Origin of the sequence: Streptomyces sp. NBC_00690, from assembly GCF_036226685.1 — a bacterium.
Lineage (GTDB): Bacteria > Actinomycetota > Actinomycetes > Streptomycetales > Streptomycetaceae > Streptomyces.
This window is the reverse complement of record NZ_CP109009.1, coordinates 115,344-346,029: the sequence shown is the minus strand read 5'-3', so window position 1 is coordinate 346,029 and position 230,686 is coordinate 115,344. Positions and strand designations below refer to the sequence as shown.

197 protein-coding genes, 16 pseudogenes and 1 riboswitch (1 of these 214 running past the window's edge) are annotated in these 230,686 nt (G+C 67.9%); of the genes and pseudogenes, 95 read left to right on the top strand and 118 right to left on the bottom strand.

Annotated elements, in window-relative coordinates:
* Both OID54_RS01565 and OID54_RS01560 read left to right on the top strand, forming a co-directional pair.
* On the top strand, positions 1–779 hold the 3' end of the coding sequence (locus OID54_RS01565) for an IclR family transcriptional regulator domain-containing protein (protein WP_329012726.1). It extends 886 nt beyond the left edge of the window; the window shows 779 of its 1,665 coding nt (coding positions 887–1,665); the start codon falls outside the window, past its left edge; the stop codon is at positions 777–779.
* Between the two features lie 239 nt (positions 780–1,018).
* Positions 1,019–1,981, top strand: coding sequence for a hypothetical protein (locus OID54_RS01560; RefSeq protein ID WP_329012723.1), 963 nt, complete (start codon positions 1,019–1,021; stop codon positions 1,979–1,981).
* A gap of 287 nt (positions 1,982–2,268) precedes the next feature.
* Here OID54_RS01560 and OID54_RS01555 read toward each other — a convergent pair whose 3' ends face one another.
* Positions 2,269–3,255, bottom strand: a complete 987-nt coding sequence (locus OID54_RS01555) for a polyprenyl synthetase family protein (protein WP_329012720.1) — start codon at positions 3,253–3,255, stop codon at positions 2,269–2,271.
* 499 nt (positions 3,256–3,754) lie between these two features.
* On the opposite strand from OID54_RS01555, the gene OID54_RS01550 reads away from it, so the two are divergent.
* Positions 3,755–4,204 carry an ATP-binding protein gene (locus tag OID54_RS01550; RefSeq protein WP_329012718.1) on the top strand — a complete coding sequence of 150 codons (450 nt, stop codon included), beginning with the start codon at positions 3,755–3,757 and terminating at the stop codon, positions 4,202–4,204.
* Between the two features lie 49 nt (positions 4,205–4,253).
* On the opposite strand, the gene OID54_RS01545 is transcribed toward OID54_RS01550, so the two are convergent.
* A complete protein-coding gene (locus tag OID54_RS01545; RefSeq protein WP_329012715.1) occupies positions 4,254–5,060 on the bottom strand; it encodes a helix-turn-helix transcriptional regulator in 807 nt (268 codons plus the stop codon).
* A 241-nt stretch (positions 5,061–5,301) separates the two neighbouring features.
* Here OID54_RS01545 and OID54_RS01540 point away from each other — a divergent pair, with 241 nt between their 5' ends.
* The 4 genes from OID54_RS01540 to OID54_RS01525 are packed head-to-tail and all read left to right on the top strand — an operon-like array spanning position 5,302 to position 9,286.
* On the top strand, positions 5,302–6,348 hold the full coding sequence (locus OID54_RS01540) for a FecCD family ABC transporter permease (RefSeq protein WP_329012712.1): 1,047 nt from the start codon (positions 5,302–5,304) through the stop codon (positions 6,346–6,348).
* A complete protein-coding gene (locus OID54_RS01535) occupies positions 6,348–7,427 on the top strand; it encodes a FecCD family ABC transporter permease (protein ID WP_329012709.1) in 1,080 nt (359 codons plus the stop codon). Before OID54_RS01540 ends, OID54_RS01535 begins: the two co-directional genes overlap by 1 nt.
* Entirely contained in the window at positions 7,424–8,227 is an 804-nt protein-coding gene (locus OID54_RS01530; protein ID WP_329012706.1) for an ABC transporter ATP-binding protein, read from the top strand. The genes OID54_RS01535 and OID54_RS01530 overlap by 4 nt, the downstream gene beginning before the upstream one ends.
* 3 nt (positions 8,228–8,230) lie before the next feature.
* Positions 8,231–9,286: an ABC transporter substrate-binding protein gene (locus tag OID54_RS01525; RefSeq protein ID WP_329012703.1), complete on the top strand. Its 1,056-nt coding sequence runs from the start codon at positions 8,231–8,233 to the stop codon at positions 9,284–9,286.
* Between the two features lie 65 nt (positions 9,287–9,351).
* Here the strand turns inward: OID54_RS01525 and OID54_RS01520 are convergent, their stop codons facing one another.
* Positions 9,352–11,049, bottom strand: coding sequence for an ABC transporter ATP-binding protein (locus tag OID54_RS01520; RefSeq protein ID WP_329012702.1), 1,698 nt, complete (start codon positions 11,047–11,049; stop codon positions 9,352–9,354).
* A 7-nt stretch (positions 11,050–11,056) separates the two neighbouring features.
* Complete coding sequence (locus OID54_RS01515) at positions 11,057–12,721, bottom strand: ABC transporter ATP-binding protein (protein ID WP_329012699.1); 1,665 nt, start codon at positions 12,719–12,721, stop codon at positions 11,057–11,059.
* 358 nt (positions 12,722–13,079) lie between these two features.
* Between OID54_RS01515 and OID54_RS01510 the strand changes: the two genes are divergently transcribed.
* Positions 13,080–14,912, top strand: coding sequence for a siderophore-interacting protein (locus OID54_RS01510; RefSeq protein WP_329012697.1), 1,833 nt, complete (start codon positions 13,080–13,082; stop codon positions 14,910–14,912).
* Positions 14,913–14,918: 6 nt separating this feature from the next.
* Here the strand turns inward: OID54_RS01510 and OID54_RS01505 are convergent, their stop codons facing one another.
* The 4 genes from OID54_RS01505 to OID54_RS01490 all read right to left on the bottom strand — a co-directional run bounded on the left by OID54_RS01505 (position 14,919) and on the right by OID54_RS01490 (position 17,779).
* Positions 14,919–15,905 (bottom strand): GlxA family transcriptional regulator, encoded by a 987-nt coding sequence (locus tag OID54_RS01505; protein WP_329012694.1) that lies wholly within the window; start codon positions 15,903–15,905, stop codon positions 14,919–14,921.
* 79 nt (positions 15,906–15,984) lie between these two features.
* Entirely contained in the window at positions 15,985–16,488 is a 504-nt protein-coding gene (locus OID54_RS01500) for a hypothetical protein (RefSeq protein WP_329012691.1), read from the bottom strand.
* A 378-nt stretch (positions 16,489–16,866) separates the two neighbouring features.
* Positions 16,867–17,100 carry a hypothetical protein gene (locus OID54_RS01495; protein WP_329012689.1) on the bottom strand — a complete coding sequence of 78 codons (234 nt, stop codon included), beginning with the start codon at positions 17,098–17,100 and terminating at the stop codon, positions 16,867–16,869.
* A gap of 7 nt (positions 17,101–17,107) precedes the next feature.
* Entirely contained in the window at positions 17,108–17,779 is a 672-nt protein-coding gene (locus OID54_RS01490; RefSeq protein WP_329012687.1) for a TNT domain-containing protein, read from the bottom strand.
* Between the two features lie 185 nt (positions 17,780–17,964).
* On the opposite strand from OID54_RS01490, the gene OID54_RS01485 reads away from it, so the two are divergent.
* The gene (locus tag OID54_RS01485; RefSeq protein WP_329012684.1) at positions 17,965–18,462 is read left to right on the top strand and encodes an AAA family ATPase; all 498 of its coding nucleotides are present in this window, start codon (positions 17,965–17,967) and stop codon (positions 18,460–18,462) included.
* 504 nt (positions 18,463–18,966) lie between these two features.
* On the opposite strand, the gene OID54_RS01480 is transcribed toward OID54_RS01485, so the two are convergent.
* The 3 genes from OID54_RS01480 to OID54_RS01470 all read right to left on the bottom strand — a co-directional run bounded on the left by OID54_RS01480 (position 18,967) and on the right by OID54_RS01470 (position 30,954).
* Complete coding sequence (locus OID54_RS01480) at positions 18,967–24,624, bottom strand: non-ribosomal peptide synthetase/MFS transporter (RefSeq protein ID WP_329012681.1); 5,658 nt, start codon at positions 24,622–24,624, stop codon at positions 18,967–18,969.
* Positions 24,624–27,701: a non-ribosomal peptide synthetase gene (locus OID54_RS01475; protein ID WP_329012678.1), complete on the bottom strand. Its 3,078-nt coding sequence runs from the start codon at positions 27,699–27,701 to the stop codon at positions 24,624–24,626. The genes OID54_RS01480 and OID54_RS01475 overlap by 1 nt, the downstream gene beginning before the upstream one ends.
* Positions 27,702–27,819: 118 nt before the next feature.
* Positions 27,820–30,954: an AMP-binding protein gene (locus tag OID54_RS01470; protein WP_443055507.1), complete on the bottom strand. Its 3,135-nt coding sequence runs from the start codon at positions 30,952–30,954 to the stop codon at positions 27,820–27,822.
* A 547-nt stretch (positions 30,955–31,501) separates the two neighbouring features.
* On the opposite strand from OID54_RS01470, the gene OID54_RS01465 reads away from it, so the two are divergent.
* From OID54_RS01465 to OID54_RS01450, 4 genes are all read left to right on the top strand, one after another.
* Positions 31,502–32,542 (top strand): polysaccharide deacetylase family protein, encoded by a 1,041-nt coding sequence (locus OID54_RS01465; RefSeq protein WP_329012672.1) that lies wholly within the window; start codon positions 31,502–31,504, stop codon positions 32,540–32,542.
* 339 nt (positions 32,543–32,881) lie between these two features.
* Positions 32,882–33,160: a hypothetical protein gene (locus OID54_RS01460; protein WP_329012669.1), complete on the top strand. Its 279-nt coding sequence runs from the start codon at positions 32,882–32,884 to the stop codon at positions 33,158–33,160.
* Positions 33,153–33,827 carry a sigma-70 family RNA polymerase sigma factor gene (locus OID54_RS01455; protein WP_329012666.1) on the top strand — a complete coding sequence of 225 codons (675 nt, stop codon included), beginning with the start codon at positions 33,153–33,155 and terminating at the stop codon, positions 33,825–33,827. Before OID54_RS01460 ends, OID54_RS01455 begins: the two co-directional genes overlap by 8 nt.
* A complete protein-coding gene (locus OID54_RS01450; RefSeq protein WP_329012663.1) occupies positions 33,824–35,695 on the top strand; it encodes a M48 family metallopeptidase in 1,872 nt (623 codons plus the stop codon). The genes OID54_RS01455 and OID54_RS01450 overlap by 4 nt, the downstream gene beginning before the upstream one ends.
* A gap of 147 nt (positions 35,696–35,842) precedes the next feature.
* On the opposite strand, the gene OID54_RS01445 is transcribed toward OID54_RS01450, so the two are convergent.
* From OID54_RS01445 to OID54_RS01435, 3 genes are all read right to left on the bottom strand, one after another.
* A complete protein-coding gene (locus OID54_RS01445; RefSeq protein WP_329012661.1) occupies positions 35,843–36,679 on the bottom strand; it encodes an SAM-dependent methyltransferase in 837 nt (278 codons plus the stop codon).
* Positions 36,676–37,059, bottom strand: a complete 384-nt coding sequence (locus tag OID54_RS01440) for a hypothetical protein (RefSeq protein ID WP_329012658.1) — start codon at positions 37,057–37,059, stop codon at positions 36,676–36,678. Before OID54_RS01440 ends, OID54_RS01445 begins: the two co-directional genes overlap by 4 nt.
* A gap of 132 nt (positions 37,060–37,191) precedes the next feature.
* Positions 37,192–38,565: an MFS transporter gene (locus tag OID54_RS01435; protein WP_329027210.1), complete on the bottom strand. Its 1,374-nt coding sequence runs from the start codon at positions 38,563–38,565 to the stop codon at positions 37,192–37,194.
* 236 nt (positions 38,566–38,801) lie between these two features.
* Here OID54_RS01435 and OID54_RS01430 point away from each other — a divergent pair, with 236 nt between their 5' ends.
* On the top strand, positions 38,802–39,278 hold the full coding sequence (locus OID54_RS01430; protein WP_329012655.1) for a winged helix-turn-helix transcriptional regulator: 477 nt from the start codon (positions 38,802–38,804) through the stop codon (positions 39,276–39,278).
* 141 nt (positions 39,279–39,419) lie between these two features.
* Here the strand turns inward: OID54_RS01430 and OID54_RS01425 are convergent, their stop codons facing one another.
* The 3 genes from OID54_RS01425 to OID54_RS01415 form a co-directional block, all read right to left on the bottom strand.
* The gene (locus tag OID54_RS01425; protein ID WP_329012653.1) at positions 39,420–39,917 is read right to left on the bottom strand and encodes a nucleoside deaminase; all 498 of its coding nucleotides are present in this window, start codon (positions 39,915–39,917) and stop codon (positions 39,420–39,422) included.
* Between the two features lie 110 nt (positions 39,918–40,027).
* On the bottom strand, positions 40,028–40,498 hold the full coding sequence (cynS, locus tag OID54_RS01420) for a cyanase (RefSeq protein WP_329012651.1): 471 nt from the start codon (positions 40,496–40,498) through the stop codon (positions 40,028–40,030).
* 104 nt (positions 40,499–40,602) lie between these two features.
* Positions 40,603–41,208 carry a carbonic anhydrase gene (locus OID54_RS01415; RefSeq protein ID WP_329012648.1) on the bottom strand — a complete coding sequence of 202 codons (606 nt, stop codon included), beginning with the start codon at positions 41,206–41,208 and terminating at the stop codon, positions 40,603–40,605.
* A 127-nt stretch (positions 41,209–41,335) separates the two neighbouring features.
* Here OID54_RS01415 and cynR point away from each other — a divergent pair, with 127 nt between their 5' ends.
* Positions 41,336–42,253 (top strand): transcriptional regulator CynR, encoded by a 918-nt coding sequence (cynR, locus tag OID54_RS01410; RefSeq protein ID WP_329027208.1) that lies wholly within the window; start codon positions 41,336–41,338, stop codon positions 42,251–42,253.
* Between the two features lie 40 nt (positions 42,254–42,293).
* On the opposite strand, the gene OID54_RS01405 is transcribed toward cynR, so the two are convergent.
* Together OID54_RS01405 and OID54_RS01400 are read right to left on the bottom strand one after the other, a co-directional pair.
* On the bottom strand, positions 42,294–42,566 hold the full coding sequence (locus OID54_RS01405) for a helix-turn-helix domain-containing protein (protein WP_329012645.1): 273 nt from the start codon (positions 42,564–42,566) through the stop codon (positions 42,294–42,296).
* On the bottom strand, positions 42,566–43,063 hold the full coding sequence (locus OID54_RS01400; RefSeq protein WP_329012643.1) for a DUF2975 domain-containing protein: 498 nt from the start codon (positions 43,061–43,063) through the stop codon (positions 42,566–42,568). The genes OID54_RS01405 and OID54_RS01400 overlap by 1 nt, the downstream gene beginning before the upstream one ends.
* A gap of 218 nt (positions 43,064–43,281) precedes the next feature.
* On the opposite strand from OID54_RS01400, the gene OID54_RS01395 reads away from it, so the two are divergent.
* Positions 43,282–43,842, top strand: a complete 561-nt coding sequence (locus tag OID54_RS01395; RefSeq protein ID WP_329012638.1) for a hypothetical protein — start codon at positions 43,282–43,284, stop codon at positions 43,840–43,842.
* 296 nt (positions 43,843–44,138) lie between these two features.
* Here the strand turns inward: OID54_RS01395 and OID54_RS01390 are convergent, their stop codons facing one another.
* Both OID54_RS01390 and OID54_RS01385 read right to left on the bottom strand, forming a co-directional pair.
* Positions 44,139–45,635, bottom strand: coding sequence for an FG-GAP-like repeat-containing protein (locus tag OID54_RS01390; RefSeq protein ID WP_329012636.1), 1,497 nt, complete (start codon positions 45,633–45,635; stop codon positions 44,139–44,141).
* A 191-nt stretch (positions 45,636–45,826) separates the two neighbouring features.
* Positions 45,827–46,204, bottom strand: a complete 378-nt coding sequence (locus tag OID54_RS01385; protein WP_329027206.1) for a MerR family transcriptional regulator — start codon at positions 46,202–46,204, stop codon at positions 45,827–45,829.
* A gap of 62 nt (positions 46,205–46,266) precedes the next feature.
* Between OID54_RS01385 and OID54_RS01380 the strand changes: the two genes are divergently transcribed.
* The 3 genes from OID54_RS01380 to OID54_RS01370 all read left to right on the top strand — a co-directional run bounded on the left by OID54_RS01380 (position 46,267) and on the right by OID54_RS01370 (position 52,275).
* Positions 46,267–47,475, top strand: coding sequence for an alkene reductase (locus OID54_RS01380; protein WP_329012633.1), 1,209 nt, complete (start codon positions 46,267–46,269; stop codon positions 47,473–47,475).
* Positions 47,476–47,819: 344 nt separating this feature from the next.
* Positions 47,820–48,299 (top strand): diadenosine tetraphosphate hydrolase, encoded by a 480-nt coding sequence (locus tag OID54_RS01375; protein ID WP_329012630.1) that lies wholly within the window; start codon positions 47,820–47,822, stop codon positions 48,297–48,299.
* Positions 48,300–48,519: 220 nt separating this feature from the next.
* Positions 48,520–52,275 carry a tetratricopeptide repeat protein gene (locus OID54_RS01370; RefSeq protein ID WP_329012627.1) on the top strand — a complete coding sequence of 1,252 codons (3,756 nt, stop codon included), beginning with the start codon at positions 48,520–48,522 and terminating at the stop codon, positions 52,273–52,275.
* Between the two features lie 10 nt (positions 52,276–52,285).
* Here OID54_RS01370 and OID54_RS01365 read toward each other — a convergent pair whose 3' ends face one another.
* The 4 genes from OID54_RS01365 to OID54_RS01350 all read right to left on the bottom strand — a co-directional run bounded on the left by OID54_RS01365 (position 52,286) and on the right by OID54_RS01350 (position 56,377).
* The gene (locus tag OID54_RS01365) at positions 52,286–53,041 is read right to left on the bottom strand and encodes a YqjF family protein (RefSeq protein WP_329027204.1); all 756 of its coding nucleotides are present in this window, start codon (positions 53,039–53,041) and stop codon (positions 52,286–52,288) included.
* A 163-nt stretch (positions 53,042–53,204) separates the two neighbouring features.
* Positions 53,205–54,212, bottom strand: coding sequence for an ABC transporter substrate-binding protein (locus tag OID54_RS01360; protein ID WP_329012624.1), 1,008 nt, complete (start codon positions 54,210–54,212; stop codon positions 53,205–53,207).
* Between the two features lie 621 nt (positions 54,213–54,833).
* Positions 54,834–55,874, bottom strand: a complete 1,041-nt coding sequence (locus tag OID54_RS01355) for an NAD(P)-dependent alcohol dehydrogenase (RefSeq protein WP_329012621.1) — start codon at positions 55,872–55,874, stop codon at positions 54,834–54,836.
* A 260-nt stretch (positions 55,875–56,134) separates the two neighbouring features.
* Positions 56,135–56,377, bottom strand: coding sequence for a hypothetical protein (locus tag OID54_RS01350; RefSeq protein WP_329012618.1), 243 nt, complete (start codon positions 56,375–56,377; stop codon positions 56,135–56,137).
* Positions 56,378–56,794: 417 nt separating this feature from the next.
* Between OID54_RS01350 and OID54_RS01345 the strand changes: the two genes are divergently transcribed.
* Positions 56,795–57,400: a maleylpyruvate isomerase family mycothiol-dependent enzyme gene (locus tag OID54_RS01345; RefSeq protein WP_329027203.1), complete on the top strand. Its 606-nt coding sequence runs from the start codon at positions 56,795–56,797 to the stop codon at positions 57,398–57,400.
* A gap of 176 nt (positions 57,401–57,576) precedes the next feature.
* On the opposite strand, the gene OID54_RS01340 is transcribed toward OID54_RS01345, so the two are convergent.
* Positions 57,577–57,963, bottom strand: a complete 387-nt coding sequence (locus OID54_RS01340) for a nuclear transport factor 2 family protein (RefSeq protein WP_329012615.1) — start codon at positions 57,961–57,963, stop codon at positions 57,577–57,579.
* A gap of 120 nt (positions 57,964–58,083) precedes the next feature.
* Here OID54_RS01340 and OID54_RS01335 point away from each other — a divergent pair.
* The 3 genes and pseudogenes from OID54_RS01335 to OID54_RS01325 all read left to right on the top strand — a co-directional run.
* Positions 58,084–58,293: pseudogene (locus OID54_RS01335) on the top strand (MarR family transcriptional regulator); the annotation flags it as partial.
* A 110-nt stretch (positions 58,294–58,403) separates the two neighbouring features.
* Entirely contained in the window at positions 58,404–58,967 is a 564-nt protein-coding gene (locus tag OID54_RS01330; protein ID WP_329012613.1) for a 3'-5' exonuclease, read from the top strand.
* Positions 58,968–59,236: 269 nt separating this feature from the next.
* A complete protein-coding gene (locus tag OID54_RS01325; protein ID WP_329012610.1) occupies positions 59,237–59,776 on the top strand; it encodes an HAD domain-containing protein in 540 nt (179 codons plus the stop codon).
* A gap of 429 nt (positions 59,777–60,205) precedes the next feature.
* Here the strand turns inward: OID54_RS01325 and OID54_RS01320 are convergent, their stop codons facing one another.
* The 4 genes from OID54_RS01320 to OID54_RS01305 form a co-directional block, all read right to left on the bottom strand.
* Complete coding sequence (locus OID54_RS01320) at positions 60,206–60,613, bottom strand: VOC family protein (RefSeq protein ID WP_329012606.1); 408 nt, start codon at positions 60,611–60,613, stop codon at positions 60,206–60,208.
* A gap of 413 nt (positions 60,614–61,026) precedes the next feature.
* Positions 61,027–61,482, bottom strand: coding sequence for a GNAT family N-acetyltransferase (locus OID54_RS01315; RefSeq protein ID WP_329012603.1), 456 nt, complete (start codon positions 61,480–61,482; stop codon positions 61,027–61,029).
* 126 nt (positions 61,483–61,608) lie between these two features.
* The gene (locus OID54_RS01310; RefSeq protein ID WP_329012602.1) at positions 61,609–62,391 is read right to left on the bottom strand and encodes a dienelactone hydrolase family protein; all 783 of its coding nucleotides are present in this window, start codon (positions 62,389–62,391) and stop codon (positions 61,609–61,611) included.
* Positions 62,392–62,977: 586 nt separating this feature from the next.
* Positions 62,978–63,808, bottom strand: coding sequence for an SDR family NAD(P)-dependent oxidoreductase (locus OID54_RS01305; protein WP_329012598.1), 831 nt, complete (start codon positions 63,806–63,808; stop codon positions 62,978–62,980).
* 74 nt (positions 63,809–63,882) lie between these two features.
* On the opposite strand from OID54_RS01305, the gene OID54_RS01300 reads away from it, so the two are divergent.
* Positions 63,883–64,290, top strand: coding sequence for a winged helix-turn-helix transcriptional regulator (locus OID54_RS01300; RefSeq protein WP_329012596.1), 408 nt, complete (start codon positions 63,883–63,885; stop codon positions 64,288–64,290).
* An 828-nt stretch (positions 64,291–65,118) separates the two neighbouring features.
* On the opposite strand, the gene OID54_RS01295 is transcribed toward OID54_RS01300, so the two are convergent.
* Complete coding sequence (locus OID54_RS01295; RefSeq protein WP_329012593.1) at positions 65,119–65,391, bottom strand: GNAT family N-acetyltransferase; 273 nt, start codon at positions 65,389–65,391, stop codon at positions 65,119–65,121.
* A gap of 241 nt (positions 65,392–65,632) precedes the next feature.
* On the opposite strand from OID54_RS01295, the gene OID54_RS01290 reads away from it, so the two are divergent.
* From OID54_RS01290 to OID54_RS01265, 6 genes are all read left to right on the top strand, one after another.
* The gene (locus OID54_RS01290; protein WP_329012591.1) at positions 65,633–66,019 is read left to right on the top strand and encodes a hypothetical protein; all 387 of its coding nucleotides are present in this window, start codon (positions 65,633–65,635) and stop codon (positions 66,017–66,019) included.
* A 324-nt stretch (positions 66,020–66,343) separates the two neighbouring features.
* On the top strand, positions 66,344–67,270 hold the full coding sequence (bla, locus tag OID54_RS01285) for a class A beta-lactamase (RefSeq protein WP_329012588.1): 927 nt from the start codon (positions 66,344–66,346) through the stop codon (positions 67,268–67,270).
* A 416-nt stretch (positions 67,271–67,686) separates the two neighbouring features.
* Positions 67,687–68,901 carry a M20 family metallopeptidase gene (locus tag OID54_RS01280; protein ID WP_329027202.1) on the top strand — a complete coding sequence of 405 codons (1,215 nt, stop codon included), beginning with the start codon at positions 67,687–67,689 and terminating at the stop codon, positions 68,899–68,901.
* 13 nt (positions 68,902–68,914) lie between these two features.
* Positions 68,915–69,841 (top strand): GNAT family N-acetyltransferase, encoded by a 927-nt coding sequence (locus OID54_RS01275; protein ID WP_329012585.1) that lies wholly within the window; start codon positions 68,915–68,917, stop codon positions 69,839–69,841.
* 56 nt (positions 69,842–69,897) lie between these two features.
* On the top strand, positions 69,898–71,010 hold the full coding sequence (gene menC / locus OID54_RS01270) for an o-succinylbenzoate synthase (protein ID WP_329012582.1): 1,113 nt from the start codon (positions 69,898–69,900) through the stop codon (positions 71,008–71,010).
* Positions 71,011–71,202: 192 nt separating this feature from the next.
* Positions 71,203–72,879, top strand: a complete 1,677-nt coding sequence (locus tag OID54_RS01265) for a PucR family transcriptional regulator (protein ID WP_329012577.1) — start codon at positions 71,203–71,205, stop codon at positions 72,877–72,879.
* Between the two features lie 40 nt (positions 72,880–72,919).
* Here OID54_RS01265 and OID54_RS01260 read toward each other — a convergent pair whose 3' ends face one another.
* From OID54_RS01260 to OID54_RS01205, 12 genes are all read right to left on the bottom strand, one after another.
* The gene (locus tag OID54_RS01260; protein WP_329012573.1) at positions 72,920–75,022 is read right to left on the bottom strand and encodes a prolyl oligopeptidase family serine peptidase; all 2,103 of its coding nucleotides are present in this window, start codon (positions 75,020–75,022) and stop codon (positions 72,920–72,922) included.
* Complete coding sequence (locus OID54_RS01255; RefSeq protein WP_329012570.1) at positions 75,019–76,395, bottom strand: erythromycin esterase family protein; 1,377 nt, start codon at positions 76,393–76,395, stop codon at positions 75,019–75,021. The genes OID54_RS01260 and OID54_RS01255 overlap by 4 nt, the downstream gene beginning before the upstream one ends.
* Positions 76,396–76,479: 84 nt before the next feature.
* Entirely contained in the window at positions 76,480–78,342 is a 1,863-nt protein-coding gene (locus tag OID54_RS01250) for an ABC transporter substrate-binding protein (protein ID WP_329012565.1), read from the bottom strand.
* A 195-nt stretch (positions 78,343–78,537) separates the two neighbouring features.
* Entirely contained in the window at positions 78,538–79,482 is a 945-nt protein-coding gene (locus OID54_RS01245) for an ABC transporter permease (RefSeq protein WP_329012562.1), read from the bottom strand.
* Entirely contained in the window at positions 79,479–80,429 is a 951-nt protein-coding gene (locus OID54_RS01240; protein WP_329012559.1) for an ABC transporter permease, read from the bottom strand. Before OID54_RS01240 ends, OID54_RS01245 begins: the two co-directional genes overlap by 4 nt.
* A 74-nt stretch (positions 80,430–80,503) precedes the next feature.
* Complete coding sequence (locus tag OID54_RS01235) at positions 80,504–82,609, bottom strand: ABC transporter ATP-binding protein (RefSeq protein WP_329012556.1); 2,106 nt, start codon at positions 82,607–82,609, stop codon at positions 80,504–80,506.
* 210 nt (positions 82,610–82,819) lie between these two features.
* Complete coding sequence (locus OID54_RS01230; protein WP_329012553.1) at positions 82,820–83,857, bottom strand: dipeptidase; 1,038 nt, start codon at positions 83,855–83,857, stop codon at positions 82,820–82,822.
* The gene (locus tag OID54_RS01225) at positions 83,854–85,284 is read right to left on the bottom strand and encodes a serine hydrolase (protein WP_329012550.1); all 1,431 of its coding nucleotides are present in this window, start codon (positions 85,282–85,284) and stop codon (positions 83,854–83,856) included. The genes OID54_RS01230 and OID54_RS01225 overlap by 4 nt, the downstream gene beginning before the upstream one ends.
* A gap of 212 nt (positions 85,285–85,496) precedes the next feature.
* Positions 85,497–86,429, bottom strand: a complete 933-nt coding sequence (locus OID54_RS01220; RefSeq protein ID WP_329012548.1) for a hypothetical protein — start codon at positions 86,427–86,429, stop codon at positions 85,497–85,499.
* Positions 86,426–86,884 (bottom strand): hypothetical protein, encoded by a 459-nt coding sequence (locus OID54_RS01215; RefSeq protein WP_329012546.1) that lies wholly within the window; start codon positions 86,882–86,884, stop codon positions 86,426–86,428. Before OID54_RS01215 ends, OID54_RS01220 begins: the two co-directional genes overlap by 4 nt.
* Positions 86,885–86,898: 14 nt before the next feature.
* A complete protein-coding gene (locus tag OID54_RS01210) occupies positions 86,899–91,239 on the bottom strand; it encodes a CHAT domain-containing protein (protein WP_329012544.1) in 4,341 nt (1,446 codons plus the stop codon).
* Between the two features lie 135 nt (positions 91,240–91,374).
* Positions 91,375–92,247 carry a hypothetical protein gene (locus OID54_RS01205; protein ID WP_329012541.1) on the bottom strand — a complete coding sequence of 291 codons (873 nt, stop codon included), beginning with the start codon at positions 92,245–92,247 and terminating at the stop codon, positions 91,375–91,377.
* A 484-nt stretch (positions 92,248–92,731) separates the two neighbouring features.
* Here OID54_RS01205 and OID54_RS01200 point away from each other — a divergent pair, with 484 nt between their 5' ends.
* The gene (locus OID54_RS01200) at positions 92,732–92,872 is read left to right on the top strand and encodes a hypothetical protein (RefSeq protein WP_329012538.1); all 141 of its coding nucleotides are present in this window, start codon (positions 92,732–92,734) and stop codon (positions 92,870–92,872) included.
* A gap of 202 nt (positions 92,873–93,074) precedes the next feature.
* Complete coding sequence (locus OID54_RS01195; RefSeq protein ID WP_329012535.1) at positions 93,075–93,614, top strand: AAA family ATPase; 540 nt, start codon at positions 93,075–93,077, stop codon at positions 93,612–93,614.
* 266 nt (positions 93,615–93,880) lie between these two features.
* Here OID54_RS01195 and OID54_RS01190 read toward each other — a convergent pair whose 3' ends face one another.
* The 3 genes from OID54_RS01190 to OID54_RS01180 all read right to left on the bottom strand — a co-directional run bounded on the left by OID54_RS01190 (position 93,881) and on the right by OID54_RS01180 (position 96,720).
* Positions 93,881–95,155, bottom strand: coding sequence for an MFS transporter (locus OID54_RS01190; protein WP_329012531.1), 1,275 nt, complete (start codon positions 95,153–95,155; stop codon positions 93,881–93,883).
* 81 nt (positions 95,156–95,236) lie between these two features.
* Positions 95,237–95,767, bottom strand: a complete 531-nt coding sequence (locus tag OID54_RS01185; protein WP_329012528.1) for a carboxymuconolactone decarboxylase family protein — start codon at positions 95,765–95,767, stop codon at positions 95,237–95,239.
* Between the two features lie 110 nt (positions 95,768–95,877).
* Positions 95,878–96,720, bottom strand: a complete 843-nt coding sequence (locus tag OID54_RS01180; RefSeq protein ID WP_329012525.1) for a hypothetical protein — start codon at positions 96,718–96,720, stop codon at positions 95,878–95,880.
* Positions 96,721–97,221: 501 nt separating this feature from the next.
* Here OID54_RS01180 and OID54_RS01175 point away from each other — a divergent pair.
* Positions 97,222–97,956: pseudogene (locus tag OID54_RS01175) on the top strand (phosphatase PAP2 family protein); the annotation flags it as partial.
* Here the strand turns inward: OID54_RS01175 and OID54_RS01170 are convergent.
* The 3 genes from OID54_RS01170 to OID54_RS01160 form a co-directional block, all read right to left on the bottom strand.
* On the bottom strand, positions 97,903–98,583 hold the full coding sequence (locus OID54_RS01170; protein ID WP_329012523.1) for a response regulator transcription factor: 681 nt from the start codon (positions 98,581–98,583) through the stop codon (positions 97,903–97,905). The pseudogene OID54_RS01175 and the gene OID54_RS01170 sit on opposite strands and share 54 nt — an antisense overlap.
* A gap of 7 nt (positions 98,584–98,590) precedes the next feature.
* Positions 98,591–100,039 (bottom strand): sensor histidine kinase, encoded by a 1,449-nt coding sequence (locus tag OID54_RS01165; RefSeq protein ID WP_443055506.1) that lies wholly within the window; start codon positions 100,037–100,039, stop codon positions 98,591–98,593.
* 213 nt (positions 100,040–100,252) lie between these two features.
* Positions 100,253–100,381, bottom strand: a complete 129-nt coding sequence (locus OID54_RS01160; RefSeq protein ID WP_329012519.1) for a hypothetical protein — start codon at positions 100,379–100,381, stop codon at positions 100,253–100,255.
* A 73-nt stretch (positions 100,382–100,454) separates the two neighbouring features.
* Between OID54_RS01160 and OID54_RS01155 the strand changes: the two genes are divergently transcribed.
* Entirely contained in the window at positions 100,455–100,874 is a 420-nt protein-coding gene (locus OID54_RS01155) for an ester cyclase (RefSeq protein ID WP_329012516.1), read from the top strand.
* Between the two features lie 50 nt (positions 100,875–100,924).
* Here OID54_RS01155 and OID54_RS01150 read toward each other — a convergent pair whose 3' ends face one another.
* The 5 genes from OID54_RS01150 to OID54_RS01130 form a co-directional block, all read right to left on the bottom strand.
* Positions 100,925–101,368, bottom strand: a complete 444-nt coding sequence (locus tag OID54_RS01150) for a hypothetical protein (RefSeq protein ID WP_329012513.1) — start codon at positions 101,366–101,368, stop codon at positions 100,925–100,927.
* A gap of 497 nt (positions 101,369–101,865) precedes the next feature.
* The gene (locus OID54_RS01145; RefSeq protein ID WP_329012510.1) at positions 101,866–104,976 is read right to left on the bottom strand and encodes a hypothetical protein; all 3,111 of its coding nucleotides are present in this window, start codon (positions 104,974–104,976) and stop codon (positions 101,866–101,868) included.
* A complete protein-coding gene (locus OID54_RS01140) occupies positions 104,973–110,261 on the bottom strand; it encodes a hypothetical protein (protein WP_329012508.1) in 5,289 nt (1,762 codons plus the stop codon). The genes OID54_RS01145 and OID54_RS01140 overlap by 4 nt, the downstream gene beginning before the upstream one ends.
* A gap of 179 nt (positions 110,262–110,440) precedes the next feature.
* Positions 110,441–111,580, bottom strand: coding sequence for a peptidoglycan-binding domain-containing protein (locus OID54_RS01135; RefSeq protein WP_329012504.1), 1,140 nt, complete (start codon positions 111,578–111,580; stop codon positions 110,441–110,443).
* Between the two features lie 279 nt (positions 111,581–111,859).
* Positions 111,860–112,924: a hypothetical protein gene (locus OID54_RS01130; RefSeq protein ID WP_329012501.1), complete on the bottom strand. Its 1,065-nt coding sequence runs from the start codon at positions 112,922–112,924 to the stop codon at positions 111,860–111,862.
* A gap of 590 nt (positions 112,925–113,514) precedes the next feature.
* Positions 113,515–113,739: riboswitch (cobalamin riboswitch) on the top strand.
* 188 nt (positions 113,740–113,927) lie between these two features.
* Between OID54_RS01130 and metE the strand changes: the two genes are divergently transcribed.
* Complete coding sequence (gene metE, locus OID54_RS01125) at positions 113,928–116,249, top strand: 5-methyltetrahydropteroyltriglutamate--homocysteine S-methyltransferase (RefSeq protein ID WP_329012498.1); 2,322 nt, start codon at positions 113,928–113,930, stop codon at positions 116,247–116,249.
* Positions 116,250–116,445: 196 nt separating this feature from the next.
* Here metE and OID54_RS01120 read toward each other — a convergent pair whose 3' ends face one another.
* Positions 116,446–116,934: a winged helix-turn-helix transcriptional regulator gene (locus OID54_RS01120; RefSeq protein WP_329012495.1), complete on the bottom strand. Its 489-nt coding sequence runs from the start codon at positions 116,932–116,934 to the stop codon at positions 116,446–116,448.
* Positions 116,935–117,028: 94 nt separating this feature from the next.
* Here OID54_RS01120 and OID54_RS01115 point away from each other — a divergent pair, with 94 nt between their 5' ends.
* Positions 117,029–118,321 (top strand): MFS transporter, encoded by a 1,293-nt coding sequence (locus OID54_RS01115; RefSeq protein ID WP_329012493.1) that lies wholly within the window; start codon positions 117,029–117,031, stop codon positions 118,319–118,321.
* A gap of 197 nt (positions 118,322–118,518) precedes the next feature.
* Here OID54_RS01115 and OID54_RS01110 read toward each other — a convergent pair whose 3' ends face one another.
* Positions 118,519–119,367: a class I SAM-dependent methyltransferase gene (locus OID54_RS01110; protein ID WP_329012491.1), complete on the bottom strand. Its 849-nt coding sequence runs from the start codon at positions 119,365–119,367 to the stop codon at positions 118,519–118,521.
* Positions 119,368–119,605: 238 nt separating this feature from the next.
* Between OID54_RS01110 and OID54_RS01105 the strand changes: the two genes are divergently transcribed.
* Positions 119,606–121,078 (top strand): hypothetical protein, encoded by a 1,473-nt coding sequence (locus OID54_RS01105; RefSeq protein ID WP_329012489.1) that lies wholly within the window; start codon positions 119,606–119,608, stop codon positions 121,076–121,078.
* Positions 121,079–121,183: 105 nt separating this feature from the next.
* Here OID54_RS01105 and OID54_RS01100 read toward each other — a convergent pair whose 3' ends face one another.
* Positions 121,184–122,899 (bottom strand): BCCT family transporter, encoded by a 1,716-nt coding sequence (locus OID54_RS01100; protein WP_443055505.1) that lies wholly within the window; start codon positions 122,897–122,899, stop codon positions 121,184–121,186.
* 196 nt (positions 122,900–123,095) lie between these two features.
* Positions 123,096–124,157 carry an alpha/beta hydrolase family protein gene (locus OID54_RS01095; protein ID WP_329012487.1) on the bottom strand — a complete coding sequence of 354 codons (1,062 nt, stop codon included), beginning with the start codon at positions 124,155–124,157 and terminating at the stop codon, positions 123,096–123,098.
* Positions 124,158–124,270: 113 nt separating this feature from the next.
* Between OID54_RS01095 and OID54_RS01090 the strand changes: the two genes are divergently transcribed.
* The gene (locus OID54_RS01090) at positions 124,271–124,885 is read left to right on the top strand and encodes a GNAT family N-acetyltransferase (protein ID WP_329012484.1); all 615 of its coding nucleotides are present in this window, start codon (positions 124,271–124,273) and stop codon (positions 124,883–124,885) included.
* Complete coding sequence (locus OID54_RS01085; RefSeq protein WP_443055504.1) at positions 124,882–125,784, top strand: PaaX family transcriptional regulator C-terminal domain-containing protein; 903 nt, start codon at positions 124,882–124,884, stop codon at positions 125,782–125,784. The genes OID54_RS01090 and OID54_RS01085 overlap by 4 nt, the downstream gene beginning before the upstream one ends.
* A 117-nt stretch (positions 125,785–125,901) precedes the next feature.
* Here OID54_RS01085 and OID54_RS01080 read toward each other — a convergent pair whose 3' ends face one another.
* The 4 genes from OID54_RS01080 to OID54_RS01065 form a co-directional block, all read right to left on the bottom strand.
* The gene (locus tag OID54_RS01080) at positions 125,902–126,042 is read right to left on the bottom strand and encodes a hypothetical protein (protein ID WP_329012482.1); all 141 of its coding nucleotides are present in this window, start codon (positions 126,040–126,042) and stop codon (positions 125,902–125,904) included.
* A gap of 4 nt (positions 126,043–126,046) precedes the next feature.
* Positions 126,047–126,901, bottom strand: coding sequence for an NmrA family NAD(P)-binding protein (locus tag OID54_RS01075; RefSeq protein ID WP_329012479.1), 855 nt, complete (start codon positions 126,899–126,901; stop codon positions 126,047–126,049).
* A 147-nt stretch (positions 126,902–127,048) separates the two neighbouring features.
* Entirely contained in the window at positions 127,049–127,516 is a 468-nt protein-coding gene (locus tag OID54_RS01070) for a hypothetical protein (protein WP_329012478.1), read from the bottom strand.
* 187 nt (positions 127,517–127,703) lie between these two features.
* Positions 127,704–128,222 (bottom strand): MarR family winged helix-turn-helix transcriptional regulator, encoded by a 519-nt coding sequence (locus tag OID54_RS01065; protein ID WP_329012476.1) that lies wholly within the window; start codon positions 128,220–128,222, stop codon positions 127,704–127,706.
* A gap of 673 nt (positions 128,223–128,895) precedes the next feature.
* Here OID54_RS01065 and OID54_RS01060 point away from each other — a divergent pair.
* The 5 genes and pseudogenes from OID54_RS01060 (at position 128,896) to OID54_RS01045 (ending at position 132,872) form a co-directional block, all read left to right on the top strand.
* Complete coding sequence (locus OID54_RS01060) at positions 128,896–130,206, top strand: D-glucuronyl C5-epimerase family protein (protein WP_329012472.1); 1,311 nt, start codon at positions 128,896–128,898, stop codon at positions 130,204–130,206.
* Positions 130,207–130,368: 162 nt separating this feature from the next.
* Positions 130,369–130,478 (top strand): annotated as a pseudogene (locus tag OID54_RS39090) (SigE family RNA polymerase sigma factor); the annotation flags it as partial.
* Between the two features lie 111 nt (positions 130,479–130,589).
* Complete coding sequence (locus tag OID54_RS01055; RefSeq protein WP_329012469.1) at positions 130,590–131,852, top strand: DUF6357 family protein; 1,263 nt, start codon at positions 130,590–130,592, stop codon at positions 131,850–131,852.
* A gap of 230 nt (positions 131,853–132,082) precedes the next feature.
* Positions 132,083–132,385, top strand: a pseudogene (locus OID54_RS01050) (hypothetical protein).
* 283 nt (positions 132,386–132,668) lie between these two features.
* Positions 132,669–132,872 carry a hypothetical protein gene (locus OID54_RS01045; protein ID WP_329012467.1) on the top strand — a complete coding sequence of 68 codons (204 nt, stop codon included), beginning with the start codon at positions 132,669–132,671 and terminating at the stop codon, positions 132,870–132,872.
* A 20-nt stretch (positions 132,873–132,892) separates the two neighbouring features.
* Here OID54_RS01045 and OID54_RS01040 read toward each other — a convergent pair whose 3' ends face one another.
* A complete protein-coding gene (locus tag OID54_RS01040; protein WP_329012464.1) occupies positions 132,893–133,207 on the bottom strand; it encodes a hypothetical protein in 315 nt (104 codons plus the stop codon).
* Between the two features lie 194 nt (positions 133,208–133,401).
* Here OID54_RS01040 and OID54_RS01035 point away from each other — a divergent pair, with 194 nt between their 5' ends.
* A complete protein-coding gene (locus tag OID54_RS01035) occupies positions 133,402–134,580 on the top strand; it encodes a serine hydrolase domain-containing protein (RefSeq protein WP_329012459.1) in 1,179 nt (392 codons plus the stop codon).
* A gap of 163 nt (positions 134,581–134,743) precedes the next feature.
* Positions 134,744–135,082 (top strand): hypothetical protein, encoded by a 339-nt coding sequence (locus tag OID54_RS01030; protein ID WP_329012456.1) that lies wholly within the window; start codon positions 134,744–134,746, stop codon positions 135,080–135,082.
* Between the two features lie 430 nt (positions 135,083–135,512).
* On the opposite strand, the gene OID54_RS01025 is transcribed toward OID54_RS01030, so the two are convergent.
* Together OID54_RS01025 and OID54_RS01020 are read right to left on the bottom strand one after the other, a co-directional pair.
* Entirely contained in the window at positions 135,513–136,049 is a 537-nt protein-coding gene (locus OID54_RS01025) for an RICIN domain-containing protein (protein WP_329012453.1), read from the bottom strand.
* A gap of 537 nt (positions 136,050–136,586) precedes the next feature.
* A complete protein-coding gene (locus tag OID54_RS01020) occupies positions 136,587–139,217 on the bottom strand; it encodes a hypothetical protein (RefSeq protein ID WP_329012450.1) in 2,631 nt (876 codons plus the stop codon).
* A 592-nt stretch (positions 139,218–139,809) separates the two neighbouring features.
* Here OID54_RS01020 and OID54_RS01015 point away from each other — a divergent pair.
* Complete coding sequence (locus OID54_RS01015) at positions 139,810–140,109, top strand: hypothetical protein (protein WP_329012447.1); 300 nt, start codon at positions 139,810–139,812, stop codon at positions 140,107–140,109.
* Between the two features lie 607 nt (positions 140,110–140,716).
* Here OID54_RS01015 and OID54_RS01010 read toward each other — a convergent pair.
* From OID54_RS01010 to OID54_RS01000, 3 genes are all read right to left on the bottom strand, one after another.
* The gene (locus OID54_RS01010; protein WP_443055744.1) at positions 140,717–142,216 is read right to left on the bottom strand and encodes a caspase, EACC1-associated type; all 1,500 of its coding nucleotides are present in this window, start codon (positions 142,214–142,216) and stop codon (positions 140,717–140,719) included.
* 19 nt (positions 142,217–142,235) lie between these two features.
* Positions 142,236–142,673, bottom strand: a complete 438-nt coding sequence (locus tag OID54_RS01005; RefSeq protein ID WP_329012444.1) for an effector-associated constant component EACC1 — start codon at positions 142,671–142,673, stop codon at positions 142,236–142,238.
* Between the two features lie 586 nt (positions 142,674–143,259).
* Positions 143,260–143,949, bottom strand: a complete 690-nt coding sequence (locus OID54_RS01000) for a nitroreductase (RefSeq protein ID WP_329012441.1) — start codon at positions 143,947–143,949, stop codon at positions 143,260–143,262.
* 101 nt (positions 143,950–144,050) lie between these two features.
* Here OID54_RS01000 and OID54_RS00995 point away from each other — a divergent pair, with 101 nt between their 5' ends.
* The 3 genes from OID54_RS00995 to OID54_RS00985 all read left to right on the top strand — a co-directional run bounded on the left by OID54_RS00995 (position 144,051) and on the right by OID54_RS00985 (position 146,064).
* Positions 144,051–144,686: a TetR/AcrR family transcriptional regulator gene (locus OID54_RS00995; RefSeq protein WP_329012438.1), complete on the top strand. Its 636-nt coding sequence runs from the start codon at positions 144,051–144,053 to the stop codon at positions 144,684–144,686.
* A gap of 541 nt (positions 144,687–145,227) precedes the next feature.
* Positions 145,228–145,833, top strand: a complete 606-nt coding sequence (locus OID54_RS00990; RefSeq protein WP_329012435.1) for a dihydrofolate reductase family protein — start codon at positions 145,228–145,230, stop codon at positions 145,831–145,833.
* A gap of 51 nt (positions 145,834–145,884) precedes the next feature.
* Positions 145,885–146,064, top strand: a complete 180-nt coding sequence (locus OID54_RS00985; protein ID WP_329012432.1) for a hypothetical protein — start codon at positions 145,885–145,887, stop codon at positions 146,062–146,064.
* A 53-nt stretch (positions 146,065–146,117) separates the two neighbouring features.
* On the opposite strand, the gene OID54_RS00980 is transcribed toward OID54_RS00985, so the two are convergent.
* Together OID54_RS00980 and OID54_RS00975 are read right to left on the bottom strand one after the other, a co-directional pair.
* Positions 146,118–147,032 (bottom strand): transposase family protein, encoded by a 915-nt coding sequence (locus OID54_RS00980; RefSeq protein ID WP_329027195.1) that lies wholly within the window; start codon positions 147,030–147,032, stop codon positions 146,118–146,120.
* Positions 147,033–147,326: 294 nt separating this feature from the next.
* Positions 147,327–148,316: an alpha/beta fold hydrolase gene (locus OID54_RS00975; protein WP_329012430.1), complete on the bottom strand. Its 990-nt coding sequence runs from the start codon at positions 148,314–148,316 to the stop codon at positions 147,327–147,329.
* A gap of 141 nt (positions 148,317–148,457) precedes the next feature.
* Between OID54_RS00975 and OID54_RS00970 the strand changes: the two genes are divergently transcribed.
* Complete coding sequence (locus OID54_RS00970) at positions 148,458–149,111, top strand: helix-turn-helix domain-containing protein (RefSeq protein ID WP_329012427.1); 654 nt, start codon at positions 148,458–148,460, stop codon at positions 149,109–149,111.
* 405 nt (positions 149,112–149,516) lie between these two features.
* Here OID54_RS00970 and OID54_RS00965 read toward each other — a convergent pair whose 3' ends face one another.
* The gene (locus OID54_RS00965) at positions 149,517–150,212 is read right to left on the bottom strand and encodes a cation diffusion facilitator family transporter (protein WP_329012424.1); all 696 of its coding nucleotides are present in this window, start codon (positions 150,210–150,212) and stop codon (positions 149,517–149,519) included.
* Positions 150,213–150,222: 10 nt separating this feature from the next.
* A complete protein-coding gene (locus OID54_RS00960) occupies positions 150,223–150,558 on the bottom strand; it encodes an ArsR/SmtB family transcription factor (RefSeq protein ID WP_329012421.1) in 336 nt (111 codons plus the stop codon).
* Between the two features lie 405 nt (positions 150,559–150,963).
* Here OID54_RS00960 and OID54_RS00955 point away from each other — a divergent pair, with 405 nt between their 5' ends.
* Both OID54_RS00955 and OID54_RS00950 read left to right on the top strand, forming a co-directional pair.
* Positions 150,964–151,983, top strand: coding sequence for an MDR family NADP-dependent oxidoreductase (locus OID54_RS00955; protein ID WP_329012418.1), 1,020 nt, complete (start codon positions 150,964–150,966; stop codon positions 151,981–151,983).
* Between the two features lie 20 nt (positions 151,984–152,003).
* The gene (locus tag OID54_RS00950) at positions 152,004–152,438 is read left to right on the top strand and encodes a MerR family transcriptional regulator (protein ID WP_329012416.1); all 435 of its coding nucleotides are present in this window, start codon (positions 152,004–152,006) and stop codon (positions 152,436–152,438) included.
* 650 nt (positions 152,439–153,088) lie between these two features.
* Here the strand turns inward: OID54_RS00950 and OID54_RS00945 are convergent.
* Complete coding sequence (locus tag OID54_RS00945; RefSeq protein WP_329027194.1) at positions 153,089–153,616, bottom strand: DapH/DapD/GlmU-related protein; 528 nt, start codon at positions 153,614–153,616, stop codon at positions 153,089–153,091.
* A 114-nt stretch (positions 153,617–153,730) separates the two neighbouring features.
* Here OID54_RS00945 and OID54_RS00940 point away from each other — a divergent pair, with 114 nt between their 5' ends.
* The 3 genes from OID54_RS00940 to OID54_RS00930 all read left to right on the top strand — a co-directional run bounded on the left by OID54_RS00940 (position 153,731) and on the right by OID54_RS00930 (position 156,351).
* On the top strand, positions 153,731–154,660 hold the full coding sequence (locus OID54_RS00940) for a LysR family transcriptional regulator (protein WP_329012412.1): 930 nt from the start codon (positions 153,731–153,733) through the stop codon (positions 154,658–154,660).
* Between the two features lie 763 nt (positions 154,661–155,423).
* On the top strand, positions 155,424–155,771 hold the full coding sequence (locus tag OID54_RS00935) for a hypothetical protein (protein ID WP_329012410.1): 348 nt from the start codon (positions 155,424–155,426) through the stop codon (positions 155,769–155,771).
* Positions 155,772–156,117: 346 nt separating this feature from the next.
* A complete protein-coding gene (locus OID54_RS00930) occupies positions 156,118–156,351 on the top strand; it encodes a hypothetical protein (RefSeq protein ID WP_329012407.1) in 234 nt (77 codons plus the stop codon).
* 224 nt (positions 156,352–156,575) lie between these two features.
* Here the strand turns inward: OID54_RS00930 and OID54_RS00925 are convergent.
* Positions 156,576–158,016 (bottom strand): annotated as a pseudogene (locus OID54_RS00925) (amidase).
* 90 nt (positions 158,017–158,106) lie between these two features.
* Between OID54_RS00925 and OID54_RS00920 the strand changes: the two are divergent.
* Together OID54_RS00920 and OID54_RS00915 are read left to right on the top strand one after the other, a co-directional pair.
* On the top strand, positions 158,107–158,742 hold the full coding sequence (locus OID54_RS00920) for a TetR/AcrR family transcriptional regulator (protein WP_329012405.1): 636 nt from the start codon (positions 158,107–158,109) through the stop codon (positions 158,740–158,742).
* A 93-nt stretch (positions 158,743–158,835) separates the two neighbouring features.
* Positions 158,836–159,003 (top strand): annotated as a pseudogene (locus OID54_RS00915) (Tn3 family transposase); the annotation flags it as partial.
* Here the strand turns inward: OID54_RS00915 and OID54_RS00910 are convergent.
* A complete protein-coding gene (locus OID54_RS00910; RefSeq protein WP_329012403.1) occupies positions 158,998–159,543 on the bottom strand; it encodes a hypothetical protein in 546 nt (181 codons plus the stop codon). The pseudogene OID54_RS00915 and the gene OID54_RS00910 sit on opposite strands and share 6 nt — an antisense overlap.
* Positions 159,536–160,177 carry a hypothetical protein gene (locus OID54_RS00905; protein WP_329012401.1) on the bottom strand — a complete coding sequence of 214 codons (642 nt, stop codon included), beginning with the start codon at positions 160,175–160,177 and terminating at the stop codon, positions 159,536–159,538. The genes OID54_RS00910 and OID54_RS00905 overlap by 8 nt, the downstream gene beginning before the upstream one ends.
* A gap of 182 nt (positions 160,178–160,359) precedes the next feature.
* Between OID54_RS00905 and OID54_RS00900 the strand changes: the two genes are divergently transcribed.
* Together OID54_RS00900 and OID54_RS00895 are read left to right on the top strand one after the other, a co-directional pair.
* The gene (locus OID54_RS00900) at positions 160,360–161,472 is read left to right on the top strand and encodes a sensor histidine kinase (RefSeq protein WP_329012399.1); all 1,113 of its coding nucleotides are present in this window, start codon (positions 160,360–160,362) and stop codon (positions 161,470–161,472) included.
* Positions 161,469–162,149, top strand: a complete 681-nt coding sequence (locus OID54_RS00895; RefSeq protein WP_329012396.1) for a response regulator transcription factor — start codon at positions 161,469–161,471, stop codon at positions 162,147–162,149. Before OID54_RS00900 ends, OID54_RS00895 begins: the two co-directional genes overlap by 4 nt.
* 14 nt (positions 162,150–162,163) lie before the next feature.
* On the opposite strand, the pseudogene OID54_RS39085 reads toward OID54_RS00895, so the two are convergent.
* A pseudogene (locus OID54_RS39085) lies at positions 162,164–162,434 on the bottom strand (Tn3 family transposase); the annotation flags it as partial.
* Positions 162,433–162,580: pseudogene (locus tag OID54_RS39080) on the bottom strand (Tn3 family transposase); the annotation flags it as partial. The pseudogenes OID54_RS39080 and OID54_RS39085, both read right to left, overlap by 2 nt.
* A gap of 312 nt (positions 162,581–162,892) precedes the next feature.
* Here OID54_RS39080 and OID54_RS00890 point away from each other — a divergent pair.
* Positions 162,893–163,798 (top strand): oxygenase MpaB family protein, encoded by a 906-nt coding sequence (locus OID54_RS00890; protein ID WP_329027192.1) that lies wholly within the window; start codon positions 162,893–162,895, stop codon positions 163,796–163,798.
* A gap of 7 nt (positions 163,799–163,805) precedes the next feature.
* Entirely contained in the window at positions 163,806–164,186 is a 381-nt protein-coding gene (locus OID54_RS00885) for a hypothetical protein (RefSeq protein WP_329012393.1), read from the top strand.
* Between the two features lie 342 nt (positions 164,187–164,528).
* Here OID54_RS00885 and OID54_RS00880 read toward each other — a convergent pair whose 3' ends face one another.
* Complete coding sequence (locus OID54_RS00880; RefSeq protein ID WP_329012391.1) at positions 164,529–164,945, bottom strand: PPOX class F420-dependent oxidoreductase; 417 nt, start codon at positions 164,943–164,945, stop codon at positions 164,529–164,531.
* 79 nt (positions 164,946–165,024) lie between these two features.
* Here OID54_RS00880 and OID54_RS00875 point away from each other — a divergent pair, with 79 nt between their 5' ends.
* Positions 165,025–165,498, top strand: a complete 474-nt coding sequence (locus OID54_RS00875; RefSeq protein ID WP_329012389.1) for a hypothetical protein — start codon at positions 165,025–165,027, stop codon at positions 165,496–165,498.
* 112 nt (positions 165,499–165,610) lie between these two features.
* Positions 165,611–166,177: a TetR family transcriptional regulator gene (locus tag OID54_RS00870; RefSeq protein WP_329012387.1), complete on the top strand. Its 567-nt coding sequence runs from the start codon at positions 165,611–165,613 to the stop codon at positions 166,175–166,177.
* Between the two features lie 374 nt (positions 166,178–166,551).
* Here the strand turns inward: OID54_RS00870 and OID54_RS00865 are convergent, their stop codons facing one another.
* From OID54_RS00865 to OID54_RS00845, 5 genes are all read right to left on the bottom strand, one after another.
* Entirely contained in the window at positions 166,552–166,950 is a 399-nt protein-coding gene (locus OID54_RS00865; protein WP_329012384.1) for a hypothetical protein, read from the bottom strand.
* Positions 166,951–167,004: 54 nt separating this feature from the next.
* Positions 167,005–167,238, bottom strand: a complete 234-nt coding sequence (locus OID54_RS00860; RefSeq protein WP_329012382.1) for a hypothetical protein — start codon at positions 167,236–167,238, stop codon at positions 167,005–167,007.
* Between the two features lie 82 nt (positions 167,239–167,320).
* Positions 167,321–167,524 (bottom strand): hypothetical protein, encoded by a 204-nt coding sequence (locus OID54_RS00855; protein WP_329012379.1) that lies wholly within the window; start codon positions 167,522–167,524, stop codon positions 167,321–167,323.
* Positions 167,521–167,901, bottom strand: a complete 381-nt coding sequence (locus OID54_RS00850) for a hypothetical protein (RefSeq protein WP_329012376.1) — start codon at positions 167,899–167,901, stop codon at positions 167,521–167,523. Before OID54_RS00850 ends, OID54_RS00855 begins: the two co-directional genes overlap by 4 nt.
* A gap of 92 nt (positions 167,902–167,993) precedes the next feature.
* Positions 167,994–168,368 (bottom strand): PadR family transcriptional regulator, encoded by a 375-nt coding sequence (locus OID54_RS00845; RefSeq protein WP_329012373.1) that lies wholly within the window; start codon positions 168,366–168,368, stop codon positions 167,994–167,996.
* A 1,424-nt stretch (positions 168,369–169,792) separates the two neighbouring features.
* On the opposite strand from OID54_RS00845, the gene OID54_RS00840 reads away from it, so the two are divergent.
* On the top strand, positions 169,793–170,095 hold the full coding sequence (locus OID54_RS00840; protein WP_329012370.1) for a hypothetical protein: 303 nt from the start codon (positions 169,793–169,795) through the stop codon (positions 170,093–170,095).
* A gap of 440 nt (positions 170,096–170,535) precedes the next feature.
* Positions 170,536–170,712 carry a hypothetical protein gene (locus OID54_RS00835; RefSeq protein WP_329012367.1) on the top strand — a complete coding sequence of 59 codons (177 nt, stop codon included), beginning with the start codon at positions 170,536–170,538 and terminating at the stop codon, positions 170,710–170,712.
* A 101-nt stretch (positions 170,713–170,813) separates the two neighbouring features.
* Here OID54_RS00835 and paaK read toward each other — a convergent pair whose 3' ends face one another.
* From paaK to OID54_RS00820, 3 genes are all read right to left on the bottom strand, one after another.
* Complete coding sequence (paaK, locus tag OID54_RS00830) at positions 170,814–172,163, bottom strand: phenylacetate--CoA ligase PaaK (protein WP_443055503.1); 1,350 nt, start codon at positions 172,161–172,163, stop codon at positions 170,814–170,816.
* A gap of 19 nt (positions 172,164–172,182) precedes the next feature.
* A complete protein-coding gene (paaI, locus tag OID54_RS00825; protein WP_329012362.1) occupies positions 172,183–172,602 on the bottom strand; it encodes a hydroxyphenylacetyl-CoA thioesterase PaaI in 420 nt (139 codons plus the stop codon).
* Between the two features lie 237 nt (positions 172,603–172,839).
* Entirely contained in the window at positions 172,840–173,784 is a 945-nt protein-coding gene (locus tag OID54_RS00820) for an aldo/keto reductase (RefSeq protein WP_329012359.1), read from the bottom strand.
* A gap of 255 nt (positions 173,785–174,039) precedes the next feature.
* Here OID54_RS00820 and OID54_RS00815 point away from each other — a divergent pair, with 255 nt between their 5' ends.
* The gene (locus tag OID54_RS00815; RefSeq protein WP_329012357.1) at positions 174,040–174,360 is read left to right on the top strand and encodes a hypothetical protein; all 321 of its coding nucleotides are present in this window, start codon (positions 174,040–174,042) and stop codon (positions 174,358–174,360) included.
* 96 nt (positions 174,361–174,456) lie between these two features.
* Here the strand turns inward: OID54_RS00815 and OID54_RS00810 are convergent, their stop codons facing one another.
* From OID54_RS00810 to OID54_RS00800, 3 genes are all read right to left on the bottom strand, one after another.
* Entirely contained in the window at positions 174,457–176,151 is a 1,695-nt protein-coding gene (locus OID54_RS00810; protein WP_329012353.1) for an alpha/beta fold hydrolase, read from the bottom strand.
* 296 nt (positions 176,152–176,447) lie between these two features.
* Positions 176,448–177,311: a DUF3592 domain-containing protein gene (locus OID54_RS00805; protein WP_329012350.1), complete on the bottom strand. Its 864-nt coding sequence runs from the start codon at positions 177,309–177,311 to the stop codon at positions 176,448–176,450.
* A gap of 24 nt (positions 177,312–177,335) precedes the next feature.
* The gene (locus OID54_RS00800; protein WP_329012347.1) at positions 177,336–178,442 is read right to left on the bottom strand and encodes a hypothetical protein; all 1,107 of its coding nucleotides are present in this window, start codon (positions 178,440–178,442) and stop codon (positions 177,336–177,338) included.
* Between the two features lie 1,178 nt (positions 178,443–179,620).
* Here OID54_RS00800 and OID54_RS00795 point away from each other — a divergent pair.
* The gene (locus tag OID54_RS00795; RefSeq protein ID WP_329012343.1) at positions 179,621–180,172 is read left to right on the top strand and encodes an EF-hand domain-containing protein; all 552 of its coding nucleotides are present in this window, start codon (positions 179,621–179,623) and stop codon (positions 180,170–180,172) included.
* 106 nt (positions 180,173–180,278) lie between these two features.
* Here the strand turns inward: OID54_RS00795 and OID54_RS00790 are convergent, their stop codons facing one another.
* The 3 genes from OID54_RS00790 to OID54_RS00780 are packed head-to-tail and all read right to left on the bottom strand — an operon-like array spanning position 180,279 to position 181,988.
* Positions 180,279–181,100, bottom strand: coding sequence for an MAB_1171c family putative transporter (locus OID54_RS00790; protein ID WP_329012340.1), 822 nt, complete (start codon positions 181,098–181,100; stop codon positions 180,279–180,281).
* Positions 181,093–181,566 carry a hypothetical protein gene (locus OID54_RS00785; RefSeq protein ID WP_329012337.1) on the bottom strand — a complete coding sequence of 158 codons (474 nt, stop codon included), beginning with the start codon at positions 181,564–181,566 and terminating at the stop codon, positions 181,093–181,095. Before OID54_RS00785 ends, OID54_RS00790 begins: the two co-directional genes overlap by 8 nt.
* A complete protein-coding gene (locus OID54_RS00780; RefSeq protein ID WP_329012335.1) occupies positions 181,563–181,988 on the bottom strand; it encodes a helix-turn-helix domain-containing protein in 426 nt (141 codons plus the stop codon). Before OID54_RS00780 ends, OID54_RS00785 begins: the two co-directional genes overlap by 4 nt.
* Positions 181,989–182,152: 164 nt before the next feature.
* On the opposite strand from OID54_RS00780, the gene OID54_RS00775 reads away from it, so the two are divergent.
* Positions 182,153–182,635 (top strand): hypothetical protein, encoded by a 483-nt coding sequence (locus tag OID54_RS00775; protein WP_329012332.1) that lies wholly within the window; start codon positions 182,153–182,155, stop codon positions 182,633–182,635.
* Positions 182,636–183,624: 989 nt separating this feature from the next.
* Here OID54_RS00775 and OID54_RS39075 read toward each other — a convergent pair.
* Positions 183,625–183,708: pseudogene (locus tag OID54_RS39075) on the bottom strand (Lsr2 family DNA-binding protein); the annotation flags it as partial.
* A gap of 366 nt (positions 183,709–184,074) precedes the next feature.
* Between OID54_RS39075 and OID54_RS00765 the strand changes: the two are divergent.
* On the top strand, positions 184,075–184,983 hold the full coding sequence (locus OID54_RS00765) for a DUF4240 domain-containing protein (RefSeq protein ID WP_329012328.1): 909 nt from the start codon (positions 184,075–184,077) through the stop codon (positions 184,981–184,983).
* A 234-nt stretch (positions 184,984–185,217) separates the two neighbouring features.
* Here the strand turns inward: OID54_RS00765 and OID54_RS00760 are convergent, their stop codons facing one another.
* Positions 185,218–185,490 carry a helix-turn-helix domain-containing protein gene (locus OID54_RS00760; protein ID WP_329027190.1) on the bottom strand — a complete coding sequence of 91 codons (273 nt, stop codon included), beginning with the start codon at positions 185,488–185,490 and terminating at the stop codon, positions 185,218–185,220.
* Positions 185,491–185,700: 210 nt separating this feature from the next.
* Positions 185,701–185,988, bottom strand: coding sequence for a hypothetical protein (locus OID54_RS00755; RefSeq protein WP_329012326.1), 288 nt, complete (start codon positions 185,986–185,988; stop codon positions 185,701–185,703).
* 6 nt (positions 185,989–185,994) lie between these two features.
* On the opposite strand from OID54_RS00755, the gene OID54_RS00750 reads away from it, so the two are divergent.
* Both OID54_RS00750 and OID54_RS00745 read left to right on the top strand, forming a co-directional pair.
* Positions 185,995–186,774 carry a MerR family transcriptional regulator gene (locus OID54_RS00750; protein WP_329012323.1) on the top strand — a complete coding sequence of 260 codons (780 nt, stop codon included), beginning with the start codon at positions 185,995–185,997 and terminating at the stop codon, positions 186,772–186,774.
* Between the two features lie 117 nt (positions 186,775–186,891).
* Positions 186,892–187,440 (top strand): DUF4262 domain-containing protein, encoded by a 549-nt coding sequence (locus OID54_RS00745; protein ID WP_329012319.1) that lies wholly within the window; start codon positions 186,892–186,894, stop codon positions 187,438–187,440.
* Between the two features lie 39 nt (positions 187,441–187,479).
* Here the strand turns inward: OID54_RS00745 and OID54_RS00740 are convergent, their stop codons facing one another.
* Both OID54_RS00740 and OID54_RS00735 read right to left on the bottom strand, forming a co-directional pair.
* A complete protein-coding gene (locus OID54_RS00740; RefSeq protein ID WP_329012316.1) occupies positions 187,480–188,334 on the bottom strand; it encodes a transposase in 855 nt (284 codons plus the stop codon).
* 200 nt (positions 188,335–188,534) lie between these two features.
* Complete coding sequence (locus OID54_RS00735) at positions 188,535–188,753, bottom strand: hypothetical protein (protein ID WP_329012314.1); 219 nt, start codon at positions 188,751–188,753, stop codon at positions 188,535–188,537.
* A gap of 208 nt (positions 188,754–188,961) precedes the next feature.
* Between OID54_RS00735 and OID54_RS00730 the strand changes: the two genes are divergently transcribed.
* Positions 188,962–189,216 (top strand): hypothetical protein, encoded by a 255-nt coding sequence (locus OID54_RS00730; protein WP_329012312.1) that lies wholly within the window; start codon positions 188,962–188,964, stop codon positions 189,214–189,216.
* 312 nt (positions 189,217–189,528) lie between these two features.
* Here the strand turns inward: OID54_RS00730 and OID54_RS00725 are convergent, their stop codons facing one another.
* On the bottom strand, positions 189,529–190,431 hold the full coding sequence (locus OID54_RS00725; RefSeq protein WP_329012307.1) for a phosphatidylinositol-specific phospholipase C: 903 nt from the start codon (positions 190,429–190,431) through the stop codon (positions 189,529–189,531).
* 119 nt (positions 190,432–190,550) lie between these two features.
* Positions 190,551–191,327 (bottom strand): S1 family peptidase, encoded by a 777-nt coding sequence (locus OID54_RS00720; protein WP_329012304.1) that lies wholly within the window; start codon positions 191,325–191,327, stop codon positions 190,551–190,553.
* A 468-nt stretch (positions 191,328–191,795) separates the two neighbouring features.
* Between OID54_RS00720 and OID54_RS00715 the strand changes: the two genes are divergently transcribed.
* On the top strand, positions 191,796–192,638 hold the full coding sequence (locus OID54_RS00715; protein ID WP_329012301.1) for a hypothetical protein: 843 nt from the start codon (positions 191,796–191,798) through the stop codon (positions 192,636–192,638).
* A gap of 212 nt (positions 192,639–192,850) precedes the next feature.
* Here the strand turns inward: OID54_RS00715 and OID54_RS00710 are convergent.
* Positions 192,851–193,531: pseudogene (locus tag OID54_RS00710) on the bottom strand (nucleotidyl transferase AbiEii/AbiGii toxin family protein).
* Between the two features lie 416 nt (positions 193,532–193,947).
* Here OID54_RS00710 and OID54_RS00705 point away from each other — a divergent pair.
* Entirely contained in the window at positions 193,948–194,412 is a 465-nt protein-coding gene (locus OID54_RS00705; RefSeq protein ID WP_329012298.1) for an SMI1/KNR4 family protein, read from the top strand.
* An 87-nt stretch (positions 194,413–194,499) separates the two neighbouring features.
* Here OID54_RS00705 and OID54_RS00700 read toward each other — a convergent pair whose 3' ends face one another.
* Positions 194,500–195,831: a hypothetical protein gene (locus tag OID54_RS00700; protein WP_329012295.1), complete on the bottom strand. Its 1,332-nt coding sequence runs from the start codon at positions 195,829–195,831 to the stop codon at positions 194,500–194,502.
* A 161-nt stretch (positions 195,832–195,992) separates the two neighbouring features.
* A pseudogene (locus OID54_RS00695) lies at positions 195,993–197,017 on the bottom strand (transposase); the annotation flags it as partial.
* A gap of 609 nt (positions 197,018–197,626) precedes the next feature.
* On the opposite strand from OID54_RS00695, the gene OID54_RS00690 reads away from it, so the two are divergent.
* Positions 197,627–198,559, top strand: coding sequence for a hypothetical protein (locus tag OID54_RS00690; protein ID WP_329012293.1), 933 nt, complete (start codon positions 197,627–197,629; stop codon positions 198,557–198,559).
* Positions 198,560–198,686: 127 nt separating this feature from the next.
* On the opposite strand, the gene OID54_RS00685 is transcribed toward OID54_RS00690, so the two are convergent.
* Complete coding sequence (locus OID54_RS00685) at positions 198,687–199,739, bottom strand: endonuclease/exonuclease/phosphatase family protein (RefSeq protein WP_329012291.1); 1,053 nt, start codon at positions 199,737–199,739, stop codon at positions 198,687–198,689.
* Positions 199,740–200,085: 346 nt separating this feature from the next.
* Between OID54_RS00685 and OID54_RS00680 the strand changes: the two are divergent.
* A pseudogene (locus OID54_RS00680) lies at positions 200,086–200,248 on the top strand (IS5/IS1182 family transposase); the annotation flags it as partial.
* Positions 200,249–200,628: 380 nt separating this feature from the next.
* Here the strand turns inward: OID54_RS00680 and OID54_RS00675 are convergent.
* Positions 200,629–200,844, bottom strand: coding sequence for a hypothetical protein (locus OID54_RS00675; protein WP_329012288.1), 216 nt, complete (start codon positions 200,842–200,844; stop codon positions 200,629–200,631).
* A gap of 138 nt (positions 200,845–200,982) precedes the next feature.
* Here OID54_RS00675 and OID54_RS00670 point away from each other — a divergent pair, with 138 nt between their 5' ends.
* The gene (locus OID54_RS00670; RefSeq protein WP_329012286.1) at positions 200,983–201,147 is read left to right on the top strand and encodes a hypothetical protein; all 165 of its coding nucleotides are present in this window, start codon (positions 200,983–200,985) and stop codon (positions 201,145–201,147) included.
* Positions 201,148–201,213: 66 nt separating this feature from the next.
* Here OID54_RS00670 and OID54_RS00665 read toward each other — a convergent pair whose 3' ends face one another.
* Positions 201,214–201,573: a hypothetical protein gene (locus OID54_RS00665; RefSeq protein WP_329012283.1), complete on the bottom strand. Its 360-nt coding sequence runs from the start codon at positions 201,571–201,573 to the stop codon at positions 201,214–201,216.
* A gap of 146 nt (positions 201,574–201,719) precedes the next feature.
* Between OID54_RS00665 and OID54_RS00660 the strand changes: the two genes are divergently transcribed.
* Positions 201,720–202,223 carry a p23/wos2 family protein gene (locus OID54_RS00660; RefSeq protein ID WP_329012280.1) on the top strand — a complete coding sequence of 168 codons (504 nt, stop codon included), beginning with the start codon at positions 201,720–201,722 and terminating at the stop codon, positions 202,221–202,223.
* Positions 202,224–202,369: 146 nt separating this feature from the next.
* On the opposite strand, the gene OID54_RS00655 is transcribed toward OID54_RS00660, so the two are convergent.
* A complete protein-coding gene (locus tag OID54_RS00655; RefSeq protein ID WP_329012277.1) occupies positions 202,370–202,585 on the bottom strand; it encodes a hypothetical protein in 216 nt (71 codons plus the stop codon).
* Between the two features lie 699 nt (positions 202,586–203,284).
* On the bottom strand, positions 203,285–204,364 hold the full coding sequence (locus OID54_RS00650) for a hypothetical protein (RefSeq protein ID WP_329012274.1): 1,080 nt from the start codon (positions 204,362–204,364) through the stop codon (positions 203,285–203,287).
* Positions 204,365–204,966: 602 nt separating this feature from the next.
* On the opposite strand from OID54_RS00650, the gene OID54_RS00645 reads away from it, so the two are divergent.
* A complete protein-coding gene (locus OID54_RS00645) occupies positions 204,967–205,431 on the top strand; it encodes an RICIN domain-containing protein (protein ID WP_329012271.1) in 465 nt (154 codons plus the stop codon).
* Positions 205,432–205,973: 542 nt separating this feature from the next.
* On the opposite strand, the gene OID54_RS00640 is transcribed toward OID54_RS00645, so the two are convergent.
* Complete coding sequence (locus OID54_RS00640) at positions 205,974–206,252, bottom strand: hypothetical protein (RefSeq protein ID WP_329012268.1); 279 nt, start codon at positions 206,250–206,252, stop codon at positions 205,974–205,976.
* A gap of 1,185 nt (positions 206,253–207,437) precedes the next feature.
* Here OID54_RS00640 and OID54_RS00635 point away from each other — a divergent pair.
* Together OID54_RS00635 and OID54_RS00630 are read left to right on the top strand one after the other, a co-directional pair.
* Positions 207,438–207,914: an RICIN domain-containing protein gene (locus OID54_RS00635; RefSeq protein ID WP_329027188.1), complete on the top strand. Its 477-nt coding sequence runs from the start codon at positions 207,438–207,440 to the stop codon at positions 207,912–207,914.
* Between the two features lie 1,308 nt (positions 207,915–209,222).
* A complete protein-coding gene (locus OID54_RS00630) occupies positions 209,223–209,942 on the top strand; it encodes a class I SAM-dependent methyltransferase (protein WP_329012265.1) in 720 nt (239 codons plus the stop codon).
* Between the two features lie 754 nt (positions 209,943–210,696).
* Here OID54_RS00630 and OID54_RS00625 read toward each other — a convergent pair.
* Positions 210,697–211,404, bottom strand: a complete 708-nt coding sequence (locus OID54_RS00625; protein ID WP_329012262.1) for a 2OG-Fe(II) oxygenase — start codon at positions 211,402–211,404, stop codon at positions 210,697–210,699.
* A gap of 1,333 nt (positions 211,405–212,737) precedes the next feature.
* On the opposite strand from OID54_RS00625, the gene OID54_RS00620 reads away from it, so the two are divergent.
* Complete coding sequence (locus tag OID54_RS00620) at positions 212,738–213,136, top strand: hypothetical protein (protein WP_329012259.1); 399 nt, start codon at positions 212,738–212,740, stop codon at positions 213,134–213,136.
* 156 nt (positions 213,137–213,292) lie between these two features.
* Here OID54_RS00620 and OID54_RS00615 read toward each other — a convergent pair whose 3' ends face one another.
* The 3 genes from OID54_RS00615 to OID54_RS00605 are packed head-to-tail and all read right to left on the bottom strand — an operon-like array spanning position 213,293 to position 214,856.
* Entirely contained in the window at positions 213,293–213,754 is a 462-nt protein-coding gene (locus tag OID54_RS00615) for a hypothetical protein (protein WP_329012256.1), read from the bottom strand.
* Positions 213,754–214,344 (bottom strand): transposase, encoded by a 591-nt coding sequence (locus OID54_RS00610; RefSeq protein ID WP_329012253.1) that lies wholly within the window; start codon positions 214,342–214,344, stop codon positions 213,754–213,756. The genes OID54_RS00615 and OID54_RS00610 overlap by 1 nt, the downstream gene beginning before the upstream one ends.
* Complete coding sequence (locus tag OID54_RS00605; protein WP_329012250.1) at positions 214,341–214,856, bottom strand: winged helix-turn-helix domain-containing protein; 516 nt, start codon at positions 214,854–214,856, stop codon at positions 214,341–214,343. Before OID54_RS00605 ends, OID54_RS00610 begins: the two co-directional genes overlap by 4 nt.
* Before the next feature lie 662 nt (positions 214,857–215,518).
* Here OID54_RS00605 and OID54_RS00600 point away from each other — a divergent pair.
* From OID54_RS00600 to OID54_RS00580, 5 genes and pseudogenes are all read left to right on the top strand, one after another.
* Positions 215,519–215,674 (top strand): hypothetical protein, encoded by a 156-nt coding sequence (locus OID54_RS00600; RefSeq protein ID WP_329012248.1) that lies wholly within the window; start codon positions 215,519–215,521, stop codon positions 215,672–215,674.
* Positions 215,671–215,907 (top strand): hypothetical protein, encoded by a 237-nt coding sequence (locus tag OID54_RS00595; RefSeq protein ID WP_329012245.1) that lies wholly within the window; start codon positions 215,671–215,673, stop codon positions 215,905–215,907. Before OID54_RS00600 ends, OID54_RS00595 begins: the two co-directional genes overlap by 4 nt.
* Before the next feature lie 257 nt (positions 215,908–216,164).
* Positions 216,165–216,479: pseudogene (locus OID54_RS00590) on the top strand (transposase); the annotation flags it as partial.
* Positions 216,480–217,071: 592 nt separating this feature from the next.
* Complete coding sequence (gene ltrA, locus OID54_RS00585; RefSeq protein ID WP_329012243.1) at positions 217,072–218,598, top strand: group II intron reverse transcriptase/maturase; 1,527 nt, start codon at positions 217,072–217,074, stop codon at positions 218,596–218,598.
* Between the two features lie 109 nt (positions 218,599–218,707).
* Positions 218,708–219,610, top strand: a pseudogene (locus OID54_RS00580) (IS701 family transposase); the annotation flags it as partial.
* 281 nt (positions 219,611–219,891) lie between these two features.
* Here the strand turns inward: OID54_RS00580 and OID54_RS00575 are convergent.
* Together OID54_RS00575 and OID54_RS00570 are read right to left on the bottom strand one after the other, a co-directional pair.
* A complete protein-coding gene (locus tag OID54_RS00575) occupies positions 219,892–220,797 on the bottom strand; it encodes a MerR family transcriptional regulator (protein ID WP_329012240.1) in 906 nt (301 codons plus the stop codon).
* Between the two features lie 129 nt (positions 220,798–220,926).
* Positions 220,927–221,826 carry an aminoglycoside phosphotransferase family protein gene (locus OID54_RS00570; protein WP_329012237.1) on the bottom strand — a complete coding sequence of 300 codons (900 nt, stop codon included), beginning with the start codon at positions 221,824–221,826 and terminating at the stop codon, positions 220,927–220,929.
* 522 nt (positions 221,827–222,348) lie between these two features.
* Between OID54_RS00570 and OID54_RS00565 the strand changes: the two are divergent.
* The 4 genes and pseudogenes from OID54_RS00565 to OID54_RS00550 all read left to right on the top strand — a co-directional run.
* Positions 222,349–223,343, top strand: a pseudogene (locus OID54_RS00565) (aminoacyl--tRNA ligase-related protein); the annotation flags it as partial.
* Positions 223,344–223,785: 442 nt separating this feature from the next.
* On the top strand, positions 223,786–224,910 hold the full coding sequence (locus OID54_RS00560; protein WP_329012235.1) for a tyrosine-type recombinase/integrase: 1,125 nt from the start codon (positions 223,786–223,788) through the stop codon (positions 224,908–224,910).
* Positions 224,907–225,242, top strand: a complete 336-nt coding sequence (locus OID54_RS00555; protein ID WP_329012232.1) for a helix-turn-helix domain-containing protein — start codon at positions 224,907–224,909, stop codon at positions 225,240–225,242. The genes OID54_RS00560 and OID54_RS00555 overlap by 4 nt, the downstream gene beginning before the upstream one ends.
* Positions 225,239–226,780, top strand: a complete 1,542-nt coding sequence (locus tag OID54_RS00550; protein ID WP_329012230.1) for a hypothetical protein — start codon at positions 225,239–225,241, stop codon at positions 226,778–226,780. The genes OID54_RS00555 and OID54_RS00550 overlap by 4 nt, the downstream gene beginning before the upstream one ends.
* Positions 226,781–226,810: 30 nt before the next feature.
* Here the strand turns inward: OID54_RS00550 and OID54_RS00545 are convergent, their stop codons facing one another.
* Positions 226,811–227,440: a class I SAM-dependent methyltransferase gene (locus tag OID54_RS00545; protein WP_329012226.1), complete on the bottom strand. Its 630-nt coding sequence runs from the start codon at positions 227,438–227,440 to the stop codon at positions 226,811–226,813.
* 276 nt (positions 227,441–227,716) lie between these two features.
* Entirely contained in the window at positions 227,717–228,661 is a 945-nt protein-coding gene (locus tag OID54_RS00540) for a LysR family transcriptional regulator (RefSeq protein ID WP_329012223.1), read from the bottom strand.
* A gap of 98 nt (positions 228,662–228,759) precedes the next feature.
* Between OID54_RS00540 and OID54_RS00535 the strand changes: the two genes are divergently transcribed.
* Complete coding sequence (locus OID54_RS00535; RefSeq protein WP_329012220.1) at positions 228,760–229,125, top strand: YybH family protein; 366 nt, start codon at positions 228,760–228,762, stop codon at positions 229,123–229,125.
* Between the two features lie 211 nt (positions 229,126–229,336).
* Here OID54_RS00535 and OID54_RS00530 read toward each other — a convergent pair whose 3' ends face one another.
* Positions 229,337–229,498, bottom strand: coding sequence for a hypothetical protein (locus OID54_RS00530; protein ID WP_329012217.1), 162 nt, complete (start codon positions 229,496–229,498; stop codon positions 229,337–229,339).
* Positions 229,499–229,866: 368 nt separating this feature from the next.
* On the opposite strand from OID54_RS00530, the gene OID54_RS00525 reads away from it, so the two are divergent.
* The gene (locus OID54_RS00525; RefSeq protein ID WP_329012215.1) at positions 229,867–230,397 is read left to right on the top strand and encodes a hypothetical protein; all 531 of its coding nucleotides are present in this window, start codon (positions 229,867–229,869) and stop codon (positions 230,395–230,397) included.
* A gap of 44 nt (positions 230,398–230,441) precedes the next feature.
* A pseudogene (locus OID54_RS00520) lies at positions 230,442–230,670 on the top strand (peptidase E); the annotation flags it as partial.
* Between the last annotated feature and the right edge of the window lie 16 nt (positions 230,671–230,686).

Genomic DNA, 230,686 nt, shown 5'->3' with positions numbered 1-230,686 from the left:
CGGAGTTCATCGAGTCCCTGGCCCGGGGACTGACCGTCATCACCGCCTTCGCTGCCGGCCGAGCCGAGCTCACCCTCTCCGAAGTCGCCACCGCCACGGGCCTTGCGCGTGCCACCGCGAGGCGTGCCCTCATCACTCTGGTGCACCTCGGGTACGCCGAGGCCCAGGGGCGGGCCTTCACCCTCACCCCCCGGGTGCTCGGACTGGGCTACGCCCCGCTGTCCCGCACCACGCTCGCCGAGATCGCCACACCCCATCTGGCCGCCCTCGTGGGCCGGGTGCACGACTCGGCGTCCCTGGCCGTGCTCGACGGCGAAGCGATCGAGTACACGGCCCGCGTCGCCACCGGTCGGGTCATGAGTGTCGACATCCGCATCGGTACCAGGCTGCCGGCCTACGCCACCTCCATGGGCCGCGTGCTGCTAGCAGGGCTCCCCGCGTCGGAACGCGCGGTCCGGCTGACCGCCGCAGGGGTGCGCCCGCTGACACCGCGGACCGTCACCGAACCGTCGGACCTCGTGGCGATCGTCGAACAGGCCGAACAGGACGGTCACGCGCTCGTCGACGAGGAACTGGAAGAGGGCCTCCGCTCGCTCTCCGTCCCCGTGCGGGACATCGGCGGACACGTTGTCGCAGCGGTGAACGTCGCGATGCACAGCAGCCGGCGCACGGTGGCGGAGTGCCTGGCGGACGTCCTTCCGGAACTGCGGACCGCGGCGTCCCGCATCGAGACGGACCTGCACATCGCCGGGCGGTTCACGCGGATCCCGGCGGCCTGAGCCCTCCGGTCCACGCCCCCGGTCGGGGTGCCCACCATCGGATGGTTCCTCAGCGGACCGGCGGATTGAGGTGGTTGCGGTTCGGCGGGGACGGTGGGCAGGTGGGCCGGGTGGCGCAGGGCCGCGGCCCTGCCGGGTGACCGCGCCGCCCGGCGCGTGGCCCCGGGCGGGTTCGCCTCGGGATCATCGGGCGGGAGTTCTGGTTGCCGAGGGACGGCGGAGTTGTGGTGGAGGTTTCGGTGCCGTTGGCCTTGGTGCGCAATGCGTGGGCGGTCAACCGTCCGCTCACCGGGGCAGGCGTCGTGCTGGGGGTGATCAGCCTGGCCGCCCTGGTGGGGCTGGTCGTCGACCCGAGGGAGATCACGGGGCAGGGCGCCTGGGCCAAGCCCGCCCGGTTCGCGTTCTCCTTCGCGCTCTACGCCGTCACCCTGATGTGGTTGCTGACATTCGTCCGAGGCCGCCAACGCCTCGTCCACCTCATCTCCTGGGTCACCGCGGTCGCTGTGGTCCTTGAAGTGCTCTGGGTCGTGCGGGCGGCAGCGCTCGGCACGACCAGCCACTTCAACTTCAGCGACCGCTTCACCAGCACCCTGGCGGTGACCATGTTGGTGATCATCTCCATCACCGCCCTGCTGGGCCTGGCCACCATCGTCCTGCTGCTGCTCCAGCGGGTCGAGCCACCCGTCCTGGCCTGGGCGCTGAGCCTTGGCCTCGCCCTCGCTCTGGTGGGCATGGCTGTTGCCGTCCCGATGGTCATCTCTCCCACGGGAGCACAGGAGGCAGCCGCAGACCGGGGCCTGGGGATGCCGATCATCGGCGGCCACACCGTCGGCCGCCCCGACGGCGGCCCGAGCATGCCCATCACCAACTTCAGCACTGCGGCCGGAGACCTGCGCGTTCCTCACTTCGTCGGTGTCCACGCCCTCCAGGTCCTCTGTCTGCTCGGTCTGTTTCTGACCCTCGGTCCTCGAAGCCTCGGGCCGCGCCACCGAGTGGTGTTGGTGTGGATCGTCGCATCCGCCCTGCTGGTGCTCACGGGCATCTTGACCTGGCAGGCCCGCCGCGCCCAGCCCGTCACCTCTCCGGACACCGCGACCGTGGCCGCGCTGGTCGCCCTTGCCGGGGCGGTGGCCGTAGCCACCGCCGCCGTCTTTCTGCACGCCCGCACCACACCCCCGCCCCTGTCCGAGAGTCCGGGGTGATCGGGTGGTGAGGCATCAGCTCGCCCCCTTCTCGGGGCTCCGAGCGCACAGAGCAACTCTTGTGGACCTCTCATCCCACCGATGGCCTGAGCACCGACTGGCTTGAGCCCCCACCCTTCGACTTCAGTGCCGCAACCGGGGGTTGGAAGATCGTCCCTAGCCGGACCGTTGGACGAGGTGCACCGGTTCAATGACCCCGTCTCGACCTCGAACCGGGCACCCGCACTCTTCCCGTGACGGTTCGTTCCGTACGGGGGCGACGTTTTCGGCCCTGAGCGGCCTTCCGGCTACCGGCCGGTCCTTGGCTGAAGGAGCATCTGGGCCGAAAGGTCCACCAGTTGCCGCAACACGGGTACGTAATGTGGATCGCCGCCCATGTCGTTGACGATGCGATATGCCTCATCGCGGTACCCGTTGATGTCCTGTCGATATCGACGCAGTACCGCGGGTGCGAGAAGGAGATCCGTGAGTTCGCTCCTTGCTCGAACGGACTCCTGGGCGACCGTATGCAGTGCCAGGATCTCCGCCCGTGACTCGGGCGTGGCACCTTCCATGGCACATGCCAGGAGATAGGTGACCGTGCCGTTCAGCAGATCCTCGTTGCGACCGGACAGAATGTCGTCCTGGTCGTTGAACATCTGCCAGAGAATCCCGAAGACATAGCCGAACTCGCGCCATCGCTCTATTTCGTTGCGCTCGGCGCCGGAGAGGATGGCCGCCATTGCGGTGATCATGCCGAAAGGGGCACCGGATTTGCCGCGGTAGGCCGTGATGACGGACTTTCGTGTCGCACCACCCACATCTCCACGCATATCGTCCAGTTGCCCTTCGACGGCGACGATCCAGCCGTTGGTGATCTCGGCCGTCAGCGCCCCGCGTACGGAATCCGGCACCTCCTGCGATTGGATGACCTGCACCGGGAGCATATGGCCCGTGATCAGAGAAGCGAGGAGTGCTTCGTTCTCGCCGAGGTCCTCGACCTTGGTGCCGCCGTTACCGTCGGCCAGGTCGTCGAGATAGCACGCGGACGTCCACCACAGCACATGAACGGCTGACAGCGGAATGGCCGGTCTTGGAGTGCCGGTCTCAATGGCATGAACCAGCAGCGGCAGTACGGAAAGCGGGTGTCTCAACTTCTGGTGGTGGAGCAGTTTGGTGATGGCGCTCTTGACGGCACTCGATGATGGTCCGAGTCGGTCGAGTGCGGAGTCGATCTCCGCTTCGATGCTCGGAGAGACTTGCCGATGCAACTCCAGGTAGGACAGGGAACTCACTGAGCGGCCTCCATCGTGCGGATGAATTGAGATTGCCGTACGTCATGGGTCGGAGAGTGCCCATTGTGGTGAGCGCTCTCCTACCGAGTGGTGCAATCCGAGGTGTGGCACGGAAGGGGAAGTGACCGGTGCGGGTGCGGTCCACGAAGACTGCTGCCCGGGTGACGTTACCGATTCGATCATTCGGTGTGGAACCCAGCTAGAGCGACTTTTGGACCTGGCTGATTCTCGTCTTCACGTTGGCGACGGTTTGTGCTCGACCCCGGCTGGCGCGATGCTCGGCCAACACGGAGGCGGCACCTGGCGTACGTCGTCGCGGCCGAAACTTTGTTGCCAGGGCACGCGAATACTCGGCGGGAACCCGATCTCTGCGCAGCGAGTCGTGGCGACGCTCGACAGTGACGCACAGTCATATCGGGGCCTGAGCATCAACGGCCACCATTTTCCGGCGCTCCCTGCCGAACTGGTGAAACCGCGCAGGGCGCGCCACATTGGACCCATGACATTCTGCGCCACCCAGGAATCACCCGTCACCGTACGTGTGTTCAGGCAGGGCTTCGGCAGTACTCCCCGCGGTGCCTGGTTCGCCCGACACCTCGCGCTCCACCAGTTCTGTTGCTGGGGCATTCCGCACCGCAGCGAACTGTCCGACGACGCACTCGTACTCGTGGGGGAACTGGCGGCCAACGCCGTCACCCACGGATGGGTGCCCGGGAGGGACTTCGAATTGACCCTCACCCACGTTCCCGGCGAGGTGCTGGTGATCGAAGTGTCGGACGCCCGGGCGGACAGGCACCCGCCCGGGCCCGGTGAGCTCGGTAGGCCGTCGGCCGGCTACTCCCGTGGGCGGGGGCTGCTGATCGTGAACGCGCTCGCCGATCGATGGGACGTGCTGGATCGTGCACCCCTGGGCAAGACGGTACGGGCCGAGCTGGACCTGCCCCGCTGACGCCGCGGGCCCGGCTCGGCGGACATCCAGGTCTGCACGCGACGGACCCTCAAGCCGCCGACGCGGGGGACGTTCGACGTACATAGGCGCCGGGCGTCTGGTCGAAGTACTTGCGGAAGGCGAGGATGTAGCCGTTCGTGCTGACGAATCCGACCCGCGCCGCCACCGTGCTCACCAGATGCCCCTGGGCGAGCAGGTCGAGCGAGTGGTTGAGCCGCAGGCGGGTGCGCCACTCGGAGAACGCCAGCCCGGTCTCGGCCCGAAAGGCACGGCGCAGGCTGGTCGAGTTCGTGTAGAGGCTCTCCGCCCACTCGGTGGCCGTGCGGGGATCGCTGGGCATCCGGATGAGTGCCCTGGCCACCGTGCTGGCCGCGTGACTGGTGGGCTGGGGCAGGGGAAGGCAGTCCGGATGACCGTTCGACAGGGCGGCGAAGACAGCTGAGTCATCGTGGTGCGACTCCGAGCAGCGCATCCGCCCCAACAGCATCCGGCGCTGGGTGTCCGTGACGTTGACGACCGTCGTCTCCGCGTACGGCAGGTGGTGGCGCTCGGTGGTGAACGTCTCGACGACGAACAGGGAGTCGAGGTCGAAGCGGGCGCTGTGCGGGATTCCGGCCGGTATCCACAGGGCCACGGACGGGGACAACTCGTAGTCCCGCCCCAGCGCCGTGATGACGATCCGGCCGAGCGGTACATACAGGAACTGGTGGAAGTCGTGTACGTGGGTGGGGTGCCCGCCGGCGGCGATGAAGTCGTCATCCACGGAATCCACGGAGGGCAGAGCAGCCGCCGGCGCTCCGTCCAGTGCCCCGGATCCCACCGAAAGGACGTCCGACACCGGGAGGTCGGTCGCCATGGACGGGGTCACCATGGAGGGCAAAACGGTCGAAGGTGCTGGATGAGTGGAAAACGTCCGGGACTCTTCCGTGGTCCCGGCCTCGGACAACAGGGCGCTCTTGGCCACGACAACCTCCAGGCGGCGGGGTCAATCTGACCCCTGAGTGTGAACGATCTGACTCCGGCCTTGGACTGCCCGGAATCGCAGTAAGGGTAACCTTACCTGTCGCTTGTCCAGGTAAGGAGCCCAGAGCAGACCCATGACTGACACGTCCCCGCTGGCGACGTCACCACCGCCACCGGCGAGGACCAAGTCCTCGCGCGGTACGACGGTGGCGGTGCTGAGCCTCATCACCCTGGTCGCCGTGCTGATCGGCAGCATCGGCCTCGGTGCCCGTTCCATCGCGCCCGCCGAAGTCATCAGCATCCTGCTGGACCCGGACGGCACCGGCTTCAACTCCCATGTGCTGTGGACGGAGCGCATACCGCGCAGCTTCCTCGGCCTCGCCGTGGGAGCAGCTCTCGGCGGCTCCGGGCTCATCATGCAGGCCCTGACCATGAATCCGCTCTCCGACCCCGGCATCCTCGGTATCGAGCAGGGGGCGGCCATGTTCGTCGTCCTCGGCATCGTCCTCTTCGGCCTCTCCGGCGTGACCGCCTACTTCTGGCTGGCACTGATCGGCGCCGGCTTCACCGCCGCGCTCGTCTATCTGATCGGCATCCGAACCAACGCCGGCAGTTCCACCGTCGGACTCGTCCTCGCGGGAGTCGCCGTCGCGGCCGTGATGTCCTCGCTCATCACCCTGCTCGTGGCGCGCGATGAGGCCGTCTACGCCCACTTGCGTTTCTGGTCCGTGGGTCAACTCACCGGCAGAGGCTCGATCATGGGCGAGATCGCCCCCTTCGCCATCGTCGGACTGCTCCTCGCCCTACCGCTCGGGCGCACCCTCAACATTCTCAGTCTCGGTGATGAGACCGCCCGGGGGCTCGGCATTCGCGTCGAACGGTCCCGGCTCGCCGCAGCCGCCATCGCCGTACTGCTGTGCGCCACCGCCACAGCCGCCGTCGGGCCCGTCGCCTTCGTCGGTCTGGTCGCCGCCCACTGCGCTCGGATGCTGGTGGGGGCCGACCACCGATGGTCGCTCCCCGTCTCCATGGCCCTGGGTGCGATCCTGCTCACCGCCGCCGACACCGCCGGACGACTCGTACTCGATAACGGAGAGGTCCAAGTCGCGGTCATGACCGCCGCGGTCGGAACCCCGTTCTTCGTGTGGCTCGCCCGCCGCGGGGACCTGGTGCGGATGTGATGACGATCCTCGACACCCGGACCGTCCCGGACAAGACGACGACCCGTGCCGCCATCAAGGACCGGCTGCGCAGTGCACACCGCGCCAAGACCCGCCGCACTGCGCTCACCGTCACCACCCTGGCCGCGGTGCTGGTGGGGCTGCTGGTCGCCTCCGTGCTCCTCGGCGGCGTGGGCAGGGTCGACCCCTCTGACGTACTGCCAGCGGCCTTCGGTCTGCGCACCGGACTCGCGGACTACATGATCTTCCAGATCAGGGTTCCGCGCGCCCTCGCCGCCCTGCTCTCCGGTGCCCTCTTCGGTCTCTCCGGCGCGATCTACCAGAGGCTGATCCGCAACCCCCTCGCCACCCCCGACATCATCGGCATCTCCGCGGGCGCCGGGGCGGGCGCCACCACCGTCTTCCTCTTCGCACCCGCCCTCGCCTTCGGTGCTCCGGTGGCCGCGATCCTCGGATCGTTCGTCCTGCTCGCGATCATCCACGCACTGAGCCTGCGCAGGGGAGGCGTCGACACCTATCGACTGGTACTCATCGGCATCGGCATGAGTGCGATCTGCATTGCGTACACCAACTACCTGCTCACGGTCGCCGACAAACACAGCCTCGCCGTCGCCATGCGCTGGCTCATCGGCAGCGTCAGCGCCGCCGACTGGGACGGTGTCACCGTGCTCGCCGTCGGAACGGTGGCCTGCGGGATCTGTGCCGTGCTGCTCAACCGCTCGCTCGGCAGCATGTCCCTGGGCGATGAACTCGCCACCGGACTCGGTACGTCCGTCCCCCGGACGCGTCTCGCGGCACTGCTGCTAGGTGCTGCCGCCGCAGCTCTCGCAACCAGCATCGTCGGTCCGATCGGCTTCGTCTCGCTGATCAGCGGCCCGATCGCGGTACGCCTGGTGGGCGCCGATCGCGCCGTGGGGCTCTCCGCCCTCATCGGTGCGGCCATCGTCCTCGGCGCCGATGTCCTCGCCCAGAACGCACCACTGATCAGCCCGGTACCGACCGGGGCCCTCACCGCGCTCCTGGGCGCGCCCTACTTCGTCTGGCTGATCCTTCGGCGCAGGCCGGAGGCCACGCTATGACCGACCAACTCGAAGCCCGGCAGATCAGCACCGGCTACGGCAAGTCCCTCATCAGCAAGGACCTGTCCGTCGCCATCGAAGCGGGGAAGATCACCGCGCTGGTCGGCCCCAACGCCTGCGGCAAGTCCACCCTGCTGAAGTCCATGGCACGCCTGCTGCCGATCGCCGCCGGTTCGGTGTTGCTCGAAGGCTCCGATATCCACTCGATGCCCACGCGCGAGGTCGCACGTCGGCTGGGCATCCTGCCCCAGTCACCGATCGCTCCAGAGAGCATCACGGTGGGTGACCTGGTCTGGCGAGGGCGCCATCCACATCGGCAGTTCGGCCAGCGCCGCACCGACGCCGATGAGGTCCTCATCGTGGACGCCCTGATGGCCACGGGTACGGCCGAACTCGTCGACCGTCCCGTCGACCAGCTCTCCGGCGGACAGCGCCAGCGGGTGTGGATCGCCCTCGCCCTCGCCCAGGACACCCCGACCCTGCTCCTCGACGAGCCGACCACCTATCTCGACATCGCCCACCAGATCGAGGTGATGGACCTGCTCGCCGATCTCAACGAACAGACCGGCAAGACCATCGTCCTCGTCTCGCACGACCTCAACCAGGCCGCGCTGTACGCCTCTTCGATCATCGCCATGCGCGACGGCTCCATCGTCCGCCAGGGCACCCCCGACGAAGTCCTCACCGAACAGACCGTCGCCGACGTGTTCGGACTGCAGTGCATCGTCGTCCCCCACCCACGCACCGCCCGGCCCCAGATCTTTCCCCTGGGCCGGCGCGACCTCACCCAGGAGAAGTAGGAAATGAACCGCACCACCCACCCTCGTTCGGCACGTCGCGGCACGGTACGCGTGCTGGTGGCCTCCGCCGCCTGCCTGAGCCTCGTCACCGCCTGCGGTTCCAACGACAGCAGCGACTCCTCCGACAAGACCGGCGACAAGAAGGCCGCCGCCGGCTCCGACCAGTACCCGCTGACCATGCCCAACGCATGGGACAAGACCGTCGTGGAGAAGAAGCCGCTCCGGGTCGCCACCGTCTCCGACGGTGACACCTCCATCGCCCTGGCCCTCGGCCTCGTCCCGGTCATCACACCGGACATCGAGGACGGCGACAAGGTCGCCGAGTACAAGCAGCGCGCCATGGACAAGCTGAACGTCGACAAGCTGAAGACGTACGACGACGCGGACGGCATCGACTTCGAGGCCATCGCCGCCGAGGCGCCGGACCTCATCCTGGGCATGAACAGCTGGGACATGGACGGCTCCTACGCCAAGCTGAAGCCGATTGCCCCCGTCGTGACCTACACGGACAAGAAGCACGCGGACACCCTGCCCTGGCAGGAGCGTTTGAAGGGCGCCGCGAAGGCCCTCGGGCTCAGCGCGAAGGCCGATGAGGTGATCGCCGCCAACGAGAAGGCCATCGCCGACGCCGCGGCGGCCAACCCCCAGCTCAAGGGCAAGAGGTACACCTACAGCGTCGTCCACCCCGAGCAGATCACGTTCATGTCCTACGCCGACCAGGACGCGGGCATCTTCGAGAAGCTCGGCCTCCAGAAGACCGCCAAGGCGAAGGACTACAGCGCCAAGAACAACAGCGTCAGCCTGGAGAAGCTCGACGAACTGGAGGCCGACCTCCTGCTGATCACCTACCCGTTCGGCGACGAGGGCCTGCTGAACGCGTCCGAGCTGGAGACCAACAAGCTCTTCCAGTCCCTGAACGTGGTGAAGAAGAAGAACTACGCGGTCATCCCCTCGGACAACACCCTGGCCTCCTCCATCGCCTACCCGGACGCCCTCAGCGCCACCTGGGTCGTCGAGGAGCTGACGCCGATCCTGGTCAAGGCGGTGGCAGGGAAGTAGCCGCCCCTCCATCACGAGAAGGCTCCGGACCGTGACACGGTCCGGAGCCTTCTCGTCGAGGTCCGCTAGGAGCGCACATCCACCACGGGTGTCACCCGTCCTTCGGGCATCGACAGCAGCAGCCGGCCCCGGCCGATGGTGTCCGCGCGATGCGCGATCACGATGAGCGTGCGGTCGGCGGCCGCCACCGACAGCGCCTCCTCGATCGTGGCCGCCGTTCCCGCGTCGACGCCCGCCGTTGCCTCATCGAGGATCAGCACCGCGGGATCGGCCAACACCGCCCGGGTGATCGCCACCAACTGCCGCTCTCCCGCCGACAGCGTCCGGGTGCCCACCCGGGTGTCCAGGCCGTCCGGCAGGGAGGCCACCCAGTTGCTCAATCCCAACTGCTCGACGGCCCCTTCGATCCGTGCTCGATCCGGCCGACCCGACACCAACGCCAGATTCTCGACCAGGGTGCCGTCCACCAACGCCACCTCCTGGGGCACCAGAACGATCCTGGTCCGCAGCCGCTCATGACCCAACCCGGCCAGGTCATGCCCCGCGAAGGCCACCACACCTCGATCGGGTCGGTAGAGGCCGGCCAGCAGCTTGCCGAGGGTGGACTTCCCGGAACCCGTCTCCCCGGCCACCACCAGCCGCTCCCCACTCGCGACGGTCAACGACATCCCGTCGAGCACCGCGCTGCCCGGTGCGTACGAGAAGCCGACCGCATCGAGGGTGAGCGCACCCCGCGACGGTAGTTCGGGCGCATCGGCGGGCTCGGAGGGTTGTTCGGTCGCCCGCAGGAGATCGAGCAGCCGCGCCAGGTGCACATGTGCTTCCCGGGCCTCACCGATGGCCGCAGCGACGCTCTCGAAGCGGTTGAAGATGTCCCGGGTCGCCAACACGAACACCACGGCCGTCCCCACACTCAATGTCCCCCGCCCCACCAACACCGCGCTGACGGTCAACAACCCGCCCACGCAGACCGCTTGGAGCAGAGCGAGCCGGTCGAGCCTGAGCTCGGTGCGTATCTGGACGGTCTGGGCCTTGAGCAAGCGATCGTTGTCATGGCCGAACCGGGCCAACCACCGAGGCACGGCACCGCTGATACGCAACTGCTCCTGCGCCGGCAGCGACTCGGAGAAGGTGGCAGCCATCGCCGCCTCGGCCGCGGCCACCTCCGCGTACGCCGGTCCCGCGCGCACCTGGAACCCTCGGACAATCACTGTGGCCAGTGGGACAAACACCACCAGCAGGCCGACCGTCAGCAGCCAGGAGTACAGGGCCAGCATTATGACCGTGAAGGCGAGCACCGCGATCGCGGCGGCCAGATCGGGCAGGGTGGTCCCGACGAAGGACGCCAGGCCGTTGATCTCCCCGGTCAATCTGCGCAGCAACTCGCCACGGCGATGGGACTCCACGAACCGCAACGGAGCCGACCCCACCGAAGCGGTCGCGCGGTCACGCATCCCCGCCAACACATACTCGCCGACCCGTATCAACCAATAGCGCGACAGCCAGGTCAGCACTCCGCTCGCCGCGACCAGGGCGAACAGCGCCAGCACCCAGCGGAGCAGCCCGGGCCGGTCCCCGTTGCCCGCAGCGTCCACCAGGCGACCGATCACAGCGGTCACGGCGACGGCCAACCCTGCACCGGCGAGTGTGAGGAGCACCGCGGCCACGAGCCCCGTGCGGTGCCCACGGAGGAAGGGCGCCGCACGCCGGAAGACCGCACGCTGGTCGGGAAGATCGCTCAGGACGAGCGATGCGGACGTCATCGGCTGATCAGACATGGAGCGACCCCCGGTCGATGTGGCCGTCGTGGAGGACGACCTCACGGTCGGCCATGGCGCGAACGGCCGGTGAATGAGTGGCAAACACGACCACGCGGTCGGCCGTGGCGCCTCGCAACCGCTCCAACACCTGTGCTTCGGTGCCCGCGTCCAATGCGGAGGTCACATCGTCCAGGAGCAGGACGGGACAGTCGCGCAACAGCGTCCGGGCCAGGGTGACCAACTGTCGTTGGCCCCCGGACAGGGCCCCTCCGCGCTCGCCGACCTGGGTGTCATGGCCGTCGGTCAAGCCCGCGAGGGCCAGATCCAGCCCGGCGGCCCGCGCGGCGCGCTCGATGTCCGCTTCCGTCCGATCCCCGCCGAGCAGTAGATTCTCGGTCACCGTCCCGTGGAGCAACAGCGGACCCTCCGGTACGAAACCGACGGTCCGAAAGACATCGTCGGAACAGAGCCCGGCCATGGAAACATCCGCGATCTTGACCGTGCCCGAGGCCGGGACGAGTCCGGCGATCGCCCGCAGGAGGGTGCTTTTGCCCGAGCCTGTCGCCCCGGTGAGGACCACCCACTCACCCGGCACGGCGGTCAACTCCAGTGGTCCGATCGGCGAGCGGCCCGGTCGGTTGACCGTCAACGCCTCGACCCGCAGCGCACCACGGGGCACCTCCACCGACGCACCGCTCCCCGACTCCGGCGCCAGGGCCAGGACGTCGGCGATACGAACGGCCGCCACCCGTGCTTCCGTACGGTCACCGAGCCGTGCGATCACGACATTGACGGCCAGTGACACCGTGCCCATCCACAGGACGAACGTGGTCAGCGCGCCGACGGTGATCCGACCGTCGATCACCGCATGGCCGCCCGCCAGCAGTCCCGTGGCAACGGCCAGCAGGGGGACGACCGAAGCGGTCGCCTCCCACACCGAGCTCACGGAGGCCAGCCGCATGGTGTGCCCGGTGACCTGGGCGCTGTGGGCGTGGTGTCGTTCCACCATCCACCGGTCCGCTCCGACCCCGCGCAAGGAAGGCAGCGCCGACAGCAACTCCTCCGCGGTGCTGCTGCGCCGGCTGTGGGCCGTGGACAGTTCCTCCGCCCGTCGGCTGAACAGCGGGGGGAACAGTCGATTGACCACCAGCAGGACGGGCACCGTCAAGGCGGCCACCACCAGCAGAAGCGGATCGAGCCCGCCGATCGCCGGCACCAGGACCACCCCGGTCAAAGCGATCACCACCCAGGCCGTCAACCCGTGCACCCACCCCGTGATCGCATCGGTGTCACGGGTCGCCCGTGTGGTCAGATCGCCGAAACTCCCGGCACGCCGGTGCATGGTGTCGGTGTCGATCGCAAGGACGGCCCGCAACAGCCGCGTCCGCAGCATGGCCCCGGTGTGGGCGTCGGCCAGTGTGGTCCACAACTGCCAGCCGCGGATGCCGATGTACTCGACGATCGCGATGAGCACGAATGCCCCCGCATAGCCGGCGACGACCGCGACCGACCCCCGTTTCACTCCGGCGTCGATCGCCCGGCCGAGCACCCACGGCATGGCGAGGAAGGCGCACTGGCGCAGGGCCGCCCATATGACGGCGCGCAGGACGAAGGCCCGAGCGTGCACCAGGGACTGCCACAGCAGTTGGGACGAGGGGGAGAGGGGGCGGAACACCCGAGGTGAAGTGGACGCGATCGCTATCACAGGTGGCTGCAGTCCTCGTCGGCGGTTCGGGGGCAGGGGGACGTGCCGAGGCCGGGAGGTGATGGGCCACGGACCCTGGTCACCGTAGGAGCAGGCCGACGAGCTCGGTCCAAGGCAGAGCGCGAGTCATCGAAGTGGTAGGGGCGTCGCCGTCGACCGTGGGCGCGCCTTCGGCCTGTCGACCCTCTCCACGGCGATGCGCGCACTCTTCGCCGCCCGGACGCCCAGGAATCGTGCGCACAGTGCCACATCGAGGTCGGAGGGTTGGATCGGGGCCCGCTCCGTGCCCCTAACCTGGACCGATCCCCCTGATGAAGGAGTAGTAGCGATGTCGCGCAGTCCCCGTTCGGTAGTCACCTTTCCCATCGTGCTCAGGGAACTGACCGTGCTGCGCGTCAGGGACGTCACACCAGGAATGCGCCGGATCACCCTGGGCGGCGAGCAACTGCGCGCCTTCGAGACCCATGGCCTGGAACTCCCTCCGCTGCGCTCGGACGGCTTCGACGACCATGTGAAGTTCTTCTTCGCCGAAGGCGATGACGCCCCGGTGCTCCCGAGGCAGAACGTGAGCAGCCTCGACTGGCCCGCGGACGCCCGGCCGATCGCCAAGGACTACACGCCCGTCAGGTTCGACCCCGAAGCCGGTGAGATCGACTTCGACTTCGTACGCCATGAGGGCGGGATCGCCTCCGCCTGGGCCGAGGCGGTTGAGCCCGGTGAGATCACCTGGATCGCCGGCCCGAAGATGTCCCACAGTCACCCCGAAGGCGTCGACTGGCTGCTGGTGATCGGTGACGAGACGGCTCTGCCCGCGATCGGCCGATGGCTCGCCGAGATGCCCGCCGGCACTCGGGCGCGCGTACTGATCGAGGTGGGGGAGGACAGCCACCGTCAGGACCTGCCGACCGAGGCCGACGCCGAGATCACCTGGCTCTCCCGCCAGGGCGCACCGGCGGGCACCACCACCGTGCTGGAAGACGCCCTGCGTGGCGTCGAGTGGCTGCCGGGCGAGGTCTTCGTCTGGGCCGCGGGCGAGGCGGGTGCACTCAAAGGGATCCGCCGTCACCTCGCGTCGGAACGGAAGGTTCCGCGCGATCGGACCCACATCACCGGCTACTGGCGGTACACGCCGCACGCCCCGGGCGTGGACGCCGCTGCCGCGGAGGACGAGGAGGACGAGGCACACGAGCGACTGCATGACCTCACCGATCTGGCCCCCGCCTATGCGATCCGTACGGCCGTCACCCTCGGTCTGGTGGATCTGGTCCACGGCGGAGTGCGCGACCTGGAGGAACTGGCGCGTCGCAGTGGGTCCAACCCCTCCGTGCTCGCCGCGCTGATGTCGTACCTGGAGGCGATCGACGTCTTCACCACCGATGAACGCGGATACCGTCTCACCGCCATCAGCGAGGAACTCGTCGAGGACGACCACTCCGCGGAGGAGTACGACCTCCGCGGGGCTCAGGCCGCGTTCGACCTGTCGATCGCCGGACTCCTCGACACGGTTCGTACCGGAGCCGCGGGCTACCGCACGCTGGGCGGCCAGACCTTGGCCGAGGCGATGCGGGACGACGTCCGCCTCGGCACCTCGGCCCGCGCCGCCGTCGAGGAGGAGACGCGTTGGGTCGCGCCCGGTGTGTCGGCGGCGTACGACTGGTCCTCCGTCACCGCCTTGACCGCGGCGGGCGACGGTGTGGGGACGGTGGTCAACGCCCTGGCGAAGGAGTTCGCCGGGCTCAAGGTACGCATCGTGGACGTACCTTCCCAGCTGAAGCTGCTGGAGGAGCAGATCCTGGACACCGATGTGCTCGCACGCATCGAACTGGTACCGCAGAGCAACCAGGTGCCGCGCGGCGGTCAGACCGTCCTCGTCTGCCATCTGCTCGATCGACTGCCCGACGACGACGCCGTGGTGGTCCTCGCCGAGACCGCTGCGGGACTGCCGGCAGGTGGTGAGCTCATCATGGTCGAGCAGGTCACGGCCGCCGACACCGACGATGTCGACGCAACCCTCCACCATCTGCGACTCACCTGCGCCTTCGGCTCCGGAGTGCGCTCGGCGGACCAACTGAGCGAACTGGCAGCCCGCGCCGGTCTGACCGTCCACAGCTGCCGTGACATCGGCTGGGACCATCGACTGTGGGTGCTGACGGCCGAGTGATCGTCCTCAGGAGGGGATGCGGCCCGACCCGCTGAGCTGCTGCGGCGAACGGAAGGCAGAGCGGTACGCCTGGGGCGGGACTCCCGTGTGCCGGGTGAAGTGTTGACGAAAGGTGGAGGCGGCACCGAACCCGGTGTCTGCGGCGATGCGGTCGATCGGCATCGCGGTGGTCTCCAGGAGCTGCTGGGCCCGGTTCACCCGGGCCCGGAGCAGCCATTGGAGCGGGGTGGTGCCGGTCTGCGCCTTGAAGTGGCGGTTGAGACTGCGGATGCTCATCGCAGCGTGCCGGGCGATGTCATCGAGCGACAGCGGTTCGTGCAATCTGCCCTCCATCCACTGGAGGGTGGCCTGGAGCGCTGTGTCGTGTTCACCCGGATGAGGCTGCTCGATGAACTGGCTCTGGCCGCCGTCGCGTTGGAGCGGCATCACCGTGCGCCGCGCGGTGGAGGCGGCGACGCTCGCGCCCAGATCGCGATGGACCAGATGGAGACAGAGATCGAGGGCGGCGGCCACCCCTGCGGAGGTGATGCTCGGACCGTTGTCGATGTAGAGGCTGCCGTCGTCGACCTCCACGGCCGGATACCGCCGGGCGAGTTCGGCGGCGAACATCCAGTGCGTGGTGGCCCGCCGTCCGTCGAGCAGCCCGGTGGCGGCCAGTGTGAAGGCCCCCACGCACACCGATGCGAGCCGGGCACCTTGCGCGTACGCGGACCGCAGGGCGTCCAGCACATCGATCGACGGAGCGTCCAAACAGCCCGCGTGACCGGGCACGACGATGGTGTCGGCGTCGGCCAGGGCCTCCATGTCCCACTCCGTCGTGAGCCGGAATCCCCCCAGGTCGGGTTCGGTACGCACCTCCCGGCCCGGCGCACAGATCCGTACGTCGTAGTGGGCGCGTCCGAGTGCGTCATTGGCCGTCCCGAAGATCTGACCGGGCACGGACAGCTCAAAGGGAACGACACCGTCGAGAGCGAGGACCACCACCAAGGACATGGCCAGAACCTAGCGGATAGGGCTGATACAGCCATCGGCGGGGAGCCGCCGTGGCCTGTCCGACGCCTATGGATCAGACCTACGCCCCGGTGGTGGACCCGGGACGGACGATCATCAGTACGGTCACGGTCACCCACAGCAGGTTGAACACACCGGTGGCCATCGCCAGCCGGGCTCCCGTCCGTCGATCCGCGCCGACGGAGGTCGGCGCATTGGGTGCACCGACGGATTCACCGCCCCCCGCCTCAACCTGTGCCAAACCGCTCTCCTGCTGCGGCAGCACGACCACGATGAGGACCACCGCGGCGGCGGCCGTCAACACCATGGAGACCAGCAACCAGGGGCTGCTGAGCACGCCCAGGCTCTGGGCGGTGGCGAACCCGAACACGGGGACGGCGATCCCGACGGCCGCATAGCTGCGGCAGATGCGATGCAACACGCGCAGCGTCGCCACCACCCCGGCGTCATCCGGGGCGGACTGCGCCTTGCGCAGCACGGGCGGGAACATGCTGGCGGCCACCGTGACCGGTCCCACCGCCAGGATCGCGGCAATGACATGCAAGGACAACAAGAACTTCGTCATGGGTGCTGGTGACTTCCAACTGGTGGTGCGGGGTGGATGGCGTGCGCCTGCCAACCACCCCGCCGACGGTCGGGGTTCACCACGGGAGGACGGGCCGCCACCGGGGCGGTCCCCGGACGGTTCACGGCCCGTTGCCGTGGTGAGCGCGCTCCGCGTGGGCTTCTTCGCGGAGGTAGCGCCGACGTCGTTCCTCCAGGTCGGCGGCCACCCCTCCACGCTAGAGGGGGAGGGGTGGGCCGAGGAGTGGCAAAAGTGCCCTGCTGCGCCGGATTCTGGCCAGGGTGCGCAGCGTCGGAACCGGTGGCGGGTGACCGCACCCGGGCAGACGGGACATCGTCCGGAGCGCATCAGGGTCACCCGGTGCCACGGCAAACGGTGTCACATGGCGAGCGACACCAGATGGGTGCAGGCCCCGGCCTCGGTGCTGTGACGGGCGATCACCTGGTGACTCCCGCGCTCGTACACTCCCGTTTCCCACCCCCCGTCCCGACCCTGCCGTAGGAACAGGAAGTCGACCGGGGTGGGGACCGGTTCATGAACGCCTTCGATGCGGTACGAACCATCGGCCACCCCCGCCGCGGCCAGCGTGTCCCGTACCTCTCGCCGATTCACGAAGGCACTACTGGGCAACGGATGTGAGATAGCCACGGTCCAGCAGCCACTTCACATTGAGCCGCTGGTCCTGGCCCGGGTTGAGGAACACCGGGTCCAGTTTGATCTGCTGGCCGCCTCCGGGCTGCTCGAACCACGGGGCGATGCTGCCCTGCCAGACCCAGAACGGCTTGGCCACCTTGTAGACGCGGTAGTCACAGGCCACCGCCGCGTCACGGGTGTTGAGGTTCTGCGGGGGCAGTGCGCGCTCGGCGTAGGCGTCACCCGCGGGGGCGAGGTAGCTGCCGAACTCGGAGCCGAACCGATCGAGCCGCTGGCCCGGGCGCAGCTTCGTGGGCTCCTTGTCGATCCCGCCGTTGACCTCGCCGAAGCCGTCGTTCGGCGGGTACTTCCAACCGCCTGAGTCCGCCGGCCCGTCCCAGTACTTCTTGAGGAAGGCCGAAGGGGAGAGCTTTCCGGTGCGCTGGTAGCCCTTGAGGAGCGGACCCACCGGCGCTTGCCTCTTCTTCGGCAGCCACTTCGGCCCGAGCCTCGGGTCTCCCCGGAACTCCCCGGTGCACGGCTGATGCTTGGCCGACGCCGACAGGTCCACTTCCTGCGGTGCGGCGCTCGCCGTGGGAGCGCCCATCAAACCGGCGGTCAGACCGAGCGTGACGAGTACGGTACGTATGCGATTCATCCAGAGGACCCCTTGTGCTGACGATCAATCAGGAAAGCCAGCGAAAACTATCCCGTTCACTCTCAGGAGTGGACCGCCTACGACTACTTCCGGCCCATTTCATCCCTGGGGCGGGTGTGTTGTGAACGCTCGATCGACCAGGATCACCAGGCAGGACTTCCGAGCCGAACACGAAGAGAGGGACCATGGTGGCCCCAACAGTCCGTCCGCTGCTGATCCTTGTCTGTGGGCTCCCCGGTTCGGGGAAGACCACGCTGGCGCGCCGTCTCGCCGACCGGGTGCCCGCCGTACGACTGTGCCCGGACGAGTGGATGACCGGCCTCGGTCTGGACCTCTTCGACGAACAGGCTCGGGGCCGTTTGGAGGAGGTTCTGTCGAGTCATGCCATGGAGCTGCTGGGCCTCGGACAGAGCGTGATCCTGGAGTTCGGCTTCTGGGGGCGCGAGGAGCGTGACCAAATGCGTCTGGCGGCGCGTGCGCTCGGTGCCGCAGTCGAGTTGCACCACCTCACGGCCCCACTCGACGAACTGGGCAGACGCATCGAGCACCGGAGTGCGGCCGATGCCGGGGGAACAGCGCTGATCAGCCGCGCGATGCTCGAAGAGTACGCCGAGCAGTTCGAAGCCCCGGACGAGGATGAACGCAACCTCTTCGACCAGCCTCCTGCGAGCCGGCCGACCTAGCGGCTCCGCTGTGAGCCCCTGCCTAGTGAAGTGGCCGACCTGGTCACACCGGGCGGCCGGCGGCGATGCTGGAGAGAGGTCCATCGCTCGACGACACAACCCCGGTTGACCGCAACCGGGACTTGACCTGGCCTCGGTGATGGACGTTGTTCCGCGAGAAGGCACTGTGGTGAAACCGGAGCGCCGAGCGCGGCCGAGTTGCATCGCCGCGCGACCGGCCTGTGGTAACAGCGCCTGATGCCGATCGGGGCCTACACAGGTACGCACACCGACCGATGCCGACGCGCGTACGACCAACACATCCGCCCGTCACACCACACCGCACCAGAACGCAGCACCGGTGCCGGCCGGACGCAGGGCCGTGCGCCCTGCTCCCGTATCAGCTTTCGACACCGGCGCGAACTACTCACCATGCCTCGTGCACCGACCGTCCGACGCAGCCGCCCGGGAATCCCCACCACCCGCCACCGTTCAACCGGGGGCGGATGGTGGGCCGAGCTTGACTCACTCCCGTGCGGCGATGCTTTCGGCCCGTGGGCGATCCTTCTGTTCGGCCGTGAGCGCGGCGAGACCGACCAGGTCGTCAGCCTGTGCGTCCGGGACATCCTGGTCGAACCGGGACAGCGCCCGGATCCGCAAGGACACCGCCCCGAGCACCAGGATCGCGGCGCCGAGCACGAGGTAGAGCAGCCCGATGCCACGGCCCGTCCCCGTTCCCAACAAGGCACCCACCGTGTCGGCGAGCCCACCGCCCTCCACCATCAGCGGTTCCAGGAACTGGCTGCCCAACGGGGCGATCAGCAAGTATCCGATGGGCAGGGTGGACCAGGCGACCAATTGGTTGAGCGCCATCACCCGTCCGTGGAACCGCTGCGGCACCTTCACCTGGACGATCGTCAGATAGATGCCGTTGAGCAGGGAGAGGGACGCCGACATGCCGAACACACCTGCGCCCACCACCAGGAGGTCAGGGCGCAGCCCGGTGAGGACACAGAAGAGCGCTAGGACCGGCACCACCAGCAGCATGCCCCGCATCCGGCGCCTTCGCGGGCCGCCCCACACGCCCATCGCCAACCCGCCGACCACCGCGCCCGCGCCACCGGCCAGCGACACCGCGGCAACCGAACCCAGACTGGAGAATCCGAGGACGAGCGGCGAAATCAGTTGGAAGAGCACCGGTAGGAAGAGGTTCAACACGGCGAAGAAGATCAGCATCGCGCGGAATCCGCGCTGCCGAATGACCAACCGGAACCCGGCCGCGATCTCTTGACGCAAGGTCTCCCGGCGCTGCGAGGGCAAGGTGCGCGGGAAGCGCACCAGCAGCAGCACCGCCGCCGCAGCGGTGTAGCTGACGACGTCCAGCAGGAGCACCCCGCTCAGGCCGATCGCGGCCAGCATGCCCACCGCCGCCAGTGGCGCAACCACCTGGGCGATGCCGCCCGAGATCTGCACGATCCCGTTGGCATGGCCGAGGTAGCGCTTGGGGACCAATTGCGGGATCGCCGACTGGAAGGCCAAGCGCTGGCCCGTGAGCGAAACCGACAGGATCGCCATCAACACCCCGACGTGCCAGGGACGTAGATTCCCGAATGCATCCAAGAGGGCGAGCACCGCCTCGGCCGTACCGCAGACAACGGTGCAGCACAGCATCACCCGCCGCCGATCGATCCGGTCGACGAGCCCACCGAGTACGGGGGCCGCCAGCAGCCCCGGTGCGATGCCCAGCACGGCGAACAGACCGAACCAGGCGACCGAATCGGTCGCGAGGTAGATCCAGAGCGGCAGGGCGAACTCGGTCAGTGCCGATCCCGTTTGCGAGATCAGCTGCGAGCCGGCCACCACCACGAACCGTCGGGTGTCACGACGGGTGCGCGGCGCCGCCTCGACCGGATCGTCCTCGGCCGTAGCCTCCCGGTGGACGCCGTCCAACCACCAGGTCGCCCGCTCAGGGCGCTCCTCACGGGTCAGCTCGTCCGCGCCGGTGTCGATGACCGCAGGGTGGACCGTGGTGACGATCTCGGCGAGTTCGGCCGCCCGGTGCTTGAGGAAGTAGTGACCCCCCTCGTCCAGGACGGCCACGGCAGTGGTGCCACCGAGGAATCCCCACTCCCGAAACCGCTCCCGGTGGAAGTCGGTGCCGGGATCGGCCGAGCCGATCACCGAAACCACCGGTGACGTCAGCCCGCACGCGGGCTCCGCCAGCCGCTCGGTGAAGTACGCCTCTGCCGCCCGTGAGTCCTCTCGGACGTTGTGGACGATGGTCGCCAACTGCTCGGGCTCCAACCCCTCCAGATCGGCGCCCATCGAGCGCAACCAGTTCAGATGGAGCCTTCCGCTACGCCGTCGATCGAGCACGGAGAAGCGGGCGAGCAGCCCGAGCAGTCCCTCCGTCGGGCGCGCGAACGGGAAGATCCCGCCCAGATAGACCGCGGCGGGTTCACGTTCCGCCGCTGCCAGTTGCCGCGCCAGCTCCACCGCCAACGCCGCCCCGACCCCGCAGTGCCCGTAGACGGCCACCGGGCCCGATACGCCGGCCAGCACCTCTTCGGCACAGCGCCGGGCGACCTCCTCCAGCGGCAGTGACTCTTCGGACATGCCGAGGTCGTGCCCCGGGACGGCGACCGCGTGTAGAGCCACTCCGGGCGGTAGGGCATCGGCGAGCGGCTGGTAGACCACCGCGCTTCCGCCGCCGTACGGGAGACAGATCAGCGACAGCGTCACGGCCTCAGCTGGCTGACGGGCAGTCAGCTCATGGAGCAGTCGGCGCGGGCCGCGTTCCTCCTCGGACCGACCGGCCAGCGTGGCGAGCGCGGCCACCGTACGCTCCTGGAAGACGTCCATCAAGGTGAGCGGCGCCTGTCCGTCGAGCAGTCTGCGCAACGCTGCCACCATACGGATCGCCAGCAGGGAATGGCCGCCGAGGTCGAAGAAGTCGTCCTCGGCCCCCACGCGTTCCAGCCCGAGCAGGTCCGCCCACACTCCGGCGATCGTCTCCTCGACCGGATTGCGAGGGGCGATGTACTCGGTGCCCGAGCATGGACCGGCCGCCCCCGGCTCCGGCAGGGCGCGCCGGTCGACCTTGCCGTGTGCCAGTCGGGGCAGCTCGGGCAGGAGGACGAAGCGGGACGGGATCAGATAGTCAGGCAACTGCTCGGCCAGCAGCCGGCGCAGTTCGGCAACCGGCGGTGGCGCGGCGCCCTCCGTGGGCACCAGATAGCCGACGAGCGTGAGTTCCCCGACGGGTCCGCGAGCCGCTGCGACGGCCTGAGCGACCGAAGGCAACCGAACCAGATGGGCTTCCACCTCGCCCAGTTCGACCCGATAGCCACGGATCTTCACCTGGTGGTCGCCGCGGCCCAGGAACTCCACGGTGCCGTCGGCCCGGTACCGGGCCAGATCACCGGTGCGGTACATCCGGGCCCGGTCCGTCCCGGTGTCGACGAACGGATCGGTACGAAAGCGTTCCGACGTCAGTTCCGGCAGGCCGAGGTAGCCGCGCGCCAGCCGGTCACCACCGATCCAGAGCTCGCCGGGCACTCCGACGGGCACCGGCGACATATGGGCGTCGAGCAGATAGACCCTGGCCCCGGGGAGCGGACGCCCGATGGGAGTGGTGGAACCCGCGGCGGGCTGCTCGGGATCGACCAACAGGGTCGTCACACCGACGGTGGCCTCGGTGGGACCGTAGTGATTGACCACCCGACAGCCGGTCCGCGCACCGAGCTGCGCCAGTCGACGGCTCCACTCCCAACTCGACGCCTCGCCACCGAGGATCAACAGTCGACGCGGTAGCAGGGCCGCCGGATCGTCCACCTCGGCAGTCAGCGCGGCCAGGTGTGACGGGGTGAGTTTGACGCAGTCGATGCCCTCGGCCGCGAGGTGCGCCGCGACCTCGGGGCCCGAGGTGCGCGCGGCCAGCAGATGCAGACATCCACCGGTGGTGAGCGAGAGATAGAGGGTGGTCAGACCGAAGTCGAAGGCCAGCGACTGCAACAGGAGGTAGCGGGCACCGTCCCGCAGCCCGGCTTCGGCGAACCGCTGCCGCACCCCGGCGAGATAGACGAGGACCTGGCGGTGCTGCACGGCCACGCCCTTGGGCGTTCCGGTGGAGCCCGAGGTGTAGATCACATACGCCAGATGGTCCGGACCCGCGCCACCCTCCGGTGCGGTGTCGGGCACGGCGGCGAGCTCGGCCGCCACCTCGTCAAGGCGCAGTACGGGGGCGGTCGAACCGGCCAGCAGACCGCCGTGGGCTGCGGTGGTGACCAGTACCACCGGCGCCGAATCGGTCAGCATATGGCGAAGTCGCTCACGCGGCTGCTCTGGATCGAGCGGCACATACGCCGCACCCGACTTGAGCACCGCGAGCAGTGAAACGGCCTGGTCCAGCCCTTGGTCGAGGCACACTCCCACGAGCTTGTCGGGACCGGCACCCGCAGAGCGCAGAAGGTGCGCCAGACGGTTGGCGCGCCGGTCGAGATCCGCGAAGGACAGCCTCTCGCCCCGGTGCACCAATGCGGTGGCGTCCGGCGTGCGGGCGGTCTGTGCGGCGATCGCCTCGGCGAGTGTGCCCGCGATCGCGACGGCCGTTCCCTGGTCGTTCCACTCGTTGAGGACCTGGTGGCGCTCTGCGGGTGTGAGCAGTTCCAGCCGGTCGATGGGGGTGTGCGGATCGGCGGCAGCCGCACCGAGCACCCGCTGCCAGTGCCTGGCCAGCCGGGCGACGGTGGCCGCGTCCCACAGATCGGTGCGGTAGGTGAAGAAGGCGTCCAGACCGCCGTCGGTCTCGGTGCAGTACAGACCGAGGTCCAGATGGACGCCGCTGCCCTCGAAGGGGAAGGTGCGCCACTCCAGCTCCCGCGGGCGGAACTCCTGCGCGCGGTGGTTCTGCAATGCGAAGGAGACCTGGAAGAGCGGCGGACGGCTGACTTCGCGCGGGAGGTCCAGCGCCTCCACCAGCCGCTCGAACGGGGTCTCCTGGTGCTGCTGCGCCCCGAGTGCCGCCACACGGACCCGAGCCAGCACGGTGGCGAAGTCGGGTGAGTCGGCCGTGGTCGGCTCACCGTCGGGCGCCATGGCCCCCGACGGTCCGCTCAGCTCGGCCCGAAGCGGCAACATGGTGCTGAACAGGCCGATCAGCTGCTCGGTCTCCTCCACCAGGCGTCCCGCGAACGGGGTGCCGACGGCGAAGTCCCGCTGCCCCGACCAACGGCCGAGCACGACTTGGAATGCGGCCAGCAGGGTCATATAGAGGGTGACGCCCTGAGCGCGCGCCAACACCCGGGCCGCTTCGTAGGTCGCGGGATCGAGCCGGAAGGCGAAGGTCGCCCCACCCGGCCCCGGCAGGGCGGGGCGCGGGCGGTCGGTGGGCAGCTCCAGCGGTGGCACCCCGGTCAGAGCATCACACCAGTACTGGAGGTCGGCGGCGGCCTGCGGGCGCTCCTGGCGCTCGCGCTGCCAGTGCGCGAAGTCGCCGTAGGTCAAAGGGAGCGTGCCCGATGATCCGGGCTGCCCTTTGGAAGTCAACTCCTCATGGCCACTGAGTAGTTCGTCCAGAAGTATGCCGGCGGACCAGCCGTCCCCGACGAGATGGTGCTGGCAGATCACCAGCACGTGATCCTGAACATCCAGGCGGATCAGCAGGGCCCGCAACAACGGCCCTTCCGCCACGTCGAACGCGCGGTCGACCTCTGCTTCGACCAGACCACGAGCGGCGGCCTCCCGGGCGTCGGTGGGCAGTTCGGTCAGGTCTCGGACGTCCCAGGGCACGGTGAACTCGGGGGCCGGAGTGATCAGCACCCGCGGGGCGCCGTCCTCGTCGACGGGAAACGCACTGCGCAAGGTCTCGTGTCTCGCCGCCACCCGGTCCAGGGCCCCGGCCAGCGCCTCGGGTCGTAGCGGCCCGAGGAGCCGGCCAGCGGTCGGCAGGACGAAGGAGGCGGTACCGGGTGTCAACTGCTCGATGAACCAGAGGCGTTCCTGAGCGAGAGAGAGCGGTACGGGGGTTCCCGCCGGGCGGGGCCCGATGATCGGCGGCCGGTCCGCGGTGCGCTCCCTCAGCCGACGGGCGAGCAGCGCCCGCTGTTGATCGCTGAGCGCGGGGCGGGGGCGGCGCACCTCAGGAGCGGCCGACGCGGGAGGGCTGGTGTCGAGGCGTTCCATCAGTGCCCCTCAGCCAGCAGTTCGAGGGCGGCGGCATCGGCCACGGCGGCCACGGTCGGCTCCTCGTAGAACACCTGGAGGGGCACCTCCACCCCGAGCCTGCGTCGGATCCTGGACGCGACCTGTGTAATCGTCAGGGAGTGGGCGCCCAGATCGAACACATCGTCGTACCGACCAATGGACGACAGACCCAACACCTCACACCAGATCGCGGCCACCTCCGAGGTCAGCTCGTCCCATGGTTCGTCCCCCGACTCGCTCGACTGCTGCACCCCCGTCGTCGATTGCTCATGGACGGGAGCGGGCAGGGCTCCGCGGTCGGTCTTGCCGTTCGGCGTCAGCGGCAGTTCGCCGAGTACGTGGAAGATGCCTGGCACCATCACGTCCGGCAGCGTGCGTGCGAGGAAGGACCGCAACTCGGCGGTGTCCGCTGCCGCAGTCCCGGGGCGCCACACCGGATAGCCGACGAGCACCTGTCCGCCGGGGTCGTCCGCGCTCCCGTGCACCGCGACGGCGGCCGTTGCCACCGCGGGGTGCTCCTGCAATCTGGCCTCGATCTCACCGAGTTCGATCCGATGGCCGCGCAACTTGATCTGGTCGTCGAGTCGGCCGAAGCAGTCCAGAGCGCCATCCGGGCGCACCCGGGCCAGGTCGCCGGTGCGGTAGTGACGTGCTCCGGACCCGGGGTCGATCACGAAGCGGGCGGCGGTGAGGTCAGGCCGTCCCCGGTAGCCCCGGGCCAGGCCCGCACCGCCCAGTGCCAGTTCGCCGGTCACACCGTGCGGTACGGGACGGCCGTCCGGGCCGACGACCAGCGCCGTCGTACCCGCGATCGGTCTGCCGATGCTCACCTCGTCCGGTGCGGGCGGTATCTCCGCGCTGGTCGACCAGATCGTGGTTTCGGTCGGACCGTAGACGTTCCAGAGCCGTCCCACCTGCGAACGAAGGCGGCGGGCCAGCGGCAGGGGCAGTGCCTCGCCGCCGCTGAGGGCCGTGAGGGCAGGTGCGGTCAGCCCGGCGTCCAACATGAGCCGCCACCTCGACGGGGTCGCCTGCACATGAGTGACCGCTTGGCGTTCGACGAGTTCGACCAAGGCCCTGCCATCCCTCACCTGCGATTCGTCGGCGATCACCACCCGGCCCCCGCTCACCAGTGGTAGCAGGAGTTCCAGGGCCGAGATATCGAAGGAGAGCGAGGTGACGGCCAGCCAGACGGCCTCGGGTGTCGCCGCCAGTTGGTCACGGAAGGCCAGTAGTAGATGGGCCAGCGCTCCCTGCGGTACCTCGACGCCCTTGGGCCTACCGGTGGAGCCCGAGGTGTAGATGAGGTACGCGAGATCGTCCGGCGCCACCGTCGGGAGCGGACGACCCTGGTCGGCAGCGGTCGGAGCGGTGTCGAAGAGATCGTCCAACAACACCGTCAGGCCGGTTCCTGCGACTCGCTCAGCCGTACGCCGCTGAGCCAGAGCGACCGGTGCCTTGGCGTCCATGAGGACATGGGCGATGCGCTGCGCCGGGTACGAGGGGTCGACGGGCAGATAGACGCCACCGGCCAAGGTGACGGCGAGTACGGCTGCCAGCATCTCCGGCGACCGCTCGGCGCAGACGGCGACCACCGTGCCAGGTCCGACCCCAGCCCCGATCAGACGACCCGCCAGTCCGTGTGAAGCCGCCGCCAGTTCGGCGTACGTCAGTGTGCGCCCACCCGCCACCACGGCGACTTGGTCGGGGTACGCCGCGAAGGAGCCCCTCAGCAGCGAGGGCAGGGTGGCGCCCGCCGCGTCGGAGGCGGGGGCCGCCCCCCGCAACGGGGCCGACTCCGCCTCGTCCAACACCGGCAGATCCACGAGCGAGGTGCCGGGGGCCACGGATATCGCGGTGAGGAGTCGTCGCAGATGGGCACCGATCCGCTCGGCCCGGTCCGCGGCGAGCGCGTCCGTCCGATGCATCAGGAGGACGCCGAGCCGATCCGGCCCATCCACCAGATGCACCCGCAGCGCGCCCCGAGCCGTGCCGGGAAAGAGCACCCAGTCGATCGTGGTGCGCAACCCCGAGAACGAGACCGGTGCGATGCGTCGGCGATAGGTGAAGGAGACCGGTGCGAGCGACACACCGGGCCGCAGTCCGCGGACGGCACGGGCCAGTGGCACCCGACGGTGTGGATAGCCGCTGCGCAACTCGGTGCGCACCGCACGGGCGAACTCGTCGAACGACATCCCCGGCTGGGGCGTGGTCACCACGGGCAGCTCATTGACGTACGCGCCGATCCGCTCGGCCTCTTCCGGGCCGCGGGTGCCGAGGTCGACGGCGATCGCCGGGTGCTCGTTGCCGTAGCGCAGCAGCAGGGTGTGCACCGCGGTCAGCAGCAGTTCGAACAGGGTGACACCGAGCTTGTCGGCGGTCACGATCAGCTCGGCACGGAGCTCCGTCGGTAGGTCGAAGGCCACGGCCGCACCAGGCCCGACACCGTCCGGGAGCTCGGTCAGTCCGGGCAGCAGTACCTCGCCATCAGGCAGTCGTCTGTCGGACCAGTGGGCCTTGGCCGCGGCGAGCGCATCAGGACCCGGTTCGACCTGGTCGGACGAGTCCAACGAGGGGAGTGGAACAAGAGGGGCGCCCGTACCCGTGCGGTGGGCGTAGCAGGCCGCCAGATCGTGCAGGAACACATCGGTCGAAGTGCCGTCGAAGACGATGTGATGCACCACCACCAGCAGGGTGGCATGGGATTCGTCGATGCGCAGAAGGGCGAAGCGGGCCGGGGGCCCCGCCGCGAGGTCGAACGGTTCGGCGCTGAGCCTTGCGAGCTCCGAGGGCAGCCGCTCGGGCGTCGACTGATGCATCGTCAGCTCAGGTGGTGGGCCTGCCGTGAGCACCGGCAGTCCGTGCTCCTCCTGCACGGTCATCGCCAGGGCAGGATGCCGGCCGGCGAGGTCCGCACAGGCAGCGGCCAGCGCCGATTCGTCCAAGGCGCCCTCGAAGTGGACGGCGAACGGCATGTGGTGGACGGAACCGAGCGGAGCGAGCCGCTCATTGACCCAGATGCCCTGCTGGGCAGGGCCGGTGGGGATACTGATCACAAGGATTCCTCAGTCTGTCCGGCGTCGGTACGGGCGTGGCAGCACATGGGGGATCGCAGGGCCGGGCCGGGGCGTCGAGACATGACGCCCCCGCACAGTGGGCCGAGCGTGGCGGCACTCAGTGGCCGGCTGTGACCAGCGCGACCGTGAATTCGGCGGCCAGAGCGGCGATGTCATCCCGCTCGAACGCCAGTGAGTTGAACTGGATCCAACAGCTCAGGCCACCGTCCGGTTGCTCGACGGCGGTCAGCTCGGGAACTCCCAGGTCACCGCCGGGCAGCGGCCAGGGAACGGTGGTGCCGCGCGGCACCACCCACGGCTCGCAGAGCAGGCCGGGCAGATGGGCGTCGGCGGCCCAGTTCTCGTATCGCAACCAGGCGGGGAACGCCACCACCGACGGTTTGAACTCGGCGTACGGGTAGAGCTGGTGATCGAGTGCTCCGGTGGCGGCCATCCGGACTCGTTCGGCCAGCTCGGCGAAGCCCGGTCCACCGGAACAGTCCACCCGCAGCAGCAGGGACTGCACCAGGCAGCCGACCACCCTCTGCGCCTCGGGCCTGGTCCTCCCGGGCACGGGAGTCATCAACACCAGGTCGCTTTGACCGCTACGGGCCGCCAGCAACCCGCTCCACAAGGCGGCGATCGCCATGAAGGGGGTCACCCCGAGCAACCCGGCCCGCTCCCGCAACCGGCCGGCGTCTCCGGCGTCGATGGTGAAGGGATGGGCAACCGTGTGGACCTGGTCGACGGCGCGTCGACCGGGGAAGGGTTCGAGCGCGGTCGGAGCACCTTCGAGCGCTGCGGCGAAATGACGGCGACCCGCGGCCCAACGGGAGTTGGTCCACCGCACCAGGTCCTGATACGGCATCGCGTGGTCGGGCAACCGTGGCGCCCGACCGCGTCGCAGTGCGTCATAGCCGAGTCCCAACTCATGCAGGAGTACACCGATCGACCAGCCGTCGGCCACCATGTGATGCACCGCCAGCAGCACGATGTGCTCCTCGGGGCCACGGCTGACCACCAGCAGTCGGGTCGTGGGGTCCTCGCCGAGATCGGTGAGCCTGTCCCGCTCGGCGATGAGGAGGGCGTTGACCTCCGCATCGGTGGCGTCGGGCGCGTCCACCAGCGCGATCCGGACCCTGGGCTCCTCGTCGAGCACGGTCCGTACGAGCCCTGGGACCTCGCCCGGCACCGGGACGAACCGGGTGCGCAGGGCCGGATGCCGCCGAACGAGGTCGGTCAGGGCCTCGCCGAGCGACTCCCGGTCCAATCGGTCGGTCACTCGGAAGAGCGCGGTCACCGCGCCCACGTCGCGCCCGGTCTCCTCGGCCATCCAGTCGAGGAAATTCTCCTGCTGACTGGTCAGGGGAACCTCATGCGGCTGGGTGCGCAACGCCCGGAGGAAGTCGGGTACCACCGCTGTCTCGGCACCTTCATCGGCGCTTGCCATCGGCTCCGTGGCCGCGGTCGCGTCCAACCACGCCGCTTGCGCCCGTAGCGAAGGGCGTCCGAAGACCAAGGTGGAACCCGCTTCGACCCCGAATCGGTTGGAGACGGCTGCCGCCAGTTGAACGGCCCGGAAGGAGTCACCGCCGAGTGCGAAGAACTCGTCGGCCACATCGCGCACCGGGCGTCCCAACACCTCCTGCCAGAGCTCTGCGAGCCCCCGTTCCGTGGCGGTGCGGGGCGTTTCGGCGCCCGGCCGCGCGGATGTGTCGGTGGGAGATGCCTCGGCGGCTTCGAAGAGCGGACGCAACTGCTGTTTGAGCACCTTTCCGGTGGCATTGCGCGGTAGGTCCGAGGCGATCAGCACCCGCACGGGAAGTTCGGGGCGGCTCAGCCGGGTACTGAGGAAAAGCCTCAGTGCATCGAGGTCAAGGCCGTGAGTGGCTGGCACCACCAGCGCCACGGGCACCGCACCCATCACGGGGTGCGGCAGGCCGAGCGCCGCCGCGTCCGCTACGTCCGGATGCTCGTGCAGAGCGTCCTCGATCCGCAGGGTGGAGACCTTGAGGGCACCGGACTTGATGACATCGCTCTCCCGGTCGACCAGATGCAGATAGCCGTCCTCGTCCAGGCGTCCGAGATCGCCCATCCGTACCCAGCCGTCGCGGAAGACGCCAGCCCCACCGGCGGGGGCCCCGACATAGCTGCGTGCGGGGCCCGGCTGCCGCAGCCAGACGTCACCGACCCCTTCGACCGGCACTTCGTTGCCCGCCGCATCGAGGATCCGTAGGTCCCCCGGATCGGTCGGGCGGCCCACCGAACCGGGTCTGGCCAGGTCCACCACCATGGAGAGCTGTGCGGGCACGGCTTCCGCCGAGGTGTACACATTGACGACCGTCGCCTTCGGCAACGCCTCGACCAATGCGTGGGCGACGGGCGCGGGCAGTGCGGCGGCGGATGAACTGAGCAGCAGTACGCTCGAAAGGTCCCGACGCGAGGGCACATCGGAGTTCAACAGCTCGATGGCCATCGACGGCACGAGGAAGGCGGTACCGATCCGCAGTTCCTCCACGGCCCGACCGAACTCCTCGGCGTCGAAGCGCGGCAGGACCACGGTGGTGGGAGCTCCGGTGAGGGCGCCCAACAGCATCATCTGACCCGCGTTGGTACCGATGGGAAAGGCATGAATCGCGTGACGCGAGTGCGCATAGGGGCGTGGGCGTGGGTTCAAACGTTGCCCGGCGGTGAGGTTGGCGTGTGAGGCGAGGACGCCCTTCGTTGTGCCGGTGGTTCCCGAGGTGCCGATGATCTGGGCGGGATCCTCGGGGGCCGGGCGGGACGGGGGCTCGGTGTCATCGAGGCCGCTCCCCGCCAGGTCGACGAGTTCGGCGAGGTCCGCGGGTTGGGCGAGGACATGATCCGATGTGCCGGGTAGCCCGGGCAGTTCCGTGCCGCGCAGTACTGCGGTCGCCCCACAGAGTTCGACGAGCCGCCCAGCCTCCTGTTCGGCGAGGTCGGCGCGCAGCGGCAAGGCCACAGCGCCGGCGTAGTGAACGGCCAGGTATGCCACCGCGTACTGGTCCCACGCCTGATCGATGAAGCGCAGGGCGACCACACCGCCCGGTCGTACGCCCGCGGACGCCAGACCCCGAGCGGCCTGGATCGCCCGGTGACGCCAGGCGCCGTAGGTGAGGAGGCCGCCGCCGCACACCTGGATGGCGATGGTGTCAGGCTGGTTCGCAGCTCGCGAATCCAGCAGGTCCGGGACGGTCAACCGAGCTGACGATGCGTTGATGATGCCCTCCATGAGCGTTTGTGGGCTGGGGAGTTGGCCTACAAGGGGGAGGTACTGAAGACGGGCATGGGCATAGCGCGCAACCCTCGCACTTGGATATGGTCTGGACCATTCGGCGGGGCACGCGAACAATAGCGCGCCTCTGTCGTACTTGTGACGCCTTAGTGGAGAGTTCGTGGAAATCGGTGGTGTGGGCCCGTGAACCGGCCACCGCCCACCGAGTCCGGCTCCCTTCGCAACATCCCACGTCAGAGCGGGTAGGAGCAGGCAACGCGGGCCGCTCGACGGGCTCGTGGTCGCGGGGAGCACTCAGCTGCCTGCCGGTGCCCCTCTCACCGGCGCCGGCCAAGCGAGCCTCAGCTCTCGAAGGCGTTCGCATGATGTTCACGACCTGAAACACCTCGACTCAGTACCAGCAACACCACCCAACGGCGCCGCCCGGCTGCCGCGCTCCGGGGCCGAGAGTCCGGTGCTCGGGCGGCCCCGAACCACACCCCGACGAACCTCATCCGGCCCAACGGGCGCATCGACCGCCCAGGCCAGCGAGTAGGGAGAACGCATGTTGTACGCGGGAATCGCCTGGACCGCCGACGGCTATGTCGTCGAAGTCATCGACGACACCGGGAACCGCACGAGGCCCGCGGCACGGTGGGGCGCCGAGCGAGTACCCGAGTTGACTGAGTGGCTCGGTGCGCTGGGAGGTGCGTCCGGGCAGCCGTGCGCCATCGTCCTGGAGAGCACCAACGGACTCGTGGACGGGCTGCTGACGGCCGCCGGGCTCGACGTCCACCGCGCCGACCCCTGGGTCCTGCCCCCGCGCCCCGCGTTCGGTTCGGTCCCGGCGATCGCCCTGGCGGAACAGGCCAGGACCAATCTCGCCTCCCTGTCCCCCCTGACGGCGGCGGGCGGCGGGCAGACCGGGCGGGACTCGGACTACCACGGCGGCATCCAACGCAGTGCTCCGATCGAGGCGGAGCTGACACGGTCGGGCCGCTTCTTCCGGCACGGCCCCCGGGACCGCCAGGAGGTCGCCCTCACCTTCGACGACGGGCCCGACCCCCTCTTCACCCGCCAGGTACTGGAGATCCTGGACCGCTATCAGGTGCGCGCCACCTTCTTCTGCGTCGGCCTGCACATCAATGCCCTCCCCGACGAGGTGCGACGCATCACCGACGCCGGGCACAGCCTCGGCAACCACACCTGGTCGCACCCCTTCCTGCCTGATCTGACCAGCTCACAGTTCCGACTCCAGATCGAGCGGACCAGCGAGGCGTTCGAGAAATCCGTCGGTGAGGTGCCGACGCTCTTCCGCCCGCCGTACGGTGCTCGCACGCCGGATGCGCTGGGCGAACTGATCTCGGACGGCCCCGCCGTCGCCCTCTGGGACGTCGACTCCTGGGACTGGGCTCGACAGGGTCCGGAAAAGATCGCCAACACCGTTCTCGACCACGCACAACCCGGGTCGATGATCCTCATGCACGACGGGGGAGGGGACCGTCGGGAGAGCGTGGCAGCACTGCCCACGGTGATCGAAGGGCTCCTGGAACGGGACCTCCGCTTTGTGTCGGCACAGGACCTGTTGAGCCCGCCCCAACCGTAGGGAGCACGGCACCACCGCACTTGCCAGCCCACTCCCGCAACAGGGTTCACACGCGATCGTGGCGGTGACGAGTTCCATGACTTGGCTCGTCATAGCGAAGCCGGAAGGTGGGTAGGAGCCGGGCGGCGAGGCGGCTCCCACCCGTCGACAGCACCTTCGCGGGGCGCAACTCGGGGGCGCCCGTTGTGGCGCGAAGCACCCGAGGTACCTCTTCCCCAGCCCGTCCGGGGAGAACGCTTCGAAGAAATTCCCCGAACCCGCCTAAGAAATCCGCCTCCTGAGTGCCCTAGAAGGATAGGACGTCGCATCCGGCTGCGTCCGTCCCAGCAAGGAGCCGGCATGACATCAGAAGCCCTGTACATCGCGGTGCTGCCCATCGCGGTAGCGGCACTGCACCTGGTGAGGGAAGGAATGCGGCGGTACACAGCGCGGATGACGGAACAGTCGCGTACCGAAACGCTCGTACGACTGATGGCGCACTGCGGCCCGGATGCCCTGCTCATCGACCGTAGGTCCGACGGTGCGGTGCTCACGGTCCGCTCGGGAGCCGTCGCATCCGATGACAGCGGCGCCCACCGGATCTCGGTTGGACCAGGGACAGGTGAGGGGCGTGTCTGATCTGCCCGATCTGCCTCCCGGGGACCGCGCTGCCGCCCCCATCCCCGAGGCCGCCTATGCCTTCTACGCGACCCACTTCACCAAACTCGCCTTCCGGGGGTCGATCATGCTGAGGGTCAGCGAGCAGGAGGCCGAGGACGCCGCGGCTTTCGCCTGCATGGAACTGCTGACCCGCTGGAGCACGGTTGCCCAGCCATACGCTTGGGCGGAGAAGGCCATGATCCGCAAGATCGTCCGCGATCGTCGCCATCGGCTGCGCTGGCGCCCCTGGCGACTGTCGGATTCCCAGGCCGACCTGGAGATTCCGCTGCCGCTCCACTGCCCGGTCGACGAACAGAACCAGGTCCGCGATGTATTCGTCGCTCTGCGGCAACTGAAACTGCGGGAACAACAGGTCATGGTGCTGCTCGTGTACGGGTACGAGCGCGCGGAGATCGCCGAGCTCCTGGGCATCACCACCAACTACGTCTACGTGATCATCTGCGAGGCACGGGAGAAACTGCGCTTCCTCCTGGGCCAGGAGACACATCCGGTCTCCCTGGGCGATGGCTTGGACTCGGTGCGCCGCGACGATCCGGTACTGGTCCTCATGCGCAAGGCCCTCGGTTGGCTCCATCTGGGCCTGGAAGCGAAACACCAGGCCGAACGAAGGGAGGGGCGCCGGTGAGCCATCGAATCCGACTGGTGTTCGTGGCTGCCCTCCTCTTGAGCTTCTACGCGGTCATGGCCGTTGCCGTACTCAGCTGGCTGGCTCTGGTAGTGCTCATCTTCTACAGTGCCGGCTTCGATGGGGCGACCACGTTCCCCGTCCCGAGCTTCCTCTTCTGCGCGGGGACCGCCGTACTGGTCTATGCGCTGGTCGATGCGACATGCCGCTCGCTCTTCCTGGTGGGAGGGGAGGGCACATGGCTGTCTCCCCGCGAGGCCCCGGAGCTCGACCACATCGTGAAGGAGGTGGCCAACGAGTTCCGCATCAGCGAGCCCCTGCACCTTCGGCTCACATCGTCGATGTCCGCGGAACTGGTGGACGAGGACAATCGGTTCCTGGGACTGGTGGCGGGAAACCGGGTCCTGTCGATCGGCGCCCCGCTGTTGGCCGTTCTCTCAACGGACCAGGTCCGCGCGGTGGTCGCACATGAGCTCGCCCACCTGTCACTGCGACACGATCGCGTCCGAGCCTTCACCGCCCGTCTGGAGGTCAGTCTGACGGTCGCGCGTGAATCCCTGGTTCGCTTTGGGAGGGCGAACGGCCTGGTCGCCCGATACACGGGCTTGCCCCAGCTACTGATCGGCGCCTACATCCGACTGTTCCGCTGGCTCGTCCAACCCATCCGGAGAAGGCAGGAGTTCGAAGCCGATCAGGCGGCTGCCTCGATCTGCACCGCACCCCTCCTCGCCGAGGCCCTTTGCCAACGAGCCTTGGCCGAAACGCTCTGGGCACAGTTCCAACAGGTGTTTCTGGAGGCGCCTCCCGGCGGAGTGCTCCCAGCAGATCCCTTCCGGGGATTCGCCCACGCCGCGGCGGACCCCGAGATCCAGCACCGTATCCCCTCCCTGCGTGACGATGCGATCACCGCACCCGCCATGCGCACCGAATTCGGATCCTGGCATCCGGACCTGATGCACCGGTTACGGGACCTGGGCGGAGCACCAGCCGCGCTCCTCCCCGTTCGACCAGGTGCGACAGCCGCCCCGCACCTTTCCCACAGTGACATCGCCCGCCTCCTGCCCGCCTACCAGGGAGCGACCACGCTTCCCTGGAAGCCGTGGCTCCGTCGCTGGATCGATCAGCGCAGTGCCCATCTCGTGACCCCCCTCCTGGAAGCCGTCCGGGAGGTCTCACGGACTGCCACGCCCATCACGCTCCACCAGGTGCTCCACCTCGTGGCGGCGGGAGACCGTATGCCGCTTGCTCGCGCGCTGACCGCGTACCTGCCGGAGCCGCAAGTTGGCGCGGAGCCATTGGACCTCCTCGGGGAAGCGTTGCTCGCCCTGGTGAGGCGCCAATTGGGGGAGCGACCGCGATCCCCCTCCCTCCGGGAGATGGTGATGGAAGCTGTCGTGCAACCGAGTCAGTCCTCCCGTCTCACCCTCTATCTGGCAGACGTGGGCGTCGATCCGATGAGGCCCGTCGAAGGCTTCCACGGCCCCACCGGGCCGGGGCAGCAGGAGACGACGGAATCCGGCCCCGGCTTCAAGACGTTGAAGGTCGCCCCCGAACTGCCGGAGGCGGTGCAAGAGCTCGTCCCATGGGTTCGCAATGTCACCCTGACCGTCCTTGTCGTCGCTTCCACCGTGGGCGGTTTCATCTGGATGGGACGGGACGACGTCACCTACGAGGCCCCGTCCGGACAGGTCGTCTGGCCCCGTCCGTCAACCGCCCCGTTCGCTCCGGCGCCACCACTGGGACAGGCCACCGCGATGCCTTCGTGGTTCCGCGAGCCTCTCCACGACCCGCTCGCTCCGCGGCGCGACTACTCCATCCCCCTGCCGGTCCTTCCGTCGTCCAGACCGTTCGCCGATCTCACCCCATAGCGTGGAACACGCCGAGCCCTGTCGTACGAGAACCACGCTTCCCGCACGACAGGCTCTGACTGCCCTGACTGTCCTGACCGCGCGGACAGGTGGGGACAGGCGCGGAACGGTCCGGCAGGCACCCCTCACAAGACCGAGGTGTCCCGCTCACGACCCCGCGGTGATGCGCTCCAGGTGCTCGGCGTTGAACGCGTCGTAGAGGATGTCGGGATTACTGATCGGCCGCTCCTTCAGCGGCGGGATGTAGAGCGTCCCGACCTGGAGGCCGCGGGCCAGCAACTGGGCGAGCTCTCCCAGGGGGAAGGTCTCCTTCAGCGGCTCCAACAGCGCATAGGTGGAGCTGAGGACCATGGTGACCTCGTGGTCCGCCGGATACGTCCGCAGCAGGAAGTCCTGGAGCCGGCGGTATCGCTCGGCGTTGCCCCGCTTGGTGGTGTACATGGCAGTCTCCACGGCCGACACCTGCCACAACAGACAGGGCACCTCGGACTGCAACGGCCGTTCACGGGCCAGAAGATCGGTGGCCTCGTACATCTGGAGGCCGTGCGGACCCGGGTCGAGACTCAGATCGGTGATGATCGTGTCCAGCGCCGAGATGCCCGGCAGGACCCGCACCGTCAGCCCGAGCAGTGATGCCGCCTGCTCGATCAGATGGCTGGGGTACACATAGATCTTGGGATGCCCGTAGGTGGCGAAGCACACGGGGGAGTCGTCCACGGCTGCGTTCACGACCTCGGCCGCCATGGCCCGATAGGTGCGCAGCCGGTCGCCGCCCTCCTGGTAGTGGTCCAGCATGCTGCGCACATCGGGGCTCAGAGTCCTCAGGAACTCATCGATGCCGAACCCGGCATCCACGGTGAAGACCTTCTTGCTCAGGCGCACCGCCTGCTCGGCCTCGCGCGTGATCTGCTGGACGTTGCGGATACCGAGGCCGACGATGTAGATGTCGACCGGACGACGCACGCTGTGCTGGGCGGCGTTCACACGTACTCCATCAGTTCTTCGAGCTTGGCGCGCCGCTCGGAACCGCTCAGCGTCGCGATGGCCGCCACCAGGTCCCGGCGCTTTGCTTCCGCTTCCGGGCCCTTCGGCCCGCGGACCAGCTCCGAGAACGAGTGGTAGGTCAGATGCAGGGGTTCGGTGAGAGTGGTCGGCGGGAGTGTCAGGGATAGGTCTCCTCCGCCTGCGAGCGCGGGGACCAGATATCGGTACAGGTCCCAGTCGAGGCGCCGCAGGCTCTCCAGTTCCTCGGTGCTGAGCTCGTAGTCGGCAGCGGCGGTGTCGGGGTCGGTGCGTGCCAGTTCGGCGAAGGCCACGTCGCGTTGCGCATGCAGCAGCAGGTCCCTCATTGAGTGCGCGGTCATGTCGTCAATGTGGCCGTGCGGTCGCCCGGATGCGCGCAGGCGCGTCTGTGCACCCGGGCGAACTCCCTCCGATGGTGGACACCACATCCACTCTGGCTGTCACCCCGTCACCCCGCTGCTCAGGGCGCTGGCTCAGCCCGGTCGCCCCACCTTCGGGCCGCGTGTGCGCTGTCGTAGCCCCGTGGCCGACAGCACCAGACCCGTCAGCGCCATCATCAGCGGTACCACCAGAGCCACGCGGAAGGCGTCGAGGCCACCGCCCGCCCAGCCGTGGACGGCAGTCACAGCCGCAATGCCCACCGCAGCTCCGAACTGGGTGGCGGTGTGTAGCAGCCCTCCCGCGAGCCCCTGCTCCCCGGCCACGACGCCGTCCGTCGCCGCGATGGTGAGCGGGCCATAGGCCAAGGCGAAGGCCACGCCCGTCAGCAGGAGGGTCGGCAGCATCATCAGATACCCCGAGCCCAGTCCGAACCAGAGGAACAATGCGTACGCCACGGTGGCGAGCAGGAAGCCGCTGAGGATCACCCGCGCATTTCCGTACCGTTCGACCAGTGGTGGGGTCACCGTCGGTGCCAGCAGCACATCGATGCCCGTCACCAGGAATGTCAAGGAGGTCTCCAGCGAGGACCAGCCGCGCATCTCCTGGAGGTAGAGCGTCACCATGAACTGGAAGCCCATGAAGCCGCCGAGCAGCAACAGTGCCCCGAGGTCCGCGCGGGCGACGGACGCCTGCCGGAGTATTCCCAGTCGTACGAGTGGTGAGGGGGACCGTTGCTCGATCCGGATGAAAAGTGCCGCCAGTAGTAGACCGGTGGCGAGTACGGCGATCGTCATGTGCCACTGCGCCAGCCCGTGTTCCAGGCGGACGATCCCGTACGTCAACAGCAGCATGGCCCCGGCCGCGGTCATCGCCCCGGGGAGGTCGAAGCCGCCCTGCCGCACCGGGGTAGTTCCGACGGGGATCAGCCGTACGGCCGAAAGGAGAATCATCCCGCCGAGCAGTACCGGCGCGTAGAAGACCCAGCGCCAACCGAGTTGGGTGAGCAGTCCACCGATCACCAGACCGATCGAGAAGCCCCCGGCCGCGGTGCCCGCGAAGATGAGGAGGGCGCGGTTGCGCTGTCGGCCCTCCGGGTAAGACGTGGTGATGATCGACATCGAGGCGGGTGTCATAAAGGCGGAGGCCACCCCCGTCACAAAGCGGGAGACGATCAGCATCCACCCCTCGGTCGCCAGTCCGCCGAGCGCCGAGAAGCCGATGAAGACGACGAGCCAGCTCAGAAACATCCGTCTGCGGCCGAGCAGGTCGGCGGCCCGTCCGCCGAGCAGGGTGAACCCCGCGTAGCCCAGTACGTATCCGCTGACCACCCAGGCCGCGGTACCCGTGGAGAGACCCAACTCCGCCCGGATCGTGGGGATCGCCACCGCGAGCATGGCGATGTCGATCCCCTCCAGGAAGATTGCCCCGCACAGGACCAGCAATAGGGCCCGGGAGCGCGCGGACATCTTTTCGACAGGGGCTAAGGCACCGCCCCCGGTCTCGGACGGCTTGCTGGAAGGCGCGCCCCGGTGATCAGCCGGCGCGGGGCGCTCGGCGGGGGAGGGTGGCAGGTCGGTAGACATGGAACGGCTCCGCGGAAGGGTGGCGGACAACAGGGAATCGGTTACCTGAAGGGTGGCCAGTTCCTTCTTGTAACTCCATCGATCCTGCGCGACGATGGACCGGTAGGGAAGGAGGCACTTTGAAGTCACCAAGTCACCGCCCGGTTACCGACTTCGACGACAGCGGGGACCCGGACCCCTTCCAGTGGGACACCCGTGAGGACTGCGAGGTCCGCCAGATCCTGGACCGGATCGCCGACAAGTGGTCCCTCCTGGTGATCGCACTGCTCGACAGCCGTGTCCTCCGTTTCACGGAGCTGCGCCGGGAGATCGACGGCATCAGCCAACGGATGCTGACGGTGACCCTGCGCCAGTTGGAGCGGGACGGGCTGGTCAGTCGTACGGTGCATCCGGTCGTTCCGCCCCGGGTGGAGTACGCGCTCACTCCGCTCGGCTGCACCCTCCACACCACGATTCGCTCGCTGGTCACCTGGACCGAGGAGCATCAGAACGAGATCGCGGGGGCCAGGGCCGCCTACGACGCACGAGTGGCCGGTGAAGCGGCCCAGCACACGGAAGGCGATGGACCGCAGCTCGCCGGGCGCGCGCACCCCTGACGGGGCGGCGTCGATGGGGCCTCTGCGCTGGGCGGTGCGCCGTGGGAGGGTTGTGCACTTCGGCGTTGCCCGTTGGTGTTCCCCGCCGGCCCGGGCGGTGTTTCCCGTGGGTCCGGGCGGTACAGCGGTGGACCGATGCGTTCAACGAGTGGGAACGCCTGCCACTCGACGCTCGCCACCGTTGTGCTCGCGCCAGGCCCGATAGACGTCGAGCGCATCGGGGCGGGGCTCGTGACGCATGGGGAGTCGACGCTGGTCGTAGGGCCGGGCGAACTCCTCGTAGAAGGAGTCCAGCTCGAAGTACTTGCGGTCGTCGACGTAGTAGGCGGAGTAGGCGCCGCGATCGGTGAGGAAGACCACCTCGTCGGGTGAGCAGTAGTACAGGGCGCCCAGGCACATCGGACAGGGATGGGCCAGTACGTAGATGGTGGTGCCGATGAGGTGCTCGGTGCCCAGTCGTGTGCACGCGTCGCGAATGGCCAGGACCTCGGCGTGTGCCGTCGGGTCGCCGGTCTGGGCCACCCGGTTGGGGCTCTCGGCGAGGATCTCGCCCTCGCGGACGATGACCGTCGCGAAGGGCCGGCCGCCCTCCTCCACATTGCGTCGGGCGAGATCGATGGTGTGTTGTGCGAAGTCCATGGTTCCTCCTTGGTACGGTCGGCCCCCTGTTGGGAAACGGGGTCGGGCAAGAGACATCGGGCCGGCCAGACGCTGCCCGGCCCGATGAAGTTGTGCTTCGTACGGGGTGGTCAGAACGGCTTGGTGGGGAGGTACTTGCCGTCCAGAGTGATCACCGCGCGCTCGCCGCCGTCGGGGTCGGCCACCTTCTGCACATCGAGCTTGAAGTTGATGGCGCTGATGATGCCGTCGCCGAACTGCTCGTGGACCAGGGCCTTGAGCGTGGTGCCGTAGACCTGGAGCATCTCGTAGAAGCGATAGATGGTGGGGTCCGTCGGAATTCCGCCGTCGATGGAGCCGCGCATCGGCACGGTCTGGAGCAGGAGAACGGCGTCCTCGTCCAGTCCCAGCACCTCGCCGACGGCGTGTGCGGCGTCCTTGGGCAGCGGGTGCTGGCCGAGCAGCGCGGCGGTGACGAAGGCCACCGACAGGCCAGTGGTGTCGGCGATCTGCTGCCAGGAGAGGTCCTTGCGGGTCTTCGCCTCGACTGCGGCGATCGTGAGCTGCTGACGGGCGGTGGGGTCGAACTGTGCGTGGATCATAAAGGGACTCCTTTGGAGGTGGACCTTCCCGGGAAGCCGGGAGGGCGTGGAGCGGGGTGAACGTGTCGGCGCGTGCCGGAGGTGCGAGTGGCGCACCGGGGTGATCAGACGACCGTGAGGGCGGCGGGCCGTTCCATGGCGGGGGTGGCGTCGTCGATTGCGCCGGTGGCGATGTCGAAGATCCAACCGTGCAGACGGACGGTTTCCCGGGCCAGTGCGCGTGCCACCGATGGATGGGTGGCGAGGTTCGCCAGCTGGGCGAGGACGTTCTCGCGGACCAGGGCGCTGACGTCGTTCTCGGCCGCGGGCTCCGTGCGGGCCCTGGACGCATCGGCGTGGCGCAGCCAGTCGGCGATGGAAGGCAGTGCGGTGAGGTCGTGGTGCTCGGCGAGCGCCGTCATGGCCCCGCAGGCGGAGTGGCCGCAGACGATGATGTCGCTGACCCCGAGCACGGCCACGGCGTACTCGATGCTGGCGGCGACACCGTCCACGCCGGAGGCGTAGGCGGGTACCAGGTTTCCGGCGGTGCGGATGACGAAGAGCTCACCCGGATCCTGTTGGGTGATCAGCTCGGGCACGACCCGGGCATCAGAGCAGCTGATGAACAGCGTGCTGGGTCGATGGGTGGTCGCGAGGTGCCGGAACAACTCCGCTCGGGCGGGGAAGACATCGTTGTGGAAGCGGCGGATTCCTTCGGTGAGGTGATGCATGGCCTGTTCTTCCTTCGGTTGGTTCGTCGGTGGGGGCCGACGTGGTCAACCATGCATGACCTGTGTCTATAGTGTCCAATATGTACTATAGATGACTTCCATAGATGCCATCTATATGGTGGTGGGTATGGGCCCTGAACTGCGTCATCTTCGGTATCTCCTGGCTGTCGCCGAACATGCCAGTTTCACCCGCGCCGCCGAGGACCTCCATATCTCGCAGCCGACGCTGTCCCAACAGATCAAGCAGTTGGAGAAGGTGTTGGGCGTTCAACTCCTCGACCGCAGCGGTCGAACCGTGCGCCTGACCGACGCCGGGGAGACCTACCTCCGCTATGCGCGCCGGGCCCTGCGCGACCTTGCCGCGGGCCGCAGGGCGGTACTCGACGTGCAGGACCTCACCCGTGGCCGGCTACGCCTGGCGATGACACCCACGTTCACGACGTACCTCATCGGTCCGCTCGTCGCCGAGTTCCACACCCATCACCCGGCCCTCACCATCGAGGTGCGCGAGATGACCCAGGACCGCATGGAATCCGGACTGCTGGCCGATGACATCGACCTCGGCATCGCGTTTCGCACCGACCATCTCGCAGGCATCGAGAGCACTCCGCTGTTCACCGAGAAGCTCAGTCTGGTGGTCGGACCACGGCATTCCGACACCGGTCGCACCGAGCCCTTGCCCGTCGAAGTGCTGACCGGGCACCCGCTCGCCCTTCTGAGTGACGACTTCGCCACCCGGGGCCACATCGACACCTACTTCCTTGCCGCGGGTGCCCGCCCGGTGGTTGCGGTGGAGGCCAACTCCATCAGCGCACTCATCGAGATCGTTCAGCGCACGGATCTGGCGACGGTTCTGCCCGACGCGCTCACCCACGGCCATGCCGCTCTCCACCCCATCGCCCTCACTCCGCCTCTGCCCGCCCGCACGGTCAGCCTGCTGCACCGCGACAGCGCGTACATCAGCGCGGCTGCACGCGCCTTCGCCTCGTTGGCGCACCGATGGGCCGCGGATCACCATCCACAGAGTGCCGACACCGACGGCTGATCAGGGGTCCGGCGTGCGGCGCGACGCAGGGTGTCCAGCCTCAATCTGCATCGGTGGCAATCGCGTCAGTGCTGTCGGCGGCATCGGCGGCATCGGCGGGACCGGGGATTTCGGCTTCCCAGCGCAGGAGGTCTCCCGGCTGGCATTCGAGCACCTCGCAGAGTGCGGCGAGAGTCGTGAACCGCACCGCTTTGGCGCGGCCGTTCTTGAGCACCGCCAGATTGGCGGGTGTGATGCCCACGCGTTCTGCGAGTTCGCCCACGGACATCTTCCGTTTGGCCAACATCACATCGATGTCAACGGCGATCGGCATCAGATCACCTCGGACAGTTCGGCCTGCAACTGGGCCGCCTCGACGTCACGTGCGACGGCCTGGGCGAGCAGCATCCGCAGGATGAGCACGATGAGCGCGATCCCTTGGAGCGCCAGGGCCGCCCCGCACACCAGGAGGACGATGCCCGGAGAAACGGCCTCCCCCGGGGCCAGGAGAACCGCGAGCACACACAACAGGATGGAGGCCGTCACGAACGCACCGATCACCCCGTGCACATAGCGGAAGGCGGCGGGGGAGAAGACGGTGCCGCGACGCACCATCGTCACCAGTCGCCACACGCAGAAGAGAACCACCTGAACCGTCGTGACACCGAGGACCGCGATCACCAGGCACGGGGTGCGCAGATGGGTGAGGTCCGCGTCGAGCTCCTCCAGATCGACGGCCAGCAGTGGCACCATCACCGTTTCCACGAACACTGAGCCGGCGAGCAGCGTCACGATCACGACGCGTAGCGCAAGCACGGTCACCTTCCCCATGGCCCCTCCCTCGGTTGAGTAACGATGGAAATCTATCGATTAACGATATGTGTGGCAAGGCTTGCGGCGTTCGATCGGGGGAGTTGGGCGTCGGTCGTGCTCCTGAACCCGGTCTTGGCCTCAGCCTGCTGGCTGTTGCGTCATGGCAGTCCTGGTCCGCGGGTTAACGGCCGATCCATTCGTTCGTGGATCAACGGATGGCTTGGCAGACTGCCGTCATGAGCAACTCGTACGCACAAGCGGTGCTGAGGACGGCGGACCTTGCCGAGGTACTGCGAGTCGCAGATCAGCTGATCGACCTCGCCGATACCCGGCAACTCGAAGTGGATTTCGAAGCAGTGGTTCACCGAGCCGATGAGCTGGAGCGGTTGGCCAAGGTGATGCCGGACGCCAACTGGTGGCCGCGTGGGCCGGGGCGGTCCGGCTCCTCGCGCGACGGTGACTCTGCCTTCGAGTGTCTCCCGGTTGTTCTGAGTCGGTGGACGATGCCGCCGGAAGCGGTGGAGGGCTTCTTGGCCGCGGTGGGGGATGTTCCGGCCATGGTGCGCTGGGACTTCAGCGGCTGGCCCGAAGCGCCTGAGATCGGCCTCGGCTATGGCGGCACCCGAGGCGCCTACCTGACGGTCTGTCTGAACGCCCGCGACCTCTACCTTGAGGATCCTGCGATGGACCACACGGTGTACGTCCATGTGAAGCAGGCCGAAGCCCACCGCGCTCCGTGGCTGGCAGCGCAAGTCGGTCTCCAGGTCATGGGCGAGTTGGAGATGGCTCCCCTGTGAGACCAGCACTCTTCGTCGCGATCATGGCCTGGTCATGACGCGGTGCGATGTTTCCGGGGCGGCGGCCTAGGGGCTTGTGTTGCTGGTGGGATTGGCCGGGTGCGCGAACAGCGTGTCGCTATCCCCGCGCCTGCGGATCGCAGGAGGGCTCGCGGGCTGGCGTCTTCGATACCAAGGCGATTCGAACCGTATGCCTTGCCCTTGCATGTCGAAGGCGCCGCTCGTTGCGCGGGCACGCTGGGGGAAATCTCCATGGCCCGGACCGGTGAGCCGGCCCGGGCCCGCATTCGAGACGATCAGTAGCGGTAAGTGTTGGCGTTGCTGAACGAGAAGCCGAGTGCACTGAGCGGGGCCGCGACCGTCCCGAGGGCGCTGTGACCGAAGGCCGTTGCTCCGGTCGCGACCGGGCCGGACCTCGACCCCTTGAGGACCCACACCGAACCAGCGCCCTGATCCTCGCCGGTTCCACCGACGACCAGCTCAGCGCGGCCATCTCCGGTCAGATCGATCAGCGAGGTGGAGAAGCCAAAGGCGTCGTTCGGCTCGGAGATCCCCGGCACCCCTGCGGTGTTCTGGGTGAAGAGCTTGGCCCCGGTGGTGCTGGGGCCCGTTGCGCCACCTCGAAGGACCACGACGGCCCCAGCGGCCTGGACGGTACCCACCTTCTTGCCCGGCAGGCCCGTCGCGATGTCCGCATAGCCGTCGCCGTTGACGTCGGACACCGACACTCCCGAACCGAAGTAGTCACGGTATGCGGCCGTACCCGGCACGCCCTTGGTGTTCTGGCTGAGGACCACGAGCCTCGACACAACCGGGCCGCTCGCCGAGCCGGGGAAGAAGATGATCCTGCCGCCCTTCCCCCCGTCCATGTCGGTCTCCCGGAAGTCGTCCCGTCCGACGACGACGTCGGCGTAGCCGTCCCGGTTGACGTCCCCGACGTCGACGTTGTCGCCGCCCGGAGTGGTTCGATCGTTGATGTGCTTCCTGAGGACCCGCGCGGTGTGGGCGAGCCCCTTGGCGGTCCCCATCCACACGGCGGTCTCCGGATGCTCGTACAGATCGGGGTTGTAGCGTGCGGCGACGAGGTCCGTACGGCCGTCACGGTTCACGTCCCCGGCGGCCAGATCGGTGATCCGCTCGCCGTCGTTCACGATGAGCGTGGTCGCGGCCGGGGAGCCGTCCCTCGTGAACGGACCGAGCAGAACCCGCACCTGGCTCTGGTCGTTCGTGGTGGCTATGTCCTGGTCGCCGTCACCGTCGAAATCGCCCACGGCAAGTGACTTGCCGAGCAGTGCGTGGGGCCCGGAGCCGCTCAGCAGCGTCGCACCGCCGGAGAGCCCCTTCGGCCCTCCCCAGAGCACGGAGACCGAACCGGCCTCCTTCCGCGAGCCAGGGCTGTCCTTGGATGCTCCCACGACAAGCTCGGCGTGGCCGTCCCGGTCGAGGTCTCCGCTTGCCAGCGCCGCGCCGAACTGATCGCCAGCCGCAGCAGTCCCGGGGATGCCGGGCGAGTCCTGGTGGAACACCTGAGTGCGCGCCGTGACCGGCTTGGTCTTCGATCCGTACAACACCGACACATGGCCGGCCTTCACCCGCTTGCCCGCATTCCCGCCCGGTGCGGCGACGGCAAGGTCACGGATGCCGTCACCGTTGAAGTCGTTCGCGGCGGCCTTCTTCGGTGTGGCTGGACGAGCGTCGGTGGGAGCGGCGATCACCAGCGGCGCCGTCAGCGCCGCGACGGCCATGACCGCGACGGCGAGTGCCGGGCCACGGCTCAGTTGGTGGGGGGTCATGATCAACCTCTCGGAGGTGCGGGCCGGCGAGCGCGGAGCGGCCGGGCACCTGACAGGATCCGCCGGTGCAACCGGTCTGACTCGTGGCGCTTGGAAATGGTTGTGCATTGCAGGCTGCCGAACAGCCGCTAGAGAAAAAGGAGTTCGGGGCAGGCCGGCGAAGGACCATGGACGGCGAACCGCCCGAATTTCTAGCTGCCTTCCGTGTCGAGCGGGCTTCCCGCGGCGTCGATGACCTCGTTCAAGACCCCGCGGGACAGAGCCAACTCGGCGATCAGACGATCGATGCGGTCGCGCTCGGCCATCAGTTCGCTGACCAGGCGCTTCGTCGCGTACTCATTGGGACCGCCGTCGACGTCTCTCATACAGGGCAGGAGTTGGGCGATCTTCTTGCTGTTCAGCCCCGCGGCGTAGAGCGCCTGTATGCGAACAACACGGTCGACCGCCCAGTCCCCGTAATCCCGGTGGCCACCCGGAGTCCGCTCCGCGCGGAGCAGACCCTGTTGCTCGTAGTAGCGCAGAGAGCGCTCGCTCACGCCGCTCCGGCGCGCCAACTCGCCGATCCGCATCGCCGCCCCCATCGCTTGCCGGCCTTGAACCTGACACCTGTGTCACTTTCTACCGTACGGGCATGACAAACACACCGGTGACTTCCCGACTCCTCGAACCGGCCACTCTGGGCCGGCTGAACCTCCCGAACCGCCTGGTGATGGCGCCGCTGACCCGCAACCGGGCCGGCGCCGACGGGGTCCCCGGCACGCTCATGAGCACCTACTACGCGCAGCGCGCCGGTGCCGGGCTGATCATTGCCGAGGCCGCCGCCCCCAACCCCGTCGGTCAGACCTACCCCAACATTCCCGCGATCCACAACGCAGCCCAAGTGGCCGGTTGGCGACGGGTCACCGAGGCGGTGCGGCAGGCCGGCGGGCGCATGTTCCTCCAACTGCAACACGGGGGCCGGGTGGGACACCCGGACAACAGCGGACTGGTCCCGATCGCTCCGTCCCCCATCCCACTCCCGGAGACCATTCACACCCCGAGTGGTAAGCAGCCGTCGGTGGTGCCTCGGGAAATGTCCGTGCACGACATCCAGTCGACCATCGCGGACTTCGCCGCTGCCGCACGCAACGCCATCGCCGCCGGCTTCGAAGGCGTCGAGGTCCACGCGGCGAACGGACACCTGCTGCACCAGTTCATGGCATCGAACAGCAACCGGCGCAACGATGCGTACGGTGGCTCCGTCGAGCACCGCATTCGCTTCGCCGTCGAGGTCGTCCGGGCGGTCGCGCAGGCCATCGGTCCGCAGCGGGTGGGTGTGCGGATCTCCCCCGGAGGTGTTTTCAACGGGGTACGGGAGGACGACACCGAGGCGCTCTACCCGGCTCTGGTCAAGGCACTCGACGGAATTGATTCGGGGCGGGGTGAACCAGCCCGCATCGAAGACCGCTCGGGCAGCACCACCACAGCCGGGTCCAACCTCGCCTACCTCCACATCGTGTTCGCCGATCCGGACCAACCACTGTTCGCGCGTATCCGGGAGTTTTGGTCGAGCACACTGATCGCCAATCCGGCACTCGGGTGGGGTGGGCCGTTCCCCGTGGACGGCGGGCGAGCGGCGGGCGAACGTCTACTGGAAGCCGGTGCGGACCTCATCGCGCTGGGCCGCGCCTTCCTCGCCAACCCTGACCTGGTCGAGCGGGTGCGGGCCGGAGCACCGCTGAATGCGCCGCGCGACGAGTACTTCATGTACACGGGCGGGGCGACCGGATACACCGATTACCCGACGCTCACCGCCGCACAGCGGCGGATCGACACGGCCTGCTCGCAGGCCCCCGTATGACGGTGGGCGCCTGAGGGGTCGGCGGGCCCGACGGCCCAAGGCGCTCCCGGGCGGGGCACTGTTGCGACCCGACCCGACCCGACCCGACCCGACCCGACCCCGAGCCCGCCCGCGGAGCCGGGGGCGGTGAGCGTCACGGATGCCCCTTGCACCCCGTCGGCACACCCCGTCGGCACACCCCGTCGGCACACCCCGACGGCACGTCCCGACGGCACGTCCCGACGGCACGTCCCGATGGCACGTCCCGACGGCACGTCCCGTCGACACGGCTCCACGACGTCCGCCGCGATGCGCCTTCGAACTCGCCCGCCCGCCGGCCGATGGCCACCGAGTAGCCTTCCCAGATGATCGATGACTGGCGGCGGGACCGGATCGGAAGTGCTCTGCGCAGTGAGAACCCCACGGTGCTGCGGCGCTTGAACGCCGGCTTCGCGGTGATCGGCGATGTGCAGTTCCTCCCGGGCTACTCGGTGCTCCTGACGGACGATCCGCGGGTGGAGAGATTGTCCGACCTGCCCCGGGACAGGCGGCTCGCCTTCCTGTCCGACATGGATCACCTGGGAGAAGCAGTCGAGCGGGCCGCCCGTCGCACGGATCCGACCTTCCGAAGGGTGAACCTGGAGATCCTCGGCAACACCGACGGCTTCCTGCACGCACACATATGGCCTCGGTTCGCATGGGAGCCACCCGACTTGGTCGTTTCACCGGTGTGGCACTACCCCCGCGACAGATGGGCCGACGAGGAGTACGCACTTGGTCCACAGCACGACCCGTTGCGGACGGCGATTGGCGAAGAACTGGACCGTTTGCGTTCCATGAACTGACCGTGGGCAGACCACCCCCGACCATCCCCAGCACCCGGGGTCGGCGAACTCGACGCGTTGGACGACCTTGCGGATCAGCATGCGGGCTTCCGACCGATCAAGGCAGACTGAACCTGCGCGCGAGGAATTCCATGGGTGAGGTGAGGGGGCCTGAGGTGAGGGGACCGGATGTCTTTGGCTCCTCCGTGGAGAACACCGGCCTCATTGTCGAGGTTGCCTCATGACGAGCCAGCACGGTGTGGACCTCTTCGTCAACTACCGCACCGCCGACACCGGATACGGGGCGGCAGCCTGCTACGAGCTGCTTTCTGACGCCTTCGGCGCGGCACGTGTCTTCCGGGACTGCGTCACCATGCTGCCCGGAGAGCCCTACCCGGACGCGATTCGCGCGGCCATGGAGCAGACACGGATCCTGCTCGTCCTCATCGGCCCGGACTGGTTCGCCGAAGCCCCGGACAGCGGTCGGCGCCTGGTGGACCGTGAGGACGACTGGGTACGACGCGAGATCCGTCGTGCCTTCGAACGTGGCATCCCCGTGGTGCAGGTGCTGCTCGACGGTGCGGAACCCGTGGATGCGGCCCAACTCCCTGCGGATATAGCCAGATTGGCCCACAGTCAGGCCGCATACATCAGCCACCGGGCCCTGGGCGACGATGTACGGGTGCTGGCCGACAAGATCAGCACACTGGTACCGGAGTTGATGCTCCCGGACCTGTTCGAACCGCAGCGGCGGCTGCCCTCCGATCCACTGCCCAGCATGTTGCTCCAGGCCGACTACGGCGTGGTCGACTTCGAGCGGGCGGACGACGAACTCCCCCGTCTGGTGGACTGGCTGCTGGCCCCCGAGCGACTGTCCGCCCACCTTCTGACCGGGCCCGGCGGCCAGGGCAAGACCCGGCTCGGCCATCGACTCGTGGAGCTGATGAGGGCTGACGGCTGGGCCGCCGGGCTGCTCGATGACAGTGCGCCGCGGACCGTCCTCGACCGGATCCACGCACTCCGTGGCCCCCTCCTCATCGTCGTGGACTATGCGGAGGGCCGCACCGAACAACTCGCCGACGTCACGTCCCAACTGATCGCCCGACCGGCCGAGCACGGCCCGTCACGTCTTCTGCTGCTCGCCAGATCGTCGGGCGTGTGGCCACATCTACTCCGCCGCCACCGCGACGATCGTGTCTCGCTCTTCTTCACGGACCTCACCGAGCGCGAGCTGCCTTCGGTGGTCGCTGCGCCCGACACCCGGCCCGCCGAGTACGCCCGCGCCCTGCATGCCTTCGCGGCCCGACTGGACCTGCCGACACCGGTGACCTCACCGCCCGGAGATCTCACCACCGCACACTACGACCGAGTCCTGGACGTGCACGCCGCAGCACTGGCCGCACTCCTCGACCAGACAGCGCCCGGAACTTTGCCCGCCCGCCGTGACCCACTGCTGCGGGTCCTCGACCACGAGCGGCGGTACTGGACCTCGGCGGCACTGCCCCACGAGTTGCCCTCGCCAAGCCGGCTGCGCCACGACCAAGTGGTCTCCGCAGCGACACTGTTCACGGCGCCGAGCCCTGCCGACGCCCGAAGCCTCCTTCAAGCCCTCCCCACCTTCGACGGTGAAGGCCGCAACGTCGTGGCGCACTACCAGCGCTGGCTCGACGCCCTGTACAGCGGCCCGTCCGCTCTGAATCCCCTGCGGCCGGACCGGCTGGGCGAGGACCTGGTGGCGGCGACCCTCCTCGACCAGCCGGAGTTCGCCGAATGGTCGGCGCACGGCGTCGGAGACGTCCAGATCACCCGGGCCCTGACGGTGCTGGGCAGGGCAGCGCCACGACATCCCCAGGTGGCGGAGACGATGAAGGCGCTACTGGTCGGGGATCCAGCCGCGCGACTGCCACTGGCGATCGCCGTTGCCACACAACTCCAGGACACCGCTCTGGTGCGTGTGCTCAGCGAGGTGAGCGCCACCGCGGCCGGCGCGGGCGTCGACCTGGAGGACGCCGTCGTCGACCACCTACCCGACAGCAGCCTTGCCCTGGCCGCGTTCATGGTGGTCAGCACACGGGCAGCTCTCGACGCCGAACTGCGCAAGGAGGCACCCGACGCGGAGACCGTCGCCACACTGACGCACAACCTGTCCTGCCGGCTGACGGACGTGAACCAGAGCGATCAAGCGCTCACCCATGCGGCCCAAGCCGTTGAGATGTACTCCGAACTGGTCGCATCGGATGCGGACTTCACCCCGGAGTTGGGTCTGGCGCTGACCACCCTCGCCAACGCCTACGCCCGCTCCGGCTTCTTCGAAGACGGCCTGGACAAGGCAACGTGGAGTTGCACCCTGCTGAGCGAGGTCGTCGACACCACGCCCACTCATTGGCAGATCTACGCCACCGCGCTCACCACCCGGGGCAACCTCCTCAGTGATCTCGCACGACACTCGGAAGCGGTCGCCGTGCTGGAACACGCGGTGCGGCTGACCACGGTGCTCCATGACGAGGCCGCCGACGAGGACCGGGTGGAGTACCAGTTCCGGTTGGCGAGTGCACTGCAGAACCTCTCGGCCGCCCGAGCCGGCGCCGGTCGGCACCACGAGGGACTGGCCGCCGCCGAGGAGTCAGTACGGCTGTACCGGGAACTCGACGCCTTCAGCAGCGACAGATTCCGCCCTGCATGGGTAGAAGGAATGGGCAACCTCAGTGGTGCGCTGTCCGAGCTGGGGCGAGTACAGGATGCAGCCGATGTCGCGGCGGACGCGGTTCGTACGGCGCGCGAGCTCGTGGATCGCCACGGAGAGGGACACCTCTCCCTGCTGGCCGATGTGCTGAACAACAACGGAGCAGCACTCCGTCGCCTCGGCCGCCACGAGGAGGCCATCGAACAGCTCACCGCGACCGTCGACATCTGCCGGACCCTGGCGACCGTCTCACCGGGAACCCACCTCACCTCACTCGCCGGCGCGCTCCACAACCTCGGGGACTGTCTCCTCGACACCAGGCAGCTGTACCGGGCGTACGACGTGTACGACGAGTCGATCGACATCTACCGCAAGTTGGCCGAACCCCGCCCCGAAGCCAATGAGCCCGAACTCGTCGAATCCCTCCTCGCCCAGGCAGATGTCCTCCAGGAGTTGGAGGAGTACGAGGAAGCGTTCGCGCTCGCCGCTGAGGCCGCCGCCATCCTGCACCGGCTGGCCGCGAGTGGCCAGGCGGCCCTGCGGCATCAGCTGGCCAAGGCCCTGCACCTGCTGGCGCTGATCCACGACGACATGGGCCGGGTGTCGGAAGCCCTCGACTCAGTGGCGCGCGCCGCGGAACTCCTGGCCGAACTGTCCGACTCCGCAGCCGTGGACCTGCCCCATGTGCGACAAGAATGGGCGATCGTGTTGTACAGCCACGGGCGCATCCTGAGCGGCGACGGCAGCCCGGATCGTGCCGTCGAGCGGTTCAGGAAGGCGGCCGAGGTGTTGACGGAGGACGGTGAGGTCGCCGACCCCGAAACGCTGGGCATGGTGCTGCACAATCATGCCGAGTGCCTCAGCGAACTCGAATCCCACGAGGAAGCTCTGGGACGCATCGAGGAGGCGGTACGCGTCCGGCGCGGCCTGGACCAGAAGGTGCCCGCGAACCGTCTAGCCCTCTGCCAGTCGTTGAACAACCTCGCCGACACGCTCAAGGACAACCAACGAAACACCGAGGCCCTGCACTCGATCGAGGAGGCGGTGGAGTTGGCAGCCGCCCTGCGCGATGAGGACGAGGGGGAAACGCTCGTCTACACGCTCCTCACCCGGGCCTCACTGCGTACCGAAGACGATGCCTCCGCTGTCGCAGACCTGGTCCGGGCCTGGAGCGTTGCCCTGACCGCGCAGGACGACGACTTCCAAGCCCTCGTACGGGACGCTCTTGCCGAACTGGACGAACTCCGTCCGGACTCGGTCCGACAAGCCTGGCGAGCAACCACGGGCGAGCCGTATCCGCTGCCTCGCCCTTGACCACGTGCCCTCAGGTACGGAGCGTACGGGCCGGCCGACCGAGCCGGACGGGGACTCCAGGCGAATACAACACACTGACCGGTTCCCCCTGCGGTGCGGGCAACCCGGCCGCCGCCACCAGTTCGTCATGGCAGTCGATGAGCCGTGCCCGATACAGGGGCCAGCGCGGATGGTCGTTGGGCAGAAAGGCGACGCCGTCGGCAAGGGCGTTGTGCATCCCCCACCGGGCGGTCAGAAAGTGCTCCAGCTCCGTCGGCTCCTCGATGCGTTCGCCCTTCCGTATGGTCATCCGGCTGCTCGTCCCACGAGGTCCCGGCCAGCGCCGGACGCTGCTGTAGGCGAAGGTGTCACCCTCCGAGCGGACGGACATGCGCGACCACAAGTACGGCAACCGGAAGCCGGCCCTGCCCATGATCACCGGTATCAGCCTGGAGGCGTCCATCGAGCGGAACACCACACCGCGCCTTCCATCTGCGTCGACCGAGTACAGGCGTACGTTCGTCTCCGGGAAGGCACCGAAGTAGGGGATGCCAGGCAACCGGAACCAGCCCACCCGGTGCATACGGAAGGCCACCAGGCCGACATACGTGGTGCCGTCGAGGGTGTCGGGCACGGTTCCGGTCGGCAACAGCCCGGCAACGAGCGCCGGGTCCACGGCCCAGTGGACGAAGGCGAGGTCCAACCACGACTGGGTGAGCAGTGGACTTTCTATCGTCGCGGGGGCGTCCGGACTGACAGGCTCTGGGCGGTGTTCGGTGCTCGGCATGGGGTTGAGCATCGCAGAGCGACCGGACCGACCGGCCCACGGAGCGGCGAGGATTTCGACAGGGGTCATGAAGGGCAGTCAACCCCGTACCACTGACATCGCAGCAGCGTTGCCCACCTGGGTTGCGGACCCCACGCCGGATGGAACGCGGGGTCCGGTCCGGCTACGCCGAAGCCTTCTTCAATGCGGGTCCCAACTTCGCCAGCAGCAGGTCCGTCACGGCGGGGTTGGGCCCCAGCAGCATGCCCGACTCGTTGTAGTCGAGGAAGTGGAGGCTTCCACTGGTCGTCAGCTTGAGGGACGACACCACCGGCCGCTTGGCGAAGGCTTCCCCTGCCTTCTTGTCCGGCACCCCGAAGAACGCGATCTGGGCGTTGTCCAACAGATCCAGGTTCTCCTGCGAGAGTTGCGTCTTGCCGCCGGACTCGATACCCAGCTTCACCAGTGGTTCCGGCAGCTTCATCCCGAGCGCCCCGAAGAAGCGGGCGGTGGGCCCGTCGGCCGCGACGACGGCGTGGACCGTACCGCTGGCCTCCTGTCCGAACGCGTATCCCTTGCCCTTCAGCCCCGGGTGCGCAGCGGCGAAGTCGGCGAGTGACTTGTGCGACTTGGCAATGAGTTGCTCGGCCTTCTTCTCCTCCCCGAGCGCCTGACCGATGAGCGTGGTCAGCTCATCGCCCGAATCCTGGAGCAGCTTGTTCTTGTACGAGATGACGGGCGCGATCGCCGACAACTTCTTGTAGGCGCTGCCGTACCCGGGCTGTGCGGTCGTCATCAGGATGAGATCCGGCTTGAGTGCGAGGATCTTCTCCAGGTTCGGGTTGATGGCGTCGAGTGTCAGCACCTCGGATGAGAAGGCTGGTGAGACGCCCAACCAGTTGCCGTCGGTCGAAGAGGTGTTACGGGTTCCACCGACCACGGGAGCGCCGAGCGCCGCTGCTATCTGAGCATCGGCGAACCCGAGCACGACGACCCGCTCCGGCTTGCGGGGGATGGTGACTTTGCCCTGGCCATGGGTCAGGGCCAACGGGAATGCGCCCTGTTGCCCCTGGGTGTCCGAGGCTCCCTTCTCCCGGGGGGTGTCGGAATCACTGTCGGAGCAGCCGGTGAGGACGAGCCCTGCGACGGCGAGGGCCGTGACAGCGCGCATCAAGCGGGGGAGTGGGGACATGGGTGTGCCTCGTTTCGTGCGAAGTGTGGATTCCGGCGGTACCGGTGGAGTTTCAGGCGCGGCTCAGCGCCGGCTCGGTGATCGGGGGCATCGGCCGAAGGCTACGAGCGCCGGTGGGACGCAGAGGAGATCGTTGTGTTGTCGGGGTGGGCCGGGCGGCGGGCATGGTCGCGCTGCTCGGCGTGGGTCATGGCCGTGCACCTTCCTGTTCGCGGGTACGCGCGGTGCGCTCGCGGTCGCCGCGGATTCCGTTCTCGTACTCCTGCTCATGAAGCCGGGCATAGAGATGATCCGGCCAAAGAAACTTAGGTACACCTTACTTAATAGTGAAGTTGATTCGCAATTGCTCTTGTTCGCCGGATCGGGGCAGCCGGCCGCAGTGCGGCAAGGCCGTAGGTGCAAAAGACGGAGAGCATCTGGTCGCGTCCACGGGTTGACGCTCCGAGAGCACGCACATGGGGGGACCGGGCACTCTGTCGGATGAGACCGCCAGGAATGCCTTGCCTGCTCCTTGATGTGCCTCAGGGGGAGAACCGCCCCTCGTGCGGGCGGGCCGGGTGCCCGGACAACGCTCGCGCCGACTGCCGACTGCCGACTGCCGACTGCCGAGGCGCCGGGGGCTCAGCCGTGGGGGAGGATGACGGCGCGGCCCGTGATGTTGCCGGCGTGCAGTCGCTCGTAGGCGAGTGGCGCCTCGTCGATGCCGAACGTCTCGGTGTGTACGGAGAGCACGTCGTCCTGGGCGAGCGCGACGACTTCGGCCAGTTCAGTACGACCGCCCCAGTAGGGTGCGGTGACCGACGCCCCGTAGGGGACCTGGGCGAACCCCACCGGGACGGTGCCGCCCCCGATGCCGACGAGCTGGATGTCGGAGTCCATACCGGCCATGTCGGCTGCCATACGGCCGGTGAGGTCGATGCCCACGAAGTCGAAGACGGCCTGGGCGCCGTGGCCGTCGGTGAGTTCGCGCACGCGCGGGGCGGCATTCTCATCCGAAGGAAGCGCTTCGTGTGCGCCGACGCTCCGGGCCAATCGGAGCTTGTCCTCGGACACGTCGAGGGCGATGACCCGCGCAGGCGTGAGCACTCTCAGCAGTTGGATGGCGAGGTGCCCCAGACCGCCGGTGCCGATGACGACGGCGGTGGATCCGGGTACCAGCTTCGGTAGCGCACGACGGATCGCGTGATAGGGCGTCAGACCGGCGTCGGTCAGTGGCACCGTGGCCACCGGGTCTAGCCCGCCGATCGGCACCAGATGCCGTACATCATCGACGAGCATGTATTCCGCCATCGCGCCAGGTGAGCCGAGGCCCGGAGGGTGGATGCCCAGGGTGCGCGCATGTGGACAGTAGTTCTCCCGGCCGGATGCGCAGATCGGACAGACGCCACACCCCCACGGCCCGTACACGACGACCGCATCCCCGACCGTCACGCCGAACACTCCGCTGCCGAGCCCGGCCACCACACCGGCTCCCTCGTGCCCGAGGGTAAGGGGCAGCGGGAAGGCGATCCGCTCGGCGGGGAGCGACATCACCGCGATATCGGAGTGGCATACGCCGGCCGCGGTGACCTTCAATAGAATCTGACCGGGTCCCGGCTCCGGGGCCGGGATGTCGACGACCTCGGGATCCGCGCCGATCGCACGGTACTGAACTGCCTTCACGACGGTTCTCCCCTGCTGGTAGGGGGCAAATCCGAGGCCGATCGACCGCACGCGGTCCGTGCGATATGCCACCGGCCCACATCGAACGACGGTACGCCGGCTGCCGGAGCCCGGCCATCGGAGCCGGGGCCGGCCAGGCTCAGACCCGACGTACGATGCGGATCCGCCGCCGCACCGGTCACCGTGTTCACGCCGGGGGCACAGGGAACCGGCACACCCTGGACGATCAGGTGTGCCGGCTCGTTCCTTGGCCTCAGCCACTACTTCCAGACGGACAGCGTGTGCGGCGGGTACGGGGCGCACGTGAATTCGGTGATCAGCCAAATGCTGACCAGATGGTCGCCCGTAGCCTTGCACCGCTCGTACGTCGGATACGGACCGAAGGAAACCCAGTGGGCGGGCCCGGGTGCGGGCGCGGCTTGGGCTGCCGGAGCCGTCAGTAGTCCGGCGCTCACCAGAACCACGCTCACGCCTGCGGTGGAGAGCATTCTGCGTAAGGACATGACGATGCGCACTCCTTCTCGACCTCGGGACACCGGGGCTGGACCCCGGCGGCTGCACTGAAGCCTCCCGCTGCCCACCCCGAGGGACAACGGGAGGCGCACATTCCCATTGCGTTCTCGCGGTAGGGCCTTCGGGCCGAAAATGAACCGCGGGGGTAGGCCAGCAGGTCGATGCGCAGCCGGTCCGCGGGTATCGCGCGGGGCGGCATGCACGACGAGGGAGCCGTCGAACGGGAGGCGTTTGCAGGAAATGGGTTCATCGCGCGTTGACGCGTCCGCTGCGTCTGTCGGGCGGGTACCCGCCTGGTTGCGGCGGCTTCGCTCACGAGCGATGAGTTCCCGTCCTGGCGAGAGTCTCAGCTGGCGGGCAATGTGGTGGTGTACGAAGGAGGAACCGTGAAGAACGACGTCTGGTCGATGGTGCACGCGGAGCGGGCGGCGCTGATTGATGACCTCACCCGACTCGACGACGAGCAGTGGGGGGAGCCGTCCCTGTGTGACGGGTGGACCGTCCATGACGTGGTCGCCCATCTCGTTGATTCGGCCCGCACGACGCGCCTGGGCTTCGTCGTCGGTCTCGTCCGAGCCCGGTTCGACTTCGACCGCCAGAACGCGAGCGGTGTGGAACGCGAGCGCGGTGCCTCACCCCAGGAGACCTTGGAGCGGCTGCGGCAGGTCGCCGCACGGCGGTCGTCCCCGCCGGCACCCCTCGACAGCCGGCTCGTCGAGGAGGTCATCCACGGCGAGGACATCCGTAGACCCTTGGGCCTCACCCATGCCTACGCACAGGAGGCAGTCGTCAGGTCCCTACAGTTGCAGACTCGCACCCCAGCCTCCTTCGGCGGAGCCAAGGAACTCGTGGCCCGTGTGCGGCTCACCGCAGTGGACGCCGATGTGTCGATCGGAGCCGGTCCGGAAGTGAGCGGAACAGCGCTTTCACTGCTGCTGGCCGTCTCCGGGCGACGGGTGGCGCCGGACGAGCTCGCCGGGCCAGGCGCGGGCCTGCTCGCCATGCCGGTCTGATCTCCTTGCCTCCGAAGGAGCAGCACCGCCCGCTCGAAGGCGAGGCCACCCGATCGCAGAGCTTCCGACTGGGCCGAAGCATGCAGATCGAAGCTCCGCGACCGGGACCGCCCGAGCGTTCGCTACTGCTGCCCGGTCAACCTCTCGGGCCGCCGCAACGGCTGAACGCAGTGCATTTACTCCACATCGGGCGGCACCCGGGTGGCTTGGTGGTAGTACATTCGCCAGCCCGCTGTTCCGGCGCCCTCGCGCCAGATCGAACTGTGTCTCGTCCGGAGCGTGCCGAGCACGGTTTCGAACGTGAGGTGCACCAGACCCGGGGCGAGCGTCACCCCTGAAATGTCCGAGGGCCGATAGCGGGGACCCTCCGCCGAACTACCCGGATGATCGGGAAGCTCGGCGAGCAGCGCCTCACGGCTCCATCGTCGTCCCGACCCGCCGACCTCCACGAACTCCGGGTCGAGGAGCTGCCCCGCGAGTTCCGCCGAGGCGCGGATGTGCGGATCCATCAGCTGCAACTCACCCGCGATCGCGTGATGCACATCGTCCGTTTCGCCGTTCATACGGCCATCTCAGCGAGCCCGTGCCATCGCCGCAACCGAGTTCCGCCACCGCCGGACGGGTCCGAGTGCATGGTGCTCCGGATAGTGCGGGTCCTCCCGGAGCGGGTATCCGTGAATTTCGTGGGCCTTGGCCGCCGATTCCTGGCCGAACTCGAAGCGCGTGCCGCGCGGGACGGTCGACTCGTACTGAGACTGGACACCAACAGAGCACTCGATGCCGCGATTCGGCTCTACCACTTCTCCGGCTTCCAAGCGTTCCCTGCGTTCAACACCGAGCCGTACGCGCACCACTGGTTCGAGAAGCCGATCGGCACACGGACAGCGGGGTGATCCGGACTCCCGATGGGCAATCGTCCTTCCGGCTGTTCGAGATCTTCCACTCAGTGCCCGAGCTCAAAAGAACAGCGGCGCGGAGATCATCCCGTCTACCCTCGCTCCCCATGGATGTTGATGAGTACCTACTGCACGTGGTTGATGTCGAAGCGACCTGCTGGGAGGGGCAGCCTCCGCCCGGCCAGGTGAGCGAGATCATCGAGATCGGGCTCACCGTGGTTGACCTGCGCGCGGGCGAGCGCCTTGCGAAGCATCGGCTGCTGGTACGTCCGACCAGATCCGAAGTGAGCCCGTTCTGCACCGAGCTGACCGGGCTAACACAGACCGAGGTTGCCGGCGGCCAGACCTTCACCGAGGCATGCCGGGAACTGACCAAACAGCACGGTACGCGGTCGCTGCCCTGGGCCAGTTGGGGCGACTACGACCGGAACCAGTTCACCCGCCAGTGCCAACAGACGGGTACCGAGTACCCCTTCAATCAGCGTCACACCAATGCGAAGGTGGCCTTCACCGCCTCCTACGGACTGCGAAGACGCCCCGGAATGGCCCAGGCGCTCACACTGGCCGGACTCCCGCTGGAAGGTCGCCATCATCGTGGCGACGACGACGCCTGGAACATTGCTGCCCTGGTACTGGATGTGGCGGGGCGCGGACAGTGGCCCACTGGATAGGACCTGTTGAGTGACCGTCGACGGAGCGATGCGGGCGCCCAGTCGGCTGCGAAGACACTTCCCCCTGCGCGGGGGAAGCCGTGTGGAAGCCCGCAGGAGCGGGGGCGGGCGGTGGTGTGGTGTCCACAGACTCTCCGCGTTCGAGCCCTGCGGCGCGCTCCTTGCCGCCACTGGAGGAACCCTTCGCGTCTTCTGGACGTTCGATTGGCATCCCGGCATCCCGGCATCCCGGCATCCCGGCATCCGCTCGTCCGACCGGTAGGATTCCTGTGTCGAAGCCGTTGCTCTTCCTCGACGTCGACGGAGTCCTCAACCCCGCCCGCCCGCAACCCGCCGGCGACTTCGATGCCCACGACCTGCTCGGGTTCCGTGTCCTACTCTCCCGCCGGCACCGAGACTGGCTTCTCGAGCTCGCGCAGGTGTACGAAGTCTGCTGGGCCACCACCTGGGAGGACGACGCCAACACCCACATCGCCCCGGCACTCGGACTCCCCACACTGCCCGTGGTCCGCTTCAGGGGGTACACGGCACAACCCGGAGACCCTCGAATCCGGCTGATGGAACTGTTCTCCGGCGCCAAGTGGCCCCCGTTGCTGCGCTACGCCAATAAGCGGCCGTTCGCCTGGCTCGACGACGTCATACCGCCCCGACTCGTCCGCAACTCTCTCGTACGGCCCGACCGACTGCTGCTGCCCATCGACGGGCAGCAGGGGCTCGAACGTCACCACGTCGACCGGCTTCTGGCCAGACCACCGCGCCCGGTGTTCCCACTGCAGTTGACCCGAAGCCTCCGCCGCACTGCGCGGTAAGCGACTGGTAAGCGCTGAACGGACCACTCTCGAAGTCGAAACGGAGGGGCGAGGTGCATCGTCGCCATGGCTGGTACAACGCCCTTCAGCCACGGCGACGATGCACCTGATTGGGCACGAGTTTCCTCGTCCACTGGCTGGTGCGGGGGTCGACCGGTCCGACATATCGGTAACTCGGCCCTCGCGCACTCACATCAGCCAACCCAGAGCACTTCTGGCACATGCCCCAACAGACCTGTGGCGGCCAGACTTGGGGTAGGAGGTGTGGCGGATGAGCGCGTGATCCCCCGGGCGGGCTGGCCACCGCATTGTTTGTTCTCGGTGGCTGTCTGACCACCCGGGGAGAGCGCAGGTCAACATCCTTCAACGACGTTCAGTGGAAGGACCGTGCCGGGCCGCACACGATGAGGTGTTGGCCGGTCGCCGCGTTCAGCCTTGGACCGCGGCCGGGTCCATCCATACGATCTCCCAGGTGTGGCCGTCGGGGTCGTTGAAGGCGCGGCCGTACATGAAGCCGTGGTCCTGGGTTTCGCCGGTGTGGGTGCCGCCGGCGGCAATGGCCTTGTCCACGAGTTCGTCGACCTTCTCGCGAGATTCGGCGCTGAGCGCGAGGAGGACCTCACTGGAGGTGGTGGAGTCCGCGATCGGCTTCTTGGTGAACTCGGCGTATTTCTGGTGGGTGTGCAGCATCACGACGATGGTGTCGCTGAGCGGGATCGAGGCCGTTGAATCGTCGCTGAACTGGGCGTTGATGGTGTAGCCCAACTCGGTGAAGAACTTCCTTGCCGCGTCGAGGTCGCGGGTGGCCAGGTTGACGAAGATCATCTGCTGGTACATGGCGGGGTGTCTCCCATCGCTGTCGTGCTGTTCGCCGTTGTGCTGTTCAAGGGGATAGACCAGGCAACCGCAAGGAACTCATCGCTGACACCGAGAGAATTTCCGACTTCTTCCGAAGCTGCCACAGATCGCGTGCCGGACGGCGCCCAGCGCTCCGCCAGAGCGAGTGGCTCCCTTGACTCAGTGTGCATCGTGCAGGGTGCGACAGCAGCCCGACATACGGGGTTGCGCGCACCAGGCCAACCGTACGTCGCTGAATGTGTGCGCTGCGCTATGCGTACCGGAATGAGTTCCTCGGGGCGTGGAAGCTGCCGACAGGGAAGATCAGGTGTGTGGGGACGTTCACCCTCGGCGCGAAGGGATCCCACCGTTCCCGACGCGGCTGCCACGGCATGCGATCTGACAGTGGCCGGTCAGGTCGCCAGCAGCTTCTCGAAGCATTGGGAACTCGTCACACCGACATACGCACCGAAGTTCGGGATTCGCTCATAACCGGAACGTGTGTAGAAGCGGATGGCATCCGGCTGTGCGTCTCCGGTTTCCAGTCGAAGCCCCGCCCACCCCTGCCCGCTGGCCCACCCCTCCAGTTCATGAAGGATTCGCAACGCCACTCCGGATCCGCGGCACGAAGGGGCTACGTACATCCGCTTGACCTCGCCGACGCCCTCCCCCAGGTAGCGAAGCCCTCCACACCCCACAGCGCTGCCGCCCTCCTCGTACGCCACAAAGAATGCCGCCATGTCCACTGCTGACGGGGCCGCCCCGGGCTCGCTGTCCGAGGTGCCGTATCTCTCTGCGATCTCGGCTCGCTGCCGTGAGCGCAGTGCGGCGGCGTCCGAGTGGGCCCAGTCAACCTGTTCGATCTTCATGAAGGCGGATTCTGTCTAATGTCTGTTTCGGGCAGGTAAACCTATCTATGGGTAGCGGGGGTGGCGGGCAGGTCGGAGGGCGGGTGAGGGCGGGCTGCGTCCACCCTCACCGACTTCGAGACATCGTTAGGACTCGGGGGCTACGTGCTTCCGGTCGGTTTCCGAGACGGAGCCTGAGGTGCTGACCAGGGTGCTCTGGAGCAGGGGGAGCAGGCGGTCCCAGTGGCGCCGTAGTGCGGCGGGGTTGAAGGCGTCGGTGTCGGACATGGTGAAGCCGTGGATGGTGCCGGAGTAGATCTCGGAGGTGTAGCCGACACCGGCGGCGTCCAGGGACTGGTTGAGTTCGCCGAGGGACTCGGGCGTCAGGTCACTTTCGGCGTGGCCGAAGTGGACCTGTGCGGTGATCTCGGTGAGGGCGTCTGGCCCGTCCGCGCCCACCGGGCTGTGGAATGCGGCGAGCGCGGCCACCTGGCCGGGGTGGGCTGCGGCGGTGCGCGTCGCCAGGAGGCCGCCTATGCAGTAGCCGGTCACCGCGACCGGTCCGGCGGCGACCTCGGGCTGAGAGGTGAGGAACCTGAGGTAGGCGTCGGCGTCGCGCAGGACACGTTCGACGGTGTGCGCCTCGATCAAGGGCATCAGCTGAGCGAAGAGGGCGGGCCGGACCTCCTCTCCGATGTACTCGGGAAGGGTGATCACCGGTGTGGGGCCGTGCCGGTAGAACAGGTTGGGGACGAGCACGTAGTACCCGTGCCCGGCCAGTTCATGGGCAAGCTCTCGCAGCACGGGCCGGATGCCGAAGCCGTCCGGGTACATCAGCACGCCTGGGTGCCGCTCGCCACGTTCGGGGAAGGCGGCGAAGGCGTCGGCCTGGCCGTCCGCGGTGGGGATGTGCAGCGTCTTGATGGGCACGAGGTCTCCTGTCGTGGTTGACGAATCAAACCTGTGGTCAACACGACAGGAGGCGGAGCCCGCGCGGCAGCGGGGGAGCCTCGACCCAACAGCGGGCCAGCTCCGGCCCGTACGGCGCTCAGGGAGGCGCCGGGTCACCAATCCGTGTGTGGCGCAATGCCGTCCCGGTAGTCATCGCCGGACAACGTAGCCCACCGGACAGGATGGTGCCAGTCCGAGGCGCAGGTCCTCGCGCACTTGGTGAGGGTCACCAGGACGAGCGAGTTGCAGGCCCGTCGACACATCACATCCGCCTTCGACCGGGGGGAAAGCGTGCACGGATTGCCTGGAGTCTGGACCTGGGGGTCCGCACCAGTACCGGGATCACTCTCGCTCCGCAGCCCGAGGCGAAGGACCGTGCTCGTGTCGCCTGCGCGACCCTTCGCTCGGCCAGGGGCAGCGCAAAGCCCGAGTGATCCGGATAGGACGCATCGGCCGCAAACCTCTCACCGATCGATACCGTGCCCCACGCCGGCAGCGGATGAAGGCGGCGGTTCAGCCGGCGGACTCAGGTCTGTGGGTGGAAGAAGCGATCCCTGATGAGGGTTCAGCGGTTGCGGAGCAGGGTTTCGGTATATGCGGCGAGGCGGCCGGCGGCGTCGGGGTCCAGAGTCTTCAACGACTCCTCGACCCGTCTGCCCCGGTCGATCGCGGAGAGCGCATCCGCCGGTGGATGATCGATCCACTGAACGATCGGTCGCACCGCTTCGGACACCTCACGTGCGAAGACCTTCGCGAGCAGGTCGATCGATCCGCGGACCAGCGAATTCGGGTGACTGTTGGCCCCACTGCGGGTGAATCCAGGATGGTAGAGGACATAGCGCGCCCTGCTCCCGGCCTGCCGGGCGAACATGACCCCCAACAGGTCGTTCGCCCGGCCCGCCTGGAGTTGGGCACGAACCTGTCCGTAGCGTCGCCTCAGTTGAGGATCGTCCCAATGAATCCGACCTGCGGTGTTGCCTACACCGGCCACGTTGATGATCACTGGATCGGAGCCGGCGTCGAGCAGCGGGCGCAATCGGAAACTCAGCAGATAGCGGCTCAGGTAGTACAGGGCGAAGGTGGACTCCAGCCCGTCCGCGGTCTCCTTGCGCTTCGGGCTCACCCGATTGGCGAACAGCGCAAGCGCATCGATTGCGTCGTGCTGTTCACCGATGCGGGCGACCACCCGCTCGGTCTCGGCGATCGAGGACAGGTCCGCCTGGAGGAACCGAAGGTTCGCATGCGCCACCTGGTCAAGCAGAGCACGCCCTTTGGCCGCATTGCTGCCGATCACCGTGACGTGATCACCCTTCGCAAGTCGTTCCAGCGCGGTCGCGCGGCCCATACCGTCGGTCCCACCACTGATGATGACGGTCTTCGGCGATTGGTCGGGCACGGTGTCCTCCAGGGGCTCGGCATCAACCCGTTCATCGTTGACCGTTCCGTCACCTTCTGAAAGAAGGCAGTTTTATGTGCGCTACGAACAGCAGTGTTCCCTCGGTACTCGCCCATGAGCTGCCCCGCCCGGTGCCGACCGACGAGTTCGCCGCATGTCCGGTCGGGGATGTCTTCCGGCGCGTGGGCGACAAATGGAGCGTGCTGCTGTTGATTCTGCTCGGCGAACGCCCCCACCGGTACAACGAGTTGCACCGCGCCGTGGAAGGCATCAGTCAGCGCATGCTGACCCGTACGCTGCGCAGCTTGGAAACCGACGGACTCGTGCGGCGCGAGGTGCACCCGACCGTACCGCCCAGTGTCGAGTACAGCCTGACCCCTCTGGGGAGCACCCTCCTGGAACCGCTGTCAGCGCTGGCCGACTGGGCGCTGCGCCACGAGGCGGAGATCAACGAGGCCCGTTCGCGCCATATGGACTCCTAAGGTGATCAGGGCGCCGCAAGAGGCACCGACGCTCTTCCCCTGATGGGAGACGCTTGCGGGCAGGGAAAGGGAGTTGAAACGACGGAGAAGGCCGGTTCGCGGGTGGGGATTGGTCGACCTCGACTCGCCCATCGTTGCGGCTGAGCGGCGCCAGGAAGGCTCCTGAAATGCGGTAGTGACCCTGACGGGCTCTTGGACAGAGGGTCCACCACGGGTACGGCTCAGTATCCGCCGAGTCGGATCACGACGCTCGTGTACAGACTCAGGCCAACCGCCAGAAGGAGAAAGGCGAGCACCGTGTGGACGATGAGCCCACGTCTTGGTGCAAGGTCCAGATGAGCCCGCGCCGCGCGGCTCACCCGGGGGAGTGGGAGCCCCGTGTGGCGGTCGAGTCTGCCCTCTCGATGGCTCGCCGCAGCATCCCACGGCTCCTCCCGGTCGTGATGCCCAGGCGCACACCATGGATGTTGCGTGCGCGTCTCACACTGCGAGTTGTGGTTGCTTTCACGGATGCCCCCATGGATGCCGAACGATCTCAGCATGCAGATAGGGCATGGGGTTGTGCACTGTGCTCCTCCGGCAGTCTTCGGCTCGGAAGACGTCAGCGGGCAGGGGGCGCATCACCAGCAGGACTTGGCGACCCGCGTCGTCGGACGAGTCGCAGGGCAAGCAGGCCACCGTGCGATGTCGGCGGGTCGCCACGCCGGCGAGGGACTGCGAACCTTCGCGGTGCCCCATCTGGTTCCCGAGCCGCCCCCGAGACGTTGCCCGCCGGTCGGCCCCGCTCGATGTGAACTGATCGACGACGGCGTCCCGAACCGATGGCGCTCAGCTTCCGGCGGTGGTTTTGATGAGTGGCGCATCCCGCACGAGCTCGCGGAATCCGACGCTGTAGTACAGCCCGCGCGCCTGGGAATGTCCCGGTGCGCCCAGGCACGCGACCGTCATATGAGTGGCGCCGGCCGCCCGCGCCAGATGCATCCCGTGCAGGAGCATCGCCCTTGCCAGCCCTAGACGTCGGTAGTCGCGATGTGTCCCGACCGGCTCGAACTCCGCTGTCTTGTTCGCCTTGTCCAGCCATATGGTCGTCGATGCTGCCATCGTCCCCGCGACGTCCGGCCGGGGGCGACTGCGGATACGTACGCGCAGAAGTCTGGAAGCACATCAGTCATGCCCTGGACACGCCGCCCCGCCGGGTTCACCAGATCGACGCCGGCCCCAACCGCCCTGTTGTCCCCAGGCTCGCGGTCGACACCCCGCCACGCAAGAAGGCCGGGCCCTGACCGACTACCACCCCGAGGAGCCCTACGCGGAGGCGTCCGCCCGCCGCGACGCCGATCGCTTGGTGGAGGAGGACCGGCTCGTGGCCGCGCTCGCCGAACGCAGCGGGGGAGCGCTCACCGAAGCCCAGATTGTTCAGCGGCTCCATGTCGGCGGTCAGAGGTACCGCAACTTCCTCCACGCAGGCGCCGCCTCCATACTGCGAGCTCTGCACGACGCCCGCTGCGCAGCCGAGGGTGAGGAACGACTCAGGATGCGCGAGGCAGTCGAAGCCTTAGGGGTTCGACACGACATTCCCGACTGGGTCGTCACCCTTACCCGTACCTATCTCGCCGCCACCAGCCAGCACTACACGGAAGCCGAACGGGCCTGGGTGCATCGGGCACTGCGCGAATACCTTGCACCCGGAACCGACACCACTGGCGTCCCCGGCCTGAGCACCGACTGACCACTCCTTCCGTGCATCGACGTCGGGTGCTTGAGCGGGACAGCCCTGAAGGGCGTGCGCATCGCCCGGGATTGCCCACCGCCCGGGGAGCCTGGGCCGCCGCCACGATATGAGTCGGGTCGGGGAGTTCCGCGGAGGCCGCATCGGCCCGGCGCGGAGAGGCGAAGTGCATTTCGGTGCGGTCTCAGGGCAGCATGGCTTGATGCCCCGTACATCGATCATGGAGGTCAAGGGTGAGGTCGGGCCCGACTTCCAGGACGCCGTCCGGGCATGTGACCTACCCCTCTCTGCACCCTTCTCAGGGGTTATCCGGAGGTTCGAACCATGCAGTACACACGTGGACGGCGGGCCGTTGCCGGCGGGCTCGTCGCACTCGCCGTCCTCCCACTTGCGGCCTGCGGCCAGGACGACAACCGGGCTGTACCGGCTCCGCCAGCCGCAACCAATCGGTCCGCACCGGCAGTGCAGCCGTTCGTCGACGACTTCAAGAAGCTGGAGCACAAGTACGGTGCACGGCTGGGTGTCTACGCGGTCGACACCGGTACCGGGCGGGAGGTGGCGTACCAGGACGATGAGCGATTCGCCTACGCCTCCACGTTCAAGGCGCTCGCCGCGGCTGCCGTGTTGCGCAAGCACTCCCTCAACGGCATGGACAAGGTGATCAAGTATTCCAAGGACGACTTGATAGAACACTCTCCCGTGACCGAGAAGAACGTCGAAACGGGCATGACTCTGCATGAGTTGTGTGACGCCGCGGTCCGGTACAGCGACAACGCCGCGGCCAATCTGCTGTTCGATGCACTCGGCGGGCCAAAGGGCCTGGCATCCGCTCTTGAAGAGGTGGGCGACACCGTCACCAGCGTGGACCGCCGCGAGCCGGAGCTCAACCAGTGGGCTCCCGGCGCCACCCGGGACACCAGCACGCCACGTGCGCTGGCCGCTGACCTACGAGCATTCGTACTCCAAGACGCCCTTGCCGAGGACGAACGCGCACAGCTCACGAAGTGGCTGCGGACCAACACGACCGGCGACGAACTCATCAGGGCGGGAGTCCCCAAGAGTTGGGTGGTCGGCGACAAGACCGGAGGAGGCGGAGCCTACGGAGTCCGCAACGACATCGCCGTGGTGTGGCCCCCCAATGCTGCACCCATCGTCATGGCGATCATGTCCAATCGCGGTGCCGCGGATGCTGACTTCGACAACAAACTGATCGCGGAAGCGGCGTCCGTCGTCGCAGGGACGTTGTCCTAGCGGCCGAGCACGATCTGCATGTGGTCGGGAGGCGGGGAGTAGCGGTCCAGGTGCGCCGGGGCGCTGCGGGCTGACCGGGAGACCGACCGGACTCCCCGCCGCCCCGACCACACTGCCGCGCCCCCCTCACCCGAGCCTCGTGACTCCTGGCACAGCGACTCGGGGCGTGAACGACGAGATCGAGAGCGCTCAGGTGCACCGCATCCCTCCGGAGCATCGTTCATCGGCCCGGCCCAATCCCACGCGTCGATATTGGCTGAGCGAACAGGCCCGGCCGGGGCGCGACTCACGATGCTTGGCGGATGCATCAACAGGAGTTCTCCGCCGTGACAGAACGCCGCCCCGGGGCGAACCGATCCCCGGCACAGAGGGGCGGTGCTCTGCCCGATCCCCCTGAAGAGGAGCGCGAGGCCGCGATGGTCGCCGACATCGAACGGCTGGTGCGCTGTGAGTCCCCCTCACACGACCTGGCCGCTGTCGCCCGCAGCGCGGAGCTGGTCGCCCAGGTCGGCGCCGAGCACCTGGAGGTCGAGGCGGAACGTGTCGTCATCGACGGTTGCACCCATCTCCGTTGGCGCTTCGGTTCCACCCCGCGCGTGCTCGTCCTCGGCCACCACGACACCGTGTGGCCCCTCGGGTCGCTGGAGAGCCATCCCTACGAGGTCCGCGACGGAGTGCTGCGCGGGCCGGGCTGCTTCGATATGAAGGCGGGTCTGGTGATGGCCTTCCACGCCCTGGCCGCCCTGATCAAACCCCAAACGCGGACCGCCCCAGGCACCTCGACCGCTCCGCGCGCCCCCGAAGCCCCGCACCCCCTGGACGGTGTCACCCTCCTCATCACCGGTGATGAGGAGCCGGGTTCCCCCTCCTCCCGGGAACTCATCGAGCAGGAGGCTCGCCAGTGCACCGCCGCTCTGGTGCTGGAGGCCGCGGGCCCCGCCGGAGCACTGAAGACCGAACGCAAGGGCGTCTCGCGCTACGAGGTGCTGGTACGGGGACGCGCCGCCCACTCCGGATTGGAACCGGAACGCGGCGTGAACGCAACGATCGAAGCCGCCCACCAAGTGGTGGCCGTGGCATCGCTGGGCGACCCGGCCCGGGGTACAACCGTCACGCCCACCGTCATGGAGGCGGGCACCACGACCAACACCGTCCCCGCATCCGCCCGCTTTGACGTGGACGTCCGGGTGTGGAACACGGCCGAGCAGTACCGCGTCCACACTGCGATGCAGAAGCTACGAGCCCGGCTGACCGGAGCCACCGTGGAGGTCAGGGGCGGCCCGAACCGGCCACCCCTGCCGGCCACCGCGTCACGAGATCTCTTCGATCGGGCGCTTCGGCTCGCATCGGACCTCGGGATCGGCCCGCTCACCGAGGTTGCCGTCGGCGGCGCATCCGACGGCAACCTCACCGCCGGCGTCGGCACCCCCACCCTCGATGGGCTGGGAGCGGTCGGCGGCGGTGCGCACGCCGACGACGAACACCTGCTCATCGCCGAGCTGTCGCGGCGGACGCACCTGCTCACCGCGTTGGTCGCCGAACTGTTGGCACCGCAGGACGGCTGTCCACCCCGACGAAACAGGGACCGGCATTCTGTGCCTTCTGACCAGCTATGCGATGGAAACGGCTGAAACCATGACCGGTGTGACTGATCTCCTCCGCGACCGCGTAGAGTCCCCGCCCATCGCCGCCGCGTACGCCGCGGCCGACGCCGCCGCACAAGCCGCGGGTGTTGAAATCTCCTCCCTGGACAGCGTCATCGAGCTGGAGGCCGTTCGGCGGCTGTACGAGCGCATCTGGCGCACCGGCGAGAACAGCCCCCCGGTGACGGCCGACCTGCTGCGGGCGATGGCCAAGGCGGGCAGCTATGTCAGCGGAGCCTTCGAAGGGGACGAACTGGTCGGATCCTGCTTCGGATTCTTCTCCCCGCCTGCCCGCGGGGCACTCCACAGTCATATCGCGGGAGTGCTGCCACACCTGCGACGGCGCAACGTCGGGTTCGCCCTGAAACTGCACCAACGCGCCTGGGCGATGGCGCGGGGCGTCGATGAGATCTGCTGGACGTACGACCCCCTGGTACGCCGCAACGCCTACTTCAACATCGCCAAACTGGCCGCCGAACCGGCCGAGTACCTACCGGACTTCTACGGGCCGATCGACGACGACATCAACCGCAGCGACGACAGCGACCGCATCCTCGTGCGGTGGCGCCTGGACTCACCCGACGTCGAGTCGGCCTGCGCCGGACGGCCCGCCCTGACCGACGCGGAGGCCGCCCGCACGGCGGGCGCAACCATCGCGCTCAAGGTCTCGGCCACCGGCGCGCCGGTCGCCGAACGTGCCGACGAACACGCCCGAACCGTACTGGTGGCCGTACCCGAGGACATCGAGGCCCTGCGGGAGAGCGACCCGGCGTGCGCTGCGCAATGGCGCTCGGCGGTACGAGAGGCGCTCGACGGGCTGCTCGCCGACGGCGCGCACATACGCGGCTTCGACCGCAAGGGCTGGTACGTCGTGGACCGCGGTGGCCCCACGGCACCACCGCAGCCGACGGAACCGGGGACGGCATGACCCAACGACACACGCCGGCACGGAACACACCACAGCCAAGCGCCGCGGGAGACAGCGTGAAGATCACCGGAGTCGAATTCCGCACCGTCGAGTTGCCCCTGGTGTCCCCGTTCCGGACATCGTTCGGCACCGAGACCGTACGGGAGGCCCTGCTGCTGCGCGTCGTCACCGACGAGGCCGAGGGGTGGGGCGAATGCGGAGCGGGCACCGCCCCCCTGTACTCCTCGGAGTACACGCATGCCGCCGCCGATGTCCTGCGCCGCCATCTGATCCCTGCACTCGCCCGGGTACCGGAGCTCGACGCCCACCAGGTCGCGCCCGCCCTGACCCCGTTCAAGGGCCACCGCATGGCCAAGGCCGCATTGGAGATGGCGGTACTGGACGTAGACCTACGAGCCCGCGGTGTCGCTCTCGGGCATGCCCTCGGCGCGGTGCGGGACACCGTGCCGTGCGGGGTCTCCGTAGGGATCACGGAGTCGATACCCGCACTGCTCGACGTGGTCGGCGGATACCTGGAGGCGGGCTATCTGCGGATCAAGCTGAAGATCGAACCCGGCTGGGACATCGAGCCCGTCCGCGCCGTCCGTGAACGGTTCGGTGACATCCTGCTCCAGGTGGACGCCAACACCGCCTACCGCCGTGGTGACGCCCGCCATCTCGCCCGGCTCGACCCGTTCGACCTGCTCATGCTGGAGCAGCCCCTCGCGGAGGACGACCTTCTGGGGCACGCCGAACTCGCCCGGCGCATCACCACACCGATCTGTCTGGATGAGTCGATCGTCTCGGCCCGCGCCGCCGCCGACGCGCTCGCGCTCGGCGCCTGCCAGGTGGTGAACATCAAGCCGGGCCGTGTCGGGGGCTACCTCGAAGCCCGACGGATTCACGACGTCTGCGCGGCGCACGGCGTCCCCGTCTGGTGCGGCGGCATGCTGGAGACGGGGTTGGGCCGCGCCGCCAACATCGCCCTCGCCGCACTCCCCGGCTTCCTCCTCCCCGGTGACACCTCGGCCTCCGACCGCTACTACCGGACCGACATCACGCCGCCCTTCCACCTTGTGGACGGGCACCTCGCGGTTCCGACCGCGCCGGGGCTCGGCGTCACCCCCATTCCGGAGGTCCTGGAAGCGGTCACGACCGCGACGACCTGGATGCCCGTTCCCGGCTCCTGAGCCCGGAGCCCCTCAATCCCGTGGCAGCCGTGACAGCCGTGACAGCCGTGGCATTCGGGGCAGCGATTCCCACTCGCTGCCCCGAGCACCCCGCGGCTGTCCTGCCGGACGAACGAGGTGGCATCATTTCGTCATGCACAACCAACGACGACATGGGAGCACCGGGCTAGTTTCGGCCCCATGCTCATCCCCGTGACCACCCTCCCGCGAGCAAGCCTCGGGCGTGTCCTGGAGGAACTCGGTACCACCTTGCTCGACGTGGTCTGCGGTGACGTCGAACGCGCCGACGACATCGGCGGCATCGTCATCCACGACCCGCTCGACGAACCGGAGCTCCCGGAGAACGCCCTGGTGCTCGGCGTGGGACTGCACGACCCCGCTGACCTCGCGCGGGTCGTCACCCACCTCGGCCGGTGCGGCGCCGCCGCACTGGTAGTGCGCGAGCCCGTCGCCACCGACGAAGGGCTCGTCGCCGCCTCCCACACGTCGGGCGTGGCGCTCCTCTCCTTCGCCCGTGGTGTGTCCTGGACGCACCTGGCAGGGATGCTCCGGACACTGACGGCCGGGAGCAACCCCTATGAAACGGATGTCACCGGCCGCAATGGGTCTGGCGATCTGTTCGCCGTCGCCAATGCCATCGCCGCGCTGCTCGACGCCCCCGTCACCATCGAGGACCGCAACTCGCGTCTGCTGGCCTTCTCCAGCCGGCAGGAGGACGTGGACCCGTCGCGGGTCCAGACGATCCTGGGCCGACAGGTCCCCGAGCACTACACCCGCATCCTGGAGCAACGCGGGGTGTTCCAGGAGATCTACCGCAGCGACCGACCCGTCTTCCTGGCCCCCCTGCCCACATCGGACGACGCCTTGCAGCCGCCCGAACTGCCCCGCGCGGTGATCGCGGTGCGCGCGGGGGACGAGATCCTCGGCACCATCTGGGTGGTCGTCCCCGAGCCCTTGAACGAGGAACGCAGTGAAGCGCTCTACGAGGCGGCCAAGCTCGTCGCCACGCACATGGTGTGGCAACGCGCCGACGCCGACATGGAACGGCGACTACGGGCGGAGTTGCTGGCCACCGCGCTCGAAAGCGGCCCGGGATCGCCCGAAGCGGTCCGCCGCCTCGGTCTCAAGGACGAACCCGCGGTCGTCCTCGCGCTCACCGTGGTCGATGCGACGGTCGGCCGCCGGCCACCCGCTCGGCTCGCCAACGAACGCAAGCGACTCACCGACGCATTCGCCATGCACCTGTCCGCGGTGCACCCGCGTGCCACCGCGGCGCTGATCGGTGACGTGGCCTACGGCATTCTGCCGCTCCTCCCGCAGAACCGGCACCACGGCCAGGGTGGTCAGGGCGGCCAGGACGCAGAGGAACGCGCGTCCTGGATAGCCACCGAGTTCCTGGCCCGTGTCGGCTCCCGCCTGCGCCCCCTGATCGGGGTGGGGCCGTTGTCCGCGGACTCCTCGTCACTCGCCCGGTCGCGTTCCGGTGCCGATCGGGTGTTGCGCGTCCTGCGGTCGGGCACCGCCGGGCAGCAGGTGGCCCGGCTGGACGACGTCCACGTCGAGGCCCTGCTGCTCGAACTCGCCGACCTCGTCCCACGCGGGGACATCCCCAGCGGCGCCGTCGCACGCATCGTCGCCTACGACGAGACGCATCAGGCCAGCCTGGTCGAGACACTGGGCAGTTGGCTCGATGCCTTCGGCGACGTTGCCGTGGCGTCCGCTGCCATGTTCGTACACCCCAATACGTTCCGCTACCGGCTGCGGCGTGCGGCCGAGGTCGGCTGCATCGACCTCAGTGACCCCAACGCGCGCCTGTCAGCCATGCTCCAACTACGCCTGATGGCCATCAGATCAGGCCCGGACGACTGAGCTCGCCGGACGTTCGGGTCTCACACCCGTCCAGGAAGGCTCATCTACCTTTCAGACCCAGCGTCTTGATCAGAAAGGCCAACCACTCGGCGTCCTGTGCGACCGCGACCTCGTGCGATGTCGCCGCGCCATGACCGGCGTTGTCGAAGACATGCAACAGGATCGGTGCCGCTCCGCGCTGCGCCGCCTGCAATCGGGCGGCGAACTTGCGCGCCTGCCATGGCGGGCACCGTGGATCGGTGGCCCCACCCTGGAGGTAGACGGCCGGGAAGGCACCGGGCTCGATCAACTGGTAGGGCGAGCGCCCCAGGAGCCGCCGTACCTCTTCCGGATCGTCCGGGTCCGCCCACGCCTTGCGGATGACGAAGTTCAGATAGGGATCGCGGATACCGCCGATGAGGTCCAGGAGCGGCGCCCGTGGCAGCACGGCACGCCATAGCCCGGGCCGTGTGGTGACGGCTATCCCGCACATGAGGCCGCCATCGGATCCACCGGTCAGGGCGAGCTGGTCGGTGCGGGTGAGCCCGCTGGCGACGAGGTGTTCTGCGACTGCGACGAGGTCCGTGTCGCGCACGTGCTTCCGTTCCCGATGCGCGGCCAGGTACCAGTCCCGGCCGAACTCACCGCCACCGCGCAGATACGCCTGGACGAGAACGCCTCCCGCCGCGACGAAGGCAGCCAGGTCGGGCTGGTACTGCGGCAACAGGGGCACGTTCGCCGCGCCGTATGCGGAGATCAGTGTGGGTGCGGGACGTGCCGCGTCGCTGCCCGCCGGCCGTACCACGTGGTAGGGGATCTCCACACCGTCGGGCGCCACGGCCCGCCCCACCGTCACCTCGGCGTGCAGTGTGACCTCCGGGGCGGACAGCGTCTCGATCCCCGCTGCACCGGGTCGGTGCCGGTAGACGCCCCAGGAAGTGGTCAGGCTGGAGTAGGCGAAGACGAAGTCGTCCGGGGGAGTGCCGACCGCCAGACCGGTCAGAGCGAAGAACGGAGCGGCGAGCGCCCCTCGGCCGGGCAGCGGAACCCCGCCGATGGTGGTGCCCGAACGGTCGAGGATCCGGACCCTGGCGAACGTCTCGTCGAACTCGCTGAGGTACAGGTGCTCACCGATGGGGGAGAGGGACCTGAGCACCGTCTCGCCCTCCGGAACCAACTCCGTCCATTCCATGGCGTCGTTGGGGTCGGATGCATCGAGTGCGATGGCGACCACCCTCCCTCGGGGGGCCTCGACATCGGTCACCGCGATGTAGTGGTCCCCGACGATATGACCGGCGATGGTCCCCGCGCACTCGGTGACGAAGGGGCGCCAGGTCGTATCGGGCCGGGACAGGTCGCGCACCGCGACCGGCACGGGACTGCCCACCCGGTGGCTCGCCACGGCCCATCGACCGTCCGTTGAGAGCTGGACGAGCGTGTACTCCCGAGAGCCCTCGACGCCCGGAATCGGTTCCACCGCTGTGCTGCCCGTGTCGTCCGCACCCCCGTCTCCGGATGGTGGCGCGGCGGCGAGCCGGTGGTGGAACACCGCCTGCCGGAACTCCCGCGGAGAGCCGGTGAGCGCGAGGAAATAGAAACCACTGCTGTCGGACAGCCATGAGACCCCACCGGCCCACGCGCTGTGCAGAACCTGCCGCGGCGCGTCGTCGAGCACCCGCCCCGAATCTACGTCGATGAGCCGGATGGTGTTGTGCTCACTGCCGTCGGTGCAGACGCCCAGGGCCAGAATGCGGCCGTTCGGCGACGGCGCCAGCCAGGACAGGAACGCCGGTTCCTGTTCACCCTCGAACACGGCCAGGTCGACCACCGGCCGTCCCACGCCGTACGGCTGATCGGCGACGACCACCGCGGGCGCCGTCCCACTCGCCGGTGGCACGGCGCGAAACCAACGGCCGGCCGCGTACTTCGGCAGGGCCGGACGGGACCCGCGGTCGTACGTCTCGATCAGCCTCCGAACGGCCTGCGGGTCCTGACCGTCGTAGCTGATGGCGGTGGCGATCGCGGCCTGCTCGCGCTGCCACCGCCGTACCTCGTCTGTCTCTGACTCCAGCCACCGGTAGGGGTCCGACACCCGGACGCCTGCGATGTCCGCGAAGACCTCGACCGTACGCGCGGGAGGATAGGCCGGCGGGGCAACGTTCACGGTGACTCCAACTCCTCGGCGCTCCCGGGACCGTCGAGGCCCGCAGGACGCACAGACTGCTCTGCCTCTGCGACTGACTTCACATCTGCATCCGTGTCCACAATCACAATCACAACCACATCCGCACCCGTGTTCTCGACCGACCTCGCAGCTGCCGCGAACTCCGCGGTGAGCCGTTCGAACGCACCGGGAATCCGGGTCACCCGCCGGACGTGGAGCAGCGCGTCGTAATCCGTGGCGAAGTCGTCCACGGGGTCCAGCCCCCCGCTGGCGAGCGTGCCTTCGACCCCGTCGAAGAATCCGTCCGGTGCGCGGCGCGGATCGACGACGAACATCGGCGGGCCGAGGCGATCCAGCCGCGATTCGACGCACTCCGGTGTCAGGGTCCGCGCGCCGAGGGTGACCTCGCAGTCGAACGGACGCGGGGAGCGCTGAGTGAACCGGACCTCAGGACCGGACCCGTAGGTCATCCCGATGACGACCAGGTCGGCCCCCAGTGTCGAATCGAGGAGACCGCCCAGCGTCGGACGGCCATGGAACGGCGAACGGCGGACGTGCGCGTTGTGTGCGCTCACCACGACGCGCTGCTCCCGCTGGAGGATCCACTCCACACTCCGCGCCATGAACACCTCCCGCGGGTACGGTCGCCCCGCCGCGAACGACGTTCCACCCCCCTCGACCTCCGCAACGAAGGCGCTGAGGGAGGCGGCGCACCAGAGCGCGACCGCAGCCCCCGAGTTGTGCTCGCCGTTCTCATGGCTGAACCGGAGCGCGCGGTCCGCCAACTCCCGCAGCCCGTCGAACAACCGGGCGCGGTCACGGGCGGACATCGCCGCGTACCGAACCGCCGCCTCCGAACGGCCTCCCAGGTCGCTCAGCCGTAGCAACTCCGCGTCACCAGGGCGGGCCGGCAGCCGGTCGAGGCACGCACGAACCGCCGGCCCGGGTGAGGTGGACGAACCAGGCAGGTCCATCCCGTAGAAGGAGACCTTCGCCGAGCCCCCGGTGTTCCGCTGGCGCATCCAGCGCAGTTGCCGCCGCATCGGTGCGGACTCGCCGAACCCATAGGTGATCCCGTCACGGGCGATCGTCTCGACCCGTCCAGGTGCGCCGTGGACCCACTCGTTGACAGCCAGGCCGTCGGCGAAACCGGACTCCAGTACCAGGCCCGTGAAGCCGAACTCCCGTACGAGCAGCCGAAACAGCCGGTCCCTGAGGCCGTTGAACTCGGTGATGTTGTGCGCGCCCTCGCCGAGTGCCACCACCCGTGCGTCACCGATCAGCTCACGCACCAACTCGACATCGGCCGATCCGCTGGTCCGGCCGAGCGGCCAGGCGAACGCCTCCGAAGACCTGTTCATACGTGTGTCCATGACGGCTACCACCTCCCGCGGCGCAGTACCCAAGGGCTTTTGGTCGGGTCGGGCCAGGGCCCGACCCGACCCCATCGCGAGGTTCTAGTCGCGGAAGTACCACTGCTCCGGCGTGTACAGGAAGCTGAGCAGCGAGTTGAACGAGGACGGCGGACCGGTGAGGGTGTTCTTCCAGACGACCAGGGTGTGTGGAGTCGGGAAGAAGAGCACCGGCAGGTCTTTGGGGAGGCGGGTCACCTCGGCCGACAGGACCTTCGAATCCGCCCCGAAGGTCGAGGCATTGATCAACTTGTCCACCTCGGCGTTCCGGTAGCCGCCCAGATTGAAGCTGCCCCCCGTATTGAACACCGTGTTGCTGCTCGGGTATCCGGCCGCCAGGTACAGCGGTCCGTAGTCCTGTGTCGCCCACTTGCTCTTGTTGTGGGGCGCGAAGCTGTTCCCGTAGTTGGTGTACAGGTAGTTGAGCGACTTGGTCTGGATCGTGACCTTGATGCCGAGCTTCTTGGCCGCCGACGCGAACGCAATGTCCCGGGCACCGACGTACGCCGGGGTGTTCGCGGAGGCGAGGGGGAACTCGATCTTCTGCCCCTGCGGGATGCCGGCCCCGCACTCGCCCGCCGCGGTGCCGGGGCGTTCGCAGCTGGTGGAGCCGTCCGGCACGACCTTCCAGCCGTTGTCGGTGAGCAGCTTCTCGGCGGCGGCTGGGTCGTACGGGTAGGGCGCCTTGTCACCGAACTCGGGCGGGTAGGGTGAGCCGCTGCCCGCGGTGCTGTAGTTCGGGGAGGCGGCACCGTTGTAGACGCCCCGGCTCTTGATGTACCCCTGCTGGTCGATCAGGTGTTGCAGGGCCTGCCGGACATACGGCCGCGCGATGATCTTGTCGAAGTTGCCGGTCTTGTTCTCGAAGTTGAGGACCAGCGGGTCGAACCGGGCGGGCGCCGGGGCGCCGTAGACGTGGTAGCCCTTCTTCTTCAGGGCGTCGATCTGCGTGATGAAGCTGGAGTCCAGTGTTCCGACGGTCAGATTGCCGGCCTTGAACTGGTTGAGCACCGCCGCGGCGGAGGTGAAGGACTTGAAGTCGACCTGGCCGAGCCGCGAGTCCCCCGGACCCTTGTAGGACTTGTTGGGGACCAGGGAGAACGACCCGGTCGTCGAGTCGAAGCTCTTGAGGCGGTACGGGCCGTTGACCACCTGCCAGAGCGGGTTGCTGGCGAAGGTGGACTGGGCCTCCGACTGCTTGGTGAGGTAGGTGTAGATCGCCTTGGCGTTCGTCGGCTTGGTGTAGTCCAGTTTCGGCCCCCCGGTGCTGGCGATGTTCCATTCCTCGGAGGGCATCACGTACAGCAGGGTCAGCATCGACAGCAGGTAGGACGGGTTGTACGCGGTCTCCAGTCGGAGGGTGAGCGTGTCCGCGGAGGTGGGCTTCGCGGTCACACCGTCGGGGAACTGGCCCGGGGTGTAGAAGCTCCAGTTGGCCGGGCTCTCCTTGAGCGAGGCTTGGAGCAGGGCGAGGGAGAAGGCGACGTCATGCGCGGTGACCTGCCTGCCGTTGGACCACGTGAAGTCCTTCATCTTGATGGTCACGGTCTTGCGGTCGGGGCTGTACGTGGGGGTCTCGGCCAGGCTCAGCTTGGTGTCCGCGATCTGGTTGCCCTCCCCGCTGGGGCGGTAGAGGGAGCGCCACAGCTGCCCCCGGGCGATCACGGTTCCGTTGGCGGACGCCGGCGGGTAGGGGTAGATGTAGTTGGGGCTGAGCCCGGGGGTCAGTGCGACCGTGGCCGTCCCGCCGTCCTTGGGCTTGCCCGACTCCTTCGGCAGGGTCTTGTAGCTGCCCTGGACGTCCTTGGTCGAACTGCCGCCGCCAGTGCACGCCGTGGCGAGCACGGCGACCACGGCGGCGAGCGCCGCCAGGCGGCGTCCTCGCGGCTTACCGGACACATGCGTCATGGATGGCTCCCTGCGAGCTGTGGTGGTCAGGTGCGAAGAAGTGGGGGTGGCGGCGGAACCAACGGCGGACGGGTGACCGGGCCGGGGCCGCTTCAGCGTGGGTCGAAGATGTCGCACCGGTGTTGATCGGTGTTGGGCGAGCCGGCCAATTCCCGGCCCCGGCGTCCGTCGGGGCCGACAGGCCCGGCCGGCCGCTCAGTCGGCCCGTCGCCCGACCGCATCCCGGAGCGCGTCCGCGAGCAGGTTGAGCGCCAGTACGGTGAGAATGATGCAGCCGCCGACGGGATAGATCAGCCACCAGTTGTCGGCGGAGATAAAGGTGGCGCCGCTGGCGAGTTGGCTGCCCCAGTCGGCGGTCGGGTACGTCAGGCCGAAGCCCAGGAATCCGAGGGCAGCGACGACGAGGACGGCGTCGGCGACCTGGAAGGTGATGTTGACGATGATCACGCCGAGCGCGTTTGGGATCAGATGGGTGAGGATGAGCCGCCGGCGGGACGCCCCCATCACCTTTGCGGCCAGGACGAACTCCCGTACCCGCAGGGTCAGGACCTCGCCGCGGACTAGCCGGGCGGAGATCAGCCAGGAGAATCCGCCGATGACCAGGCTCAATGACACGGCGTTCGCGTGGAACTTGGCTGAGAGGATCAGTACGAAGAAGAGGAAGGGCACCGACAGCAGGATGTCGACCACTCGCATCAGGAACCCGTCGAGCACGCCTCCGGCGAGTCCTGCGACGGCGCCGTAGACGGTACCGATCGCGGTGGCGAAGAGCGCGGCGAGCAGCCCGATCTGCAAGGACACCTTGCCGCCCTCCATTAGGCGGCCGAGCACGTCGAACCCGTTGGGATCGGTCCCGAGCGGGTGGCCGGGGCCGGGGGGCAGGGTCGCGTTGAGCAGGTCCACATCGGTCTGGTTGGTGCGGTAGAGCAGCGGCCCGAGGAAGCAGAACCCGACGACGAGCACCAGGAGCAGTCCACCGGCGAGACCGAGCGGGTGGTGCCGCAGAGTGCGCAGCGCCGACCGCGGCGAGAATCGTTTCGGCGATGGTGTGGCTTCGGCGGGCTCGGCGAGTTCGATCTCGGAACGTGCCGTGCCGTCCGTCTCGGTGGCCTCCGCCGTGTCCATATGGGGTGAGGTCATTTCTGCAACTCGATTCGGCGGTCGGCGGCGGCGACGGCGATGTCGGCGATGAAGTTGCCGGCCACGGTCAGGACGCCACCCATGAGGGTGTAGGCGAGGAGCACCGGATAGTCCTCGCGTTGCAGGCTGTTGAGGAACAGCAGGCCCAGACCGGGATAGTTGAAGAGCGACTCGACGATCAGATTGCCCGCCAGGATGGTGGGGATGAGCGTGCCGACCAGTGTGATCAGTGGCAGACAGGCGTTGCGCAGCAGATGGCGGGTGAGGATGAGCCGTTCCGGCAGCCCCTTGGCCCGTGCGACCCGGATGTAGTCCTGGCCGAGTTGGTCCAGCGCGGCCGAGCGTTGGTACTGGGAGAAGACCGCCACGCTGGTGATGGCGAGCGTGATGACGGGCAGGGCCATGGCGCGTGGATCGGTGAAGACCACCCAGAGGGAGCGGGACTGCGACGCCTCGGCCGGGAAGAGCTCCAGGGACTGGCTGAAGACGGCGATCAGGACCAGGCCCAGCAGGAACGACGGTGTCGCGTAGAGCACGTAGGAGACCGCCGTGGCGCCCCGGTCGATCAGGCTGTTGCGCCTGACCGCCTGGAGGATGCCGAGCGGGATGGCGATCAGCAGCGCGAGGACCAGACCGGCCAGCGACAGCATCGCGCTGCGGCCGGCGTTCTGCCGCAGCAGTTCCCCCACGTTCTCGTTCAGTTTGTAGGACCTCCCCAGGTCTCCTTGGAGGAGCTGGCCCAGGTAGCTGAGGTACTGCACGATGACCGGGCGGTCGAACCCGTGCTCCTGGTTGAAGTCGGCCACCGCCTCGGGTGAGGCGCGCTGCCCCAGGACCACGCGGCCGGGGTTCTCCGACACCAGGTGCAGGAGGAAGAACACCGCCGCGGAGATCCCCAGCAGGACGAGGAAACAGATCGCCAGCCGTCGGACTACGTACCAGGTCATGCGAGACCGTCCCCTCTCCAAGAAAGCTGTGAGACCCATGAGCCCCGTGAGGCTTGCGGAACGTACGAGAAGTGTCATCGCGCACTCAGCTCCCTGGGCTGCCCCGACCCCGACCTCAGCGGATGGTGACAGGCGACCCGATGCGTACCGGCGACCTCGGTGAGGGGAGGCTCCGTCGATGCGCACAACTCGGTCGCCAGCACGCACCGGGTGCGGAACCGACACCCGCTGGGAGGATCGATGGGACTCGGCAGTTCGCCGCGCACCCGCGCCCCCGCCCGGGCAGACGGCGCCCCCGGGTCGGCCTCGGGCACCGCCGCGAGTAGCCCCGCGGTGTAGGGGTGCGCGGTGGCGTCGTACACCTCCTCGGTGGTGCCGGTCTCCACCAACTTGCCCAGGTACATCACACCGACCCGGTCGGCCAGGTATCGCACGACGGCGAGGTCGTGGGAGATCACCACACTGCTCAGATTGCGTTCGAGCTGGATGCGTTGCATCAGATTGAGGACCTGGGAGCGTACGGACACGTCCAATGCGCTGACCGGTTCGTCGGCGACCAGCACCTGGGGATCCAGGGCGAGCGCGCGGGCCAGCCCCACCCGTTGGCGCTGCCCTCCGGACAGTTCATGGGGGTAGCGCTCCAGCACGCTCAGCGGAAGGCCCACGTCCGCCAGCAGCTCGCGGGCCCTCGCCGTCCGGTCGGACCGGCTGCCGATGCCCTGGATCGCCAGGGGCTCGCGCAGGATCGCCCCGATGCGCATGCGTGGGTCGAGGGAGGCGTTCGAGTCCTGGAACATCATCTGGAGCTGGGCTCGGCGCGGCCCGAGCTCCCGGGAGCTCATCCGGGTCACCGGAGCACCGTCGAAGATCACCTCACCCGCGTCGGGCCGGTCCAGGGCCACGAGCATCCGGCCCAACGAGGACTTGCCGCACCCCGACTCTCCGACCAGCCCAAACGTTTCGCCTGCCGCCACGTCGAAGCTCACCCCGGAGACCGCCTTGACCGTGCGGCGCCCCCCGAGGAGCCCTCGCCCGCCGACCGGATACTCGCGTACGAGATCGACCACCCGCAGCCGTGGCGGCGTCTCCCGCTCGGGTACGACGACCGGTTCGGCGGTAGCCGGTGGCTGGTGGGCCCGAACCGTCGGATGGGCCCGAACCGTCGGACTGGAGACCGGATGCCAACACGCGTGAGTGTGACCGTCCCCCGCCACCGACAGCGCCGGCAGTTCCTCCCGACACTGGTTGGTCGCCGCGGCGCAGCGCGGCGCGAAAGGACAGCCAGCGTGAAGTATGGACAGGTCCGGTGGCGTGCCGGGAACGCTGAAGAGCTTCTCGCGCCGGTCTTGGGTGAGCGAGGGGATCGAGGAGAGCAGTGCATGGGTGTAGCGGTGTCGGGTGTGGCCGAAGAGTGCGGGTGTCGGCCCGGTCTCGGCCACCCGCCCGGCGTACATCACGCCCACCCGGTCGGCATGCCTGGCGATCACCCCCATGTCATGGGTGACGAGGATCATCGACATGCCCAGCCGGGACCTGAGGTCGTCGAGGAGATCGAGGATCTCCGCCTGGATGGAGACGTCGAGCGCGGTGGTCGGCTCGTCGGCGATGACGACCCGCGGTTCGCACACCAGCGCCATGGCGATCATCACGCGTTGCCGCATGCCTCCCGAGAGCTGGTGCGGAAAGTCGTCCATCCGCTCGGCGGGTTTCGGTATCCCGACCAGGGCGAGCAACTCGGCGGCGCGAGCACGTGCGGCGGCTTTTGATGCGCCGTGGTGCAGCCGCACCGGCTCGGCGACCTGTTCGCCGATGCGCCGGGTGGGGTTCAGTGCGGTCATCGAGTCCTGGAACACCATCGCGATCTCATTGCCGCGGATGGCCCGGTACCTCGCTGCGGGAAGTCCGACGAGTTCCGTGCCGCCGAAGTCGATCGACCCGCCGGCCACCCGGCCACCGGCCGGCAGCATGCCCATGATGGCCAGCCCGGTCATGGATTTGCCGGATCCGGTCTCTCCGACGATTCCCAGGGTCTCCCCGCGGTCGAGCGCCAGATGGACGCCCGAGACGGGGCGCACGACCCGGTCGCCGCGGCGGATCTCGACCGACAGATCGCGGATCGTCAGCACACGGCTGCCGTCCGCGGGCCCAAGCGCGTTCTCAATGCCATCGCTGGTGCGCACGGTACCGCTCTCCATATCCTTGGCCACCCGACGATATTGGGACACAATCCCCAGATGTCGTTCGTCGGGTTCATCGAACATTCGGGTTGATGTTGGTCCGCTCCTACGAAGAGGGTCCTGCGGGACACGGACAGGGAAGCAAGTGGAATGCCCGAGTCCGGGAAAGGCCACCCTTGCCCTGCTCGCCCCGCACCCGGCTTCGTCCGGAGCTCAGCCAGCGGACGCGGGCCGGCCGAGTTCGTTCCGCAGCAGGCGCCGCACGTTCTCCCCCAGGACCGCGACGATGTCGCCTTCCGGCCAACCACGCCGTTGCAGCGCCTCGGTGACCAGCGGCAGCCCGGCCGGACCCTCAAGGCCGGGCAGATAGGCGTCCGCCGGAACCCCTTCGACGAAGGCTCGCTCACAACACGGGGGAGTGGTGTCGTCGAGCACCTCCTTGATGAAGTCGGGCCCCAGACCGACATGCTCGACCCCGGCCACACCCGCGACATGCTCGAAATGGTCGACCAGCCGATCGATCGAATAGTCGCTTTCATCCAGGTACGGGGCGAAGAAGTTCACACACACCACCCCACCCCCCGCGGCGATGCCCCGGATCTGCTCGTCGTCGAGGTTGCGGTGGTGGTCGAAGAGCTGCCGGGCGCCGGAGTGCGTCGCGAGCACCGGTCGGGACGCCAACTCCAGGACGTGCCCCACCCCGGCGGCGCCGAGGTGGCTGACGTCGAAGAGCATGCCCAGGCGCTCCATCTCGGCCAGCGCCATGACCCCGGCACGCGTGAGCCGACCACCCGTCCCGTCCTCCCCGCTGCCGTCCGCCAGCGCGGTGCGCCCGAAGTGGGCCAGGGACGCGATCCTGACCCCCAAACGGAACACGGTCTCCAGCAACTCCACGTCCTCACCCACACCGGGCGCGCTCTCCAACGCCAGGACCAGGGCGATCCGGCCCTGAGACAGCGCCCTGTCGATCTGGACGCCGTCCTCGCACAACGCGACGGCATCGGCGTTACCGGCCGCGAGTCGGTGCGCCGCCTCGATCATCCGCAGCGTCCGGCGCAACGCACCCTCCGGCCGGTACGGATCCTCGACGAAGACCGGCAGCGCCTGAAGGTTCACCCCGCCGGCCCGCAACTGCGGTAGCCAGCGTTCCCGGAAGAACTCGGCCCAGCGGTCCACCGGCCGGGCGACGACCGCGCACAGCAGATCGTTGTGCAGATCGGCGACCACGGCCCGTCGATGCAACTCGTTCACGGCGACACCCGTCGATCGGCCCGGCCGTTGTGAAGGTACTGAGCGTGCCCCTGCCCGTCGTCACCGAGGAACGCAAGCGGCGCGTGCACACCGAGCTCCGGCTCGACCGGGAGCAAGGTGTCACCGCGCCACGCGACCAACTCCGTTCGGTACGGTGCCTCGTCCAGGTCGGCGAGGACCCCCACGGGAGTGCGCTCCAACCACAACCGCCCTGCCGAGTCCCGACTCACCGTGGTCTCGGAGGTGACCGACGTATAGGTGCCGACGTACCGGGTACAGCGGGCTGCGTCGGGCGGGGGAGCAGCCACCCCCGGCGTCGGCGGCTGGGGCAGCCCGACCCCAGCGAGTTCACCGAGCACTCGTCCCATGACCTCGGCGTACACCCGCCGCGACGGGCCGCCGTTGGTGAAGATCGCCACCGCCATGTCGCGCTCGGGCACCACGCGCAGAAATGCCGACTGGCCGATGGTGTTCCCGTCGTGCCCGAAGACCGTGCCGCCCGGCGGGCCGAACAGTTCCCAGCCCAACCCCCAGGCGATCCCCTGGTCGATGTCGGGCAGTGTGATCTGAGGCTCCCGCATGGCCCGGACACTCGCCGGGCTCAGCACCCGACCGCCATCCGGGCCCCGGCCCCCGGCGAGGTGCATCCGGGCGAAGGCCAGCAGATCCCGGGGACGCATCGCCAGCATCGACCCGGCCGGCGCGTTCGAGCGGGCCAACGCCCAGACCGGGGTCGGCTCCAGCCCGCCCCCCGATGCCCGCTCCGTATGGCCCACCGCCGTACGGTGGACGATCGCCTCGTACGGGTCGTTCGCGGTGTGGGTCATGCCCAACCGCGCGAACAGATGCCTCCGAGCGCAGACGTCGAACGGCTCCCCGCGCAGCACCTCGAGGATCCGTCCCAGCACGCAGTAGCCGGCGTTGTTGTACGAGAACATCTCGCCCGGCGGGAAGAGTTGGGGCACGTCGTGCAGGACCCCCAGGTACCTCTCCAGGCAGTCGTCACCCTTGCCGGTGTCGGTGAAGACATCCCCCTCGAAACCTGCGACATGACACAGCAGTTGCCGCGGGGTGATCTCCTGCGCGGCCCGCTCATCGGCGATCCGGAACTCGGGGAGGACGACCCGTACCGGAGCGTCGAGGTCCAGCCTTCCCTCGTCGACCAACTGTAGGACCAGCGTCGCGGTCACCACCTTGGTGATCGAACCGATCTGGAAGAGGGAGTCCGCCGTGACCTCGACGTCCGTTGTCGTGCTCAACACCCCGGCCACGGCTTCGACCACCTCGTCACCGATGCGGACGGCCACCGCAGCCCCCGGTACACCGCTCTCCCTGAGCAGTCCCGGCAACCGCTGGCGCAGCCATGCACCGACCCCAGGCAGCCCGTCCCATCTGTCCAATCCGTCCAGCCCATCCGGCTTCGCCACGGCACCCCTCCCCGCTCGACTTCCGGATGAGCATAGAACCGGCGGAAACCACACTCTTCGTCCGCTCCCACCACACGAGGCCCATTGTTTGGTGTATCAGGCCGAACCCACCCCTCCGTTCCGGAACCGGAGGCCACCGTCGGCCCGTACTCGGGTGAGTGACCCGGCGTGCCGAAACCTGTGTCGCGGCACGCCGGTTTCGGCCAGCCTCCTCAGGCGTGGTCGTACGGGCTGGGTAGAGCGGTGCCGCGGTGCCAGGCGTCGCAGAGGCCGGCGGCCAGGACTCGTTCGGCGGTCGTGTCGGCCGGCATCGGCAGGTGAAGGGCGCGGAGCAGGTCGAGTCGGTGAAGGTCGAATGCGTTCTGGACGGTCGCGCGGTACAGGGGGACTGCGGCGAGCGCCCCGCGGTGGGACAGCACCGCCAGTGCCACAGGTATCGCGGTCAGCAGGATCCACCAGCCGGCCGGAATCAGGAGGGGCAGGCCCGCCACGGCCGTGAGGACCCACACCGTGGTCAGGGCGAGTGCCTGGTCCAGGGTGTTGCGGGCGTCGTCGACCAGCAGTCGGGTGGAGTCCGGTAGGACGGCGTACAGCCGGGGCCACGCTGCGTCGGCACTCCAACCGTGACTGCGACCGACGCCCGCCCACAGCGCCCGCAGACTGTTGCCGAGCACGGTCGGCAACACGTTCGTGTCCATGGGCGGGTACTCGTGGTCGAGCCGTCGGGCCGCCTGCCGGGCGGCCAGGAGGACGGCGCCCCGCTCGTGCACCGGCAGGGTGAGCACCTGACCGACGGCATCCCTGGTTGCCTCCAGTCGGTGTTTGGTCCGCAGGTGCGCGCGGCGGCGGCCTGACCGGCCGGGGAGTATCGGCAGGACCTGCCAGAATCGGTGGATGACCGGCAGCACCGCCTGGAACAGGAACCCCGCCACCAGCAGAGCGAGGAGCAGGAGGGCGATCTTCCCGCCACCGAGCTTCCCCGCGGTGTCACCGATGGCGGACACCGCGAACCTCCCCTCCGGAGCCCCGGCCCATACCAGGCACAGCAGATAGAGCGAGCCTGCGGTGACCGGGAACAGGATCACCAGCAGGAAGCGCGTGGAGAACACGGACAACGCGGAGGACGCCAGGTCGGCCGGGTTCATCGAATCCTCCCGGCCTCGGCCATCTCCCCCTGGTGGACCGGGCACAGTGGCGCGTCACCGTAGACCGTGACCCGCTCCTGCCCACAACCGGTCACGGGACAGCGGTACACGATTGCGGACACGTGCTCCGGGTTTTCCCCGTCCTCACCCGGCGTGTCCAGGTGCTGTGCCAGACCGCCCGCCATCGGCACGCTCATGCCGTAGTTGTCGCGCAGGAAGTCCCGACTGGTCAGCACGGCTCCGGTGGTGCCACTCATGGTGAGGCGTATCCACCGGTGCTGGAGCTCGTCCTGCTTCACCGCTTCCTCCAACAGGACACAGCCCTCGTCGAAGGAGGTGCCAGCCGGTAGCTCGAAGTGGAGTGTGTCCGCCGGGGGCGGTGCGGTAGGGGCCGAATGGTCGGCGAACTCGGCGAACTCGGCGAGTCCACGGTCGGACGGGGTGGGAGTGTTCAAGGGGTCTCCTGGGGTCAGGCGCCGATGTGGAGGTAGGGGGCCCAGGCCCAGAGCCTGGCCTGGGGCGCCCTGGTGAGCGATCGCCGGGACAGCACGGCGTCATGCAGTTGACGGGCCGCGCGGTCGGGCGTGAACGGTTCGACCGCCGATGCCCCGGAATCGCCCCCGGGGGAGTCGCTGGGCGATAGCCCGATCCCGTACAGCAGTGAGGTCACGGCGGTGGTCTCGGCGGCGTCCACCGGCCAGAGGGTGGCGATGGTCTGGCGCCAGCCGGCGAACACCATCGCACCGGCCACGCTGATCACTTCGTCGGAGGTCAGGGGATCGAGGGTCGCGGTCTGGCAGGCGGTCAAGGAGACGAAGGCGGCATCGGTGCGCTCGGCGGCCAGTGCGGACACCGGCACCACGCCGTCCTCCAGCAGCAGTCCGCTGCGTTCGGGACGGTACGGGTCATGGCTGCCGTGGCACATCACATGGAGCAGGGTGTGGGTGGGCAGCTGTGACAACACCTGCTCGGAGCGCGCCTGCCCGCTGCCGAGCACCGTTGCGTCCGGGAAGCACGCTGTGATGAGCGCGCGGTGGATGTCGGCGCCGGGCAGGTGCGCGGCGCCGTCCACGCGGTCGGCGAGCACCGCCAGCATCCGCGGCTGGGCGGTGTTCGCCCCGGCAGCGGCCGAAGCGGCGAGCGCTGCGACGGTGGGCGTGTAGGAGGGGACGACCCGGTCGATGACACTTTCGCCGGGAGCGGTGTGTCGGCCCGCGGCGTGCAGCGGCAGGAGCGCGAGCGGCCCGGTCGGGCACCACCACAGCCGCGGTCTGAGGCCCCCGCCATCGGTCTCGGGGACGGCCAACGCCTCCAGGACGGGGGAGGCGACCGTCTCCCAGAGCCAGCCGGTGACAGTGCCGAGCACGCGGTTGAACGGTCCCGTGACCCCGACTCCCAGTGGGGCGGCACTGGTTGACGCCCGCTCCTCGAAGGTCCGGGCCGCCGCAAGGTACACGGCGGTGTGCCGCCGCACGTCCTCCAGGCCCAGGCGCAGAGGCAGGAGACGTACGCCGCCGGAATCCACCAGCAGCACGTCACAGCGGTGTCGACTGGCGTTGACCACGGCGACCGGACCGGGCAGTCCTGCGCACAACACCTCGGGGTCCGGACGTTCGAGGAATCCCGGGATCAGCCTCCGGGCCTCGGTGACAGCGGCCGACCAGGCGACTTCGGCATTCTGGAGCTGTTGTGTGCCAGGGTTGAGCAGCCGTATCGCGCGGTGGCCGCGTCGTTCTTCGAGGGCCGGCCCGACTGCGGGGACGGCTTCGAGCGAGGCGGTCCGCAGTACGGCGGCGCTCGTCCGCAGTCGGGTAGCGAGTGCGGGGTCGAGGTCGTGCACCCGATCGATGTCGGTGCGCAACTCCAGGACGCGCTGCCACAGGACCGCGCGGCCGTCCTCCAGCAGGGCGAGAGCGCTCGTCGGATCGTCGTCGGCGATGGCCGCGGCAGCGGCGTCGGCGCCGAGCATCCGCCAGTCTCCGAGCAGTGTGCGCACATCGTTGGCGGAGAGTCCGACCGTGATCCAACGTCGGAGCAGGTCGAGGGCGAGCCGATAGCGGAGGTGGGCTCCTGCGGCGTCGCCGAGGTCCATGGCGAGACGGGCGGATCGCTCGGCGGCCACCAGGCGGTCGGGTAGCCGGGCGTGGTCGGCTTGGGCGACCTCGTCCAGGTCGGCCAGTGCGCGGCTGGTCGGGGTGGGTGTCGTGTCACCGGGGGCGCGGGCGTCCGGGGCGCGCAGGCCATGGGTGTCCAACACTTCACCGGACGGCCCTTCGGCCGGCATCAGGAGAGCTTCGGCCCGCAGCAGCAGGAGTTCGTGCCGTCGGAGGTGTGTCCGGCTGTCTGGGCTGCCGAGAGCCTGGTCGATCAGTTCCACCGCCCGTCTCGGGGCTGTGCCGGTCCCCTCCGTTCGGCTGTCGCTGGTCTCGGAGAGGCTCCGGTGGGTGTCATCCGTGGCGGCCCGGGCCTGGGCCAACAGGGCGCGGACAAGGACGGTCAGTGCCCAGGCCCCCGTCGCGCTGCCGGCCGGTGCATCGTCCCGGGCCAGCGAGACGACCCTGATGGCCTCGCTCAGATCGGCCTGGGCCCGGCCGATGGCCTCGGCGTCCGTCAGAGCGGGCCCCGGGTCCTCGACAGCCGAGGCAGCCGACCCGGGCAGGTGACGAGTGCCGCCGTCGTCGTCGGTCGTGGCCGTGCCGGGCGCATGGAGGGTTGGTCCGGACGGACCGGCTGCTTTCAGGACAGACTGCGCCCGCTCGCACAGGGCCAGGGCATGCCCGATAAGCAACAGGGGGCGGGACGGTCCATTGCGTCCGGCGAGTGCACAGGCTCGGGCGGCGACGGCGACAGCATCGGACAGCAGGCCGGGGTCGTCCAGCAGTCGGGCCGCCTGGAGCAGGGCGGCCTGTTGGGCGTGCAGTCGGCCGGGCAGGTGCCGGGAGTCGGCGGGTGTCGCGGTCACGATGTCCTCGTGGAGTGTGAGGAGGCCGCGGACATCCCGCTCCGAGCGCACGGTCTGGAGCCTGAGCGCGACGAGGACGGCAAGATTGTGCAGGTACAACGTCCGGATGGATTCCGGGGCTACGGCTACGGCCAGACGCGCCTGCCGAATGGCCTCGGCAAGGTCACCATCACCCTCGGACACCGGGCGCAGGCGGTGCCGTTCGGCGAGCGCGCCCGCCCACCGGGCGTGGCACTCGGCGGCCGACGGATGGTCCGCGGGCACGGTCCCCGTCAACTCGGCCGCGCGCACAGCCGCGTTGAGCAGCACGGGATCGCTGCACTCCCGGTACGCGGTCAGATAGATGGTTGACAGCACGCAGAGTCGGCCGAAGTCGTCGGGGGAGGACGGGGACGAGGCCACCACCGTCTCCGCGCAAGCCCGGGCCTCATCGAGGTCGGTGGCGGCCCCGAACAGTCTGAGGCCGTCCGGCACCGCTGCCTCGGGAGAGCCGGACCTTCGCTCGTGACGGATGAGCAGAGCTTCGGCGAGGGCCTGGAGCGCGCTCGCACAGCTGTCGGACGGGTGCCCGGCGACGGTGCAGGCAGCCCTCAGATGGATGACCGAATCGTCCAGCAGCGGTGCGTCACCGTAGCGGTCGAACCATCCCAGTTCGGCCAGGCCCAGGCAGGCCAGTGCGTTCGAGTGCTGCTCAGGGTCTCCGTCCCGGGTCAACACCTCGGCCCGCTGGGCGACCCGCAGTGACTCGGTGTGGTCTTCCGGTCTGTCGAGCAGCTGAGCCCGGTGGCCCAACAGGGCGGCGAGGCTTGTGTACAGCACTCCCTTGTGGTGCGCGTTGTACTCTTCCGCCAGCTGTACCGCGTGCCCCTGCTGGGTGATGGCCTTGTCGAGGGACTCCTGCTCGCCGTGCGGCGATCCGTTCAGATGGCGGTGGAGCAGCAGGTTCGCGATCTGAGCACGGGCGCCCACGGCCTCCTTGTTCTCGGGCAGGAACGCGATCGCCTCCCACAGGACTTCAAGACCGCGGTCCAGATGTGCGGTGGCACGCTCGTCCAACGGGCGGTACGCGAACTGCTCCAGGGGGTCCAGCCCGGCCAGGACGCACAGTGCGGCCCCGAGAGTGGAGAGTGTCGCGAGCCGCGGCGCGGAACCGGGCGCGAGCGGGGCTATGCCCGCCTCCAAAACGGCAGCCACGACTTCCCAACCGGCTGTGAGGTCGCCGGGCGCATCGCCCTTCGTGCTGTCGACGTCTGCCGCCATGAAGCTGGCCCGAGCAGCCTGAGCAACCGGTTCGTACGTGGCCTCGGCCATTTCCTCCACCAGGAGTTCGCCCAGCGCGAGCGCGACCGGAACCGACACACCGCCCTGGCCCGCCGCGCCGAGCCGGTAGCGGTTCACGGCCGCAGTCGCCCTGGCCAGATCACCCGGCTCACCGTCCAGCAGCAGCGTGCCGGCCAGGGCCGCCCAGACCCGATGGTCCTCGGGCAACGGGCCCCGCCCGATGATCGCTTCGTAGGCACCTGGTGGGACGAGCGACGGGCCTATCTCGTCCATCATCGCCAACCTGCTTTCGGCGGCGGCTCGATGAGAGTCACGCGAACCCGGAAGGCCGGGTGCGGTACAGCCGCACAGCGCCAGCCACAGGGCGAGCCACAGGGCCTCCGGTTCCCCGGTCACCCCGAAGTCGTCATGCTCCACTGCATCCCGGACCATCCGAGTGACGTCCGCTTCCGCGTCCGGCCCCAGCCCGGTGACATCGCCCCCATCGAGATATCGCACGATTCTGCGCGCCACTGCCGCCTTCGCCTTGTTGCCCACCGCGATGCCCCTCCGCCCCTCGTGGAACATGTACCGATTCGCCTCCTGGGCGAGCGCGCCTCGTTCTCCCCTGGCCCTGCTTGGTCGCAAGTACCAACCGCAGGGAGTCGGACCGGAATCACCCCCTTTGAGGGATCCGACTCACGGCGGGTGAAGGGGATGCGGCTACTTCTCCGGGGCTGTCTGCCACACGGTGTAGCTGTGGCTGCCGAGCTTGAGATTGACCGTGGCGAACCTTCCCTCGCTGGTCAAGAGGCAGTAGTGGCCCCATGGCACGGTGTAGGCAGGGATACCGTCCGCCCAGTCGCCGGGTTTCACCGTGAGGCAGTCGGCCAGCGACGGCCGCTTGCCCATCTCTGCGATTCTGGCGCCGTTGACCGCGCTCATCGCGAGGCCGATGCGAAGGTCTCCCTTCTTGCTCTTGCCCGACCTCTTGCCATGGTCGAAGTCGTACTCACGTCCGTTCTTCAGCGCCAGGCTGATGAAGAACGTGCCCGCACTCCGTTCGGGTTCCCCGTCGGTGTCCATCAGGGCCACGACCGTGCTCTCCGTGAGCGCTTCGATGACCACGAGGTTCCTGCCGGGCTCCAGCGACTGAGAAGTGCGGCCATTCGTGTGCATGAACAACTTCTTCCCACCGTCGACCTGGTAGACCTCTGCTTCCGTCCTGTCCTGGACCTCTCGTTTGATGACGAGTTTCCAAGTGGAGTCGTCGGGTGCGGGGATCGGCTTGCCGCTCGCGGCTGTCGGTGAGACGGGTATCTGGGCTTCCACCTTCTTGCTCTTCCCGCCGAGTAACCGGGCGAGTTCGGCTGCGGTGCGGGGTCTGGCAACCGTTGTCACCTTGAACTTGGCTGACTGGTGGATCACCGGGACGCTGCCCTGCTTGGAGACGATGCGTGCCACGCTCACGGCTGTCTTGGCGACGACCGCCACCCGCGCGACTGCGCATGCGGTCAGCGCAAGAGCCGTCAGGACTGCGCAGATCACTACGGCTACGTTTCGGGACGTTCGAGGCAGAAGGCTGGTCAATCTCATGACTCCTCCTGGAATCCAGGCACCGAGAGGGATGGTGGTAGTGGTCGTTCCGGGCTTGAAGGAGTGTCAGTGCGATGCTTGGTTGGTGATCTGCGGCCGTCGAAGTGTCCGGACCTCGGGCCTGGTCAACTTTCTTGCGCCTTCTCCGTGACATGGGTGGGGAGCGGGTGCGGCACGGGTTCCCTGGGGCCTATCGCTCTCGAGTCGCCGCATCGACTGCGGTGACCACGGCTGTTCCTGGCCCTCGCCACCGTACGGTTCATGGGATCTGTCCGGGGCCTCCGTCTGCGATGTCGTTTCCGCAGCCAGCAGTACCTGCCGACAACAACTGGCTACCCGGCCGGCAGGGCGACACTCCGATGCATGTCCCTGGAAAGTGCCTCCGGGGCAGATCCATCCATGGGTGGACGTGTCTCCCCACTCGGCCGGGTCACCCCTCGGCCGGGTCATCGGAAAGGCACTGGTCCCCCAGACCGGCCCCTGCATGACGCCTTGGCCGTTCGAACCCGTCATCGCCCAGCCATGGTTGAACCGTTCCCACACCGCACTGCGGACCCAGATCTCCATGGGTAGCGCCCCGATCGCCGGTGCGGTTGCCGAGGGCCCGGTCGATGAGCTGTACTGAAGGCTGGCGTGACATTGATCGATCCGTCATGGGCCCCTCGGTCGTACGCCTCGATATCAGGGATGTCTCCGGCTCGTGAGCCGTCGAGGGTCCCTCGCCCCCCCTTGTCAGTCCCAGATCTCACTGCTCGATGTCTCCGTAGAGGCTGAGGCCCGTCGGGGGCCGGTGAGCTGATCCAGCAACGCCAGGAAGGTTTCCCACCATGCGACGGTACGTTCTCACCGGCACGCCGGGCTCGGGCAAGACATCGATCCTTCGATGCCTGGCAGAGCGTGGCTACGGGGTCGTCGAGGAGGCCGCTACCGCGGTCATCGCACGCGCTCAGGCTCAGGGTGAGCCCGAGCCGTGGACGCGACCGACCTTTGTCGATGATGTGGTTGAACTGCAAAGACAACGGCAGTTGGAGACCTTCACCACGAGCCCTGTGCAGGTGTTCGACAGGTCCCCTCTCTGCACCTTGGCGCTCGCCCGCTATCTGAGGCTGTCGGTGCCTCGCGCCTTGGCTGCGGAGATCGAGCGGATCACCACCGAAGAGATCTACGAGCGCCAGGTGCTCTTCGTGCGAAACCTGGGCTTCTGCGAGCCGACCAGTGCCCGGCGGATCAGTTTTGAGGAATCATTGGTCTTCGAGGGCTTCCACGAGGAGAGCTATCGCGCGTTCGGGTATGAACTCATCGACATTCCTGCTGACTGCCTTGCGCGCCGTGTCAGCGCAGTCAGCTCGGTACTTGGGCAACCGTGAACGTCCCTTCCAGGCCGAGCGGGATTTGGCCCCGCGCCAGGCGGGTGCCGTCGTGTGGGGACGTGGTGCGGTACGCCTGTATGAACCGAACTGAAGTTGTGTCGGTGTGATTCTTGATGCGTTCAGCCGATGGCATCGGGCCAGAACCGGGTTGTGTTGTCGGCGGCACGGAGGCCGTGGACGCCGCCCGTGTGGAGTGGGGTGGCGACCACGGCCTCCTGATGCGCCTGGTGGGGAGCGCGCGTGGCGCGAACCGTCAGAGTGTTCTACGCGGCCTTGGACAGGGTGGACCTGTCAGCCCGGGCCGTGGGCCGTACGGGTGTTGCGGATTCGGTCATGGCTCGTCGTCCGTCGTGGCGTGGCCACAGGAGGAGGGTGCCGACGGCACCCATCCCGGCGAGGGCCGAAAGGAGTGACCAGGTGAGGGCGAAGCCGGCGTTCGTGCCGAGCCAGCCCGCGATGGGATAGGTGATCAGCCAGGCCAGGTGGGACAGGGAGAACTGGGCTGCGAAGACCTCGGGGATCGCGCGGGGTTCGACGGAGGCGCGCAGGACCTTGCCGGTCGGTGTGATGACCAGTGCCATGCCGATGCCGATCACGGTCCAGACGATCGCCGTACCCGTCCAGGTGCTCAGGCCAGTCGTGATGAGGGCCACCGCGGCGATCGTGCCGCCGACGAGTACTCCGGCGCCGCTGATCATGATGGTGCGGGCGGTGATCCGGTCGAGCACGCGGGGCAGCACGAGGGCGGCCAAGAGTGTTCCGCTGCCGGATGCGGCGAGCATCCAGGCGACGTCCGACTGTGAGCCGTTGAGCTCGTCACGGACATAGTTGACGGTGTTGACGACGACGATCGACCCTGCTGCCGCGACCACCAGATTGAGGGCCATGATGCCCCGCAGCCGTGGTGTCCTGAGGAATGTTGTGATGCCTCCTGCGGCCTTGTCCCATGCCTTGGTGTGGGCACTGGGACGGGCGTTGGGGATGCGCGTCGACAGAACGAGCAGGCCGGAGACGAGGAATCCGGCCGAGGTGCCCAGGAACAGCCAGTTGAAGCTCATGAACGCAAGCGCGACCGCCGCCAGTACGGGGCTGAGCAGGCTCTCCATGGTGTAGGCGACCTGTGAGGCGGACAGGGCGCGCGTGTAGTCGGACTCATCGGTGACGATGTCGGGGATGACGGCCTGGAATGTCGGGGTGAACGCTGCCGACGCGGCTTGGAGCAGACCGATCAGGGCGTAGATGTGCCAGACCTCGGTGATGAGCGGCAGGGCCAGGACCACCGCGGCGCGCACCATGTCGAGGACGACGAGGAGGGTTCTTCTGGGGAAGCGGTCGACATACGCGGCGGCGAGGGGGGCTATGACCACGTACATAACCATCTTGATGGTCAGGGCGGTGCCGAGGACCATGCCGGCACGAGGACCTGCGAGGTCATAGGCGAGCAGCCCGAGGGCCACTGTTGTCAGCCCGGTACCGAACAGGGCGATGATCTGGGCGCTGAAGAGATAGCGGTAGTCGCGGATGGCGAACAGACGCATGGCGTGTTCCTTCCATGTCCATGCGGCGGGGCACGGCCTCGGATCGGAGACCATGCCGTACAGGGGGGAGTTGGGATGTCTCTACGCATCGGTGCCGCTCCCCGGTGTGAGGCCGGCGAGCAGGTTGAAGGCGCCGGTGAGGATGTTGAGTGCGACGACTCCTACGACGTCGGCTATCGCCCGGTCGCTGTAGCCGTACTCACGCAACGCGATGACCTGCTCGTCGGTGATCGACGTCGGTTCGCGGTAGATCTGGAGGGCGAGGGCGATGATCGCCGCGATCGCGGGATCAGCCGAGGTGCCTGAGCGGGCCCGCTCGATCTCTTCCTCGCCCACACCCATCGAACGGGCCGCGCTGACATGCGCGTCGAGACACAACCCGCAACCCTGGAGGACCTGGACGGCGATCGAGATCCGTTCGCTGATCGTACGGTTCAGTTTGGCCCGCCCCATGGCCCGACTGAGCTGGAGATAGCCGCCCAGAACGGCGGGCGAGTGCGCCATCGTGGAGACCATGTCGCCGATCTGACCGTGGCGGGAGACCAGTTCGGCGAGGAGGTCGCGCGAGGCGCCGACCGCTGTATCGGGCGTGAGTCGGGGCAGGCGGGGCATGACGGTCCTTCCGAAGCGGAGAATGTACGGGGGCGGCAGGGCGCTGGCCGAGTCGAGCGACTCATGGCCGCGCCATCTGCCGCGGCAGCCCGTCAGCGATGTCTCTACGGTCAGTGGTGCTCGTGGTTTTGGTGGTGGCTCGTGTGCTCGGACGCTGCCGGGGACGCCGGGTTCGAGTGGGTGGTGTGGGTGTCGGTCGCCCGCAGGGTGAACTCGGCCGTCCGGACGACGTCGTCGTGCTGGAAGTCCAGGTAGAGCCGGTAGGTGCCGCCCGAAGGTGCGGCGGCCATGAAGGTGATCTCGGGCCCCGGCTCGGTGACGCCGTCACCGGGCTCGCCGTCCGGGTGGACGTGGAGATAGCCCAGGTCGCCCACCCGCAGCGCCACCAGGTGCCCGTACGCCTCCAAGTAGGGCTGGAGGTCCGTGACGGGGCGCCCGTTCCGGCTGACGGTGAGTGTCAGGTCGCTCGCCTTGCCCGGCACGAGTTCGCCGTCGAGAGCGACGGTGTACTCGCCGACGTGGGCGGTGCGGGTGTCATCGGAGAGCGGCTGCGGATCGTACTGCCCGGCGACCGAGGCGTCGATCCCCAGGGTCATGGTCCCTTCGTGGCCGGCCGGGTGGATGTCGGCGAAGAATCGCCAGGCACCCGGCCCCAAGGCCACTTCCACGCTCCAGGTGCCCTTCTGGTCCATCACCGGGTGCACGTGCTGGAACCCGGTCGTATCGCGCCGGACCGCGATGAGGTGCAGTTCCTTGCCGTGCTCGGGTACGAAGTCGGTCACCGGCTGTCCGTCGGGACCGGTCACCCGGAAGGTGACCGTCTGCACCCCGGTGGGAAGGATCGTCGCGTCGAATTCAAGGGTGTACCCGCTCTCGGAGACCGAGAGTCCGCCGGGACGGGCTGCGCCGTGGCCGCTGTGGCCGGTCATGTCGTGGCCGGAGTCGTTCTTCATCGCGTGTCTCCACCTTGCTGATGAGTGCTGTGGATCTATCTTCTGGCTGTGTCGCCATCCGGTGACACCCACCATAGCAGCATACCCCCCGGGGGTATTCCTTCTGGGTGGGTTTTCGACGGGTGACATGTCATCTTGGGAGCCCGCACCGGGCCCGGCGCCGCACCTCGCTCCTGGCTGACTGCTCGGGGAAGCCGGTATCACCCCGACGGCGCAATCGTGACGGCCTGGGCCTACGGTGGCCGGCCGGGTTCTGTGACGATGGGCAGCCGATCTGCGCCTGTGGAGCCCCGCGACCGTGACAGCGCTCATCGAGTGCGCTTGCGCGGCTACTGCGCGTGGTGCCGCTCGCGCCACGAGGTTGCATGGCCGTGATCGTAGGAGAAGTGCACATGCCGAAGCGCAATGAATGGGGTGTGGTGTCAACCCTGACGATCGTGGGGGTTCGGTGCTGTCGTTCGGCCCGGGTGCTGAGTCGCCCCCGCTTCTAGGTTCGACTGCATGGAACGAAGGTTGCGGACGAAGGTCGGGGCGGGTCGTTGGTTGGCTGCGTTGAGTGCGTTGGTCGCCGGAGCGGGGGTGGTCGTCTGGCTTGCCCCGGGCGGGCTCGGCGAGGCTGGTGCGGTCGAGGTCACGGACGGGATCTCGGTCTCCGCGTACCGTTCGGTGATCGAAGGGGTGGCGGACGCGCCGTCGTGGGCGGGCCTGTTCTTCGAGATTGCGACGGAGGGCACTCTGGTCGTCCTCGGGGCGCTGTTGCTGTGGATGTGGTGGAGCGCGGTGCGCCGCAACGATGCCCGGGGGGCAGCCGGAGCCGTACTGACCGGGGTCGGCACGGTGGCCGCCTATGGGATCAGTGAGGCGGTCAAGCTCGTGGTGGATCAGGAGCGGCCATGCCGTGCACTCACCATCGGCAGCGATGCCATTGCGGAATGCCCCGAGGTGGGGGACTGGTCGTTCCCCAGCAACCACGCCACCCTGGCAACCGGGCTCGCGATCGGCCTGGCCGTGGTGTGGCCCCGACTCACCGCACTCACACTGCCGATCGCCGGCGCTGCCACCCTGCTACGCGTCCTCGTGGGGGTGCACTACCCTCACGATGTGCTGGCTGGTGCGACGCTCGGCGGGGCAGTCGTGGTCGCCGTGCTGATCGCCTGGATGCCACTCGCCGAACGCACCATGTCACGGTGGAAAAGGCACCGCAGGGACGATCCCGGCCTCGTGGGCCACCACCGCGGCAGCGGCCCGGTTGTCCACGGCCAGGCGCGCGAGGATGGAGCTCACATGGGCTTTGACCGTTCCCTCCACCAGATGCAGCCGGCGCGCGATCTGCGCATTGGACAGTCCGCTCCCGAGGAAGGTCAGCACGTCCCGCTCCCGAGGGGTGAGGGCGTTGACCCGGTCACGGGCGGCGGAGCGTCGACCGGCCAGCCCACCCGCACCGGTCGACGCGAGATGGGCGATCACCCGGGCAGCGACCTTCGGTGAGAGATAGGCGGCGCCCTCAGCCACTGCGTGAATCCCCGCGATCAACTCTTCGGGTTCTCCCGACTTGATCAGGAAGCCGGCCGCTCCACCGCTCAGCGCCTGGAGGATGTAGTCGTCTTCACCGAATGTCGTCAGGATGATGACGTTGGCTTCCGGCACCGTGCTGCGGATCTCCGCAGCTGCTTCAATGCCGTCGATGCCCGGCATGCGGATGTCGAGCACGGCGACTGCGGGGCGGTGGAGCCGAACCTTCTCCACCGCCTCGTGCCCGTCGGCAGCCTCGGCGACCACGTCGATGTTCGGATCCGTAGCAAGAACCGCTCGCACCCCCGCGCGAATCATGGCCTCGTCGTCGGCGACCAACACGCGGATCATCGGGCGCTCACGGAGCCACAACATCCACAGAGACCAGGGTGTTCTCCCGAAAACAGAGCTGGTATGCATCCCCGGACCGGCTGTCGAACCGGTCGGCCGTCATCGCGTAGTACTCGCACCTCGTACCGTCTCCCCTTGGTCCCACGGTCCGCAACCGATGGGTGATCTGACGGTCCGGCAGAAGGCGTCCCACCTCAGAACGATCCTGCCCGACCTGCAACCGGGCGAAGTCCCCGGGCTCCAAAACCGCCTGCGATGCCGTCAGCATCTCCCATCCGACGAGGCCGCCGGTCAGCAGCGCCCCCGTCATCAGCGGTAGTACGGCCGCGTTGACCAGTGCCCGGCCGGCGCGACGCCGAGCGCGACGGTGTTCCTGTGGCAGATTGACACCGCTCGTCGCCACCAACGGTGGTGGCTGGGACGGAGTGATGTGCGGAAGTCGAGCGATAGCCGTGAACCCCCCGTCACGGGGACCGTGATCGAACGACCCACCAACCAACCGCACCCGCTCGTCCAGGCCGAGGAGACCACGGCCCCCGCCCTGGGGCCGTGCCTCCACCGAGACGGTCCCGGAAGGTGGACCGTTCTCCACCACCACCGTCGTTTCCGCGGCCGTACGCGTCACGCGCACCGTCGCCGTAGCACCGGGCGCGTGCTTGGCAACGTTGGTCAACGCCTCCTGCACCACCCGAAGGGCCGCCCGCTCGACCATGGGCGGCAAGCCGTCCATCTCGCGGTCAAGACAGAGTTCGACCACGAGGCCGGACCGGGACGCCTCCTCGGCAAGCTGCGCGATGGTGGAACCGGACGCTGCGGTCGGCGCGTCGTCACTCTCCTCGCGCAGAACCCCGATGACTTCTCCGAGACGCTCCACTGCGGCTGCCGCCCTGACCCTGATGTCTCCAGCAGCCTGGCGATGACGCTCGTCCAGGTCGGGAGCAAGCTTCAGAGCGCCGGCCGACAGCGCGATCAGGCTGAGATCATGCCCCAGAACATCGTGCATGTCCTGCGCGATGCGAGCCCGTTCACGCAGCCTGGCTTGGCTCGCGACCAACCGCTGCTCGCGCTCAAGTTGCTCCGCACGCTCCCAACCCGCCCTGACAAGCTCCTGATACTGGCGCCAGAACCGGCCGGCGAACCACGACAGCATCCCGGCGACCACCACGGCCACGAATCGGCTCCCCAACAGGAGCCATTCAGGCACGACGGACACGGCCACCATCCCGGCAGTGAGAACCGCGCCCAGTGCGAACACCGCCGGACGAGCCCGCCCCGGCCGCCGTCCCGCCAGGAACGCGGCGACCGCAGTCGGCACGGCCCACCACAGACTCACCACGCTCAGACCGGCGGCCGTGGCAGCAGTCGTAGCCAGCACGCTCGCCGGATCAAGAACCCACCGCGCATCATCCGCCCCGGTCACACTGCCGCTCCCTACCCTCTCCACCGCAACGACCATACGGGTTCCAGGACCCGCCCCCGCCCTGAGCCCTGGCACTATCCGATCGACGCTGCTGCACCGGCACACCCCTCTCACCAGCGGAGAGTTCCCGTCTCTTGGACTGTCACCGTCCCGGAGGCGGAACTCATGAGGAGTGAGGGTCATCCTGAGGTAGGACCGTGCGCAGTGTGACCCCTGTCGAAGGTCTAGCGGATGCGCTCGACGTTCGCTTCAGTGGGGTTCTATCGACGTCGGCCCCAGGGTGCGGATCACGAGATCGATCGCCGTGGCCAGACGATCGAGATCGTGGCCGGCGCGCTCTCGCACCTGTAGGCCGAGCACCGTGGTGAACCTCGCCATCTCTTCAGGTGTCTGCGAGACGTCACTCTTGCGCGTCGGCGTGGCTGTTCCATGCCCGGGTATGAACCCGGGCATGGAACAGCGCAACAAGGCCGTGGCCAGCCACTTCCTGGAAGAGACAGACGACCGGAACCGTGAGACCGCCTACACCCACCTGTGTACCGCGGCCTATCTGGAGCACGACCCGGCCATGCCCCAGGAGACAGTGGATCGAGAGGAGGCCGCGCAGATCTACCAGGAATTGCTCGCGGCCTTCGAACTGAGGCACACCGCGGAGAGCATGGTGGCCGAAGTGGATCTGTTGTGCGCGCGGTTCACCGTGCGCGGTCGCCATATCGGTGAGTACCAGGGAATCCCTCCATCCGGCAGGACCTTTGAGGTATCCGGCCAGGTCACCTTGAGGTTTCAGGGCCCAAAGATCGACGAGGCATGGTTCAACTGGGACCACCAAGGTGCTCTGGAACAACTCGGCGCTCCACCGCCCTCCACCTGATGACAACAGGCACGGAGACGCGACACCAGCTATCGCTTGCGTATGGGGTGTCAAGGCCCTTGGTGCCGTTGCCGACTTCCGTAGACCACCCCTACGACCGACAGCACCAGGAAGAACACGGCGGCCCCACTCGACATCAGTGCCAACACGGCTGCTCCGCCGCCCTCTACATCGTCTTCACGGGCGGCCGACTGTAGGTCGTCGGCCTGGTACCGGACGATCATCCGGTCGCCGACAGAGCTCTTGCCGCCGCCGCTGCCCACCGGCAGGTCTGCCACTACTGGCTGTCCGTCGACCTCGAACTTGACCTGGCAGTTGCCGGCCATGCACGAGCCGTCCCTGTGCAGCGTCGCGGACACCCGTTCGCCGTCCTGGAACGAGCGGAGGTGTTGGGCCGCGGGAAACATCACCAGTATGGCCAGCGCGCCCAGCAGCAGCGCGAGTACCAGCGACATCAGCAGGGCCGTGCGGGGTCGCAGGGTGCGAGGGGCCATGTTCCGCTGGTACACATGGGAGGTTCCCGCGTTGGGTGTGCCGTGCAATTTCTCCGCCCCCGTTTCAGTCTGTGTCGAGTGACGTGCCACATCTCATGTGTGGACCGCGCTTCGTGTCCGTCTCTCTGAACAGGGTAAATGGGAGGACGGCTTGATATCGCGTGTTGATGTCGGCACACCTGCCACGCCCTGCCTGCCCGCTGTCGGCAATGAAGGCAGCTCGCTGCCGCCTTTCGGCGCGGCGGTGGTTGGGGGCGGCGCGGACGGGGCGTCCGTGTGGAGACCCTCGCCAACTCAGGCACGGTCACCGATCGTCGTTGAGTCAGTCGCCCGGAATGAGGTCCCGAACACCGTCGAGGTCCTCTGCCGTCCGGCCGCGGACCAGAAGGCTCGTGCTGTCGTCGCGCAGGAGTACGTCCTGGCCCAGGAACCAGCGGCGTGCGTGACTCCCCTCGTCGAGGGGATCTGCGGGGAAGGGACACTGTCCGTCCCGCTCATCAGGCGGACCGGGCGGCCGGACTGCGCCGACCGAGCGGGTCCACGACGACCAGGTCGTAGCGCGCGCCCGCCGGGACGGGGGCGGGGTCCTTCCACGAGAGGGCGGCAGTTCCGACGGGGAGGACCGCGCGTTCCTGCGGAGCGCTGCCGGGCGTGCTCCGGTAGATCTCCAGTCGATACGGCGTACTCGAAGCAGGATGCGCCGTCGGCAGGCCGCTCAGGGCAAGGTTGACCGAGCCGTCGGCAGCCGTGGTGAGTACCGGAGCAGCCGGAGCCGCTGGGGGGAGGGAGGGGACGAGCAGGGAACCGGCCGGCAGTGAGGGTTCGCTCCACATCCCTTCTGATTCGTCCCCGATCGCACCCCAGACGGGTTCCACGCCGCCGTCGACAAGTTCGGCGGTTGTGCCGGGTGGCAGGGGAGGTTCGGCCGGGTAGCGCACCTCGGCGTACCAGTCGGTGTTGACGAAGGGGCTGAGTCGACTCGCCGGGACCGCCAAAGTCTCCGTCCATGGCCCGCCACCGCTCGGCAGCTTGAGTTTCCCGCTCGTCGACACCGGGGCGAAGTGACGGTCGGCGCCCGTACGGGTATGACGGATCCGGAACTCGGGCGCCTTGCCCGCCCCCGTGGTGAGTGGCTCAGGCCGCAGACCTTGGGCGCGTACGGTCAGGGTGAGTCCGCCGTCGGGCGTCGTCGTGGCGTCCACCAGGGGCGGGGGCGGCCGGTCGGCGCTGGGGACCGCGACGGGTACGAGACCGCAGGCGGCGAACGCAGGCTCGGCGCCGCCCGCGGTGAGCGGAACAATGCGGATGAACTGGATGCTGCGTAGTCCTCCGGGGAGACGGGTGGAGAAGTGGATCAGGCCGTCGGCGTCCGCGGTACCCCCGATTTCGCCGAGGAAGGTGAACACCCCCTTGTCGGTGAGGCGTCCGCGGGCGGCATGCAACGGTGATGCCTGCGCGGCCCTGACGGGACTGGTGGGCAGGGTGAGGGCTGGCTTGAGTGAGCCGGCGAGGCGGCGTGCGTCACCGAGGTAGACCCGGTAGCGGGCGGCGCCGGTGCGTGGCGGCCAGCGCAGCGACAGTTCGGCCATGCCGGTGGAGTCCGGACGCCCGGTCCAGATGACGACGGGGGAGGTGGGCACGGCCTGCGGCGCCCGGGCGTCGTGGGCAAGGACGTGGGTCGTGGCCTCGTCGGACGAGGCGCCTGCCGTATTGACGAACCAGGCGGTGATCGGCACCGCCCGCTGCTGTCCGACCGTGAATGCCTGGGGCTGGGCCTCGACGAGCACCTTCTGGTCCTGGACGACCGGCCGCGGCGGGAGTGCGACCCCGTCGACCTCGACCCGTAGTTCGGCGATGGGCGCGCTGCCGGGGGCGGTGTGCCCGGGACCCGGTACGGTGCAGCGGAGTCGGAGCGTGCCGGGAACGCGCGATCCACTCGTACCGTCGTCCGGCGCCGCGTCGAAGGTGCCCTCCAGCACGGGCGGAGGTGGCGCCGGCCGTGCTGGCAGCGGTGCGGAGAGGTCGTAGGCGCCAACGTCGAGGTGATGGGACCACTGGCCGAACTCGTCCGCACTCCAGACCCGCCAGCTCGCGCCGTCCGCGTCCACGGGCACGGCGCCGTCCTCAACGACTCGGCGGTTGTTGCCCGCCCAGTTCGGTACGAGCGGCATGGCTCGGCTGACGTGGTCCTGCCCGGGTGGCGGTTCGAAGCGGTGCAGGGCTACAGGCTTCCCCGGTGCCGTCCGGGCGAAGCCGACCATGCCGCGGGCCGGCTCGTCGCCGAGGGAGACCGTCTGCCGCCAGGTCTCGGGGCCCGGGTGTTGCGGGTCGGCGTGCGAGTTCCAGGTGCCAGGGGGATCGGCGGCGAGTGGGAAGGGGGCGGGCGGGTCCGGTTGTGCGTTGCCCGCGGCGACCGCGAGTGCGAGCAGTGTCCGGCAGCTCCAGGGACCGGACTCGCCGCCCTGCCGGTAAGGGAGGTCGGCGATGATGCCGGGCGCATCGGGGAAGCAGTCGTCGAGGGTGTGGTCGAGGCCGCCGGGCAGCGAAGGCGAAGGACCCAGGACATCCTCCAACGTGACCGGGAAGCCGAACGGGCTGCCCGGCGCGTGGACGATGCGGTGCCGCTGCACGGCCCAGCGGGCCGCGATGAGCCAGATGTTGCACTCGTCGACCGAACCCGTGGAGTCGTACGGCACGAGGGTCGCGAGCCCGAGATAGCGGGCGATCTGCGGGTCCACGGCCATCGTCAGGAGCGATGGTGTCACGGGGGCCGTGGCCCGGCCGGTCCGGCCGTCCGCCAGGGTGAACGTGTCGCTGAAGGCGGCGACGGCCGGTGCGGTGGCAGGGTCGCCCCAGCCGCTGGTGAGCCATGGGTCGACGAAGTCGGGCCCGATCCGCTCCATGATCCGCTGAGTCTCCGCGACCGGGTCGATTCCGCCGGTGGGGGCGTCTGGCCCGAGTTCGTCCGGCGGGCCGAGCCGGGGCGGAACGCCCGACTGGACACGGTCCTGGGCGGCGTCGAGCGGGTGGATCCTCGGATCCTCGGCGTACCAGTGTTCCCGCAGCTTGATCGGCAGCCCGAAGATCAGGTCGGGCTCACCGAGTTCGGACAGGTAGACGTACGACTGCCGTATCCCGATCGTCTCGCCGATGGTTCCCCGACCGGTCGCCCTCAGTCGGACGACGGGGGTGTGACCGAAGCGGTACGGCTCCGCGGTCCGGGTGGCGAGGACACGGTTGCCGCTGCCCGCCGTTAGGTTCGCGTCCAGCAGATCCAGCCGCAGCCCTCGGTCGTCGGGCACGAAGACCTCGGCCCAGATGTATGGGTCGTCGGCGGGGGAGCCGAAGAGGCATCCCTCGGCCTGCCCCTCGGCGTCCTCCAAGTGGAAGGGGGTGGACAGACGATGTCCATTGGCGTCACGCCACTCGATCCGCATCCGCTCCGTCTTGCCGGGGGACAGCCGCCAGGCGGCGAAGGGGTGCAGCGGGAAGCCGAGCCATGGGCTGACCTTCACTCGCAGATGGAAGCCCTCGGCCAGCCAGGTCGAGTCGCGTCCGGCGAGGGCGCTTGCCTGCAACAGTGCGGGAGGGGCGATGGGGGTACTCATGGCAGGTCCCTCGCAAAGGCGGGCGTGGACGGTACGGGGCAGGTGACATCGGCCGTCTTCGCAACCGTGGCGACCTCCAGGGGCACGTCCTGCACGGTCACGGACAGGACGAGCGGGGCGGTCGGTGCGAAGGGGCTGTCCGTGAGGAAGAGGATTCGGTCCCCGGAGCTGCTGCGGATCACGGTGGTGAAGGCATGGGAGCCACAGCGCAGGCTGTTCACGCGCAGCCGGCCGCTGTAGCCGACGATGCCAAGGGAGTCGGTCCGGTGGATCGGTTCGGGTGCCTCCAGCAGTACGCCGTGGAGGGTCCAGGTGCCTCCCTTATCTGTCCACAGCGCACTCGTGCGTCCTGCGCGGGCGGGTGTGAGCCGGCCGATCCCGAGGCGGGCCAGGGCTTGTTCGAGGCCGCCGTCCGCGATGGTCTCCCCGGCGGGCATCGTGATCCGTGTGGCCTGCAGATCACCGGCGAGTCCGGCGCCGCCGGCGCCACCCTGGGCGAATCCGAGGTCCGTCAGGAGCGCGGCGGGGCCGCTGTAACGGGAGGTGCTGAAGATCCCGCCGCGGATCGCCGCGCCGCCCGAGTTCCCGGAGCTGCCGGAGTCGAGGAATGGGAAGGCGAGGGAGAGTTCGTATGCGCACTGCGGCTGGAGCTTGGGTCTGCCGCCGAGCGTGGCGCCCGGCTTTGGATAGGGGCAGGCCCCGGACGTAGCCGTCTCTTCCTGGAGCAGTAGATCGGCTGTTGGCTGTGCCTTGGAGACGACGGCCTGCCACAGGTGATGCGCCGCGGGGAACGTCTGTTCCTCAAACGGGTCGGGTCGACCCTTCGTCGGGTCCGTACGGCGGACACGGACGAGCGTGTCGTGGTCGTAGACGGCTGCGAGATCGGGAACGTGGTCGACCTCCAACTGGACCCCGACGGGGTCGCCGAGGAACCAGTTGCTGGTCTTGTCGCCGGGCGTCCAGGAGAGCAGATAGCGCTCCAGGTACACCGGGTCGAAGCGGTCCGTCTTGTGGTGGATCGTGGTGGCGGCGACGAAGGAGTCGTAGTGGGCCTCGGCCACGGCGGGCGTGCTGCCCTGCAGGTACTGCGTGTTGTTGCTGGGGGCGGGCCCTGACATATCGGCGGTGCGGAACCAGTAGCGGTCCGTGTGATGGACCACGTTTCCGTCCTTGCCCTCGCGGCGGCCCAGGCCGTCGAGGCCGATGTCCACGCGGTAGACGGTGCCAGGCCGCAACATCGGCCGTGGCGTGACGGCTGCCGCCTTCGTCGCCGCGACGCCGCCCGACTGCTGGGTCGCTGAAGTGGCGGCGACGGCGGAGTCCCAGGACTTCTCGGTGACGGCCCGGAGGCCGAGTACCTGCGGAGCGAGTGCCGGGTGGTACCTCAGGACGATTCCCCGGTAGACCCCGTCATCGCGTTCGTAGCGGCGGACGAACGTGTCACCGATGCCCGGCTCGTCGCCCATGGCCGGGAACGGAGTGGACGCACCGTCGGGCCTGATCAGACGGACCTCCATCCGGTCTGCGAATCCGTCGGGCCAGACAGGCAGTTGCAGGCCGAGGCACGGATCGCGCAGTTCCTCGGAGAAGGCGAGGACGACGTCGAACCACATCTCGCCGATCCCGGGAGCAACCTCGTCCGGGTCGATGTCGAGCGGCAGCCCTTCCACATGCGGAAGGGTGAAGGCGCCCGTGAAACCGCGCCCGAGCGCGTCGAGCGGCGCGCCGAGGGCGACGGGTGTGCCGAGCCGCAGCGGGAAGGTGTACGGGAACAGGCCGATGGTGGGATCGTCAACGGGGAGCTGGCCCCAGGTGGCTTCGACCACAGCGTCGAACACGGACGCGAAGGCGCCGGACGCGGGCTCAGTCGGCAGTCTCCAGGGGCTTCCTGGACCGGGCCGGCTGCCCAGTCCGCCGAGCATCCACCCAGGATCGGCCGTGTACCGCGTACGGCAGCGGTGTGCGATCTTCTGGGCGGGGTTGTTCGGGTCGTGGGCGCCGCCGTCGACTAGTTTGCGGGTCCACAGGGCCGTCTCCCAGGTGAGCAGTGCCAGTTCGCGGGCGCCCCGTTGGCCGGGTGCCCCGGCCTTGATGTCCTGCCAGGCGGCGTCGAGCGGCCCGACGACCGGTGTCTCGGCTCCCGTGGCAGGGTCAATCGCGGTCAGGTTGAGCGAGGTCAGCGTGTACGTGTGGCTCACCCGGTCGTTGCCGACGACACCGTCCCCGATCTCCGTGGCGTTCCAGGGCAGCCGGTCGGTGAACGGGCCCGGCTGGAGGCTGCCTGCCGGGCCATTGGTGAATTGCAGGAGGGGAATGGCGTCCGGCCACACGATCGGCAGGGAACTCGCCGGCGGCCGGGTCTCGGATCGGACGGCGTCGGCTGTCTTGGTATAGCGGTGGTCGGCGAGGGCGACCGATTCGAGTGGCCAGTCGGCCGGTTCGGGGATCGTGCTGCTCTTCTCGCCGAGCTCGACGGTGACACAGCCCTGCAGGCTGAAGAAGAAGAGGTCGACCTCGCCGCAGACCTTGAACTGGAGCCACCTGTCACCGAGGTCTGGGGCGATCTGGAAGGCCACGTCCGCGCTGGCGCCGATGGAGACCGGCCCCAGGTGCAGGCTGCCGGACAGGTGTCCGGCGCCAGCGAGCAGCAGCGGTCGGGTGCCGAGGGCCAGCAGGACGGACGCGCTGACGTCGACATGGATGAGCGGGATGCCGTACCGGGCGGTGAACCCGGCGCCGAAGCCGAGCGAGAACCCGGTCGGAGAGAGCGTGGAGTCCCCGCCGAGCTGTGGGATGCCGTCGCCTTCGACCATCAGGAACGCCCGGGCACCGACATCGAGGAAGTCCGGCAGCACTCGTACCTGCAGGGGGCCGGGCCCGCGGTTGAGCACGTTGTCCGAGCCGAGCCGGACGTACCAAGCGCGGCCCTTGGCGGGGAACCGTGCGCCGAAGGGTGCGTCGATGGTGAAGAGGACCGGCACTTCGTAGTGGGCGCGGAGCGCAGCCGTGACGCCTTGGTCGTCGATGGCGAGCGCGCCGACGAGGCTGCCGCCCGCGGCCGGCGGCCCCAAGTCCTCGGTCATCTGCACCCGGGGCGACAGAAAACGGCCCTGGAGGCTCGCCCGTACGGCGACGTCCGGAAGTCCGATCACCAGGACGCCCTGGGAGCTGAAGGTGAAGCCGAGGTCGGGGGCAGTGCCGACGACCACGCCGAGGCCGAACACGCTGCCGTCGGCGCAGGTGTAGGCGCTGGTCTCGAACGGGTCGAGCCCGAGCTGGAATAGGACGGGGTCGTCGTTCGGGCCAGGGCGGGGCAGTTCGGCGTGGACGCCGAAGACACCGCCGAGCCCGTAGAGGCCAAGTCCACTGTTGGCCAGCGGGATCGGTCCCGGCAGGTCGGTCCGCAGCGAGAGGACTAGTTGGTTGACGCCCGAGTCGCAGGGCTTGTACGTGAGCCCGGCGGCTGCGGCGACGTTGAGAGGAACGATCTTGGCGGCCAAGGCCAGGTCCAGTTGGCCCGCGCCGAGCGATGCCTTGCCCTCGCCCTCGAACAGCCCCGGCATCTCCAGGGAGGCGTCCAACCCGCGCAGCTCGGGACGGAGGGCGCCACTCGGCCCGAGAGTCACGCGGATGACCGCCCCGCTGACCTTGACCGGACCGAGGTCGAGGGCGAAACGGAGGTCGATCTCGAACCATTGTGAGCCGTGGCCGGAGCGGCTCCCTAGCACGTCGAAGAGGTTCTTGAGGGTTCGACGCGATTCGACCTGCCAGCCCCCGGGGTCCTCGACGTCCACATCGGCCTCGCCGTAGGAGAGGTGGAAGCGCTCAAGTCCCGACTGGGCGAAGTCGACGAGGAGTCGGACATTGCGATAGCGCAGACGCATGGGAACCGTCGGCTTCATACCGATGCTCATGAATCCGAGGTCGATGGTCCTCACCTGGACGTCGACGCTGTAGTCGACCCGGAGGGAGAGTTTGGTTCCGGCGGGCGCAAAGCCGGAGTCCACTTCGACGGCGTGGACGGTGACCGTGCCGTCGTCGAGGAAGGCGCTGAGTCCCGCGGCTGCCACGAGCAGCATGTGCAGTGTCGCGCCGAAGCCGTCGTACGCAGTCTGCTGCGGCGCCGGTTCGGCGGCGTCGGCCATAAAGGCGGTGGCGAGGGCCGCGGCGGTGACGACGACCTTGCCGGGTGCGTCCTGCGCCTTCACGGAGAGCAGCCCCTGGTCGCCGCCGGCCTCCACGACGAGGCCGAAGTCGAAGTCGCTCGTGCCGGACCTGCGGGTGAAGCGGCCGGTCACGCGCAGCGGGCGGCCACCGAGCAGCTCGATCGTGCCGATCTGCGGCGGTCCTGGGGCCTTGTCCGGACTCCATGTGGTTCGGAGCTCGATCATGGTCGGCAGTCCGGATGCGAGCGAGCTGGCACCGGGGTCGTCCCAGACCACGGTGGCGTCGAAAGCAGGGCGTGCCCCGTCGGCCGAGATGTGGACATCGGTCCGTCCGTAGAGGCCGACCGGCATGCCGAGATCGAGATCGACCGGGATCGGCCCCGCTCCGACGAGCGGGGTCGTCTTGGGCAGGAAGAGTTCCGCCCCGTGGATGGCGATACCCTGCCAGGCCGGCGTCGCGGACGGCGGCGGCCGGCCGGCCCCGCCGGTGCCAGCAGCGATCGGTGGGGGTGCCAGTGCTGCCGACGAATCGACCGTGAGCCCGCTCGGAAGATGGAGCCCGAAACCCTGGCCGCCCAGCAGGAAGGCGGCCGGTGTGGTGCCGACCGTCAGCATCCCTTGCCCGGCGGCGTCGAAAGCGACAATGCCCTGCCGCGCGGCCTGCCCTGCACTGCCCTCGATCCGCACGGCCAGCGGATCGGTGCCGTTGAGAGTGAGAGCGACCCTGTCGACGGCCGGCGCTGCGACGATTCGGCGTTCGCCGGTGGCGGTGTCGAGCTGGACCGTGGCCGGGCCGCATGCAGCGGGCAGTTTCAGCAGCCCGCTGGCCGGTGTGAGGTCGAGCTGAAAGCCGGTGGGCGCGGCTGCCGGTCCGGTCAGCCGGAGGGAAAAGGGAACCGCCGGGCCTGCCGGGTCGATGGAGAGCTGGGCGAAGCCGCCGATTGAATGGTGAAACGTCGCCTTGAGCTGTCCCGAGAACGGGCCGGCGGCGGGCCCGGCCGGCAGTGGCAGATCCGTCGCGAGGTCTTCAAGGAGCTCCTGTACGGCGGACGGAAAGACGATGCGGTCGTACGCACCCGAGAGGAGGGGCTTGAGGAAGCTGAGCATCGGAGTGGCCATGAGCATTTCTTCTTCGCGGTGTTGAGCAGCGAAAGAGCTGACGGTGGGATCGCCCCGTATCGGTGGCGTTCCGCTGATCACGACTCCTTGAGCCATGTTCTTACGACCATGGCCTTCGACTGGCCGGTGAACGTTGTGCCCGACCGGCAGCGAACTATGAAGGAATGGCCGGCAGTGAACTATGAAGGAATGGCCGCGTGCATCAGAGCCAGTGTGATTGCGTCGCGCAGATTCTGGTCGACGCCGCCGACTGGCATCGGCGGGGTGCGGCTGGCGCGGAAGGCATTGATGGCGGTTGCGGTCTGGGGGCCTGGAACGCCGTTGACGGTACCGGCGTCGAAGCCCAGTGATCCAAGGGCTTGTTGGATGCCCGTGGTGTTGTAGACGTCGATACGAGCATCTGGCGGTATGGGGCCGGCCGAACCTGAAGGTAGGCGGGCTGCCAGGTCGAAGTGCATGACGTCGCCGCTTTCGGCGGAGCCGAAGTCGCAGACGCCCCAGCGCATGGTCGGCAAGGGTGGGTCGCTCGCCAGAGCGAGCACCAATTCGTGCCGGAGGTCGAGAAAGCCATTCGCCGGATTCCGGGTGCTGGTCGGTGCCAGTGCCACAGGACCGAACTGCAGGGGGATACGGGCCACCTCGTAGTCGCGGAGGATCTGGGTGAACCAGAAATCGACGTCGGTGCTCCAGCCGGGATGGTTCGCCCCGAAGGCCGGGTCGGAGAGGGCGGCGGAGATGTTCGAGGCAGCCACGGCGTCCGGCCATCGCTCCGCTGCGGAAATCCCTGCGAGGAGGGTCGCCTTGGAGGCGCTGAACGCATTGGCGACCGGAGTGCGGATGAGGCGCGGCGGTGGAACGAACGTAGTCGGTACGGTGGGCTTGAACACGAGTTGCAGGTAGCGGCTCAACGCGTTCGACGCGACCCCGAAACGCTGGAAGACACTTGTGGTCGGCTCTCCAGGAGCCCTGGCGCCTATGCTCGCCACCGAAGACGAACTCGTGAGAAACGCCACGGCCCGGTCGAACACCACAGTTGCGCGTAGTCGCATCATCCGCAAGGCGGAGGCGGGCGGGGCTGATGTGGATGGCGCCTCGCCGCCGTAGACGACCTCGCCGGCTGAGGTGGGTGTGCGGACAACGATGTACGGGTTGGACTCGTAGTTGACGTCAATTGCGTCCCCGGTCGTGTGCTGGCCACCTGGATGCGCCGCGCCGTGGTTCTGGCGGAGCCCCGCCCACTCGGTGATCGTGCCGGGAAACCCAGAAATGCTGTAGATGGCGGTCAAACCTGCTTCGGCGGCCACTAGCCTGAGTTGCATCGCCGAACTGACACCTCCGTCGCAGTTCTTTCCCAAGAATACGTGGGTCGTTGGCGTCACGATTCCTCCCTGGTATCCCATCTTTCGGCGACGTCGAATCGCGTGTCCCGGGCGCCCGACGTTCGTCCCAGTGGTGCTGGGGCACTGAGTTGGGCCTTCTTCTCAGCCATCGGACCGACTCACACCGAGTAGCGCTCGGGCCTGCTTGCGGGCCTGGCGCCGGATACTCGGCAACACAACCACCAGCAGTTCCGGAACTGCATCCTTCGACAGTCACTGTCAGGGCACGAAGGAATTCATCACGGCTTCTGCCATCGTCGCGACCGGTTCGAACAACTTCCTCTGTGTTTGCCCGTCTTGAATCACATTCTGCCAAACGACAATAAACTCCAGCTCGCGCAGAGTGTCACGGACAATGAGAGCTTCCGAGAAGACCTGTTTGTTGGATTTCAGTGGTCCTATGCCTACCTTTCCGTGGCTGGCGATGAAACGCCCGTTCGTGGGCCAGATCGGTGGGGTGGTCTGGTGGAAGAAGTTCCCGGCCCGTGCCATCAGGTCCTTCATTTCCCCACTGCTCAGAGATCCGACGAGCTTGTCGTCTGCCAGAAGGGTCATCAACTTCGCCAGATGCCATACCGTGGTGCCCTGAGCGGTGTCCAGGTCGTTGATGCAGGGAATGCGCGCGGCCCGCCAAATCTGGGCGTAGTCGCCGGCTAGCCACACCCCCTTGGATGCTCCATCGAAGAACCCGTCATCGGCGATCTTGCCGTCGAGGTACGGGTATCCCAGACCATGGATCGTCGTCGTGGCGCCAGGGTTGTTCTGGAACACCATCATGTCTTCGAACGCGTCCTTCTGTGTCTGAGTGAAGTCCACGATGAAGTCTGGACCCGTGCCGAGTGTGAGAACGGCCGAGTAGTCGGGCCTCCTGCTCTTGTCCTCCGGCTTCAGCACTGTGGAGCCGTTGATCAGCGAAGGCGTGTGGGCAGTGATTTCCGGATTGAACTGCGCTTTGAGCGCTGCGTCGATCTGGGGCCAGGTGGTCAAACCGCCTCCGGAGGATGCCACTTGGTCGGCACTCGCCCGCAGGTCGAATGCCGCATACATCGCGGCGATCTTCAGCAGGCTGCCCGAGTAGTGCTCCTCCTGCTCTCGGAGGGCCGCCCAGGGATGATCGAGTGTGCCCTGGAATCCTGTGAGCGCAACAACGATCAGGGCCATATTGTTGACGTTGGGAGCCCCCGCGAGTGACAGCGTCTGTCGAGTGGCATTCAGGACGGACTGCATCGCCGGTTGGGCGGTCGATGCCAGCGGGTTCGCGTAGGCGCCGGTGAACAGAGACATATGAGTCCTCCCGTCTCGAACGAAGACGGGGCGCAAGGGAAGATCGTGCAGACGATGGAGACGCGATCGTTCCCACCACCATTGACTGGACAGGGAAGCCTCGCGGTGAGGGAGTTCAGTTCACTCGCGATGGAATCATCGCAACCTCCTGCGCCCATTTTCCCATAGGCGATGGTGATTCGCCTCTCGGACCTGGAGCCTGCGTCAATCGTTCCGGCCGCCACGCCAGGGGAAATCGGCGAGAGTTGATGAATCTGGGACAAGAAATCAGCTTGCCCAGCGCCCTCAGGATGTCGTCCAACAGTTCCGCCCCGCGCTGTCGAAGCGGGCGATCGATCTCGTCGCCGGCCTCCTCGCGATTCCAGGGCCAAGCGGTGGACTCGGTGAAGAGTTCATCCGACGGGACCCCTTCGGTTGGTCCATCCGGTCGACTTGTTGCTCGGGTGGCGGTGGCCATCGCGGGAAACCGCGGGGGAAGCGAGCTGGCGCACGGCTCCGGGCAGGTCGGGCCGTTTCCACCCTGCTCCATCCGTGTCTCATATCACCGTCCGGAATGTGGGCGCTACTGTCCGACGCCGACTGATCCCTCTAAGGTGGCGGGTGCAGCTGGTTCGCTCTGCCCTCCAGGTAGGCGCGTCGTAAGAGGGAACCCGGTGGGAATCCGGGACTGCCCCGCAGCGGTGAGTGGGAACGACCGCCGTCATACGCACTGGATCCGGGCAACGGTTCTGGGAAGCGACGGCCAATAGGTGCCCGCCGGGAGACCGGTAGGCGTGCCCACGAGTCCGAAGACCTGCCCGCTGTCCGCGTACGACCCACTCGTACGCGGTATCCCGGTGACCTCGTGGGCGGGTTGTGGGCACCCTCAGACATAGTCTGAGGGGAGTGCGTATCAGGTGGACCACCGCGCGCAGTGCGCACCTTTGGTCCGCCGGGTCTGTCACCCCTTCGCGTTCTCATCCCGTCCCGGGATTGCAGGAGACATCTCGCGAAGGAGAGTTCTGTGACAGCGCAGTCCGCAGCCGCGGCAGCACGAGCCACCGTGTACGGCTACCCCCGCCAGGGGCCCAATCGGGAACTGAAGAAGGCCATCGAGGGCTACTGGAAGGGCCGCGTCACCGCCGACGCCCTCCAGGAAACGGCGGCTGGTCTTCGTCGGGCGAACTGGCAGCAATTGTCCGACGCCGGCGTCCACGAAGTACCGACCGGCGACTTCTCCTACTACGACCATGTGCTGGACACCAGCGTCATGGTCGGTGCGGTCCCCGCCCGCCACCGGGACGCCGTCACGGCGGACCCACTCGACGGCTACTTCGCCATGGCACGCGGCACCCAGGACGTTGCACCACTGGAAATGACCAAGTGGTTCGACACCAACTACCACTACCTGGTCCCCGAACTCGGCCCCGACACCGTCTTCACGGCCGACTCCACCAAGCAGGTGGCCGAGCTGAAGGAAGCCCAGTCACTCGGCCTCAACGCCCGGCCGGTCCTCGTCGGACCCATCACCTACCTCCTCCTGGCCAAGCCCGCGCCCGGGGTCGCCACCGACTTCGAACCGCTGACCCTGCTGGATCGGCTGTTGCCCGTCTATGCGGAGGTCCTCGCCGACCTGCGTGCGGCCGGCGCGGAATGGGTGCAACTCGACGAACCCGCCCTCGTCCAGGACCGCACCCCGGCTGACCTGAACGCCGCCGCCCGCGCCTACCGTGATCTCGGCGCACTCACCGACCGGCCCAAGCTGCTGGTCGCCTCCTACTTCGACCGCCTCGGGCAGGCGCTCTCCGTCCTCGCCAAGGCGCCCGTCGACGGCCTCGCACTCGACTTCACCGAGCGGGCCGCAGGCAACCTCGACGACCTCGCCGCCGCCGGCGGACTCCGCGGCAAGCGCCTGGTCGCCGGAGTGGTCAACGGCCGCAACATCTGGATCAACGACTACGAGAAGTCCCTCGCCACCCTCGGCACCCTCCTCGGCCTCGCGGACCACGTCGACGTGGCAGCCTCCTGCTCCCTGCTCCACGTCCCGCTGGACGCCGACGCGGAAGGTGACATCGACCCACAGATCGTCCGCTGGCTCGCCTTCGCCCGACAGAAGACCACCGAGATCGTCACCCTCGCCAAGGGACTCGCCCAGGGCACCGACGCCATCACGGCCGAACTCGCCGCCAACCGGGCCGATCTCGCCTCCCGCACCAACTCCGCCCTCACCCACAGCCCCGCCGTCCGCGCCCGTACCGCCGCCATCACCGACACCGACGGCCGCCGCTCCCAGCCCTACGCCGAACGAACCATCGCGCAGCGCGCACACCTTCAGCTGCCCCTGCTGCCGACCACCACCATCGGATCGTTCCCCCAGACCAACGAACTGCGCACCGCCCGTGCCGATCTTCGCGCCGGGCGCATCGACACCGCCGGCTACGAAGAGCGCATCAAAGACGAGATCCGTGACGTCCTCGCCTTCCAGGAGAAGGCCGGCATCGACGTCCTCGTCCACGGCGAGGCCGAACGCAACGACATGGTCCAGTACTTCGCCGAGCAGCTCACCGGCTACCTCGCCACCCAACACGGCTGGGTCCAGTCCTACGGCACCCGCTACGTCCGGCCGCCCGTCCTGGCCGGAGACATCTCCCGCCCCGCACCGATGACGGTCCGCTGGACCTCCTACGCCCAGTCCCTGACCGAACGACCCGTCAAGGGAATGCTCACCGGCCCGGTCACCATGCTCGCCTGGTCCTTCGTCCGCGACGACCAACCCCTCGGCGACACCGCCCGCCAAGTCGCCCTCGCCCTCCGCGACGAAGTCAACGACCTCGAAGCCGCAGGCACCTCCGTCATCCAGGTCGACGAACCCGCACTGCGCGAAACACTCCCGCTGCGCACCGCCGACCATGCCGACTACCTGGAGTGGGCCACCGAGTCCTTCCGCCTCACCACCAGCGGCGTACGGCCTGACACCCAGATCCACACCCATATGTGCTACGCCGAGTTCGGCGACATCGTCCAGGCCATCGACGACCTCGACGCCGACGTCATCAGCCTGGAAGCCGCCCGCTCCCATATGCAGGTCGCTCGCGAACTCGCCACCCACGGCTACCCCCGCGAAGCCGGACCCGGGGTGTACGACATCCACTCCCCGCGCGTGCCCAGCGCCGCAGAGGCTGCGACGTTGCTGCGCAAGGGGCTTGAGGCCATCCCGGCCGAGCGCCTGTGGGTCAACCCCGACTGCGGACTGAAGACCCGCGGCTGGCCCGAGACCAAGGCATCGCTGGAGAACCTGGTCTCCGCCGCCCGCGAGGTCCGCACGGAACTGACCGGAGGCGCCTGACCTCACAGGGCCGGGGGCTGGAACGCGCTTTCCAGCCCTCGGCCCCAGGCGCGCGGTTCGGGTCAACACGACGGACCTTCCGAACAACTCGCGGTCGCGTTGACCACCTCGACCCCCAGCCCGGTTCGCAGGAGAACGAGCCTTCCGTGCGCGCTGTTGGCTGATGGCACATGGCTACCCGGTCTGGGAATGATCGTCAGAGCGGCGAGTCCGCACTGGCGATCCGGCTCGGATCAGTGGGGGAGACCTTGTGGACGATGGTGTCGTCGGGGGCGAGTCGTCGCCCGTCCGCCGAGCGGACCTCCAGTGTGCGAAGACGACGCCCCTGCCGACGGTCGACCAGGTGTGAGTGCTGTTCGCCGGGTGCGAAGAAGTTCTGTTCGCCCCACTGTCGCAGTGCCACGATGACAGGGAAGAGGGCTTCACCCTTCGGGGTCAGTACGTACTCGCGGTAGGCGCTGCCGTCCGAGGCGGGGACGGATTCGAGGACACCGCCGGCGACCAGGGCGCGCAGGCGCGCGGTGAGGATGTTCTTCGCCACGCCGAGGCTGCGCTGGAACTCCCCGAAGCGGCGGCTCCCGTCGAAGGCGTCTCGCACGATCAAGAGGGACCACCAGTCACCGATCGCGTCCACTGACCGCGCGACGGGACAGTCGCTGTCGTCGAAGCGCGTCCTTGCCACCATGTCGTCCTCCACTTTCACACTAGTTGCAACATGCTACCAAGAAAGCTACGGTCACTATTGGTAGCAAGATGAAACCAAGTGGGGAGAGTGCTGCATGCTCAGCAACGCTGAGGTGGTGACACCACGGGCCGCGGCCCGGAGCGGCGGAGGCCCTGCGTTCGTCCTGTCACGCGGCGTCGTCGTCCTATTCGCCGTCGCCTGCGGAGCCGCGGTGGCCAACGTCTACTTCTCCCAGCCGCTCCTGGTGACCGTGGGCCACGACCTCGCCATGAGCCCTGCACTTGTCGGCAGCGTCGTTACCCTTACGCACGTCGGATACGGACTGGGACTCTTCTTCCTCGTACCGCTGGGCGATGTGGTGAACCGCAGACGGCTCATCCTGGCCCAACTGCTCCTTCTGGTGCTGGCGCTCGCAGCGGTTGCCACCGCCCACACCGCGACGATCCTGCTCGCGGGCATGGCCACGATGGGGCTTCTCGCGGTGGTCACGCAGACCCTGGTGGCCTTTGCGGCCTCACTGGCTGCTCCCGCCCGACGCGGACGTGTCGTCGGCCTGGTGACCAGCGGCGTGGTCATGGGGATCCTGCTCGCCCGCACCGCATCCGGCTTTCTGGCCGACCTCGCGGGCTGGCGCTCCGTCTACCTCGCCTCAGCGGGGCTCACGGCTCTGCTCGCCCTGGTCCTGCACCGAGTGCTGCCGCGTCACAACAGTGTCCCGCTGGCAACCCTGCGCTACGGACAGCTCCTGCGCTCGACGATCACGCTCTTCGCCCGGGAACGACTCCTGCGAATCCGGGCCCTGCTCGGCCTGCTGATCTTCGCAGCCTTCAGCACGCTGTGGAGCAGCATCACGCTGCCGCTCAGCGAGCCCCCATACACCTTTTCCCACACCGCGATCGGGGCATTGGGGCTGGTCGGAGCCGTAGGTGCCCTGGCCGCCATCATGGCGGGCCGTCTGAACGACCGCGGACTCTCCCAGCGGACCACCGGCGTCGCCCTGGCCCTGCTCGCCGTCTCGTGGCTGCCGTTGGCCTTCACCCGCAGCTCGCTCTGTGCCCTCATCGTCGGCGTGATCCTCCTCGATCTCGCGGTGCAGGCTGTCCATGTCACCAACCAGACCCTGATCTATGCGCTGCACCCGGACGCGGGGAGTCGGCTGATCGGGGGATACATGGTCTTCTACTCGATCGGCAGTGCCACCGGCGCCATCGCCGCGACCTCCCTCTACACCGCGGCCGGCTGGGGCGCTGTTTGCGCACTGGGTGCCGCAATCAGCTGTGTCGCGTTTGCGCTCTGGGCGCTCACACGACACAGCATCCCGGACCCCACCACGCAGGCCACCGACGGAGGCCATTCCCTAGCTGTCGGTACATCGACCGACGGATGAGCAAGACCCGGGGGCGGCGGCGCGCAGCCGGATCAAGCCCAAGGGAAGGTGTCAGAAAGCCGGTGCGCTAACCGGGTCTGCCTTCAGGGATGGAGGAGCGCCGATGGAACCGTGCCGCGGGACGCTCGCAACGTGCCCCTTGCGCCCAGCGGTGGCGTGTCGACAGCAGGGCTTCGTTCTCGTGGAATCGGGATCGATCAGTGCCGCGGGTCCATGGGCTTGCTGCCGGCCGTGAGGAGATGGCCACTGACACCGAGCAGCGACGGCACGGATTCGGTGAGACGCATGGCCCGCAAGACCAGTTCGCGTTGCTCAGGATCATCCAGCCGTGAGGAGATGTCTCCCATGAGCCACGCGGCACCTTCCAGGCCGTACTGGCCCCTTGGGATGAGTCCGGCCGCCGTGAACTCGGTGAGGACCTGTGAGGGTTCGTGGAGGTAGGCCGTGGTGAACATGGACGTATCTCCTTCCGGAGGATTCAGCAGTCCCCTTTGAGTCGAGGCTTCGATATGCGGTCGCCGGTCGGGAGCGAAGTAGAGGCCCTCGTGAAGGGTGCCGTGGAGAGCAGCGAATCGATTGATCGTCGTGGCGAAGACCACCCCACCGGGACGGAGTACGCGGTGTGCCTCGGTAAGTGCTCGGACCCTGTCTTCGTGTTGTGTCAGGTGGTAGAGAGGACCGAGGAGCAGAACGACGTCCACGGACTCACCGGACACATCCAGGGCTCGGGCATCGCCGATGCGTGCTGTGACACCCCGCAGTTGTGCCGCCTGCTCGACATGCAACGGCATCGGATCAATCAGCTCCACGAGGTAGCCGTCTGCCGCGAGCCATTGGGCGTGAATTCCGCTGCCGCCTCCCACGTCCAGGAGTTGTGCCGCAGGGGGCGGCAAGAGCCTGCGGAGGACATCCTGTGTGCGCCAGAACTCCAGACGACCGGCACCTGACCGCAGACGGCCGTCCTCCTCGCCCCTCTCGTAGTACGCGGTGATCTCCTTGGCGAGCGTGGGTACTCGGGCAGCCGCGCTCTGCTTGTTGTGCGCCATGTCCCTACGATGGGCGGAGGGACAGCAGTCTGCAATGCGATTTCCTCTGAAGCAACAACGCGGCCACGGGATACGCGCCGGACCACTGGCTACTGGACGACGGGCACCCTGGCGGCTGGCTCAGGGGGAGGCTGCGAGGGCCGGTCCGATGTGCCCGTGGGCTCGGCACAACGACGCCACCGCCGCGAACTCTGCGGCTTCCCCGACCCGCAGGGCGACCGCCTGGCATTCTGGCCGCATGGACACCGAAGCCCTGACGCCGATCCACCTCGACAAGGTGATGGACGGGTTGGCGATCAACTCTGCCTTGCCGGCGCCCATGATCCGGCGACTGTTCGCATGGCGACGAGGTCAGGGGAAGGCGGCGAGGCGTCCGGATCTTACCGATGCCATGGTCACGGAGATCATCGCGATCGACGACCACTGGCTCCTACACAGTCTGGCGCTCAACGACCGACTACCGGACCGGTTCCGCATCCGCTTGGCCGCCCATCGGGACAGTGCGGTGCGCTCCGCGCTCGTTGTCTGCGCCGCGAGTGCACCGAGGGAGATGCTGGAGCAGCTCATCGACGATCCCGATCTACGGGTCCGCGAGTACCTGGCCCGGGGCGATCACACACCGTCCGACCTTCGGGCCCGCCTTGCTGCCGACTCCGACCCAGGGATCCGCGCCGCGCTGGCGAAGTACTGGCCGCAAGCACCGGAAGCGGTCCGCCGCATTCTGCTGACCGACCCGGAGGACGAGGTCCGCGCCGCGGCCTGTTCGACCTACTTCGCGCGTCGGCCGCATCCGATACCGCCCCCGGACCTGCTGCCGGCGCTGTTGGCGGATCCTGTGACCCGGGCGGGCGCGGTGATGCACACCGTTCTCGACGCGGACACTCTCCAGCGGCTTGTCGAGGATCCGGACAGTGACGTGCGCGCTGAGCTCGCCCGGCATCCCGACTTGCCGCCGTCGGTTCGCGAGGTCCTCGCCGTCGATCCGTCCTTGGGCGTCCGGGTAAAGATCTTCGCTCGGCAGGACACCCCGGAGCACGCACGCGCACAGATCCACGCCTCGGTTCACGAGCTTTCGAGGTCGATGGAGGATCCGAGCCTTGACGCCGACGACGAGGCAGTCCTGCAGTGGTATGAGAATTCCTTCGCAACCATGGAACTACGGACCCTGCGCCTGCCATGGGTCGCGGCCGATCCGTTGCGGCACATCGACTCGCCCTACGTCAGCTTCCGAGTCTCAGCGGCTGCCAGCAAGGCCCTTCCCGCCCACGCGGTGGCCCGACTGCTCGACGATGAGGAGGAGATGGTCCGCCTCACCATGGCACACACCGCCCCGCACCTAGTCGATCCCGCGACCGCCGAGAGCATCGAGCGCCGCTACCGCCGTCGGGACAAGTTCACGTTCTGGTGGGACAAGGCGCAGGTGTTGACGTTCCCGCCGGCATCTCTACGTCGCTTCGCCACCGACCCTGAGCCTCGCCTCCGCTCCTTCGCACCTCGCGATCCGGATCTGCCGTCGGAACTCGCCGAGAAGCTGGCATCCGACCCTGATTTCCGCGTCCGCCGCGCGGTCGCAGCCCACCCCAACCTCTCGCTCCCATCGCTGCTCCGCCTTCTCGCCGACTCCTCGGAGCATGTCGCGGAGGCCGCCGGTGCCTCCCCGTTCCTTCCCGTCGAGCGCATGGATTGGCTGCTGACCCGGGCGGGACTCTAGTCGCCAAGTCGTTGCGTAGTGTGCCTCTCCCGGTTGTTGTGGTGGTACGGGGGTGGCGGGATAGGTGGGCATCGACATTCGGTCTGCGCACTGTCTGCGGGTGAGTCACTCGTCGTTCTCGGGATTCTCCTGGCTGCGGGACCGGGCGATCCTGCGTAGTCGATGGTGCCGATCCGGGCCCGCCTCGGAGATCGCCTCGCCGACCATCGCCCGCACGGCGTCGCGTACGCCGTGCAGTGCCTGACCGCGTGCGGGGCCGGCGCCGGGGTCCGCTCGCAACTCCCGCAGCAGTGCCCAGCACAGCAGCAGCATGACCACCACGAATGGCAGCGCCACCAGGATCGTCGCCGTCTGGAGCGAGCTCAGCCCGCCGGCCACCAGCAGCACCGCGGCCACTGCTGCCATCAGCACGCCCCAGACGACCACCAGCCATGTCTGCGGGTTCAGGGCGCCCCTACTGGTGAGTGACCCCATCACCAGCGACGCGGAGTCCGCGCTGGTGACGAAGTACGTCATCACCATCAGCATCGCCAACCAGGAGGTGACCGATCCCAGCGGCAGCGCGTCCAGCATCGCGAACAGCGATGCCTCCTCGCCCTCTTTGAGCTTCGCCGCCATGTCGACCTTGCCGGTCGAGTCCAGCCGAATGCCGGTGCCACCCAACACACAGAACCAGACGACGGTGGCCCCGCTCGGGACGAGCAGCACTCCGATCAGGAACTCCCGGATGCTCCGGCCTCGGGAGATCCGCGCGATGAACGTTCCCACGAAGGGCGCCCAGGACAGCCACCAAGCCCAGTAGAAGATCGTCCAGGAGCCCAGCCACGCGCTGTCCGTGAAGGCGCCGGTCCTGGTCGCCATCGTGACCAGATTGCTGAAGTAGCCGCCGACGCTCGCCGGGATCGCGTCCAAGATGTAAACGGTTGGCCCCAGCACGAACACGAAGAGCATCAGGCATGCCGCCAGGACGATGTTCATGGTGCTCAGCCATTTCACACCCCTGTGCAATCCGGTGAACGCGGAGATCACGAAGGCCGCGGACAGGAAGACCACGATGAGCAGTTGTGCCGTCGTCGAGCCCTCCACACCGACGGTGAGGTTGAGGCCCTTCGCGACCTGGAGGGTCCCCACTCCGAGGCTTGTGGCGGTCCCGAACACGGTGGCGAACACCGCCAGCAGGTCGATCAGCCGGCCGGGCCAGCCATTCGCCTTGCGTTCCCCGATCAGTGGCACGAACACCGCACTGAGTCGGTTGCTGCGGCCTTTGCGGAAGCCTGCGTAGGCGAGCGCGAGGCCGGCGATCCCGTAGATCGCCCACGGGGTGAGGGTCCAGTGGAAGAACGAGTACTCCAGCGCTGTTCCCGCCGCTGCGCCGGTGCGGGGCGCCACCCCGCTGCCCGGGGGCGGTGCCAGATAGTGCGTGAGGGGTTCACCGACACCGTAGAACATCAGTCCGATGCCCATGCCCGCGCTGAACATCATGGCGATCCATGCGAGGTTGGTGAACTCCGGTTCGCTGTCGTCGGCTCCGAGCCTGATCCGGCCGTAGCGGGAGAAGGCGAGCAGGACGCACAGGACGAGGAAGGCATCCGCCGCGATCACGAACAGCCAGGCGAAGTTGTTCAGCACCCAGTCCAAGGCGGAGCCGGACACGCTGTCGAAGGACTCCTTGCCGATGGCAGCCCAGGCGACGACGGCAAGGAGGACCGCGATGCCGACTCCCACGACCACGACGTCGGGGGAAGTGTCCTGGCCGGTGGGGTTGTGAGGTTCCTCCGGCCCCTCGGGCCGCCCTGACTCTTCGATCCGTTCAGTGCTCACCGGGGTCACTATGGTGGGGATTGAGACGCCATGCAGCGTGGCACGCCGATCGCCCCCGCTTGTGCGCTTTCTGACGGCGATCCCCAGCCAGGTCCACCGGTCGGCCGCCTCCGAGCTGCGGACGCCGGGATTTCGTCCGCCCGAGTGTCCGTCCTTCCACCTCGATCCCTCCGGGCCGCCTGTGCTTGTGCGAGCGTCATGGAGTGGCGCGGCTTTGGTCGAGTTCCTTGAGGAACTGTCGCTGGCTGTCGAGGAATCCGTCCGCGAAGAGTGAGCGGGGGGAGAAGAGTGCGGTGAACGTGATCTTGAGGTCCGACTGCTCGATGGACTGTTTGAGCAGTGAGTGGGCCGCGTCCGGGTGGTGCCTGACCGTCAATGCACCACCTGTGTCCAGCACTTTGTGGTAGGTGCGTTCCGTGTCGGCGATGTCCACATTGATGTCACGGCCTGCGAGGGTCAGCAGTACCGGTATGCCGTGCAGGGCGCGAAGGTCTCGTGTGACGTCCGCGGTGTAGTTCTTGGAGATGAAGCCCCAGCGGTCGGCGGTCATGCCGTCCGCGTCGCCGCCCATCGTCCTGACGTACTCCTCGAAGGTCGCCTGGCGTCCCAGCAGCCGGCGGATCGTGTCGCTCTTGGCGACCTCGGCCGTGGTGCGGGCCGCTGATGCGCCGTCGGCGCGCAGTTCGGCGAGGAGGTTGTAGCGACCTTGCTGGAGCCAGTTGATCGCGGGTGAGACGGCGATGGCGAAGGCCACGGGTGTCTTGGCGGCGATCTTCGGCAGCACCCAGCCCGCCTGGCTGGTGCCCCAGAGTCCGATCCGATCGCCGTCGATGTCCGGGCGGGCGCGGGCCCAGGCGATGGCGGCGGCTGCCTCGTCGGCCCGATCCTCCATGGACTGGTCGAGCCAGTTGCCGGGTGCGCCCGCGACGCCGGGCTTGTGCCAGGACAGGGAGGCGTACCCGGCCTTGGCGTTCGCCTCCCACATGGGTTTGTAGCCGTCGCCGTGAGTGGCGTCGGTAGGACCGTCGCCGTGGACGTACACGACCAGGCCGTGGTGCTTGCGGCCGTCCTTGGGGATGGCCAGTACGCCGTTGAGGGTGTGGCCGCCGTGGCGGATCGTGACCCGCTGCTCCTCCATGTCGTAGGAGTTCTGCCACAGCACCACACCGACAAGGCCGGCGGCCACGACGAGGGTCGTGACGAGTGACCACACGGCGATGCGGAGCCCGCGCCGTCGGGGCTGGGTCTTCGGACACATGGGACGCCGCCTCTGTTGGGGTCGAGTGGACACACCAAAACTATCACCGTGAGAACGGTCGTGTAGAATTCGATAGATTAGAGTCCCCGGATTCAGGAGAGAGAAGGCACGGCATGGGACTGGACGTGACAGGCCAGGGGACACCGGTGACAGTGCGGCGGGGCGTTCCGGCTGGAGCCGAGCGGCGGGTGGCCGAGCTGTACTGGGAGGCATTCGGCCGCAAACTCGGTCCCGCCCTGAACCCAGCGGGCAAGGCGGTGCCCTTTATCGCCGCCCACCTGAACACTGATCGAGCGGTCTGCGCACTCCTCGACGGGCGGCTCGTCGGTCTCGCCGGCTACCAACTCGGCGGGCGGGCCCTCACCGGAGGATCGGCCCGCGCCGTGCTGCGCGCGTACGGACACCTGCGAGGACTGCACCGACTCCTGCTCCTCGCCCTGTTCGAACGTCACCCGGCTTCCGGACAGCTCGTCATGGACGGCATCGCCGTGGACCCGGAGATGCGAGGCCGCGGCATCGGGAGCCTGCTCATTGAAGAAGTGGCCGCCATCGCGGCCGAGCAGGACTGCCGGGAGATCAGACTGGACGTGATCGACGTCAACCCGCGCGCACGGGCTCTTTACGAGCGGCGCGGCTTCACGGCCGTACGGACCGAGCGCACGCCTTACCTGCGTGGGCTGCTCGGATTCGGCGCGGTGACCACCATGCATCGTCCGGTCGGAACATGAGGAGTGAGAGAACTGTGAACACCGACAGCGACCACATCGAGGTCCCCACTCGCATGCTCGTCCACGCGCTGATCCGGGAGGACGGGACCGTCGGCGCGGATGAGCTGTACACCGTCGCCAACACCCTGGGCATGAGCGACCAGCAGGTGAGGCTGTGCGTCAAACGCCTCGTGTCCGAAGGGCGATTCACCCACGAAGGCCGAGGCCGCAAGGCGGAGCTGCACGCGACCCCGGACACCGTGCATGCCCTTGCCCCCAACGCGGACTTCCTGCGGCACGCATTCCAACAGGACGCCGGGCTCGCCCCCTGGGACGGTGTCTGGCACCTGGCCGCCTTCGCCGTGCCCGAATCGGCGCGCACCGCCCGGGACGCCCTGCGCGAGACGCTCGTCCATCTCGGCGGCGCCCCGCTCCAGGGCGGGTTGTATGTCTGCGCCAACGCCTGGGAATCGTACGTCGAAGAAGCGGCCCATCGTCTCGGCGCCCACGGCGCACTCACTCTTCTCACCACGACGGACCTGCGCAGAGGCGACGTCCAACGGCCTGCCGAACTCGCCCGCGGTCTGTGGCCCCTCCAGGAGATCGCCGACCGGTACCACCTGCTCAGCCGCGTCACCCGGCCCCGCCTCGCCCGCCTCACCAGCTCTGCCGAACTCTCCCCGTCCGCACTGCTCACCATTGCTGTCGAATTGGCCGCCGAACTCACCCGAGCCATGGAGCCCGACCCGCTGCTGCCGCCTCAGCTCCTGCCCCAGCCCTGGCCCGGCACCGAGGCCCGCGAACTGGTCGCCCGGTGCTGGGCGGCCCTGTACGAACGCGATCAGGGCGAAGCCCGCCCGGCCCTCTTCCGCCTCTACGTCGACATCACCCGAGAAGCAGCAGATCGGGCCGCAAGCTGACGACGGAACAGATCCCGCAGGTCATGCCTGTTGAGCGAGGGCCCGGCGAGGGGCCCCCGCCCTTGCGTACAGACGGACATCAGATCAAGGTTGTGCACTCGGTCGGGTTGACGGGCTTCAGAGTGAGGGCAGGAGCGACAGGATCTGGCGCTGCGGGGACTGGTATCCGTCGCGCTGACGGGCCTGAGCCGCTTCGGGCGAAACCATCTTGCTGCCCGCGCACGGGCGCCCGACCTGTTTGGCGCTGGTACGTGACACGGGATCAGCGGAAGCGGTCCAGGTGCTCGCGCAGAAAGGCGTCCAGCGTGCGGGGCGGACGGCCCAGGACATGGGCGACCGTGTCGGTGGGTGACTCCCGATGGGACACGGCCAGCTGCTGGATCTCCACCACGTGCTCGGCGAGCCACGGGGGCATGTGTGCGTGCTGGACGAGGTTCTCCCGCAGTTCGTGCGGGGCTAGGTCCACGTAGCGGACCGGGCGGCCGAGCAGATGGGTCAGGATCTCGGTGAGTTCGCCGTAGCCGACCGCCTCACTGCCGGTGAGTACATAGGTGCCGCCCCTGAGGTCGGCGCGCGTCAGCGTCGCGGCGGCGACGTCACCGATGTCGCGGCTGTCGACCCAGTTACACGGGGCATCCTGCATCGCGCCCAGGACAACGCTCCGCGCGGCCACGGCCGGAGCAAGAAGTAGCAGGTTTTGCATGAACGCGTAGGGGCGGAGAACGGTGTGTGTCAGGCCGGACGCGCGCAGGTGTTCCTCGACGGCGTGATGGCCCCGGGAGAGGGTGACTGGGGAATCCGCCGCGGCGACCGGATCGGAAATCTTGACGATGTGCTCGATGCCGCTGTCCGCGGCCGTGTCGACGACACGCGTTTCGAGCTCGACCTGCGCCGGGCCGTTGGCCATGGCGAGGAAGAGTTGCCGGGCGCCCTTGAACGCGGCGCGCAGCGAGTCGGTGTCCGTGGCGTCGGCGGGCACGACCTCGACGAGATCGCTGACCGCCTCGCCGAGGTCCGCCCGCAACCGGTCCGGGTCGCGGGTCAGCGCCCTGCTCGGCACGCCGGATGCGGCGAGGCTGCGCAGCAACGCGCCCCCGGTGGTTCCAGACGCTCCCATGATGACGATCATCGTGTGCCTCTCGTTCTTGCCGCGGGGTATCCGCGGAGGTGTCTGCCGATGTGTTGCCGGCCGCCGGGTCTGCTCCCGGTGCGGGCGGGCGGTACGGGTGGGCGGTACGGGGTACGGGAGAGCGGGCGGTGCGGGCTACGGCTGCCGTGGTTGCGCTCGCCGAGCTCCGTGCCAACGCCAGCTCACAACGCTCGCGGCGAGGGCTGCGGATATTGGTAGATCGAGTCGCAGCCGGGTGAGCCATGGAGCGTCGGGCGCGCCGGTGTGCGCCGGCAGCCATTGCGAGGCGAACCACCCGACGAGGCCCGCGACTGTGGCCGCGCCGACGGCGAGGAGCGCTACCAGGACGACGCGCGGGAGGTTGGCGGTCCACGGCCGTGGCCCTTTGCGACGTTGCAGCCAGGTGCCGATCAGCAGTGTCACCAGGGCCGACGTACCTGCGATGGAGGTGACCGCCGCTACTGTCAGCCCGGCCTGCCCGCTGGCGACTCCGCCCGCGCCGGCCATCAATGCAGGGGCGAAATAGGCGACCAGCACCTCACGCCACAGGGTGAAGGGTCGGGCGGTGCGGCTGTCGATGGCGCCGTCTATTACTCGGGACATGGCGACCTCTGCTCCGCTGCACCTGGGATCGGTGGGGTGGTTCTGAACATGAGAGACCAGCCTCTCGATTTTGCTTAGGGGGCTAACTATTTGGTCATGGGGAGGCGATCGCCCACGCCGGCGGGCGCTGCGGCTCGCAGTACGGTGCAGATCCGTCCCATGGGGCGATCTGTAGGGGAGATGCGGCCTACTCCGCGGTCAGTGCGCCGATTCCGCGAACAACCCGCGAGAGCAGATCCAAGAACACCGCGCGCTCATCGATGGTGAGCTCGCCCACCATCTCCTGAAGACGGGCGAAGTGCTCGGGCGCCATGTCCCGCAACCGCTGTGCACCGCGAGCGGTCAGGATCACGACAGCGCCCCGCCCGTCCTCCGTGGACGGGCGCCGAGCAACGAGACCTTCCCGCTCCAGCCCGTCGACCAGGCCGGTAACCGTGGCCCGCGAGACGCCGAGATCGGCGGCCAGCCGCGAAGGGGACTTCTCCCCGTCGTGATCCTCCAGATCTGCGAGCAGTCGGTATCGGCCTGTCGACAACCCGTATCTCGCGAAGTGCACCTCGGTCGCCCGACCGAGCCGCGCCCCCGCCGAGATCAGCCGCACCGCGACGAGCACCGCCTGTGGGTCGACCCCGAGGCCGTAGTGCTCCAACTGTCGCCGCGCCTGAGTCAGTGTGGGTGACTCATGGTCGATCTCGTCCGCTGCCATAGAAATAATATGGCAGCTAACTACATTGTGGTCAACCTGAGCCGTCTTTGCCGCGCCCCGACGCCGCGAGCCCGACCTCACCGGGACAGACCCCCTTGCCTGGCAGGCCCGGCACCGGGCCTGCGCACAGGGCATCTGGGGCGGGCCCCCAGGGGGCCTGCATTACCTGGACCCAGGCGCTCCGGCGGGCACACGGCCGGCACTCCGCTGAACTCGCGAGCATGCCCGTGACTCATTGACAGCCACCACAGCAGCCGGTGACTCCATGGCTGCTCGTGGCTCCGTCGAAAGCCGGTGCAACATTTTGCAGGAGCCGAGGCGTCGAATCAATGAGGGCCGAAAAGGCCGACCAGAAGCGACAGGACACGACAGCGCAGGTTTACTCCACGGGCTCCTGGGGCTCTGCTCTGTCGTGCCTCCACACATTCCTGAAACGACCATTCAGGTTCCAATTGCAAGGAATTGCTCTATGTCAGCGGCTGATTCCAGTTTTCATTCCGGGCGTCGTGGTCTGCTCCGCTCAGCAGTTGCAGCCACAGCCGTGGTCGGGTTGACCGGAGGGGCGTTCGCCGCGGGTCATACGACCCGTGCGGACTCCCGGCGTCACGCCCCTGCCGTCCCACGGGGATTGCCGTTCACGTTTCAGACCGAGGGATATCAGTGCGCCCCCGACGTGCCGGATGCCTTGCAGCCCTGGCGTACGAGGACCGCGGCCAAGGTCGACACGAATCCGCACGATGCCACCGGTGTCCGCATGTTCAAGGCAAACGGCCGAATGTACGACCACCCCGTCGGTCAGATCCAATTCGGGTTGCAGAATCTCGCGAGTCATCGACGGACCGGTGACCCGTTCTATCTGCAACGTGCAATACTGCAGGCGGAACGGTTGATCGAACAGCGGCACCTGGTACGCGGCGCATGGTTCTTTCCGTACCCCTTCGACTTCCGGCACCAGGTACACACGGGAGTGGAATACAAAGCCCCCTGGTACTCCGGAATGGCCCAGGGCGAAGCGCTCAGTCTCTTCGCCCAGTTGGCCGCGTACAAGGGCATCCCCGGAAGTGAAAGAGCACGCTACCGCGCAGCAGCCGACGGCGCGTTCGCTTCTCTCCTGGTCGCAGACGACGCGTCTCCCTGGGTCGTGGCCCGAGACGAGAAACGCCAGTTGTGGATACACGAGTACCCGATCGATGCCCCCGGTGTTTCGGACTACACCTACAACGGCTTCATGTTCGCGGCACTGGGGTTGTGGGACTACTACACGCTGAGCAGGAACCCGCTGGCGGAGCAACTCTTCGATGGATCATTGTCAACCCTCGCCGTGTACTTCCCGATGATGCGCAACCCGGGTGGGCTGTCCCACTACTGCCGTACGCACACGATCCCGACCAAGTCCTATCACCGCGTGCACAGCGACCTTCTGCTCCAACTGTCGTGGCTCTCCGGCAGCGAACGCTTTGCGGCCCAGTCCGACCTGCTGATCGACGACTTCCCACCGGCGTCCCTGGGAAAGGCCGGCGGGCGGGTGACGATGGAGGACGGCACGCACACTCTGTATCGCTTCTCCGAGAACGGCGCGGTCACGGCCCGCCGCTCGCTCACCCTGAGCCGTCCCGAACAGTGCACCGCCACAAGCCGGACACGCATACCCGGCCGTGCCATCTACCTGCAGATTGAGGAAGGCCCGGCCGCGGGCTGGCACATACGGGAAAAGTATCCTTCGGTGCGCCTGCACGGAGAGTGGTGTGCCTCGGACTATCGCCCCGCCCGCCAGGCGACCATCTCTGCGGGCGTCAGCCTCGTCTGCCGCAGTGGTCCGGAGGCGAAGCCGACCAGCCGTACGGTGACGTACCCGAGGGACACAGCCCTGTTTTACGATCGCCGTGCGGTGATCGACAGCCAGCCCATGGTGCGGCTCGCAGGCAGCGCGCTCGGCGGGTGGTGGGCACCGATCGAGCGGCTGACCCTGTCCGACGCCGTATGACCAGGGGCGAGGACAGTAGTCGCTAACTGCCTGCAGCGTCCCTGTTGCGTTGATAGAGAGATTCTGCGTGCGGAGCCGAAGCCACGCTTGCTCGGTCACCGTGTCGACGAAGAGGACGGGGACGAAAGCCCTGGTCGATTGCGGCGATGGAACGGGGAAGAGATGAGACAGTCCCGTGCGGATGAGCACAGGTGCGTTGAGAGAGGGTTCGCGCCGGCCAACTGCTCCGCTCCGCGTGCCTCCTTGCCGACGGCGACACACATCTCGCAGAGGCTCCACGCTGGGCAGGATCCACGCAGAGCGTCGCCGTTCGTTGGTGCTGACCCGTGTGTATCGGTGCAGGCAGGACGCGCTGGTCTCGTCTGATGGGGAAGACTGAGGCCATGAGAGACATCGTTTTCACGCGCAGCAGCGGCTGGATCCCTAACGTGATCCGCGAGGACGGTGAGCTGAAGCTGACGCTTGGCGCGGGAGCCGACGCCAACCACGACCCTCGCACGTTCACGTTCCCGATCGGGGAAACCCATCTTGCGGTGATCCAGGAGGACCTGGCCAGACACCTGCTGCTGTGGAGTGCGGTCCTTCCGCTGTGCGATGCAGCCGGAACCCGGGGCCGGCTCGACGAGAATGCTGCCGTCGCGCTTCTGGACCCGATCCTCCTCTCCGCCCCCGCAGACGTCGACGCGCTCTTCCAACGCATCCGGTGGGACAGGGGCCGGCTCATCGCCCATGGGGCTGACATCGATCTGCTTGAGCTCGGACGGGTCTGCGCGGCGATGCGCGCGGCGACGGAGACGTCCAACGGGAAACGAGCTCAGGAGTACCACGCGAAGCGTCGGCGCGCCGACCGCGGGACGGTACTCGGTCCACTCGACACCGCACTTCTGAAGTACACGGGCCAGTACCTGCACGGCGCGACGGTGCCGAGGCGGATACCCGATGCCGTCGCCCCGGCGCTGCTGCCCAAGGTCATGCGGGTGATCGCCACCGCGGAGCAGGCATGCGCAGGGATGCGGATCGGCCGCGATCCGCGGCGGGGAAAGCGCGCCACGGACAAGCGCGACTGGGAGCGGATGGCGACGACGATCGACGCAGCCGTGCGCCGGGCACACCCTGAACTCGTCGACGACGCGGTGCGTACCGTGAGCGTCCTGATGTGCTCGGAGGCCGCGGACCGCTCCAGGAACGCGCCCATGGAGGATGAAGAGGAGGTTCCCGGCGCCCGCGCCGACTTCGGCGAGAGTGCAAGGAAGACGATCCTGTCGTTCACCGACGACAAGGGCGTCGAGAAGAAGTGGCTCCCGGACAATCCCCGCACTGCCACCGCGGAGTTCTGGGAGTTCGTCGCCGATCGCTCCGCCGGGGACAACGAAGTGTTCACCATCGAGGACGAGGAGAAGGGCGAAGGGATCCAGCTCCACTTCTACGCGGACTCCATCGCCCGGATCACCACGGTGCACAAGGGTGCAGGCGGGTCGGATCCGGAGTACCGGGTCGAGTACAGCCTGGTTGACGGGATCGGTGCGTACCGGAATCTGGTGAGCGTCTTCGTCCGCGGCGGCTGCGCCGCACTCGAACAGCACGGCGCTTGGATGTTGGATGTCGCTGAGTTCGAACGCGCACGCCGGCGGCGCGACGCCAGGTAGAGCGAGTCCGCGCGCGCAGTCGGAAGACCTGCGAGGTAGTCGGTCAGGCGTCCGCGGGATGGTCGATGCGGCCGGGGCTGGGCCGACACCGGGTACAACGACCCAACCGGCTCGTGCAACATCATCTTCGACCGTCACAGGCTCGATGAGACCGGTGCCGACCGCGGGCAGGTCCGAGGTACCCCTTGGGCAAGCCCGTGTTGTCGGTGGTACCTGGGAAGCTGAATCGCATGAACGCCGATGATGAGCAGTTGCTGCGCGGCCGGGTGTACGGCCACGATCACGACGACCCTAACCCCGGTCCGCTGCCGCATTAGACGTATGCCGCGCTCGTGGGCGGGCCGCTGGACGGGCTGCTACTCGACATCACGGGCTGGCGGCCGGAGGAGGTTGACGACGGCGTTGCCTTGCCCACCGAGCTGGGGCGTTGGCCGGGCGGTCGGGCGCTGTACGACCCGCGCCCGGACGAACCACGCCCATCGGGTGGCTCGGGTGTGGTGTGCTGTCTCCACTACTCCGGCGACACACCCTGACGTTCGGTCGGCGCCTGCGCATCGTTCCTTGTGGTCTGAGTCGGTTTCGTTCGGTGATGCTCTGGGGACGGTTCACGCTTCGCTACCCGGCGTGTTTCCCCTTGTCGGGCCTGGTTCCGGCTTCCGATCGGGTCGTGGCCGAGGGGGTGTGTGATAGAGCGCCCGCCCCCTCGTGGCGCGCGCACCACGAGGCCCGGTTCGCTCATCTGGTGTCCAGGCCGCTGGCGCGCCGATGCGCGCTACCGTCTACAAGTGACCGCGTTCAGTGGGTAGTTAGAGGTCTATGGACCTGCAGGGGATCATGCCTGCAGAAAACGGTATAGCCGGCTTCGAAGTCGCGATCCTGGTCATGCTGGGTTCCGCGCTCGGGATTTTCCTCACTGTGTTGATCGCCCGTGATTGGTGCACCCCGCAGCAGTGGGTGTTGTGGGCCATCGGTTCATTTGCCTCTATATGCCGCGTCGTTGCGCTCCTTGGCCTCACCTAGATAGGGCTGGCAGAGCGGGCCTACGTGGCCGACCACGGTGCGGTTCCGGTGCGTACTACAGGGTGGCCGGGCGTACGTGGTGGACGGCGGTCGGCATCGGGTGTGATTCCATCGCCTGCTCTATCCCGGCCGCTTCCGGTGGCGGTGATCGGGATGAAGATGCGCGCCGCGATGTCCAGGAGCAGCAGGCGCACCTCCGTGCAGCCCGTGTCCTCGATGACCGCGCAGGCGGTGTCGATGTCGTCGGCCTGCAGCGCCCGGATGGAGTCGAACGTGTTGCGGACACCGTCCGGGTGCATCGGAGCGAGCGACGTGGTGACGGTGTTCTCGGGCATGACGGTTTCTTACGTACGGGCCGCCCTGCGGACACGGCAGATCTATCGGCGGCCTCTGGACGGGACATCCACGACTTGGTGAAAGACCGGATTCCGCTCAACCTTCCGGACCTGGGCAACCCCGTCACGCCATGACGGGTCCCTCCCGCCGACCGCGCCGCACTTCGTGGCGCACCGGCAGGAAGGACGGGCTCATGTCCCGCCACAGCCTCACCTCCACCCGCGCCATCGGCACCGCCCTCGCAGTGGCGGTCATGGTCGGTCTGCTCGCGGCGCCCGCCGTCGCACAGACCGACGGGCCCGCCAGGGACGGCCGCGATGCCGCGCTCCAGAAGGTCATCGAGGACCAGGTCGAACGAGGCGGCATACCCGGGGTGTTGGCCTCCGTCCGGGACGGTGACCGCGTCTGGCGGGGCGATGCCGGGGTCGCTGACGTACGGACCGGAAAGGAGCGCGGGGACCACGACCGCTTCCGGATCGGCTCGATCACGAAGACCTTCGTGGCCACCGTGATCCTCAAACTGGAAGCCGAGGGGCGACTCGATCTGGACGACACGGTGGAGAAGTGGCTGCCGGGGATGGTCAGCGGAAACGGCCATGACGGCGGCAAGGTGAGCATCCGCCAGCTCCTCAACCACACCAGCGGGATCAGCTCCTACACCGCGAACCCGGAGTTCGGCGACACCTATCTGACCAAGGGTTTTCTGAAGAACCGCTACTACCGGCACAGCCCCGAGAGCCTCGTCGGATGGGCCATGCGCTCCGCGCCGGACTTCGCGCCCGGTACCGGTTGGAGCTATTCCAACACCAACTACATACTCGCCGGTCTCATCATCGAGAAGACCACCGGCGGCTCCTACGAGCAGGCGGTGAAGGACCGGATCCTGCGCCCGCTGGGACTGAGGAACACCAGCCTGCCCCGCCACTCGACCGCCATGCCGCAGCCCTCGGGGCGCGCGTACACCAAGATGTTCAACGAGACCCCGCCCGCGGAATTCCACGACGCCACCCGGCTGAACGCCTCCTGGGGCTGGTCCGCCGGAGACATGATCTCCACCACCGGAGACCTTCAGCGGTTCGCCAGCGCACTGATGTCCGGGAAGCTGCTGCAGCCCCGCCAGCAGAAGGAGCTGACCACCACCGTGGACCCGGGCATCCCCGGTGTCACCGGGCGGTACGCCCTGGGGCTGGAGAACGCCAAACTCTCCTGCGGAGTCGAGATCTGGGGACACAGCGGAGGCATCCACGGCTCCGGCTCGGAGATGTACACCACCACGGGTGGAAAGCGCACCCTGGTGACCAATGTCAACGGGGACTGGAACCCCGACCCGACCCCGGCGACACTCAACGCGGCCTTCTGCGGTAAGAAGTAGCCCTCATCGGGCGGGGCGGCCTGAGTCGCCGCGCCCGACCAGGTTGATCTGCGGGATGGCCTGGGCACGGCACGGTGCCCCGCCGTACGAACAGATCGCGACCCGAGCTCCGCGAGGCCCGGACCCAAGCGGCCGGACCTCCTTTCCCGCAGGTCACTGCCTGGTGACCGGCTTCGCAGCCGCTCCCGCCCCCGAGACGGTCATGGACGCCGTGCCCAACGGACGCGCGGGAACCGGAGCAGCGGTCAACGACCTGATCCGTGAGACCGGCGGAGCGCTCGGCATCGCCACCCTCCTGACCACTCACGGCACGATGACACACCCGGGAACAAGCGGAGTACCGCCCGGGAAATCCCGGGCGGCATGGATCACCGGAATACGCTCCGCCGCGTGGGCCGCCGCAGGAGCAGCACTGCTCGCTGCCCTCGTCGTCGCCTGCTGGCTGCCCACCAGCCACCACCAACGGACACCCGCCCCAGACCAACGGGTTGATCCCGGATGATCAGCGAATGCTGCGAGTTGAGTTGTCCGTCATCCCTCTTCGGACAGCAGACGGACGAGGATGGCGAGCATCCCTCTGACCACGCATAGGTCATGAAGATCACAATGCGCACCCACCAACCGCACGACCAAGGCACCGAGGCAGTGGCACAACAGCCGGCTATCTGACCGCCCGTTCTCATCGCCGTCCCAACCGATCGGCTGAAGCAGCATCCAGGACTTGCCCCCCGACCCGAACCTCTGGCCCTGCGGCGGCCCAACTCGTAGCGATGGTCCCATGGCCCGAAGACGTCTACGGACTCGGCCCGGTGAGCGGCTGCCGGGTATGAGCGGGTGGCATGGCCGGGCCGGGAAGCCGTGGCGATCCGGCCCGGGTGGAGTGGCGAGGGAGGGATGGTTGCCTTTCGGCGGTTCGGAGCGTGCCGGTGGCGTTAGATCTCGCGGAGCTTGAAGCTCTGGTTGGAGTCGCCGTTGCAGCTGAACTGGATGATGCCCGCGCCGGCCGCGTCGTCGGCGTTCTCGACGTCGAAGCACCTGAGGTCGATGGTGTGGAGGGTGGACAGACCCGCGTCCGCCGCGGCCGAGAAGGTGAGGAAGGTCTGGCTGAACCGGGGGAGTGTTCCGCAGGGGTACTGGATGATCCGTGTCCCGTTGCCGCGCTTCGCGGCCTCCAGGTCGAGACACAGGTTGCCGGCGGTGCGGATCTCCACACCGCCGGCAACGGTGTTCACCCAGAACCGCTGGGTACGAGCGGTGTTGTCGCAGTCGGCTTGGACGAGTGGCGCACCACTGTCTGGGGTCCGCACGTCGAGGCACTTGGCGGCGAAGGTCTCGATGGTGACCTGGGTTCCCGGCGGATAGGCGGGCGGAGCGGCGTCCGGTGCGGCCAGGGCTGCCGAAGCGGTGACGGCACCCAGGGCGGTGGCCAGGACGGCCAGAGCGGTCAGTGCCTTGTGGCGTGTACGCATGACAACACCTCAGTTCCTCTGCTTTTTCGGGACGGCGTGTCGTGACATGCCGCCCCACTGGCACGCAGATGGCTTGCCAACTGAGGCGGAGGGAAACGGCCGAGGCTGCCAATCCAGTCCTTCGGGTGACGCTCCCGCCCGCTCTGGGAACCGCGTTCCGGTCCGCGGTACCGGGGCCGGTGAGGATGGCGTGGGTGTGGCGATGCATCGCCACCCAATGAGGATGCTGCCCTACCCGCTGTTCACCCCCGAAAGGGCCGCGGGCCTCCTCAGGAAGAGCACTGCCGCCGCTGGAGGGGATATCCCCTCTGGTGGGGGTGGGCCCGTCCTTGGGTGTTGTCCGTCGGGTTCTCGCATATGTCGGCGGGCAGCCGTCTGTACCGGCCCTGGCGACAGGGCCGGTACAGATGCTGGAGACGGGAGGGTCACTCCCCTGCGGCTTCGTGGATCTGGGCGCGGGTCTCGTCTGCCTGTTGCTGGATGTGCTGCTCGACATGGGCGGGGACGCCCTGGTCGTGGAAGTGGGTGACGAGGGTGTCAAGGGCCGCGTCGGCGCGTTCGAGGTCGCCTGCTTTGGCGTGGACGGTCGCGAGGCGGCGCAGGGCTGCATTCAGGGTGAGGTTGTCGAGGCCGGTGTTCTGGTCGGTGCGGGAGGTGTTGATGGCTGCGATGAGTTGGGTGACGGATGTGGTGATGTCGGGTTGGCGGATCTGAAGTCGGCCGTCGCCGATGGTCTGGAAGTGGCGTCCGGCATTCGCGCCTCGGGCGAGGCGGGCGTAGGCGGCGAGTGGGTGGTCGCTGTGGCGTTCGCTGATCTCTTGGAGTGCGTCGTTGCCGGTGGTGAGGTGGGGGGGCGTCGGAGCCGAGGAAGGCGAGGAGGGTGCCCTGGTCGTCGCCGGTGAGGAGTTCGCCGACTTCCTGGTCGGCGCGGTCCAGTGGAGTGCGGATCCGCAGCGTTCGGGTGGGCGATACGGTGCGGGCGCCGTCGAGTCCGGTGTGGACGGCGGTGACCTGGTAGGTGCCGGGTTCGGCGAAGTACAGTCCTTCGCTGCCGTAGCCGAGGTAGGCCGTCTCGTAGACGGCCGGGCTCGTCTCGGTGAGGGTGACCGTCCGTTCGGTGTCGCCGTGGCCGGTGCAGGCGCGGGTTATGGGTCGGAAGGCCCGGGTGCGGCCGTAGGGGTCGGTGATCACGATCGTGGTGCGCTCACCCTTGGGGCCGATGCTCGCGGCCACGGCCACATCACCGGTCACACCGGTGCGGGTGAGTCGGAGTTCGGCCATGACCGGTTCGCCGTAGCCGAAGGCCCGCTTCCCGCCGAGTGAGAGCGCGAGGCCGGGGTCCTCGCCGGCCGACGGGAGGGTGAATGCCTGTGCGGTGGCGCTGAGGTCGAGGGCGGCGTTGGTGAGGGCGTTGTCACCGCCGGGGACGATGTGGCGGTAGTAGCCGTGGCGCAGGTGGCGCAGTTCGTCGTCGCTGAAGCAGTAGGGGAAGTCCTGCCAGTAGTGCTGCCCTCCGGCCCGGTTGCCGTTGGCGTACAGCGCGGGGTAGTTCATCCAGGAGATGTCGCCGAAGCCATTGTTCGGGCCCAGCGGGGAGGGTGGCTTGGCAAGGTTCTTCTCCCAGGAGTGGAGCATGTTGAAGACATGTCCGACCTCGTGGACGTAGGTGAACAGCTCCATCGCGGTACCGAGGCAGTTGTAGTCCCGCAGGGCGTTGTGGAAGATGACCACGCCTTGGCGTTGCCTGCCGGTCTGGTCGAACATGAGCCCGGCGACGCTGTCGTGGAGGGAGGAGTAGGTGGCGACGAAGTTCCAGATCTTCCACTGCTCCGTGTCCCGGTGCAGGCTGAAGTTCGCCTCCATCGCGGCGTGCAGCTCCGCCTCCGACCACCTCAGATCGGCCCCCGAGGTGTCGGCGACGACATTGGCCCGGCCTGCGTTCTTCAGCTCGACACCGGCCTCGGCGAAGGCGGAGGCCAGGGTGAGGACCCGGTTGCGGTAACCGGGCGGGACGAAAGCACCCCGGGAGGTGTCGTACTGCTGGAAGACCTGGGTGCCCTCCAGGGCATCGGTCTCCAGCTCCACCGAACGCAGCGTCGGACCGGCGTAGTAGCAGCCGAGGTTCAGCTGCTGGCCGGCGCCGGGTGGGGCGAGGATCAGGCTGGCGTTGCTGCCTTCGGGGCTGGTCACGGCGGTCCGGGGGAGCGTGAGGAAGAGTTCCGTCAGGGGTGAGTTGTTCGCCCAGGACAGACCCGACTGGATGAGAGTGAAGCTGTTGACGCTCGGCGTGACGATCAGAGCGCCGCTGGTTCGGAAGGAGTCGGTCCAGGTGTCGCCGGTGAACAGATCACCGCTGACGATGCCCAGCGCCCGCTCGCCCTCCAGATCGACACGGAGCTCGATCCGCTGATTGCCGACGGCACCCGTCCAGCGGCCGGTGACCGGACGGTAGGGAGTACGGAACCGTTCGGGGAGCGCCACCAGGCCGGGTATCCCGAGGCGGTCGAGAGCTCCGGAGGCAAGGACCCCGGTCTTCCAGTTCAGCAGGACACCCTGGGTGCCCTTGACCAGCAGGCTCTGCCGGGTCCCGTCGGCCGCCGCTTTGTACGCCGCCACATGATCCAGATTCTGGCGGAACTCCTCCGGTAATTGGGCCCAGCCCGCACTGCCCGACGCGTCCGGACCCTCGGTGATCAGGGCCTCGCGCACCACGCCGGTGGACCAGTTCAGGGTGAGGACCCGGCCGCCCTTGAAGAAGTACGTCTGCCGCGCTCCGTCCGCCGCGTCAGGCGCCGGGAACAGCGCGTCGATCTGCGAGCGCCACCCGGCTGGGAGCGCGCTGCCCCAGTTCCCCAGCCCGGCCCACGGCCCCTCACTCACAGTCCTGCCCTGCTCCCAGTCGAACCACTGGTAGCTGTCACCCCGGAAGAACAGGCTCTGCAGGGACTCTCCGGGACGGGACAGCAGCAGCGCGCAGTCACTCTCGTACAGCCGCTGGGCGTTGACCAGCTTCGGCACGATGGTGGTGAGCCACTCCTGGGACACCAGACGCTGCTCGCTGATCAGGGCACCCTCCTTGCTTCGCCCGAACAGCAACCGCCACTCACCACCTGCCGGGTACGTCTGCACCCAGTTGTAGCCCGTCGTCTTGAACCGCAGGAATCCCATGACACGTTCTCCTCTCGAAGGCCCTGAAGCCCAGGGGAAAGGTTCCGGCTGAGGCGGGAGCGTGACAGCGCCACACATCAGCGCATACCCGGCCATCGGCAGACGTGTCCGATTTCTGCGGCACCCCGTACCCTTCCGCCAGGCGGTCCACCTGCGGCAGGAATCAAGGGCGCCGCCCCGTCACAACCCGCGCACGCCCCCACCCCGCTTTGGCGTGAACCCTGGACCGCAACGCTGCTTCTCCCGCCCGGTCCGGTGCACCTGCCAGCCACGACCGCAGGGTCTCGGTGTGCGGTGTCGACACCGCACACCGAGACCCGGCACCGGACCGTGGGAGGGCAGAGGTGTCAGCAGAACGCTGGCCGGATTGATGCTCTGGGGCAGCACCCGGGCGGGGTGTCTCTACGGTGTGGTGGGAACGTTCTATGGTCGGCCCGGGCGGGACCGGCGACTGTCCCGGCCCTCAGGCGGGACCGCACGGAGGCGGATGGGGAGACTACGCGGCGCAGTTCAAGGACCTTGAGGAGTCGCCCGAGGCGCGGACGGTGGGCTCTACCTCGCCTTGGCGTCCCGGCTCACGCTGGTGTGGGACATGCCGCGCTCGTCCACGGCACCCGGCACCGCCCCGATCATCTACACCCGCAACAACGGCGCGAACCAGCGGTGGTGCTTCGAGGTCGGCCACCAGGGCACCAAGTACACGTTCCTCCGCATCCTCAACGTCCACAGCGGCCCGGTCCCCGTCGTCCAGCCGGACCGCACGATCACCCAGCAGCCCCATGTGGCCCTCCGAGGGCCAGATGGACGTCGGCAGCAGGCGGGGCGTCTGCAGGTGTGGGCTATGGACTTCCGCGGATTCGCCGGCAGCACCTTCGACCGCTTTCTCTGGTGAGGGGCGAACAGGAACGGGTGCCTTGGCACCGGCCCTTACAGAGAAGCAGGGGGAGGCGGTCGTGTGATGCTCACCGCTCCACCGCTCCACCTCGTCCGGCTCAGCCGCCGGTGAATGCGGTGACAAGCGGTCCGAGGTAGTCGATCAGGTGGACGAGATCGTCGACCCAGTTCATGACTGTCCTACCTTCCGTCTCCGGGGTATGGGACGGACAGTATTCTCATCACCCCGGTGCGGCAGGTCCGGTGCGCGGTTCAAACCACCCGCACGGGCGAACCCGAGTGTGACGGAGACCGGTTCTGCCGCGAGAGGCCCGGAACCGGTTGGGTCGGGAGGACGGTGAACTCTGCCTTGCCCCCGAGGGGCTCTACAGCTTCCGGGGCTCGCGCACTCCGGCAGAGGCAAGCACCCACGGCACGACCGCAGTTCCGCCTGATCCGGCTGTCACCCAGGGAGGCTTGCGTCGGTCCACCGACGGCCGCCCCAGCACGGCGACCGGCAACAACGGTTCCAGCACAGCCCATTGGCCGTCAGAGTGATCCCCTCGCTTCACATCGAGATCATCACGATGCGGGACGAGGAACAGAACCGACTTTCAAAACACGCTTTAGATGACGCCGAGGCGGTCGGCGATCCAGTGCCAGGGCTGGTTGATATCCACGACCCACGAGAGCTGGCGATGGCTCAAGTCGACCCAGTGCCAGCGCTGGTTCAGGACGGGGAACCACGGCACGGCCAGCCCCGCCGCTAGCGCTGCAAACCCTGCGTTGATGGACTGATCGCCGCGCCAGGAATAGGGGTGCCATTCCGTAGATATTTTCAAGATGGCAAAGGCTGCGGCCAGGGTGAGCAGGCCCAGGGTCGTGTAGACGATCAGGTTCCGGATGCCTGCTCCGGGTGAGGCTTGGACACCGGCGGTGATTGTCGCGGGAACGGTGTAGGCGAGTACGGGCCAGAACATCACCCAGAAGTAGAACCAGAGGTTGCCCGCCGCTGAGAGGATATTGAAGACACCGACGAAGATGAGGTACAGAGGACCTCCGATGAGGTACACGGCACCCTTGATGAGGGGGTGCGGGCTGCTGTCGGCTGGCCCGGAGGCATGCTCGGCTTCGGTGTACTGGACCTGTGACAGGGGTGCGTCATGAGTGTCGCCACTGGCGGCGTCACCGGTATGGGGTGGATCGGCGGGGATGGACGCTACACCGTTCCATGTTGGTGGTGTGTGTTCCTCGACTGGCCAGGGGAGCGGGCTCGGCACTGATTCTCCTGGGTGATTCCAGGAGGGTTGAAGGATCGGTGGGGCAGTTTGAGGACTGGTGGCCTCCGATACCTGGATCGGGCCTGCCCAGAGTGTGTTGGCGCGGTTACGGAACCAGATACGTTGGGCGACGCTGTTCTGGGCGAACTGCTGGGGAGCCGGGCTGCCACGCTCATCCAGCCGCGAGCGTACCCGTCGCCACACGTGCTCAACGTTCAGTGTGGGTCCAGCGTTGGAAATGCCGTGCTCCAGGACATCGATCAGCTCGCCGGTGAACTCTGGATAGTCGGCCCCCAACGGAACGAACGAGCGGTGGGTGGGCGGTGCGGACGTCAACACCAAGTCTCCGGCATCCTCCCAGTCGCCGATCTCCGGGAATCGCTCCTCGCCCAGGGCACGCCCGAGTTCGGCCCGACTCAGAACCCCATGAGCGTTCATGGCACCGGCCAGGCCGCTGTAACAGCAGTCCAGAACAGTCAGCCGGTAGCGAGCCCGGTAACCGGTCTGCCGCAGCACATTGCGCAGATCCCGGTACTTCAGGCATCCGATCTCGGGGTAGTCGGCATCAGCACCCGATAAGGCCAGGTACAGAACCTCATTGCGATCACGGAGACCATGACCAGCGAAGTACACCACCATCGTGTCCGTCGCCGCCTTACCCGCGTCACGGACAGCGCCCAGGATCACGGCCTGAGATGCGTCGGCGCCCAAGACTGTGACGTGCTCAGCGGGCAGACCCCACACCTCCGGGTCGCAGAACAGAGTGGCCAACCGCCCTGCGGCAGCCGCCGCCGCGGGCAGCGGTGCCAGGTCCGGATGACTGTAGGCATCCACTCCCACCAACACTGCCCGGCTCGCAACGGGATCAGGAACCAGCACCCGGGCCTCCCTCAGGGGCGGCGCCCCCCTCAGGACACGACGGCGAGGCGCTGGCACCCGCCGGCGCGGCCAGCAGACGGGCAATAGCAGCCGCGTCCTCGTCGGAACCCACCTCGACCACGATGCGGGAGCCGCCCTGTTCAACAACCAACCGCACCGACTGCCGCATCCGGGGCGGTTGGGAGGCACGGAAGCTTCGGTGCGCGTACACCAGAGCGGCAGCAGAGAACCCGGACGTCAGCACCAGGTTGAGCCACTCGACTAACCCTCCGGACATTCCGCCGTCGTCGGCTCTCGGGCGCATACGCTGGATCTCCACATACGGACCCACATTGCGGTCCTGAGCGAGCCACCGCGCGAATTCCTCCGTCAACGCGCCCGTGCCCTGCCCGTCATTGTTCGTGCTGTCGATCCGGATGCGCACATCTACCCCCGAGGCCCCTTTTGTGCGGACTGCTCCAACCCTACTGGCGACCCCTACCCCCTCACGCAAGCTATTCCGAAACTGAAGAACGAGGGGCCTACGGAACCGCCGTCGATCACTACGAGTTCCCCATCCATGCTGCGGTATCGAGGTCGCTCTGAGCCGCAAGGCTGCAGACAGATGAGAGGCGCCTCCCGCGGCAGCTCGCCCGCTACTGGAGGACGTTTCGTCAGAAGGCGCCCCGCGATTCTTCTCGAATCCCTGTGGTCCGTCCCATGCTCGCGAATCGTCTGTCCGTGGCGGCGCGAGGCGGGCGGCCCTGGTGGTGAGTGGATTCCTGATGTTCTCGGTGTGCGTCCACGTGGGCTGGGATGACACCGGCGAGGGAGGCACCGCTCCCCGAGGGAGGTAGACACCAACGGTGACCAGGGCACTCGACCAGCGCGGTAGACCTCCGTGCCCTGGATCACGGACGGCGTGGGCATCACAGCCTGCTGTGCCATCGCGGCCGGTTGCCCAAGCTGCTGCGGCAGCCCCCCGGCAGGGGGGCTGCCGCAGCCAGGAGTAGTGGGCACGCGCGAATCGACTAGCTGTGGAAAGTCGTGATTGCTTCGAGCGCAGCCCTTTCGGTCCTGATGTGGTTGACGGGTGCCGTTCCGTCGGCGTAGCCGAAGGAGATGCCCACGAGTAGTTGTCCTTCGCTGACTGCGAGTTCGGCGCGGACTGTGTCGGCATAGAAGCTCAGCAGCCCCTGGGGACAACTCGCCACGCCGTAGGCGGTCATTGCCAGGAGCAGGGTCTGCATGTAGGCACCGACGTCAGCGGCCAGCCGGGCCCCGCCGTCCCCGGTGACGAACAGGAACGCGGCGTGTGGCGCGCCGTAGAAGCGCAGGCTTTCCGCGTTGTAGGCCGCCCGCGCCTCGTGATTGTCGGCTGCGATGCCCAGCGCTCCGTACAGCTGGGTACCGAACGCCGCCCGGCGTGCCTGGAGGGCCTGTGAGTACAGGTCGTCGGGGTACGGGAAATCGACCGAGACGCGCTTCTCGGCGTGGGCCACCTGCAAGGCGTTGGCCAGGCGTTCGCGAGTGGCGCCGCTCACCACCTCCACCCGCCAGGGCTGTGCGTTGGAGTTGGACGGCGCGGCGCCGGCCAGCGAGAAGATCGCACGAATCGTGTCCTCGGGGAGGGCTTCCGGGCGGAACGCGCGGGTCGAGTGACGGCCACGTATCAGCTTCTCCGCACAGTCACTCAGTTCGGTGGGGGCCAACAGGCTCACGAAAGACTCCTCGACAGCGCTCGATGTAAACGCAGCCGTTTACATTGCGTGAACCTAGCAGGCGTCACCTCTCGAAGTAAACGCTTCCGTATACTTGATGCATGAGTGCGACGACTACGGAATCCGCGAGGGGGCGGGGGCGGGGCGGACGGGAGCGCATCCTGGCCGCCGCCGCCGAGCTGTTCGCGACCCACGGCATCAACGCGACCGGAATGGAGCAGGTCGCGGAGGCGGCACCCGTGTCTAAACGCACGCTCTACGCGCATTTCCGGACCAAGAGTGACCTGGTGATCGCCCACCTCCAGGACCTCACCGCGTCGGGTGCCACTTTGGAAGACGTGCTGAACCGCGAGGACATCCCCCCGCTGGAGCGGATCCTCGGGCTGTTCGACCCCGTGCCGGATGCAACACCGGTACGAGGATGCCCATTCATCGACGCCGCAGCGGAGTTCCCCGACCCCGAGAGCGCGGTCCACTCCTACGCCCGCGAACAGAAACTGCAGATGGTACGGCTGGTCACCGCGCTGGTGACGGAACTGGGCTGCTACGAACCCGCCGCGCTCGCCGAACAACTGGTCACCCTCGCGGACGGGGCGGCCAGTCGCGCCATGGTGCTCGGCGAAGCGGACTACGGCCGACACGCACGGACGGCAGCAAAGACCCTGCTCGCGCACGCCCTGCCGAGCACAGCCCGACGCGGAGGAGCCGACAAGGCCGGCGGCGACGTGGACTTCTGAGTGCGAGACGGTTCCGCCCTGGGCCCGCGCGCCTTCGATCCAGCCGGTGTCGACGTGCTTCTCTTGCCCGAAGATGAGGCGGTGCCGGCCCTGGCGAAAATGCTGGCTTCAGCGCTTCCGGTTGATCAAGTGGCACCCGCGATGTCGATCTTCTTGGCGAGTGGGTCACCTTGCTGAAAGGAGCTCTCGTAGAGCTGCGTAGTAGTTCACAGGGTCCGGGCGCAAGAGCCGGAACCAGGTGTTCGCCCGCCGCTGTCGCCACCGCCCCACCCGCGGCCCTGCATACGCGCTCGCTCGGTTCCGTGTACCTCTCGGGAAAGCGACTACGGACGCTGCATGCCTGCGATGCCCGGAACTGGTCCCAATCATGACTGGCAATTCACCGAAGCTTGCAAGAAGTCTGACCCGATGGTTCCAACATGCTCGCCCCAGCAGGTCAAAACTGCCAAGTCACCTCGCCGCACCGATTCCAACTACCGCGTCCCGGCTCAGTGGGTCGCGGCCGGTCTAAGTTCGTGACATTCAAGGAAGGGACACCGCTATGTCTGAGCTTCTCGTCGATTTCATCACTTCCCTCGACGGCTATGCGTCGGGGGAGGGGTGGCCCGGGTTCTGGGGCCTTGAGGGCCCGGAGTACCTTGCGTGGCTCGGCAAGCAGCCCGAGGCCACCTACCTGATGGGAGCGAACACCTATCGCCTGATGTCGGGCTTCGCCGCAGGCGAGGTTCCGAAGGGTCTGGATGAGTTCAGGCCCGAAGAAGAGGCGTCCGTCGACGAGCTCACGCAAGCGTCCAAGGTGGTGTTCTCCTCCTCACTAGAGGAGCCACTGACGTGGGCCAACTCCACGCTTGTCCGCGACGACGCCGTCGAGTCGGTCCGCGCCATGAAATCGAGTGGTTCGGGGCTCCTGAGCACGATCGGCAGCCTCAGCCTGTGCCGGTCCCTGCTGCGTGCCGGACTCGTCGACCGTTTCCGTGTCGTGATGTTCCCGGTGATCACTGGAGCCACGGGCGAAGAACGCATTTACGACGGCTATCCGGACGTTGCCCTGGAGATGATCGAGCACCGCACCTTCGACGGCCGCATCCAGTTGGTCGAGTACAAGCCCCGCGTGCTTGAGCATCCGCCGCTCGGTACCCCTGCGTGATATTTGCCCGCCGGCATCGGTTTGGACGGCTGTCCGACGATGCCGGCGTGCTTGGAACCCAACGAGTGGGGGCCGAACGGCCCACGCCTCGGTCTCTTCGTGCGCATCGTTGGTGTCAAGGATGCGATCGGCCTGGCCGAGACCACGGCGATGCCCCGTGATGCTGAACTGCGCCGGATCGGTACCCGCGTCAGTGGCGAGGTCCTCGGACATGCCGAGCACAATCACTAACGAGCTGGTGCGTGATTGCGTTTGAGACGTGGATGCCTGACCGGGGGTTTTTGTCAGTCGGTGGTGTTGCGGTCGGAGACGAGGCCGGCGATGGCCCGGTAGGTGGCGGGCAGATTCTCCCGGCGGTGGGTCCAGCGGACCAATTGCTTCCAGCGTTTGTGATCGGCGAGGGCGTGTTCGACGGTGATGCGCTTCGAGGAGTGCCGGTGCCGGGCTCGTAGGCGGGCTTCGAGGACCTCGGGAGGGCTGATCTTGTTTCCCTTCCTCGGCGGCGTCACCGCTTGGCCGGGATGGTCGCGGCGGAGTCCGAGGTAGCCGTCGTCCAGAAGGACTTCAACGTCGGAGAAGCGCTGGAAACAGGTACCGATGCCCTCGTTGCGTGCAGCGGTCGCGTCATGCATCCGCCCTGGTCGCAGGGCGTCGGTCCAGAGCGTGCGGCCCTCATGGTCGGCGACGACGGTGGCCTTCATCGTGTTCTGCTTCTTCTTCCCCGAGACGAAGGCACGGCGTCCGCCGCGGCCGGCCGGGGGCCGACGGACCTGGACTTCGGTGGCGTCCAGCCGCAGCTCGATGCCTTCGGCCTGGGCGTATGCGAACACATCCGCCAAGGTCCGTAGCCGCAGGCCGGGCCGGTCCGGGACCGCACATCCCCGCTCGGCCAGCAGCCCTCGCATCTCGCCGATCGCACGGGTGATGGTGGAGCGATCGACGCCGAACAGCAGCCCCAACGCCGCATGCGGCAAATCGTGCCGCAGATGAATCAGCGTGGCCACGAGCCGGTCGACGAACACCAGCCGATGCCGGACACCGGCTCCTGCTTCACGTCGCCTGGCCCCGCCGCGGGCTCTGTGACGACGCCCCTCGACCACCGCCTGCCAAGGGTCGGCCAACTCCTCAATCAGGTAAGCGAGATGCCCCCGAGAGACCCCTGTGAACACCTGATGCGCGAGAACCGTCCGACTGACCATGATCGCCACATCCGGATCATGCCACCCACCAGCAAGAACACCTCACGCGCAATCACGCACCAGCTCGTAAGTGAACCCTCAGCGGGCGGAGGCCGGCCGCGACTTGAAAGGTGACATCACCGTTGCAGAGCCCCTGTTGATGCCAAGTGGCGTTCCTCGCTGGTGACAGATGTCTTGCTGCGCAGCGTGAAACGCACAGGCTGAACCAGCCTTCGGGTGACCACCATCGTGCTTCGCCCATTCGTCCGTGCCGCACTCACCCGAACCGCCAAACTGCCCAGTAGCCAGCCTGGTTCAGCCCTGGAGGGTCGCGAGCCAGTCGGTCAGCAGGCGGTTGACCTCGTCGGGGCGCTCCTGCTGGATCCAGTGGCCACAGCCGTCCAAGAGGTGGGAGGCCGACAGGCCGGGGAGGGTGGTGGGGTAGGCGTCGATGGCGTCGGACATCCAGGTGGTGGAGGCGTCCAGGGCGCCGCCGATGAACAGGGACGGCTGTGTGATCGGGGCTCCGCGGTGCGGGGCGAGTTCTTCCCAGTCTCGGTCCATGTTGCGGTAGCGGTTGAGTGCGCCGGTAAACCCTGTGCGCTCGAACTCCCCGGCGTACACGTCGAGGTCGTCCTTGCTCAGCCAGGCCGGGAGGACCCCCATGGGGAAACGGTCGCGCAGCTGGCCGCTGGCGCGGGCAACGAAGTGCGGGTCGGGCTCGCCCTGGGCGGGCATCGTGTCGGCGGACAGAGCCGCGTAGAAGCCTGCGAGCCAGCCCCGGACGTCGGGCTCGATCTCCGCCTCGGCGCGGCCGGGCTGCTGGAAGTAGGAGACGTAGAACTCCTGCTCGGGGCCGCCGATCTGGCCGAAGATGTCGGTGGGGCGGGGGCCGCCGGGCGGCGCGTAGGGGACACTCAGCAGGGCGACGGCGCGGAAGACGTCGGGGTTGAGCAGGGCGGAGGCGGAAGCGATGTTGGAGCCCCAGTCGTGGCCAACGACCACCGCCTTCTCCTCGCCGAGGGCGCGCACGACGGCAACATTGTCCTCCACCAGGTCGACCATCCGGTAGGCGTCCACCGCCTCCGGCTTGGAGGAGCGGCCGTAGCCGCGCACGTCGATCGCCACCGCCCGGTGGCCGGCCGCGGCGAGGGCCGGCAGCTGGCGGCGCCAGGAGTACCAGGACTCGGGGAAGCCGTGCACAAGCAGGACCAGCGGGCCGGTGCCCTGCTCGACCAGGTGCAGGCGCCCGGCCGGGGCCTCGACGGTGCGGTGGCGGAGCTCGGCGGTCGGCTCGGGCTGCATGGGCTTCTCCTCGATTTGCGGGCGGACGCGACTACCCATCGATCATGCGGCGCGGCACCCGCCCGACGCGATCAGCCTTGCCATTCTGGCAAACTCGCAGCACAGAGCGGTGGAGCCGCACGGCAGGAAGGAGCGGTAAAGGTGGCAGTCGACGACGTGGACGGCACGCTGGACGCTATGGGGCCCCGGTTGCGGGCTGCGCGCGAGCACCACAGCGCGACGCTCGCCGGTGTCAGCTGCGCGACGGGCATCTCGGCCAGCACGCTGTCCCGGATCGAGACTGGCCGGCGCAAGCCCACCCTGGAGGTGCTGCTGCAACTGTCGAAAGAGTACGGCGTCTCCCTAGACGAACTGGCCGGCACCGCGCCCGCCCCCGCGGCCGAGCCGCGCGCTACGGTGCCGTTGAGCTTCGGGGATGACAAGGCGGTGCTGCCGTTGACCCGGTACGTCGGCGGCTTGCACGCCCACAAGCACGTCCTGCCCGCCGCCCTTGAGGACCCGCCCGCGCGGCCCCGTCAGGTCTCCCACGACGGCTACGAATGGCTCTGCGTCCTGTACGGGCGGCTGTGGCTCGCGCTCGGCGACCAAGACCTCGTCCTGACTGCCGGGGACGTTGCCGAGTTCGACACCCGCACCCCGCATGGGGTGGTGAACGGCGGCTCCGGCGGGCCTGTTGAGTACCTGATTATGTTCGGGCCCCAAGGCGAACGCCTACGGCTGCGCACCCCTTCGGCCGTTGGCCGCGGGAACCGCCAGCCGAATCGTGCCCAGGCCGGCCGCGAAGCGCAGCCGTAGGACCGGGAACCCGTTGGGACAAGACTGCGACCTGCCCACAGGTCCGCGGCCAAGGGCCGCCCAGATTCCTGGAACCCACGCGCTACCTCCGGGCAGGACGAAGCTCCTGGCGGTTGCCAACGGCTGATGGGTCGGACCTCGATCGGCTGCGGGGGAACAGCAGCCGGGCCGCGGCTTGTGGTTGAAGTCGGCATGGCGTGCTCGGGGGTTGGACTGCCTGGCCACCCGGACTTGCCGCCGTCGTTGTCGTGAGGTGATGGGTGGGGGTGGTTAGGCGAGGAGCCAGTCGAGTAAGGCGGTCACGAGGACAAGGGACCACCAGCCCCCTCAGAACCAGTCCTCGGTCCGACGGTGACCCGACTTGAAGGTCACGCCCCGGACGTCGCCGCAGTCCTCCGGCGCGCTTCAGGTGCAGCAGGTGCACCCGGGGCGGCAGTCGCACGCGTCTCCCGGCCCTGCGGTGAGGGCTACGGCAGGGGCCGCGCAGCAGCCCTTTCCCTGCCAGGCGTCGCGGCCTTCCTTCACGGCGATGACGGCGATCACCAGAGCGGCGATCGGATCGGCCCACGACCAGCCCAAGGTTGCGTTGAGGACCAGTCCGACCAGAAGGACCGCGGACAGATAGGTGCACAGCAGGGTCTGCTTGGAGTCCGCCACGGCCGAGGCGGAGCCGAGTTCGCGCCCTGCCCTGCGCTGGGCGGCGGACAGGAACGGCATGATCGCCAGGGAGAGGGCGGCGATGACGATGCCGGGGATGGAACGTCCAGCCTCGCCGGTGCCTGTCAGTGCGCGGACGGCGTCGATGCCGACGTATGCGGCGAGCACGAAGAAGGAGACGGCGATGATCCGCAGCGTCGTCTTCTCTCGGGCTGCGCGCAGCGTGTGGTCACGGTTGGAGAACTGCCAGGCGACCGCAGCGGCGGAGGAGACCTCGATGACGGAGTCCAGACCGAAGCCGATCAGCGCGGTGGAGGAGGCGATCGTCCCTGCGGTGATGGCGACGACGGCCTCGATGACGTTGTAGATGATCGTCGCGGCGACGAGTAGCCGTATGCGCCTGGCGAGCACGTCACGGCGGGCCGGGGGCGGATTGAGGGACATCGCGGTCACCTCAGCAGCAGCCCTTCGTCTCCGCGTCCGGGCAGGTCTTGTCCGACTCGACGGCGACCACGGCGGTGCGCAGGTCGTCTAGCGCGTGGCCGAGGCGTTCGTCGGCCAGCTCGTAGCGGGTGCGGCGGCCGTCGGGAACGGCGACGACCAGACCGCAATCGCGCAGGCACGCCAGGTGGTTTGACAATCGGGTGCGGGAGACGCCGATCGCGTCGGCGAGGTCGGCGGGGTAGGCGGGGGCGTCACGCAGCGCGAGCAGGACACGGCAGCGGATCGGATCGGCGAGAGCGCGGCCGAACCGGGCCAGCACCTCGATGTCACGGGTGAGAGTCAACACCCCGCGAGAGTACATGAATCTGTGAATTCAGAGAACCTTGAACCCTTTTTGATGACCGGTTGTGCCGACATGCTTCTGGGGCGGCCACGTCAACCGCTGACCTCGCTTGACCTCGCTTGACCTCGCTTGACCTCACAGGTCAGTTCTGGTCGGGTCTATTGGTCCCAACAGGACCAACCTGAGGGCGAGGAGCTGTCGGGCTGACTCGAAGCCTGTGCCCAATCTCGGGTCCTACCTCAACAGATCGGACCCGAATACCGAGGCGGCGAGCCGCTTCAGATCGCTGATGGGCGCACGACAGACCCGGTCTTGCACTTGACGCGGGCGTCAAGTCTTACCGTCGGAACGACCGATCGCCCACGGCCGCCGGGGACAGCTTCGCGCGGCCCCTGCCCAGGAGTAGCCATGCCCTCTTCCACCCCCGCCACCTACCGCGAGGTGCGTCTCGCCCGCCGCCCGCAGGGCGAGCTGACGCCCGATCACCTCCAGGTGGTGACCTTCCCGATACCCGACCCGGCGCCCGGACAGGTCCTCGTACGGAACACGCTGATGAGCGTCACCGCCGTGATGCGCACCCTGATGCGGGACGACGCCGATCTGCCCGTGACGGGCTACGCGCCCGACAGCCCATTGTGGGGACCGGCCCTCGGCGAGGTCGTCGCGGTCAACGGCTCCGACGCCGGGCTGGCTCCCGGGGACCTCGTCACCCACCGGCACGGCTGGCGTGAGTACGCGGTGGGTGACGCGGCCGAGTTCCAGCGCGTTGACCCCGCCGAGCTGCCCGACGCGGCGGCTCATCTGTCCCAGGGCTTCACCGCCTGGCTGGGCATCGTGCGTGGCGCGGAGGTGCGGGCCGGGGACACCGTCTTCGTCAGCGCGGCGGCGGGCGGCGTCGGCACGCTGGCCGGTCAGTTCGCCCGGCTGCGGGGAGCCGCTCGGGTGATCGGCAGCACCAGCTCCGAGCGCAAGGCACGTGTTCTGGTGGAGGAACTCGGCTATGACGCCGCCGTCATCCGCGGCGCGGGACCCATTGAAGAGCAACTGCGCGCAGCGGCCCCCGAAGGGCTCGACGCGGTCTTCGACAACGTCGGCGGGGAGCAGCTCTCGGCCGCGCTCGCGGTGGCACGCCGGGGTGCGCGCATCGCCCTCATCGGGGCGCTCGACGGGCAGCTCTCCGGAGGATTCCGCAGTGTGATCGAGGTGGACAGCGGCTCGCTCATCCTGCGCGGGATCACGGTGCGCGGTCTGTCCGGGAGCGATCACATGGACGCGCTCCCGGAGTGGACGAAGGAGTTCGGCCAGGGGCTGCGGGACGGAACGCTGACCTTCCCGCATGTCCGGGTGTCGGGAATCGGCCAGGCCCCCCGGGCGTTGTGCGAGCTGTTGGAGGGCCGTCACATCGGTGCGGTCCTGGTGGAACTCTGAACCTCATTCGGGGGCGAACCGTGCGTATCGGCGATGCCGCCGCGGCCGTCGGGCTCACACCGCGGGCGCTGCGCTACTACGAGGAGCGCGGCCTGTTCACGGCCCGCCGCTCACAGGTGGGCCACCGCGAGTACGGGTTGGAGGATCTCGAACGGCTCCGCGCCGTGCGGGAACTCCTGGACGCGGGGCTGACCATCCGGGACGTGGAGTCGCTGATCCCGGTGCTGGACGGCCGGCCTCCCGAGATGGGGGCGGCGATCGGCGACGACCGGGCCGGGGGCTGCCCGGTGGAGAATGTCACGCTGCGCCGACTGGACGGTCTCGACCAGGCCATCGAGCGGCTGACCGCGCTCCGCGGCCGACTCGCCCACGCCCTCGACCACCGCTTCGGCGACGGATTCCGCACCGCCGTCGCCCGACAGTCCCAGGAGACACCCGTGGACCGCGCGGCCTGACGTCCCCGATTGTCGACCCCGTCTGCGCCGGGCGCGGATGGGGTCGCCCGCAACGGCTGGTGATCCGGGTTTCGTGAGCGGCTTTCCGACGCCGTCACGGACAGGGGCGGACGCGCGACCGCCGCAGTCGGCACGGTCGGCTTCCCCAGGCTCATCGCGATTCGGTGGCGGAGTGGAGGGCCTGTCCGGCGGATTCCTCCGGACAGGCCCTCGGTCCCGGGGAGGGCTCAGCGTTTCCGCGTGCAGGTACGGAACGATCTCCTGCCATATCTTGGCCAGGTAGTCGTAGGCGAACGAAGTCCGCACCGCCCGACCCAGCCGGGCTTGGTGCCCGCTCCCGCAGCGAACTGGCGGCCTGTTTCCCCGCCCTCCCGCGGGGAGAGTGAACCGCCGGCCGGTGGGGGAGGGCACTGCGACGGAACGGCCCCCGTGTGCCACGCCAAACAGAATGAGTGCGGGCTGCCCACCCGCTTCGGAGTCGAAGCCACCATGCGTCGGTGATCGGCCCACGGCCTGCCACAACGACCGGCACTGGAGGGGGCAGCAAGGGTCGAATGCGGTCCCACTGCCGCCCGCTCGACCGGGCGTGACGAGGCATCAGGGTCAGATCGCAGTGGCGCTGCGCACCCGGGCCAGCGGCCCGGCCAGGCTCAGTCGATCGCCTTGATCACCCGGGCGGGCACTCCCGCGACCACGGCGCCGGCAGGAACATCACGAGTGACCACCGCACCGGCAGCGACCACTGCACCGGCGCCGATGGTCACCCCCTGCGTGATCACGGCAGCCGTCCCGATCCAGACGTCGTCCTCGATGGCGATCGGGGCGAAGGAGAGGTATTCGCGGCGCTCGGCCAGTGGCAGTGGATGGCCTCCGGTGATGAGGCTCACCTTCGGGGCGATCATGACGCCGTTCCCGATACTGATGCCTCCCTTGTCCATGAAGGTGCATCCCTGGTTGACGAAGACGTTCTCCCCGAACGTCGTGTTCAGCCCGCACTCGGTATAGAACGGTGGGTAGATCACCACCGACTCCGGCAGCGGGCCACCGAATACAACAGAAAGTAGTTCCGCGCGACCTTCGCTGTCGCCGAACGGAAGCACGTTCAGTCGAGATGTCGCATCGGTAACCTCCACGATCCGCTCCGCATGACGCGCGAACTCAGGCGTCCGGACATACATGATCTGCTCTGTACGGGTAGACATGAGCTGATCCCATCACCGCGCACAACACTCGATCAAACAACCCTGCAACGCACCAGACACAACCCCTGGTTGTGGAATTAGGGTGGAAGCGTGGATGTCGAAGCGCTGCGGACGTTCTTGACCATCGCCGATACCGGCCAGTTCCAGGCTGCGGCCGACGAGCTGGGGATCAGCCAGCAAGCGGTCTCCAAGCGGATCGCGGCCCTGGAGAGGCACATCGAGGTCACGCTCCTGATACGGACTTCCCGAGGCTCCCGGCTGAGCGTGGACGGGCAGGTCTTCCTGCCGCACGCCAAAAAGGTCCTGGCGACCATCGAGCAGGCCGAGCAGGCTGTGCGCCCCGGCAGCCGGCCCTTGCGTGTCGATGTCCTCAATCGGCGCATCGCTCCTGCCCAGGCCGTCCACCGGTTCTACCGCTCCCACCCCGAAACGGACCTGGACGTCGTCACGCTGAGCATGGAGAACGCCGCCCAGGCCGCCCAGGCGGTGCTCGAAGGGACTGTCGACGCGTCCTTCCGCGCCCTGCCGACAGACCAGGTCCCGGCCGGGATCAGCGCCGAACGACTCCTGGACACACCCCTGCAACTCCTGGTCGGCCCCCGCCACCCACTGGCCGACGCACCCCGGGTCAGTCCTGCGGACCTGGCCGGCCACCGCATCTGGATCCCCGGGATCAGGCCGGGCACGGAATGGGCGGCGTTCTACCAAGCGCTGTCCGAGGCATTCGGCCTGAGCATCGACGCACTCGGCCCCAACTTCGGCGACGAGGCCCTGATGGACGCGCTGGCCGACTCCGCCTCGCTGGCCACCCTCATCGGCAACGGAGACCGATACCTATGGCCCCAGACCCACGACCTACGACGCATCCCGTTGCACGACCCGACCCCGGTCTACCCGCACGTATTGCTGTTCCGCAGCGGAGACCAGCACCCCGTGCTGACCGCGCTACGCAACCATTTGCGCACCGCAGGCCCGCAAGCCCCGCACGACAGGTGGGCGCCGGACTGGGCAGACCGCTGACCAGAGGACTAGCTCGTGGGTGTCCACCGAAGGCGTCGGTGTGCGGGAGGAGAGCCCAGCAGCGGGATCGGCGGCCGGGCCGAATCTACCTCGACAGTCCCCACACCATGAGACTTTGGATAGCTGTTGACCTGCGGTGATGCACCGGCGGATCGGTGCAGAAGCACCTTCAGAACACGGTCATTGAGGCTCGCCCACCAGCGGCTTTGCCCTCGGGTCCTCATCAGCCCAAGAGGGTTCGCGACCAGCGCTGCGCGAGGCGCTGTCCAACGCCTTCCGCGTCCCCACCAACCCAAGAGGGTTCGCAACCGCGTACAGCGCGCGTCAGTTGGTCTCAGCTGTCGTCCTCATCAACCCTGGAGGGTTCCCAACCCCGTAGCCCTCCTCGACCAGTTCAGGACGCGGGCGACGTCGGTCTCCGAGTTGGTGGCGTCCGCGAGTGCGCGGTGATCTCCTGGGCTTCGTTCCTGAGGGCTGCGAGGTTGTCGGGGGTGTTCCGTACGGACACGAGGCACTCCACGAGGGGAGGGGACTGTTGGGAGCGTGGTCGCCGGCGGGAGATGGCCGGACGGACTGAGTCGATCACCTTCGCCGGCTGACCAGTTCTCGACGGACTGGGCCGTTGTCCTGTGATCCCTGATCGCCTACGACCACTGACCACATCGGAATAGCTTGTCCAGGCATCGGCCCCATGGGCTGGGGGCCGGTCCGTACCGGCCTGTGGTCCATGGCCGTCCCACACAGAAACCGAAGGTGATCCACGATGACGCAGTCGACCACCCACCCACGGCGCGCCCTCGGCACCGGATGGTCGCTGGCTCTGGCCGCGGACATGACCGTCACCGTGCTGGTGGCGGCCGTCCTGGGCGTGATCGGGCTGTTGCTGCCCGGGATCACCGAGGATCATGAGATGTCGGACGCCGAGCACTTCGCCGAGGCGGCGGTCTTCTACGGGTCCTCGGCGTTCCTTCTCGTGTCGCTTGGCGCGACACGGCTCTTGCTGCACCGGGAACGCCGACGCCGTCTCGCTCAATGGGTTTCCGCCGTACGGCTCGTTCTGCTGTCGGCCGCAGCGGCTTCCGTCGTGCTCTACGGAGCTGCCACCCACTGACCCCGACCGGGACCACCGGTCACCCGATGGCCGTGCCCGTCGCCTCACCGCGGCCAGCACGGCCCTCGGCCTCCCCATCCCCGCCAGTGGCGCGCGCTCTCGCCGGCCGCGGGATTGCGCAACAGCGCGGAAGCCCGCATGAGAAGGCCATGGGCCCCGCGCCCACGGGATTTGAGTTGCGGGGCGGCGGTCCGGAGTCAGCCGGGCAGGCTTCAGCGTCTTCTAGACCCGCGCCCTTCCTCACCGGTGGCCCCTGCTCGGTTCCGGGCGGGGCCACTAAGTTTTTGGAGGGGGTTGGTGTGCGGAGGGCTGTCCCATCCCGCCCGTGCGCTCATAGAGTGGCGCCGTGCTGGATGTCCTGGTGTCCCTGCTCCTGTTCGCCTTACTGGTCATGGTGCTTCTCGGTATCAGGCTGATGCGCGGCCCCGACCGGATGGCTTGGCCATGGCGGGTCCTCTATCTCGTCCTGCTCGCGGGGCTGTTGGTCGCGATCGTCACCTCGGCCCGAGCGAGCTACGCGGAGTGCGACACCCGACCGGAGAGGTGTGAGGGGACGCCGCCCGGGGAGCGGGGCTTTTGAGGGGCGCCTGATGGTGCGAGGGCTGGGATTCCGGCGCGTTGACCTGGATGAAGGGTGCCCGCTGTCCCCGGTAGGACGAACGAGATGAACCGGGGGACTGGTTCTCTCACCGGGGCCTAGGCCAGTTTCCGGTCCGGCGTGCAGGTTCCAGAACCGGGCTTCGCCGCAGCGGTGTTCCTCGGCTGGCGGGGCACGGGCTCGGTCTTGTCCTGTTGTAGCTCCGACTACCGCGCGGCAGCCGGGACTTCGGGGCGAGGGTCGATCGGTGTGAGCACGCCGAGGCGGTCCTCGATCTCCTGGGCAGCGGCTAGGCACAGGTCCTCCCGGAACGCGCGCCCGATGATCTGTACGCCGGACGGCAGTCCGTCGCTGACTCCGGTCGGCACGGCGACGGCGGGAACGCCCACAAAGCTGGTCACCGTGCACAGACGCATGCCCTGAGAGACCCGTTCCCGTCCCGCTTCATCGCGTGACTCCAGTCCCGGCTCGACGGGCGGCTCCGCGAACACCGGTCCGAGCAGCAGCGGGAACTCGTCGAGGAACTCCGCCCAGGAGCGGCGGATGCCGAGCCAGGTCCCCATCAGCTTCGTGAGCTCTGCGGTGTTCGCAGGCGGAGTCTTCTCCATGGCCATCTGGATGTATCGGTCTCCGCCTTCGCCGAGCAGTTTCCGCACCGCTGGCCAGGTCGGCGCGAATTCGGTCACGGTGATCCGGCCGTATGCCTCGATTGCCTCGTCCAGCCGCGGAACATCCGCGATCTCCCGCACGTCGTACCCGGCGTCGCGCAACGCGTCGGCCGCGGCCGTGACAGCCGCACGGACCGTGGCATGAACGCCGTGGCCTCCGGGATCGGCCACGACCGCGACCTTGACCGTTCCCGGCAGCGGCTCGCCGTAGAGGGGCACGGGTACGGCCCGCGGGTCCTGAGGGTCGGTCCCGGCCAGCGCCTCGTATGCCAGCTTCAGGTCGGCGACCGTACGGGCCAGGGGTCCGTCGGTGACCAGCATCTGTGAGGCTGGTCCCGGGTCTTCGGGGCGGGATGCGGTGGTCGGCGGGGAAGCGCCCGGTGGTCGGCTTCAGCCCCGTCACGCCGCAGAATGAGGCGGGGATTCGTACTGATCCACCGGAATCATTGCCGAGACCGAGCGCGGCCATGCCGGTGGCGACGGCCACTCCGTCACCGCCGCTGCTGCCGCCCGGGGTTCGGCTCCGGTCCCACGGGTTGACCGTGTCGCCGAACAACTCGCTGCGGGTGTGCATCCCGGCCAGGACCAGGGTGGGCATGTTGCTGTGGCCGATCGGTATGGCTCCCGCCGCGCGGAGCCGGGCCACAGGGGGTGCGTCGGCCGGAGCCACCAGGTCGCGGAAGCGTGCCGTTCCGAGCGTGGTCGGCACCCCTTCGACAGCGGTGGACTCCTTTACCGTAAACGGCACGCCGGCCAGCGGCCCGAGTGTTTCGCCCGCTGCTCGCCGTTGGTCCGTGTGTGCCGCGGCCTCGCGGGCTCGCTCGGCCATCAGCTGCGTGACCGCGTTGACCTGTGGGTTGACCTCCGCGACACGTTCCAGGTGGCTGTCGACCAGTTCGAGGGCCGATATCTCTCCGCCTCGGACCGCCTCCGCCTGGGCGGCGGCGGTCATTGCCCACAGGGCGTCCTGCCTGATCATCGTGTTTCCCATCCCCATGCCGAAGTGTTCGTGTCTGAACCCTAGCCCGGAAGCGATACGCTCGTATCGGAATAAGGAGGCTGACCGAGCATGCCCAAACAGGTGGACTACGAAAGCCGACGCCGCCGGATCGCCGAGGCCGTGTGCCTCCTTGCCGACGAACACGGGCCGGAGGGAGTGAGCATGCGCGACGTCGCCGCCCGCGCGCAGGTCTCTCTGGGCGCCGTTCAGCGCTGCTTCCGCAGCAAGGGGGAGATGCTTCTCTTCGCCGTCGACCACGTCGGCGACCGCATCACCGAACGTGTGAGGGCACGCCTGGCCGCAAGCCCGGCCCAGTCGGCCGCCACCGCCCTGGGCCACGCGACCAACGAGATTGCCCTGCTCCGCGAAGAACACCGCACCGAAGCACGGATCTGGCTCGCGTTCGTCGCTCAGGCCGCTGTCAGCAAGCCACTCGCCGGCCCGCTGAAAACCAGCTACGCGGCTCTCCAGAACCTCCTCGTCCGCCTCATCACGGAGGCCGCCGAGAGCGGATCGGCCGACGAAGGCGCGATGCCGCCCGACCCGCAGCGCGAGGCTTGCACTCTGCTCGCCCTCGCCGACGGCCTCACCACCCATGTACTCATAGGCCACTTGACCGCAGAGAAGGCCGAGGAACTCCTGCACGCGCATCTGGTCGGCCTCTGGGAACGCCTCGGCACCACCCGCCCCCGAAAGGCCGTCTGATACTCAGGGCACTCATCGCCATGCGCGTGCCGTGTCGGCTGCACCGAATTGCCAGGGCCGGGGAGCTGTCACGGGAACCAGGTCGAGCCGCTTGCGTTCGCCGAGTACGGGCGCATCGCCAAGACCCTCCACCTCCTGGCGGTGGTCGACCTCATGGACGACACCTACCGGCGGCAGATGCACAAGCAGCCCACCGTCCAGGAGTTCCGCCACAAGCTCGCCCGGGAGTGTTCCAGGATCTGCGGACGGCGGGACTCAGTGACCCCGACGCCGGCGGCGGTAGTAGGCCGCCGCGACTACCGCGAGTAGCGGGCCCCAGGCCAGCAGGGGGAGATAGCAGGCGGTCATCAGCCAGTAGTGGCCGCCTTCGGGGGATCCGGCGGCACCCATGTTGTCCGCGTCGTTCCAAGCGAACGCGCCGGTGACCGTGATGAGAGTGACGAGCGCCGCGCCGAGCGAGGCGGGGATCACCGCCGCCATGACAGGGATTCTCCGGCCGCCCAAGGCCGGTACCCAGTGCGGGAATTCCTCGCCCCATCGGTGGACCAGGCCCAGGGTGAGCAGTCCGAGTGCCTCGGCCAGCAGGCTGAGGCCGATGAGGTAGAAGGACCCGGCGCCGGGGAGGTTTCCCGGGCGAAGGAACTCGTCGGTGAATCCGGAGTCCCAACCCAGGGCGATGGCGATGCGCCATAGTCCGGACGGCACCAGGGTCAGCGCGGCGGCGTGCGCCGCCAAGCGGACGGAACGGGGGACCTGCGGCGCGGCCGTGACGGGTCTCCCGGCGACCAAGGTGTCAGCCACGGCGGATCGCCGCCCCGGGCTGCGCGGGAGACTTGGCGATCTCGGCGTGGATCACCTTGAAACCGCCCTTGATCACGGTCGTGAACGGTGCGGGGGCCATGCACGTACCGGCCTGCGGCCTCACGGGCTGGCCGTTCTCGTCAACGTTCCCTGGGTCGACGTTCACCACCCCCCAGGAGAAGCCGAGCCGATCCGGCTCGCCCTTGCCGCCCTGCTGGACGCTGATGCCCAGCCGGGCACCGACCTTCTCGACGTTCGACTTCGTCACGATCGCGGTCAGGGTTGCCGTCCGGCCGCTGGTGACCAGGCAGTCCACCTGGGCCTCCGCCCACCCCGTGGCTCCGCCCCGGGGGGTGTGGGAGAACTTCAGCGTGCCCCGGGCATCTGTGGGCAGTCCCTCGGGGGCATGGGGGAGCACCGGCCGGGTGAACGGCGTCTGTTCGGCATGGATGGTGAAGCGGATGTCGTCGTTGATCGACTCTATGTAGGAGATTCGCGCTTCCCCATGGACGCTCGCGGTCTTCGCCGGCTTCTTCTCGACGAACGCAGCCGGGGCTGCAGGAGCGGGCCCGGCAGCAACCAGCCCGGCGAGGACGGCGACGGCTGCCGTAGCGCCGATTGCGGTGTTGCGCATGATGAACTCCCGTGTTCTGGAGGGCGTTGGTGTTGCCGTGGTCGGTTGAACGGTTCAAGCTTCACCCCCGGCGCCCCCGCGATCCCATCCGCCGATCGGCATAAAGATCGCGCCGTAGCCCGGCCCTTCTATGCTGTTCGGCAGAGAGCCCCGCCATATCGCACACCCGTACGCTGATCACCATGTGGGAATCAACCGGCCCGGCCGTCAAGGTGCTTGGCGCTCTGCCGTCGCTCGCGGCCGCGGGCACAGGGGTGTGGGCCGTTGCCCGCCCCCGTGCCGCAGTTCGTCAGCGGCTCGGCCGCCTCGCCCGCCCGACCACGGTCTGTGCGGCCCTCTCCCTGATCACCAGCTTCGCCCTGCCGAAGGCTGGTTTCGGCTCCGGCTGGAAGCTGGGGGAGACCGCCGTCCTGCTCCTCCTCCTGGCCGTGGTCACCCGCTGGTCACCCCTGCGCGAACTCACGTTGGCCCTCCTGCTGACCGCCCTCGCGGTGACCCTCTGGCCGCTGCCGCTGGTCACCGGTGAGTCCTTCCTGGAATCCATCGGCATCGTCACCTTCTGGCTGTTTCCCGTAGCCGCCGCGGTGGCGGCCGGCGCCTACCCCCGCCGCCAGGAACTGCGTCGCCGGAGCGCGGTGGCCGAGGCCCGCAGCGCCCAGCGTCTTCAGCTCTCCCGCGACCTGCACGACTTCGTCGCCCATGACATCAGCGGGATCGTCGTCCAGGCCCAGGCGGCCCGCTTCGTCGCCGCCACCGACCCCTCCCACGCGGTGCTCGCCCTGGAACGCATCGAGAAGGCGGGCCTGAGCGCCCTGGCCGCGATGGACCGGACCGTACAGATGCTGCACGGTCCGGAGGCACCCGTCACCGAGCCGCTCCCTGATGTGTCCCAACTGCCGTTTCTGATAGAAAACTTCACCTCAGCGGGAGCCACCGAGGCGCATCTGGACCTGCCTCCCCTGGTCACGGAGGCGCTCTCCCGAGAGACGGGCTCTGCCGCGTACCGCATCGTCGTCGAGGCGCTGACCAACATCCGCCGGCACGCCCCCGACGCCTCCCGCGCCACCGTCGCGTTCACCCACACGGCCACCACCGTGGAGATCCGGGTCACCAACGACCGCGGTGCCCGACCCGCCCCGGTCCGCCGCCGCACCTGGCGGGGCGGCCTCGGCCTCCCCACTCTCACCGAGCACACCCAGGCCCTCGGCGGAACCCTCTCGGCGGGGCCGCACGGCGAGGGCGGCTGGCAACTCACCGCCGTCCTGCCTGCCACACTCCCGAAAGAGACCCCATGACGACGCCCCTCGGCCCGACCCGCATCCTGATCGCCGACGACCAGGAGGACGTACGCAGCGGCTTCCGCCTGATACTCGGCTCGCAGCCCGACATGACGGTGGTCGGCGAGGCGGCGGACGGCCTTACTGCCCTTGAGCTCGCCCGCACCCTGCGCCCTGACCTGATCCTCGCCGACATCCGTATGCCGAGCCTGGACGGCCTCGAACTCACCCGGCGCCTCGCGGGCCCCGGCGTACCCGACCCGATGCGTGTCCTCGTCGTCACCACCTTTGACCACGACGACTACGTACGCACGGCACTGCACGACGGCGCCTGCGGGTTCCTCCTCAAGCGCTCGGGTCCCGGCCTGCTGATCGAGGGGGTCAGGGCGGCGATGGCCGGGGACATCCTCATCAGCCCCCAGATCACGGTCCGGCTGCTCCAGACCCTTACCCCTGCCTCCGCCCCGGCAGCGCCCACGGCCCTTTCGCCTCTCACCGCCCGGGAGGGCGAGATCGCCCGGCTGGTCGCCGAGGGCCTCACCAACGCTGAGATCGGCGAGAAGCTCTTCATCTCGGCGGGCACCGCCAAGACCCACATCGCCAACGTCCAGGCGAAGCTGAAGGCCCGTAACCGGGTGGGTATCGCCGCCTGGGCCTGGGAGAACGGACTGGCCGGTCTAGTCCCACGGGAGTAGGGCGAAGGCGCGAGACGTCTGGGCCGGCGACCGAGGCTTTCTGCCAGAAATGCGCGGGTGAGGTGGGCGTATGAGAAGAACGTCCGGAAATTCTTGTGCTTGAGCGCAGAGAGCCACGCGACGTCCTCGTCCCTGATCTCGTGCCTCGCGGCGCGAAGCTGGGCAACGGCGGCGTCGATGTACGCGGTCGTCCACAAGCACCACCGCATTCAAAACGAGACCCAGCGAGCCCAACTGATCTTCCATCCCGTCCCGGTATGCCTGGGGGATGGTGCCCTTCTTGCCCGTCCAGGTTCAGCAGTACGTCCAGGATGAACAGGGAGTCGCTCGGGGTTCCGGGCACCACCATCTGCCCGATCCAGATGACCTGCTCATTGATCGCGTTCAGCCAGGTGATGCTTCTTCTTCGCGAAGTACTCAGGGCTTGGGGCGTGTTGATCGCCTACCTGAACCGGTCTTGAGCATCACCCACTGGAGTGTGCTCGCAGCCCAGACGATGCCCGGGCCGGGATGAAGGTCCGCGGCCAGAACTTGACCCTCGTGCCGACCCGCACCGGAAAGGCCGACGGACAGGACGCGCGGCTGGGGCCTCAGCAATGAGGCCGGATGCGCGCGGGTCCTTACGGATCCCCGCCGTCGGTGCCGTCGGGGCCCCGCACAAGGATGGCAGAATCGGGAACCACAGGACGGTGACCAGGGGGCGCGCGGTGAAGCGGTACGACCGGCTCAAGAAGATCTGGCGCATGGACCCCGAGCGGGACTTCCATGAGATGTACCGACTCATCGCAGCGTACGAATTCCCGTGGGACTTCACCCGCGCTCTGGAACTGGCGCTGTTCCGTACCTATGCCGTGCCCAGTATCGGGTCGCTGTTGTTCCATACCGCGGAGTTCACCGAGCGGTCCCAGAAGCGGTACAACGACACCGCCCTGCTGTTGGACGCGGTGGTCGAGCACGGTTTCACCAGCGAACAGGGGCGGACGGCAATCCGCCGGATCAACCGGATGCACCGTAGCTACGACATCAGCGACGACGATATGCGATACGTGCTGTCCACCTTTGTCGTGATGCCCAAGCGCTGGCTCGACGCGCACGGTTGGCGTCGGCTCACCGATCACGAACTGCGGGCCTGTGTCGCCTACTACCGGCATCTGGGACAACTCATGGGAATCCCGAACATCCCGGAGACCTTCACGGAGTTCGACGAACTTCTCGACACCTACGAGGCCGAGCATTTCGGCTGGGACGAGGGCGGTCAGGCGGTCGCCGACGCCACACTGAGCCTGATGGCGTCGTGGTACCCGCGGGCGCTGGCCCCGGGGGTACGGGCGGCCGGCATCGCCCTGCTCGACCAGCCGCTGCGCGAGGCGTTTCGCTACCCGGCGCCGTCGCCGCTGCTGTGCGGCGCGGTCAAGGGGGCGCTGCGGCTGCGCGGACAGTTGGTACGGTTGCTGCCGCCTCGGCAGGCTCCCCACTACAGTCGGCAGAATCCGGAGATCAAGGGGTACCCATGGGGCTACCGCCTGGCGGACCTGGGGACACACCCGATGCCGGGCGTTGGGGCCTGCCCGATACCGCGTGGGCGCCAGGAGCAGGACTGGCCGCCAAACCGGCCACCTGCGCGCGAGCCGGAGCGCGGTCGGGACTAGGACACGCGTGGCTGGAAGAGGTGGGAGCGGGGCTACCGGCCACTGCTCACTGGCTGGCCAACTGGTCCCATCTCACGGCGCCGTCCGAAGGTCACCGACGAACTGGTGGGCAAGCGCATGGCGGGCCGAGGCCGAGCGGACGCGGGCGCAGAGCGCGGCGCACGACGCCCATGCCGAAGCCTGGAAGACCCTCAGCCAGAGCGAGTTCGCCCAGAGGTCCGGCGTCACCGGCCACGGCCTCGGCGCCATGGAGAACCTGACGCAGCCGGTCGCCGCCGCCCGCCAGGCCCTGCCCGACCAAGCCCAGCGGTTGAACCGCCGCGACCTCCAACTCCTCGCCGCGGCGAACGGCACCGCCCAGCAGTACACCAGCGAGGCGGCCGAGTGACGGGCCGCCGCCGACCTCATCCGCACCGAGCAGCAACGGCGGCAGACCATCCGTACAGATGGAAGGACTCTGCTGGGCTGTCGCCCCGCCGGGGAGGTTGCCGGTCGAAACGGCAGCCCATCGCTGGCAGGAGTAGACGTGCGTTGTGGAAGTTGCCCCGCCACAGCAGGCCGGTGAGTTCGCCGGTTGATGACGACATGGCGAGCCACTCCGTTCGGAAAGATTTGACCAACTGGATGGTCAAACTCCTGGAGTCGGCCTGCCGAAGACCCGGCGTCCCGTCAATAGCGGTTCGGGTGAGTGTGCGTGCGGGAGCGGACACGACAGAAGCCCCGCGTGGGGTCACTCCGTAAGCCGAATCTGGATGCCCACCGAGCGATGTTTGCGCCCCTTCAGTCGGCTCCCCAGCAAGCCGATCCGCGCGACAAGGCCGTACTTGCGCTTCATCAGGTCGAGGTAGTGGACGGTGTCCCGGTCGGCGGGCAACTCGGCGATGCCCGGCACGGCTTCCCCCTTCGGGGTCCCCCTCCAGTCGCACGGAGCGATGGTCACGCGGCCGCTGTTTCGGATGCGCTTGACCTTGCCCGCGTCGGCTGCGCTCCATACGGCCAGGCAGTTCCCGTCCCGCATCACCCATACCGGAGTGGGTACTGCGCGGCCGTCCCGGCGAAACGTCGTGAGAAGTATGTAGTTGGCCGCCGCCAGCCGGTCAAGTGAGCTTTCGGGTAAGGGCGTTGAGGCAAATGGTGAGACAGTCATCCCGTTAGGATAACTGGTTAGTTAACCAGCTGCCGCCGCGGACTGATGCGGTGTCAACCCTGCAGACGAGGAGCGATACGTGCTGACCTTCGCCTGGGCCGTGCTCGCCGGATTCACCCTGGGCGTCCCGGCCGTCCCCTTTGGCCTCTCGATCTCGCTTCCCCCGCCCCTCGCACTCCTCGCGGTGCTCCTGGGCGCGGCCGGATGCCTGCTGTCCGTTGTCTTCGCGGTCGAGAAGTTGCGTACCCGGTGGCTGGCCTGGCGCTCGAACCGGCGGACTGCCACTGCCGGGCCGCTGCCCGGGAGAAGCGGGAACCGCCTCGCCGGCGCCACCGGCCAACGGGCACGGCGCGTGGTGAACCGGTACGGCGTGATCGGATTCGGCATCATCGGACCGGCGCTCTTCGGCACATGGGGATCGGCCACGCTGGGCACAGCGCTGGGCCTGCCCCGGTGGCAGCTGATCGGCTGGCTCATGGCAGGCGTCACCCTGTGGTGCACCGTCATGCTGCTTGCCTCCGAAGCGCTGATCGACGCCCTCGGACTGTGGTGACGACACGCTCCCAACGCTGGCGCTGTCACTGGCGGAGGCTCGTCCACGTGCTTGTAGAGTGCCTGCCGATCAAGAACTATCCGTTTAGTCAGGCGCTGTTAGCATGATTCCCATGTCCCGAGCCGAGGCAACGAAGGCGCGCATTCTCCAGGCTGCGACCGAGGAGTTCGCGTTGTACGGGATCGCGGGAGCCCGCGTCGACCGCATCGCCAAGGCAGCCTTGGCGAACAAGAACCTCATCTACGTCTACTTCTGCAACAAGGACGGGCTCTTCGACGCCGTCTTCGACGCACATGTCGGACGAGGACTCGACGTGGTGCCCTTCACGCCTGACGACCTGCCGAACTACGCCGGGCGGCTGTTCGACTTCTATCAGAAGCACCCCGAGGTGCTCCGCCTGGCGACCTGGCACCGGCTGGAACGCGGCACCACCGTGGAACGGGACCCTGCCATCGCCGAGCCAACCCGCAACGACAAGATCGCCTCGCTGGAAGCGGTCCAGCAGGATCGGGGCGGCGCACCGGGCTTCGCCCCGGCCACGCTTCTCACCCTCGTCCTTGCCATCGCCTCGGCCTGGAGCCCAACGAACGCCGCGAGCATGCCAGCGTCGGCTGTCCTGGCATCGAGCCCGGCAGAATGCCGAAGCGCGATCGTGGAGGCTGTGCGGCGCATGCTGTGACGGCGTGCGTTTCCCGCCTGCGTCGCGTCCGTCCATCGGCCCCATCCCGTTCGTGGGGGGCTGCGCCCCGGTCCCCGGACCCTCTTCGCCCTGAACAGTCTCGTCCTCAGAGTGTCTCCTTCACCAACTCTCATAGCTGGACCGTCGCTGACACCATGCGCCTGCTCCTGTCCCGCCACGGCGACGGCTGCGGGAATGGCGGGAGCAAGCAAGCGCAAGTACCGGCGGACCCATTGAGCGACGGTACGTTCGACCTGGTAAGCGTCGCACCAGGGCCTTGGTGCTCGATCGACTCGGCCTTGGAGGAACCTGTTGAGAGCCTCGTCCATCGCGTTGTCGTAGCTGTCCGCGACGGAGCGGAACTGGCAGCTCCGTCAATCGTCGGAGAAGGAAAGGCAGACCGCAGCTGGCTCGAAGGTCACCTGGTTTTGGGTATAACAATCCGCTTGCCGGGTGGCAACTTCGGCTCCGCAGTCCCTGCAGACAAGGTTCAGGCCATCGCCGCCTGCAGGGCCTTGGCAGCAGCCGATTGAGCGCATGTGGTCGGGATGCTGTTCAGCGCCGATGACGTCGGTGGGGTGCACGATGAAGCCTGGGATGTCGTTGCTGAACTCGCTCAGCCGAAAGTTCGGGGCATAGGTGCCGCGGGGCACTCGGGCCGGACGTGTCCGGACACCCGGTATCTCCGACATCGGAACCGGCGGCGGCACTTTCACCTTGGCGACCGGTCCGGTGAGGGGGTGTCGGCAGTGGTCACACAAGAAGCGCGGCATTCCGCTGATTCTGCAGGTCGAACACTGCCCTGACCAGCGAATTTGTCGCGTCGATCAGGCATAGGGCAGGCGGCCTGGGTCGAGGTGGTCGGCGACATAGAGCATGGTGGCTTCGGGATCCATACCGAGGGTGGCGGCGACAAGTTCGGGGTCTATGGTGTTGACCAGGGCGAGCAGTCGAGTGCAGCGGATCGTGTGTGGCGGGAAACCGCAGGCGTCGAGGATGGGGCTGACGTAGGCGGTGGACGCCGGGCTCCGGCCAGACTTCGTCTGGCGGGTGACGATCACATGCGGGTTGTCCGTCCGCTGGTCTTCGCGGTGGGGCCAGGCAGCGTTCCACTGCCGCCCACGCCAGATAGGGATTCCGCATTCAAGCGATCAGTTTGTGCAGGCCGGGAACGCTGGTGCCGGTCGCGGCGACTGCTGCGAGCAGCGCTCCGGCGGTGTTGCCCGTGCTGAAGAAGGCCAGTACCCCGACGATCGTGCCGAGAAAGACCGCCGCCAGTAGCACCACCGCTGCGCGCTGGCTCAGCAGTGGCTCGGAATCCGGAGCCGATGGAGGGGGCACGGTCATGCCGACTCCTTCGCATGGCCGGTACGCACCGCAACCGCGTATCTGGGCATAGCTACCACCTGCTTGACAGCCCACGCGCGCCGGGCCTGATGTGATGGCAGGTCCGCAAGGTATCCGGCCTGCTCCTCCAGCCAATCCTCACGGTCAGCCGCAGGCAGCAACCTCACCGCGAACCGCAGCACGGGACGCCTCGTGCAGGGCGCTTGGACCACCCTGGTCTGCCTCCACGCCGCGGTCAGTTGCGGAGCCAGCGATTCGACGAGCAATCCGGCCAGCACCGCGACCACCATCAGCGCGGCGACCAGTGTCGAGACCAGTGCGGCGTCCAGCAGGGTGTCCAGCTGTAGGTTCAGTGCGGAGCCCAGTACCGCGATCACCGAGAGAGTCGCTACCAGCTGGATCGCCCGCGACGAAGACTGCTGTCGGCGCCTGGGATTCGTCCGATCAAGCCCTTCCCCGCATCCTCTGCTCACCGCCTCCCTCCGGCAAGTCCCGTTCGTGGCAACGCTGTACGAGCTGTCGCCGGGGCTGCGGCGGATGCCTCGGCCAGGGCATGCGGTGCACGCTCCGCGCCCCTGGAGGTCAAGCGGAAGAAGCGCCGCCGCGGCCGGCCCTCCGCCTCCGCGCTCTCATCCGCTTCCCAGTACCGCTCCACCCACCCTGCCTGGCGCAGCCGCTCCAGGAGCGGGAAGAGCGTGCCGTTCGGCAGCCCCGAGAGCCGGGAGAGCTCCAGCCCGTACAGGCCCTCCGATAGCGCCGACGCCTGACGCTCGCCGTCAGGGCCCCGGCCCAGCAGCGCACGCAGCACTGTCTGGGTGTGCGGCGTCATCCTCACATTTGACATACCGTCAATCTACCTAGGTAGAAGATCGCCTGTCTAACCCGCGATGAGCAACAGGCCGGTTGGCTGGTGCCCCTGCGGGCGGCGGGGCCCAGGTACAGGCAGCCCCCGACCAGGGAGCGGCACCGGGAAGGGCAGCCGAAGGACACGACCCAGCCTTGCCAGGGCAGGGGGACCAGCCCATGCCGCCGACAGGGATGCCAACCGTCCGTGGGGCATCCGGATGTATGCCGGACCGCCTCGCGGGACGCGGGGCGAAGTCGCCGAAGCATCCGCCGGGACCCGGGAGGCGTGTACGTCCTGGAGGAGTCCGAGAAGGGTGAGAGTGCGGGGGCCGAATTCCTCGTGAGTACGGAGGCCCCCATGGCTGACCCGACCCCGACCCCGACCCACGCCACACTGGAGCACCTGAAGCAACTTGCCGAGCAGTTGAAGCGGCGGGTCGATCGCCTGGAGGAGCTTGCCGAAGCGCCCCGGCTGCGCGCCGCACTGTACCCGGCACCGGATCCGCCACCAGCCCGGCGCCGCACTTCTCCCGGCAGTACCTCGGTGACCGACCAAACCCCTGGCGCACCGCGCGGGGCCGCTGCCGGGGACGAGTTGCCACGGTGGACTCCACCGCGCGGACGGGAGTGGAGTCCAATCGGGGAGTGGAGACCACGGTGGGTGGATCGGGTGGACTCCACTTTGGTGCGCCGTACCCGGTGGGGGAGTGCAGGACATCTGGCATCCGTTGCGCCTGCCAACGATGCCGTGAACTCCCGCCCACCGCACCACCGCACCGCACCAAGCGCACGGGAGTGGTCGCCACTTTCGCCCGCTCCACCCGATGCGCATACGGAGGTGACGGTGGCATCGGATGAGGTGCACTCGATGAACGTCCCTTGACGAGGTGTGTCACCGGATTCCACCCAGGCCAGCGAGTGGAAGGCGACCCTGTCCAGCCGCGAGGTTCCGCGAGGTTTTCGACGTTTCCCCTTAGCCACGTCCGCTACCTCTTCGGAGGCAACACGCACCGAGCGCCCGGTGTACGGCGGCGGAGGGGAGATCTCACCCCTCGCGGCGATTGGGAGAGTGCGTTACATCGTGGGCAACCCAACGCACCGTGCGTGCGCCGATCCACACCCCCGCGACGCCCCGGACACAGCGCTGGCAGCAGGTCCGACAGCACCCCGGGGCCGGCGAGTGGGACAACCAGTGCGGGCCGTGCGTGGAGAGGGAGTATCCCGGGATCGACGCCGAACACGTCGCGAAACGCCACGCGGAAGAGACTCGCGTGCGGGAAGCCGCAGAAGCGGAGACGAGGAAGAACCGCGGCTGGTTCGGACGCCGCCGGCAGGGCTCCTGTCCTCGGGCCAGGCCACCAGGCCGGGCCCGACGGCGTCGCCCCGCCCCGGTTGTCGGTGGAGGCTGGGAAGCTGAATCGCATGAACGCCGATGATGAGCAGTTGCTGCGCGGCCGGGTGTACGGCCACGATCACGACGACCCTAACCCTGGTCCGCTGCCGCACCAGACGTATGCCGCGCTCGTGGGCGGGCCGCTGGACGGGCTGCTACTCGACATCACGGGCTGGCGGCCGGAGGAGGTTGACGACGGCGTTGCCTTGCCCACCGAGCTGGGGCGTTGGCCGGGCGGTCGGGCGCTGTACGACCCGCGCCCGGACGAACCACGCCCATCGGGTGGCTCGGGTGTGGTGTGCCGTCTCCACTACTCCGGCGACACACCCTGACGTTCGGTCGGTGCCTCCGCTGACGGCCTGTCTGCCTTCGGCCAGTTGGGCGGCGGTGTCCATCCGTAGCAGGTCCACTGGACTCCGGCTCGCCAACCGGGTTCCCCCGCAAAAGCACCGCCCAGTGCATCCAGGACTGCGCCCGCCTCGTACGGGCCTCTACACCCGGCTGGACCGCCTCACTGCCCCCTCCCGGCCGCCACGTAGCTCGGCTCGCCGAGTTGCCCGAGCGGTAGGGAGAGAAGTCTCCTGGTGGCAGAGCACGGTCTACGCGTGGCGGTAGCGCACTTGCTGAGAAATGCGTACTGCCTCGTGAGGAGAACCTGTTTCACGAGAGGACTAGAGGTCCAGAACCGCTCCGGGTCCCTGATGACCAGGGACCCGCTGGCGGGACTTCGATGGCCCAGCCGCACAACGGCCGAAGGCAAGCCTCAAGCCCGGTGACAGCCGTCCACGCCGACCTCGACGCCACTGGGCTACGCCCCCCGTTCACCGACGTCCACAGCGGCGAAGACGCCCCGCGGAGCAAATGGGTCCCCGGTCTGTCCCTCCTCACCGCGGCCCTCCTCGCCGTCGCACCAGCACCCGGCGCGGATCTTGCCGTGCTTGACGCTTGACCACGGCAACCAGCGCCTTTGGCGGCGGCCGTTCGGCTACCTCGGTCGGCAACAGCGTAGGGCGCTGCCCGTTCCCCTGCTCATGGTGGCGTGCGCGCGAATCACTCCTGGTCGCGGGAGTCCACGATGCGCCGGATCTTGCCGACAGAGCGTTCAAGGGTTTCTGGATCCACGATCTCGACACCCACGCTCACTCCGATGCCGTCCTTGACCGTCTGCGCGATCGCTGCCGCCGCGCTCTCACGCTGGTCGGACGAGGCGTCCGTCTTGGCCTCCGCACGTACCGTCAGATGGTCCAGGCGTCCGCGCCGGGTCAGGTGGAGTTGGAAGTGCGGGGCGATCCCGGGGGTGCGGAGAATGATCTCTTCGATCTGGCTGGGGAAGAGGTTCACACCTCGCAGAATGATCATGTCGTCGCAGCGGCCGGTGACTTTCTCCATCCGCCGGAAGGCCGGCCGTGCGGTGCCGGGAAGTAGTCGGGTCAGATCACGGGTGCGATAGCGGATGATCGGCAGGGCCTCCTTGGTGAGGGAGGTGAGCACCAGTTCGCCGCCGTCGCCGTCGGCCATCACCTGGTCGCTGAGGGGGTCCACGACCTCGGGATAGAAGTGGTCCTCCCAGATGTGCAGCCCGTCCTTGGTCTCCACGCACTCCTGGGCGACACCCGGCCCGATGATCTCGGACAGTCCGTATATATCCACCGCGTGAAGGTCCAGCCGCTCCTCGATCTCCTGGCGCATCGCCTCCGTCCACGGCTCGGCGCCGAAGATACCGATCTTCAAAGAGGTGGTGCGCGGATCGATGCCCTGCCGTTCGAACTCGTCCAGCAGGGTGAGCATGTAGGAGGGGGTGACCATGATGATCTCGGGCTGGAAGTCCTGGATGATCTGCACCTGGCGGGCGGTCATGCCCCCGGAGGCCGGAATGACGGTGCATCCGGCGCGTTCCGCACCGTAGTGGGCGCCGAGTCCGCCGGTGAACAGGCCGTAGCCGTAGGAGATATGCACCTTGTGCCCGGGGCGACCCCCGGCGGCCCGGATGCTACGGGCCATCACCTCGGCCCACAGGGAGAGGTCGTTCTCGGTGTAGCCGACTACGACGGGGCGGCCGGTTGTGCCGCTGGAGGCGTGGATACGGCGAACGTCCTCCATGGGTACGGCGAACATGCCGAAGGGGTAGGTCTCGCGTAGGTCCGCCTTGGTCGTGAAGGGGAAGCGCGCGAGATCCTCCAGGGCATGGCAGTCCCGTGGAGCAACGCCGGCTTCGTCGAACTTCCTGCGGTACAGCTCCACGTTGTCGTAGGCGTGCCGCAAGGTGTTCTGTAGGTTGGCGAGCTGCTGGTCGCGAAGGTCTGCGCGGCTGAGTCGTTCGGACGAATCGAGCAGGGTGTCCGGAGGTCCTACCCCCACCGCGCGGTCCGTGTGTGCTGCGGCGCTCACTCTGCTCCCCATGCTCTGTCCCCTCCGCCGGTCATCCCCGGGCGTCCTTGATCACACGGCTGTGGCCGCGGAACTCCGCGATGGCCTCCCCGTCGCGCACGACACTGACGTCATATATGCCGCTCCGCCCGAAGCGGGCGCGCTCCTGGGCCGACGCCACCAAGACATCGCCTTCCACGGCGGGGGCTATGAAGGTGATGTCCGCTCCCGAAGCGACGGTGACCGGGCCATGGCTGTTGCACGCGAGGGCGAAGGCGGTGTCGGCGAGCGCGAAGATGAATCCGCCGTGGGCGATGCCATGGCCGTTGACCATGTCTGCGGTCACCGTCAGCCGCAGGCGGGCCGACCCCTCACCGCAGTCGACCAACTCGATGCCCATGGCCCGTGATGCGGCGTCCGCGGCGAACATCATCCTGGCCGGGCACGCTCCCGTTTCCGTGCCACCTCGCATGTGGCGCTCACCGCCCTTTGATGCCCGACCGAACATTCGGTTAGATTCGGCGCGGCCAAGTAATCCAGCATCCGACGGACCTGTCAAGAGGGTAAGTCCCTGCCGAAGCGCCCCCGGGAACGGTCGAGCACCTCGGTCCGCCACGGTCTGCCCGGGCCGGCGCCCCGGGGGCAATGCACTTCGGTGTACGGGGGCAGGCCCTGGTGGTCTCCCTGGCACAGATTGGGGCATTGCCGGTCACGTGGAGGCTTCGGTCAGGAGGCCGAGGTGGGTCTCGGTGAGTTGGAGGTCTGCCATGGAGAGCAGCGCGGGGAGTTGTTGGGGTGTACGGGCGCTGGCGAGAGGGGCGATGACCGTGGGGCGGGAGGCGAGCCATGCGAGGGCGACTGTGGCGATCTCGCTGTTGAGGTCCGCGGCCACTGTGTCGAGGGCGCTGAGGACCCGCTGACCGCGTTCGGTGTCCAGATGGGAAGAGGCGGAGGTGGCGCGGGCGCTCTCGACGGTGCTTCCGGGCCGGTACTTGCCGGTGAGGAACCCGGAGGCCAGACCGGAGTACGGGACAGCCGCGATCCCGGAACGGGAGGCCACATCGCGAAGGGGGCCCTCGTAGCTGTCGCGGGAGACCAGGTTGTACTTCGGTTGCAGCACCGAGTAGCCGGTCATGCCCTCGCGCTCGGAGAAGTCGAGGGACTCCTGGAGGCGTTCGGCGGTCAGATTGGACGCCCCGATGGCCCGCACCTTCCCCGCTCGGACCAACTCGTCGAGTGCGGTGACGATCTCGGTGACCGGGACGGTCGGATCGTCGAAGTGGGTGTAGTAGAGGTCGATGTAGTCGGTGTTCAACCGCTTTAGCGAAGCGTCGGCGGCGGCTCTGATGGTGGCGCCGGACAACCCCTTGAAGTCGGGGTGGGAGCCGACCTTGGTGGCGACGACGGTGTCGGCGCGGTTGCCGCGCGCGGTCAGCCACTCGCCGATCAGGGTCTCCGACTCACCGCCCCGGTTGCCTTCCACCCAGGCGGAATAGGTGTCGGCGGTGTCGACGAAGTTGCCGCCGGCCGCGGCGTAGGCGTCCAGGACGGCGAAGGTGTCGGATCGGTCGGCAGTCCAGCCGAAGACGTTGCCGCCCAGGGCGAGCGGGAAGACGTCGATTCCGGAGGTGCCAAGAGGGTGGAGGGAGGTCATACCGGTACTAAACACCAGCCGGTGAGGATCTTCCGGAACCGCCGACCCTGGCGCAGGGGGAAACCCCGTGAAAGCTCGGCCGACGCAAATGCTCATGGCGATGTTCCCCAGTACGCACCTGCTGCCTCCCACCGTGCCTCCGGGCCAACCGCCCGGACAGCAGACTGCGGCTGCGCTGCCCTGAAGCCGCTGCGTTCGGGCTCGGGCACATTGGCGAACGAGTGCCACTGGCCCAACAGGCTGCGGCTGATTGCGGTGGAGGAGCCCGCGAAGGGGGCCGCCACCGGCGAGACGGCCACCGGTGGCGGTAGGGGAGTCGGTCCCGCGCTCGGAAGAAGTGCGGCCTTCCGGGCGCAGCAGCAGAAGCCGCCCGCGCCCGCCGGCTCTCTTGCCGACACCTGGACAACTACGGCGGCCCCGGCTCTGGCCGCGCGCGATCCGGCCCGCGCCAACGACCGCACCTTCCCCGCGCCGATCGTCAAACGCGGGGCCGAACTCCTCTGCCCAGGGGGCGACCTGAAGAAGTGGGCCGGCAACCAGCCCCGCGCCGCCGCAGATGGCACCGACCTCGGCTGACCACCCGGCCACCTTGCGAGGAAGCTGCTGGAGGGGGGCGGTGCGGCCGGCCGGTTCGTGTTCGGGCGGGCCGCACCGGTGTGCCGGGGGTGGGGGTCAGTTGACGGGGTGGAGGGGGATGTCGAGGTAGGACTCGGTGTCCTTGGGGGAGGTGATGTCGATGGTGGACACCGGGGTGGTGGTGTGGGGTGCGGCGTAGAGGGGGTCGTGGGTGTCGATGACCAGTTGGAGTTGGTGGCCCTTGGCTAGGACGTAGTCGGCGGGCTGGAGGGGGAAGGTCGCGGTGGTGGCCTGGCCCGCCTGCTGGGCGGTGAGGGTGTAGGGGGCGTGGGTGATGATGTGCGCCCTGCCGGTGGCCGGGTTGTGGTCCAGCAGGTAGGCGACGATCGTGGCGTCAGTCTGCTGCGGCGTCACGGTCACGCGCAGTTCCAGGTCTCCCCGTACCCGCGCGGCGTGTTCCAGTGGCGCGGTGGCGAAGACCGCCGCGAGGCCGCGGTCGATGTCGGCGGTCTTGTAGACGTGGGGCAGGCCCAGGCGTTCGGCGAGGCCGGTCTGGACGAGTTGGGGGGCGGCGACGATGTCGGTGCCCGTGCCGGTGGCCTTCAGAGAACGGGTCCAGCCCGCCGCCACGGCGCCCTCGACCAGTTGTCCGTCGCCCTGCCCGGAGGCTGCGTCGGCGAGGTGGAACCGCTTGTTCGGCAGGGCGTAGTCGGCCCAGGAGGGGTGGCGGAGGTCGGAGAGGGGGTTGAACATGTACTCCGAGCGGACGTCGAACTGTGGAGCCAACCCGTCGCCGGCGCTGCCGCCGAGGTGGTGGTCCATCCACCGGTAGGCCATGTCCGTGGGCTTGGCGGGAAGGCCGACCAAGCCCGGGAGCTCGGCGTTACCGTGGTCGCCGACCTGGATCAGGAGCGTCTTGGGTCCGGTCAGACGACTGTGGAAGTCGATGACGGCGGGCACCGAGAAGATGGTCTCGTGCCAGGTGGTGGTCAGGAGGATGGGCGTCGCGGCGTCGTTGAACGCCGGGAGGTAGCTCCTGGGCGACCGCACTTCGGCGAACTCCCTGACCTCGTCGTCGATGGTGTTGGCGCGAATCTTCTGGATGATCCCGCGGAACTCCTGCGAGCACCGGTCCTCGCCGAAGAGCTGCACGAGCGCTTCGAACGCCTTGAGGTGACGGGTGCCGTTCTCGTACAGGGAGGCGAACAGGTCGGCCCAGGCGCTGGCGCCCGCGACGGCCTTGATCCGCTGATCCTTCGCGGCAGCGAGCAGGCTCGTACCGGCGCCGTAGGAGGCGCCGAAGAAGCCGATCCGGTCCGCGTCGACCGCGTCCTGCTGGATCAGCCAGTCGATCACTTCGGTGGCGTCGGCGACGTCCTGCGGGCCGGCGACGTGGATCTCGCCCGTGGATTTGGCCAGACCGCGCTGGCTGTAGGCCACCACAACGTAGCCGCCCCTCGCCCAGCGGCCGATCATGCCGAGGTAGGCCCGGTGCCCGATGCTGATCAGCGGGGCGGGCAGGACGACCGCGGGACAGGTCTGCCCGGGGGCGAGGTTCTTCGGGACGCTCAGTGACGCGTCCAGGACCGTCCCGTCCGCCATCGTGAGGGAGACCTCCGAGTACCGGGCGCTCTCCGCGTAGACCTCGTACTCGTCGGCCAGGCCCCACTGGTCCAGACGGCCGATCCGGCGCGGCGACGGGTCCAGCAGCGCCTCACGGATCGCGTCCAGCTTCGCGAGATCGTCGGGGCCGAGTTCGAACGGCGTCCCCGGAGTTCTGTCAACAGACATGGCTGTACCCACCTTTGTGAAAGGGATGGCGACGAAGTGTCGGACGCATAATCACACCGCCAAGATCATCCCGGGGAAGCGTTCCACGCCGGCCACTCGAACGGATGAAGGGCACCATGCAAAACCTCAGATGAACAACGGACCAGAGCTTGGCCGAGAACGGCCGTCAGCCACCGGTGGGTGGTTGTTCCTGTGGCGGGGTCGGGGCTCAGGTGTGAGCGTTTCGGGGCTGCTTGAACAGTGTCACTCGCTGGAAGCGGATATAAAGGCTGCTGGAGCAGGGCTGAGCAGTTCTCTCAGAGCATTGCTATTCCCACTACGGCTGTCGCTGCGAGCGCCATGGTCAACAGAATGTGGAGTGTCAGGCCCCGTTCTTCCGAGTGGTGTTCGGCCGCGTGGTCCAGTGTGAAACCGGCCGGGTCGGCGGGCGGGTAGTGGACGGTGACGTCACGGCCGTACGCGCGGGCGGGGTTCGGGATGTTCGACGTGCAGTGGGCCGTGACGGCCGTGCCCTCATGGGTGGTGAACGACAGGACCGGGGTGATGGTGGTCGAGGTGCCACCTTCGTCCTGGTTGACTTTGACGTCCTTCAGAACCGCGACGACCCGTCCCTGCACGGTGTCCATCGCGGCCAGTCTCTCGATACGGCGGTTCTTGGCGCGTATCGTCCCGGGCAGATGAACGGCGGCGGCGACTGCCAACGGCCCGCCGGAGCCGATCAGCGCCCACGGCCACTCCCAGCCGACCGCGGCGAGGACCACCAGCCCCACGTAGACCAGGAAGAGCGCGGCAATTGGCCAGCCCAGCCCGCGACTGGGCTCCTCCGGAGTGTTGGAGAACCGGTAGGCGTGCGGTCTGCCTCGTGGGTGGCTGACCCCGATCTTCCTGCCCTCCCACGCAGAGGTGATCGTCTCGCCCCGCTCACCGTCGTTCGTCACCGTGACCTTCTGACCGGAGGCCGGGTCGTGGTAGGAGACGACCACCCATATCCCGCCCGTCCGGGACCCGCCGTGCCGGGGCTGCCGCACCTGCTCGATCCGCCCTGTGAACAGGACTGTCCGCTGCGCTTTGGTGACCCCGGCCAGCGACATGCCGTACCCGACCAGCGCCACCACACCCCACACCGCACACCACATCACCAGGAACTCGTCCCATCCCATGCGCTCCTCCTCCTGCCGGTCCCGTCAACTACCGCTTTTCCACAGCACTTTGCCCCGGCCGTCCGCCGTCAGTGTTCCCGTGCCCCCGCCGCCGGTGACCACGATCTTGAGCATGATCGAGCCGGTGACGCCGTCGGCGTTCAGCTGCCAGCTCCGCGGGGACTCAACTCCGAGGGTGGTCCCAGCCTCCTCGACCAGACCGGGAACGCGATCGTAGGGCAGGGACCTCGGGTCGAACCCGGCACTCTTCACACCGGTCGGGGAGAAGACGACCGTCAGCAGGCGGTCCTGCACGACGACGGTAAGCGCCTGACGCTTGCCCGCGGTCTGCGTCAACGACGCGACGGCATTGCGTAGTGCACCCTTATCGAGCATCGATTGCCCAGGCCCGAGGGCGACCGTGCCCGTCGCCGACGTCACGGTGGTTGTGGACGACGTCACGGTGGTTGTGGACGACGAGGAGGAGACGGACGGTTGAGCGGCGCCGCTGTCGCCCTCGTGGGAGTCGAACAGGTCGGCACGGAACAGCAGGAGCACGGCGGCTGCGCCGAGCAGCAGCCCGAGGAGAGTGAGGAGCCCGCCGAAACAGCCCTCCGGGGTCTCGCTCTTCATGGCCGGACCGGGCACCGAGTCGACCCGGCCCGCGGTCGCCCGCTCCTCCCACTCCGGTGTCGGTCGCCTCACGATCCGCGTCTTCCACGGCCGGTCCGGCGGATACTCCACCACCACGACGACCCCGCGCGGCCGGTAATCGGCTAGCTCGACGAGGTTGACGTTCTGCTGTATCTCGACACGGAACGCGGGCGCGTCATCCGGCGCGACGGACAGATCGAACCGCACCGGCGCGTCGCTGTTCTCATCCCTGACGGCCTCCAGACTCTCGATCACCGCGAGTGCGGTGCGCGGCGCGACGGCCGCCTCCCGGGCACGGCGCGGCAGTGTGGCGAGGAAGAAGAGAAGCCCGTAGACCGTGGGCAGGACCAGCCCGGTGAGGATCAGCGGCGCTCTTCCGACGACGCAGCCACCGATGAAGGCGGTCAGCGACGCCCCGATCACCCCGCCCGTCAGGAACCCCAGAGCGAGGTCGGCAGGCGTGCTGTGTGTGGGCGGCGCGCCCGCGGTGCTCGTCATGCGGCCGATTGTGCCCGCCATGGGCAACGGCCGACAGCCCTACGGATATCCACGCTCCCGCCCTGATGTCTTCCAGGTGCCTGGCCAGGGCGAGTGCGGTGCGGTGGTCACGGCGTGCGGGCTCAGGCCCACCAGTATCGTCCCCGGATCAGGACGCCTTTCGTGGTGCTCTGCGAGATCGGGAGCGAGGCGGGGGCGGTGATTTACGCGGTTCGCAAGGGAAGTAGCGGCGAGCGAGCGGAGCCCGCGGCACTCGAACAGCCAAGAGCACCAAGGTCAAGCAGGAGTGGGGGCTCAAGACGCAGGAACTGAAAGAGCGGCTGGAGAAATACGCCCGGTTCACCGCCGGACGGTGAAGGACACCGACGGCCGGTCACACCGGTGGCCGGGTGTACGCGGCGATCGGCGACCCGCACGCGGTGGTGTAGATCCGGGCCCAGGCGCAGTGGCGCAGCGACAAGCACCGCACCACCCCAGCCGCGCCCTCGGTTACCGCTTGATCGGCGAACGACCAGGCCCCGGGCCCTGCTGCGTCCGGGGCTTGGACGTGAATTTCGCTTGACCTGCTGGTTCAACGATCGGCTGTGGGTGGTGTCATGTCCATTCGACTCCTGGCTCGCATAGGGCGGCGCTGTCCAGGAGCAGTTTTCCTGATCAGTGGATAGGTGGTTGGTCTGAGTTGATCAGTTTGGGGCCCGGTGGTGGGAGCGCTCCAAGCCCCGGTTGCTACGGTTTGGTGATGGGGGCACGGAGGCTTGGCTACGTGCTGAGCTGGCGCTCTGTCAGGTGGGCTGAGCGTTGGCCAGCTGTGGTGTCAGTTTCTTTGGGTGGTGATCAGGTTCGTTGAGCGTTGCTATGTGTTGGTGTTGGTGCGGTGGCTGAGCCAATTGAGGGCGGCAGGACGGCGGAGGCGTCGGCGGTGCGACTACTGGGCACAACTGCCGGACGGAAGCTGGCGGAGGCGACGGTGATCGCTGGCGGAGGGCTCCGGTCCGGCAGCTGGGGTGGGCCGCGGAGGGGGCTTTCTTCCCGGCGTTGACGGTGTCATTGGCCGGCGGGTGTGGCGGCGTAGATACGCCTGAGAGGGTGACACGGGACCAGACTGTGCCGCACCGCGCCTGTTGGCAGGTGACGATGGTTCTTTCCGCCGCTCCGAGACTCTGCAAAGGATCACCATCATGGGCACCGCCGCACCCGACATCATCACCACGAAGCTGGAACGCTCCTTCGCCGCCCTGGACACCAATCATGACGGTCACCTCGACTGGCCGGACTACCAGAGGCTCGCCGACCGCTACCTCAGCGCCTACCACCTCGACCCCGACGACCGCCGCGCCCGCGCCCTGCACGCCTTCTTCCTGAGCTACTGGCTGGAGTTGCTGCGCCACGCGGATGTCCAGGAGGACTGGCTGAGTAGGGACCAGTACGTCGCCGCCGTCCGTCTGGCGAGCGCTGACGCGAGCCGGCTGAACGTGGCCGACGGGCTCGGGCACGTTCTCTTCGACGTGATCGACGTCAATGGCGACAACGAGATCAGCCGGGAAGAGTTCACCCGTTTCCTGACCGACGTGTGGGCCCTCGAAGAAGCCGACGCCCTGAAGGCGTTCAGGACACTAGACACCAGCAGCGACGACACGGTCTCCCGCCCGGAGTTCCTCAAGGCGATCCGCGAATACTTCCTGCTGAGCGACCCGGACGCCCCGGGCAGCCTCTTCTTCGGGTCAGCCTGACCCCCGCGCCTCGCTCGACTACCCGGGCGCCGACTACCAGGGATGAACCGCGGCGCCCGGTGCAGGCCGCGGACGCCGTGGGCACGAGGGGATCGCCCCTGTCCGGTCAGGCGGTGTCGAGCAGTCCGTCCCGGATTTCGATCACTCGCCGGTATACCCGCAACCGCATGTTCCACCAGCCCACCCGTGGGTTCAGGGCGATGGAGGGATCAGCGGTCACCAGGAGCAGCCAGAGCGGGCGTAGGCGGGTGTACTGGCGATATCGGCGCCACCACCCGGCCACGGCGGGAGTGGCGGCACCGAGTATCACGAGGGCATGAGCGGCGTTGGGTAGCACCGCGCTCACCCAGAACACGTACCCCAGCGGGTAGGGGTAGTCGAACCGGCTCGCCCCGATGCGCACGACTCTGTTCGCCAAGTAGACGGTCGCCAGCGCTGTGCCGACCACGACCATGTGCAGGCCCGCGCGCAGCGCCCGGTCCGAGGTGATGCGGGCGAAACGCAGACCGAGGCGCATCACATTCCCGAACGCGGGCGTGAGTGTGAGCAGGTAGGTCATCCAGTACTCGAAGACCCACGGCGCTTGGGGTATCAGGCTGGGGTTCAGGTTGAACAGCACGCACATCAACGCGAACATGCCGGCCGTCCACCACTTGCTCCAGCGGCTCCTGCGCAGTCCGTTGAGGTGTGCCAGGAAGTCGTGTGCCGACCAGGCCACGAGTACCATGCCCGCATGCCCGAGCAGCCGTGCGAGGTTGTACCCGCCGGTGAACCCTGACATGGCCGTCTGAGCTGCCGGGGTCAGCACGGTCAGCGATACCGCGAGCCCCAGCCATAAGCGGCGGATGGCGTCGTCCTGGTTGCGCCAGCTGACCACCAGCAGCCATGCGGCGATCGGGGGGATGTAGCGGAGCAGCAGCTCACCCATGGAAACCGTCGAAGGCGGTGCGGAGTCGGTCGGCCAGCGTGATACCGGTGTGGACGCGTTGGCGGATGAGCGTGGCCAGCATCTCTGCCTCGCGTTCCTCGCCCGTGGAGTACCCGGCGCGGCCGAGTACCCGTCTCACCAGCGCGGGGTCGAGGTTGGGAAGCAGTTCCTCCGCCTGTGCGGCCAGGTTCATCGACACCGGGTAGTGGTCGCACAGCACATGGCTCAGCTCGTGCAGCACGATGTGTTCCTGGTGGGACGGCGTGGTTTCCTGTTCGTAGAAGACGATGTCCGCGGCGTCCGTGGCAATCCAGAGACCGCATACACCGGTGAGTCCTGCGATGGGCATCAGGTGGATCGGCCGCCCGCGTTGTGCGGCGATGCGCCGGGTGAAGGTGGGGACGTCGAACGGCACCGGGATGTCCAGGTCGCGCATCAGTTTCCGCAGGCGGCGGTGGTTGTTCACTGCGTGCCGTCTCCCTGGGGCAGTCCTTCGAGTTCGCGGACGCGCTCGACCACGTCGGCGATGGTGGCGAGGCTCTTCCCTGACAACCCCCTGGCGCGCAGGGCGATCTGCCGCACGGGAGCGTCCCGCAGAGCGTTGAGCAGTGTCAGTTCCGCGTCGATCCGGGCAGCCTCGGCGTCGTCGAAGAAGTACGCGGGCGGCACGCCGAAGAATCCCGCCAGCGCTTCGAGGTGTCGTTTGGTTGGGTTGTCCCGCACGCCCTTGCGCAACTGCCAGAGGTATGTGGCGGAGATCGTCGGGCCGCCTTTGGCCCTGATCGCCTCGGCGACCTCCTCGAAGGTGTACTCGCCGCCGTCGTCCGCTCGTACGGTGCGGAACAGGTGGTCTATGTGGGTGGCAAGCACCCCTTCGCCTTCAGGCATGGCTGACATTCTACCGGCCGGCCGTCAACTGGTGTGGCATGCGAACAAGATTTCCTATTTACCTTAGTTGACAACGTCTGGGACATCTCAGTTCACTGTTAGTGGCATCCCATCAACTGGGATAAACGAACGGGGAGTTCAAGATGATCAGAAGGATTACTGCCGTGAGCACGGCAGCACTGCTCACAACCACGCTCTTCACCGGGTCCGCACTTGCGACCGAAACTCCGGGCAAGGAAGCCAACGCATTGCCGATGACGGGCCCGGAGACCCCGGGGCCCGTCGATAAGCAGTCCGCCAGGGCCGCGACACTGCCGTTCAACTTCACCTTCGAGGTCCGCGGCGTGCTGCGAGCGCGCTCGTTCACCCCTCCCGGACGCGAGTCGCGCGGGAAGGCATGCGTGTCCCTGCGCGGCACCTGGAGCGACGACCCGAACTGGAAGGGCAAGATCGTCCATGTGAGGATGCTGGAGGAGAGGAGCGGCCCCGACAGGCCGAAGGGGCCTGAGGTCGACTTCAAGCTCGATGGTACGTACTACAAGTACTGCTGGACCGGCCTCACCGTCGCCCGCCTGCACCACTTCGACATCAGGAAGCCGTGGGGACCTGCCGTGCTGAGGGGCAACGGCTCGGTCACACCGCGCTGATCTGAAGGAAGAGTGACACGGGGCCGATGGGCGACCACCGGCCCCGTTCACCATCCCCGAACCACGTACAAGTGCCCACCCGCACCGGCGAGCTCGCCACCGTCGAGAGCAGACACTCGTACGCCGATGCCAGCCGCACAGCGTGCTGGGACCGGCGGACGCGTTGAGCTGACTGGCGATCACCCGGCCGGACACGGTGGCCGAACACAGGCCAAGCGCGCATCCAGCAATCCCCTCCCCCTTCTTGACGATCGCCAGCGCGCTGCTCACACGGGAGACAAAGCACCGTGCTCCCTCGTGCGATCTCTCGGTCTGCTGCCGGGTGGCGGTGGGGAGCGGTCCGCGGTACGCCGATGAGCTGACGGCCGGCTTGGTGTGGGAGATCGGCGGCTGGCTCCTCCCTCGGCTGGAGGAGGCAGTGGCCGTTCACCCGCCAGGCAGTGAGGAGAGCGTCACCGCCGCGGACTCGCGGAAGCGGTGGCCATCCTGGTCCTCACCTTGGAATGTTCCATCACCGGCGGAATGCCCGGACGTGCCCATATCCACATCGGAGTACCGCCGCCTCCGAATCCCAGCGAGGCCGAACGTCGGGTACGGGTGCAGGAGCGGCTGGAGCGCCGCCGGGAGGACTGGAACACCCTCTGCCTGCTCGCCGGCCACGGGCGCTTCGCACCGGGCTACCAGGAAACCCGCTGGAGCGAGATCCGCTTCCGCGACGCCGAGGAGGAACGCTGGTACAAACAGCAACTGACATACCGGCATGTGGAGACCCGGATCATCCGACCCGCGGAAGAGGCCGTGAGCCCCGGGAACGGGGCTGGACGGTCTCTGCCGGCCCGCAGGGAACCCCCCGGGCGCTCACCACGACGGCGACACCGTTCCTTGAGGGCATGCCCCCCACCGAGCCCCCCGGGGGGGGCTGATCAGGTGGACTCTGGCCCTGCACCGGGCGGGCTGTGCCAGGTGGACGGCTGTCCCTTGTCCTGGGCGGCCTGTTCGTACGCCCGCGCGATGTAGGCCGGAACACGACCCCGGTTGTTCACCAGATAGCCGTTCTCCCGCGCCCAGAGACGCAGCACCTTCCACTCAGGCGGCTCAGCCGCCGGCCCGAGGCCCGGCCCGTTGTCCGTCATGCTCGCTCCTCCACGATTGGTTGTCTGACGGTGCACGCTAACCACCCCCACCGACACAACCACCCACCGCGCCCGGAGCACCTGCTGATTCTCGCTTCGTCGCCCAGGCAGATTCTCACTGGGATGCCCGGGGTAGGGGGACGAATCTCCTGGTGGGAGAGCACGGTCTACGCGCAGCGGTAGCACACTTGCTGAGAAATCTGCGTAGTGCTTAGTGAGGAAGACCTGTTCAGCGTAGGCAGGCGGGTGGGACGTGACCAAGGCGTCCCACCCGCCTGCCCCCATCAGTGGACGGAAGGCCAATCAATGACAGAAGAAGAGTTTTGGTCCCTCATCAGCGTCCTTCGGGGCGTGGCAAACCAGCGGACAATTCCCGCCCTGACAGCAGCCCTGGCACAACAGGGGAAGGTTCGTATTGAGGAATTCGCCGATTCTCTTTCGGAGAATCTACGGCGCCTTGCCAATGAGCCTCTCTCAGGAACTCCAGCCCGAGACGTGAACGATCCATCAGACGCGCTGCCGGTGCCGCTGGTTGGTGACGCGCTTATCAATTTCCACTTCGCGGTTGTGGCGGCAGGCAGCTCACGATTCCAGCAGATTCGAAAGAACCCAGACCAGGTGGCCACCTGCGCCTGGGACTTTAGCGAGTCGGATCGCCTTGCCGAGGCTGTCTCCACCGCCTATGAGATCACCACGGGACAACCATGGCTAGGCCCACTCCCTGGATTCCACATCCATGAACCCGACGAGTCGACCAACCTCGTGGCGGGGGGTCCCATCTGGCTCAGCTTCGCTCTGCACGGCGACATCGACATTCCTACGGCCTATTTCGACGCAGCCAACACTGCAGTCGATATGGTCCACGAGGACCCCCAGTGGCGTACCTGGTGGTCACACGCAGAGCAGCGCGACCTGAACATTGAGATCGCATACGCCTCGCTGGCGGAGCGCTCTCACATCGCTACCCGAAAGGGAGGGGCTTGGGTCTCGTTCCGCGAAATCGGCTCCCGCTTTCGCGGATTGAACAAGGGTGGCCTTGCCTACCTCGCCGCCACTGATCTGGAAGCCGTGTTCGCACTCGTATCTACGTCTCTGAGCCTGCCCATGCCACCCCAGGTACCCCGCCTGGCGCATGCAACCCCGCCAACGAGGCAGAATGACGCCGCCCGCACACGGCTGGAGGCATTGCGGCAACGCCACCGAAGACGCCCCTGACTCCAGCGGGCCTGGATCGAGGTCTTTCTCGTCGCATGACAGGACGAACTCGTCCTTGCCGAGCGGGATCCCTTCGAAGGTGCGGGCGTACAGGTCCAGGACCCGCTGGGCCACGGTGCGGAAGTCCGGGTCACGGATGAAGATTTGAGACCGGGACTGCCAGGGCTTGAGCGCGACCTCGCGTAGCCAGCGGCGCACCGTGGACGCCGAGACGGTGTCGGTGATCCCGCGCGGTCAGCTCGGTGGCCAGTTCTGAGCGCGACCAGCGTGACAGCGGTGTGCCTGTCTCGGCTGGGAGTTGGCAGGCCATGGCCTTGGTCTCGGCGACCTGCACGGGGTGAAGCGGGCCGTGTGCCCCGAGCGCCTGCGGGCTGCGAGGGCCGGCAGCCCGCCGTCGGTGAACCGGTTCCGCCAGGTCCGCACCGTATCCACGGGCAGGCGGGTCTCGGCAGCGATACGAGCGTTGGAGCGTCCCCGGGCCGCGTGCAGCACGATCTGCGCGCGCATCCGAGCCTGGTGCTCAGTCTTGTGGCCCTGGTCCGCCCTCTCCAGCTGGTGCCGGTCGCAGGCGGTCAGGATGATCGGGCAGGCAATGGCGACAGGCAAGGAGAGCAACGGTCAATCTCGGGAAGGTTGTTCAGGTGGTCAAGGACCGGCTACGGCCCCGGATTTCGGTAGTCACGGACCACTGAACGGCCGCTATGTCTGGTCAAATCCTCAATCCTGATGCCCGTCGGCTGGTGCCTTCAGTCGTCTGTTCAGTTCGTCCCCGGCTTCGTCGTACCCGGCGTCGGCGATCCGTTGGAGCTCGCGCAGGTCGCCAGTCGAGGCAGCACGTTGAGTGAGCAGAAGCCCAGCGCGCGTGGATCCCTCGTCCAACAACCCGCTCAGCTCATCGAGATTGCCAGCTGCGTCGGCGAGGTCGGCCAGTCGGTCCAGAGCGGTCTCGTTGCCCTCGTCAGCCAGCTCGCGCAGGGTTTCCCGATCGATGTTCGTGTTCGACATGACGCCATGCTGCACCCTTGCCCCAAGGGCAGGGTCAAGTGGGACGATGGCCAGGTGATCACCATCGGGCAGCTGGCCGGGTACATCGGAGTGTCGATCAAGACCATTCGCGTCTACCACGCCAAGGGACTGCTTCCCGAGCCCGACCGTGATGCGTCCGGCTACCGGCGGTACGACGCGAGCGCTGCCATCGACCTGATCAAGATCCGGACGCTCGCCGAAGCCGGCGTCCCCCTGTCCCGTATCCGGCACTTGAGATCAGCAACTGACGGAGCGTTCCAGCAGGCGCTGCGCGAGATCGATGACCAGGTCACCGACCGCATCCGTCGCCTGCAGGCAACGCAGGGGCGCCTGCGTCAACTCGCCGTTGGGCAGCTGGCACCGCTGCCCAACGAGGTCCTCGCCTATCTGGCGCACCTGGCCGAATGGAGATTCACCCCTCGATGGGTGGACCTGCAACGCGACCTGTGGATCCTCGTGTTCGCCACCCACCCACAACACGCGATCACACTGTTTCACGACCAGGCCGAGACCCTGGCCGAGCCGGCGCTGCGGCAGCTCTTCCTCGACTACGACCATGCCCACGACCTCGACGCCGACGATCCCCGCGTCGACGACCTCGCCCGCCGGATCGCCGAGGCAACCCGGGAACGCTACGGACCCGACGAACCGCCCGAGCTGGATGCGGCCTCCGCTATCCCTGCCCTCATCCAGAGAAGGGTCAACGCCTCGTCTCTGGCATGGCAGCGACTCGACACGCTCATCCGTGCACAACTGGATACGTAACTCGGTTCTGGCACAGATCTCGGGGGGCCGGTCGCAGAGGGTGACGGTGTTGTTCGATTGAAGGGCGATCACGAGCCCGGCTGACCGGCTCAAACACTCACCTCGTAGCCTCCGCGTATGACTGCCGATCCGTTACAGTGCCGCTGCGTCCTCTGCCATGACTACAGTGACCGAGACAAAGCGGACCGCATGGATCTGACGATCATCGAGAACGTGCAGCGGCACGGATGGCACGTCGTGATGGTTCCCGAGGACGACATCGGTCCTGGATTCGCCTACACGATCGGCCTCGCGCACGCTCACAACTCACCTGAGCTCGCCATGTTCGGACTCGATATCCATGTCATGCACCGCCTTCTCAACAGGCTGGGAGAGAAGTCCGCCGCGGGCGGTGTACTGGCCGACGGTCAAAGACATCCTGACGTTGTCGACGGTCACCAAGTCGTGCTCAGGCAGGTTGATCTGCGCTGGTACCGGACCTTCTTCGGACAGGCTATCGGGTTCTACCGGCGGCCTCCTTGCCCTGTGCTGCAAGTTGCGTGGCCCGACGCGCATGACCGATTTCACTGGGACGAACAGGCTGAGGTGAGGCATCGGGAGTCACAGCCTCAGTTGTGGCTGCCACCGAGTGAGCACCCTGTCGGGATCTGGACGACCGAACTCTGACCCCGTACCGCCAGCGACGGACAACACCGTCGCGAGAAGCTACTGGAGCAGGATCATTTTGCGGAGCAGTTCGAATCCGGCCCGACCGTAGAGCTGCCGCTTGATCTTCTTGATGCGGTTGACGGCGCCTTCGATGCTGCCGGAACTCCAGTCGAGTGTGAGCCCGGCTGTCACGGCGTCGAGATCTCGGTGCATGTGAAGTGCGAAGCCGGTGAGGCCGAGTAGCTGGCTGGCATCGACCGCGTCGATCCAGGTGGGAAGTGTGGAGCCGAGGCGGTCGGTGAGTATCTCGCCGAAGTCGCGGACATGTCCGGCCGCCGTGTCCAGTTCAGGGCAGCGGGCCAGGACTTCCTTCAGACCGGCCCGGTCCTCCTCGGTCAAGGTCGTGGGGTGACGGGTGAGCCACCCGGTCCCCTGCCGCACCGTCGGCGGCCGCGGCGGTGCGGCGGACGGAGCCCCACGCAAGGTGGCGATGTGCGCGCGGACCATGCCGTAAGTGACGGGAGCGTTCTCGGCAACCAGCTCGCTGTGCAGTCGGGTGACGCTGGTGCATCCTGCGGCGAATCGCCGCTCCAGGTAGGGCTTGTAGAGGTCCAGTCTGCTGGGCCGGGGCCGGTTGTCGCGGACGGTGTCCTGCCAGCGTGCGGCGTTCGCGTACCGGAGCACGGTGTTGAGGCCCCAGCCCAGGTGCCGGGCAATCGCCCGGCGTGAGTGGCCTTGGGCAAGCAGCTCGGGGACCAGGGCGTGTGCGGCCTTCTTCCGCTCGGCCCGACGGCCGACGGGATCCGAGGAGTAGGTCTGGCCGCGACAGATTGCGAAATCGTCCACGCCCAGCACTCGCGGCGTGCTGAACTGCGGATCGGGCAGTGCCATGACCCTGCGTAACAAGGTCATCCGGCCGGCTCCGAATTCCAAATGGGCGGCCTGCCGGGCGCCTGCCCGCCCAGCCAGCGCGAGCCCCACTCGCTTCAGGGCGTGGTTGAGCCGCGTGGTGAACCGCGCGTGCGGAGCGGCCAGCTTCGAGAACGGCTCGGCAAACGTCCGGCGTGGGCAGTGCGCCGACCCGCAGATGAAGCGCCGGACCATCAGCCGGATCACAAAGCCTGCTCAGCGAGTAGAAGGTCCTTCAACCTGAGCTGGTACCGGTCGTGGACTCGGTCCGAGAACCGGCCACAGTCCGGACATTCAGCGCCCGCAGTGCGGCCTCTCGCCACCACCTCGACCGTGCCGAACGCGGCTGTGACCGCCTCGACATCCACATCGTCGATCCCCTCGAACACCAGCGAGTCCCAGAACGGTCCATCGGTCTGCATGCCCAGCACCATCACCGCCCACAACCGACCGCAGCAGCGGCCAGCGGACACCTGAGGGAGCGTCAATTCTGACCATCGGACGATAGGGCGTACGCGGTTTCACGCGAACCTGTCTCCTCGCCAATAGTGGTCCCCGCGTGGCGGGGGTACCCGTGATATTCGTTCTGCTCTGGTATGCCGAGGGTGGTGTGGGCGTGGCAGGCGGGTCATGGGTCACGATCGGCTACCGCGTTATCGACGCCCAGGTCGAAGTCGAACTCGTCTGGCTCCTCGGCTGGCCCTGAACACATCGCGCGCACCGCAGACCAAGGGCTCCATCCCGGGCAGTACCGCTTCGTCGAAGCGGCCCCAGCAGCGCCGCGTCCCGCTCGGACTGGACGGATTCCTCGGCGTCGCCGAGTACGTCATCGTCACCGACGCCGACGAAACCCACTGCGTCGTGACCCGGATCCAGCTCTACTGAACCCGTGGAAAAGGGGGCTGAACCGGTGAGACAGTCGGGGGCGTCGAGCTCACCGTGGCGGAGGTTCGGCGACTCCTGGCAGCTTGTCGCCCCCGACTCCCACACCTGCGCGGACACCGGGGCCGCCACGCGATGAGCTGGTCGACCTGGCGCCGACAACACCAGGCAGGCGCACGCCACTGTCACTACCAACGGCGGCTCCACACGTTCGAGGGGCGGCCTCCGTGAGACCGCCCCCGATCGCCCCACAGGCCGCTGCAATCCGCCCGCCGAGCGAACCTTCAGGTCAGATAGCGAAATCCTGCTGGAGTACTAGATGAAATTCTTGTCGATCAGGAGCCGCAGGACCTCGGTGTCGTAGTCGGGGAAGTCCATGGGGACGATGCCGAAGTTGATGCGTTGGGTCTTGCGCTGATCCAGGTAGTAGCGGACCGTCGGGAAGATGTTGCTTGCGTTCGTGCTCGGCCAGACCCCGTTGGCGTAGCTGGTGTGGTTCACGTACATCTCGGCGGCGTTCTGGTTGAAGTAGGCGTGGTCGAACCACTCGATGATCTTGTCCCGCTTGAATTGGATGCCCTGGCCGTTCCCATCCCAGATGTCCTGCGTCCGGAAGAAGCTGTTCCAGCCGCTGGACCATTGAAGTACGGTCCACGGGTTGGCGAAGTCGGCGACCAGCACGATCTTGCCGCGAGCCTGCCCCAGGGTGGGCCAGGAGGGGTTGGTCCAGAACCGCGGACGGAAGTTCATCGACGGGTGGTCCAGGTAGAAGTTGAACCGGCGCCGGAACTCCGCCGCGCCGAGTGCTTGACCGCCTGCGTTCTCGTTCTTGACCCGCATGATGATGACCTCCCTCGGATTGTTGCGGAGGTGGTTGTCGCAGGCGTTGAGCACGTCCTGGTAGCGAATGTCCTGATACCAACTGCCGTGGTAGACACCCATTTCATTCGCGGTGCCCTGCAGGCCGTTCAGGCGGATATCGACAAAACGGATGCCTCTTTCGAGCTGGTCCCAGATACTCCAGTTATGACATTTGGCCCACATGGTGCCGTTGTTGGCGTTGTTAGAGCAGGTGTCGTGGGTACCGGGGATCGTCATCCTGGTCAGCGAGCGGCTGTCAGGCAGGCTGCTCATCCAATTCCGGCTGGACCAGCTCGCGGCGTTGGCCACGTTCGGCAGACCGAGCGCGGCAGCGCCTGCGGCAGCGCCGACTCCCAACCTCAGGACATTACGACGGGTAGGACTCATACGTACGCTCCAGGGTTCAAAGGGGATATCGGGGAGAGAGTGCCCCGCGGCACATTCTTTTCGTCCCGGCCCTTGGCCGGGGGTCTCCGTCAGGCGGTTGGCAGACCCAGTCCCGCAGCGACCGTGGAGGCCCGGGTGTAGACGGAGACGGGCAAGAAGTCGTCGCAGAACTTGTTGCCTGTGGACACGATGCCGATCAGCCTTCCGCCGGCAACCAGGGGGCCGCCTGAGTCCCCCTGGCAGATGCCGTCCTTGGTACCGACGCCGGGAACCGCGCACACTCGGGTCGCCGAGGTGTCCCCGGGCGCGATGTAGGGGCCGCAGCTTTTCAGGGGCGCCTGGGTGAGTACGGCCGATTTCAGCCGGGTGCCCGGGGTGTTGGTCGCGGTCTTGCCCCAACCCATGGTCTTCGCGGTCCTGCCCGCTGCGTAGAGGGCGGAGTCCTTGGAGCTCGCGATCGGCAGCGGGGCGTAGGGCATGGGTGCGGAGAGGCTGAGAACCGCCGCGTCAAATCCGAGCCAAGTCGCATCGTACTTCGGGTGGATCTTGACCGATTTCACGGACCGGACCGTCCCCTTGGCGCTCTTCAGCTCGGTGCGCCCGCCGACGACCACCAGGTCAAGGGGTGCGGCCGGGTCGATGCAGTGCGCGGCGGTGAGCACCTTGGTGGGAGCCACCAGGGTGCCGCCACAGAGCTGCTCACCTGACGGAGTCAGCAGAAGCATGGAGTACGGGTGGGCCACCACGGTCGTGTTCTGCCCGCCCTGGATGGCGGTGGCCGGTGTTGTGGTGACCGTCAGAGCGGTCGCCGCGAGAACCGAGGCGGCGAACGCGGCTGCTCCAGTACGCCTGTTGAGCGTGAACATCGGTTGATCCCCCATGGGCATCGGCGGACGGCCGGGGTGCCGCGCGTCCTTGCCACGGAGCATGATGGTGAGATCGGAGCCGGGGTTGCCTCACCCGGGTAGCGAATTCCACCAGCGCTCGTCCCCGGTCGCATCCCGCCCTTCCCGGAGCGCTGCTCGCCGCCCATGTGTCGGTCGGTCAGCGCGCATGGCGGGAGTGGGACGAGGGTGAGCCGGTGCCTGATACACCCAGTGCCACGGTGGTGCTCCAGATGGTGATCTGCCCCAAGTGGGTTTGGACGCACGTGAATCTCGGGAGCGCGGGCGTTCTACCGTGGGAGGGGCATCGTCCTGTATCCCACTGGCGAGGAGTTTCAGGTTGTGAACGTCGAGATCCCTGCGCTCATACGTGGCACCTCCACCGAGCTCGGGGCTGGTGTCCCCTATGCACTGAAGGTTCTGGCTGGCCAGTTAGCCGAGGATCCGGCTATGGGTGAGCCTTCGGGACTGCCCGGTGTCCTCACGGTGATGATCGACGGAGATACGTTCGAGGACTGCCCGGCTCTGGCCGTTGGGTATCTCCGTGAACCGGACCGTATCGAGATCCGGTACGTGAACCCGGTCATCCCCCCGGCTGCCCCGCCCGCCGCGAGTGAGGAGCCGGGCCAGAGGCGGGCGGAGGGGCGGCCTGTCGGCGCTGACGTCGAGGCCGTCACCGTACGCGAGATCGCCGACGCCTGGCATCGCGTCACCCACTGGCTCCAGCACAACGCCCCCGACTCCTACGCCGCGCTCTGCCCCGGCGCCGGGGCAGAGGCCATCGCCTCCTTGGAACGGACCCTCGGCTTTCGAGTGCCTGTCGGGCTGCGTGCCCTGTGGCTGCTGACAGCCGGCGACGAGGGGGGCAACGGCTGGGGCTGTCTGCCGGGCAACATGGCCCTGATGAATCTGGACGCGGTGGCCGCCGTCCACCGGCTGAAGACAGACGACCAGGCCCATCACGACACCCTCAACGCCGATCGTTCCCCAGACGAGCGGATCACCGTGTGGAAGGCCGTCTGGATTCCCTTCGTCGCCCTGGGCCCGTCCGACAGTACTTCGGGCCTGTATCTGGACGCCGAGACCGGCTGTCTGGGTCAGTGGTCCCGCTACGGCGCGGGACCGGAGAAGGAACTGGACACCCTGGTCACCTATCTGGAGGAAGCCGCCGACATGCTGGAGGCGCCGAATCTGGCCACGCGGGACAAGCCCGGCCTGATCGACGGGGCGCTGGTGTGGCTCAGCAGCATCGACCCCGCCGGGGAAGACCGGTGGCGGCCCCTGACCGGCTGACCACACCCGGGGAAAGGGGAGTCGGCCCCTGCGGGCCGGCTCCCCTCCTGCTTCATCTGCTGGAGCTCAAGGCCATGTCAACGCTATGACGTGCACACAGCCAGCGCACCAAACCCCACGAACCGACGGAGAGGTCAACAACCACTCGTTTCGCCGCAAAGGTAAAGATCAGATCAACCAGTACACCTAGCAGCTTGTGCCTGCGTCGTTGGTTAACCGTCGTAGCTGTTGCGATGGAGGCGGGAGTCGAGGTCGGCGGCCCAGGTGAGGGCCCATGTACGAAGGTCGGTGGTCTCTTCGGAGGTGAGGCCGTAGGCGGTGAACTCTTCATCCTCATACCGTTCGGCGCCGTTGAGTCTGTCGCGCAGGTCGTGGAGGTCGTGGAGGTCGAACTCGATTCGTGCGTGGCGGCGGTCGAGGGCTTTAAGGCCGGCGGTGGTGCGGTGCCGGGAGGCCACGTGGACGTCGATGAGGTCGCGTACCGCGCCGCGGTCAAACAGTGCGCGGACTTTGGTGCTGATGACGTCGGCGAGGGAGAGCACCGGGCCGATCTTGGTGGAGGTCGGGGGCGCCTAGGATGTCTCTCTTGAGGATGTCGACCTCGCACTCCGCCGCCTGTGGCCGGATCCGTGGCTACGCGGCGTCCCGAAAGCGGGTCCGCGGCGATGAGGCGGACGTGCCAACCTCGGCCGCTGAGACCCTCGGCGACGGTGCTCGTACTGTCGGCCATGGACGCGGGGTTCTCGGTCGCGACGTCAAGGTTTTGGCTGAGCCGCTCGACCAAGCCGTGAGCCTGGACGGCGTGGCCGCCGGTGACCACGAACGAGCGGGTAGGAGGTGCCGATGGCGAGCACGTCGGCGAGGAGCCGGCGGTGCAGGGCGCCGAGGTTCACGCGGCGGTCGCGGTGCCAGGCCAGTTCGGTGAAGGCGCCTTCACAGACGTCGCGGACCGTGTGGCTGATCAGAGTGCGCAGTACGACCTCGTAGCAGCGGGGGCGGGGGACCGGGAAGGGTGTTGTCATGCGGGGCAGGCGGCAGATAGTGCGTCGCGGCCACCCGTCTGCCACCTCGCCCACCGGTTGCCCACCGCCCTGTCCGGCACGCTGAACAAAGCGACCTCCACCCGGCCCCGGCCCTCCACCAGCGCGGACACCGCCAGCAACCGCACAGCCTCCCGCGCGTCCGGCGACCAGGTCTGCGCATCCCCCACCAGATCACTCACACACCGTCAACAAACCTGCACCCAAAGCGTTTCGGATCAATGGGGGCACCCCACTCAGCATCTCTGCCTGCCCCTACCATGAGACATATGAGCAACGATGTAGGCGCGGCCTGGGATCGTGTTGAGTCCTGGCTGAGACTCCACCTGCCTGCCTGCCTGCCTGCTGGCGCAGTGCCCCCCGGCGCGTCGGACGAGCTGATTGCCGAGGCAGAGACCAGGCTCGGGTTCGACCTCCCCGCCGACTTGCGTAGGTTGTGGCGGCGGTGTGGCGGGCCTGTTGGACCGTTGACGCCCGAGGGTGAAGTGCTGCTCGGAGTGCGCCAGGCCCTGGACGCCTACGACCTGTTGAATCACCCGGACGTCTGGGAGACGACGTGGATTCCGTTTACCGCCGATGAGCCCGACGACCCGTTCGCCGGGACGTTCATCGACGCCGTGACGGGGCTGACCGGGTCGTGGAACCGGCAGGACTTCTCCCACCTCTACGACGATGGCAGCACCCTGACCGGGTATCTGACCGAGGCGGCTGAGGAGCAGTCGGCAGTGGACTGATGGTGGGGTCAAGGAGCCCCGCCTGTTGAAGGAGTCGATCCTGCAACAGGCGGGGCGACCCCTATCGGGTTGCCACTTCCGGCGGTGTCAGCGGCGCGGCGGGCTGAGCTTTACCGCCGACGGGCTGGGCACGGGGAAGCCGTTGGCCCACGCATCGCAGATGACCGTCGCCGCGAGGAAGTTACATCCGGCGGCGGTCAGGCCCGTCGAGACGTAGTAGCCGTCGGCGTCCAACAGTCGATTCGCGGCCGAGAACCCGCTGAACAGACGCATTGCCCCCGAATTGACCTCCAGCGACATTGACGACTGCCCGCACTTGACCGTCGTCCAATCGGGTTCGGGGTATCGCCCGTCGTCACGGAGGCGCAGTTTGCCGGCGGAGGTCTCGGCCTCGTAGGTCTGCACACACTCCTCACCATGGCTGACGAGGAACGGGTTGGGGTTGCCGTTGGGTGTCTTGGGCATTCCACCCGACTGGTATGTGGCGTTGAAGGCGTACTCGTCACATGAGCGCTTGTCCTTCGGTGTGGGATTGGTTGGCTTGGGCGTCAACAGATAGTCGAATTGAGCGGTCTTGTCGTGCGCGACGAAGCCCGTCGCGCGCGATCGACCGCAGACCACACTGCGGTTCTGCTGGTCGCTCCGGTCGAAGCGGTTGCGCTGCGGCTTGCCCTTCTTGGTCATCGGCAGGTAGTGCAGCGGATTGCTGAAGTCATGGCCTACGGCTCCCGGCAGCTTGGAGGTTAGGAGCGTGGCATGTACGGCCGCGGCCGGGTAGGTGGCCGGATCGATGACCCAGCCGGGGTTGAAGGCCGGGAACACGCACCCGGGCGGCATATTGTTGATCAACGCCACGTCACAGCGGGCTGAGAACGTCCCATTCCCAAACTTGACGGCTTGCCGCTTGACACCGTTCAAGCTGGTATCGATCTGCATGTAGAAGTCGATCGGGAAGGAGCGCTGCCGGTCCTGATCGTGCGGGCCCTTGGTCTCGAAGTTGTCAAGGGCACTGTTCCACGTCACCATCGCGGTACCGGTCTGGTCGTGCGGGTCGGTGGGGTAGGAGCCGTTCCAGGTCATAGGCCCGTCCCAGTTGTGCGCGGGGGTGCTGGTGCACCCGAAGTCACAGGTGGGTTCGAACTTCACCTTGATGCTGCCCACGATCGGCGGTTCGGCTGGCAGCAGCGGCTGCGGAATCCACTTCGACCAGAACTTGATGTCCTTGGACTTGGTGTCGGTCAGCACCTGCGCCTGGATGTCGAAGACCGCCACACCCTTGAGCTGAGGCGGTTGGTTGGGGGAGATCTCGATGGCACGGTAGGTGTACCGGTAGCCTAGGCAGGCATGGGTGCGGGTGGAGGTGCCGTCGGCAGACGGTCCCGTCGTCGAGCAATACGGGACGATCGGCAGGGGTGTCATAGCCCGGGTGTCACTGCTGGGCACTTTGCCAGACTCGGGTGCCTTGGAGCCGGGCTTGCGCACTTCCCGCAGTTCGACCGTCGAGCAGATCCGAGTGCTACCGGAATCCTCGCACTGCTCCTTGCCCTTGCCGACAGTGTGATCCCGCCGCCATCTCCACGGGCGACGCCGGTCTTGGAGGACCATAGCCAGACCGGCGGTGCTTCCCGTTCCTTGGAAAGATGCTCAACCCTCAACCGGACCAAGGTGCCGTCGACGACGGGGAGTTCCCCGTCGTGCTCCAGCCAGGCCGAGCGGTGGGTCAAGCTCGGGTGGACCCTGTCCCTCGCTTGGGCTTCGGCTTTGCCGTAGTTGGTGGTGTCGGTGACGGTGGTGATCGCCGCCTCGGGCCAGGTCTCGGGTTTGGCGAAGCGGAACTCCTTGCCGTGCTTCGGCGGTCGCCCGCTCTGGGGGGGGGGTAGGCCAGGGCGTACTCCTTGAGCGATGGCTTCGGTAGCCGCATCACCCGGTCACTGCGGATCCGTCCGACCAGTTCGACAGGAAGATCCCGCAGGACCCAGGCCAGGCGGGTGACGTCGTAACCCGCGTCCATGACGATCGTGGTGTCCGGGTCGCCGGGCGCCCACTGGCCGGCTGAGATGAGCTGCTCGGCCACGGCGTGGAGTTGGGTGGCGGTGACGGGGGTCGCATCGTCTTCGGGTCCGAGCCGGACCACGTCCAGGATCGACGTCCACGAGGTGGCTCCCGGTTCGAGGATGGCGACGAAGGAGTACGGCCAGCCCGGGATGAACTGGGAGGCGGACTTCGCTCGGCCGTAGACGTGGCAGAACAGCCGGTCTGCCGAGCACGGCGCGTCCGAGCGCAACCACGGCGACACGTCGACCGCCAGCACCAGGCGCCCGCCCTCGAACTGGGGCAACGGCAGCCCGGCGAGCAGGGTCCGCAGCCTCTCGACGTCGATCCGGCCCCGGTTGAGAGCTCCGTACAACGCGCCGTGCCCACGCCGGTGCTCAGGCACCATCGTCAGGTCCACCGGCGAGGTGACCGGCCCGTCGACGCACAACAGCGCGTCGGCCAGTTCGAACATTTCGTCACGCCGGGCGGTCAGACACTCGTAGAACTCTGCTCGGAAGCGTGATGCTTCCGCGAACGCTTCCCGCCGGACATCCGGGCACACCACACTCATGACAACGGCCTTCGACTGGTTCTCCTCGTGACGGAGCACAGGATCAGACGAAGGCCGCCCTCATGTCCGGCGAATGCCCAGGTGAGTGACCTGCGTTCGGGACACCGTTCGATGCCAAAAGAAAAGAGAACAAGCTGAGTAGGTGTTTCTCTTCCTCAGCACGTCGAAGCGTCCGTTGACCTGCGGGTTTCGTCTGACATGGGGTGTTGAGGCGGCCGTGAACGTTCCCTGGCCCCGACGGAGGCGGGGCCAGGGACGGGGCCCTTCGTATCGACCGCCATGGCCATGCCGAACCAGGCGGGCATCGTCCGAACCATGGTTACGGTCAGCCAGCGCCACTGGTACTACGCTGCTTCGTCGCACGCCGACGTCCGCATCGAGGACGGAACGCGCATCGAGCGTCTGGAGCCGAGGTGGAGTGGGCCCGGGCCCTGGAGCGGTGGAACGTGGGCCACTCTGTTTGGTATCACCGCTGACCGTCCTGGGGCGCGCGGGCGGGTCGGTTGAGTAGCGGGCCGGGTCCGGCTGGGTGCGAGTGCTCAGGGCGGGGCGCCGAACTCCTCGTACCGTCGGGGGTGGTAGTCGAGCGGACCGGACGGTGGGGAGCCCATGAACGCACTCATGCAGCAAGCGAGCGGTGGTTCCTGCGCGTCGGAGGAGTGGCCGATGCTCTACCTGGGCGTGGTAGCCGTCCTCGCGGGGTGCGGGTTCCTGGTCAACCTGATCGCGCTCTGGGTGTGCGTCAACGTCGAACAGCCGGTCAGGACGTGGGCGGTGGCGATGGTCCTGCTGCCGTGGATCGGCCTGGTCGTGGCGTTGGTGGCGTCCGTGGGGCTCGGCCTCGACGCGGCGGACCGGGGCGGGTCACCCTGGTGGTTCTTGCTCGCGGGGGCCGGGGCGCACCTGGGGGCGCTGGTCGTGGTGGCCCTTCTGGCCTGGTCCGCCACGCGGAGGGCCTACCGTGATGGCGTCCCGGCGCCGGACACGGCCGCGCCCGGCGCGCGGACCGGTGGGACACGTGCCCCCTCGGAACCGGCGCGGTCGCGGCCCTCCGCCGTCCCCGTCGACTCGTCCCGCTCGCACGAGGAGTGGCGGGCCCGGGTGATCCGCAGGCCGGACGACGTGGGATACGGGGTCCTGCTGCCGTGGCTGGCCGAGAAGTACTTCGCGCACTACCACCGCCTGGTGGACCGGCACCTGCCCTCCGGCTGCCACCCCGGAGAGAGCGCCACCGCGGACGACGCGCTCGCGGTCCTCGCCCTGGGTGAGAGCATTCACCGCATGCTCTTCCGGGACCGCTCCTGGTTCGTGCACGACGCTATGAGGTGGGGTGCCACCTGGAACGAGGTGGCGGCCGCGCTGGACGTGACGACGGGCCGGGCCCGGTCCGTCCTCCGGTCCTACGCAGAGACGCAGCGGAAGCTGTACGAGGAGACTGAGAGGACGGGTGACCGGCCCTTGGGCTACTCCGCCGAGAAGTACCGCTCCGCGCTGGCGCTGATCAGGCTCGCCGACGACGCCCGGTCGCCGTCCGCCGCGTAGCGGGACGGACGGACTCAGTCCAGGTCGGGGATGAACAGGCGGGAACGCTGTGTGTCGCGCTCCGCGGGCCTGCGGGTTTCGTCTGACACGGGCTGTTGAGGCGGCTCCCTTTTGAAGCCCTGATCGATCACATGGTCGGTCGTGGCTCCGGAGCAGGCGAGGTTGAAGCGCTGTTCCCTGGGGATGTCGTCGACGTCGGCCCCGGGGATCTCGGCGATGTCGGAGCGGTGGCAGCCGTTCCCGGGAGCGTCGGCCGCGGTGTTCCCGTACGAGGGCAGCGGGCAGGGGTCGATTTCGGCCTGGGCCCGGAGGCCGCGGCCGGGGCGGGCGGGACCGAGCAGGCGCCTGGGGTCACGCTGGTCGTCGAGAAGGCGACCGGATAGTGATCGCTGCCCCCTTGGTTGAGGCGGGTGGCCTTGTACGCGGTCGTGGCGCCCTGGGCGAACATGTAGTCGAGTTGGGCGCTGCTGATCACCGCGCCGCGCTTCGACCTATAGGTGACCAAAGTCTGGTGGATGATCTGCTCGCCGGGGTCCAGGGCGAGATTGTCCTTCAGCGGCTTCTCGTTCGGGCTCGTATTCGCCTTGCTGACGGGGAGGCGGTTGAAGTCCCCGAGGGCCGCCCAGTTGTTCTTGTGGGGGTCGGTGGCGCTCTCCTGCGCCAGGCTGATGTCCTCGATCAGCAGGTCGGCGTTGTTGTCCCTGCGGGGTGCCTCGGTGGTGGCGTGGATCGAGTAGAACCAGGCGTCGACATACTTCACGCCCAGGGCGAGGAACGGCAGCTTGTTCTTGCGGTCCTTCCGGGGCACCACCACACGGAGGTCCCCCGCGGCCATCTGCCGCCGGGAGATAACCGCGATCGACCGGTCTTTGCTTTGGCGGTACTGAGAGCTTGGGTCGCTGTGCTTGATGCGGTAGAGGTAGAGGGTGGTCCCGTTCACGGTCCAGGCGGACTGATCGACCGTGGAGGTGGTCGGGTTCGCTCCGGGCGGGCTGTGGGGGTTGATGCGGTTCACGATGATGGGGGTCCCCGGGGTGCCGGGAAGAACATCGTCCCGCACTTCCTGCAACGCCATCAGGGCCAGGTTCTTCTGAGTGACGATGGCGCGGGCCGCATCCAGATTGGCGCCCTTGGCGTGGGTGTTCCAGGTGGCCACGGCGTGGTCCGAGACGGCGGCCACCGCTGTCGTAGCCGGTAGGAAAAGGACTTGGAGTAGTCCCACGAGGAGGCTCAGGGAGAGGAGTTCGGCGACCCGCGCCGCGCAACATCCTTCCTCTCACCCCTGGGCGGTGAACGGTCCGTACTGAGGGTCTTGCCATGGCATCACAACCTTGTTCCGCATCCGGGCAGGGGCCAGCGCCGCGAGGTTGACACCGGTGTCATGGTCATGTCGGAGCGGACTCCCGCCCCGCATCGTGGAAAACCACGGTTTTCGCGGGGCGGGTGGTGAAGTGTGCGTCTAGTGGTACGAAACCCGGACCGGGTCCGGCCGACAGTGGGGTATCTACGGGCCCTCCGAGCGCGATCCCGAGCGGCGGGTGCTGGGCGACAAGGCGTATTCAAGCCGGGCGATCCGTCACTTGCGGTGCCGGGGCATCGCAGCCACGATCCCCGAGCGTCGTGACCCGGAGTCAACGCCTGCGCCGAGGCCGGGGCGGTCGGCCACCTGCCTTCGACAAGGAGAACTATCTGGGCGAGTGGCCAGAACGTCCTCAGGGACAGAGCTTCGCGAAGGGACGGGCCGTCCTCGTCATTGCCAAGCCGACCAAGCTGGCGTGCCGGGCGCGGTGTTCTCGATCCATAGGAGGGCCCAGGCACTCCGTCGTTGAAGCCGTCGGAGGTTTCCTCGCGGCGTTCGGCGGCCCGTATGCGGTCGGCGAGGGCTCGTAGGTCTTCTGCCAGAGCCTGCTGCTCGGCGTGGATGAGGGCGGCGGCCGCCTGAGATAGGCCCGGGACCGTCGCCGGTTCCCACGCGGACCACTCCCGTGGCTCCTTCTGGGACAGGAGGGTTCCGAGCCAGGGGCCACGCCAACGGGCCGGATTGCGGGGGTCCGGACCTGCTGTCTCGCTCACCGCCGGGTGTCCAGTCCGCTGGTGCGGGCGATGCCATCCAGCGTCGCGTCCTCGGCTTCCCGCTGCGCCCACCAGGTGTTGAGTTTGGTTCGGACGGCGGTGAGTTGTTTGGGGTTGTTGGCGATGTCGGCTTGGACCATGGCTCCGCTGAACGTCCCGTTCCGGCCGGGCACGTCGATGTAGTAGTGGTCGGCGCGGCCGGTGGCGAGCATGGTGATGACGACGCGGGCGCGCCGGGATCGAACGGGACTGGGTCCGGCGCACCGCAGGCCGCTGGAGCGAGGCCCGCCGAGTAATCGTGACCCACGACCAGATCCACCGGTACGAGCTGCCACCGGCCGAGGGAAAGCATGGTGACCCGCGCTGGCCCGGCTTCGCTCGCTGCCACGCCTTCGACCCGCCTGGTGCAGTGGGAGGTGGAGGCACTGGAGCCGGCTGAACTCCGGTGCCTGGTCCTCGCTGCCGTCACCCCGTACATCGACATCCGCCAAGACTCAGGCGCATGGTGGATCTGAGGTCGATTGCTCTGGGTGGTCGTCCCTAACCACGCCCCCGTGCGCGGAGAGCCGACCCGAAAGCGGTCAGGGGCCGGTGAGGATGTCGTGTCCGCCGATGCGTTTCCAGACGATGTGCTGCTTACCGGGGACTATCGGTGGGCCGTATGCCCAGGTGGCGCGTCCTGCTGGGCCGGTGCCCATGGACCAGGAGAGCCCGCACACGCCCGGCGCGGTCCCCCCGGCAGGCGCGCCGCCCGCAGCAGCCTGGACCTCACCGTGGTCCGGGGGCTGGCTGCTGAGCGGATTCGGTGGTGGATCCGAACTGTCCGCGTGCTTGTGGTTGGTCTGCTGAGGTCGGATCCGCGGGGATTGGAGTGCGTTGTCCAGGGCGTCGCGGACGGTCCCGTCGAAGGGAGCAGGCTCAGAGTGTCCATAGCGTGGCACGGCGGTGCCTTGTGACTAGTTGAGGTGGTTGTCATCTGCTTGCGGTAACTGTCATGCGGAGACCGGGGGTTTGCGAAGATCACCGCATGGCCAGGTTTCATCTGGCCGGCGCACGCGCCCGGCAACTGCGAGAGACGAGAGCGACGATGACTGAGGCCAGTACCCCCCGCCACCCCGAGGTCCTGTGGGCCCAGCGCAGCAGCGATACGCGTCCTGAGATGAACGTAGTGTTCCTGACCGTCAATGTCCCGGACGTACAGGAGGACACCCTCAAGGTGGAGCTGACCGGGACCACGCTGACGTTCAGCGCCACCGCTGGGGATCCCGGCAAGAACATCGCCGTGAGCGACTACGCGTTCTCTCTGGAGTTCCACGACCGCATCGTGCCGGACCTGTCGACGAGGAAGATATCCAGCCGCAGCGTCTACTTCGTCCTGCGGAAGGCGGAGGAGCGGCTGGAGTACTGGCCTCGGCTGCAGAAGAACAAGGAGAGCAACTCGTACATCAAGACTGACTTTTCGAAGTGGGTGGACCAGGGCAAGGTCGAGGGCGAGGGCACGGACGATGACATGGACCCCATGGCCGGCATCGGGCTGGCGGGTGAGGGCATACCGCCGTTGGGCGGGACCGGGGGCCCGGACCACCTCTGAGGCGCCGGACCGCCTGACCCGCGCTCTCCACGCGATGCCGTGCTGTGGTGCCACCGGCAACGGGTGAGTCCACAGCGCGGGATCGCACATAGGTCGCAGGCCGTCCGGCATCTCAGGCAGCGGGAACGAGTACCGGCCGAGCAGGTTCACGTGGTGGCGGACGACTGGTCTTCCACGTCGTCGTCGCCGCCCTCGTCGAGTTCATCCGCGGGCAGATTGTCTCCGGCACCCGCGTGGGCCTGGCCGCCGCGCGCCTGCGGCAACGTCCAGCGGCCAGGCCCAGCGTCGTCAACGCGGACATCATCCGGGGCCGCCCGCGTCATGCTCCCCAATCCCGAGCACACGATCACCTCGATCGCCACGTTTCTCGGCGTCAGCCCCGGCACCCTCTACAACCACATCCCCGACCTGTGCGAATTGCGGAGACCAGTCGCATCCTCGCCCAACTCGAAGCAGGCACGCGGTAGTCCCTGCCCGCCTCAAGATCACTCTCGGCGCTGACCGCTGCCCCGCAACTACTCAAGGGCGAAGGCGGTGGTCACCCGTTTCGTGGCCTTCACCGCGCCGGCCCGGGGGTAGGACCCTTCGCGGCGGGGCCGAGGGCGGTCCGCGCGAGGTGAAGGGGACCGGCATGGCTGAGGGACCCGACCGCGTCCCCGGCCGTCACCGCGCTCCAGGACACCTTCTGGTCGGGGCGCGCTGCCCGCGTCCACGTCATCCTCGACGGGCGCACCACAGCCGGTGGCCTCGGAGCTCAGGTCCGCGACCTGTTCGTCACGGTGATCCTGCCCCGGTTCACCGCCGACACCTGGCGCAGGCTCGCCCCCGCAGCAGAGCACGTACCAGGGCCGATTCCACGTCATCCAGCACGACGGCGCTCACGAGACGCAGGCGATCGTCATGACCGATGCCGACGTCGTCAACTGGCTCACCGACCCCACGGACCACCAGAACTGACACCCGGCCGGACATGCCACCGGGCCCCTGGGGCATCACGCCCCGGGGCCCGGTGTCAGGTGTCATCTGTGGACTCGGCGTGATGATTGTCCCCGCGCGGTGTGTCAGTAGGTGATGATCACGGCTCCGTTGCCGCCGTTCTTCCCGGCGGTCCCGTCTCCACCGTCGTCGCCGTCCGCACCTTCCGCGCCGGAGACGTCGGCTCCCCGGCCGCCGTCGCCACCGGCCCCGCTGTTACCGCCGTCGCCCCCGCGGCCGTAGCCGTGATTGTCGGGGGTCCGGCCACCCGTGCCGCCTGCTCCGCCCTTGCCGCCGAGCTCGCCGATACCGGCTTCGGCGTCGCCGGCCTTGCCGGCGGAACCCGCACCGCCGCTCTTGCCGTGGGCGACATGTGCCTTCCCGGGAAGGGGAGGAGTGCCCGTGCAGGACAGGTCCAGTCCGGCGTAGCCGGCTCCACCGCCGGAGCCGCTCACACTTCCGCCGGCTCCGTGGCCTCCGCCGATCCCGAGGGCTTTGCCCCCGCCGCCCCACTCGCCCCCGCCCGCGGCGCCCACCGCGCCCTCGGCCCCGGACCCGCCCGATGCGATGGACCTGGGGGAGAGGACGGGCCCGGTTCCGGGGCCCACGGTGGGACCGCCCCCGGCGAGATCGACGACGGTGTCCCCGCCTGTGCCACCGTCAGCGGTGCGGGTCTTGGCGTCGGTGCCGCTGTTGCCGCCGCTTCCGGAGAGCAGACCGTATTCGCCGCCCTTACCGCCCGGGGTGCCGGCAGTGCCCGCGGTACCGGCACCGCCCTTGCCGACGGCGATCCGCAGCGGCATGCCGGGGTGAACCGGAACGGTGCAGGTGATGTGGACACCGGCGCCACCGCCTCCACCGGCAGCGCCGCTGCCTCCGCCTCCACCGGTACCACCGTGGCCCAGGCCGGTGGCGTCCTGGCCGCCGGCTCCGCCGCCACCGCCGCCGCCCGCGCCGCCGGTGCCTCCGGATCCGCCGCCACCGGCACCCCACAGGTCGATAGTCAGGGTGGAGACGCCGTTGGGCACCGTCCACTGCTGGACACTTCCCGGCGTGGTGAAGGTGGCGGTGCCATGTTGCGGAGCGGCCTGGGCGCCCGGTCCCAGCGCCAGTGAGGCGGCGAACGGGACGACGGCAGCGACCAGGACCAGCTTGCGGTTGAGCATGAGACTCCTTCTCAGTCGATCAACCCGGGGACCCTATGCACCAGCGCGATCACGGAACGCGGCGAACGGGTACAAGCAGGTCACATCCCGCGGATAAACCACCCGCAGGCAGGACAGCCGCCCCTGCGGCATGGACGGCTTGTGCGCCACACACTGCCGGGCGTCACCGGCCCGGAACCGATCCGCGAAGACCTTGGCTGGGTGGAGTGGCGGGGCACAGGCGCGCACCACTGGAACGCTGCCTGACCGTCCGTGCGCGCTGCGGCCCATGGCGGTAGGGCGGGATTCTCCGTCCGCGGGCTCGGGCCGCCAGCGCGCCGCCGCCCGGTATGGCCTCCGTTCCGACTCCGGTTCGCCCGTGCGGGCGGCTTGGACCGGCCAACGGACCGGCTCCACCGGGGTGGTGAGGAAACGGAATAGCACCCCCGCACTGCGGCTGCGTTCCCGCCGCCGGCGTGGGCGGGTGGCCGGATTGGTGTTCTGGGCAGCATCCGGGCGGGGTCCCTACCGTGTGGCGGGCATCGTCTGCGTCTGGCCCGGGCGGGGACCGGGGACTGTCCCGCCTCCGGTGGGCGGGACCGTAGGGAAGTTGGGGAGAGTACATGGCACAGTTCCGCGACAGCAACGAGACGCACCAGGCCCCGGACGGCGAGCTGTACATCGCGCTGGCGTCCCGGCCCAGGCTGGTGTGGGACATGCCGTGCACGTCCACCGCACCCGGCACCGCCCCGATCATCCATACCCGCAACAACGGCGCGCACCAGCGGTGGCGCTTCGAAGTCGACCATCACGGAACCAAGTACACGTTCTTCCGCATCTTCAACGTCCGCAGCGGCCTGGCCCTGGCCGTCCAGCCGGACGGCACGATCGCCCAGCAGCCCCGCGCGGAGTACCAGCAGCCGCAGGGCGCCGGCAGTTGTGGGCCATGGGCTTCCCCGGTTTCGCCGGCAGCACCTTCGGCCCGGCCAGGCCCGCCCAGCCGCACCCCACCGGCTCGACCGGCACCCGCCTGCGCATCCTCGAACATGAACCCGTCGACGCCATCCCCGCCGCATCCGGCACCCTGATAGCCCTCAGCCCGTCGCCATCCTTCGAGCCCGGCTGGACTTTCATCGCCGCGACCTGAACCCGGTTCCTTCTCCACGCTCCGGCCACGGTGAGAGTGGGCAGCAGGGTGGCAGATCGTGCACCGGGCCGGTCTCGTGTTCGCCGCCGGCTGCGCAACGTGTTCCCGCGTCCGACCTCCGAGCCACCTGCCGTCGAAGCCGCTCCCCGCCGCCCGTCGCGGCGGGCCTCTCACACCAACCCGGCTCCTCTCACCGGCTTGCGCATCTTCGCGGTGACACTAGGCGGAGCCGGGTACAAACCCGGTACCAAGACCGCTCGGACGGAGCCCACCTTCCGCGACACTGACCGCGCCCGGAACCTTCTGGCCGCCGCCTCTTGGCCGCCTCCGGCTGCCGCGCCGTGGGCCGGGGGACGGGATCATGCTCTGGTGCGGCGGGACGGGAGCACTGCCCCGGATGCCGTGTCCGTGGAAATCGGTACGGCCGGCCCCGTTGACCGAGCCGGTCCGGGTGCACTCGGCCCCGGTCGCACCCGGGCCGGCTCAGTCGATGACAGTGGAGAGCGCACCTGCCCGAGCAGAGGCGCCGAGTGAGATGTCGCAGTCGAGGGTCCAGCAGTTGTAGCTCGCGTGGATGGTCAGACCGGACTGGTTGAGGTTGCTCCGGGGCGCCGAGGTGCAGACTTCGCCGGTGGCGCAACCGCTGACAGAGGCCCATGCCGCGGCCTCGGCCGTGGTGATCACACCGGTGAGGAGAGCGGCGGCCGCGGTCGTCAGGACCACGGCGCGACGGACCGCCGGCATCCGGGGCGGAGAGGTCATCACAGCGGAAACTCCTTGGCAGCGAGGCCGGACAGGGGAGACGGTCCTCATCACGGCGGGCGGCTCGCGTCCTGCGCCGAGTTGGGGTGAGGCATGCTGGGCGGTGCTCGTGCGGGGCCGTGGCGCGGAACGCCTCTTCCGGATCCCAAACCGGGTGTACGGCCAAGGCCCGCCAAGGCACCGCACACCACGATCGCCCTCGCGGGGACCGGCGCCTTCGGTGCTGCCGGCGGGTGACGGTGTCGCCCGTCGGCGGTGCGCGGCGCGGGTCCCGGCACGGGCAAGGGGATCGGCTGGGTCAGCTGCCGTGGATCAGGGTCAGGATGTCTTTCGTCGATGGCGATGATGTCGTCGATGATCATGGGAGTGAGTTCTCTCTTGTGAGGGGTGACGGGAACGGGCGTGGCACCTTGGCGCGGGCCCTTGTACGGAGGTGGAGGGCGCTGGTCGCGTGATGCCCAGTAGTGGTCCGCATCGTCGGCCTCAGCCGGCGGTGAGCGCGTTGACGAGCGGTCCGACGAGCGGTCCGAGGGCATCGATCACGGTGATGAGCTGGTCGACCCAGTTCATAAACTGTCCTGCCTTTCCGAACTCTGGTGATATGGAGGGACAGTCTGCTCATCACCCCGGTTCGGCGGGTCTGTTGTGCGGTTCAAACCACCCGCACGGGCGATCCTGGGGGTGGAGGAGGTGGATCCAGCTGCGGGAGCCGGTATCGGCCGGGTCCGGCAGGCGGTGAACTCTGTCTTCGAACCGCAGGCGGGCTCTCCCGCTCGGGCGCTCGCTCGCCGCGTTCACCCACGGGTGGGGTTTGGACAGGGAACGACCGACCCGGCCCCACTGCGGCGAGATGCTGCCTCTACCCGTAGGACTGTCACACAAGAGAGGACTGGACGCTATGACCACCATGAACTGGGTGGACGACGTCATCGCCGTCATCGAGCACCTGCTACCCGTCATCGTGCCCATCGTCACCAGCCTTGCCTGATGACCACTGAGCCGCTTTCGGCCCGAAGCTCACGCAGGCCGGCAGAGGCAGGGCACCTCAGGCACGACCGCAGGCCCTCCTGAACTCCGGCCCGCCACCCGGCAGGCCACTCACCGCGGCCGCCCGGCCCGGGGCGGTACGGGGAACCGGCTGCCACCCTCGTACCGTCCCGGTTCCGGACCGTCCCCGCGCCCTTTCTGCTGGAAGGTCCCTCATGCGCAAGCGTCTTCTCGCGACCCTGCATCGGGCTGGCTCTGACCCTGTCCGCCGCCCTGGCCCAGGCCGCTCCTGCACCCGGTACCTACACGGTGACCGTGGCGCACTCGGGCAAGTGCCTGGACATCGCCAACGCCTCCGCGGCCAACGGGGCGGTGCTGGTGCAGAACACCTGCAACGGCAGCCCCTCCCAGCGCTTCACCGTCGGCAAGTACGCCAACGCCGACACCAATTTCATCCGGACATTCGCCGGGAAGTGCCTTACCCGCGACCCCTGGTCCGAGACGGCGGTGTCCGTGACCCAGTGGGGCTGTATCCACAACCACAGCCAGCAGTTGCAGTTCACGGCCTACCACCCCTGGCAGGGCGAGGCCATCAACACCCTCGACTGGAAGGGCAACCCCGACTCTGCTTCCACGTACACAACGCCGCCACCGGCGACGGCACCGACATCCTGACCCAACCCTGCAACACCCCCGGCTCAGGGGGACGCAACGACACCTTCCTCTTCCACCCCGCCTGGCCGTACCGGTGACCGGAACGCCACACTCCCGGCCATCGGTGCAGCCGGACTCACCGCGCGTGCCGTGTAGGGGGAGGCGCCGTCCGGTGCGATGGTTTCGCCGATGATCCGCGTGGACGGCGGGCCAGACAGCAACTGCCCGGAGGGCGACCGCTCCGTGAGCACCGCCGGATCTGCGGGCACTGTTCCGGCGGATGCCGGCCCCATCCCGCGGTCAGGGCACCCGCGATGACCATCCCCGAGACTGCTGCCCGCACCACTGATCCGGTCAGTGGCCCGAACCTGTTGATCACCCGTCGCATGTACCCGCCCGATCCTCCGCCCGGCTCCGACCTGGACAGAGCCGCATACGCAAAAGCCTGCCCAGCCGCAGGCCCGGTCCGAGGGCGTAACAGGCTGCCGCGCACGAATGACGCGCGCGCGGGGCGCACTCGCCTCGGAGCCCGCGGGGAACAGGAGAGGGGCAGAGACGCGGCGGCCCTCTGGCCGGGGCAGGACAAACGCTGGACCGAGTGGTCGGCGTCGTGCGGGCGGACCACGAGCGAGGAGATCGTGTCATCGAGGCCGTCGCCGACGTACGGAGTGTCCGTGGTGAAGGCGTCGGCTTTGCCGCCGAAGTCGTCCTCCCCTCAGCTGACGGCCGCCTGCCGTACCTCTCAAGGGCACCACCCGCTGCGCCCGGAACCGTGCCCGCCTCGTACGAGCCCTCAACACGCTGCTGGACCGCCCTATCGAACCCTCCCCGGCTGCCATGTAGTTCACGGCGTGGGGGAGTGCATGGGGCACCCAGTAGCGGGCGACGTGCGGTGTCCCCGCACGGGCGGGTCGGTGGGCTGAAAGAGGTCCGGGGCAGGCGATGCGCGGCACAGTGCGCCCGGCGAACTCCTCGATCGAGGATCGGGTCTCATATGGTGTTGCCGGCTTTGCGCCGGGTTTCTGGGAAGTGCCGCCGGGCGGCTGCTGGTGCGCTGGCCGCGACCTGGTCCCGCCGGGTTCTGTCGGCGGGACCGGCCGGTTCACTTCGTGTGCAGGGGGGGCAGGAGCGCGTCGAGGGCGGCACACTGGGGCGGTTGCCTGGTGGCTGGGTATGCCAGGCTGTCGGCCGTGCTCGCCCTCGGCACCGGCGCCTGGGATGGGACTCCTTCCCCGGTGGCTCGGAGGCTGGGTGAGGCGTCCGTCGGATAGCCATCAGGGACACCGGACTCCCGCACACCGATCCGCCCGCACACCGCGAGGAGACTCCATGACCGTATCCGACCGCTACCGCACCGCGTGGGAAGGCTTCTGGGAGCAGAGTTCCGGCGAGCAGGGCGAACCCTTCTGGGACGCGGATCCGGCCCTGACAGCGCGGCGCGACGTCGAGCACCTCACCCCGTACGCCGACCACTGCCTGCCGGTCGCCGACCTCGGGTGCGGCAACGGCACCCAGACCCGCTTTCTCGCCACCTGCTTCACCCTCGCCGTTGGCGTCGACCTCTCCGCCGCCGCCATCGCCCACGCCCGCCGGACCGATCCGAGCGGAGCCGCGACGTACGAGCAGCTCAACCTCGCCGACCCGATGCAGACCGGCGCGCTGCACGAGCGCCTCGGCGACACCAACATCTACATGCGCGCCGTACTGCACCAGAGCGACCCCGAGGACCGCCCCGCGGTAGCCGCCGCCGTCGCCCAGCTTGTCGGCGCGCACGGTAGGGCCCTGATCCTGGAGCCGACCGGTCAGGCCAAGGCGGTCATCGCCGCCGTCGCTGCTCAGCCCGGCGGCCCCTCCCTCAAACTGCGCCGTGTCAAGGAACACGACCTGCGCCCCGGCGAAGTCGCTGAGGGCGAAGTCGCCGCCCTGCTGCGGGCAGCGGGGCTCACCGTCCTCGGCGAGGGCGCCACTGCCCTCGCCATGAGCGAGACCCGCCCGGACGGCTCACCGGTCGAGCTCCCCGCCCGCTGGTTCGTCGCCGGCTGCCTCTGACCTGGATGCTGAGGACCACTGACCTGCGACGTCCCATGTTCGCTGTCACAAAGTGGCGTTGTCCCAATTTCGCTGACGCCCGTCCCTGCTTCGCCGACACAGGTCGACTGGGCCTGTGTCGGCTGCAACACACTGGTGCGACGGCCCCTCGCGTCGCACGCCTGACCTACAGAAACCGGGCGCATCGGAGATCTGGCCGAGTGCGTTGCAGCTCAGGAACGAGCAGCACGAGGCCCCGGGCGTTTGCTGCCCGGGGCCTGGCGGTGCACTTCGCTTGACCGTCGGGTTCAACGACCGGCTGCGGGCGGTGTCACGCCCATTCGCTCCTGCTCCCGGAGAACGGTCCGCTGGTGGTCGGTGAGCCGCTCCAGCCGCTGCTTGGTGATGGTGGCGAACGCACCGAGCTGCTGACTCTTGCTTCGTTGCCCGGGTGGATTCTCGCTGGGATGCCTGAGTGGTAGGGGGTGAATCTCCTGGTGGCAGAGCACGATTTACGCGCCGCGGTAGCGCGCTTGCTGAGAAATCTGCGTACTGCCTCGTGAAAAAAGCCTGTTCAGCGACGCGGGAATCCCCGCCGTACGGCCCCTCGTCCGGGCCTTGCGGGCTGCCTCGCTACCGCGCCCACTCCATCCCGAGCTCGGCGGGTGCGGCGAGCTGTGCCCGGTCGGGTTTGTCGCGGCATGGCTGTCTCCCCGCGGGAAGTGGGAGACAGCCTCTCACTGTTCCGATGGATGCAGGATGTCGCTGTGTGGGGTTATTCGGCCGGCAGTCTGGTCATCCAGCCGTTGATGGCGAAGCGGCTGTCCTCGTGTTGCTTGCTCGGGCAGCTCACCGGCCGCACCTCGTGCCAGGCCGAGGGCCGGAAGAACACAATGCTGTCGTGCTGGGGTTCGTAGTCCCGCCAGGTGCGGCTTTCCCAGGTCGCTTTCCCTTCGCTGCTCACCGGAAGGGAGATGTCGTACACCCGCAAGTCACCACCCTGGAAAGGCCGGGGCGACCGGTTGAGGTAGTACACGAAAGTCAGCACACGATCCGGTTGAAAGTCATGTGTGCAGTCCTGATGCGGGCCGTAGAAGTCGCCGTCGTTGTGTACGTTCAGACCGTAGAGGGGAACCGTGTTCTCACAGGAGAGGCCGAGCGTGTGCTCGACCACCTCCCTTACCTCCTCGATCGCCGACAGCAATTCCGCCGCCTCGAAACTGTGGTTGGTCCGTGAACGGCGAATGCGGGTGTCCACGTCCCGGGTGCTGCGCACCGTCGAGGGTTGAAGGCTGCCGACACCCAGAGCCGTGACGCGATCGAGCAGGGTCTGGGATACCTCCGGGCCGAGGAAGTCGGTGATCCGGCACACGGTCACGGGTAGCCGCCACAGAGCATCCCCGCACACGGGCGACCGGTCCGCTGCCGGTTCTGTCTTCTGCGCCACGATGTCTGCCTTCTTCATGATGTCCTGAGTCGTCATCGATTCCCGCCTCGCCGAGGTTCACTTCCGGAAATTCCAGCTTGCAGGACCCGCCATGTGCCGCATCCGATTTCCCCGCCCAGCGTCGTCGCAATTACTCCAGAAAGACCAGCCTTCAGCTCAGGTGAGCGAATTGAGGCGTGCCGCAACGACCGTCTGCAGTTGCTGGGATATCAACATCAATGCGGTTCGCTGCGGACCGCTCTCCACCGAGGAGGAATCGATTTGATTTACAAGGCTGCCGCTGTAGCGGCCGCCATGGGCGGCCTCGTACTGGCCGACGCGAACTGGGCCGTTGCCGACACTGGGGAGTACAGCTCTCACCAGATTGACAGCAGCGTAGTTCGTTCCATGGCAGAGAAGGGCATCGAGTCTGCCGCCGCCGAAGCCGACGGCGCACCCGGGGCACGCAACTCCGACTTCCTCCGCAGCCTGGTCTCCTCCTGGGGAGCCGGGCAGGAGTTTCCCAAGCCGCCACCCAAGCCATGCCAGTCGTGCCCGCCCGGTCCCGCTGGCCCGCCGGGAGCTGATGGTGCGCCGGGTCCGGCTGGTCCGGCGGGAACCAATGGCCTTGATGGTGCGCCGGGTCCGGCTGGTCCGGCTGGTCCGGCGGGAACCAATGGCCTTGATGGTGCGCCGGGTCCGGCTGGTCCGGCTGGTCCGCCTGGAGCCAACGGTCTCGACGGTGAAATCGGCCCGACTGGCCCGACCGGCCCGCCTGGAGCTAACGGTCTTGATGGTGCGCAGGGTCCCGCTGGCCCGACCGGCCCGCCTGGTCCGGTCGGCGACTCTGGTCCGCCTGGAGCCAACGGCCTTGACGGTGAAATCGGCCCGACTGGCCCGACTGGCCCGACCGGCCCGCCTGGACCTCCCGGACCTCCCGGACCTCCTGGACTGTAGAGGGGCGAACACCGCAGTAGAGCCCGGGGCTTGACACGCACAACGCGTATCAGGCCCCGTTGGGCTGACTCTCGCTTCGTCGCCCAGGTAAATTCTCACTGAGATGTCCGACCGGTAGGGAGATGAATCTCCTGGTGGCAGGACATGGGCTACGTATAGCGGCAGCACACTTGATGAGAAGTCTGCGTGCTGGCTCGTGAGAGAGGCGTGTTCAGCGTCGCGGGGATCCTCCCAGACCCACGCCCTCTCACCCGCACCCTGCTGCTGCCGTCGTAACGGACACCCTCGACGGTCTGCTGGAGCTGGAGGTCCTGCTGCTCCTGACGCGCCAGATTGCGTGACCAAGATTTGAAGTCGCAGTTCCCTGACGAACTCGGTGGGGATCTGGCCCTGTTCACCCGAGCCGAGATTGGTTGACCGGAGGTTTCCACCCATGTTGATCACGACTACTGCGCTGATGGGCATGCCGTACAAGCTGGACCTGACGCCGACCGCGACGAAGGCCCTCTCGGTGATGGTCGATCGCTCGGAGTCGGGCGGCGAGGTGCACATGAACCAGGCTGAGATCGACGACATCCTTCAGGTGGGTCCTTCGTCGATGAGCAGGGCGATGGGTTTGCTGGTGCAGCGGGGCTTGGTCCTTCGATCAGGGAAGGGGCGTGGGCACAGCTACGCGCTGAACCCGGCCATCGCTGGTTACACCAGCGCGGATGAACTCACCGCTGAGATGAGCCATCAACTGGCGCAGGGTGGGCCGCCGCCCATCTTGATTCCCAAGTACCAGGTCGAGCCCCCCAAGCCCGGTACCGGTGGATTGCATGCCGTCGCGTAGCACTCGGCACCACGCAGCAATGCCTCAGCGGAAGAAGACTGCTGGGGCCTTGCTGCACCTGTTCGCAAAGACGTGAGATCAGGCATGTCCGCAGGCAAGTTCGTAAACACCGGATTCGAACCTGACCATGGGCACGGCATGCGGCCCGGGGCTCTGCTAGGTGCCGTCGGGTGCTGGGAGTTGCATTTGTCTGGCACGTGAGACCCAGTGGATTCGCTGCCGCGGTGGCAGCAAGGTGTGCTCCAGGGTGCGCAGCCCCGAGCCTTCGGATATGTGCCAGGGTGCGATCATCCATAGTCCGTCATGGTCGGGTACGGGTACGACTGGACAGCCTGTCAGGGTCAGGTCCCAGCGATCCGTGCTGCCGTTGTCGCGGTCGTCTGCCACCATCACCGTGCCGAGCACCTTGTGGGGCAGTTCCTCGTTGGCTTCCCTCGCTAGGAAGTTCTCCGAGAGTTGCTTGATGGTGAAATCACGTTGCAGGTAGACCTCTGGACTACTGTCGCTGGGTTCGATGACCATGACGCCGGCGGCGCTGGGGCGGGTGTTGTCGTCGACGATGACCAGGTCGCCCTCGAAGCGAGCTTCCAGGCGCCGGTCGCTGAGGTTCTCCAGCACTACTGATCTTTTCGTAAGTTCGGTGGGTGTGGTGGGTGGATGGTCAGGCCAGTGTGGGCGAGGAATGACCATGGCAATTGTGGGTTGTGGTTGATGCGGCGGATGCCTTGCTCGGTGGCATCGGCGACATCGGCCAGGTGGTCGCCGGCGAGGTTGGCGAGTTCACGCTTCTTGAGCGAGGACCACAACAACTCCACCGGGTTCAGCTCGGGAGCGTAGGCGGGCAGTCGCTCCAGGGTGAGCCAGTCCTGCTCGGCGACCCAGGCCCGCATCGCCCGGCTCCAATGGGCGGACAGGCCGTCCCAGACCAGGACCACCCGCTCACCACGGTAGAACACCTTCATCTGTTCCAGAACCTCGATGAGGGCCGTGGTGTCGTAGCTGCCGGGCTTGAGGTGGAAGCACAGGCGCGCCCCTCGACCGGGGTCGGTGGCGTGGTAGCCCAGGGCCCCGGCCATCGACGCGCGCTTCCAGTTCAGCCGGTGCCGCAGGAGCGGAGTCCGCCCTCGGGGCGAGTAGGTTCGGCGGATCTGAGGGAGTAGGGAGACTCCTGATTCGTCGAGGAAGACGATCCAGGCACGTGTGTTCACGGCCCCTTTTTGATGCGCGGCCACTCGTGCGCGATCCAGCGGGCGATCTCAGACTCGTCCCGCTCGACAGCCCGACGCTCGGGCCGCTGCAGACTCCATCCGAGCCGGCCGGTCAGCAGCCGCCACACCGACGCCCTCGACAGCACCACCCCCGTCACCCGTTCCACAACCACGCCGACTCGTTCCAGGGTCCACAGATCGGCCTCGAAACCATGAGCCCGGGCACCTTGCTCCAGCGCGGCCCGGACCATCTCGACCTGAGTGTCATCCAGCTTGGGCGGGCGTCCGGTGGCTGCCCGTCTCCGCAGGGCCGAAGCACCGCCTTGCTCCCACACCCGCCGCCAACGCCGCACACTCTCAGCACACACCCCCACCGCCCGCGCGATCTCCGCATTCGAGACACCGCCCTCGAACAACTCGACTGCCCGAACACGACGAGCCTCCGCCAACTGAGGCCGCGACAAAGGAGGAAGGGAGGAGCCGGCAACCGAAGGGGCAGGTTGATACGCCACCCCAACAGCCTCCCACCCACACCGCCACCACACCCACCGAACTTACGAAAAGATCAGTAGAACCTGTTGCAAAACGAGACGGTTGCTTCCATCCTGTTCCGCAGGGAAGTGCCACTTATGGCCCACCGGCCACGTATTGCACGGCATCCCGCTGCTGTTCCAGGCCAAAGGTTCCCACGGAGGAGTCCTCAGCTTGAGATGGATGCTCGGGGCCTGAGAGTCGAGCCGGCTGCGTATCGCGTCTGCGGTCATGAGCTGGCTGACTTTCAGCGAGGCCCGTGTGAGGTATCCCTGCCACGCAAGGACACCGAACGCCGCTGTGCTGCCGATCGAGCTGAGGGCGACCCAGAAGGTGTCTGACATGGCGGTGATTCTGGTCTATAGGCGCCGATGATCGGACCAAACGCTGAATCTGGGGGAGATGCCGCTGGGCGGAATCCCATGGCCGCCCCAGCCTGAAAGGGGTGCACAGCAAAGCGGTACTCATCGCTGCGAAGCCTGCGCATTGGTGATCATATAGTAGCAGTGCGTGATATTTGTTCGGCTCGTGGATGCACGAACGGTGCATCCCGAGCGCTCTATAGTTCGAGAGCGCAGTCTCTCCGGCGCCGGTCCGGTCTGGTCGGCGCTGTTGGTCTATAAGCGAGGGAGATCTCAGATCCGTGAGCGATTACGTCGTAGGCGGCTGGGACTGGGCCGTGCTGCTGGTCCTGGGGAGGGTGTTCGGTGCCGACGCCTTCGCCTTGCTGCGGTGGCTCGCCGCGGCCGGGGTACGGCTGGGGACAGCCGAACTTGCCCGGGAGGACGGGGCTCAGTGACCGAGGAAATCCCTCAATTCTCCGGCCACGTCGCTGCTCTTCCTGCTCTTCCTGGCCTTCCGTCCGACTTCCGGGCCTTTCATCAGCTGTACCGGGCTCCCTACGTGCGGTGGGCGGAGCTGTTTCTCGGTTCGTGGGCTGATGCCGAAGAGGCCGTCGACCTCGCCTTCGAGCAACTCGCTCTCGACTGGCTTCAGGTGCTTAGCCAGCCGGTTCCGCAGGCGTATGCGTAGCGCGTGGTGAAGAACAGGACGATCAACATTGCGCGGGCGCGGGACCGGCGCCCCACCGTCATGGACACCGCGGCGTTCGAGACACGCGATCTGCACGCGGCCTCCGATCCGATCGCCGAGCTAGTACTCCAGTTGCAGTTCGCTATCGCTGCTGGTCAGAGCCGTGTTCTTGAGTCTACTCGGCTGACGTTCCGTCAGGTTGCGGGAGTTCGTGACCTCGCGTGCGGCAGGCAGTTGTGCCTATCGTGAAAGACGATGTGCAGCCTGATGTCTGGTCCGCGGAGTTGGAAGAAGTACTCGTGGGGGTCGGCCACCGGTTCGGTCGGGTGGATCTGCGGCGGCGGATGCGCGCCTATGTGCATGGCCTGATCGGCCCGGTGGGCCGCAAGAACAGCTGGCAGCTGGCCGAACATGCCGGTTTCCGCACTCCCGCAGGTTTGCAGCACCTGTTGAGCCGGGCCTGCTGGGATCCCGACGAGGTACGCGATGACCTGCAGGAATACGTCGCCGAGAGACTCGGGGACCCCGCTGGAGTACTGATCGTCGACGACACGGGGTGTGCGCCACGAGGCGCTGAGGAATCGAGCGGGAGGGAGAACCCGCCGCTGGTCATCGCAGTGACCGGTTGAAGCTGGAGGCAGGCGGAGCCCTGGGTTGGGGGTGGAGCTGGAAGCGGCCTCGACAACGTAGGGGCGGACCGACACCACCAGACGGTTCGTGCCCGCAAGCGAAGACGGAATGGGTGCAAGGAAACTGAATCGGTGGTTGAAGCCCCGTGAGTCGTCAGCGGTCTGCCAAATCTGGTGGATGGATCGCGCCGCAGTGCTGGAGAGTGCTCTATCCGGTGGCCTCTCCTCTCCCGACGTCCTTAGCTCGTGGCACGTCGGGAGGCCCGGACCAATCCTGCGATATGCGGTCCGTGGCGATGCTGCCGGGGTAAAGCCGAGCACCGAAGCCGTCGCAAAGATTCTCAGTGAACGTGGGAAACGACCTGGCATCGCCCTCCCCGTCCGGCAGCCGGCCGGGCGGCGGGCAGGCGCAATGCCCGCTGATGACGCCAGGTCGTGGCGGAGTCGCCGTAGTACTCAGAGGCCGGGAAAGCCGGTCACACGGGAAAGGGCGACAGCGTGATAGCAGCAGGACTGCTGTCGGGGAGGAACGTTGTTGAATAATGACGTGCCGTCGACAACAACTTGGCCGGGCAGTATGACGGCCGAGCGACGGGTACTCGATCACCAGATCAAGCTGCATCGATGGGCAAGGAGCGAGCCGGATCGCCGGTTCGATGATGTATTCAACTTGATCTGTGACCGGGCCACATTATTGGTGGCCTGGGAACGGGTTTCCGGCAACCGGGGTGCCAGGACAGCGGGCGTGGATGGGGTCACTCGTTATCACGTCGAGGAACGTCATGGATTGATACCGTTCCTGGAGGAGCTTCGCTCTTCGCTCAAGGACGGGTCCTTCGCAGCGCTTCCGGTCAAGCAGGCGGTGATTCCCAAGAAAGACGGAAAGGTTCGATACTTGGGCATCCCGACTCTGCGCGACCGGGTGGCGCAGATGGCGCTCAAGCTGGTTCTGGAACCGATCTTCGAGGTCGATTTCTATCCGTCAAGTTACGGATATCGGCCTGGCCGTCGGGCTCAGGATGCCATCGCCGAGATCCACCACTTCACCAGCAAGCCGTCGAACTACGAGTGGGGCATCGAGGGCGACATCAAGGCTTGCTTCGACAACGTCGATCACCATGTCCTGATGGATCTGGTGGCCGAGCGTGTCAAGGACCGTAGGGTTCTGCGGTTGGTCAGCGCGTTTCTGCGGGCCGGAGTTGTCGAATTGCAGGGTGGGTTCGCGGAGTCCCTCACCGGAACTCCGCAAGGAGGAGTCGCGTCACCGCTGTTGGCCAACATCTATCTCTCCGTCCTGGACCGGCATTTCTCGCTGATCTGGGACACCGAGATGCCCCCGGCCTGGCGTCGGCAGAATCGGCGTCGCAAGGGGCTGCCAAACTTCCGGCTGGTGCGTTATGCCGATGACTTCGTGGTGCTTGTGCACGGCACGAGGGAAGAGGCGGAAGCGCTGAAGGCGGAGATCGGTGGGCTGCTGGCCAGAAGGCTGCGGATGACTCTTTCGGACGAGAAGACCCACATCACACACATCGATGACGGGTTCGTCTTCCTGGGCTTCCACATCCAGCGCAGGCTCTGGGGCGGCGGTCGTCGTGTTGTGCTCACCATTCCGTCCAAGCAGGCTTTGGCGTCGGTGATGCACAAGGTCAAGAAGTTGACGAGGCGCGGCATGACTTCGCTCTCGTTGGAGGAGGTGCTGCGGGCGGTCAACCCGGTCCTTCGTGGCTGGTCGGCCTATTTTCGCTACGGCGTCTCGAAGAAGACGTTCTCGTACCTCGGCTGGTACGCGTGGCGGAGAATGAATCTCTGGATTCGCCGCAAGCACCCCCGCATGACCTGGAAACAGATGCGACGCCGATATTTTCCGGCGGACAGCATCGCAGAGGGCGGGATCGTCCTCTACAACCCGGCGAAGATGAAGGTCGAACGCTACCGCTTCCGCGGAGCGCAGATCAGCACGCCTTACAACATCGACGAGGTCGATCCACGCGGGGCACGCTTCCGCCGGACCAGCCACGACGATGTGGCCTTCGTCGGCCAGGTCAGCGAATACCTCGCCTGATCCATCGGATCGCGTGGAGAGCCGGATGCTCGGCCAACGGGCACGTCCGGTTCGGCGGGCGGGGATGGGAAAGCCGACACCCGAAAAGGTGCACGGCGTCCCGTCCCCGACCCAACTCCTCAAGAAGGGCACGGTCTCGGCCGGAGTGCAGCGCCAATACTCCGGCACGGCGGGCCGCACGGAGAATTGCCAGATCGGGGTCTTCGCCGCCTACGCCTCACCCAAGGGCCGGGCCCTGGTGGACCGGGAGCTGTATCTGCCCAAGTCCTGGATGTCCGACCGGGATCGCTGCCGGGCAGCGAGGATCCCCGACGAACGGGAGTTCGCCACCAAGGGTGACCTGGCCAAGGCCATGGTGATGCGGGCACTGGCCTCACCGCTGCCCATCGCCTGGGTGACCGCGGACTCCGCCTACGGCCAGGAATGGCGGCTGCGCCGCATGCTGGAGGAGGCCGGCGTCGGATACGTCCTGGCCGTGCCGAAGTCCCAGCACGTCCACGCCCTGGGCCGCATCGACTTCGCCATCGCCCAGGCACCCGACGACGCCTGGGAACGCCACTCCTGCGGCAACGGCGCCAAAGGCCCGCGCGTCTATGACTGGGCCGCAGCCCAACTGCCCGCCATCGACGACTTCGACGGCGATCAGCCCACCTACCAACGCTGGGTCCTGGCCCGCCGCAGCCTGACCCGCCCGGACGAGATCGCCTACTACCTCGCCTACGCACCCAACGGCACCGCCGTCGCCGAGCTCGTGCGCATCGCCGGGACCCGCTGGGCGATCGAGGAAGCCTTCCAGGCCGCGAAGAACGAATGCGGCCTCGACCAGTACGAGGTCCGCCGGTATCCGGGCTGGTACCGGCACATCACCCTGGCCATGCTCGCCCACGCCTTCCTCGCCGCCATGGCATCAGCGGCAGCCGAAAAGGGGGCGGCAGAAACGGTTCCGGCACTCTTGCACCGCTCACCGTGGCAGAAATCCGGCGACTCATGGCAGTTGACCGTCCCTCACTGACGCACTTTCAGCGAGCAGGCCACGCGCTGAGCTGGTCCCGCTGGCGCCGCCGTCACCAAGCCATCGCCAGACGCTGCCACTACCGCCGCCGCACACGAGGTCACGAACTCCCGCAACCTGACGGGACGTCAGCCAAGTAGACTCAAGAACACGGCTCTGACCAGCAGTGATAGCGAACTGCAACTGGAGTACTAGACAGCTCCACCACACCGGAGGTCTTCGCCATGATCAAGACCCGACACTGTCAACAACGCTCGTGATCAATACAGCCAGGTCGTGTTCTAGGAAGCGGGTGACTCGTGGGCGGCGAGTTCTTCGGCCAATTCCATGCAGCGCAGGCGGGCCGGGGAGAAGTTGTAGGGCATCTTTCCTGTGGCTTCGAAGGCGCTCATGGACTCTTGCCCCCTGCCTGTGCTTTGGCTGACGTCGTCCTCCCTCTCATCAGCGGTTGCGGGGTGCAAGGTGTCCCAGGAGTCGAAGAGTGCGTCGTCGCTCTCCGCGAGGCCGGAATCCTCGATGACGGCGTGCAGCGCCATTTCGAAGGCGTGCCGTTCGGAAGCCACCCGGGCCACGCGGGGGTCATCGACAGCGATCGTGTCATCGAGTGCTTCCTCGGAGGCATCGATACGGTCGGAGTCCTCACGCAGCTCCGGGTGAGTGGCCAGGGCGACGAAACGGGTTGCCTGGACGGCCGCACCGAGCGGGCCGAAGATCCGCTCGGTGACCAGCAGGCTGTCCAGATCCGCCTGGCGCAGCGAGCCCTCGGGCAGGCTCGTGAGGCGGCTGGTGACGAAGGCGGAGAGCAGACCCATCCTGCTGCCCTCGGTACGCATGCGCTGCACGGCAGTCCGTTGCCGCCGCAGTTCTGCTTCCTGGGCGACGAGGGTTTCTTCCAGCCGTTCCAGCATGCTCGCGATGCCGTCGTCGCTGTCGGCACCGGCGGAAGCCGTGTCGGCGAAGGCGTCACGGATGTCGTCGAGGGCGATCCCGGCATCGGCCATCCTGCGGATCCACAGCAACCGGATCATGTCTTCGTAGCCGTAGCGGCGGCGGCCGTCGCCACCCCGCACGGGCTCGGGGAGCAGGCCGATCTCGTGGTAGTGACGGATCGCCCGCGGTGTGGTGCCGACGAAGGCCGCCGCGTCACCGATCTTGACCTGGCGCGGCGGGATGAAGGACGAATACATGAGCAGGGGCTCCTCAGTGGGGCGGGGCGTGAGTCCACCGGACCACATACCGCTACGGAAGGCGCAACCCGGCCACGCCGCCCGGCACCCGCGCCAGGAGAAGCACCCCTTCCCTGCGACCTCTGCCCTTCAGCCGATCAGAGCCTCGGTGATCTGACGGGTGGTCTGCGCGGCGACCCGCGGATTGACGGCGGCGTAGGAGGTGTAGGCGTTCAGGCCGGTGGCCAGGGCCCAGCCTCGGCCTCGGGTCCAGGTCGCGTCGTCGACACCGAGCGTGGCGCGGAAGGCGGTCCGGCTCCGGGCGGACATCAGGGTGAAGGCGATGGTCAGGTCGCAGGCCGGGTCGCCGATGCCGAGCCCGCCGAAGTCGATGACCGCGCTGAGGCGGCCGTCGACGGTCAGCAGGTTGCCGGTGTGCAAGTCGCCGTGGAACCAGACCGGCTGGCCAACCCATCCGGGGGCACTCAGCGCCGCATCCCACAGCTCGGTCAAGGCCGCGGCGTCGAATGCACCGTCGACCTCCGCGATAGCGGCCCGCGTCGCGCGGTCCCGGTCGGCCAGCGGCCGACCGGTGAGGTCCTCGCAAGCGCCCTCGACCGGGAAGTCGTCGGGAGCGAACGCTTGAAGAGCGGTGAGGAACTGCGCCAGTTGGACGGCGGCAAGGGAGGAGTCGGCCAGTGCCTCGACGGTCGCCACATCGCCGTCCAGCCAGCGGGACACCGCCCACGGCCACGGGTAGTCGAAGCTGGGCTCACCCACCCCCGCCAGTATCGGGATGGCCAACGGCAGATGCGGGGCGAGCCGGGGGAGCCACTCAGACTCCTTCACGGCCTGTCTGATGGCCCCCTCATGGCGGGGCAGCCGGACGGACAGTTCCTCGCCCAGCCGGTAGATCACATGGTCCGAACCGGCTGGGTCGAGCAGCTTGAGAGGCAGCTCGGCCCACTGCGGGAACTGCGTATCGACCAGGCGCCTGGCCAGCGCGGCATCAATCGCGGGGCGGGGGTCCGCGGCTCTCCCGGCTGCCAAGAGCAACTCCTGTGGTGGGCCCGCTCCATGCGGCGGGCAGTCGGAGCCATTGCAGCGCCTTGTGGACTCGTCTGTCGATCGGTTTCCCGACTGGCCGTCCGCTGCACGGGGGCGGAAAAGCCATCCCGCCCAGCGCGGCTCACTACTCGTGCGTGGTGTCCTTGTCGTGCAAGGTCTTCGATGCCCTCCGGGAAGTGAGGGCGGAGGCTGACAGCACCTTCCCCCAACTGTTGGGAGATGTGACGCAGGCGTACCACCACGGTTCATGGTGAAGCGGGTAGTGCACCAAGGTGCAGTTGCCCCGCGAGGTCAATCACCGAGCATGTCGACAAGGCGGATCACTAGCCCAAGAATCAGAGTAGCCGAACCTCTTCACCGGGCCCCGGCGGATTGCAGCCCGGACAAACGGCTGTCCCACCCTTCCAACTCCCTGGCCTGTCCGACCTGTCCGGCGGTCTGCGACCCCTGCGTGACCCAGGCACTCCTGACGAGGAATGACCGTGTGGGCATCTCTGCGCCCTGCTACTTCCCCCGATGGCGCTCGGCGGTGAGCAGGTCGTCCTGCGGCCCAGTCTGTGCCCTCACCACGCAGTGATCTATCGCTCCCGCTCCCACAGCTACCGCGAACTGCCCCTGCGCATGGCCGAGCTGGGTGGCATGTACCGCTCGGACCTCTCGGGCGTGCTCGGCGGGCTGACCCGGGTGCGTGCCATCCAGCTCAACGACGCGCACATCTTCTGCACCCTGGAACAGGTCGCCGGGGAGGCGCAGGCAGCGCTGGAGATGATCCGCCGGGCGTACGAGGCGCTCGGCATCACTCCGACCCGTTACCGGCTCTCACTCCCGGGGCCCGGTGGCAAGTACGTTGCCGCCCCTGAGAAGTGGCAACGGGCCACCGCCCTGCTGACTGACGTCCTCGACCGTTCCGGCCTGCCCTACGAGGCAGCCGAGGCAGAGGCCGCGTTCTACGGCCCCAAGATCGACGTCCAGGTCACCGACGGCGCTGGCCGGGAGTCCACCCTGTCCACTGTCCAGGTCGACTTCCACCAGCCCGAGCAGTTCGACCTGCACTACATCGGCGCGGACGGTGCCAAACACCGCCCCGTCATGGTCCACCGCAGCATCATCGGCAGTGTGGAGCGAGCCATGGCCCATCTCATCGAACAGCACGGTGGGGCCTTCCCCGGCTGGCTGGCCCCCACTCAGCTGGTGATCCTGCCGATCTCCGATACGGAACTGCCCAACGCCGAAGCCCTCGCCCGGCGATGTGCGAGCTCCGGGCTGCGTGCCGAGATTGCAGGACCGGACCGCGGCACCCTGGGCGCGCGTATCCGAGAGGCGCGACTGGTTCCCTACCAAGCCGTCATCGGCGCCAAGGAGGCCGCTGCGATCACGTTGCACTGCGCCTGCGTGACGGCCGCCGACTCGACCCACAGCCGGTCAATGATGCACTCACCCACGTCAGTGCTCTCATCGGGGCCCACAGCACCGACCTGTGGGCCGACCCCACCCCATAGCAGGCGTCGCGGTCAGCGCCTGCTGTCGCACGTTGAGACACAAGAAGCCGGAGAACGTCCGCAGCCACTTCAAGCCGTGGCCCGACGCCATCGCGGCGATCACCAGTCTCCTCGCCCCGGGCGAGTCCAGCCCGGTCCCACGACCGACGGCGTCAGCCGTCCACCAGGGACGACAAAGGCTCAGCGCCGGATTTCGTTCCGATGTTCCATCTGCCGCCAATTGCATCGGATGCGAACTCGCGACGGTTTGCGAACCGGCCCCGGCGATGGCGCCAACCGCGGTGTGAACCAATGGACTTGAGTGGCATTCCTGACGGTGACGATACCGGCCTCCGGGGTCCCGCTGCCACTCACGCAGGGGGCTGACCTGAGGCTTCTCCGGGGACTCGCACAGGATGCGGTTTTCTCGCATCTAATGCGAGTCACGGAGAGTGGTGAATCGGTGGGGTTCAACGGGTCGATACCAGGGGCGGCGAGGCTGCATCTGGTCGATGGCGTCGTGTTGCTGCGGCCGGAGGAACAGGTCTTCGCGGCGATGCTGACCGGCTTCGCCAACCAGCAGCTGGCCCGAAATCTGGCTCGGACGACCGTGGAGAGCCGGGAGAACACGGTCAAGGCGTTCGCCGCCTACGTGAATACCTACCCGTGGCACTGGACGCCGGCGATGGTCGACGAGTGGCTCGGCGACCTGGGCTCACTGCGTGGCCTGAAGCGCTCGACCATCCGCTCGTATTCCGAGGCGGTGCGGGCGTTCTGCCACTTCGTCACCGACCCTCTCTACGAGTGGACCGCGACCTGCGAGGAATGGTTCGGTACCCACCCGGTGCAGGTGGTGCACGAGTGGAACACCGCAGTGCACGTCCAGGACAACGAGGCGGACGCGAAGAAGCGCGCGTTCACCAAGGCCGAGCTGCACGCCTTCTTTGAACACTGCGACGACGAGGTCGCCCGCATCCGGACCTTCGGCCGCAAGGGCTGGCTGCCCGCCTTCCGCGACGCGACGCTGTTCAAGACCGCCTACGCCTACGGACTGCGGCGCAACGAGACGAGGATGCTCGACGCCGCCGACTTCGGCCGCAACCCGCACGGGGACGAGTTCGGCGAGTACGGCCGGTGCCAGGTCCGGTTCGGCAAGGCCAAGAAGGGCTCGCCGCCCAAACGCCGCGGGGTGCTGACCGTCTTCGACTGGACCCCGGACATCCTGGACGAGTGGTTCACCGAGGTCCGCCCGCTGTTCGGCACCGACAACAACCCGGCGGCCTGGCCCTCCGAACGGGGCCTGCGCATCGGCTGCCAGCGGCTCAACTCCCGCTTCATCGCCTACCGCAAGGCCCTGGGTCTGGACGACGGACTCGACTTCCACTCCTTCCGCAGGTCCTACGTCACCCACCTGATCGAGGACGGCTGGGACCCGCGCTTCGTCCAGGAACAAGTCGGCCACGAGCACGCCAGCACCACCTCGCTCTACACCTGCGTGTCCTCGGACTTCCGCACCCGCACCCTGCGTCGGCACCTGGACTCCACCATCGCCGCCGCCCTCCAGACTCAGACCGGGAGGCAAGCATGAAACGCAAGGTCGGCTACACCTGGCGGCTGCGCGACGTCATGGCCCAGCACCAGATCTTCACCGCCACCGAACTGGTGCCGCTGCTGCGCGAACGCGGCATCGACCTGTCCGCCTCCCAGGTCCACCGCCTGGTCTCCGGCACCCCGGAACGCCTGTCGTTGCAGGTCATGGCCGTGCTCTGCGACATCCTGTCCTGCACCCCGGCCGACCTTGTGGCCACCACCGCCGAGAACGCCGGGGTCCGCAAGACCGCCACCGGCGACCTGCCCGCCCCGCCCGCGAACGTCGCGAAGCTGCGGCCCCGTGCGGCCCGCATCCTGCCCGACGCATGACCCGCACCTACGCCACCGACGAGCAGTACGAACGCTGGTTCATGGCCGAGTGCTGCCGCTGCGGACTCCGCAGACACAAGGCCGGCACCTGGCCGGACGGATACGTCTGCCGGACCTGTTCAGACCGCGCCGTCCGGACACGGGGCAACTGCCCAGGATGCGGACAGGACCGGGCCCTTCCCGGGCTCCGGCCCGGCGACGGGGCCCCGATCTGCACCACCTGCGCCGGCTTCACCCAGACCCTCGACTGCTCACGCTGCGGCTTCGAGGGCAAGCTCCTGGGCGGTCGGCTCTGCGAACGCTGCACCCTCACCGACCGCCTCACCGCACTCCTGGACAACGGCACCGGCCGCATCCGTCCCGCGCTGGTACCGCTGTTCGACCTGCTGGTGGCGATGGACAAGCCCAGAAGCGGCCTGGCCTGGCTGGAGATGCGCCGCGACCAGCCAGGCAGCGCATCGCAGCTACTGCGGCGGCTCGGCCTCGGCGAGACCCCGCTGACCCACGACGCCTTCCACGAGCTCCAGCCCTGGCGGGCCGCCGCTCACCTGGAAGAACTCCTGATGACGTGCGGAGCCCTGCCCGCGGTCGACAAGTACCTCTGCTCATTCCAGCGCTGGCTTCCCGGCCACCTGACCGGCATCGCCGACCCGGAGCACGCCAAGACGATCAAGCTCTTCGTGACCTGGCACATCCTCCCCCGGCTGCGGACCCGCGCCGAGAGGAGCCACATCACACCCAGCATCCGCCGGTTCGCCGCCGAACAGGTCAAATACGCGACCGCGTTCCTGCAATGGCTCGGCGAGCGGAACAGCACCCTCGCGTCATGCGGCCAGATCGACGTCGACGCCTGGTTCGCCGAGAACACCGAACACGCCCGCACCTGCCTGAGAGCCTTCCTCAACTGGGCCATGCAGAGCCGCCTCTGCCGAGGCTCGCTCTCCATCCCCACGATGAAGATCTCCCGCCGGGCCGCAGTGAGCGAAGACGAACGCCTTGATGCCCTTGGCCGGCTGCTGACCGATCCGGCGATACCGATGCGTCTCCGCGTCGCCGGAGTCATCGTGCTCCTCTACGCCCAGCCCGTGAGCCGCATCGTCCGGCTCAGCGTCGACGACGTCATCCGCGACGGCGACACCGTGCTGCTACGGCTCGGTGAACCCGCCTCACCTGTCCCCGATCCGGTCGCCGCCCTGTTGCTGGAGCACATAGCGAACCGCGACAACATGAACACCGCCGCCAACCCCGCCTCCCGATGGCTCTTCCCGGGCCGCCGGGCAGGACAGCCAGCCCGCCCCGACCACCTGTCCGCGCTCCTGAACGAGGCCGGGATCCCGGCTGCCGCAGCACGTGGCGCCGCCATCCGCCAGCAGCTCCTCGAACTGCCCGCTCCCGTCGTTGCCGATGCTCTCGGCTACCACAACAAGACCACCAGCCGCCTCACCAGAGAGACCGGCGGGACATGGAGCCGATACGCCGCTGGCGATCACACAAGGTCACCGGCAAGCCGGCCTCCTCGAGAAGCTGGCGACAGTTGACTACGAGAGCCCACAGCAGAAGGCCATGCGCTAGCGGAGACGGGCCAGCAAGTGGGCGTCCAGGAAGCCCCGCTCGGAGACCGGGTCGTGGAGCAGCCGCGCGAATGTGACGAACCCGGCCACGGCCAGCAACTCGGCGAAGCGGTCCGCCGGCCAGCTATAGGCGGGGGTCACCTTGTGGTCGAAGCGGACAGGCTTAGGCGCGTCGGTCCCGAAGAACGAGACCAGGAGAAGGCCCCCCGGCGCCAGGACACGCGCCTGCTCGGCGAGCAGCGCAGGTAGTTCCCCAGGAGGGGTATGGATCATCGAGTAGTGGGCCAGCACGCCGCCGAGCGCGCCGTCCTCAACTGGGAGTTCCTCCATCCGGGCCTCATAGAACTTGAGCGCCGGATGGGCCCGCCGAGCGTGGTCGACCATGGCCGGAGAGAGGTCGAGCCCGAAGGCATCCAGCCCCAGGTCGTGCAGCATGGCCGTCAGATGTCCGGGCCCGCAGCCGACGTCGGCCACCCGCGAATTCCCCGTTCCACGCACCAGCTCGGCGAAGGTGCCGATCATGTTCCGCGCGAACGGCTGCGTCTCCAGTCGATTAGCGAACATCGACGCATATAACTCTACGACCCCGTCGTAGGCCGTCCTGGTCTCGTCCTGGTGCTTCGCCACGGGAAGGAAGTTAACACCCCCCATTCTCAGCTGTTCTCCGGCCCCGTGCCGAATCCTGCGCCGTCGTATCGGACTCGCTCGGCTACCAGGACAAGGCCATCACCCGGTGGCGTGACAAGCCGCCGGCGATCACAGTCAGTCACCAGCTGGCTGGACTCCCCGGGGAACTGGCGACAGTTGATTAGGCGATCACACCAGTATCAACCCTTGGGAGGCTGTTCCTCAACCCTGGTAGGTCCGCGAGTTCGCGGAAACTGAAGTTCGTTCGGCGGGAACTCAAGGGTCTGTCGCCCTGATGTCGGGGGATGGACCCGAGGGTTCACGGGATCGCCGCGGGTCAGGAGGGTTGGTGAACGCTTGCCCAGTGTGCACGAGCAGCTCACGCATCCCTGGGCTGTGCGTGCTCTTCCAGATCAGGGCGAGCAATGCGGGTGTATCGACGTCCTCGATGGTGTGGGCGATGAGCCGGTCGCGGTAGCGCGCGGCCATGGAGTCGCTGAGGATGGCGACAGCGAGCCCGCGGGCGGCGAGGTCGGCAATGGCGTCCGCGGCACTGGCTTGCAGCGCGATCGCAGGTTGGAGGTTCTGTGCGACGCAGGCTTGGTCGAACACCGAGCGCAGGCCGGTACCGGGCGGCATGCATACGATCGGGTAGACGACGAGGTCACGCAAGGTGACCCGCCGCTGTTTGGCCAAGGGGTGCTCGGCCGGGACTGCCACGACGAGCCGCTCGCTGATGATGGTCAGCGCGTCCAGCCCCTCGGGGGTGGCGGCTGCGGAACCGATGAGTGCCAGGTCGACGGCACCGGTGCGCACCCCCTCGACGAGTCGGTCCGAGCTGTCCTCCAACAGCGAGATCTCCACACCGGGATGTGCCTGGTGGAACGCGGCCAGGGCGTCGAACAGCGGGGTGAGGGTGCAGCCGATGACCATCCCGACAGTGAGGTGCCCCCGGATCAGGCCGGTCACCTCGCCTACCGCCTGGCCGACTGCCCCAGCGGCGGCGAGGGTGGCACGGGCGTGTTCGAGTGCTGCCTCTCCCGCGACGGTGAGGGTGACGGCGCGGGCTGACCGGTCGAACAGCTCGGCACCGAGTTCCCGTTCCAGTTGGCGGATCTGGGCGCTGACGCCGGATTGGCTGATGCGCACTCGCTCGGCTGCCCGGGTGAAGTTCCTCTCCTCGGCGACCGCGACGAAGTACTCCAGCTGCCTCAGCTCCATGACTGCAGATTCTAGTTCCTAGAAGATCCATCTGTTGGACTTCTGGTCAGTCGATGGCCACGCTGGGGAGCGTCGAAGATCGACCTCAGGAGGAATTCATGCCGGAGTACGAGAAAGCCATGCGCCCCGAGGACATCACCCGCTTGTTCGTCGAACGATCCAACGCCGGTGACGCGGCCGGGGTCGCCGCACTCTACGAAGAGGATGCGGTGATGGCGTACCCGCCCGGCGATCGGACAGTGGGCCGGGAGGCGATTCGCGCGCTGTGGGAGAAGGTACTGGCTAACCGTCCCCGTTTCGAGCCGGAACAACCGCTGCCGACACTGATCAGCGATGACATCGCCCTCACCTCGACCCCGCCGAAGGACGGTGCTGGTGCCCGGGCACAAGTCGTCCGGCGCCAGCCTGATGGAAGCTGGCTGCGCGTTCTTGACCAGCCCGAGTTCATCCCGCTCACCCCCTGACTCATCGCCGCCGTGAGTTCGCGGAACTGGAAGCCTTCGGCCTGGCCCCGGGAGCGGTACCCCCAGGTCAAGGAGGTGATCCGTGGGTTCCTGCGGGGCCGGTCCCGGTGGCTTGCTCCAACAGTGCTCGTGCGGAGTCCGCGTAGCGCATCGCGGTCTTCTCATCGAGCCCGAAACACCTCCGCGAGATGAAGTGGATCGGGGCCGCGGGTCAGGGCCTCTTCGAGGTGGCGGTCGACGCGGAGCCGGGCAGTGATCTGACATAGGTGTGGACGTCGTCATGGGTCACTTCACGCAGGTGGTCGTAGGGGTTCGACCATTCCAGCAGGGCCGGGCGGACTCGGTTGGAATAGAGCCAGACCGACCGTGCCATTCCGTCGCGGGTGGCTCCGGGTCGATGTGTTCTTTGACGATGCCAGGGTTTCGGGCCAGAGGGCGTCCCGCGATGACGGCATCACGGTCAGGTTCGATGCCCGCGGCAAGAGCGTGACGACCGGTATGGGTACGTCGCGCCCGGTTCGTCAGGTCTGGTACCTGTCTTGCCGTTGACGAGTTCGCGGCCCACATCGCATCGCGTCGACGTCGGTGGGTACTTCGAGACGGAGAGTCCCAGGCCCCCACGGACTCCGTGTGAACGATCTGTTCCCCATTCACCCCAGGGTGGTGTCCGGTCAGGTGTCCCACAGTTGGGTAGCCATGTAAACGGCCCATGGGAGCGGACTAGTTGGGGGATCGAGTGGGATGTTCTGGAATCGGCTGAACGAATCCATCTCGGCGACGGAGGTCCGCAAGGCAGGGGTGTGGGTCGGCCACGTCGCCTGTTGGCTCTGCGCGGTGTCCGCGTGTGCGTACTCGGTACTGTACGGATCCACCTTCACCGTGTTCATCACCACACTCGCGGCCTGCACCGTCTGCCAGATGTTCGCGATAGCGGCGGCTCTGTGGCCCGGCGACGGTGCGCGCTCAAGGGACGTACTTGATTGCCTCAACGGCACCGCGTTAGACAGCATCGTCCTCTACTACTTCGCCATCTTGGCCGCGTTCCTTCTCGTGTTGGTGCTGGCGTTTACCGGGTATGAGATCCCCGAGGAAGTGTTCACGACGGTCGCCATGGGAGTGCCCGCCCATCTGGCGGCCAACATCATGAGTTTGATCGCCGTGTGGTTCCTCGTCTTCCGTCCAGAGGAACGCAAGAGTCGCAAAAGGTTCGGTGCAATACCAGACAGCCCGGACTGGAGCGACAGCGGAGGCTGGGGTTGTGGTGCCGACTGACCGCAGAGCAGCGCGCCAGCAAGTTCCACTCGATCGCTGGGCCGGTGCTGCCGGGTGACGTCGCGACCTCCGGGGGACACCGGATCGGGGACCGTACCAGGGTGACTTTCGATGCCCTGGTGCATCATGCGATCGACCTCTCCGGAGTCTACGGCCGCCGCCCACGCATCATGTACCGGCACCGCCATCGGAGATACTGAGCACTTCACAGCCCGTATGACCGAGGCAGCGCGGGTAGCGGGATTCGATCTGAAGCCTCTCCATCTGTTCCCCAGAACAACCCGCGAAC

Bases quoted from the DNA above. Each gene is read 5' to 3' on its own strand.
- OID54_RS01550 (WP_329012718.1), top strand. From the start codon at position 3,755: ATGACATTCTGCGCCACCCAGGAATCACCCGTCACCGTACGTGTGTTC.
- OID54_RS01545 (WP_329012715.1), bottom strand. From the start codon at position 5,060: ATGGCGACCGACCTCCCGGTGTCGGACGTCCTTTCGGTGGGATCCGGG.
- OID54_RS01540 (WP_329012712.1), top strand. From the start codon at position 5,302: ATGACTGACACGTCCCCGCTGGCGACGTCACCACCGCCACCGGCGAGG.
- OID54_RS01535 (WP_329012709.1), top strand. From the start codon at position 6,348: ATGACGATCCTCGACACCCGGACCGTCCCGGACAAGACGACGACCCGT.
- OID54_RS01530 (WP_329012706.1), top strand. From the start codon at position 7,424: ATGACCGACCAACTCGAAGCCCGGCAGATCAGCACCGGCTACGGCAAG.
- OID54_RS01525 (WP_329012703.1), top strand. From the start codon at position 8,231: ATGAACCGCACCACCCACCCTCGTTCGGCACGTCGCGGCACGGTACGC.
- OID54_RS01520 (WP_329012702.1), bottom strand. From the start codon at position 11,049: ATGACGTCCGCATCGCTCGTCCTGAGCGATCTTCCCGACCAGCGTGCG.
- OID54_RS01510 (WP_329012697.1), top strand. From the start codon at position 13,080: ATGTCGCGCAGTCCCCGTTCGGTAGTCACCTTTCCCATCGTGCTCAGG.
- OID54_RS01505 (WP_329012694.1), bottom strand. From the start codon at position 15,905: ATGTCCTTGGTGGTGGTCCTCGCTCTCGACGGTGTCGTTCCCTTTGAG.
- OID54_RS01500 (WP_329012691.1), bottom strand. From the start codon at position 16,488: ATGACGAAGTTCTTGTTGTCCTTGCATGTCATTGCCGCGATCCTGGCG.
- OID54_RS01490 (WP_329012687.1), bottom strand. From the start codon at position 17,779: ATGAATCGCATACGTACCGTACTCGTCACGCTCGGTCTGACCGCCGGT.
- OID54_RS01485 (WP_329012684.1), top strand. From the start codon at position 17,965: ATGGTGGCCCCAACAGTCCGTCCGCTGCTGATCCTTGTCTGTGGGCTC.
- OID54_RS01480 (WP_329012681.1), bottom strand. From the start codon at position 24,624: ATGGAACGCCTCGACACCAGCCCTCCCGCGTCGGCCGCTCCTGAGGTG.
- OID54_RS01470 (WP_443055507.1), bottom strand. From the start codon at position 30,954: ATGGAGGGCATCATCAACGCATCGTCAGCTCGGTTGACCGTCCCGGAC.
- OID54_RS01465 (WP_329012672.1), top strand. From the start codon at position 31,502: ATGTTGTACGCGGGAATCGCCTGGACCGCCGACGGCTATGTCGTCGAA.
- OID54_RS01460 (WP_329012669.1), top strand. From the start codon at position 32,882: ATGACATCAGAAGCCCTGTACATCGCGGTGCTGCCCATCGCGGTAGCG.
- OID54_RS01440 (WP_329012658.1), bottom strand. From the start codon at position 37,059: ATGACCGCGCACTCAATGAGGGACCTGCTGCTGCATGCGCAACGCGAC.
- OID54_RS01435 (WP_329027210.1), bottom strand. From the start codon at position 38,565: ATGTCCGCGCGCTCCCGGGCCCTATTGCTGGTCCTGTGCGGGGCAATC.
- OID54_RS01425 (WP_329012653.1), bottom strand. From the start codon at position 39,917: ATGGACTTCGCACAACACACCATCGATCTCGCCCGACGCAATGTGGAG.
- cynS (WP_329012651.1), bottom strand. From the start codon at position 40,498: ATGATCCACGCACAGTTCGACCCCACCGCCCGTCAGCAGCTCACGATC.
- OID54_RS01415 (WP_329012648.1), bottom strand. From the start codon at position 41,208: ATGCATCACCTCACCGAAGGAATCCGCCGCTTCCACAACGATGTCTTC.
- cynR (WP_329027208.1), top strand. From the start codon at position 41,336: ATGGGCCCTGAACTGCGTCATCTTCGGTATCTCCTGGCTGTCGCCGAA.
- OID54_RS01405 (WP_329012645.1), bottom strand. From the start codon at position 42,566: ATGCCGATCGCCGTTGACATCGATGTGATGTTGGCCAAACGGAAGATG.
- OID54_RS01400 (WP_329012643.1), bottom strand. From the start codon at position 43,063: ATGGGGAAGGTGACCGTGCTTGCGCTACGCGTCGTGATCGTGACGCTG.
- OID54_RS01395 (WP_329012638.1), top strand. From the start codon at position 43,282: ATGAGCAACTCGTACGCACAAGCGGTGCTGAGGACGGCGGACCTTGCC.
- OID54_RS01390 (WP_329012636.1), bottom strand. From the start codon at position 45,635: ATGACCCCCCACCAACTGAGCCGTGGCCCGGCACTCGCCGTCGCGGTC.
- OID54_RS01385 (WP_329027206.1), bottom strand. From the start codon at position 46,204: ATGCGGATCGGCGAGTTGGCGCGCCGGAGCGGCGTGAGCGAGCGCTCT.
- OID54_RS01380 (WP_329012633.1), top strand. From the start codon at position 46,267: ATGACAAACACACCGGTGACTTCCCGACTCCTCGAACCGGCCACTCTG.
- OID54_RS01375 (WP_329012630.1), top strand. From the start codon at position 47,820: ATGATCGATGACTGGCGGCGGGACCGGATCGGAAGTGCTCTGCGCAGT.
- OID54_RS01370 (WP_329012627.1), top strand. From the start codon at position 48,520: ATGACGAGCCAGCACGGTGTGGACCTCTTCGTCAACTACCGCACCGCC.
- OID54_RS01365 (WP_329027204.1), bottom strand. From the start codon at position 53,041: ATGCCGAGCACCGAACACCGCCCAGAGCCTGTCAGTCCGGACGCCCCC.
- OID54_RS01360 (WP_329012624.1), bottom strand. From the start codon at position 54,212: ATGTCCCCACTCCCCCGCTTGATGCGCGCTGTCACGGCCCTCGCCGTC.
- OID54_RS01350 (WP_329012618.1), bottom strand. From the start codon at position 56,377: ATGTCCTTACGCAGAATGCTCTCCACCGCAGGCGTGAGCGTGGTTCTG.
- OID54_RS01345 (WP_329027203.1), top strand. From the start codon at position 56,795: ATGGTGCACGCGGAGCGGGCGGCGCTGATTGATGACCTCACCCGACTC.
- OID54_RS01340 (WP_329012615.1), bottom strand. From the start codon at position 57,963: ATGAACGGCGAAACGGACGATGTGCATCACGCGATCGCGGGTGAGTTG.
- OID54_RS01330 (WP_329012613.1), top strand. From the start codon at position 58,404: ATGGATGTTGATGAGTACCTACTGCACGTGGTTGATGTCGAAGCGACC.
- OID54_RS01320 (WP_329012606.1), bottom strand. From the start codon at position 60,613: ATGTACCAGCAGATGATCTTCGTCAACCTGGCCACCCGCGACCTCGAC.
- OID54_RS01315 (WP_329012603.1), bottom strand. From the start codon at position 61,482: ATGAAGATCGAACAGGTTGACTGGGCCCACTCGGACGCCGCCGCACTG.
- OID54_RS01300 (WP_329012596.1), top strand. From the start codon at position 63,883: ATGTGCGCTACGAACAGCAGTGTTCCCTCGGTACTCGCCCATGAGCTG.
- OID54_RS01295 (WP_329012593.1), bottom strand. From the start codon at position 65,391: ATGGCAGCATCGACGACCATATGGCTGGACAAGGCGAACAAGACAGCG.
- bla (WP_329012588.1), top strand. From the start codon at position 66,344: ATGCAGTACACACGTGGACGGCGGGCCGTTGCCGGCGGGCTCGTCGCA.
- OID54_RS01280 (WP_329027202.1), top strand. From the start codon at position 67,687: ATGGTCGCCGACATCGAACGGCTGGTGCGCTGTGAGTCCCCCTCACAC.
- OID54_RS01255 (WP_329012570.1), bottom strand. From the start codon at position 76,395: ATGGACACACGTATGAACAGGTCTTCGGAGGCGTTCGCCTGGCCGCTC.
- OID54_RS01250 (WP_329012565.1), bottom strand. From the start codon at position 78,342: ATGACGCATGTGTCCGGTAAGCCGCGAGGACGCCGCCTGGCGGCGCTC.
- OID54_RS01245 (WP_329012562.1), bottom strand. From the start codon at position 79,482: ATGACCTCACCCCATATGGACACGGCGGAGGCCACCGAGACGGACGGC.
- OID54_RS01240 (WP_329012559.1), bottom strand. From the start codon at position 80,429: ATGACCTGGTACGTAGTCCGACGGCTGGCGATCTGTTTCCTCGTCCTG.
- OID54_RS01220 (WP_329012548.1), bottom strand. From the start codon at position 86,429: ATGAACCCGGCCGACCTGGCGTCCTCCGCGTTGTCCGTGTTCTCCACG.
- OID54_RS01210 (WP_329012544.1), bottom strand. From the start codon at position 91,239: ATGTTCCACGAGGGGCGGAGGGGCATCGCGGTGGGCAACAAGGCGAAG.
- OID54_RS01205 (WP_329012541.1), bottom strand. From the start codon at position 92,247: ATGAGATTGACCAGCCTTCTGCCTCGAACGTCCCGAAACGTAGCCGTA.
- OID54_RS01200 (WP_329012538.1), top strand. From the start codon at position 92,732: ATGACGCCTTGGCCGTTCGAACCCGTCATCGCCCAGCCATGGTTGAAC.
- OID54_RS01195 (WP_329012535.1), top strand. From the start codon at position 93,075: ATGCGACGGTACGTTCTCACCGGCACGCCGGGCTCGGGCAAGACATCG.
- OID54_RS01190 (WP_329012531.1), bottom strand. From the start codon at position 95,155: ATGCGTCTGTTCGCCATCCGCGACTACCGCTATCTCTTCAGCGCCCAG.
- OID54_RS01185 (WP_329012528.1), bottom strand. From the start codon at position 95,767: ATGCCCCGCCTGCCCCGACTCACGCCCGATACAGCGGTCGGCGCCTCG.
- OID54_RS01180 (WP_329012525.1), bottom strand. From the start codon at position 96,720: ATGAAGAACGACTCCGGCCACGACATGACCGGCCACAGCGGCCACGGC.
- OID54_RS01170 (WP_329012523.1), bottom strand. From the start codon at position 98,583: ATGATCCGCGTGTTGGTCGCCGACGACGAGGCCATGATTCGCGCGGGG.
- OID54_RS01165 (WP_443055506.1), bottom strand. From the start codon at position 100,039: ATGGTCGTTGCGGTGGAGAGGGTAGGGAGCGGCAGTGTGACCGGGGCG.
- OID54_RS01160 (WP_329012519.1), bottom strand. From the start codon at position 100,381: ATGGCGAGGTTCACCACGGTGCTCGGCCTACAGGTGCGAGAGCGCGCC.
- OID54_RS01155 (WP_329012516.1), top strand. From the start codon at position 100,455: ATGGAACAGCGCAACAAGGCCGTGGCCAGCCACTTCCTGGAAGAGACA.
- OID54_RS01150 (WP_329012513.1), bottom strand. From the start codon at position 101,368: ATGGCCCCTCGCACCCTGCGACCCCGCACGGCCCTGCTGATGTCGCTG.
- OID54_RS01145 (WP_329012510.1), bottom strand. From the start codon at position 104,976: ATGAGTACCCCCATCGCCCCTCCCGCACTGTTGCAGGCAAGCGCCCTC.
- OID54_RS01140 (WP_329012508.1), bottom strand. From the start codon at position 110,261: ATGGCCACTCCGATGCTCAGCTTCCTCAAGCCCCTCCTCTCGGGTGCG.
- OID54_RS01135 (WP_329012504.1), bottom strand. From the start codon at position 111,580: ATGCAACTCAGGCTAGTGGCCGCCGAAGCAGGTTTGACCGCCATCTAC.
- OID54_RS01130 (WP_329012501.1), bottom strand. From the start codon at position 112,924: ATGTCTCTGTTCACCGGCGCCTACGCGAACCCGCTGGCATCGACCGCC.
- OID54_RS01120 (WP_329012495.1), bottom strand. From the start codon at position 116,934: ATGGTGGCAAGGACGCGCTTCGACGACAGCGACTGTCCCGTCGCGCGG.
- OID54_RS01115 (WP_329012493.1), top strand. From the start codon at position 117,029: ATGCTCAGCAACGCTGAGGTGGTGACACCACGGGCCGCGGCCCGGAGC.
- OID54_RS01110 (WP_329012491.1), bottom strand. From the start codon at position 119,367: ATGGCGCACAACAAGCAGAGCGCGGCTGCCCGAGTACCCACGCTCGCC.
- OID54_RS01105 (WP_329012489.1), top strand. From the start codon at position 119,606: ATGGACACCGAAGCCCTGACGCCGATCCACCTCGACAAGGTGATGGAC.
- OID54_RS01095 (WP_329012487.1), bottom strand. From the start codon at position 124,157: ATGTGTCCGAAGACCCAGCCCCGACGGCGCGGGCTCCGCATCGCCGTG.
- OID54_RS01090 (WP_329012484.1), top strand. From the start codon at position 124,271: ATGGGACTGGACGTGACAGGCCAGGGGACACCGGTGACAGTGCGGCGG.
- OID54_RS01085 (WP_443055504.1), top strand. From the start codon at position 124,882: ATGAGGAGTGAGAGAACTGTGAACACCGACAGCGACCACATCGAGGTC.
- OID54_RS01075 (WP_329012479.1), bottom strand. From the start codon at position 126,901: ATGGGAGCGTCTGGAACCACCGGGGGCGCGTTGCTGCGCAGCCTCGCC.
- OID54_RS01070 (WP_329012478.1), bottom strand. From the start codon at position 127,516: ATGTCCCGAGTAATAGACGGCGCCATCGACAGCCGCACCGCCCGACCC.
- OID54_RS01065 (WP_329012476.1), bottom strand. From the start codon at position 128,222: ATGGCAGCGGACGAGATCGACCATGAGTCACCCACACTGACTCAGGCG.
- OID54_RS01055 (WP_329012469.1), top strand. From the start codon at position 130,590: ATGAGAGACATCGTTTTCACGCGCAGCAGCGGCTGGATCCCTAACGTG.
- OID54_RS01045 (WP_329012467.1), top strand. From the start codon at position 132,669: ATGGACCTGCAGGGGATCATGCCTGCAGAAAACGGTATAGCCGGCTTC.
- OID54_RS01040 (WP_329012464.1), bottom strand. From the start codon at position 133,207: ATGCCCGAGAACACCGTCACCACGTCGCTCGCTCCGATGCACCCGGAC.
- OID54_RS01035 (WP_329012459.1), top strand. From the start codon at position 133,402: ATGTCCCGCCACAGCCTCACCTCCACCCGCGCCATCGGCACCGCCCTC.
- OID54_RS01025 (WP_329012453.1), bottom strand. From the start codon at position 136,049: ATGCGTACACGCCACAAGGCACTGACCGCTCTGGCCGTCCTGGCCACC.
- OID54_RS01020 (WP_329012450.1), bottom strand. From the start codon at position 139,217: ATGGGATTCCTGCGGTTCAAGACGACGGGCTACAACTGGGTGCAGACG.
- OID54_RS01015 (WP_329012447.1), top strand. From the start codon at position 139,810: ATGCCGCGCTCGTCCACGGCACCCGGCACCGCCCCGATCATCTACACC.
- OID54_RS00995 (WP_329012438.1), top strand. From the start codon at position 144,051: ATGAGTGCGACGACTACGGAATCCGCGAGGGGGCGGGGGCGGGGCGGA.
- OID54_RS00990 (WP_329012435.1), top strand. From the start codon at position 145,228: ATGTCTGAGCTTCTCGTCGATTTCATCACTTCCCTCGACGGCTATGCG.
- OID54_RS00980 (WP_329027195.1), bottom strand. From the start codon at position 147,032: ATGGTCAGTCGGACGGTTCTCGCGCATCAGGTGTTCACAGGGGTCTCT.
- OID54_RS00975 (WP_329012430.1), bottom strand. From the start codon at position 148,316: ATGCAGCCCGAGCCGACCGCCGAGCTCCGCCACCGCACCGTCGAGGCC.
- OID54_RS00965 (WP_329012424.1), bottom strand. From the start codon at position 150,212: ATGTCCCTCAATCCGCCCCCGGCCCGCCGTGACGTGCTCGCCAGGCGC.
- OID54_RS00955 (WP_329012418.1), top strand. From the start codon at position 150,964: ATGCCCTCTTCCACCCCCGCCACCTACCGCGAGGTGCGTCTCGCCCGC.
- OID54_RS00945 (WP_329027194.1), bottom strand. From the start codon at position 153,616: ATGTATGTCCGGACGCCTGAGTTCGCGCGTCATGCGGAGCGGATCGTG.
- OID54_RS00935 (WP_329012410.1), top strand. From the start codon at position 155,424: ATGACGCAGTCGACCACCCACCCACGGCGCGCCCTCGGCACCGGATGG.
- OID54_RS00920 (WP_329012405.1), top strand. From the start codon at position 158,107: ATGCCCAAACAGGTGGACTACGAAAGCCGACGCCGCCGGATCGCCGAG.
- OID54_RS00905 (WP_329012401.1), bottom strand. From the start codon at position 160,177: ATGCGCAACACCGCAATCGGCGCTACGGCAGCCGTCGCCGTCCTCGCC.
- OID54_RS00900 (WP_329012399.1), top strand. From the start codon at position 160,360: ATGTGGGAATCAACCGGCCCGGCCGTCAAGGTGCTTGGCGCTCTGCCG.
- OID54_RS00895 (WP_329012396.1), top strand. From the start codon at position 161,469: ATGACGACGCCCCTCGGCCCGACCCGCATCCTGATCGCCGACGACCAG.
- OID54_RS00890 (WP_329027192.1), top strand. From the start codon at position 162,893: ATGGACCCCGAGCGGGACTTCCATGAGATGTACCGACTCATCGCAGCG.
- OID54_RS00880 (WP_329012391.1), bottom strand. From the start codon at position 164,945: ATGACTGTCTCACCATTTGCCTCAACGCCCTTACCCGAAAGCTCACTT.
- OID54_RS00870 (WP_329012387.1), top strand. From the start codon at position 165,611: ATGTCCCGAGCCGAGGCAACGAAGGCGCGCATTCTCCAGGCTGCGACC.
- OID54_RS00865 (WP_329012384.1), bottom strand. From the start codon at position 166,950: ATGCCGCGCTTCTTGTGTGACCACTGCCGACACCCCCTCACCGGACCG.
- OID54_RS00855 (WP_329012379.1), bottom strand. From the start codon at position 167,524: ATGACCGTGCCCCCTCCATCGGCTCCGGATTCCGAGCCACTGCTGAGC.
- OID54_RS00845 (WP_329012373.1), bottom strand. From the start codon at position 168,368: ATGTCAAATGTGAGGATGACGCCGCACACCCAGACAGTGCTGCGTGCG.
- OID54_RS00840 (WP_329012370.1), top strand. From the start codon at position 169,793: ATGAACGCCGATGATGAGCAGTTGCTGCGCGGCCGGGTGTACGGCCAC.
- paaK (WP_443055503.1), bottom strand. From the start codon at position 172,163: ATGGGGAGCAGAGTGAGCGCCGCAGCACACACGGACCGCGCGGTGGGG.
- paaI (WP_329012362.1), bottom strand. From the start codon at position 172,602: ATGCGAGGTGGCACGGAAACGGGAGCGTGCCCGGCCAGGATGATGTTC.
- OID54_RS00820 (WP_329012359.1), bottom strand. From the start codon at position 173,784: ATGACCTCCCTCCACCCTCTTGGCACCTCCGGAATCGACGTCTTCCCG.
- OID54_RS00810 (WP_329012353.1), bottom strand. From the start codon at position 176,151: ATGTCTGTTGACAGAACTCCGGGGACGCCGTTCGAACTCGGCCCCGAC.
- OID54_RS00805 (WP_329012350.1), bottom strand. From the start codon at position 177,311: ATGGGATGGGACGAGTTCCTGGTGATGTGGTGTGCGGTGTGGGGTGTG.
- OID54_RS00800 (WP_329012347.1), bottom strand. From the start codon at position 178,442: ATGACGAGCACCGCGGGCGCGCCGCCCACACACAGCACGCCTGCCGAC.
- OID54_RS00795 (WP_329012343.1), top strand. From the start codon at position 179,621: ATGGGCACCGCCGCACCCGACATCATCACCACGAAGCTGGAACGCTCC.
- OID54_RS00790 (WP_329012340.1), bottom strand. From the start codon at position 181,100: ATGGGTGAGCTGCTGCTCCGCTACATCCCCCCGATCGCCGCATGGCTG.
- OID54_RS00780 (WP_329012335.1), bottom strand. From the start codon at position 181,988: ATGCCTGAAGGCGAAGGGGTGCTTGCCACCCACATAGACCACCTGTTC.
- OID54_RS00765 (WP_329012328.1), top strand. From the start codon at position 184,075: ATGACAGAAGAAGAGTTTTGGTCCCTCATCAGCGTCCTTCGGGGCGTG.
- OID54_RS00760 (WP_329027190.1), bottom strand. From the start codon at position 185,490: ATGCGCGCGCAGATCGTGCTGCACGCGGCCCGGGGACGCTCCAACGCT.
- OID54_RS00755 (WP_329012326.1), bottom strand. From the start codon at position 185,988: ATGTCGAACACGAACATCGATCGGGAAACCCTGCGCGAGCTGGCTGAC.
- OID54_RS00750 (WP_329012323.1), top strand. From the start codon at position 185,995: ATGCTGCACCCTTGCCCCAAGGGCAGGGTCAAGTGGGACGATGGCCAG.
- OID54_RS00745 (WP_329012319.1), top strand. From the start codon at position 186,892: ATGACTGCCGATCCGTTACAGTGCCGCTGCGTCCTCTGCCATGACTAC.
- OID54_RS00740 (WP_329012316.1), bottom strand. From the start codon at position 188,334: ATGACCTTGTTACGCAGGGTCATGGCACTGCCCGATCCGCAGTTCAGC.
- OID54_RS00735 (WP_329012314.1), bottom strand. From the start codon at position 188,753: ATGCAGACCGATGGACCGTTCTGGGACTCGCTGGTGTTCGAGGGGATC.
- OID54_RS00730 (WP_329012312.1), top strand. From the start codon at position 188,962: ATGGGTCACGATCGGCTACCGCGTTATCGACGCCCAGGTCGAAGTCGA.
- OID54_RS00720 (WP_329012304.1), bottom strand. From the start codon at position 191,327: ATGTTCACGCTCAACAGGCGTACTGGAGCAGCCGCGTTCGCCGCCTCG.
- OID54_RS00715 (WP_329012301.1), top strand. From the start codon at position 191,796: ATGGGTGAGCCTTCGGGACTGCCCGGTGTCCTCACGGTGATGATCGAC.
- OID54_RS00705 (WP_329012298.1), top strand. From the start codon at position 193,948: ATGAGCAACGATGTAGGCGCGGCCTGGGATCGTGTTGAGTCCTGGCTG.
- OID54_RS00700 (WP_329012295.1), bottom strand. From the start codon at position 195,831: ATGACACCCCTGCCGATCGTCCCGTATTGCTCGACGACGGGACCGTCT.
- OID54_RS00690 (WP_329012293.1), top strand. From the start codon at position 197,627: ATGAACGCACTCATGCAGCAAGCGAGCGGTGGTTCCTGCGCGTCGGAG.
- OID54_RS00675 (WP_329012288.1), bottom strand. From the start codon at position 200,844: ATGCTCGCCACCGGCCGCGCCGACCACTACTACATCGACGTGCCCGGC.
- OID54_RS00670 (WP_329012286.1), top strand. From the start codon at position 200,983: ATGGTGACCCGCGCTGGCCCGGCTTCGCTCGCTGCCACGCCTTCGACC.
- OID54_RS00660 (WP_329012280.1), top strand. From the start codon at position 201,720: ATGACTGAGGCCAGTACCCCCCGCCACCCCGAGGTCCTGTGGGCCCAG.
- OID54_RS00650 (WP_329012274.1), bottom strand. From the start codon at position 204,364: ATGCTCAACCGCAAGCTGGTCCTGGTCGCTGCCGTCGTCCCGTTCGCC.
- OID54_RS00645 (WP_329012271.1), top strand. From the start codon at position 204,967: ATGGCACAGTTCCGCGACAGCAACGAGACGCACCAGGCCCCGGACGGC.
- OID54_RS00640 (WP_329012268.1), bottom strand. From the start codon at position 206,252: ATGACCTCTCCGCCCCGGATGCCGGCGGTCCGTCGCGCCGTGGTCCTG.
- OID54_RS00630 (WP_329012265.1), top strand. From the start codon at position 209,223: ATGACCGTATCCGACCGCTACCGCACCGCGTGGGAAGGCTTCTGGGAG.
- OID54_RS00625 (WP_329012262.1), bottom strand. From the start codon at position 211,404: ATGACGACTCAGGACATCATGAAGAAGGCAGACATCGTGGCGCAGAAG.
- OID54_RS00620 (WP_329012259.1), top strand. From the start codon at position 212,738: ATGTTGATCACGACTACTGCGCTGATGGGCATGCCGTACAAGCTGGAC.
- OID54_RS00575 (WP_329012240.1), bottom strand. From the start codon at position 220,797: ATGTATTCGTCCTTCATCCCGCCGCGCCAGGTCAAGATCGGTGACGCG.
- OID54_RS00555 (WP_329012232.1), top strand. From the start codon at position 224,907: ATGAAACGCAAGGTCGGCTACACCTGGCGGCTGCGCGACGTCATGGCC.
- OID54_RS00550 (WP_329012230.1), top strand. From the start codon at position 225,239: ATGACCCGCACCTACGCCACCGACGAGCAGTACGAACGCTGGTTCATG.
- OID54_RS00540 (WP_329012223.1), bottom strand. From the start codon at position 228,661: ATGGAGCTGAGGCAGCTGGAGTACTTCGTCGCGGTCGCCGAGGAGAGG.
- OID54_RS00535 (WP_329012220.1), top strand. From the start codon at position 228,760: ATGCCGGAGTACGAGAAAGCCATGCGCCCCGAGGACATCACCCGCTTG.
- OID54_RS00530 (WP_329012217.1), bottom strand. From the start codon at position 229,498: ATGGCACGGTCGGTCTGGCTCTATTCCAACCGAGTCCGCCCGGCCCTG.
- OID54_RS00525 (WP_329012215.1), top strand. From the start codon at position 229,867: ATGTTCTGGAATCGGCTGAACGAATCCATCTCGGCGACGGAGGTCCGC.